Consider the following 221,212-nt stretch of genomic DNA (forward strand, 5'->3'; position numbering starts at 1 on the left):
GTCGCAAGACCGCCAACCATTAACAACCACGCCCTATTGTGAAAGGTGAACTATCGAACGACGCAAACGGATTTGGACAAGAAATGGACATTAACCTTGCTAAACCCAAGGTGACCATATATGTCCCAGCACTTGTTCTTCATTCTGGTCAGAGCCACAAATAGTGGGCGTCTTTGCTTGCTTAACTAGGCCTGGTTATTTATACAAACGCGCATGCGTGTATAGCCGGAGCGCTTGGAGTGAAAATGATGCTTTATACTTTACATAACAGTCGCTTGTGCTAGTCTGGATTGAGTCTTATCAATGTACATATGCGCATGCGGACTATTTAAATGTTATATTTTTTTGACTATTTATCTTTATTAATAAGGGTTTAGGATGGAATTTGATAAATTATTAACTGGAAAAATTTTAGACCCAATTCACGGGATTATTAGACTAACTAAATTGGAGCTACAATTCGTTGACCATGCTTTATTTCAGAGGCTTAGAAATATCAAGCAAAATACCTTCTTGTATAAGGTATTCCCATCAGCAATGCATAGTAGATTTGAACATTCATTAGGTGTTATGCACTTATCGTATGAAATTTTAAAAAATTTAAAATTAAACTCATATAGATATCAGAGTAAATATAAAGATGGTCATATCTTTGATGGTATCGATAGCCTATCGTTAGCTAACATTCAAGAATTAAGACTTGCAGCACTTTTACATGATATTGGTCACGGCCCTATGTCTCATCAATTTGATTCATTTATGTGTCAGAAAGAAGATCTAGAAGTTCATCTCGGTGATGATTTTTGCGATGTTTTTGACATGATAAAAGATGGTTCAAATATTGAGCATGAGCATATTTCAATCATCTTCGTAAAAATTATTTATAATAGCCTTGATGAAAAGTATCGTGAGCAAATCAACATCGATAATGTGATGAAGATTATTGAAGGTGAGTATAAAGATAAGGAAATAATGGTTAATCTTAATGCGGGGGTGCTTGATATTCTTCCTCTGTTTACATCTGTCATTTCTTCATGCCCAATTGATGCTGATAGAATGGATTATTTATTAAGAGATAGTTATTTCTCAGGCGTAAAATGTGGAGTGTATGACTATAATCGATTATTCATGTCTATTGTTCCTGTTATCAATGGCAACAAGGTATATCTTGCATATAAAGAAAGTGGTATTGATTCTGTAGTCGAATTTATAAATTCAAGAGCAAGTCTATTTGGGCAGGTATATTACCACAAAACCAACAGAGCATTTTCTGCTATGCTTGGCAATGTCTGCGATATAGCAAAGAAAAACAAATCAGGTGAAGGGTTGAATTTATTCACATTCTATGAGCCTGATAGTGCTAACCCAGAAAGTAAATCTGAACAACTTGAAAGCTTCTATATAAAAAATTCAGATGATTACTTTCTACATGAGCAACTGCCAGAGTTTGTATTTGATAGTGAAAACCCTGGAATAGGCGAAGCTATATTAGCCGATATAATTAACAGAGTTCCATGGTCGAAAGAATACGAATCAAAAATATATCCTAAAAATTTAAAAATTGTTGATGCCGTAAATAAAGATTTCACTTCGACGTTAAAAGATGAGTTGTTCACTTTGATTTCAAGTCATCTTCCTTCATATATGTTTGCTATTGATATAATGACAGATAATGCATTCAAAGATATTGATAAAACAGAAATTAAGTTGTTGGGTAAAGACTTATCTGGAGGTTATGAGATAAATAAGTTTTCAGATAGTGGGGATAAATTGGACAAATATCAATCAATAAAGTATTTCATAAGAGTGTTTGTTTCTGATTCTTTTAAATCTAATGTTACACATGAGTTGATCGAAGAAATTGAAAAAAAGAAATCAGAACTGGTTACGAAGTTCTTCGGAGAATAAAAATATAACAAAACAATCAAGGTGATGCATTACACTCGGCATTTTTGGTTTGAAGTTCGGTGTGTTTGGCTAGTTCAGTGTTGGCACACCTTATTGTAGGCGTTAGGCACCCGTGGGGATCAATGTGGAAATAATTAAAGATTGTCTAGAGTTTTTATATTTTCTAAGTGGCCCTGCCATTGCGGTTATTGCATACCTAGCGCTTTCTCAAATTAAAGTTGCGAAGGAGCAAATGGAGGAACAAAAGAGATCATTAAGGGTTTCTTCTAAAAGAGATGCTTTAAAACTAACCTCCGAACAGGTAACTGTCTATGCAGATAAGATAATTCCACTACAGTCTGCTCTTAAAATAAAGCTTAAGGGAGAAGAAATAAACTTCCTCGACAAGTTCGAAATTGAGTTTGAGGGTGATTCCATCAAGGTCATTCCCCCTAAAGAAGATTTCGATTTACAAGAGCTTATAAAAGCGGGATCAGAGTTCGTTAGTGTCGCAAATGCCATGGAAAGCTTTAGCACGTATTTTGCGTCTGGCGTAGCTGACGAAAAAATAGCTTATTTGTCTTTAGGCTCTACATTCTGTGATTCAATGCAAATGATGGCTCCAATACTAATCCCTCTAAGTAATGATGGTCGCAGGTTTTCTGCCACCCTGCGTCTTTACTACATATGGGGCTCCAGGCTTGAGGCTGAAACACTAGAAAAACAAAAGCGAGATATAGAGAAGAAGCTTAGTTCCAAGAAACAAACATCAGTTAAAGTCGTTGGTACAAATGCCTAACAAATCAAAGCACGCGGATTTGGCAAAGCTGTCACCTTTTTTGGTCCAAAAAAGTCGCCATCTTCACAAGAGAAACTAGAAAGAAACGAGGACACCCGGCATGCTTAACATCTGGCAATCCTATAGGAAGAAAGGGCTATTCGCCCTTTCTTATGTAGCGCCGCTGCAGATTAATCACTTGGATGAGTCACTTAGAATAAGTCACTCAGAAGAAGTCACTCAGAAGAAGTCACTCAGAAGAAGTCACTCAGAAGAAGCCCAAGGGGTTCACATCGTAACTGACCAAGAGGTTCTTGGTATTTTGATAATGGTTGAGCATCATCTTGTGGGTTTCACGGCCGATGCCGGATTTTTTGTAGCCGCCAAAGGCCGCGTGGGCCGGATAGGCGTGGTAACAGTTAATCCAAACGCGGCCAGCCTGAATGCCACGTCCCATGCGTTGGGCCCTGTTCATATCCCGCGTCCACACGCCTGCGCCTAAGCCATATTCGGTATCGTTAGCGATCGCCAGCGCTTCGGCTTCATCTTTGAAGGTGGTGACCGAAATCACAGGACCGAAGATCTCCTCCTGGAAGATACGCATCTTATTGTGGCCCTTCATGATCGTTGGGCTGATGTAATAGCCTTGGCTCTGGGCACCCTCGAGTTGGCAAAGGGTGCCGCCCAACAGGACTTCCGCGCCTTCATTCTTACCTATGGCCAGGTGACTTAAGATCTTGTCGAACTGTTCTTGGGACGCTTGGGCACCGACTTGAGTCTCAGTATCCAAGGGATCGCCTTGCTTGATGCTTTGGGCACGGGCGAGCACTTTTTCGATGAAGCGATCGTAAATCGACTCTTGGATTAACACCCTGGATGGACAGGTACAGACCTCGCCTTGGTTGAAGAAGGCCAGCAACATACCCTCGACGGCCTTATCTAAATACTCGTCCTCGTGGTCCATCACATCGGAAAAATACACGTTAGGTGACTTGCCACCCAGCTCAACCGTCGACGGGATCAAGGATTCGGCGGCGCATTTTAAAATGTGATAGCCAATTTCGGTCGAGCCGGTAAAGGCCAATTTGGCTATGCGTTTGCTGGTGGCGAGCGCTTGTCCCGCCTCGGCGCCAAAGCCGTTGACTATGTTGAGAATACCCGCTGGTAATAGGTCTTCGATAAGTTCGACTAATACCAGAATCGACACGGGTGTTTGTTCGGCGGGTTTGAGCACCACACAGTTACCTGCGGCCAGAGCCGGCGCGATTTTCCATGCCGCCATCAACAGAGGGAAATTCCAAGGGATGATTTGGCCGACCACGCCCAAAGGCTCGGGGAAGTGATAGCTCACTGTATTGTCATCGATATCGGCGGCGCTGCCTTCCTGTGCCCGGATGCAAGCTGCAAAGTAGCGGAAGTGGTCGACGAATAAAGGCAAGTCGGCATTCAGGGTTTCACGCACGGCTTTACCGTTTTCCCAGGTTTCGGCCACGGCCAGGAATTCGAGGTTTTGCTCGACCCTATCTGCGATGCGCAGCAACAGGTTCGAGCGCTCGGTGACAGAGGTTTTACCCCAAGCATCCTTAGCCGCATGGGCGGCATCCAATGCCAATTCAATATCCTGAGCGTCGGAGCGCGGAATTTGACAGAAGTTTTGGCCATTCACGGGTGAGCGATTGTCGAAGTATTTACCATTGACCGGGGCGACCCATTTACCACCGATGAAGTTGGCGTATTTTTCTTTAAAGTTAACCAGTGCGCCTGGGGTTCCGGGTTGAGCATAAATCATAGAATCATTCCTTCTTGTGGATGGCATGCGGTAGCGACAGGGATTTTTACGTCCTGCGCCTAGGCAAGTGAGTCTTGTTGAGGCATCTCCTGTGGATGCCTTCTTGTATTTTATGGGTGCGGCTATTGAGCCAATCCTATTGATTGGCTTAGTGTTCTCTTATGCAACAGCAGAGGCTGCATACTTGGGATGCCTCGCAAGGAGAGTGCCAAACTGGCAAGAGTTGTACACTTGTTGTGCTAACAGTATGATGAAAAGCTGATTTTGCAGATTCGAATCAGCATGGGCGCTCAAGGATAGCAGCTTGCCCTGAGGTCTCTTTGTCATCGAATGGCACATGGCAAGTGTGCCGAATTGGAACAGCGCCCGGGGGCACGGCTATGACAGTTAAACCGCATTTACCATCGACACAGGCTTGGTTGGCCGATTCGTGGCAGCGCAGCATCGGCGCCGGCCTGTCAGAGTATCAGTCGTCCCGGGAATTAAGGCTGGACGCCAGCGAGTTAAAGCAGAAGCATGAGCAATATCAGATGCTCATAGCCTTAGTTCAGTCCCATGCCTTGCCCTTGTTCAATCAGTTGATGGCCCATTCCAATAGCCGGCTGCTGCTCTCGGATGCCGACGGCTATGTGCTTAGGCACTGGGGCGTGAGCCATTATTCCACTAAGCTGGCCGATGTTGCCTTGGATATCGGGGTCAATTGGCTCGAACAATACAAGGGCACGAATGCGATAGGTACTGCACTGACGGCAAAACAAGCGGTTTCCGTGGTGGGCGAGCAACATTTTATTCGCCAGAACCGTTTCATGAGTTGTACCGCTTGCCCGATATTTTCCCCCCAAGGTGAGATGCTCGGGGTGATAGACATCACCAGCGAGCAGCAAAGGCATACGCAGCAGACCTTAATGTTGGTGTCGAGCCTGGCGCAGCAGGTTGAGACAGCGCTCCTGTGTCATTTGCCCGATAGCCACTATCGAATCGATCTGGCGGCGCAGCCAAATTTGCTGAATTCGGGTTGGCAGGGCATAGTGATTGCCGACCGAGATGGCCGCATAGTGGGTTGTAATCCCATGGCGAAACAATTGCTTAACCACGCCAAGGTGGGCGATGCCGTCGACCAGTATTTAGGGGGCAATTGGAGTCGTACCTGTGGCTTCAATCGGCACTTGGCGCTGCATTTACAGACTCAGGCCTTGAATATTCCGGGTGCAAAGCGGCGTGTTGCTATGACGGATAAAGCGCCCAACCCATTGGGCGTTCGATTCCGTGATCCTCTGCTCGAGCGTGCCTGGCTGTATGCCAATAAGGTGATTACCAAGCAAATTCCACTGCTGGTGCTCGGTGAAACCGGGGTGGGCAAAGAGCAATTTGTCAAAAAACTGCACGCCCGGAGTGCGCGCCGTGCCGGGCCCTTGGTGGCGGTGAACTGTGCGGCATTGCCTGCCGAATTGGTGGAGTCTGAACTCTTTGGTTATCAGGCCGGCGCCTTCACAGGGGCGAACCGTACCGGGTTTATAGGCAAAATTCGCCAGGCCCACGGCGGCTTCTTGTTTCTGGACGAAATAGGTGAAATGCCGCTCGCGGCCCAGAGTCGTTTGCTCAGGGTGTTGCAGGAGCGCGAAGTCGTTCCCGTTGGCAGCAATCAAAGCTTCAAAGTCGATATCCAAATTATTGCCGCGACCCACATGGATTTGGAACAACAGGTGGCCCAGGGACTGTTTCGGCAGGATTTATTCTATCGGCTTAATGGTCTGCAAGTGTGCTTGCCTGCATTGCGTGAGCGGCAGGATATCGAGCGCATCATACATAAATTGCACCGCAAGCATCGCATTGCTGCGCAGGCCATCTGCCCCGAACTCTTGGGGCAACTGATGCAGCACCATTGGCCGGGAAACTTGCGTGAGCTAGATAATCTCATGCAGGTGGCCTGTTTGATGGCCGAGGGGGATGACACCCTAAGTTGGCAGCATCTCCCCGATTACCTCGCCGCAAAATTAGCTGGCCCGGCATTAGAAGCCGAGCCGTTACAGGGAGAGCCTGAGGCGGGCCTGGGGCAAAGCCCCGGATCCCCCTTGCTAGGGGAAAGCGGCGCGTCGCGGCAAAGGAGTGCAGCAGTGAATTCGGACTCCTTGAATGAGGCGATTTACAGCAATGTACTGCAGGCGTACCAGGCCTGTGATGGCAATGTGAGTCAATGCGCCAAACGCTTGGGGATCAGCCGTAATGCCTTGTATCGTAAATTAAAATTGATGGGGCTCAAGGAGTGATCTGTTCTGGTTCTTGGCAGCATCGACAGCATCGAAGCGTCGACAGCGCGTTAACCTCAAATATCTGTCTCTACACTGGCATATGCCCATGCCTCTTGGGCCATTGCCGCCAGCTATTCGGGCATCGACTCGTCTCCGCCGTGGAGGGCAAAGATCTAACGCCTGGAGGCTGATTGGGTTAGCCTTTTCGATGCGTTGGTGCTCGAAAGCAAGCCGAAGCTGGAAAAGGCCGGGTCAGAATAAAGATTTTTAGTGAGAGTGAGACGATCGCCAAATGCCATGTGGGCTTTGGTGAGTTGCCAATGTCGTTGTGGGCGACATGCTCCTCTGCCGTGTTGACGGTCAAGGACGAGATCCCGAGTGTGACGCTGGCTACCGCGCTTGCCCTTCGCCGATCCATACTCTGGGTTTATTACTCCGAGTTTATTACTCTGGGCTTATTACCCTGGGCTTATATGACTCACTTGCCTATCGGCTTGGCTGCTGTATCATCTGCAAGTAACAATTAACTAACATAATGTTTTTGAAGGCTTACTATGCAGGCAAAGGTGAACCGGCTGTTTCCCCTCCTGGCGCTGTTCGGTGCCATGACGGCCTATTGGCTGCCGGCTTGGTTTAGCGGGCTCAAGTTCCTGATAGTGCCGCTGCTGGTCATCATCATGTTGTCCATGGGGCTCACGCTCAGCCTGGCGGACTTTTCCCGGGCATTGACCCGGAAGAAGGCGGTGTTGACCGGGCTGGTGCTGCAATTCAGCATAATGCCACTGAGTGCCCTGGGCATCAGTCTGTTGCTGGGGCTGGATCGCGAGCTGACGATCGGCATGGTGCTGGTGGGCAGTGTGGCGGGGGGCACGGCATCCAATGTCGTCTGCTACCTGGCGAAGGGGGATGTGGCCCTGTCTATCAGCATGACGGCGCTGTCGACCCTCGCCGGGGTGCTGCTGACGCCGCTGCTCATCCATCTCTTGCTCGATGAGATGATCGCCATTCCCTTCACCGGCATGCTGATGAGCCTGGTGAAGATAGTGCTGCTGCCCGTCGGGGTTGGAGTGTTCATTCACCATAGCTTCAGGCCGCTGGTCGGCAGAGTCGCTCCGGCATTGCCTCTGGTGTCCGTGCTGGCGATAGTCATGGCCATCATGATTATCGTCGCCCTGAATGCCAGCCAGTTCGACAGCGTCGGCCCCATCATACTGCTGGCGGTATTTTTACATAATGGCATGGGGTTGGCGCTCGGCTACGCTTGCTGCCGCTTGTTGGGGTTCGAGCATAGCGTCTGCAAGACCATCTCCATCGAGGTGGGGCTGCAAAACTCCGGCCTGGCGACGGCGCTGTGCATCAAGTTTTTCAGCCCCATGGCGGCCATCCCCAGTGCTATATTTTCTATCTGGCATAATCTGTCGGGCGCCATGTTGGCCGGCTTCTGGGCTAACAAGGCGCAGAGGCAGGCAGTACCGAGTTCCGGAAACTAACCAAGGGAAGGGATCCACTATGCAGCATTTGTTTACGCCGAAATGGCCAAGGCTAAGCGCCGGGCCGGTTGTTTCCATGGCGGTAGCCGCCGTCTTGCTGAGCGCTTGCGGCCGGCAAGACGACTCGCCGGCAGGGCAGTCCTATGAGGCTCGCCCGGCCGCGACCGTCTATGCCGCCTATAGCCTGCTGGCGCCGGCCGACGATGGCGCGACGCTCATCTATGCCAGGGTGATCCAGGCCGGTGTCCATACAGAGGATGGCCTCTGTCCCGTCCTCGAGGGCGACGACGGCAGCAGGATACAGACCAAAGTACGCGGAATGCACCCGGACACGGGCAATTTCCCCGTGACCCTGTGCGAGGCCAAAATCGCCGCCGGGATCGGCTATCACTCGGTCAGCGGCGACATAAGTCTCGCCGCCGTGACCCTGGGGGCCAGGCATGTGCTGGTATATGGCGATTCCGGTTGCAAGAGCGAGGTATGTGCGGCGGGAACTGCGGCCGAGCCTTTCGCGACTTTGGCACAACAGGGGCTTAAGTTACAGGCACCAGGGGGGCAGGGCAGCCTGATCCTGCATATGGGGGATTACAACTATCGCGGTACCGGCGGCAGTATCGCCAACGACATATACGCCTATGATGCCGGCGACGACGACTATGGCGGGCCATCCTGTGGCCTGGATGAAACCTATTACAGCCAGAATGCCGCTGGCAGTCCCAAACCGGACAACTGGCAGACCTGGTATGAGGACTTCTTCCTGCCGGCAAAAGGGCTTTTGGCCAGCGCGCCCTGGGTCTTCGCCCGCGGCAACCATGAGTTATGCAGCAGGGCAGGCCCAGGTTGGTTCTATTTTCTCGGCCCAGGCTCGGCGCTGCCAGGTGGCATAGCGCAGCAATCTTGCCCGGCGCAGGGCCAGTTCGACTCGCCGCCGCCAAAGGCTGCTGGCCATATCAAGCTGCTGGCACCCTACCGCCTGAGCCTGGATAAGCTGCAGCTATGGGTGCTGGATTCGGCCAACGCCTGTGACGACAGGAGCGCCAATGCCCTGACGGCGCAATACCAGGCCCAGTTCGAACAGTTGCAACAGGCTGCGGCCGCGTTGCCGGACGAGCCCATCTGGCTGATGACCCACAGGCCGCTATGGGGCGTTTCTGGACCGAGCCAAACCCTGAACAAGATGTTGCAGACGGCGCTGGCGCAGACGCCGGCGGGCAAACTGCCGCCGCAGCTGGCCCTGTCCCTGTCAGGTCACATGCATAGCTACCAGTCGCTGACCTTTGCCGCGACCGCCCAGCGCCCGCCGCAACTCGTGGTTGGCAACAGCGGCGTCAGCTTAGGCTCGACCCAGGCGAACCAGGATTTTGTCGTCCAAATCGATGGGCAGGAGGCACAGGGCAATGCCCAGGGCAAGTTTGGCTTTCTGTCCATAGAGACGGGGCCGGACAAGGCTTGGCAGGCACGGATGCTGGATACTCAGGGCAAGGCCTTCATCCGTTGTGATTCGGCTAATACCGCCGAGGGCGGTCGCATATGCGAGTGAGGTTTCGGCCCAGGCGGGCCTATTCCAGCTATTGTTGGTTAAATACCGGCCAGGGGGCCGGTTTTACCCATGTTTGCTATATTTAGAGTGCTAGGCAGATAAGTTGCTTTTTTTTAAACAAAAGGAGGAAGTGATGAACAATGCCATAGTATTAGTCGCCCGGGTGTTGCTGGCGCATATTTTTCTGTTGGCCGGCATAGGTAAACTCGGTGCAGGTTATGCCGGCACTCAGGGCTATATGGAGTCCATGGGGCTGCCGGGTGCCTTGTTGCCACTGGTGATCTTGCTGGAGATAGTCGGCGGCCTGGCACTGATCGCCGGATTTTTCACCCGCTGGGTGGCGCTGGCCCTGGCCGGATTCAGCATTGTTGCGGCACTTATCTTCCACAGCAACTTCGGTGATCAGATGCAGATGATCATGTTCATGAAGAATTTTGCCATGGCGGGAGGCCTGCTGATGCTTTATGTGCATGGCGCAGGTGAATTCAGTGTCGACGCCAAGGCCAAGCGTGCCTAGTGCTTAGTGCTTAGTGATTAGTGCTTAGTGCTTAGTGTGCCAGTCACTGCAGGCGATGCAGTGCTGTATGACCGTTGCTCATAGTCACAGCTTTGCCGCCAGTGCCAAGGGTGCCGCCAGTGCCACGGGTCACAGGTTATCCAGGATGCCGAGTTTGGCATCCGGTGCCAGCTGGACCCTGTCGCCGCCGAGTCGCTTGGCGAGGTACATGGCGCGATCGGCGGCCGCCAGCAGGCTGTGCTCATCCTGGGCGTGTTTGGGGTAGGTGGCGACGCCTATGCTGGCCTGAATGACGGAACTGTCATCTGCCGCCGTTGGCAGCGAAGAGGCCGGCGGCGTTCGCAGATGGCTCAAGATCTTGTTGGCGATCATCAGCGCCTTGTCTTCGTCTTCTATCTCGTCCAGGATCACCACAAACTCATCCCCGCCGAAGCGGGACACTGTGTCCGAGTCGCGCACACAGCCGGATAAGCAGTGGGCGGTTCTGAGCAATAGCCTGTCGCCCGCTTGATGACCGGCTGTGTCATTGACGTATTTGAGTTTATCCAGATCGACAAACAATAAGGCCAACTGGGTCTGCTCGCGTCTGGCCCTGGCCAAGGCCTGCCTGAGGCGATCACTGCAGAGGGCCCGGTTGGGAAGTTGGGTTAGCTGATCATAGAAAGCCAGGTTTTGCAGTAAACTCAGTTGCTCCTTATGTTTGGTAATATCACGGGCGACGGCGATCCTTACCTTATCCGTGGCATTCCATTGTGCGCACCACTGAATATCGACAATTTGGCCATCCTTGCGCAGGTAACGGTTTTCAAAATCCACCTTAGCGCCATCGGCCATAATTTCCCGGGCGGCTTTCAGGGTGCGTTCCCGATCGTCGGGATGGACAAACTCCAACATGGAGCGTCCGAGCAGCTCCTGGATTTCATAGCCTAAAATCCGCTTGAAGCCCGAGCTTAAGTAGAGAAATTTGCCGTTTTCATCCACTACGCATATGGCTTCCAGCAGTTGATCTAGATAGTCGCTTAACGAGGAAAACATCCAGCCTCCGACAGGGCTAATGGAGTGAGTGATGCAATGAGTATTCTATGTTGGTGCGCTCACCGCTATTCATATTTATAGTACATAGGTTTGTTTCCATTTATTTGCCTATGAGAGTAACGAACGCGCGGCGGAATGTCCCGGCTTATGTCATCCGGGTCGTTATCCAGGGACGGCGCGACTGTAGGGGTCTGGATGATGAGGTGTTCAAAAGCCGAAGCTCAGACCATAATTAAGCCTAAGTCCGTTTTATGTCATAGGTCATGCCTGCGTAGCCCCAGTGTCCTTTCAAGGCGTTACCACCTGGGGCATGGCGACCGCGACGCTTGCGATTGTGGAGGATATTTGATGAAAAACTTTCTGGTGATAGCCGACAAACCCGGGGAGCCACAGAGTGCTTTTCTGAAGGCGAAGGAACTCGCGCGTACGTCCGGTGCCAAGATCCATCTCGCCGCATTTTGTTATGAGCCAGGGGTCGACATCAGCGATCCCGACATCAATGGCCCGCTGCTCAAACAAAGGATCATGCTGGAGCTGCAAAACTGGTGGCAAGGCTTCATAGATACCCATGCAGGCGAGCAGAGCGTCAGCCTGGAGGTCATTTGGCAGAAGAACCTGTATGAATGGATACTCGCCAGCTGTCAGAGCCACCAATATAATCTCATCATCAAGACGGGACACCGCAGCGAAGGGATGTTCTACACGCCAACGGATTGGCTGTTATTCCGCGATGCCCCTATCCCCGTCTATATAGTGGCGAAGGAGCAATTTAATGCCAAGAAGCGGGTGCTGGTCGCGCTGGATGTATTGGCCAAGTCTGCCGATAAACAAGCGCTGAATACTCAATTGCTCGAGTGTGCCTTTCGTCTGGCGGTTCAGACCGACGCCGAGTTGCATTGTGCCTATGCCATCAAAGTCCCCACTCTGCTGAAAGACTTGGATCTGGTCGATCCCCATGCCTATGCCCACAAGATCATGGGGGCGGCGCAAGCGAATATGGCCCGGCTGGTCGAAGATTATGATCTTTCACCGGATTGCATCCACATAGAGGAAGGGGAACCTTGGGGGGCGATTGCCAGACTGGCGAAAAAGCTTCATAGCCAATGCTTGGTGGTCGGTTCCATGGGGCATAAGGGGCTGATGGGCAAACTCATAGGAAATATGGCGGAAAAGATCATTCATGTGACCAATACGGATCTCCTGGTGATAAGCCCAGAGGTCAAGGTCAAGATAGCCATCTAATCCCATCGCCTTGCCGCAGGAGCCGAGCCCTGCTTGGGTGCAATTCACCAGTCGTGCAGCGGCATTTTCTTGGGAGAGTACAAATACGAAAAGGGCGAAGCATGATGTCTTCGCCCTTTTGGCTACAAGCTATATCGGTCGACTCGCGTCAAGGTCGGCGGCCGGCTTATTCGCCCAGCTCGACGCCGGCGCGGTTGATCAGGAACTGGCTCAACAGGGGAACCGGACGTCCGGTAGAACCCTTGTTGGCGCCGCTATTCCAGGCTGTGCCCGCCACATCCAGATGCGCCCAGTTGTACTTCTTGGCGAAGCGCGACAGGAAACAGGCGGCGGTGATCGAGCCGGCCGGACGACCACCCAGGTTGCTCATGTCGGCAAACGGGCTGTCGAGCATGTCCTGGTATTCGTCCCACAGCGGCATGCGCCAGGCGCGGTCGCCACTCTGCTCGCCGGCGTTGAGCATCTCATGCGCCAGCGGGTTGTGTGACGAGAATAGGCCGGAGGCGTGTTTGCCCAGGGCGATGACGCAGGCGCCTGTCAGGGTGGCAGTGTCTATCACCAACTCGGGATCGAAGCGTTCGACATAGGTCAGCACGTCGCACAAAACCAGGCGCCCTTCGGCATCCGTGTTGAGCACTTCGACTGTCTGGCCCGACATGGTCGTCAGTATGTCGCCAGGACGATAGGCGTTGCCCGACGGCATGTTTTCACAACCCGCCAGTACCCCAACGACGTTGATCGGCAGCTTCATCTCGCACAGGGCCTTCATGGCACCTATGACACCGGCGGCACCACCCATGTCGTATTTCATCTCGTCCATGCCTTCACCAGGCTTGAGTGAAATACCACCCGAGTCGAAGGTCAGGCCCTTGCCTACCAAGACGATAGGCTTCTCTGTGCTGTCGACGGCACCCTTGTATTCCATCACTGTCATGATGGATTCATTGTTGCTGCCACGGCCGACGGCCAGATAGGAATTCATGCCCAACTTGGCCATCTGTTCTTCGCCGACTGTGGTCACAGTCAGTTGAGGGTGAACTTCGGCCATTTGCCGGGCTTGAGACGCCAAATAAGCCGGATTACAGATATTCGGTGGCATGTTGGCCACGTCGCGGCACAGGTGCATGCCGGCAGAGACGGCCATGCCATGCTCTATGGCGCGTTCGCCAACCGTCAGTTCACGACGGGTCGGCACGTTGAACACCAGCTTGCGCAGCGGTCTACGGGTCTCACCCTTGCGGGTCTTGAGGGCATCGAAGCTATAGAGGCTGTTGCTCGTGGTCTCGATTGCCTGGCGTACCTTCCAATAGGTATCCCGTCCCTTAACATGCAGCTCGGTGAGGAAGCATACGGCTTCCATCGAACCCGTTTCATTTAAGGTGTTGATGGTTTTGGCAATAATCTGTTTGTATTGGCGCTCGTCCAATTCCCTTTCTTTACCGCAACCCACCAGCAGGACGCGTTCGCTCAGCACATTGGGAACATGGTGCAGCAATAACATCTGTCCTGGCTTACCTTCCAGATCGCCACGACGTAGCAGGTTACTGATGTAGCCTTCGCTGATTTTATCCAGTTGTTCGGCAATACCGGACAGGCGACGCGGTTCGTAGACACCGACGACGATACAAGCCGAGCGTTGTTTTTCGGGGCTGCCGCTCTTTACGCTAAACTCCATGAGCACTCCTAGATTCTTAAAGACAAATTTTTATATTTATTGGATAATGTCTGCTTGTGCCCTCGCGGGCGTAAGTTCTTACTCCAAAAGGTGTATTAGCCTTGGCAGTTATGTCTGCCAGCAACCCCTGAAGTTGGTCAGAAAACTATCAAAAGTAGACAGTCTACATGAATGTTACTCTGTTACCAGCAAAAAGATAAGTTTAGACACCGGATCCTGCCTGTGATTGTATTTAGATACTTGATTCGCGAAGTTTTAAAAGCGCAAATCGCCGTACTTTTGGTACTGCTAACTATTTTTATTAGCCAGCATTTCGTGCGCGTGCTGGCCGATGCCTCCGACGGCGAGTTTCCCGCTTCCTTCGTCATGACCCTGTTGGGTCTTAATCTGCCTCATCTCGCCGTATTGGTATTACCCTTGAGCCTGTTCCTGGGGATCCTGCTGGCCCATGGGCGCATGTATGCCGAGAACGAGATGGTGGTGTTTCACGGCGTGGGCGTCAGCGAATGGTATGTCACCCGGGTGACCCTCTTGTTGGCGCTGGCCAACATGATCTTTACCGGCTACCTGTCCCTGTATGTCGCCCCCTGGGCCGAGGAACGCCAGAATCAGGTGTTGGAGCAAGCCCAGTCGGAAGCCGGACTGGCGGCCCTGGTTCAGGGACGGTTTCAGGCCAGTCCCAATGGCAGGGCCGTGCTGTTTGTCGAACGCATAGGCAAGGACAACCAGCTGGAGAAAGTCTTCGTGGCCCAGCTGCCGGATCCCGAGGATGAATCCGGGGTCACCAATGTGGTGGTGGCCAAGAGTGGCCGGGTGGTGGAAGACAAGAGCCGGGCCCAACAATTGGAGTTGGATGACGGGGTGCGTTATCAAGGCAGCCCGAGGGCCATGGACTATCAGCTGATAGAGTTCGGTGGCTATAAGATGCAGATCAAGGAGCAGGAGGTCGATGAACGCAGACGCAAACTGTCGGCACTGCCACTCAAGAATTTGCTGGATATCGAAGGTCCCGAGGCCGTGGCCGAGTTTCATTGGCGCCTGGCGATCCCGCTGGCAATCCCACTGATGACACTGATCGCCGTGCCGCTGGCCAGGGTCAATGTGCGCCAGGGCAAGTTCGCCAAGATGTTCCCGGCGGTGCTCCTGTATCTGGGCTATTTTGGTTTGATGGTCGCCGGCCGCAAGGCGCTCGAGGATGAAGTCATTCCTGCCTATCTGGGGATGTGGTGGATACATGCCTCGGCCCTGGTGATGGGATTCCTGTTATTGGGTAAAGACAGGCCCCTGGGCAGTCGCTTGAGCTTGCGTTTCAAACGCAGGAGGCTGGCGGCATGAAGATACTGGACCTCTATATAGCGCGGGTGCTGCTCAGCACTTCGACCCTGTGTCTGCTGATCCTGACCGGACTGTCGGGCATCATCAAGTGGGTGGATCAGCTGCGCTTGGTGGGCAGGGGCGCCTACAGCATGACGGATGCCGGCATCTATGTGCTGTTTCTGGTGCCCCGCGACATAGAAATGTTCTTCCCCATGGCGGTGCTGCTGGGGGCGCTCATCGGCATGGGCATGCTGGCATCCAATTCCGAGCTGGTGGTGATGCAGGCATCCGGCATGTCGCGCTTGCAGATCACGCTGTCGGCAATGAAAACCGCTGTGCCTCTGATGCTGCTGGTCATGGCGCTGGGGGAGTGGGTCGCCCCGGTCGCCGAGCAAAAAGCCAGCGAGCTGAAGGCGACCCAGATCTCAGGTGGCAGCCTGCTCAAGTCCCACCGGGGGATCTGGGCCAAAGACGGGGATCTGTTCGTCAACATAGGCGAGATTAACGATATCGATCGGCTGGCAGACGTCACCCTGTATGAGTTCAGTGCGGATCTCAAGCTCGTTGGGGTAGTGCATGCCGAGCGGGCCGAGTTTATCGACCAACATTGGCGCATGCTCAAGGTCAGGCGTACCAGCATCACGGATGAACGGGTCAAGTTGAGCTATCTGGAACAACTTGCTTGGCAGTCGACCCTGACGCCGGACAAGCTCAGCGTGGTGTCGGTAAAGCCGGATGCCTTGTCGATTCGTGGCCTGGTGGGCTATCTGGATTATCTCAAGACCAACAGCCAGGATCCCAGCCGTTATGAGTTGGCCCTGTGGCGTAAGCTGGTGCAGCCCATTACAGTGGCCGTGATGCTCCTGGTGGCCCTGTCCTTCATCTTCGGGCCATTGCGGACCGTGACCATGGGGGCCAGGGTGTTGCTCGGCGTCGTGGCCGGCTTCAGCTTCTATATCTGTAACGAGATTTTCGGCCCCATGACCCTGGTATACGAGTTGCCGGCCGTGCTGGGCGCCGTGGCCCCCAGCCTGCTATTTAGCGGCGTCGCCTTGTATTACATTCGGAAATAACCATAGCGTCGGCCCAAGAGCCAAGAGCCAAGAGCCAAGAGCCAAGAGCGAATGGCAAAGAGCACAATAAAAAAGACGCCGCGAGGCGTCTTTTTATTGTGGCAGGGCAAATATCTGCGGCTTGGGCTTGGGTCAGGCGCCGTGCCAGTTGCGCATCTGATTGGCCTCGACCGATAACACTACCACCTCGGAGCGGGTCATCCTATCCTGCAGCGCCAGCTTGTCGCCGTCGAGCAATATCCACAGATTACCTATGCCCAGCAGCGACCAGACGAGACGGGCATAGGCAGTGACCAGGCTGAGATTCTGGCCGTTGGGGTGTTGTACCTTCAAGCGCCAGGCACGCATGCCGAGGGTTTGACCGCCGCGGCTCCAGAACAGGGCGTAGAAGGTGCCGACACAGAGCACCAGCCATAACTGGTATAGGCCGTGATACAAGGGCGTGCCATTGAGCAGATCCGAGACATGCTCGAAGCCATTCATGGCGATGAGTTCCGTGCTAGTCAGCAGCCAGAAGCCGCCGAAGCCCAGGGCGCCAAAAAACATGTATACCGCCACCGCCAGCAACAGGTCATAGATAGTGGCGCCCAGGCGGCGGAAAAAGCCGGCGCGGGGAAAGTTTGCGTGTTCTGTGTTGAGCATAAGCCAGTCCTGTGTAAAGAGATCTTCTAATAACGAGTCTTAAAATAGCCTGTCCCTGGATAAGGGCCTGGGGCCATGCCGCCCGGGCCGCTTGCTGCCGGGCGAGTGTTCGCTAGTCTGCGTCTTCCTCGTCTCTGACGAAATGTATGTTGCTGAAACCGAAACGGGCAAACTCGACTTTCCTGAACTCTTTCTCCGCCTTGGCGCCTTTGCGCGAGGTCATGGCTATCTGCTGCTCCATCGCCAGAAAGCCTTTGAGATCTATGCCCTCGGCTTCGGCCACGGCTTCGTAGAGGTCGTGATGTTTGTCGTAGCTGAAGGCTATGGTCTTGGTCTGGCCTTTAAAGGTGTAGGTCACTTGGCGTGCCATGGAAAACTCCTGAAACTAGGTTAATTCACTTCTGAATATGAAATAGACTGCGCCCAGAATGCAGAGGCCTGCCCACAAATAATCCAACTTGAGGGGTTCTTTGAGATACCAGAGCGCAAAGGGGACGAACAGACTTAGGGTAATCACTTCCTGCAAGATTTTCAGCTGGCCGACATTCATCACAGTGTAACCTATGCGGTTGGCCGGCACCTGCAGTAAATATTCGAACAAAGCTATGCCCCAGCTGAGCAGGGCGGCTAACACCCAAGGTTTGCCGCTCATGGTCTTCAGGTGCCCATACCAGGCGAAGGTCATGAAGATATTGCTCAGGCATAGGAGACTGATGGTGACTAGGCTGGGATGCATATCAGGCGTCGTCATCCAGAACCATGACCATGTAACAGGCATCCTGGGTGTAGCTGTCCAGGCTCTTGGTCAAAGGTTTGGCCCTGAAGCCCATCTTCTGCCAGTAGCCGGCCGCGCCTTGCACAGCCACCAGAGACAGGGAGGTCAGCCCGAGTTCCCGTGCCCTTTGCTGCAGTCTGGCCAGCGCCTGGCGACCGGCGCCCAGCCCCTGGGCCCCGACCGAGATCGCCATATCATGCAGGTACAAGGTGTCAGCCTGTGGCAGCTCGCCGATGCAGTGATAGAGCGGCGGCGGGTTGTCGCCAGTCCAGGGATGCGCCAGGCAATAGCCGACCAAGGTTTGCCCCGCCTGGATCACGAAGCAAGACTCGGGTGCGGCTCGCCACTTGCTTTGGAGCACGGCCAAAGATTCCGGCGCCAGCTGCGAATAACATTCGTCCTGGATCTTAACTATGGCTTCCCAGTCACTTGGGGCAATGGTGCGCAATAACATGCTTGAGGTCACTCAGGGCTAAAAGAGCCGAACAGGCGGCCATTGTAACCAAAAGCTGCCGGTCAGGATATCCTTGTCTCAGAGATATCTCTGTCGCAGATGGCGCTCCAGGTACTTGCCATCCAGGGCCTCACCACAGGCGCCCAGCATCAGCTCATCCGTGGTCAGCAAGCAGCCCTTGGACCAGATCTTATCCTCGAGCCAGGCAAACAGGGCCTCGAGTCTCCCCTGAGCCAACAACTCGTCCATGGGCCCCAGGGTCTGTTCCATCGCAAACCTGAACTGGGCGGCATACATGGCGCCCAGGGTGTAGCTGGGGAAATAGCCCAGTTCGCCCAAGGTCCAGTGGATGTCCTGCATGCAGCCGTCGCGATAGTTGCCGTCGGTATTGATCCCCAGCAGGCGCTGCATCTGTTGCGACCAGAAGTCAGGCAGATCGGCGACACTCAGGCTGCCGTCGATCAGGGCTTTCTCGGCCTCGAAGCGCAGCAGTATATGACATGGGTAGGTGACTTCATCGGCGTCGACCCTGATGAGACCGGGTTTGACCCTGGTGTAGAGCCTGGCGAGTTCGTCTTGGGTCATAGGGTAGTGCAAGTGCCGCTGGATCTTGGGCTGCAGCATGGCGAGGAAGGCCGGGCTGATGCCCAGCTGCATTTCACAGAATAGACTCTGGCTCTCATGGATCCCCATGGAGCGCGCCAGCCCTGCGGGTTGCCCGCGCCAGGCCTGGGGCAGGCCTTGCTCGTAACGGGCGTGGCCGGTTTCATGGATTATGCCCATCAGGGCGCTGGTGAAATCGGCCTCATCGAATCTTGTGGTCAGGCGAATATCTCCCGGCACGCCGCCACAGAAGGGGTGGCTGCTGATATCCTGACGGCCCTGGTTGAAGTCGAATCCCAGCAACTGCATCAGTTCACGGGCCAGATTCTGCTGGGCCTGGACTCCGAACTTGCCATTCAGGCTGACGCCGGGCTCTCTGGCCTGTTTGTCCGTCACCTCCTGGATGAGGCTGGGCAGCCAGAGCTGCAGTTGGCCGAAGTTGGCATCGAGTTTGGCCGTGGTCATGCCGGGTTCGAACTTATCCAGCAGGGCATCATAGGGCGGGATCCCCAAGGCGTCGGCGCGGATCTGGGCCTCTTCGCGGGTGAGGGCGATGACCGCCTCCAGATTGGGTTTAAAGCCATGCCAGTCGTTGTGCTTTCTCTGTTCACGCCAGGCATTCTCGCACTTATAGCCCTGCAGGGTCTTGGCCTGCACCAGATCGCCAGGGACCAGGGTGGCCTGTTGGTAGTGATAGCGCATCTCCCTGAGATTGGCCCGTTGCTCGCCGCTCAACGGCTCTCTGCTCGCCTGCGCCAAGCCCTCTGCCAGCATGGGGGCGGTCTTGAGTTCATGGAGATGCAGTGCCAGCTCGGCCATGGCCTCACCGCGGGCGGCAGCGCCACCCGTTGGCATCATGGTTGCCTGATCCCAGTCGCCCAGGGCGTTGAAATGTTCGAAATGGGAAGTTTTCTGGAAATGCCGTGCCAATTTGTCGTAACTTGGGTGGCTGTTAGCTGGGCTGTCAGGCTTATCATTCATGTCGGCGGCGTGCTTGTCTGTGGCTGTCATACTGTCTTGTTCAGTCCTTGGCTTGTCTCTTTGCGCTTGTGTCTCTGTGCGCTTGTGTCTCTGGGGAACCTGTCCATGCTAGCATGAGTCGGTCAACATGGACCATGGACCTGTATTGTTATCTTAGATTGAGGAACTGCCATTGAAATCCAACATGAAGTTGACGCACTCGCCCCTGGTATTCTGCCTCGGACTCCTGTTATCGCCTTTGACGGCCATGGCGGGGCCGGACGCTTTTCAGCCTGGGCCTGTGTTCAAGACCTATGGACGTATCGCCAAGGTGGATGCCGGTTGGGGGATCCCGCAGGGGATGAAGTTCAAGGTGGTCTTCGACATGAGCAAGGCGGCCCAGGCGGGTGAGCTTAACCCTGGCCTCGACAGCATGGCGCGTTTCATCAACATGCATGTGGCCGCCGGCGTGAAACCCGAGAACATAGAGCTGGCGATGGTGGTGCATGGTGCGGCGGTGGTCGATCTTAGCAATCAGGCTTTCTATGCCCGCCAGCACGATGGCAGCGACAAGGTCAATGCCAATGCCGCCTTGATAAAGGCATTGAGTGCTCAAGGTGTTCACTTCTATGTCTGTGGTCAGAGCGCCGCTTACTATGGTCTGGGACGCGAGGCGTTATTGCCCGGTGTCGACATGGCCCTGTCTGCCATGACGGTCCATGCCGTGCTCGCAGGCTCGGGTTATAGTTTGAATCCGTTTTAAGCTATTGTTTTAAGTGTGCCGGGACTTGCTATATGTAGTTTAAATGTTAAATTATAAAGAGCCGTGATGTGAATGGAAGCCGTATATGCTCAGGGAGAGACGATGATGGCCTTTTTGATGGTTCAGGCCAATGTGCCCTACACAGTGTCCTTGGTATTGGTATTGACCCTGGGAGTGGTCGAGCTAATGACACTCCTGACCGGGGTGAGCATGCTCAATGCCATAGATAGATGGGTGCCCGCGGATGTCGACTATGACAATCCCGAGCCCAGTCTGAGCCTGTCCGCCTTGTCGGGCTGGCTGAGTGTTAACCGCTTGCCGTTGCTTATCTGGTTCGTGTTGGCAATGAGCAGTTTTGCCCTGGCAGGCTTCGGGGTCAACCTCATCAGTCTGCTTTACTCAGGGCAGATGTTGCCTCAACCCTATTCATTGCCCTTGGCCGTATGTTTGGCCTCCTTATCCTGCCATTACTGCGGCTGTTTCCTCGCCCGCAGGCTGAGTCAGGATTTCCCAGAGACCTTTTCCGTCGATGACCTCAGTGGCTGTATCGCCACTATTACCTTAGGCTGCGCGACCAAGGGCGCCCCGTCGGAAGCCCTGGTTTGGGATCAATATCAGCGGCCACACTATGTCCTGGTCGAGCCAGAGTCATCGGGGCGAACCTTGGATGTTGGTGCCCGGGTGATGCTGCTCAACTATGATGGCCAGGCATGGTCTGCGACTCAGTTTGACAGAGACCCGGTTTGACAGATTCTTGGTTTGACAACGACCAGGTTCGACAGAGACTCGGTTAGACAGAGGCCCGATTTTACAAAGAAAGCCAGCCTTCGGCATCGGAGACGCAGGGCCCTGTTGCGGCCCATCCTGGGCATCCAGTCCGGGTGCAGCTTAGACCAGCAGGCATAGGGCATCGAGCCTGTTGGCCGGCCTCAGGCGGTAGGCCTTATGGTGTTTTACCAATGAGCTCTTCTTATTGCCTTGGCTCAGCAAGAGTCCGTTGGCGAGGGCGGTTTCGGCCAACAGCTTCTCATCGGCGCGCACATAGAGGGTGATGGGTTTAATCAGCTCACCGTCTTGGATATGGCGTTCAAACTCGCCGGCAGAAATGATCAGGCTGGATTGACCTTCGCTGTCGAGTTTGAGTTTGGTGTCCACCTCGGCATCGGTGAAAATGAGCCACCCCAGAGCCTGCAGCTCAGTCAGCATGGCCTTGAGGCCTGCCCCAAGTCCCGTTTCCTTGCCTAAAACCTGCCGGTATTGGCCGGCGATGCGCCCGAGTAAAGAGGGGAGATTGGCACCGGCCCCCAGGCTGCGGCCCTGGCGTATCCAGGTTGCGAGATCTTCGGCTACCAGCTTGGAGAAACGTTTTTCCTTCAGCGAGTCTGCCATCCAGCTGCACAGGAAGTGACTCTCCTGTGCCGGGGTGCGCTGGGCCCTGTTATGACCCGAGGTTTCGAGTGCGGCGAGACCGGCGACAGCCAGTTCGAGCACTGCCTGGTTATAGCTTTGAGTTGGGGTTTGAGAATTCATCTTGGCTCCGCCGCAGGGTTGATGCCGATAATGTCGGCGCGGCGCCGCTAGTTTAGCAAAATGTGCTGGATAACTGTCTAATCATTTTGAGCTTTTGCTGTGGCAATGGTTGCAGCCAATGTTGCAACCAAGGTAGCGGCAAGTGTAATGACAGGAACCCGGCCGTGCTGCTGAACCTGGGGCCTGGCTTGGCATTGATTTCATCGATAGGGAATGGCGTCGGCCGGTTTGAAGACGTCAGCGGGGAGCATAAAACGGGGCCGCAGCCCCGTGTGCCGAGTGTCGTTATTTGATCTTCTTCAGTCTGGTCTGGGTGGTCTTGCCTAGCTTGACCCTGCGGCCCTGCATATTCTTCTCGGCTATCACCTGGGCACCTGCGTTGTCGCCGCGCTCTTGCTTCTTGGCGAAGCTGCGGCGTTTCTGCAATTGCTTGAGCAGTAAATCCCGGTTACCCACTTCATACCCGGGCACAGTCACCCGGCGAATTTTCTGACCTATTAACTTCTCGATATCGGCCAGGGTGCGTTCTTCCTCACGGCTGACAAAAGAGATCGCCACCCCTGTCTTGCCGGCACGGCCGGTACGGCCTATGCGGTGGACATAGTCTTCGGCGAGGAAAGGCAAGTCGTAGTTGACCACATACTCCAGCCCCTGGATATCCAGGCCGCGGGCGGCCACTTCGGTGGCAACCAGTACCCGCATCTTGCCTTCGACAAATTCGCGCAAGGCCCGACGGCGACTGCCCTGGGCCTTCTCGCCATGGACCACTGCGGAAGGTATGCCGTCGAGATTCAGTTCTTTCACCAGCTCATCGGCCGCATCACGGGTGGCGGTAAACACCAGCACCTGGCGCCAGTTCTTGGTGCCGATAAGCTCGGACAGGAGTTCGCGCTTGCGGCGCTGCTCCACCGGATAGACAACCTGGCTGACGGTTGCCGCGGCGGTGTTTTGCTTGTCGACGCTGATCACCTTGGGCTTGACCAGCATCTCGTTGGCGAGTTGCTTCACCGAGCTGGAGAAGGTGGCCGAGAACAGCAGGTTCTGGCGGTTTTTATTTACCGCCTGGAGGATCTTCTGGATGTCGGCACTGAAGCCCATGTCCAACATGCGGTCGGCCTCGTCCAGCACCAGGAAGTCGACACTGGACAGGCTGAGGTTACAGGCGGTGAGATGCTCCAACAGGCGTCCCGGGGTGGCGACTATCACATCGGCACCGCGTTTGAGTTTTTGCGCCTGGGTATCGAGCTTGACGCCGCCATAGATGGTCAGCACGCTGAAGTCCAAATACTGGCTGTAGGCACTGATGTTGTCGGCCACCTGGGAAGCGAGCTCGCGGGTCGGGGTGAGGATCAGCGCACGGGCATTGGAGTTCTGTACTTCGCGTGGATTCTCGACCATCTTCTGCAGTATTGGCAGGGCGAAGGCGGCAGTCTTGCCCGTACCCGTCTGGGCACTGGCCAGCACGTCCTGGCCGCGGCGAATGGCCGGTATGGCTTGTTGCTGAATGGGCGTCATGTCCTGATAACCGCAATCTGAGATAGCGCGCAAAATCTCGGGTGAAAAACTAAAAGATTCAAATCTCATCTTGGGTTCCTGTGCTTGACTCATGCTAACAACTCAGCGTCTGTGGTTAAGGCTGGCTCAACCTATGTATTTGGCCTGCTACTGCCCAGCGCTTAGTCTCTAGTTTACCCTAAGCTACCCGGCGCAACATAAAAATGGCGGCCGCGGAGTATAGCAAATTTTCTGCCTAAAACCTGCTCTTTTATCCCTAAGCCGAAAAAGTGTGCGCCCCTGTGTTTGCGGCCGCTAACGGGGCAAATGCCCCAGTGAGGGCGATTAGGATTTTAAGGTATGGCTTACGGTAAATGTGTCAACATTGTTTCATTTGTTAATTACTTGTTATATTGATTTTCCTGTGTTAATTTCTGACCGCCTGAGTACCTGACACAGCATCACAGAATGTGACATAAGAAGCAGTAATAAGCTGCTATGGTCTGAGGTGTGGTTTTTATTTTAAATAACAATAATATGGAGCAAGCAGAATGAAATTAACCAAGGTCGCAAGTGCACTCTTAGCCCTGTCTGTCGGCGTCATCGCCACTGCCGAGGCGGCGGATGACAGGTACGTTATTCAAGTGGACAATGGTCATAAGGGAGTGGTCAAGGCGCTGGCAAAGAAATTAGGGGCTCAGCTGCATGTGGACGGTGACGGTTTCATCGCCGCAACCTTCAGCGGTAAAGATCTGGCTCAGGTGAAAGGCCTGTTGAATAACCCGCACGTCAAGGCAGTAGAAGCCGATGAGCGTCGTATGCCCATGTCACTGTTCAGCGATGATGCCGGTGATCCAATGACACAGCAGGTTACTCCTTACGCAGTGTACCAATCTCAAGCCAACCAGGTTAACTTCAATGCCAGTGCCGGCATGAAGGTCTGCGTCATAGACTCTGGCCTGGATAGCTCAAACCCGGATTTCGACTGGAATAACATCACTGGCGACAACGATTCCGGTACGGGTAACTGGTTCGAACACGGCGGCCCACACGGCACCCACGTCGCAGGTACCATAGGTGCTGCGGATAACAACGTCGGCGTGATCGGCATGGCGCCCGGTGTTGCCATGCACATAGTCAAGGTATTCAACGAAGCAGGTTGGGGCTACTCCTCAGATCTGGCGCTCGCCGCCAGCAAGTGTAGTGCCGCAGGTGCCAACATCATCAGCATGAGCCTGGGTGGTGGCGGTGCCAACAACACAGAAAAGAATGCCTTCGATGCCTTCACCGCCGCCGGTGGCCTGGTGGTTGCTGCTGCCGGTAACGATGGCAACAACGTACGTTCATACCCTGCTGGTTATCCTTCAGTGATGATGATTGGCGCCAACGATGCCGACAATCACATCGCCGATTTCTCTCAATTCCCCAGCTGTAAGAGCGGCCGCGGCAAGAGAGCGACCGATGACGAGACTATCTGTGTCGAAGTCACCGCCGGTGGTGTAGACACTCTGTCGACTTACCCTGCGGGTCTGGCAACCGTGCCAAGCCTGTCTGCCGATGGCGTCACTTATGCGTCTTCAGCCATGGAAAATGTGGGTTCTGCATCCGGCAGCACTTACTTCATGGGCACCGCCGAAGCGGTAGATGCGGGTGCCAACGGTAAGGTTTGTGTCATCGACCGTGGTGTGATTTCCTTCCATGACAAGGTGCTGAACTGTGAAAACTCGGGCGGTGTCGGTGCCATCATCATCAACAATGCCGCCGGCATGTTGTATGCCACTCTGGGTGACACCAATGTCACCAGCATCCCTGCCGTGGGCGCGGCGCTGGAAGACAGAACTGCGCTGCTGGCTGCGTCTGCTGCCGTGGTTGACATAGTCGGCGCCGATTATGGCTACATGAGCGGTACTTCCATGGCGACGCCTGCCGTCTCTGGTATGGCGGCATTGGTTTGGTCTAACCATTCAGAATGTACCGGCACCGACATACGCAACGCCTTCAAGGCCACGGCCATGGATGCGGGAGCTGCGGGTAAAGACGATTACTTCGGTTACGGCATAGTCAATGCCGCCGCGGCGAACGCTTACCTGACGACTTACGGTTGCTCAGGTAACTAACAGTCATCGACGCGAAATGCGGTAGATTTTTTTAAGCCATCTAGATGGCAAAGTTGAGGCCGGCAGCAATGCCGGCTTTTTTATGCCTGCCGAACTGGCACGTCGCATTCTTGTAAATGAAATCAAGCTTATGTGGGAGCTTGGTCTGCCCGGATTGCCACATGAGTACTCGCCAATTTTCGTGCCTGCGCTTCCCTGTCGCCGCCTGTTAATGCCGAATTTGCCCTCAGGAGAGGCCCCGGCCGACATTAGATGGTCGACTTTCACTGGCTTTCTATGTCAGGATGCTGGCTCGGGTTACATGTTTTAAACATGTTTTACCTTCTGGCTACAAGCAGCAAAGCTAAAAATTATAAGAAAGATTATAGGAAGCACCTCATGTCACAACATAAACCTGCGACCCTGTTAGACGCACTGATCCCCATCCTGGCGCTGATTAGCATGTTGATCGCCTCAGTGTATCTCTTTTCATCCGACAGCTCTTCGGGAGCCAACCAGATAGCCCTTATCCTGGCGGCCTGTATCGCGATCGTCATAGGGGTCAAGAATGGTTACTCCTGGGCCGAGATGGAGCAGGGCATAGTCCGCAGTATCGGGGTCGCGACCGGGGCCCTGTTGATCCTCTTCAGCGTCGGCTCTCTGATAGGGACCTGGATCCTCGCCGGCACTGTGCCCACCATGATCTATTACGGCATGCAGATCCTCAATCCGGATTATTTTTATGCCGCCTGTTGCTTGCTGTGCGCCGTGGTCGCCCTGAGTATCGGCAGCTCCTGGACAGTTGCCGGCACCCTGGGTATCGCCCTCATAGGCATTTCCCAGGCCATGGGACTGAATATCGAGATGACTGCCGGCGCCATCATAAGTGGGGCCTATTTCGGCGATAAGATGTCGCCCATGTCAGATACCACCAACTTGGCCCCTGCCGTTGCCGGAACAGATATCTTCAGTCATATCAAGCATATGACCTGGACAACCATCCCCAGCATACTGCTGGCGCTGCTGGGTTTCCTCTTCCTTGGCCTGCGTGGTTCGGCCCGTGAGGTGCAGACAGATCTCGACGTCACCCTGAGCCTGCTCGAGCAAAATTACCATCCGGGACCGGAGTTGCTGCTGCCCTTGTTGGTGGTATTGTTCCTGGCCTATAAGAAGATGCCGGCATTCCCGACCGTGATTCTGGGAACCCTGGCGGGGGCCGTTTGCGCCGTGCTATTCCAGTTCGACGGCATACTGAGCTTCGTCAACGACGACAGCCTGCTGCCGGCGGTCGCCTTGATCAAAGGCATTTGGATCGCCATGTTCGATGGCTACACGGCCAATACCGGCGACAAGGTGCTCGATAGCCTGCTGAGCCGGGGTGGCATGGGCAGCATGGTCAATACCGTCTGGTTGATCCTCTGCGCCATGGCCTTCGGCGGTGTAATGGAAGTGACAGGGCTGCTTGGGCGCATATTGAAGAGTATTCTCAAGCTGGTGACCGGCAGTGGCAGTCTTATCATCACCACCCTGGGCTGCTGCATAGGCGCCAACATCATCACAGCGGATCAGTTTATCGCCATAGTCTTGCCCGGGCGCATGTTGAAGCTCGAATATACCAAGCGTGGCCTGGCACCCGTCAATCTGAGCCGGGCGCTGGAAGATTCGGCCACCCTCACCAGTCCGCTGGTGCCCTGGAACACCTGTGGTGCCTACATGAGCAGCACCCTTGGGGTCGCAACCCTGGCGTATCTGCCCTTCGCCTTCTTCAACCTTATCTGCCCCCTGATCAGTGCCGCCTATGCTTATTTCAACATCAAGATAAAGATGTTGCCCGTGGGAGAGGCTGACGCCGAGCTTGTCATGGATAACGCCACCGAGGTCGATGGCCAAAGCAAGCGCGAGGCGCTGGCTTAAACCTTGGCTTGATATGCTATCCGACAAGAGGGCCAGCTAAGCTGGCCCTCTTTTTGTGTGCGTGTGTTTGCGTTTGTGGGTCAAGCCCTTAGCCCAGTCTGTCCTTCAGCCAGCCGTAGTGATAATAGCCCCATTGCCCCAGGCGTCTGGCGCCGGCGAAGGGGAACTGTGGCAGCGGCTGACGATACAGAGGCAAGTCCGGCACCGCCTGGCCCGCAATTGTCTGTGCCAGGCGATAGGCGGCCTGGGCGCTGAAAGACACCCCGGCACCGCAATAACCCAGGCTGTAAGCCACCCCCTGAGTGCCATATACATGGGGCATGTCATCCAATGCGGCGGCTATCCAGCCGGTCCAGTTATATTCCACCGCCTTGTGGGCCAACGCCGGGAAGCAGAGATCCAGCGCCTGTTTCAGCCTGGCACCATACTTGGGATTGGCGGCATCCTTGCCCCAGACGGCGCCGCGGCCGCCGAACAGCAGCCTGTTGTCCGGCAGCAGGCGGTAGTAGTACTTGAGAATGCGGGTGTCCATGGTCACCTGGTGGGTCTTGAAGCCTGAGGCCGCGAGCTCCTCTGCGGTTAAGGGCGCAGTGACTATCACATTGCTCAGTATCGGCAGGTATTTGTTGTCCAGCCGCGGGTTGAAGCGTTTTGGGGTATAGGCGTTGCCGGCACAGACGACCCGCTTGGCCAGCAACTCGCCCGAGTCGGTTATCAGTCTGTGATTGCCCGGCTCTTCCAGCCATTCCAGCACACAGGAGCGCTCCGACAGGCCTATGCCCTTGGCCAGCAGCAGTTCCTTGTAGCCCAGCAAGAGTTTCAGCGGATTGACTCCGAAACCATCCTTGAGGCGCAGGGCGCCATAGGCCTGGTGGTGATCCATGTAATTGGCGCGAAAATCCGCGCCCGAGATAAACTCGGCATCGTCGCCGAAATGACTGGCGATGAAACCTGCTGCGGCCTCAAGTTGACCCAGGGCCTTGGCATTGTGGGCCACCTTGAGGTAGCCCTTCTCCTGCGGCTCACAGTCTATCTTGTTGCGGCCGATGAGGTCGTCCACCCTGGCGACCGCCTGGGTAAATTCCTGATAGATGCCCTTGGCGGTGGCGAGATCCCAGCGCTTGGCCATCTGGGCATAGCCCAGCCTGCCCGAGCCCTTGAGCACGAAGCCGGCGTTGCGGCCACTGGCGCCGAAGCCGACCTGATTGGCCTCCAGCACCCGACAGTCGAGGCTGAATTCTGTCGCCAGATAGTAGGCGGTCAACAGCCCGGTGAAACCGCCCCCTATGATGGCGACATCACAGCTGTGGTTGCCGCTGAGTGCGGCCTGGGCGGGGGGCAAATCGACGCCGGATGCCCAGTAGGATTGAGGCCAATCTTGCTGAGCCGGGTAAGCATTCACTAGGGGATCGTACATAGGGGTCCTTGCTTGGCGTTGTAGGTTGGAAAAGGTCGGGGAGCGTCTGGATAAGCCATGCAGGCTATTGCCTAGCGGCCGAATTCGAGCAACATTTCCACCGCGGTGCAGTGGCAATCGTCACCACAGCGAACACAGACATAATCCGGGTTATCCAGGGCCTGATTCCAGCGGCTGGGGTGTTCTTTGATCAAGCGCCCGCCGGCCTTGGTGAAGTAGCGCACCGCGGCGTTATTGGGGCTTTCCTTCCACAGTTGCGTCACGCCGGCCTCGGCCCCCTGAGACATTGCCGCCGCGATCGAGGCCGCCAGCAGGCGCCCCCCCAGGCCCTGACCGCGGGCCGCGGGTGCCAGGGTGTTGGACTTGAAATAACACACCCGCTCGGGCGCTATGCCCCATGATTCGGGGCTGCACCAGGGGTCCAATTGCCATTGTCCCGGCGCATAGGTGAGACGAAAACCGATCAGCGCCTCATCATAGTCCCCGGTCGTGGCGACGAAGCTGGCGTTGACCCCATGCTTGATACCCTGATGGTATATCTTGTCGAGTTCGGCCAGTGTCATATAGCCGGCGCCGTGTACCAGTTCGCCCAGGGCTATGACCCGGTCGAAATCACCCGGGGAGAGGGGACGTATCATAAATTCGCCTGTTAATCTTATGTGTGAAAAAAGTTGCATCAATCCAGGTCAAGATAACATACACAGACAAACTAAAACCAGCGACGCCACGGGCTATTCTCCCTAAACAGTCGCTTTGGGATACAAAAAATCAGGGCCTCGAATGAGGCCCTGAAGGGGGTGCCTGTGGCTCTGGCTTTCAACCGGCCTTAGATGGCCTGGGTCGCCCTTTCCAGCCAGGCCAGCTCGGCGCCCGTCATCAGCGGCGCCAGGGTCGCCAACACTCTGGCGTGGTAGTGGTTAAACCAGTCGATTTCTGTCTGGGTCAGCAATGCCTTGTCTATCAGGCGCGCATCCATGGGGATCAGCGTCAGGGCGTCGAATTCATACATCTCCCGCTCGGCACCCGCGAGTGCCGCGCAGTGCTGAATGGCCACCAGGTTTTCCAGGCGGATGCCGAAGCCATCGGCGCGGTAGTAGCCAGGCTCGTTCGACACCACCATGCCTGGCAGCAGGGCGACGCCGTTGGTGTTCTTGCCTATGCGCTGCGGCCCCTCGTGGACATTGAGGAAGTGACCCACGCCATGGCCCGTGCCGTGATCATAGTCGAAGCCATGTTGCCACAGATATTGGCGGGCGAAGGCATCCAGCTGTTGGCCCGTGGTGCCCTTGGGAAAGCGTGCGCTATCCAGGGCTATGTGCCCCTTGAGCACCAGGGTGACCATCTTACGTTGCTCGGCGGTGACTTGGCCTATGGCCAAGGTGCGGGTCACGTCTGTGGTGCCGTCCAGATACTGGGCACCCGAGTCCACCAGATAGATGCTGTTCATCGTCATCCGCGCCGGGGTGCCATTGTTATGGTTGTAATGGCACATGGCGGCGTTGGCACCGACGGCCGAGATGGTATCGAAGCTGGGCTCGCGGTAGAGGGGATCTTGCAGGCGGAAGCTTTCCAGTTTGTCGGCCAGGGTGGCCTCGTCATGCATCTTCCCTGCGTCGACTTCGGCATCGAGCCAAGCGAGAAAACGGCTGACGGCCACCCCGTCACGCACGTGGCAGGCACGCATGCCGGCCAGCTCGGCGGCATTCTTCTGTGCCTTGGGCAGGGCGACGGGATCCAGACCCGCAACCAACTTGGCCCCGGCGGCGCGGGCCGTCAGTTGGGACCAGGCGTTGGCGGCGTTGGGATCGGCCAGCAGTTTCACGCCATCCAAGGCACTCAGTGCCGCCTCGAGCTCACTCTCGGCCTTGAAGTCCACCCCTGGACCCACATGGTCGAGTGTCCCCCTCGGCAGTTTATTCAAGTCGGTGAAGAGTGTCATGTCGCCGTTGGCACTGAGCAGGGCGGAACCCAAGATCACCGGCAGGCGCGGCACATCGCTGCCACGCAGATTCAGCAACCAGCAGAATGAATCCAATGCGGCTATCAGCGCCACTTCGGCGCCGGCTTTCGCTATGGCGGCGCCTATCTCGGTGCGCTTTTGCAGGCTGCTCTTGCCGGCGCCATCGGTGTCGAAGAGGATCGCCGGGGCCGTTGTGAGTTGCGGCCTGTCTTGCCAGTGGATATCTATCGGATTCTCAGCCAGGGACACCAGGCTCATGTCGGCCTTGGTCAGCTCGGCATCGGCTTGCTCGAACCAGGCCAGGGTATGCAGCCTGGCATCCACGCCTATCTTGCTGCCGGCGCCGAGGGTCTCGGTCAACCAGGGGATCTGCGGCACTTCGTGCAGGCTGAGGTAATCGAACTGGCTGGCATCGACCTGCTGGCGAACCTGTACCGTGTAGCGGCCATCGATGAAGATAGCCGCGCTGTCTTTCAATACTATGGCCATGCCGGCCGAGCCGCTGAAGCCTGTGGCCCAATGCAGGCGTTCGTTGCGCTCCGGCACATATTCGCCCAGGTATTCATCGGCGCGGGGAATGATGAAGGCGTCGAGATCGGCTTTGGCCATCTCGCTGCGAATGGCGGCCAGACGCGAGGCGATGGTTTGTGACATAGCTTGTGGCATAACTTGTGACATAGGGGAGAGGCTCCTGAGGTCGCTGGCTTTGGCCTGGGGCACGCCAGTAATTATGTTGGTCTCGCCGCCTGGCTCGATCGCTGCCCCAAAAGCAGCGCAGGGGATGCCTGACGGTAAAATGTGCCCCGATTATCGCAAGGCGCGGGCAAGTTAAGCAAGGCAAGGACGGATGAAAAAAATCGACGTTGGTCGCTTTTGCGTGCCGTCCCCGTCGACGCTCCTCTTTTATAGTCTATTCTCGCTGTTTTGTATACTGTATCCCAATTATCGTGCTAGAGTCATACACAGTGATTTTTAGCCGTTAAGACCCAGCGCCGGCGGCCGGCAGGGGATGGACATTCGAAGGAGGCAAGTATGACTTTAGGTGTAGGTGGTGCCGATGCGGCCCAGGAATTAGCCAGACTGGCGGATATGACGGCGGGCGTCGAAGCCATTTCCAGGGATGAGTTTGCCCGGCGGCTAACACGGGCCCAGGCCCTGATGCAGGCGCAGGGCATAGCCGCGATTTACCTCAATGCCGGCACCAGTCTCTACTATTTCACCGGCACCCCTTGGTATGCCAGTGAGCGCATGGTGGGCGCCATCCTGCCCGCCCGGGGGGCGCTGGAGTACATAGCGCCGGCCTTCGAATTGGCTACCCTGGAAGGCTTCATGGAAATCAGCGGCCGGGTCAATACCTGGCACGAAGACGAGAGCCCCTATGTCCTGTTCGCCTCTGTGCTGCAACGCCTGGGCATAGGCTCGGCCATGAGCAACGTCAGGATAGGCATAGACGAAGCCACGGCCTTCTTCATCTTCGACGGCCTGCGTCAAGCCTGTCCGGGAGTCAGTTTTGTCGATGCCAAGCCCGTGATCTCAGGATGCCGTATGTTCAAGTCTGCGGCCGAGCTGGCGCTGTTGCAGAGGGCGAAGGATATGACGTTGGCGGTGCATAAGGCGGCGGCGCGCATCCTGAGAGTCGGGATCACCACCGCCGAGGTGGAAGCTTTCATCCACCAGGCCCATAAGGCGGTCGGGGCCCCTAAAGGGTCCTCTTTCTGCATAGTGCTGTTCGGCGAAGACAGCGCCTATCCCCATGGCGTCAAGTCGCCCAAGGCGCTGGAACTCAACGACATGGTATTGATAGATACGGGTTGCCGCCTGCAGGGTTACAACTCGGATATTACCCGCACCTATGTGTTCGGTGAGCCGAATGAGCGTCAGCGGCAGCTATGGCAACTGGAGCAGGCGGCGCAATTGGCAGGCTTCGAAGCGGCCCGGATTGGCGCCAGCTGTGCCAGTGTCGATGCCGCGGCGCGCAGCGTGCTTGAGAACGCCGGTTTCGGTCCGGGTTACCGGGTGCCTGGCTTGCCCCACAGGACGGGGCATGGCGTGGGACTGGACATACATGAATGGCCCTATCTGGTGTTGAACGATGACACGCCACTGGCGCCCGGCATGTGTTTCAGCAATGAGCCCATGCTATGTGTGCCGGGGGAATTCGGGGTGCGCCATGAAGATCATTTCTATCTGACTGAGGATGGCCCGGTATGGTTTACCCGGCCGGCTCATTCGATCGACGATCCCTTCGGTTATCAGGCCTGATAGACGCCTGCCGGCGCCGACCCGTTCCAGCCTGGGTCGGCGCCGCTTTAGCTGGCGCTTGCCGCTTAACGGCTTGTTTATCCAGGTGCTTATTGGCCGTCATCAGTCATTCGATTAAATGTTATGGCGTCCCGTAAAGTCTGCATTTTTTATCTTTACTATCAAAAACTTCGAACAAATGATAATAAAATGTTGCAAAGCCTTTGCGCTTGAGCCTATGCTTACATCCGACAATGACAACGTTGTCATTGTCGGGAAAAAATAAGAAAAAGGGAAAGGCAAACCAATCTAAAGGTTGGGACGCAAAGCCTCCGGTCTAAGGGCAATGCCTAGGATAGCGGGGACACCGCAGGATCTTTGTCATGTTTGTTGGTTGTCTGGCATCAGTTGTTTTCCTGTTCGCTTTGTTTGCCTTATTGAATTCAAGCTCGCAATAAGGACACCGAAATGTTTAAAACAACTCTGTCTGTTTCCGCACTCCTGGTCGCAGGTGTATGTGCCGGTCAGGCGCATGCCGCCTTGCCTGGCAAGCCGACCCTGGCCTGGGGCGAAACCAAGTTCGCCATCATAGAAGTCGACCAGGCCGCCACGGCCTACAACCAATTGGTGACAGTCAAGGATGCCGCCGATGTGTCGGTCAGCTGGAGCCTGTGGAGCGGCGACTCGGGTGACATGGCCAAGGTATTGCTCGACGGCGTCGAGGTCTGGCAGGGACCGGCGAGCGCCTCGGGCACGGCGAACTTCAAGGTCAACAAGGGCGGCCGCTACCAGATGCGGGTCGCCCTCTGCAATGCCGAGGGCTGCAGTGCCAGCGATGCCAAAGAAATCCTGGTCGCCGATACCGATGGCAGCCACCTGGCGCCACTGAACAGCCCATTACAGGAAAATAACCGCCCCTACGCCAACAAGTCCGGCAAAGTGGTCGGCAGTTACTTCGTCGAGTGGGGGGTCTATGGCCGCAAGTTTCCGGTCGACAAGATCCCGGCACAAAACCTGACTCACATTCTCTACGGCTTCACCCCCATCTGCGGCGGCGATGGCATCAACGACAGCCTCAAGGAAATCGAAGGCAGCTTCCAGGCACTGCAGCGCGCCTGTGCCGGCCGGGAAGATTTCAAGGTGGCTATCCACGATCCCTGGGCCGCGCTGCAGATGCCCCAGTCAGGGGTGAGTGACTATTCGGATCCCTACAAGGGCAACTTCGGTCAGCTGATGGCGTTGAAACAGGCCCATCCCGAGCTGAAGATCTTGCCCTCGGTCGGTGGCTGGACCCTGTCCGATCCCTTCTACTTCCTCGGCGACAAGACCAAGCGTGACACCTTCGTCGCCTCGGTGAAGGAGTTTCTCAAGACCTGGAAATTCTTCGACGGGGTCGATATCGACTGGGAGTTCCCCGGCGGTCAGGGCGCCAATCCGGCGCTCGGCAATGAAAGCGACGGCGCCACCTATGTGCTGCTGATGCAGGAACTGCGGGCCATGCTCGATGAACTCGGCAGCGAGACGGGCCGCAGCTATGAGCTGACCTCGGCCATCAGCGCCGGCGATGACAAGATAGCCAAGGTGGATTACCGGGCGGCGCAGCAATACATGGATTACCTCTTCCTGATGAGCTACGACTTCAACGGCGCCTGGAGCAATACCGAGCTGGGGCACCAAACCAACTTGTATGAGGCGAGCTGGGACTCCAATACCCGTTACACCGCGGACAAGGGGGTACAGCTGCTGCTGGCCCAGGGCGTGACGCCGGGCAAAATCGTCGTCGGCACCGCCATGTACGGCCGTGGCTGGAGCGGGGTACAGGATTACCAGGCGGGCAATCCCTTCACAGGTACCGCCACAGGCCCGGTCAAAGGCACCTGGGAGAATGGCGTCGTCGATTATCGCCAGATAGCCCTGGAATACATGTCATCTGGCTGGGAATATGCCTATGACGCGGCCGCCGAGGCCCCCTATGTGTTCAAGGCCTCGACCGGGGATCTCATCAGTTTCGATGATGCCAGATCGGCCAAGGCCAAGGGTCAGTATGTGCTGAGCAACCAACTGGGCGGCCTGTTCGCCTGGGAAATAGACGCGGATAATGGCGACATTCTCAACGCCATGCATGAAGGTCTGGGCCATGGTGAAGGCACCACGCCGCCGGCGAACAAGGCGCCGATAGCCAATGCCGGCAGCGATGTGAATGTCACGGGGCCCGCCGGCGTGACTCTGGATGCCTCTGGGTCCAGGGATCCCGAAGGCGAGGCGCTGAGCTACCTTTGGGCCCAAGTGTCGGGCCCGGCGCTGAGCCTGCAAAATGCCGACATGATGCAGGCCAGCCTCAACCTGGATGCGACCACGAGCGACGTCGGCTATGAGTTCAGCGTGACTGTGACAGATCCCCAAGGCCTGTCGGCGACCGACACTCTGCGGCTGACCAACAAGGCAGCTACGGCCAACAGGGCGCCGAGCGTGACCCTGGCCGGCAGCTACAGCGCGCATCCAGGCGACAGCGTCAGCCTGATAGCCAGTGGCAGCGATCCCGACGGCGATGCCCTGATCTACAGCTGGGCAGTGCCGGCAGGGGTGAGTGCCACAGGGCAGGGCAGTGCGACCCTGGTGGTAACGGCCCCGGCCGTGACCGAGGCGACGAACTACTCCCTGAGGGTGACGGTTTCCGACGGCGCCCTGGATGCCGACGCCACGACCGTGCTGACAGTGATGCCACCGAGCGGCGGCTGCAACGCCACGGATCCCGATGCGGCTAACTATCCAGCCTGGTCCGGGTCGCAGATCTACAACGCCAATGAGCTGGTGAGTCATAACCAGCTGGTGTGGAAGGCCAAATACTGGACTCAGGGTAACGAACCTTCGGTCACTGCGGATCAGTGGGCGCTGCAGAGCCAGGTGGAGCTGGGCTGGAATGCCGCTGTGGCCTACCTGGGTGGCGACAAGACCAGCCATAACGGCCGGATGTGGCAAGCCAGTTACTGGACCAAGGGCGATGAGCCGGGTGTCGCGTCTGTATGGGTCGATGTCGGGCCTGCCCAGAGCTGCCCCTGAGCCTAGGGCTCCTTTTGTTCCATGAGTCCGGCAGCCGGTTCTCCATACCAGGAGAGCCGGCTGACATACAAGGAGAGTAAGATGAAATTATCGACAATAGCCGGCCTGACGGCGGGCCTGGCTTTGAGCTGCCAGTCTTTGGGCGGGCAAGCCCATGGCGCCGAAGCCGTGCATTTCAGCGCGGCCGAGATAGCGGCCATAGAAGCCGGATTAACCGACTTTCCGCTGATGCGGGCGGTCAAGGCCTCGATAGCCACCCGCGACAATGCCGAGGTCGAGGCCGTGGTGCCCGGGCGGGCGGACAACCCTGCCAATGTTAAACGCATCGAAGCCATAGTCAGCAACGCCGACTTCGAGTATCTGTTTCCCGCCAGGGCGCCCGAGTACAGCTACCCTGGCCTGTTGCAGGCGGCGGCCAAGTTCCCGGCCCTGTGCAGCGACTACGACGATGGCCGCGACGCCGAGGCCATCTGCCGCAAGTCATTGGCCACCATGTTTGCCCACTTCGCCCAGGAAACCGGCGCCCACGACAAGTGGCGCAGCGAACCCGAATGGCGCCAGGGGCTGCATTGGGTGCGGGAGGTGGGCTGGACCGAGGCCTCCCGCGGCGGCTATAACATGGAGTGCAACCCAGGCAGCTGGCAGGCCGAGGCCTGGCCCTGCGGCACCTTCGCCAACGGCGAATACAAGAGCTACTTCGGCCGCGGTGCCAAGCAGCTGTCTTATAACTATAATTACGGGCCTTTCTCCGAGGCCATGTTCGGCACTGTACGCACCCTGCTCGACAGCCCCGAGCTGGTGGCCGACACCTGGCTGAACCTCGCCAGCGCCGTGTTCTTCTTCACCTATCCCCAGCCGCCCAAGCCGTCCATGCTGCATGTGATAGATGGCACCTGGCAGCCCAATGCCCAGGATATTCAGAGCGGTCTGCTGCCGGGATTCGGGGTGACGACCCAGATAATCAACGGCGGCATAGAATGCAACCAAGGGACGGAGAAGCCGCAGTCGCTCAATCGCATGAGCTATTATCTGGCCCATGCCCAGAACCTGGGGGTGCCGGTGGCGGCCGATGAAGTGCTTGGCTGCAAGGACATGAAGGCCTTCGCCGCCGGTGGTGCCGGTGCGATGAACATCTTCTGGGAGCAGGATTGGGCCTATATTCCCGGCAATCCCAACGGCGGCAAGAGTTACGCCTGTAAGCTGGTGGGTTACCAGACGCGTTACAGCGCTTTGAAGGCGGGCGACTATGGCCGCTGCGTGCAGCACTTCTTCCCCGAAGTGGTGATCGAGGATGACAGCGGCGGCGGTGCGAATCTGCCGCCCGTGGCCCTGATCCAGGGGCCGAGCACCGCCGATGCGGGGACGAGCCTGGTACTGTCGGCGCAGCAGTCGAGCGATCCCGAAGGCACTCCGTTGACTTACCTCTGGCAGCTGCCGGCGGGCGTCAGTGGCGACAGTCTGAGCCTGAGTCGCATCAGCCTCACTCTGCCTGCGTCCGAGCAAGATCTCACCCTGAGCATAGGCCTGAGGGTGACAGACGCCGCCGGTGCCAGTCACAGCACCATGCATTCACTGGCGCTCAGGGGCAGTGGTGGTGGGGACGGCGGCACTTATCCTGCCTATGTCGCCGGCACTCGGTACCTGGCCGGTGACAGGGTCAGCGCGATCGGTGGCAATTATGAGTGCAAGCCCTATCCCTACTCGGGCTGGTGCAGCGCGGCCGCCTGGGCCTATGGACCGGGCACGGGTTCGGCCTGGCAGGACGCCTGGTTAAGGCTCTGAGGCCAAAAACAACCCAAAAAAATGAGGCAGCCATGGCTGCCTCATTGTTTATGTCTCAAGTCCGGATAGCGGCGGAGATTAGGGATTGATGTCCAGCAGTTCGACGTCGAACACCAGCACCGAGCCGCCCTCTATCTTCCCCGTGCTGCGGTTGCCATAGGCCAGTTCGCTGGGGATGAAGAAGCGCATCTTGTCGCCCACCACCATCAGCTGCAGTCCTTCGGTCCAGCCCTTGATCACCCGGTTGAGCGGGAAGGCGATAGGTTCGCCGCGCTCGACCGAGCTGTCAAACACAGTGCCGTCGATCAGTGTGCCGTGATAATGCACTTTGACTGTGTCGCTGGCCTTGGGATGTTCGCTGCCGCCGCCCTGTTGCAGTAACAGGTACTGCAAGCCGGAAGGGGTCTGGATGACACCGGATTTGGTCTTATTCATCGCCAGAAACTCACTGCCCAGGCGGATATTTTCCTGGGCGACCTTTTGGCTGTTCATCGAGGTGAAGAAATAAAAAATCACTCCGGCGATGACCAATACTGCGAGTAACATTTTCATAAAGCAGGCATCCGTGTTAGGTTTTTCGTTATCTTATCAGCTCTTTGTGGCGGCTGGCTATCGGCCTGTGACTCTTGGCTTCCCCCTTGGGTTGGGGCCGTGGCTGGGAGGCCGCTGCCCTGAAAATAATAAAGCTAGTCGAGGAAGATGATGTTAAATCGCGCCGCTAAACCTCTGGTCAAATTGGTCGACAGATACCTGCCCGATCCCTACGTCTTGGTGCTCCTGCTCACCCTGATAGTGTTTCTCGCCGCCATGTTGACCCAGGACAAGACACCGCTGGCGGTCATCGACTACTGGGGCCAGGGCTTCTGGGGCCTGCTGAGTTTCTCTATGCAGATGCTGCTGGTGCTGGTCTGTGGCTTCATGCTCGCCAGCACCCCCCTGGTCAAACGCGCCCTGGACTCGACGGCGGCGCTGGCGCGCTCACCGGCCCAGGCGATACTCATGGTGACCCTGGTTTCCCTGGCCGCCAGCTGGCTCAATTGGGGCTTCGGTCTGGTGGTTGGCGCCCTGTTCGCCAAGGCGCTGGCCCGCAGCGTCAGGGTCGACTATCGGCTGCTGGTGGCCAGTGCCTATTCCGGCTTCCTCATCTGGCATGGTGGTTTGGCGGGTTCCATCCCCCTGACCATAGCCACGGAGGGGCACTTCGCCCAGGCACAGATAGGCATAATAGACACGAGCCAGACGATCTTTTCCGGCTTCAACCTGCTGTTGGTATTGGTGCTGGTGCTGGTGGTGCCCTTGATTAACTGGGCCATGTTGCCCAAGGCCGAAGACAGTGTGTATGTGGATCCCCGGCTGTTGGCTGAAACCGACACCCGCGTCATGGAAAGGCAACGGCCGGCGGATTACCTGGAACATAGCCGCTTGCTGGCCATGCCTGTGGGCCTGGCCGGACTCGGCTATCTGGGGTATTACTTTCTGGTGCAGGGCGGTGGCCTCAACCTCAATATAGTCAACGCCTTATTCCTATTCCTCGCCATAGTATTGCACCAGACGCCGCGCAGCTTGCTGACCAGCCTCGAACAGGCGATCAAGGGCGGCGCCGGGATAGTGATCCAGTTTCCCTTCTATGCCGGCATCATGGCCGTGATGGTGCAATCCGGCTTGGCCCAGAGCATGTCTGCCGCCTTCGTGTCCCTGGCCAGTGCCGACAGCCTGCCATTCTGGAGTTTCATCAGTGCCGGTCTGGTCAATCTCTTCGTGCCTTCGGGTGGCGGTCAGTGGGCGGTACAGGCGCCTGTGATGTTGCCGGCGGCCCAGGCATTGGGTGCCGATGTGCCCAGGGTCGCCATGGCGGTCGCCTGGGGGGATGCCTGGACCAATCTTATTCAGCCCTTCTGGGCCTTGCCCGTGTTGGCCATCGCCGGACTCAGGGCCCGCGACATCATGGGCTATTGCCTGATGCAGCTGCTGATCACCGGCGGGATCATCGCCGCCGCCCTTAGCTGGTTTTAGCCTGTCAGCGCCGGCTCAGGCATCAGGTGTTCGGCTCGGAGACGGAGGCCTCTATCCGGGACTCGGGCGAGACTTTGGCCTTTTTTCTGGCTCTGGAAAGCGGGTAGGCATGGCCACAGATGAGATTATGGTAGACCCAGCCCACGGCCAGGATCAGCAGTGCGCCACAGGCGACAGGGTCGAGCACGAAGCCCCAACCCGGCGCCGTGAGCATCACCAACAAGGGATTGGCACCGGCAGGGGGATGCAGGGTCCCGGTGAGCATCATGAGTGTTAGTGCCAGGCCGACCCCCAAGCCCAGGGTCAGTGGCGATACCCCTAAGCAGCTCAGGACGCTGAGCCCGACCAGGGTCGTCAATACATGGCCGAAGAAGATATTTTTGGGTTGGGCCAGGGGACTGTCCGGCAGCCCGAATAAGATCACCATGCTGGCGCCGAAGGGGGCCATCAGCCATAGGCTGCTGTCTTGTATCCTGTCCAAGGCGGCGAGTATTGTGATGCATAACATGGCACCGCCGCCTGCTAACAGGGCGGCCTTGAGTGCTTGTCGCGATAGCGTTGGCATTGTCTTATCCTCTGGTGATGGGGCCAATCCTGGCCATGATGTTGTTGTGTCTATTTCACTTTAACAAGGTAGACAGACTTGTCTACCTTGGCGAAGTTTAGCAACAGTAGACCGAGTTGTCTACCCATGTTAAGCTGGCCCCAAGCTTGGCGGCTTTCCCCTGTGTCATGTTCGGGATAGCCGGGAGGATGGCGATAGGGAATGCCGGGGCCGCAATCAGGCCATGGCTTGGATTTGCAGCCGATATTTGTGATTGAGTGGGGTAATAGAGATGTCGCTAGCGGTGGTGGGAATAGGCCAGGAGCAAGGCCAGGATAAGCGGCAGCAGCTGGTTGCGGCCGCCTTTCGGCTGTTTTATGTCCACAGCATTCATGGCATAGGTATCAACCAAATATTGCAGGAGTCCGGGATCGCCAAGAAGACCCTGTATCATCATTTTTCCGGCAAGGATGAGTTGATCGAGGCCGTGGTGTCCTACCGCCACCAGGTCTTTTACCTCTGGCTCAGCGAGCGGATGCAGGCGGCCACAGCCGGCTTGGCGGCCATAGAGGCCATGTTTACCGCCCTGGATGACTGGTTTAATGACAGGGTGCCTTGCCTGCATGATTTTCGTGGTTGCTTCTTCATCAACAGTTGCGCCGAATTCACCGATGCCGGGCATCCTGTGCATAAGCTCTGCGTGGCCCATAAGGACAGCATCATAGGGCTCATAGGCGAGCAGGTAACCAGTCTGGGGTTGGCGCGCGAGGCCGGCCTGGAACTGACCGAAGCCTTGGGACTGCTCAAGGAAGGGGCTATCGTCAGTGCCCAGTTGCGGGATAAAACGGCGGCACTGCGGGCCCGCTCGCTGGCAAAGGCCCTGGTGCAGGGCTATTTGGCCCGGCAGGCCGGAGGGGAATAACCCAGATTCGGGCTGGCGCAGGCATTGGCCCTGGCCCTAGCTTTGACTCAGACACTGGCACAGACACAGACACAGACACTGGCATTAGAGCAGGCGCTTAGGCTGGGTTCACTGTACCCGTCAGGTAAAGCAGGGCATATAGCAGCAAGAGATTGGCGGCGACACTGAGCCAGAACATCAGTCTGAAGCTTAGCTTGAGGGACTTATGGCGCAATAGCTGACTGGCGAGCAAGGCCCCGGGCCAGCCGCCACAGAGCGCCAGCAGGTGCAGGCTGCTCTCCTGGGTGCGCCAGGCATCGCGTTTGGCGGCGGACTTGTCCCAGGCATACACCAGGAAAGTCACCAGGCTGAGCAGCGCATAGCTCCAGAGGAAATAGGATGGCAGCCTGCCTGCCAGTGTCAGCACCAGCAACAGGCCGAGGAAGCCCAGCGCTAGCAACAGGCTGGCAAAGCGTTTGTTATTCTTCATCTAAATGCCCTCTATACATGCAGCGCCTGCGAGTGTCTGTATCCGGGATAGTCTTGAACTGCTCGTGCATCCCGGGTTATGGGCCGAGTATGGCATCATGCCCTTGGGTCATCCAAGCGCTGCCAGTCAGAAATATTCGATATCCAACTGGTAGAGGTCGGCATCGTCCGACTCGGACTCGTATTTTGCTTCCAAGCTGTAATCCGCGTTACTAACATAGATCTGATCAAAATTGTCTTCGGCATTAGGATACAGGGCCAACATCTGTGCCTTGGTACGGGGGAGCTTGAGCAGGTCGATGATCTCGGCCACATTCTGATTTTTATGTGACTTAGTGAATATATTCTGAGCCAGTCTGGCGCGGCGCAACTCCCCTTGCTCATACTGAACCTGTAAATATTCCCCCAGCAGCCACCAGGCACCAGAATCGGAAAGGTTAAGCTTGTGATATATTCCAATGCTGCTGAGCAACTCGTCCAGCTTAGGTTTATGGGGCAAACTTGCCGGGTTGAGCAGGGAAAAGGTCTGCAGCAGCCGCTTGGTTTCAGCCAACTGAGGCTGAGCTACTTCACTTGTAGCTTTGGGTTTTGCCAGTGTGAAGCCAGTGAGTAATTTGATCGATTCATTCCCGCTCTTGGGGTTAAATGACTCAAATACCAGTTTGAGTTCCTGCCCCTTGTCTTGCAGTCGATATTCCTGCTCGGTACTTTTCTGTAGCCCTCTCAAGTGTGCTTCGGCCTCCTTCAGGCTGGCTTTTTGTGGAACAATACCATTGATTTTCCAGGAAACAGAGTCGAAACCATCACGGTAAGCTATCAGGTTATCGCCGTAACCGCTCATGAATAGGCGGCCAGATTTTATACTGCTGATACGCTCGTTCTGGATAATGAACCACAAGCCGCGGCCATAGCCCAACGCCTGTTCCCCGGATGTCAGCATCACTTCTATGCTGGCAGGGCCTAAGCGTCGTGTTAACTCAGTGGCTTGGGTGTCCAGGGGAATATCGAAGGCGCCGGAACTCAGGGAGATATTGGCCGGCGGCAGAGAGATAGCATCGGCGGTTTGTTGCTGTGAGACTGTTTCTGGAGACTGAAAACTGTAACTCACTACCTCTTGGATACGATATCCCTGGGCATTGTATGGGGTGGTTTGCTCAGATGGTTTTGAGTTGCCTTTGCAGTAACGTATGAAGTCAGCCTCGAAATGACTGAGCTGCTGTGGCTCTTTCAACCCCTGGTAATGTGGATGTAAGACGTGCTGGACATTGGTCAATATGATGGCATCAGCTTTTTGCCGTTGGGCATTCTGTCTCAAGGCTATCAGCGCTTGGGCGACCGCAGCGCTCTGCTCCGGAGGCATGTTTGCATCATAGTTGGTCGCTACACTGGTTGTTTGGACATGGCTTAAGATTTGTGGGGCACATAGGGGGACATTATTTAATATTGGGGGGAGCTCGGCGGCATGCAGAGAATCGGCGTGCTCCGTAACTGCGAAGAGAGGCGTGCTGGAAAATATCCCAACCAGCAGGAAAGATTTATAACGAATTGACATAACAGCTTCTTCCTTGGTGTTATTTTTTCTGTGAGCGAATTGCCACACTGGCTGCGCCGGAACCAGGCAGGCATGAGCTGGCACAGGCAACGGTGATCCAATCAAAACACAATGAAAACACAATAACAATCAATATATAAGCATAAGTTTAACCGCCGAATGCGCGGCTCTATCTAAGTACCCGCAAGCGCCCAACCTGGCCTGGTCCATAGGGAGCAATCAGGACTGGAAACTGATTGTCGCTTGCCATTAAGATGAGCCAGGGTAAACAACAAACTCAGTGACAGGGAAAATGCCAAGCAAGGGCTGCCGTTGCTTGTCTCGTCTTTGTCGGGCTAAGGAAGGGAGATAATGAAGGATATGAACCTGCTCTTGATCATCGCCGGCGGGCTCAGCGCCCTTGCCGCACTGCTGCACCTTGGTTGTATTTACTTCGGTGCTCCCTGGTATCGCTTCTTCGGTGCCGGTGAGCGGATGGCGGCACTGGCCAGTCAAGGCAGTAGCTGGCCTACGCTCATCACCCTGGGCATAGCTTCCATGCTGGGCATCTGGTCACTCTATGCCTTTTCCGCCGCCGGTGTCATAGGCCGCTTACCCTTGCTGCGTACCTGCCTCATCCTCATCGGTTGTATCTATCTCATCCGCGGCATAGGGGGGTTTTACTTTGTGACTATGCCCATGGGCAGGAGTAGCGGCTTTTGGATATGGAGTTCGGGCATCTGTCTCACCCTGGGCTTATGTCACTTGCTCGGATTGAAGCAGCAGTGGGCGCTGCTCTCTTAAGGCCGGCTCTCTCTCGAAAGCCAGCGGCTGCGCTACTGACCCTGCTTGGGTTTCTCCGAGATCCACAACTTGATATGACCTTTGACCACCACCACCCCTTGGGTGTCGTAGGCGGTCACTGCCACCTGCATGTCGCCAGGGACCCACTGTTCTTGAGTTACTTCGGCGACGCACAATATGTCGCTGCCGGCCTTGGCGGTGTAATCCAGGCTCATGCCCTTGGGGATCCAGCGCAAATGCTTGGGGATCGAGGCTTCCGCCATCACCCCCATGGCCATCTCCAGGCCGTTACAGATGGCGATCACATGCACCGTCTTGATGTGGTTATGCACCCCATGGCGTTTCTTGATGAGGCAGTGGCAAAGGTTGGGCCTGAGTTCGGTGATCCTCGGCCTTATGGTGCCGAAGTAGGGCGCCATCCGCGCCACTGTCATGGAGAAGATTTTCTTGCCCAAGGGATAGCCCGCGAGTCTGTTGTACAGGGCGAGCACCTTGTTGGAGGTCTGTTGGCTATTCATGGGCTAGGTCCTTCTTCTACTTCGGGTGTGTCTGCTGCCTCTTCTGGTCGGATGAGCTTAGCATTGAGTCGCACCCGAATGCCAGCTCGCCTCACCCTGGGAAAACTTCCTTTCACAGATCCCGGATGTTGGACGTATAATCGGGCGGATGATTTTCTCGTTGTTTTTAACTGACTGATTGCATGATTGTTTCTAACGGCAGCAGTTGATGACAATCCGCTAGCCATTCTAGACAAGGAAAACCAGTGAAATACTTGCTGACGTATTTAAAGGGCATGGCCATGGGCGCCGCCGATGTGGTACCCGGGGTATCGGGGGGCACCATAGCCTTCATCACAGGGATCCTCGACACTCTGCTCGACAGTGTCAGCCGGATCAAGCCCTCGCTCTGGGGGGTGATCAAGTCTCAGGGGCTGAAGGCCGCTTTCCTGCAGATTAACGGGCCCTTTTTGCTGAGCCTGCTCGCCGGCATACTCACCAGCCTGTTCAGCTTCGCCAAGCTGATTTCCTGGCTGCTGCTGACTCATCCCATTCCCGTCTGGTCCTTCTTCTTTGGGCTTATCATCATTTCCGTCATCCATATGCTCAGGCAGGTAAGGTATTTCTCTTTGCTGCGTTTCGGCTTATTCGGCCTCGGGGTATTGGCGGCCTGGATGATCACTGTGCTCAACCCGGTTGCGCTCGAGCCCTCCTACATCAATATTTTCTTCGGCGGCTCCATCGCCATCTGCGCCATGGTGTTACCCGGGATTTCCGGCAGCTTCATTCTGCTGCTGCTGGGCCTGTATCCTGTGGTGTTGGCGGCGGTCAAGAATGTCGAGCTGGCCATCATAGGAGTGTTTGCCATTGGCGCCCTGGTGGGACTCCTGAGCTTCAGCCGTGTACTGCTGGCCTTGCTGCGCAGCTATCATGATGCCACCATCTTCTTCCTGACCGGGCTGATGCTCGGCACCCTGGGCAAGATCTGGCCATGGAAACTGACCCTCAGCTGGCGCACCAACTCCCATGGTGAGCAAGTGCCGCTGCTGGAGCAAAATCTGTCACCGCTGAACTTCGAGCAGGTCACAGGGCAGCCGCCACAGCTGATGCTTGCCATAGGCTGCATGCTGGCCGGCATCTTGCTGGTATGGGGTCTGGAGCAATTGGGCTCTAAAGATAAGCCCAAACCCTAGGCCGCAGCGACCGGCTCTGGCGCATCCAGAGTCGGTCGGCAGCGAAAGCTTCAGCCCCGGCAACGGCTTTCCTCTAGCCGGCGCTACCGGGCGCGACATAGTCTGAGCCCGGTGCCCTGGCCAAGGCTGGCCACCGCCTTTGTAATATCCCCTGTCCTCAGCACGCTGGTCTTCAATGCTTTTCTCTTCAATGCAGTTGCTTTCGATGCCGCTGTCTTCGATGCTCTTGTCCCAGATGCAGAGCCTGGATAGGCGGGCCCGCGTTTGGATTGAATAAGTGGAGTGCAGAAACTGGTTACAGGCAAATAAACTTATACAAAAACTTGATATTTGTACAAGAGTAAGCCTTAATGAGAGTCAAGGTTATACAAGGGGGCTCATCATGTACAAGTTTAATCCGCAGAAGATCCAGTTGGGGATCAGTGCCTGTCTCCTGGGGCAGAAGGTGCGTTTCGATGCCGGGCATAAGAATTCCGTCTATTGCCAGCAGGAATTGGCGGCCCATTTCGATTTCGTGCCTCTATGCCCGGAAATGGCCATAGGCCTGGGGGCACCGCGCAAGAGCATTCGCCTGGTGCGTGATGATGCACAGATCCTGGTGCAGAGCGCCGATGGCAGTCTGGATGTCACCGACAAGCTGAAGGCCTTCAGTGAGGCCAAGGTCGGGGAGCTGGACTTCCTCGGCGGCTATCTCCTGTGTGCCAAGTCTCCTAGCTGCGGCATGGAACGGGTGACAGAGTATAAGCCCGGGAGCCGCCAGGGTTCCAAGTCCGGGGTCGGGGTGTTTGCCAGGGCACTGATGGCCCGCTATCCCCTGTTGCCTGTGGAAGAGGAAGGGCGGCTGCATGACATGGTGCTGCGGGAAAACTTTTTCACCCGCGTCTATGCCTACCACGACTGGCATTGCCTGCAGCATGACGGCCTGACCAGGCATAAGCTGCTCCAATTCCATGCCCGCTACAAGTACCTGCTGATGGCCCATAGCCCTGCCTGGTATCAGCGCCTCGGGCCCATGCTGGCAAACTTAGGTGCCGGTCCGGGTACCGACATGAGTGCCGCAGATAACACTGGTCAGGACCAGGCATTGGCGCGCGTCGCCGGGCGCTACTTCGAAGGCCTGATGACGGCGCTGAAGCTCAATGCGAGCCGCAGGAATCACACCAGCACGCTGCAACATATCCAGGGCTACTTCAAGCAGCGGCTGAGCAAGGCGCAGAAGTCGGAGTTGACCGCCTGCATAATGAAATACCATGGGGGACTGTTGCCACTCCTGGTGCCCATCACGCTGATCAATCATTACCTGCGCGAGCACCCCACGCCCTATATTCAGCAGCAGGTGTATTTAAATCCCCACCCGGAAAGCCTGAAGTTACGTTATGCCTATTGAGATGAAAGAGACCCGGATGCAGCCAACGATAGATGCAAAAAACCAGACAACACAAGCAACAGCAGATGGCGACAGCGCCGGCTTATACCCTATAGGCGAGGTTTCGCGCCTGACCGGCGTCAATGCCGTGACCCTGCGGGCCTGGCAACGCCGCTTCGGCCTGGTGATCCCCAAGCGCACCCCCAAGGGCCATAGGCTCTACAGCGCAGCCGACATAGCGCAGATCCGGGAGATCTGCCGTTGGCTGGAAAGGGGGGTCGCCATCAGCAAGGTGAAGCCGCTGCTGGCCCCTGGCCCGGCGCAGACAAGCGCGCTGCCGCAAGGGCAGGCCGCAGCCCAGGCCCAGATAGCACAGACGGAATGGCCGGCACTGATGCAGCAGTTGACCCAGGCCTTGCTCGATTTCAATGCCGCCCGCCTGCATGGCCTGCTGGACGCCAATATCGGCCTCTATCCCTTTGGTCTACTGCGGCAGCAACTGTTGCAACCCTGGCTCGATGAGGTGGGGCTCAGGCTCTCCGGGCGCCTCGATGCCAAGCTGCTGTTGAGCTGGCTGTACGATCAGCTCAGTGTCCGTTTCGCCGCGCGCCGCTTAGGTGCCAACAAACAGGCCAGGAAACATTTGCTCCTGCTGCGCCTCTTGCCGTCGGCGGCCCCGGCCGCTGCCATTGGGGATGTCGTGTCCGAGGGGGCTTGGGAGTCCATGCTGGTGGGGGCCGAACTGAGCGAGCTCGGCGTTGGAGTGACGGACTTGGGCGCCCATGACCTCGCCGCCTTGCCGCTGGTGCTCGACAGGTTGAGCCCGGATGCGCTGCTGCTCTTGCCAGGACCAGGCTACAGTGCCGGTGAGCGGGCCAATATCGCCGCACAGTTGGCGGCGTTGCCGCTCGAGTGCCACCTCTATGGCCGTTTTGCTCTGACCCTGAGCGGCTTGGCGCCCTGGAGGCTGACGGAGCTGAGTGCCCTGCTGGCGTCATCCGAGACGGGGGGCGCAGATGAATAGGTCATCGCCACAGGCCCTCGTCTGGTTCAGGCAAGATCTGCGCCTGACGGATAATCAAGCGCTCAGTGCCGCCTGTGACTGGGCCAGAGAAGGTGAGACAGGAGCCGCGGAGGGCAGCACAAAGGTTCGCGCCTTGTATATCGCCACACCCATGCAGTGGCGGGCCCATGATGTGGCGCCCATTCAGCTGGATTTCATCGAGCGGCATCTCAACTTGCTGGCCCAGGGGCTGGCGCGCCTGGGAATAGCGTTGGAACTGGTGCATCTGGACAGCTTCGGGCAGGTGGATGATTTTCTGGCCGCTTATGTGCGAGAGCATGGGATAGGGCGCATCTTTGCCGGTGCCGAACCCGAGTTCAACGAGCGCATGCGTGATCGGCGACTGATGGCCGCCGGCTTGCCCCTGCAGCTGAGTGATGAGCATTGCCTCCTGCCACCCGGCACTGTACTTAACCTCGGCGGCGAGATGTACAAGGTGTTTACCCCCTTTGCCAAGTGCTGGCGCCAGTTGGCGAGCCGAGGTGCGATAGCGCCTCTGCCCATCCCTTCCCCCATGGGGCCGGCATTGGCCGCCCCAGAGCCTTTGCACTTGAGGTGTGACAAGCTATCCAGTCACTTGTGGCCGGCGGGGGAGGACGAGGCGGGTCTTTTGCTGCATGCCTTCGTCGAGCAGCGGCTGCAGGACTATGGTGCCGAGCGCGACTTTCCGGCGCTCGACGGCACCAGTCGCCTGTCGCCCTATCTCGCCATCGGGGTCTTGAGTCCGCGCCAATGTGTCGCTGCCTTGCAGGGGCGTTTCCCGGCGGCGCTGGTCGAAGATACGCCCGCCAAGGTGTGGCTCAACGAACTCATCTGGCGGGAGTTTTACCGCCACCTGCTGGTGGCCTTTCCGCGCCTGTCCAGGGGGGGCAACTTTAATCCGCGGGCAGACAAGTTGCCATGGCGCAATGACAGGGCAGATTTTGCCGCCTGGTGCGAGGGCCGCACCGGCTATCCTTTGGTGGATGCCGCCATGCGGCAACTCAGACAAACCGGTTGGATGCATAATAGATTGCGGATGTTGGTGGCCAGTTTCCTCACCAAACATCTGCTGATCGACTGGCGTTGGGGCGAGCAGTATTTCCGTCGCCACCTGATAGATGGCGATCTGGCGGCCAACAACGGTGGCTGGCAATGGTCGGCGGGCATCGGCTGCGATGCCCAGCCCTATTTCCGTATCTTCAATCCCATGACCCAGAGTGAAAAGTTTGACCCGGATGCCAGCTTCATCCGCAAATATCTTCCCGAGCTGGCGCCCTGGAGCCTGAAGCAGCTGCACCACCCAGAACAGCATGGCAGTGACGAGATGCTCGCTCCGCTTTCAGACAGGACGGCAACTTGCTACCCGCGGCCAATAATAGCCCATGCGGTGGCCAGGGCGCGGGCGCTGGACGTGTTGGGGATGTTGAAAAAGTAGTTGAAAAAGCAGTTGAAAAACCAGTTGAAAAAGCAGTGGATTAACACCAAGGCATAGAAGGGCGACGGCAAGCATAGGCCGCCGAGGGGCGGCGGTCTATGCTCATGAGCCATGTGCTGTCTTGCGGGCAATATCTCGGGGATTCAGCCCGTGAGTTTGCTGCTGTCCGTGGATTTTTTATCGTAATACTCGAACGGGAAGAGGTTGCGTATCATCTGGGTGGTGTTGTCGCTGACATTGGCCGACACATGCAGGCGCACGTCACCCGCTTTCTCGGCCCTGATGGTGCAGCTGAGTTTTTCCGCCTTGGCGATGTTGCGGCAGTCGCGTTCGAATTTTTCCGGGATCTTACCCTTGTGGGACGTCATCCTGCCCTTCTTGAAGTGCATCTCGAACAAGGTTAACGCCTGCTTGCTGCTGAAGATCAACTTGTATACCAGGAAGACGGCTAAGGCGATAAAGCCAATTTTAATTAGGATAGGGGTCATGTCAGCTCCTGCCAAATGGACTGATTTAACCATACTCCGGCGCAGCGGATTTGAACAGTATCCGGAGGAGAAATTTCTCCTGCATGCAGGCAGCGCTTTTTCTGTGACTCGCTGTTTCATCTGCTTTTTTTCCGATCCTTAGCTGTCTTGGCGACAGGAAACCGCCCCGGCCCGAGTCGGCGGCAGGACTCGGTATATTTGCCATCTCATGTCAAAAATAACGAACGTCAAGGGTGTTTATGCCGATTTTTGTCGCAGGAAATACATACTTGTAAAAAATATTGAATTCAGGCTTGGGGTACGACTATTCTGGAGTCATCGACTCGGGTGAGCCAAGCCGTCACCGGCTCATGTCATCCCCTAGCATTTATCAGTAAGAGGTCATCATGAGCACACAGAAAAGCCGCCGCGATTGGGAGAGCCTGGCGGACACCTTGAGCATTCAGGGGCAGGCCTTCATCGATGGGCATTACCAAGAGGCTGCCTCCGGGGCGAGTTTCGACTGTATCAGCCCCATAGATGGCCGCGTCCTGGCCAAGGTGGCCAGCTGCGATCTGGAAGATGCCAACCTCGCCGTCGCCAGTGGCCGGGCGGCCTTCGATGCCGGCAGCTGGTCACGACTGGCACCGGTCAAGCGCAAGCAGGTGATGATCCGCCTCGCCGACTTGCTCGAGGCCAATGCCGACGAACTGGCGCTGCTGGAAACCCTCGACATGGGCAAGCCCATACGTTACGCCAGGGCGGTGGATGTGGCGGGGGCCGCCAGGGCACTGCGTTGGTCCGGTGAAGCCATAGACAAGATTTATGACGAGATTGCCCCCACGGCCCACAACGAGATCGGCATGATCACCCGCGAGCCAGTGGGGGTCGTGGCGGCGATAGTACCCTGGAATTTTCCCCTGCTGATGGCTTGCTGGAAACTGGGGCCGGCGCTCGCCAGCGGCAACAGTGTGGTGCTTAAACCTTCGGAAAAATCCCCCTTGAGCGCCATTCGCCTGGCGCAACTGGCTATCGAAGCCGGGATCCCCGCCGGGGTGCTCAATGTGTTGCCCGGCTTCGGCCATAGCGTCGGCAAGGCGCTGGCGCTGCATATGGACGTGGATACCCTGGTGTTTACCGGCTCGACCAGGACCGCCAAGCAGCTGATGATCTATGCCGGTGAATCCAACATGAAGCGGGTGTGGCTGGAGGCGGGCGGCAAGAGCCCTAATATCGTCTTCAACGATGCCCCGGATCTGAAGGCCGCCGCGGTAGCCGCGGCCTCGGCCATCGCCTTCAACCAGGGGGAAGTCTGCACCGCAGGCTCGCGCCTCTTGGTGGAATCCGGGGTCAAGGACGAGCTTGTTCGCCTCATCGCCGCCGAGCTGCAGGCTTGGCAGCCAGGGCACCCGCTCGATCCCGCCACCACCTGTGGCGCCTTGGTGGATAAGCAGCAGCTGGAGACTGTGCTGGGTTACATTCAGGCGGGTCGGGACGAGGGGGCCAGCCTGGTGCAGGGCGGCGCCCGGGTGCTGGCGGAAACCGGCGGCCTCTATGTGCAGCCGACCATTTTCGCCGGGGTGCATAACAGGATGAAAATCGCCTGTGAAGAGATCTTCGGCCCGGTATTGTCTGTCATCACGTTCGACGGCATGGAGCAGGCGATAGCGATAGCCAACGATAGCATCTATGGCCTGGCGGCCGGGGTCTGGACCTCGGACATCAACAAGGCCCACAAGACGGCCAAGGCCCTGCGTGCCGGCATGGTGTGGATCAACCACTATGACGGTGGCGACATGACGGCGCCCTTCGGTGGCTATAAACAGTCCGGCAACGGCAGGGATAAGTCCTTACATGCCTTTGATAAGTACACAGAGATTAAGGCGACCTGGATAGCCTTGAGCTAGCTTTTGAATCTGCTCTGACGGTTTAACGCCTGCCTCGACTATTCCTTGTATCCCTCGGCTTGGGTGTTAAGGGATGGTCGTCACCGGCTGTAGCGGTTCACCGCGGGAAAGGATAGCGGCATGCCCAATAGCCGGCTCGAATGGCCGGGAATCCATGCCAATAGCCGAGGAAATATATTGTTACCTTTGGCAATACATTGTCACCATATGCCTTCTCAGCCGCATCATGATGTTCCCCTGTCGACACTATACTTTATAGGCTATCTCTGTCCGCTGCGCAGCGTTTCATCCATTGGACAAAATTCGACATTCTGAAAACAATCGCTGGTTAATCAAATGGTTGGTGATTGTGAAACCTACTCTTGTGTTATGGCCTTAATGCGCAGGGACAAGATGGCAAGTGTTGGTTGTGAAATGAAATCGGCTATCGCATTGATGATATTGGAGGTTGAGATGAAATCTTACCTTGTTATTTCTACATTGCTACTGAGTGGTTGGGCGATTGATACACAAGCTGAAAACTATGTTTTCGTGGCTGCAGATCATAAACCAGAAACAAAAATTTGTGTTTTGGCTGGCAGTAATCAACAGCCCAAACTTCGGCTTCAGATGAATGCTTACAGTAATCTTCTAAGATTTACGACTAACAACATCATTTGTAATGACATGAGTCTGACCCAATTTGCCTATCGTTATGGCGCCATGGATTCGTACGCCTATTTGAATCGATTTACCAGAAGTTACAATAAGGTCAAGGAAAGGGTCACTATCCGTGATATTGCCGCAGTGCCCGGCAGCAAAGCAGATAGTGATGACACTGTTTTTGTTTATGTATCAGCAAAATAGTAGGATGACGGCCTGAAGCCGGCATGGGCTTCAGGCTTTTTTCAATCGCAACTTCGGGCGCAGGAGCCGCTCAATTAACGGGTTTGTCCATGCCTATTCCCGGCGGCTCCCCGGACGGCGAACCACTCTCAGTTTGCCGCTGCTTCCGCCGCCACAAAAGAAACGGGTATCGCCGTCAGACTCCAGCCCAGACACGCCGGTCCCACTGGGCATCGCCAGCCGTTCCAGCACTTCTCCGGTCTGAGCATCCACTCGCCTCAACTCGCTCTCTTCATCTTCCCAGGTGCCGTGCCAGAGTTCGTGGTCAACCCAGGTGACTCCGGTCACGAAGCGATTGGATTCTATGGTATTGAGGATCTTCCCTGTTTCCGGGTCGACTCTATGTATCTTCCGATTCTGATACTGTCCCACCCAGAGCGTTCCTTCGGCCCAGGCGAGCCCCGAGTTGCCGCCGTCGGGTGCCGGGATGGTGGCGAGTACCCGGCCTGTGTCCGGATCGAGTTTCTGGATGCTATCCTCGGCGATCTGAAACAGATGTTGGCCATCAAAAGCCGTCCCCGCATGGGCCGGGACCTGGATAGAGCGCAGCGTCTGCCCAGTTGCAGGATTCAGGGCGTTGAGCCTGTCTCCCGATGCAAACCAGACTTGCCGGCCGTCATAGCTGACTCCATGCACGCCATCGACACCGGGAAAAGGTCCGTATTCACAGATGATTTCGGCCGTTCTTGGTTTCATGTTTTGTTCCTCATGGTTTGATTCTACGCCCCCATTCTAGTCGCTCGGCAATGGACCCGGGAGTAACAAAGTTGTCGTGAATCCCGGCACCGAGGGGAGCAGCCAACGACGCGCCCGCCCGCGCCCGAAAGCGTGCACCTTGCCCGCCGCCGCGAGCGAGTCGAGCGTGCGTTGCACCGTGCGCTGACTGGTGCCCAACACCAGGGCGAGTGCCGAGCTCGACCAGGCTTCACCGTCGGCGAGCAAGGCGAGTATCTGCGCATGTTTATCTTCAATGGGCCGCGCCAATACCAGTATCTCGTCGGTATTGTGTGGCAGCAGGATAAAGCCCCGTTTGGTCGCGCTCACCCCGGCAAGGGGCCCGAGCGCGGTGCGCAGCCGCCCGAGTTCAACCCGTAAGCGTGCTCTATGGGACTCATCGGCAAGCGTCAATCTGAAGGCGCGCGCGATCAGCGCGTCCCTGGGAACGTCCTCGGGCCAAGCTTCTGCCAGCGCCCGGGCGAGGGCGAATAACACCGGGCGTGTTGCCAGGCAGACCTGGTTGCACCTATCCCGCAGCAGATGACGGCAGGCGTCCACTATCAAGGCCTTGGATGCCAGCAACGCCTCTACGTCCTCGAGCAGCAGGAGCCGTTCCTCGCCATGGGCAATCAGGCGCGCGGCCGGGGTGTCCAGGAGGAGACCTGCGCTTTTTACTTCCGCCGTCAGTAGCGGGTTATGTGCTTGGTGTGCGGCGTCTTCGGCTCGCTCGAGTGCCATTCGTGCCGCCTTAGTCTGCAGGCGGCGTATCGCGAGCCCTGCAACAACCAGCTCGTGGGCGGCTGTAAAGGTGGGAGGGAAGGGCCCTGGGTCCAGCTTGGCGAGTGTCTGTTCGGTCTCGTCGAGGCGCCCCATGAGGAGTTGGCGCCGACTCTCGAGATGCAGTGCATAGGCGGCATTGATGTGGTCGCCGCTTCTCTGCAGGGTTGCTCGCGCGGCGTCGAGCGTCTTGGCGGGCCAGCCGAGATCGCGTGAGATCAGGGCTATCTCGGCTTCGGCGACCACACACCTGGCGCGGGCCACAGACTGCTTCGGCCCGAAGGTGCGCGCCGCACTGCGCAACAGCTCCCTGGCTCGCACGACATCGCCGAGCTGTGCCATGGCAATGCCGCGCAGCGCCAGCGCCGGCGCGTCGTCACGCAGGGCGACCCGCTTCAAGGCACCTAGGGGATCACCTGCGGCCAAGGCCTGTGCTGCGGCTGTGATCAGTGAGTCCATGGATATCCTGTCATGCGCGTTACTCCCATCCTTCGGTGCCCTTGCTAATCTAGCTCACGAGCGTTAATGAGTACAAGTGTGAGCCCATGGTTCGAGTGAGACTCAGGGCGCGGCGCGGTCAGCAGGGTGTCATCTGCCGCCGCATTAGGTTATGTTAACTAAATGAAATGCAACAAGGAGATACCATGAACTATCCATTGGTTAGCACGGCCTGGCTCGAGGCCCATCTGCAAGACGAGAAGCTGGTGTTGCTCGATGCCAGCATGGATACAGTCATAGGCAAGGAGCCGCTGATCTACGACCGGCTGGTGTGCATCCCAGGGGCGCGCAGGTTCGAGCTGGAGCGCCAATTCTGCGATTTGCAGTCGAGCCAAATTCACGCCCTGCCAACCGAGGCGCAATTCAGTCTGGGCATACAGGCGCTGGGCATAGCGCCGGACAGCCTGGTGGTGATCTATGACAACCAGGGGATCTACGCTTCGCCCCGCGCCTGGTGGACCTTCAGGGTGATGGGCTTTGACAACGTCTTTGTGCTCGATGGCGGCCTGCCCCAATGGCTGGCCGAGGGCCGCAAAACCGTGAATGAGTATCAGGCCGTCGACGAGACTGCCAAGGGCAATGCCGTTGGTCATTACCGGCCGCAGTTGGTGTGTGATTCGGCCGAGGTGCTCAGGCGGCTGGACGATGCCGGCACGGCGATTTTCGATGCCCGCGGCGCGGCGCGTTTCCAGGGCAAGGCGCCCGAGCCCAGGGCCGGGGTGCGCTCCGGGCATATTCCTCATTCCCACAATCTGCCCTTCACCGAGGTGCTGGACGGTTACAGACTCAGGCCGGTTGCCGAGTTGCGCCGGCGTTTCGCCGAGCTGAGCGGCGATGATGCAGATACAGGCAAGAGGTGCATCTGCAGTTGTGGCTCGGGGATCACCGCCTGCATCCTGATCCTGGCGTTGGAGGCTGCCGGTTATGATCATGCCGTACTCTATGATGGCTCCTGGGCCGACTGGGGCAGCAATCACGCCCTGCCGCTCGAGACGGATTTGGGAAAGTGAGGCAGCATGGCGCCTGGCAGCTTAGGCATAACCAGGCGAGCCTGGAGCGCTAAGCTAAGTCAGAAGTGAACACCAGTTCCCCTTGGTCACTTACTCACTCAAAGTAGCAAATTTTCTGGTGACAAGCGAAGTCACAGTTTGCGGATCACCCCTTCGAAGTTGTCGAAGGGCGTTGAAGAAAATGCCGTAAGGCTCGCATGGATGCGAGGCTAGCTTTCGAGGTACAGGATGTACCATCGGAAGCGCTAGTCATTTTCGAATAAGCACGAGGCTGGTACCTAATGCAGGTAACTTCGTGGGGCGTCATGGAGGATGCAAGGAGGATAAGGACGAGCAGTCCTCCTTGCCCGGGTGTGGGCGGGCAGCCCACGACTTTCTCGGCCGCAAGGCCGTTCTTTAAGCAAGGACATGCTAGTTTAAGAGCTTAGTCAGCCACTAAGCGCATGGCTGGTGACAACATAAGACGTTTACTCCTTCCCCCGGAAATCCTGTGCCAGAGTGCCTATTTCGGTATTCCTCCTGGACTTTAACGTCAGGCCTGAAACAGGCATCTGAAAATGCTAACAATGCGCAAGCGTGTTTAGCTGGATATCTTGGACCCCAAAGGCTAAGAGCCTAAACTATGCAGCCTGCTTTACAGAACAGTGGTTTGTGCTAGATTGGAGTGAGTAGATAAATAATGTACATATACGTATGCGCACTATTAAGCTGTTATGTTGAAAGGAAGCATAAATGAACGAAAAAGACCCTTGGAAGAATAATACGGTAACAAATAAAAATACACTTTGGTTAGTTGTCGCGAGTGTACTTCTTATTTTGTATGTTTCTTCGGGTGATAAAATCCCTGCCCAACACTCTGAAAATATTCAGGCTGAGGCAGAAAAAATTGTGGCTATAAATCCCAGTCAAAATGCTATTGAGCTATGTAGGGAGCAGGTTAGCGATATGACATATTATACAAAAGAGCGTCTTACTTATGTCGGTAGCGATGCCGGAAATGTAGTAATTACATATCTCAATGATTTTGACAAAGTATACAAGTTCAAATGTGTAGGTAATAAAGTAAAACTCTACGCAGAAGGTTCTAGGACATGGATTCCTATGTGATTGCAATATACAAGTTTTTTGGTATGTATTTAGTGTTTACGGCATTTTTGTATTGAGTTCTCTGTTTAAGGTGCTTTATAGGATATAGCTCAGCCCTAGGTTGGGTTGAGTAAGGTAGTGTACATATACGCTGCGCACTACTAAAGTGATCATTTTTTAAACTAAGGATAAAACAATGAGCAATACAAAGTTCTTAATAATCTACCTCATCGTAATGGTGCTAACTTATTTCTGGCGATTTGCATTTGTTGGAGCCGCATTTGGGGATGGTGCAGATATTGAGGGTATGGGGAATGCCATGAATACCATCATGTTCTTGTCATATGCTGTTATGGCTTATGTGGCATATAGCCGGGGAAAAACTATTGGTAAGGGTTATTTAGTCGCCTTTCCTATCGTTGGTGCAGTGTTCGACCTAATTTTGATTTTTATTCCTTTTGTCCCAACAATAATGAACATCATTACTATTGTTTTAGGTATGCCAGATAGCAAGCCTGCTGAAGTTCCCCACCAAGAAGAACATAACACTTAATAAGGCCAGCCAGAGGGACGTTAACACTACTATGAATATTTCCGAGTTAGAGAGAAAGATAAGCCTCTGTTTGAAGCGTTAATGTCACAGCGAGCCATGGATGCCCGACTCACAGTACAATCTGCTTGCGTCGAACCGGTTCCCCTGCATTGAGGTTGATGCTTCCGCCTGATTCATCGGCTGGCGTCGGGCCTATGCTGTTCGCATCGTTCGCGGGAAAACCGACAGTTTTTCGCCTGCCCAGGTGCGATACCCTGCGCTGGAGTATAATTAGGATCAATGATTTAGGGCTTTAGTCGTTGCTCTGTTTGCTCTGTTGCTAAGGGGGCTGGTTTATGAGTCTGCTAATTTTTCTCTTCGGGGTCCTGATCGCCCTGGCCGGAGCTTGGTTGTTGCTCAGGCCAGAGTCTCTGTTCGGACTGCTCATTCGACATGGGCGCTCGTTCGGACTCTATCTTTTTGCCATCTTGATCCGGCTGTTGCTTGGGGCCGTGCTCATACAGGGGGCGCCGGACAGTCGCTTTCCGCTGCTGTTGCTGATCTTGGGGGCAATAAGCCTGGTCGCCGCCTCGGCCCTGGCTTTCATGGGGCAGACCCGATTCCACAAGCTGCTCGAATGGGCCGTTAAGCTCGCCCCTGACTACCGCGTCGTGGCCGGCATGCTGGTGCTCTTGTTCGGTGTTTTCCTCATGTATGCCGTGTACTGATGTCCGTATCTATGGTCCCTGTACCCATGATCCCTGCAGGCATGAGCCATGCCAGGTTGCCAAGGCGCACTTGGCTCCAGGGCTAAAACAGCTCTCGGAACTTGTGATACAGCATGCCGAGCGCCAGCATGGGGGATCTCAGCGCCGGGCCGCCGGGGAAGGTCATGTGTTGGACCCTGGCGAAGATGTCGAAGCGCTCCGCCTGGGCGGTCAGGGCCTCGGCGATGAGCCTGGCCGCCATATGGGTGGCGTTCAGCCCATGGCCAGAGTAGGCCTGGGCATAGAGGATATTGGGCGCATCCGGCAGACGACCTATCTGCGGCAGGCGGTTGGCGCCTATGCCCATCATGCCGCCCCATTGATAATCTATGCGCACGCCTTTGAGGCGGGGGAATACCCGCTCCAGTCTGGGTCTCAGGGCGGCCCCTATGTCTTTGGGATCTTTGCCCGAGTAAGTGCATAGACCACCGAACAGCAGGCGCCTGTCCTGGGACAGGTGGAAATAGTCCAGGTCGATGCGCATGTCGGCGAACGCCATGTCGTGTGGAATGATGGCGTCACACTGGGCCTGACTCAGGGGAGCGGTCGCCAGCAAATAGCTGCCGGCGGGCAAGATCTTGCCTCCTATGTGAGGCTCGAGCCTATGGCCCATGTAGGCATTGCCGGCCAATACCAGGTAGCGGCAGTTGACTTCCCCCTTGGCGGTGATGACTCTGGGTCTGTCCCCCTTGATGATTTTCTCCGCCGCGCTGTATTCGAACAGCTTTACCCCCAGCGCCTTGGCAACTCCGGCCTCACCCAGCACCAGGTTCAGTGGATGCAGATGACCACTGCCCATATCCAGCAGGGCGCCTTGGTAGGTATCCGAGCCTATCACCCCGTGGACTCGGCTGCGGTCCAGCAGCTCGGTTTTATACAGGTAACCGGCATCCTGCAGTGCCGCCTGCTCCCGGGCCAGCGCCTGCATGTGTCTGGGTTTGAGTGCCAGATCGCAATAGCCCAGGCGCAGATTACAGTCTATGTCATTGTCGGCGATGCGCCGCTTGACCAGTTCCACCGCCTCCAAGCCCATCTGCTGAATGGCGCGTACGCCATCGCGGCCGATTTCATTGCTGAATTGCGCCAGGTCATGGCCTATGCCCCGGATAAGCTCGCCGCCGTTGCGCCCGGATGCGCCCCAGCCGATGCGTTTGGCCTCGAGCAAGGCCACGCCGAAGCCCTTCTGGGCCAGCTCTATGGCGGTATTGATCCCGCTGAAGCCACCCCCGATCACACAGACATCGACCTCCAGGCTTTCGCTCAGCTGCGGCTGTTCGCACCTGGGATTGGCGCTGGCGACATAATAGGATTCCGGGTAGGCGTGGCTATGCCCCCGGTTCGTGCGTGGCATCATGGTTCCCAAGAATTGTTTTTCCCATAAAGCTCAGTATACTCGTCAGCTTTTGCACACTTTAACTGACAGGTGTTCGTTTTATTTAACACAGTTTTTGTGTAGAATACAATTCGGTCCGAGTGACTCGGCCATGCCGGGGTATGCCGGCGTCGGGTGCCCGCGAGGGCATGGAGTCAAGTATTTTTGTCCGGGCCCAGGCTTGGAACCTCTTGGGGGATGTTGGATTTGGATATTGGAGCCAGCCTCAAAACTGTCCGAAAAATGAAAGGCTTATCTCAGCGTGAACTCGCCAAACGCGCCGGGGTAACCAACAGCACTATCTCTATGATAGAGAAGAACAGTGTCAGTCCCTCGGTCAGCTCGCTGAAAAAAGTCCTGGCTGGGATCCCCATGTCGCTGGTGGATTTCTTCTCCATCGAAACCGCTGCCATAGGCGAACCCAAGGTCGTCTACCGTGCGGATGAGTTGCTCGACATAGGCACAGGGGCACTGGAGCTTAAGCTCATAGGCCGTGACTACCCCAACAGGGCTATGTCCGTGTTGAGCGAAACCTATCCGCCGGGCGCGGATACCGGCGAAGAAATGCTTAAACATCAAGGTGAAGAAGCGGCCATGGTGATAGCAGGCCGGTTGGAACTCACAGTAGGTGACGAAGTGTACCTGCTGCAGGCGGGTGACAGCTATTACTTCAACAGCGAATCTCCCCACAGATTCCGTAACCCCTTCGATGAACCCTGTCGCCTAGTCAGCGCCACCACGCCGGCCAATTTCTAGGCGCTGCAAGCTTTTCCCCTCTTCTCAGTCCCCGTATTGGGCGGCGCTCCCAGGGCCTTAGGCCCGGTAAATAGGCCTGGTAAAGAATATCGGCTCAAGCGGCGGCGCCCGGTGGTTTTTCGGCTCCGGGCCGGGCGCAGCAGACTCGCCCAGGTCGACATCCGCCGACCGAACGGCGCCGCCGGACCGCGCATTATCATCTAAACTCATAGTGCTAAAGTGTAAGAATAATCGCCAGTTAGCCGCGTGGTTAACATTTGGATAACTTCTTGCTTGGGCGAATTTTCCCGTGTACTGTGTGAAAAAGTGAACATTAAACGAGCAAGTGTTCATTATGATATTCATGGCTATGCTGAAGGTGATATATGTCGGGCGCTGAGCTTCCTATCATAGGTGTTGTGGCTTGCAACCAGACGTTGGGTCTGCATCCTTTTAATATTGTTGGTGAGAAATATCTGTTGGCGATAGTCGAGGGCGCCGGAGGCTGGCCCCTGCTCGTGCCTTCCCTCGGCGAGGGGGCGCCGATTTCCGCCATACTTGCTCGCCTGGATGGCCTCCTCTTCACCGGCTCGCCATCGAACGTCGAGCCGCGGCATTACGCAGGTCCGGCGAGCGAGCCCGGCACCCTGCACGATGCCAAACGCGATGCCAGCACTTTGCCGCTGATCCGCGCCGCCATAGATGCCGGCATTCCCGTGTTCGGCATCTGTCGAGGTTTCCAGGAAATGAATGTGGTGTTCGGTGGCAGCCTGCAGCAGAAGCTGCATGAGGCCGGGACCTATATCGAACACAGGGAGGACAAGAGGGCGCCACTGGAAGTGCAATACGCCCCGGCCCATGGCATCAGGGTGGAACCCGGGGGACTGATCCACCAGGCCTGGGGCCGCGGCTCAGCAGAAGTGAATTCTGTCCATACCCAAGGCGTAGCGCGTTTGGGTGCAGGGTTGCGGCCGGAAGCGTATGCGCCGGATGGTCTGGTGGAGGCTTTCTCCGTCGCCAATGCAAGAGAATTCGCCCTTGGCGTGCAATGGCATCCCGAATGGAAGGTGAGTGAAAATCCTTTTTATCTGTCTATTTTCAACGCCTTTGGTGATGCATGCAGACGCAGGGCAGCAGCGCGAGTGAAATCATATGGATAAGCTAATCGCTTTTTTGAAAGAGAAGAAAATCACGGAAGTAGAGTGTGTCATCAGTGACATGACAGGCATAGCCCGCGGCAAGATAGCGCCGGTAGACAAGTTCCTGGCCGAGAAGGGCATGCGTCTGCCCGAGAGTGTGCTGTTGCAAACCGTGACCGGCGACTTTGTCGACGACGAGGCCTATTATAAGCTGCTCGACGATGCCGATATCGACTTCGACTGTGTCCCGGATCAGAATGCCGTGTTCCTGCTGCCCTGGACGGTCGAGGCCACGGCGCAGGTGATCCACGATACCTATGACAAGATGGGCAACCCCATCGAACTGTCACCGCGCAACGTGCTCAAGAAAGTGCTCAAGCTCTACGATGAGCAAGGCTGGCAACCCGTGGTGGCGCCGGAAATGGAGTTCTACCTGACCAGCCGCAGCGACGATCATGACCTGCCGCTCAAGCCCCCGGTCGGCCGCTCAGGTCGCCCCGAGGCCGGGCGTCAGTCTTTTTCCATCGACGCCGCCAACGAATACGATCCCCTGTTCGAAGACATGTATGACTGGTGTGAGGCCCAGGGACTGGAGATAGATACCCTGATCCATGAGGATGGTCCGGCGCAGATGGAGATCAACTTCAGCCACGGCAATCCACTGGAGCTGGCCGATCAGGTGTTTGTGTTTAAACGCACCCTCAGGGAGGCGGCGCTGAAACACAATGTCTGTGCAACCTTCATGGCGAAACCTGTGACCAATGAGCCAGGCAGCGCCATGCACCTGCACCAGAGCGTGCTGAATAAGGAGACGGGCACGAATATCTTCACCAACGATGATGGCACCAAGAGCTCCTTGTTTCTCAGCTACATAGGCGGACTGCAACAATTCATTCCCGAGCTGTTGCCTCTGATGGCCCCCAGTGTCAATTCCTTCCGGCGTTTCCTGCCTGGCACCTCGGCCCCGGTGAACCTGGAGTGGGGCGATGAGAACCGCACCTGTGGTCTGCGCATCCCCGAGTCATCGCCGCAGAATCGCCGCATCGAGAACCGCATTCCCGGCGCCGATTCCAACTGTTACCTGGCCATCGCCGCCAGCTTGCTCTGTGGCTACATAGGCATGGTCGACAAGCTCAAGCCTTCGACCCCGGTGCAGGGCAAGGCCAATGAGAGCCGCAGCAACAACACCCACAACCTGCCGCTGACCCTGGAAGAGGCGCTGGCGGCGATGGAAGCCAGTGCTGCCTGCAAACAGTATCTGGGCGAGGCATTTACCACAGGCTTCGTGGCGGTCAAGCAGGCCGAGTTGGAAAACTTCAGGCGGGTGGTCAGTTCCTGGGAGCGGGAATTTTTACTCCTGACGGTATAGGCGCTGAGGGTGAACCTGGGATAGCAATGCACGCCTTTGGGGCATGCATGCCCCCAGGCGACACCTGTGGCGGTCAATTTTTTCACGGCGACAGTCGCCGCATGGGCGGGAGACGCGGCGCAGCGCGGCATCTGGCCCTTATGGCCGAGGTCGCTAAAGTTGGCATGGAAACTGACTGAGATTTAACCGCGGCACTGCCGCACCCGGGTGTCGCTTGTCTTCTAGACTGAGGTAATGATGGCAGCGACGGCAGTGCCTGTGGGTTGCGTGAGCCGGCATAGGGCAGTCACAAGAATAACCTGCGCCGCCGGCGCTCCAAGACGGCGGGTTCCCGCGCTTGTCTCTAGCCGATGGAAGGAGAAAACATGAAACTATTCAACCGAGTGACCATCCTGGCGCTGGTGACCGCGAGCCTACTGTCTGCGGGCCTGGCCCGGGCCGAAGATGAGAAAATAGTGCGTGTCTACAACTGGTCAGACTATATCGCCGAAGATACCTTGGATAACTTCAGGCAGGCCACGGGGATCAGGGCCATCTATGATGTGTTCGACAGCAACGAAGTGCTGGAGGCCAAGTTGCTCTCGGGCCGCAGCGGTTACGATATAGTGGTGCCTTCCAACCACTTCCTGGCCAAGCAGATCAAGGCCGGTGCCTTCATGAAGCTGGATAAGTCCAAGCTGACCAACTACAAGAATCTCAATGCCGAATTGATGCAGCAGCTGCAGAAGGCTGATCCGGGCAACGAGTATGCCGTGCCTTATCTCTGGGGCACCAATGGCATAGGTTACAACCTGGACAAGGTCAAGGCGGTGCTGGGTGACGACGCCCCGGTCGATTCCATGGCGCTGATGTTTGACCCCAAGTATGCCGCCAAGCTGGCCAAGTGCGGCATGGCCATGCTGGACTCGGCCGACGACATGGTGCCCCAGGCCCTGTTGTATCTTGGGCTGGATCCCAACAGCACCAGGCCTGGGGATTACGAGAAGGCGGGGGAGGTGTTGGAGAAGATCCGCCCCTATGTGACCTACTTCCATTCCTCGCGCTACATCTCGGATCTCGCCAACGGTGACATATGCGTGGCCTTCGGCTTCTCCGGCGACGTGTTCCAGGCGGCGGCCCGGGCCAAAGAGGCGGGCAATGGCCAGAGGATAGGTTATGCCATTCCCAGGGAGGGCGCCAACCTCTGGTTCGACATGCTGGCCATCCCGGCCGATGCGGCCAATGCCGACAATGCCCTGGCCTTCATAGATTACCTGCTGCGCCCCGAGGTGATCGCCTCCATCACCAATTATGTGTCCTATGCCAATCCCAACGACCCGGCCCAGGCGCTGGTCGATGCGGCCATACGCAACGACCCGTCCATCTATCCCTCCAAGGAAGTGCAGAGCAAGCTCTACATAGGCGAGATCCGGCCATTGAAAATCCAGCGGGTGATGACCCGCGTCTGGACCAAGGTCAAGTCAGGCAGGTAAGGCGCAGGGGCATGGCCGGCGCCTGGTCTCATTCAAGTCGCTGGACTAGCCTGTCTGGAATCCCAAGTCGCAGACCCCAATGACATTGGGGGGAGAAGTGTTATGCAAACCAACCCGGGCATCACCCATGATTCGCCCCCCAAGACCCAAGCTCAAGTACTGCTCAAGATAGAGAGGGTCAGTAAATTATTCGATGATGTGCGCGCCGTGGACGAGGTGTCCTTGACCATCCACAAGGGCGAAATCTTCGCCTTGCTGGGCGGCTCCGGGTGCGGCAAGTCGACCCTGCTGCGGCTGCTGGCGGGCTTCGAGAAGCCGAGCGCCGGGCGCATCTTTCTCGATGGCGAGGACATTACCGATCTGCCGCCCTACGAGCGGCCGATCAACATGATGTTCCAGTCTTACGCCTTGTTTCCCCATATGACGGTGGAACAGAACATCGCCTTCGGCCTCAAGCAGGATAGGCTGCCCAAGGCCGAGATAAGCCGGCGGGTGCAGGAGATGCTCAAGCTGGTGCAGATGGAACCCTTTGCCAAGCGCAAGCCGAGCCAGCTTTCCGGTGGCCAGTGCCAGAGGGTGGCGCTGGCCCGCTCATTGGCCAAGCGCCCCAAGCTGCTGTTGTTGGATGAACCCATGGGGGCGCTGGACAAGAAGCTGCGCACCCAGATGCAGCTGGAAGTGGTGGATATCCTCGAGGCCGTCGGCGTCACCTGCGTGATGGTGACCCATGATCAGGAAGAAGCCATGACCATGGCGGGGCGGATCTCCATCATGCATGACGGCTGGATAGCCCAGACGGGCTCGCCCATGGATATCTATGAGAGCCCCAACAGCCGTATGATTGCCGAATTCATTGGCACGGTTAACCTGTTCGAGGGCGAGATAGTCACGGACGAAGTGGACCATGTGATCATCAAGCCCAGCAGCCTGTCCCAGCCCTTCTACATAGGCCATGGGGTGACCACCAGCGTCGACGACTCCCATGTCTGGCTGGCGGTACGGCCGGAGAAGACGCTGATGAGCCGTGACAGGCCGGAGGGCGAATACAACTGGGCCAAGGGCCAGGTGCATGACATAGCCTATCTGGGGGGCATTTCTGTGTTTTATATCAAGCTGGAAAACCAGCAGATAGTCCAGTGCAAGATGGTCAACCGCGAACGCCGCGCCGAATACCCGACATGGCAAGATGAGGTCTACATCAGTTGGGAGGCCACCAGTGGCGTGGTATTGAGATCATGAAGCCGCCCCTCAGGCTGCAACTGCCCAAGCTGCAACTGCCCAGGGGGCGACTCTGGACCCTAGGGCTGCCCTATGTCTGGCTGCTGCTGTTTTTTGCGCTGCCCTTCGCCATAGTGTTGAAGATCAGCTTCTCCACTGCCGTCATCGCCATTCCGCCCTATGAGCCGACCTTTCACTATGCCGACGAGGCGTTGCAGATCTTTCTCAACCTGGGCAACTATCTGTTGTTGCTGGACGATTCCCTGTACTACATGGCCTACCTGAGTTCGCTGAAGATGGCGCTGGTGTCCACCCTCTGCTGTATGCTGCTGGGCTATCCCATGGCCTATGCCATAGCGCGGGCGCCGGCGCGGCAACAGACAGTGCTCTTGCTCCTGGTGATGCTGCCCTCCTGGACCTCCTTCCTCATACGTGTCTATGCCTGGATGGGGCTGCTGAGCAACACCGGGCTCATCAACAACTTGCTGCTGTGGCTGGGGCTGATAGGCGAGCCGCTGCAGATACTCAATACCAACCTGGCCGTCTACATAGGCATAGTATATGCGTATCTGCCCTTCATGGTGTTGCCCCTGTATGCCAACTTGGTCAAGCTGGACATGAGCCTGCTGGAGGCCGCCGCCGATCTGGGTTCCAGCAGCTTCAACACCTTCTGGAAGATAACCCTGCCGCTCTCCAGGGGCGGGCTCATCGCCGGCTCCATGCTGGTATTCATTCCTGCGGTAGGCGAGTTCGTGATCCCCGAACTCTTGGGGGGCCCGGACACCCTGATGATAGGCAAGGTGCTGTGGCAGGAGTTCTTCAACAATCGCGACTGGCCGGTGGCCGCCGCGCTGGCGATCGTCATGCTGATGTTGCTGCTGATCCCCATCACCCTGTTTCATCGCTATCAGTCCCGCAGCATGGAGAAAGAGCGATGAAAAGAAAGCTGGGGTTTTCTTCGGTAATCTTCGGTGATGTTGGCGCAGGTGAGCATCCCTGTCATACAGAGGTTCACCAATATCGGCCCCGCAGCATGGAGAAAGAGCGATGAAAAGAAAGCTGGGGTTTTCTTCGACAGTCCTCTGGCTGGGGTTGGTGTTTCTCTATGCACCCATGTTGATCCTCATCCTCTATTCGTTCAATGAATCCAAGCTGGTGACCGTCTGGGGCGGCTTTTCGCCCAAGTGGTATGCCGAGTTGCTTGGGGATCAGCAGATACTGGATGCCGTCTGGACCAGTTTACGCATCGCCTTTTACAGCTCGACCATGGCGCTGATCCTCGGCACCATGGCGGCCTTCGTCATGGTCCGCTTCAAGCGCTCCTGGGGCAAGATGAGCCTGTCGAACATGATCACCGCGCCTCTGGTGATGCCCGAGGTGATCACCGGCCTTTCGCTGTTGCTGCTGTTCGTGCACATGGCGGACCTGCTCGGCTGGCCAAGGGAGCGTGGCATGCTCACCGTCTGGATTGCCCATTCTACCTTCTGCGCCTCTTATGTCGCCGTGGTGGTGGCGTCGCGGTTAAGGGAATTGGACTTGTCGATAGAAGAGGCGGCATTGGATCTCGGCGCCACCCCGCTCAAGGCCTTCTTCCTGATCACTGTGCCCATGATTGCCCCCGCCCTGTTGGCGGGCTGGCTCTTGTCTTTCAGCCTGTCGCTCGATGATCTGGTGATCGCCAGTTTCGCCTCTGGCCCTGGGGCGACGACCCTGCCCATGGTGGTGTTTTCCTCGGTCAGGCTCGGGGTCTCGCCCAAGATCAACGCCCTGGCGACCCTGATCATCCTCTTCGTTTCGCTGATCGCCTTCATTTCCTGGTATATGGCGCGCCGCTCCGAGCGCCGCGACAGGCACGCCGGCCGTTAGCCGCTCTTGGGCTGCGCGGATGTCCTGACTGCCGTCAGCATCCCAGGTTGGCGGGGGTCAGGGTAGAGTATTCTTGTGTAAAAAATATAAAACGAAGTGTAAATTATCACGCCTTTCTGGCTAGTGTTCCCACTGGCTTAGGTGTAGGATGAAGTCATTGTGCCATATGCAGAAAATTCGCTTGAGGGAGCCTGATGCCAGCCATACCCCATACAGAATCTTATTATGCGGCCAGTGCCAATGATAAGCGTGAACGCCCGCGGCTGCAGGAAAACCTGGAGACGGATGTCTGCATCATAGGTGCGGGTTATACCGGCCTGTCGGCGGCGCTGCACCTGCTGGAAACCGGCTTCAGGGTGGTGGTGCTGGAGGCTGCGCGTGTGGGCTGGGGCGCCTCGGGCCGCAACGGCGGCCAGATAGTCAACAGCTATAGTCGCGACATAGACACGATAGAGAAGCTGGTCGGCACAGATCTGGGCAAGCTATTCGGCGAGATGGCCTTCGAAGGCGGGCGTATCATACGCGAGCGGGTCGCCAAATACCGCATAGACTGTGATCTCAAGGATGGCGGGGTGTTTGCGGCGCTCAACCAGAAACAGCTGAACCACCTGCGGCAGCAAAAACAGCTGTGGGAGCGCCATGGCCACAGAGACAAACTCGAGCTCTTGGATGCCGACGGCATACGTGCCCTGGTCGACAGCGAACGCTATATCGGCGGCATGCTGGACAAGAGCGGCGGCCACATGCATCCGCTGAACCTGGCGCTGGGGGAGGCCAGTGCGGTGGAGTCTCTCGGTGGCAAGATATTCGAAGACTCGGCGGCGGTCCGCATCGAGGAAGGGGCCACTCCCTTGGTGCATACAGCACAGGGCAGCGTCAAGGCCAGGTTCGTGGTGGTGGCGGGCAACGCCTATCTGGGCAAGTTGCTGCCCGAGCTGCAGGCCAAATCCATGCCCTGCGGCACCCAAGTGATCGCCACAGAGCCCCTGGGAGAGGACCTGGCTCACCGCCTGTTGCCCCAGGACTACTGCGTCGAAGACTGTAATTATCTGTTGGATTACTTCCGGCTGTCGGGCGACAAGCGCTTGATTTACGGCGGTGGCGTGGTCTATGGTGCGCGGGATCCCGCCGACATAGCGTCCATCATAGTGCCCAATATGCTCAAGACCTTCCCTCAGCTCAAGGGAGTGAAGATAGACTATGCCTGGAGCGGCAACTTCCTGCTGACCCTGTCGCGCCTGCCCCAGGTGGGGCGCATAGGACAAAACCTCTATTATTCCCAGGGCTGCAGCGGCCACGGGGTGACTTATACTCATCTGGCGGGGAAACTCATAGCCGAGATGCTCAACGGCCAGGCGACCCGGTTCGACGCCTTCGCCAGCCTGCCTCACTATCCCTTCCCAGGAGGCCACGCGCTGCGGGTGCCCTTCAGTGCATTGGGCGCCTGGTACTACAGCCTGAGGGATAAGTTCGGCATCTGAGACGGCAGCGGGCATGGGGCCATGCAGGGCCCGGAATAAGACAGATAACCTGGGTGAAGCCCGGCAGCCACCGGCGCCCGCTTCAGCCGACATGGGCCGCACCCGAGGTGACGGCGAGAGAAACAAGGAGTCGCTTGTGAAGTTAACAGATCCTGACTTGCTGCGTGAGCAAGCCTATATAGATGGCAACTGGTGTGATGCCATCTCCTATGACACTGTCGTGATTTGCAATCCCGCCAACGGCAGGCCCATAGGCAAGGTGCCTGTGATGGGCGCCGCCGAGACAGAGATGGCGATAGCGGCCGCCGAAGCCGCCTTGCCCGAATGGCGTGCCCTGAGCGCCAAGGCGCGGGGGCTGAAACTGCGTCGCTGGTTCGAATTGATCCTCGAGCACAGTGACGACCTGGCATTGCTGATGACCACAGAGCAGGGGAAACCGCTGGCCGAGGCCAAGGGCGAGGTGACCTATGCAGCTTCCTTCATCGAATGGTTCGCCGAAGAGGCCAAGCGTGTCTATGGCGATGTGATCCCCGGCCATCAGGACGATAAGCGCCTGCTGGTGATCAAGCAGCCAGTGGGGGTCACGGCGGCCATCACCCCGTGGAACTTCCCGGCGGCGATGATCACCCGCAAGGCGGGTCCGGCCCTGGCGGCGGGCTGCACCATGCTGGTCAAGCCCGCGCCGCAGACGCCGTTCACCGCGCTGGCGCTGGCGGAGCTGGCCGACAGGGCAGGTATTCCGCCCGGGGTATTCAACGTGATCACAGGCGATGCCGTCGCCATAGGCAACGAGATGTGCAGCAACCCCCTGGTGCGCAAGTTGTCCTTCACCGGCTCGACCGCCGTCGGCATCAAGCTGATGGCCCAGTGTGCCCCGAGCATGAAAAAACTGTCGCTGGAGCTGGGCGGCAATGCGCCCTTCATCGTGTTCGACGATGCCGATCTGGATGCCGCGGTCGAGGGGGCGATGATCTCCAAGTATCGCAACGCCGGCCAGACCTGTGTTTGCGCCAACCGCATCTATGTGCAGGATGGGGTCTACGAGGCCTTCGCCCAGAAACTGGCGGCGGCGGTCGCCAAGCTCAAGGTGGGTGAGGGCATAGCGCCGGGGATCACCACGGGTCCCTTGATCAACAGCGATGCCCTGGCCAAGGTGCAACGTCACCTGGACGATGCGCTGCAAAAAGGCGCCAAGCTGCTCGCCGGCGGCAAGCCCCATGCCCTGGGCGGCAACTTCTTCGAGCCGACCATACTGACGGAGGTCGACGCCTCCATGCTGGTGGCGCGGGAAGAAACCTTCGGTCCGCTGGCGCCGCTGTTTCGCTTCAACCAAGTCGATGAGGTGATACATCAGGCCAACGACACAGAGTTCGGTCTGGCGGCCTATTTCTACGGCCGGGATATTTCGTTGATCTGGAAGGTGGCCGAGGCGCTGGAATACGGCATGGTCGGGGTCAATACCGGGCTCATCTCCACCGAGGTGGCGCCCTTCGGTGGCATCAAGTCTTCCGGGCTGGGCCGCGAGGGTTCCAGATACGGCATAGAAGAGTATCTGGAAATGAAATACATCTGTCTGTCGGTATAACAGCACCAGGAGCATCCCATGGCAACAACCAATGATTCCTTGATGGCCCGTCGTCAGGCGGCCGTGGCCTGTGGTGTCGGGCAAATTCACCCCATCTTCACCGCCAGGGCCGAGAATGCCACTGTCTGGGACGTGGAGGGACGTGAATACATAGACTTTGCCGGCGGTATCGCCGTGCTCAACACCGGTCACCTGCATCCCAAGGTGAAGGCGGCGGTGGCCGCCCAGCTGGACAACTTCTCCCACACCTGTTTCATGGTGCTGGGCTATGAGAGCTATGTGCAGGTATGCGAGAAGCTCAATCAGCTGGTGCCTGGGGAGTTCGCCAAGAAGTCGGCGCTGTTCAACAGTGGCTCGGAAGCGGTAGAGAACGCGGTCAAGGTGGCGCGCGCCTACACCAAGCGAGCCGGGGTGATCGCCTTCACCTCAGGCTACCATGGGCGCACCATGGCGGCATTGGCGCTGACCGGCAAGGTGGCCCCCTACAGCAAGGGCATGGGGCTGATGCAGGCCAACGTGTTTCGTGCCCAATACCCCTGTGCGCTCCACGGGGTGAGCGATGATGATGCCATGGCCTCCATAGAGCGGATTTTCAAGAATGATGCCGAGCCGAGTGATATCGCCGCCATCATACTCGAGCCTGTGCAGGGCGAGGGCGGCTTCTATGTGGCCTCGCCCGGGTTCATGCAGCGCCTGCGGGCCCTGTGTGACAGGGAAGGCATAATGCTGATCGCCGACGAAGTGCAGACGGGCGCCGGTCGCACCGGCACCTTCTTCGCCATGGAACAGATGGGGGTCGCCGCCGATATCACCTGTTTCGCCAAATCCATCGCCGGCGGTTTCCCGCTGTCGGGGATCACCGGCCGCGCCAGGGTGATGGACGCCATAGGCCCGGGAGGCCTGGGCGGTACCTATGGCGGCAGCCCGCTGGCCTGCGCCGCCGCCCTGGCGGTGATCGAGGTGTTCGAAGAGGAGCAGCTGCTGGCACGGGCCAAGACGCTGGGACTCAGGCTGAAAACGGCACTGACCAAGCTGCAGGACAGCTTTCCCCAGCTGGCCGAGGTGCGGGGCCTGGGCGCCATGGTGGCGGTCGAGTTGCTTGCCGACGGCAAGCCGGCGCCCCAGTATTGCGCCGAGATCTTGGCCGAGGCCCGCGCGCGCGGCCTGATCCTCCTGTCCTGCGGCACCTATGGCAATGTGCTACGCATCCTGGTGCCCCTGACAGCGCCTGATGAGCAGGTAGACAGAGGCTTGGCGATCCTCGGCGACTGCCTGGGGGCCGTGCTCAAGCCCTAGCCGGGTATCTGATCACAACATAAGCATCCCGTCCCGGGGCACTCAGGGCGGGATTTTTTATGGCTGTCGTTCGGCTGGAGAACTCACCCTTGGGCTGGGTCACTTGAATTCGATGAACATATTGGCGGTCAAACGACCGGTTTGTGGGTTGGCATCTATGTCCGTGCCTGGCTCTACCAAGGTGGAATGCAGCAGGTTGCCAGGGTAAATCAGCAGGCGATTGGGGCGGTATTCCACCTGGTGATACAACTCGTAATGTTCGTTGCTCTGCACAAAATACCCGGGCGGTTCGGTGGCATTTTGACCGACAAACTGCTGCGCCGATTGAAAGTAGGCCGGCATTCGCGAACCGTCGATGCGCTCAAAGCCTGTGGGGATATGGCGGAAAAATGCGGTATTGCCATGGGGGCCGTCGTTGAGATAGTGCAGTAAGGCGAAATAGTGAGGCTGTGGGGTATCGAAGTGCGGCAGACGCTGCAGCGGCTTGAGTGCTTCGGGAGAGGTGCTGATCAGGGAAAAATGCAGTGCCTGCAGCCGGATGCTTTGCCTGGACGGGATCTCATACACCTCATAGAGCAAGCTATACAGCCGATTGAGCACATCCTCCACATAGGGCCGCGGCAGCGGAGCACGAACGCCAGGATAGAAGGAGTCGGGATCGGCGGCAAATGTAGCCCTGGTGCGGGCGAAGTTCAGCAGCGGCGTCAGATCCGCGGCAAAATTATCTATGATGATCAGTGGGGTCTTCTCATGGCCAAGATAGAGAATTTGGGGTGTCAGCCGCACCCTTGGCTCGTTGTCGGCTTGTTGTGCTGTGGCGGCACCTTGGCCGCGCTCGGATGCTGTCATGGTCTCTTACCTAGCCCAGGTTGGATTTACAGTAGTGCCGGATGAAATCGGCATGGGGCGGCAGGGCATCGACTTTGCGCTTCACTGTCGATCTTATGTTGCTGAGAAAGGCGTCTAATTCGGCTGCTTCCATCACATCGACTATCGGGTGATATTGTTTGGGCATTATGCCCTGGCCCAGCATCACCTGGATCCAGGAGCTTTCGCCGAACAGCTCATTGCCATGCTTGTATACCTTGCCGCCGTCAGCGAACATCTCGATGCGATGCCGCAGCGATTCTGGTATCGTCATCTGCTTGCAGTAACGCCAGAAGCGGCTGTCTTCGCGGTCGGTGACCTTGTAATGCAATATGATAAAGTCGCGGATGTTTTCTATCTCTGTCTTGGTTTGTTGATTAAATTCATCGACATCTGCCGGCACTATGCCATTGGCGGGAAAGAGTTGCATCAGGCGAATAATGCTGCGCTGAATGAGGTGTATGCTGGTGGACTCCAGCGGCTCGAGGAAGCCGCTCGACAGGCCGATGGCGACGCAGTTTTTGTGCCAGTGCAGTCGGCGGGTGCCTGTCTTGAACTTGATGACCCGCGGCGGATTCAGTGGCTCAGCGTCGAGGTTGTCCAGCAACAATTGGGTGGCGGCCTCATCGGACAGATACTTGCTGCAAAACACCAGGCCATTGCCGGTGCGGTTTTGCAACGGAATGCGCCACTGCCAGCCGGACTCACGGGCGATGGAACGGGTGTAGGCCAGAGGCGTGGCCGTTGACTTTGTCTGTACTGCGATGGCGCTGTCACAGGGCAGCCAATGGCTCCAGTCTTCGAAGCCGGTATTGAGTGTCTGCTCTATCAATAATGCCTTGAAGCCGGTGCAATCTATGAAGAGATCGCCCGCGATGCGCTCGCCATTTTCCAGCACCAGGGCCTCTATGTGGCCGTTGAGTTCACTGTCCGGGGCATGATGCTGCAGCACCTGGCTGATCTTGCCTTCGACACGCCTGATGCCCTGTTGCTCCGCCAATTGACGTAAATACTTGGCATAGAGGCTGGCATCCATGTGGTAGGCATGGTTGTAATCCTGGTTGGGCAGCACGGCAAAGCGGCCTTGACGGGCGGCGAGATGCTCGCTGCAATAGTCGCCTATGTCGCCCACCATGCCCAGTTGCCTGCCCTTGAGCCAGAAGTGTTGAAAACCGCAGGCCCAGCAATCCTTGCCCAGGAAGCCGAAGGAATGCAGATAGTCTTTGCCTGTGTCGCGCCAGTTCTCGAAGGCGATACCCAGCTTGAAGGTGGCGTTGGTGGCGGCCATCACCTCCTGTTCTTTCAGTCCAAGTAAGCGGTGAAATATGTGCAGCGTCGGAATGGTGGCTTCGCCCACGCCCACTGTGCCTATGGCGTCAGATTCGACCAGAACCAGGTCCAGATGTTTGCCCATCAGCTTACTCAGTGCAGCTGCCGTCATCCAGCCTGCGGTGCCGCCACCGGCAATCACGACTCTTTTCTTTGTTGTTGTCATCATCTCGGTCCTTAACATGGATTAACGCTTGAGCTTATTGGTCAGATCTGCCCTGAGCTTGCGGGCATTGGACTCATCCAACGGGGTGGTGAGCATCCCCTGCGCCGCCTCGGGTATGTGGGCCAGCGCCTCAGGATCATGGTCAAAAATATAGTGGTCGAACATGGCCTTCCATGCCTGCCGCTGTGCTTTGGGCAAGGAGCGCAGACTGAGAATCGCGTGCAACAGCGCATTGTTGGGGCGGCCGAGGTAGTCCGGGGTATCGCGCCACCAATGGGTGATGAGCACATTGAAATCAGCGCTGGCACGCACATGGTGCCACCACATGCTGGGGATGAATAACACGTCACCCGCCTCCAGCTCGGCGGTCAGTGCCGCCTCCATCGCCATGGCAAACCTGGGAAAGCGCTCAAGATCCGGCTTGTCCGGGTCCACCAGGCTGATGTCCTGACCACCTGGGGCAAATGCCATGGGACCTATATAGAGGTTGCCGACTTGCTCGGGTGGAAACAGGGTGAAGGTACGTTTGCCGACGGCGTTACAGGCCAGATTATGGGGCAGATCTAAGTGGGCGGCGATGCGTGATGGGTTGCCCAGCCAGATGTTGATTAACGGCGCTATGGGGGCGAGATCCAGGCTGTTGTCTATGCCGAGTCCCGGCAGACATCTCTGTATCTCAGTGGAGCCCATATAGATGCCGGCGGGCTTGTCGGCCTCAGCCTCGGCCTGCAGCCGTTCCAAGAGGTGCCTCAGATCCAGCTTGCCGGCCTGGTAGTTGAAGCCATCCAGGGTCTCATTGTAAAACACCCGGCCGTCATGCTCAGGCGCCACATGGTAGGCGGTGACCGGCATGCCCTGATAGAACTGTGCCAGGTAAGTCATCGCCTGCTTGGAGGACCTCAGCCCGGCTTGTACCAGGGGCCAATGGCTGCAGAGGCCGCCGAACACCAGCGGTGTCTCGGCCGTGGCGATGAGGGCCTTCATCTCATCGAGTGAACACTGCTCCAGGCGTTTGACCCGGGCAGTTTGACAGACAGGGGCGGCAGCTTTCATGGTCGTCTCTTTATTGGCGGGCGTTTTTCAGATCCAGCAGGTTGCGCACCCTGGACTGGGATGCCAGCGTCATATAGATGGCCTGCAGATAGCCCTTGCGATGCAGTTGGGCCAGTGCCTCGGGCGGTAATTCGGCCAGGGTGTCTTCGTTGATCGTGTAGAAACCTATCATCTGATGCTGCTGACCATTGTCCAGGGTGATGTCCAGGCTGAAAGACTCCAGCAGTTCGTGCTCGAGCAGGGCGTCGATAAAGGTTTGGCCGTCGATGAGGCCGTGGTGGATGGTTTCCAGCATGTCGCCTATGTCATCCAGGTATTGGGTGTTGCCGCCATAAGGGTGGAACAGCGGCTCGCCTTGGGTGCTGCTGATGCGCGGGCTGTTCATGTCGATATGAATGACGCGCTGTTTCAGCTCCAGGCCGTCTTCATGCACCGTCTGCAGGCCAATCAGGAAAGGCTGGCGCCTCAGGGTCAATGGAATATAAGAACTCTGCCAGCCGTCGGCGTTCAGAAACAAATTCTCCTTGTGTTGAAAACCATGGAGGGCGACGGCAAAGAACTGACCCGTGGTCTGATCCTTATGGAAAAAAATCGGGTAGTGGGCCTGTAGGCTGCGAAATTCCGCCGGAAAGGTCACGCTGAACCACTGATTGTCGCCGTACTCGGCCGAACGGGCTGTGATGATCTTCAGATCTTTATGGTCAATGTTGTTGAGCAATACATGTTTGTTCATGGGCTGGCTGTTCCTTGTACAGTCTCACTCGGCGCGAGTTATTGTCATTATCTTGCAGGCTATATTTTGGCGAAACCCGCCAGTCTCACCCTGTCCAATAAGTCACGGTTGGCGGGCAAATTTCGGCTCAGGGCTCGGGTGCGTTGCTGATTTTCGCTGAAGAGCTTTTGCGCCAACTGCTGTTGCGATGGTTTCACATGGGTGGGCATGGCAGTGTGAAAGCCCATGCCGTAGAGCACGTACTGAAAACTTGCCGCGGGAAACAGGGGCTCCCTGTGGCCTATATCCTGTGGACCCGGAGCCTGGTGCCGCCAGAGCGCCAAATATTCATCGAGACGGGCCGGGACAGAGTTTGCTTCTCTGTGATCACGCCAATAGTCGTCCACCTCGCGGCGACTGACTAGGTAGTGCAGCTTCAAGAAGTCGATGATTTGCAGCCAGTGGCGCTCGTAGCGCTCGTTGACCCTGGCGGCTATGGTGTCCATCACGGCACGGTTGGCGGGCAGCTGCGCCGCCAGGGTGTTGGCGCTCCATTCGACCAATGCCAGGGCCGAGGCCTCCAGTGGCTCGATAAAGCCAGCGGCCATGCCGATGGCGATGCAGTTGTTTTGCCAGCATCTGGCCCTGTAGCCTGGCTTGATGCTGAGCCGGCGTATTTCCGCGGCGCCATGACCTTTGACATTGGGGTTGATACCGCCCAGGTAAGTAAGCAGGCTCTGCTCCGCGTCGCTGTCGCTGCAGTGGCTCGAGGAATACACATAGCCTACCCCCCTGCGGCTGGACAGGCCTATATCCCAAATCCAGCCGCAGGACTGGGCGGTCGACAAGGTGCAGGAGGCGATGGGACTCAGATCATCGGCATAGGGGACCTGAACCGCCAGGGCGCGGTCGTTGAACAGCACAGAGTGTTGACAGAGAAACGGCACCTGCAGATGCTCGCCCAGCAGCAGGGATTTGACCCCGCTGCAATCGATGAAGAGATCGCCGCGAATGAGGCCGTTCTCCTTGGTGAGCAGGCTGTCTATGTCGCCATTGGGCAGCCCCTGGATATGGGTGACATGATCGCGGACATGGGTCACGCCGAGCTTCTCTGTGCAGTGCAACATCAACATGCGGCTGAATTTCCCCGCATCCAGGTGATAGCCGTAATTGTTTTGGAAGTGGTATTCGGGGGTGGCTATGGTCTTGGGTGCCAGCCCCAACTGTGTGAGGCAATCCTGGCTCGAGACGGCATCGGCGAAGCTGACACTGTCCCTGTGGGGCAACCAAAAGGGGCACAGATCCAGCGTCTGGTGACCATGGGGTAAACTGAAGGGGTGCAGATACTGCTTCTGCGGCTGACCTGGCAGCACCCCATCCTGTTGCCAGTCAATGAAGCGCGATCCCTGTTTGAAGCTGGCGTCGCATTGGCGGATAAATTCGGTTTCGCTTATGCCTATCTTGGACAAGGTATTGCGCATCGAAGGCCAGGTGCCTTCGCCGACCCCTATGGTGGCGACATCGGGTGATTCTATCAGGGTGATATCCAGCCTGGGGGAGGCAGCAACTTGCCCCCTGTCGACATTGTGTTCGGCAGCCAAGATAGCCGCGGTAAGCCAGCCGGCGCTGCCGCCGCCGACTATGACTATCTTGTGGATGGGTGTGTGTGCTGCTTGCTGCATTGTGAGTGCCTGTTATTTTTATCTTTGTTTATTAAGGCTTTCTATCGTTACCGCCGCCGGCCCAGGCCGACAGTCTGGTTAGAATTGAATACTTGTCCCGTGATTTCAAGTCTTTGTTGGGTTCGCCGGGGTTAAAAAAAGCGGCTACTCCCTGTAGCCTCAGTGTCATCCTGATAAAAGCGGGGTATCTGGGGATACCCCGCACGACCTTAAGGAAAGATCTGTTGCGCTTTATTAGCCTTAGAAGCTGTAACGTGCTCCTATGCTGTAACGCGCCCCCGTCTGGGTGTAGTTGAGCACTTGCTCGCTGGCGCGGCCATGTACCCTGGTGCTCTCATTGGTGATGTTCAGGCCCTCGAAGAAGATGGTTAAACCCTCGATCGCCTCCACATCGTAGCCTATGTTGAAATCGACCTGGGAATAGGCCTCGGTATATTGAGGGTTGGCCCCCGTACCTTGACCCGTCGAGTTCAGGAACTCATCGCGCCAGTTGTAGGCCAGTCGCGCCGAGAAACCATAGTTTTCGTAGATGGCAACCAGGTTGGCCGTGTCGCTGATGTTGGTCAGGACATTCTGGGTGGCATCCCCCGGGCGGCCCAGGTTGCTGTTGTCGTATCCATCTCCGGCATCGACCAGGGTGTAGTTGGCCTGGAGTCCGAAGCCAGATTCACCGAAGAAGTGCTGCACGGCAAATTCCCAGCCGTCGATCACCGAGCTGTTGTCATCGTTGGTCGGTCTGGTGAGGATGAAATTCAGCTCAGGATCGCCAGGGTTACCGGTAATTTCTATGTTGCCGTTGGCCGGATTGATGGTGACGTTCGGATCTGTTGCGCCGTAATTGTCATAGATCCACTGACGCTGCTCGATAGCCGTGATGGCACCGGCGGCAATCGCCTCATCGACATACTTGCCGTGGGACGGGTCCGCAATGTTGTAGATGTTGGAGTTTTCCGGGTTGCTGCTGATGAAGTTGGTCACATCTTTCCTGAAATAACCGATAGAGACATAGCTGGCATTGCCATAATACCATTCCGCCGACAGGTCATAGTTGGTCGATTCCAGTGGCAGCAGCCCTGGGTTGCCGGCCGAGCCGCTGCCGCCGCCGCGGTAGGCCAGGGTGCTAACCACAGTGCCGCCCTGAATAGAGGTGTAATCCGGGCGTCCTATGGTTTCACTGTAGGCGGCACGCAGATACACATCGTCGACCAGTTCTATGTTGAAATTCGCATTCGGCAGGAAATAGTCGTAATCACCGGTCTGGGTCTGGAAGGCGCGCTCCCCGGTGGCATTCAGGGCTATCTCGGATTCCGCTATCCAGGTCGCCGAGTCGTAGGTTGAAACCGCCGAGGTGGATTCGACATCTGTCTGCTCATAGCGTAAGCCGAGATGCACATCGAATGGCATGTTGCTGATTTCACCGGCATAGTTATATTGCACATAGGCCGACTTGGATTCCTCCTGAGTGAACCTGTCGGTATCGCTGGCGTAATTGGTCGATGGGCAGAAGCCGTTGCCACAGTCGCCAACCACGCTGGAGGCGTACAGTTCCGCGGCACGGGCACGGACCTTTTCAAAGTCCCATAAGAACATGGTGTTGAGCGGATCTGTCGAGGCCGAGCCCTGGTAGTCAGAGAAGTCACCCTTGGAACCGTCGAACTTGTCGATGACACCGCTGCTGGGGAACCAGGCGGCATCCAGATCGCCCGCGGCGCCTATGCCACCCCAGTCATTGCGCTGCACCAACACGGATTGGGAGTGATTATTCACATCCGTCATGGCGAGACCAAAATCTATGCTGTTGCCGTTGTCGAAGTCATAGTTGCCGGAAATTTGCAGTTGCTCTATTTCGGAGCGGTTGATGGCATTGGCAAAGGTTGAGCCTGTGACGCGCATGTCTTCGGGACGTACCGCATTGCCGCCGCCAATGGCCAGCACAGGCACCTCGCCGGTGAAGTCGGTTGCCGCGCTGGTGCGGATGAAGGCGGCGGTACTCAGGTTGTTGTTGCTGCCGTAGCGATTATTTGGGGTACGCTCGGCATAGGAGTCGTGATAATCCAGCTTCAGTGTCAGATTATCGCTGGCATTCCAGGCGAGATTGAAGCCAAGTGAGCCGCTCTCATCCCGGGTGCCGTAGTCGCCGGCCGCCATCGACATATCGGCGACGCCATCATAGGTTTCCGAGTACACCAGCGGCGAGGACACCGGGCCGTCGCTCCAGGTGCTTTCCTGGGTCGGCACGAAGTTGAACCAGGCCGAGACATCGTGCGACTGGGTATCTATGTCATTACGCATGTAAGTGTAATCCAGGGTGGCGCGCAGCGAGTCTATCGGCTCGTATTGCAGCACTAGCTGGCCATTGGTACGTTTACGCTGCTGCTCTTCGAAACGGTATACCGTGGTCTGTGGCACGCTGTAGATGTCACCTTCGCCCGGACGATTGATCTGGTTGGCATCCTTGGGAACGCCGCCCCATTCGGCGTTGCTGCCGCCCCAGTCTTGATCTACCACTCCCGGGAAGCTGCGCCAACCTGTGCCGACCTGGGCCTGCTGATTGCCGCTTTCCCTGTCCTGATAGCTGGCAGAGATGGAGATGCCGAATTTATCGTCGGCGAAGGTATTGGAATAGAGGCCGGAAATCTCGGGGGTGACCGAGCCTTCGTCGGTAGAGCTGTCATCGACCGCCTTGACACCGAAGCTGGCCTTGAGGCCGGGCGAACTCAAGGGCCTGTGGGTCAGTACATTGATGGTGGCGCCTATACCGCCGGTCGGATTTTCTGCCTTGGCGGTTTTTTCCACTTCGACGGCACTGATGGCTTCCGAGGCTATGTTGGCAAAGTCGAACGAGCGTGATCCCGTGGTGACCGGCATCTGTCTGCCGTTCAACAACACCAGGTTCTGATCCGCACCGAAACCCCGTACCGAGACCCTGCTGCCTTCGCCGTTTTGACGGTCGATAGACACGCCCGTGATGCGCTGCAGGGATTCGGCCAGGTTGCTGTCGGGGAATTTACCTATGTCTTCGGCATTGATCGCATCGACTATGCCGTCTGAGCTGCGTTTCAGATCCATGGACTTGATCAAGCTGCCGCGTATCCCCGAGACCTGAATGACTTCTATGTTATTTTCGGCTCTTGGGTCGCCGTCGGCGGCATGGGCCGGCATGAGGGCACTCAGGCCCAGTGCCAGCGACAGGCTGGTGGCCAGTCGGGTTTTTTCAAAGGTTTTACGTTCCATCACATTTCCCCGTTAAGTAGGTATACAGACTACAACTCTCTGATTTCTTGGTTTGTCTGAACAAAATCTGTACAGCTCACTCATATTTTTGTTCGAGTTAGGTTATGTAAGCGCTTACATAAAGCTAAGTGAAATCCTTATTCGAGTCAACGTAAAGTTGTGATTATGTTGCATTATGATTTAAGTTACTGTTTTTGCTGGGCATTGTTTGGCGTGCCCAGCTCAGGCCGAGGCCGTTCCCCTGGGAAACTCGGCGGCAATCGGCAGGCACAGGTTCGATGCGGGCGACTGCGCGGCTGAGTGAAACTGGGTGAAGCAGGGGGCTAAGGGAGGCGGCGCGCCGAGTCCCGTATGAACAGGCTGGGGGTGAAGCGGTTGGTGACCTCGACATCTGCCTTGTTGTAGACATGCTTGAGCACCCACAGGGCCGCCATCTTGCCCATCTCATGGATAGGGTTGCTTATGGTATTGAGTTTGGGGGAGATGTATTGCGGGAAGGGGATGTTGTCATACCCCATGAACGACAGATCCTCAGGCACCCTCAGCCCCTGCTCCAGGCAGGTGGCAATGGCGCCCGAGGCCATTTGATCGTTGGCGCATACCACAGCGGTGAAAGGGCGCTGTAGGCTGAGCAGGTGGCGCATGCCATCGCTGCCGCTGGACTCCTTGAAGGTGCCTTCATAGAAGAGCTCGCTCTCGTAGGCGACCGCAAATTCGACCAGCGCCTTCTTGTGGCCACTCAGCCTTTGCCTGGCATCGAGCTTAAACAGGGGGCCCGAGATATAGGCTATGTGCCTGTGGCCGAGCGACAGCAGATGCCGGGTCGCCAGATAACCGCCGAGCTCATTGTCCAGGTAGACGCAACGCTCACGGATCTCGGCTATATATCTGTTGATGAAGACTATCGGCGTATGCTGTCGGCAGAGTGCGATCAGGTAATCGTCGGATACGGCTTCGACATCGAGGATCAGGGCGTCGCAACCGCGATCGAGCAGGAACTCCACCGCCTCCTTCTCCTGGGCTTCATTGCTGTGGCCGGCGGCGATGATCACATGCTTGCCGGCCGCACGCAGCGAGGCTTCGATCTCCGTCATCATGGGGCCGTAGAAGGGGCCATCGAGTTGTGACACCAGCACACCTACGCTGTTGGAGCAGTTCGATGCCAAAGATTGGGCTATGGCATTGGGGCGATAGTCCAGTTGGGCCATCGCATCCAGTACCTTTTTCCGGGTTTTTTCACTGACGTTGGTGTTCTTGTTCATCACCCGCGACACAGTCGCGAGTGAGACACCTGCCAGGACTGAAACGTCATAAATGGTCGCCATATCGTCTCTAACTCTGGCCGTTCAAGAGTACAATGGCTCGAAGATTAGCACGTTTCTATTGAGCGACTCTATTTAATTCCATATTGATTTCATCGACTTTGCCATTGTTCAGCCTATACCAACGCATGACGATGGCGACCAGGATTGAACCTATGGCAGGGTACAAGGTGAAAGAGATCAAGATGCCATGCAAGGTGGCCTGCGACTGGACCTGCTCGGCCTGATACCCATAGCCCGCCAGCAACCAGCCGGCGGCGGCGCCGCCGATGGCGACCCCAAGCTTGATGAAGAAGATCACCGAGGAGTAGAGCATGCCTGTGATACGCACCCCCGTCTTGTATTGACCATAATCGACCGCATCCGCCATCTTGGCCCAAAGCAAAGGCGTCGCCATGTTGAAGGTGAAGCCCCAGAGAATGTACAGGGCAAAGGCCAACACCACCTGATCTTTGGGGATAAAGTAGTGCAGCACGCACAGTGCCGCCGCCAGGAGCTGCAAGCCAATGTAAGCCTTGACCTTGCAGACGCGTTTGGCCAGTGGCTCGGCCAGAATGCAGCCGAAGACGTTGCCCAGCATGCCCAGGGTGATAAACAGGGTGATCATCTCAGGCAGGCCAAGAAAGTATTTCACATAGTAGATCGCCAGACTGGTACGCAGCACCATGCCGGACATCAGGCACACGGCCGCCACCGACAGTACCCGCCACTGATCGTTTTGTAACAGGAACTTGAAGTCCTGCCTGAAGCTGGAGTCTTGATCTGCCGGTGGATGCAGGCGTTCCCTGGTGCCCCAGAAACAGGTCAGGAACATGGCGACCCCCAGAATGCTCATGGCCAGTATGGTCAGCTGATAGCCCTTGGCCTGGTCGCCTTCACCGAGAAACTCCACCAGTGGCAGGGTCAGGCCCGAGACCAGCAGCCCTCCGAGCATGGCGAACACGAAGCGATAGGATTGCACCGACACCCGCTCCCTGGGATCGGCGGTGAGCACGCCACCCAAGGCACAGTAGGGGATGTTGATGGCGGTATAGACCATCATGAGTGCGGTATAAGTCACGAAGGCATATACCATTTTCCCCTGCTCAGACAGATCCGGGGTGGTGAAGGCCAGTACGCTGATCGCGCCGAAGGGCAGGGCGAACCACAGCAGATAGGGGCGGAATTTCCCCCAGCGGGTGCGGGTCCTGTCTGCCAATGCCCCCATCAGGGGATCTGTGACGGCATCGATCAGCCGCACCGCCAGGAACATGGTGCCGACGAATGCCGGTGAGATGCCGAAGATATCTGTATAGAAAAACGTCAGGAACAGCATCACGGTTTGAAAAACAATGTTGCTGGCGGTATCACCCAGGCCATAGGCTATTTTTTCTCTTATGCTAATCATTTTTTTGCCTTATTTATTATTGTGATGGCTCGAGGCTCTTCGGCTGCAGATGAGGTCTCTGTAGGCCAGGCCACTGGCTTTTATGGTACGTGTCTGGCTTGGATAGTCGACATAGACTATGCCGAAGCGCTTGAGGTAACCTTCGGCCCACTCGAAATTATCCATCAGACTCCAGGCGAAGTAACCCTTAACATTCACTCCTTGTTCAACGGCCGTGTGTACCGCATTCAGGTGGCTCTGGTAATAGGCCAGCCTGTCCGGATCGTCGACCCTGCCATCGACACATTTATCGGCCATGGCTGCGCCATTTTCCGTGATGTAGATTGGCGGCAGCTCATAGGTGTCATTCAGCTTTATCAGCAATTCACTGAAGGCCTGCGGATAGATCTCCCAGCCGATATCCGTCTTGGGAGCCGCGGATTGCGGCACTTGCTCGAAGCCCTGCTGCGGACAGTGGCGGTACACGGCCCGGGTGTAGAAGTTGACGCCGAGAAAATCCAGCGGCCGGGCTATGATGTCCATGTCACCGTCGAGGATCACGGGTCTATCCTGTGAGTCCAGGGTTTCCAGCAGCACCGGATAGGCGCCGTCCAGGATAGGCTTGATGTACCACTGATTGAAATAGTCATCGGCCACCTTCGCCGCCGTTATATCTGCGTCATCGGCACTCTGGGGGTAACAGGGGGTGAAATTAAGCACTATGCCGTTGAGGCTGTGCGGGCTGTTGTTTTGCAACACCTGCATCGCCAGTCCGTGAGCCAGCAGCAGATGGTGGGCGGCCTGGCGACCATAGGCTTTCTTCGCCAGCCCGGGCGCATGTATCCCAGTCTCGTAGCCAAGGTACGAGCTGCAGAAGGGCTCGTTGAGGGTGGCATAGGAATAGACCCTGTCGCCGAATAGGCGGCTGATTTTATCAGCGTAATCCCGGAACAGGTAAGGGGTCTCGCGGTTTAACCAGCCGCCCTTATCTTCGATATGCTGCGGCAAGTCCCAGTGATACAGGGTCACGAAGGCCTTGATATTGCGGCGTTTCAACTCATCGAGCAAGTCGATATAGAATTGGGCGCCCTGGATATTGATGCTGCCGTCCCGGTGCAACACCCGTCCCCAAGAGACGGACAGCCGGTAGGCATCGACCCCCAGGGCCGCGATCAGTTCGACATCCTGCTGCCACCTGTCGATATGCTCGCAGGCGCTGTCGCCGTTGGAGCCGTCACGTATCTTGCCCGGAGTGGCACAGAAGGTATCCCAGATACAGGGGAGGCGGGAAGCCGCACTGCCTTCAATCTGGAAGGAAGCGGTGGCCACACCGTAGATGAAGTGTTCGCTCATGAGTCTGGAGTCTTGAGGTAGGGATATTTTCATTAGTTCAGTCACTTAATTTCGGTTCGTTGATTCTTGCAGAGATCTCTGAGTCAGGAAGCGAGCAAGCGTCGCTCGATATTACTTCCTGTGCTCTAAAATCGTTGACTTTGGTTATTGATATGTTAAAAATGAAAGCGCTTACATCGAGGTTAGTGACTAAAGAGGTAAAGGTCAATAACCACAGGCGATAATTTATCCGTTGCCGATATCGCGGCCGACGGGGATCAGAATGGAGTGGAAAGATGGCAGGAATATCGATTGACGCGGATGAGGCGCAGGCCGCCGGGGTGCATCAGCATGGCAACTTCAGGTTTGCCTTGCTGGTGTTGACCTCGTTGTTCTTCATGTGGGGATTTATCACTTGTCTCAACGATATCCTGATCCCCTACCTGAAGAATATGTTCGAACTGAACTACGCCCAGGCCATGCTGGTGCAGTTCTGTTTCTTCGGTGCCTACTTCATAGTGTCGCTGCCGGCGGGCGCCCTGGTTGGCAAGATTGGTTACCAGAAGGGCATAGTCGCCGGGCTGGCGCTGGCCTGCTGTGGCTGCTTGCTGTTTTATCCTTCGGCGAGTTACGCCTCCTACTGGATGTTTCTGGCGGCCTTCTTCGTGCTGGCATCCGGGATCACCATATTGCAGGTGGCGGCCAATCCCTATGTCAGCGTATTGGGTCCGGCTCATACGGCATCGTCGCGCCTGACCCTGACCCAGGCCTTCAATTCTTTCGGCACCACGGTCGCGCCCTTCTTCGGCAGCTGGTTGATCTTGTCGACGTCACCGCAGCTGAGCCAATCGGCATCAGATGCGACCTTGGATGCAGCTGCCCAGGCAGGCACAGTGCAGCTGCCCTATCTCATCCTGGCGGCGACGCTGGCCGTGCTGGCGCTGGTCTTCATCTCGCTGAAATTACCGCAGCTGGGCAAGAAAACCCTGGCCAACACCTCGACATGCGACAAGAACGGCGCCAGCGCCTGGCGTTATCCCCATCTGGTATTGGGCGCCATAGGCATCTTCGTTTATGTGGGTGCCGAGGTCGGCATCGGCAGTTTCCTGATCAATTTCCTCGTCCAACCCGAGATAGGCGGTTTCAGCCATGCCGAGGCGGCGCACTATATCGCCTACTACTTCGGCGGCGCCATGGTGGGGCGCTTCGTCGGTGCCGCCGTGATGCAGAAGATCAAGGCGGGCAAGGTGCTGGCCTTCAACGCCCTCTGCGCCTGTGCTCTGGTGACCCTGGCGCTGGCGAGTACAGGCACCCTGGCCATGTGGGCGCTGCTGCTGGTGGGCCTGTGCAACTCCATCATGTTCCCGACCATCTTCAGCCTGGCATTGCAGGATCTCGAGCAACACACCAGCCAGGGCTCGGGCATCCTCTGCCTGGCGATAGTCGGCGGGGCGATACTGCCACTGTTGCAGGGACTGCTGGCGGACAACTTGGGGATCCAGCTGGCGTTTCTGGTGCCACTGCTCTGTTACGGCTTCATCGCTTTCTACGGCGCCATTGGCTGTGATGCCAAGCGGCCAAGCTTCTGAACCTGCTTCGAGCGGAATGCGGCGTCAGCGGGCGCCGCAGTCTGAGTTTTTTATTTTGCATAAGGCGAACATCATGAGTGTCATCGCAACGAGAAAAAACCTCTCTTCTGGCCTGAGTCTGCTGGCCATAGCTCTGGCGACTGTCCTGAGTGGTTGTCAGGAACAGGCGCCAATCAGCAGTGCCGACCTGGGTGAACAGACAGCAGCAGCGACTGCGCCAACTGCCGAGCACGGCAACAGTCTGGACGGCAAGACCACTGATATAGGTATCTGGCCCAAGCTGGATATTCCCCACAGCAACGAGGCCGAGGTCGAGCGGCGCATCGGCGAGCTGCTGGCGAAAATGACTCTGGAGCAAAAAATTGCCCAGATGATCCAGCCGGAAATTCGCGACATCAGCGTCGAAGACATGCGCAGATATGGTTTCGGTTCCTACCTCAACGGTGGCGGAAGCTACCCCAACGATGACAAGCATGCCACCCCGGCCGATTGGATTGCCCTGGCCGAGGCCATGTATCAGGCCTCGATGGACGATTCGCTCGATGGCATCAGCATCCCCACCATGTGGGGCACGGATGCGGTGCATGGTCACAACAATGTCATAGGCGCCACCCTGTTCCCGCACAACATAGGTCTGGGGGCGGCCCGGGATCCCGAGCTCATTCGCCAGATCGCCGCCATCACGGCCAAGGAAGTCATGGTCACCGGCATCGACTGGGTATTTGCCCCGACAGTCGCCGTGGTGCGTGACGATCGCTGGGGCCGGACCTACGAAGGCTATTCAGAAGATCCCGTTATCGTGAAAGCTTATTCACACGCCATAGTCGAAGGTTTGCAGGGCAGCGGCGACACCGACTTCCTGTCGGATCAGCATGTGCTCGCCACTGTGAAGCATTTCCTCGGCGACGGCGGCACCGAGGGCGGCGATGACCAGGGGGACAATCTGGCATCCGAGCAGGCGTTGTTCGACATTCACGCCCAGGGCTATGTCGGCGGCCTGACTGCCGGCGCCCAGACTGTGATGGCGTCTTTCAACAGCTGGCATGGCATCAAAAACCACGGCAACCCCTATCTGCTGACCGAGGTGCTGAAAAACCGCATGGGTTTCGACGGCCTGGTGGTCGGCGACTGGAACGGCCACGGCCAGGTGGCAGGTTGCAGCAACGAGTCCTGTCCCCAGGCTGCCAACGCCGGCCTGGACGTGTTTATGGTGCCGACCCAGGCCTGGAAACCCTTGTATGACAATACCCTGGCTCAAGCCAAAGCCGGTGAGATAGGTATGGCGCGCATCGACGATGCCGTCAGCCGTATCCTGAGAGTGAAAATCCGCGCCGGTTTATTCGAAAAGCCAAGCCCGGCTAAACGACTCCTGTCGGGCAAGACAGAGCTGATAGGTCAGGCGAGCCATCGTGATGTCGCCCGCCAGGCGGTACGCGAGTCGCTGGTGCTGCTGAAAAACAATGACCACCTGCTGCCGCTGTCGCCCAGGGCCAAGGTGTTGGTGGCGGGCGATGCGGCCGACAACATAGGCAAGCAGAGCGGTGGCTGGTCCATTACCTGGCAAGGCACAGACAACAGCAACCAGGACTTTCCCGGTGCGACCTCCATCTATGCAGGCATTGCCCAGACCCTGAAAGCCGCCGGCGGCATGGCCATGCTGAGTCCACAAGGCAGCTTCGATGCGGCCGACAAGCCGGACGTGGCGATAGTGGTGTTCGGTGAGGAGCCCTATGCCGAAGGCAATGGCGATATCGATAACCTCGAATATCAGCGCGGCAACAAACGCGACTTGGCGCTGTTACAGAAATTGAAGGCCCAGGGCATTCCCGTGGTGGCGGTATTTATCAGCGGCCGGCCGCTGTGGGTCAACCCCGAACTCAACGCCTCGGACGCCTTCGTCGCCGCCTGGCTGCCCGGTACCGAAGGGGACGGCATAGCCCAGGTGCTGTTCGCCAAGGCCAATGGTGAGATCAATCACGACTTCGGTGGCAGGCTGTCCTTCTCCTGGCCGGCAACGCCACAACAGACCCGGGTGAATGTCAAAGATGCCGATTACCGGCCCTTGCTGCCCTATGGCTATGGCCTGAGTTATGGGCAACCGGATACACGGGTCGAAGCCGACGCTGCCTACGCCCTGGCGCTGACCGGCAACACCCTGTCGGAAGACAACTTCAGCCGCCAGACCGAGTTGGCGCCGCGGCCTTTGTTCGAGCGGGCGGTCAAGTCTCCCTGGACGATGCTGATCGGCAACATCGAAGGTGAACGGATATCGACCCAGGCCATAGGCAGCAGCGTGCAACACAACGCAGTGCTGAGCATCAAGACCCAGGACAGGCGGGTGCAGGAGGATGCCCGCAGCGTCAGCTTCAACGGCAAGGGGCTGGGCTTTGTCAGCTTGCAGGGCAATTTCCCAGAGGATCTGCGGGCCTACACGGATGCCGGCGCGGCACTGACCTTCGGCATCAAGACCGCCGCCAGGCTGGATGGCGCCGTCAATGTCGGCATGAGCTGTGAGGGTGACTGCCGTGCGGCTGTGGATATTGCCGCCGCCCTCAACGCCGCCCCCCTGGGCAGCTGGCAGGAGATCAGTATCGATCTGGGCTGCTACCAACGACAGGGGGTCAACTTCGGCAAGATCCTCTCACCCTTCGTACTGTCGACCGCCACGGTGGCCGACATCAGTTTCAGCGATGTGCTGCTGGTGCCCCATGGCGCGGCCGACGCGACGATTGCCTGCCGGTAACAGCGCACAGCTGACAGCCGGGCCGCCAGGAGTGGCCCGAATAACAACAACCTCGCAAGGAGAGCAATATGAGCAAGACAATTGGAATGCAGGGACTCGGCTGTATCGTCGCCTCGCTGTTGATGTGTGGCTGCAATCATGACACACAGGCTTCCCCCGCAGAGAAGCAGGTGGTGGCCGAGGTCCCCTCTGCGGCAGCGGCCGGCGGCTGGCATCTGGTCTGGCAAGATGAATTCGACACCCTGGATATGAGCAAGTGGAGTTTCGAAGTGAACTGCTACGGTGGCGGCAACAGCGAGCAGCAATGCTATACCGACCGCGTCGACAATGCCTTCGTCGAGCAGGGGATGCTGAACATAGTGGCCAAGCGGGAAGACTTTCAGGGACCGGCCAAGCAAGAAAGCGATCCCGGCTATGATCCTGCCGATACCTCGGCCTCGATGCCTTACACCTCGGCGAGATTGCGATCTATGAATAAGGGGGATTGGAAATATGGCCGCTTCGAGATCCGGGCTAAATTGCCCAGGGGGCAGGGAAGCTGGCCGGCGATCTGGATGTTGCCCACGGACTATGTTTACGGTGGCTGGGCCGCATCCGGTGAAATTGACATAATGGAAGCCGTTAACCTGGGCACGACCAGCGACAGGGCCGGTGCCGAGGCTGGCGAGCGGGAGAGCCGGATCCACGCCACCCTGCATTACGGCCGGGCCTGGCCACAGAACGTCTATTCCGGCCTGGCATATCGCCTGCCCAACGATGTCTCGCCGGCGGATGACTTCCATGTCTATGCCCTGGAATGGGAGAAAGACGAGATCCGCTGGTATGTGGATGGGGTTCACTATGCCACCCAACGCTCGTCTGGCTGGTACAGTCAGTACCTGGATACCGAAGGCAAGCTGGTCAATGGCATGGACGATGCACCCTACAATCAGAAGTTCCACATGCTGCTTAATCTGGCCGTAGGTGGTAGCTGGCCCGGTAACGCGAATGATAAGGGGATAGATGAGTCTGTCTTTCCTCAGACCCTGAGCATCGATTATGTCAGGGCCTACGAATGCAGTGTTGCGCCATCGACCGGCCAGGGCTGCGCCACCATTGGTGATGACGCCATCTTGCAGGAAGGCAATCAGCCGCCGGTTATTGCCCCGGGGGATGACAGCATAGGTGCCGGACCAATATTTGAACTTTTCGACGACGCCCTGGCCGCAGGCCTGCAACTCAACAGCTACAACCCGGATGGTGAGATAGCCGTCGCACAAGTTGCCGAATCCGGCCGGGGGGATGTCCTGAGCGTCAGCAAGACAGGGACCACGGGGAATATCTACTTCGGATATGCGCCCAGGGTCGATTTGAGTCACTTTGCCGCCGCAGGCGAGCTGGTATTTGACCTCAATCTTTTGAGTGCGGCCCAGGGCACCGAGCTGCTGGTGAAGCTGGACAGTGGTTGGCCGAACGTCAGCGATTACTCAGTCACCTTGCCGGCCGTGGGCCAATGGACCGAGATCCGCATTCCCATCGCCACCATACTGGCGGGCGGCAATAGATTTTCTCCCGGTGCCGGTGCGAATATCGCCAGTATACTCAACCCCTTTGTGGTTGAGCCTCTGGGGCCTATGCAATTGAAACTGGACAATATTCGCATCGAATATCATGCCGACAGCGCGACCGAGCTGGTGATCTACGATGACCAGGACAAGGCACCCTTTGCGCTGGCTGCCTATGCGGCCAGCGGCAATGTGGTTCTGGGTGAAGTCGATGTCGGCGGCGAGCATGGCAATGTCCGTAGCCTCAATTTCAACACCAACGAGGCCGTGGCCTATTTCCAGAGTGCAGAGGTCAACGACATAGGCAGTTTTGAGCGGTTGAATTTCGATCTCTATGTTGAGGCGGATCCCAGGGCGAGCCGGGATTTCGTTATCAAGATGGACTGCGTCTTTCCCTGTGGCAGTGGGGATTATCCTATCACTAGCCCGGAGATCGGCAGCTGGAGCCACTACTCCATTCCCCTGAGCGAGCTGGTCAGCCATCCAGGTTCCACCCTGGACTTGTCCAGGGTGGATACCCCGTTGGTGGTGTTTCCTGCCTGGGGCAATCAGCAGGGGGTTGTGCTGCTGGTTGATAATGTCAGGCTGACCAAAAGCTAAAGCCGTCCCCCCGGCCGAGCGAACCTAGGTCGGATATACCGCAAGCCAATGCTATTTTTGCCTTGCCTCGAGCACCCGGCCAGCGGCCGGGATAATATTTTTCAGTAAAGGGGTGAACCAGTGGAACAGAGATCCAAATTCAGGATAGGTATCGATTTAGGGGGAACGAAGATTGAGTTGGTGGCGCTGGATGCCGGTGGCGCCGAGCTGTTCAGGAAACGTATCCCCACCCCGCGTGAGTATGTCGCGACCCTGGATGCGATCGCCTCCCTGGTCGGCGAGGCCGAAGCTGGGCTCGACGAAAAAGCCAGCGTCGGCGTCGGCATTCCCGGGGTGATTTCGCCCTTCACCGGCCTGGTGAAAAACGCCAACTGCACCTGGATCAATGGCCATCCGCTGGACAGGGATCTCGGTGAGCGGCTGCAGCGCCCCGTCAAGGTGGCCAACGATGCCAATTGTTTTGCGGTGTCCGAGGCGGTCGATGGTGCGGCGGCGGGCAAGTCAGTGGTGTTCGGGGTGATCATAGGCACAGGTTGTGGTGCCGGCATCGCCATCAACGGCCGGGTGCATGGCGGCGGCAATGGCATAGGCGGCGAGTGGGGCCACAATCCCTTGCCCTGGATGACCGCCGATGAATTCAACTCGACCCGGTGCTTCTGTGGCAATCAGGACTGTATCGAGACCTTCGTGTCGGGTACTGGCTTCGTGCGGGATTTTCGGGCGGCGGGCGGCGTGGCCGCCAGCGGCATAGAGATTGCCGAGATGATGCAGGCCGGAGACGAGCTGGCGACCCAGGCCTTCAACCGCTTCATCGATCGCCTGGCCCGCTCCCTGGCCCATGTGATCAACATGCTGGATCCCGATGTGATAGTGCTGGGTGGCGGTGTGTCCAATATCAAGGCCATTTATCGCCAGTTGCCTGCCGTGCTGTCCACATATGTAGTGGGACGGGAATGCCATACCCAGGTGGTAGCCAACCTCTACGGCAGTTCCTCCGGAGTACGAGGTGCCGCCTGGTTATGGGGCTGAATGCCGTCTCATCTCTTGAATCTCCATGGCGTTATTGCCGCTCCTGCTGTTCGGACTGGGGCTCTGGGGCGTTGAGGGGCGAGGCCTTGATCTTGAACTGCACCGCGGGAAAGTAGTTGCCTATTTCCCGTCTCTGCCACCAGGCGCCAGTGTCGCTGCGCTCGCGCCGGTTGCTGAAGCGGTAATTGTACAGCCGGGCGCGTACCAGGCGCGGCGGCTGTGCAGTCAAAATCCCCTCCCTTGTCTGCACTTGGTTTTGAAAAGGAGCCGCCTCGAACAGCGCCAGCACCTGGGGATTGTTGAACAGCAGGTTTACCATCAGGTTATGGAACCAGGGGGGCGGGGGCTGTCCGTCCAGTGCCGCAAACCACAGCTGCCAGTCGAGCCTGGGCTGATGGGGAATGTTCCAGAGCGGCGCCCGGGCAGGATCGCCGGGTTTATAGGGCAGGCTATAGGGCAGCCAGTGCTCGCCATCCATTGAGCCTTCTATCTGTATCTCGGGTCTGCGGGTAGTCATCACGGCGAACACCCCGTAGGGATTGGCCAGGTACCAGGGATCGACGCGGCCCAGTAAGGCAGCGAGTGAGGCCGGCGCCGAGGCCAGCCCCAGACCGAGAAAAATTTGCCCCAGACCCAGGACGCCCAACACTATCCCCAACAAGTACTTGGGCAGCTTCCAGACCAGCTGGCGTGGGGAACCTGGCTCGGGAGGCTCAGGAGCCGCTGGTTTTCCCCTGGCCCAATCTAGGGCGCTGCGCAACCAGCAGGGCAGGTCGTTGTCGTCCAGCAGCAGCAAGCATAGCGTCAGGGTCAGCAGATTGAAGAAGTTGTAATTGCCCGTCAGCAGTATGCTCAGTTGCAATACCACTATTCCCCAGGCCGCCAGCTTGCGGGGCCGCCGCCCGAGGAAGATCAGCCAAGGCAATAGCAGCTCCATGGTCAGCACCATCAGGGTAAAGAGCTGCAGGCTCCAGGCGGGTAATTGCTGGGCATACCAGGCCAGCGGCGTCGGCAAGGGCTGGGTCTGAAAATGATACTCGAGTGCCGTCAGTCCGGCCCAAGTGGGATCGCCGCTGAGAACCTTGACCGCGCCGGACATGAAGACGAAACGAAACAGCAGCAGGCGCAGCAGCCAGACCCCCAGGACCTTGCCCTGGACTCTGCCTAGCCCATTTCCCCCCACCAGGAATAGCGCCAGCAAGCCGGTTTCCAGCAACAGCAGATCCCATTGATATTGCATGAAGTCCTGACCGCCATGCACCAGCGACAGATACAAGAGATACAGGATCAGCAGGCATAGCCCGGGAAAGATCCCGGACAAGAGCTCGGATAAGACAGTGGCCAAGGGCCTGGCTTGGCTCTCGGATAAGCTCTTGAAAGAGTTATTGAATGAGCCTTTGAATAAGTGTTTGGATATGCTTTTGAATGGCTTGTTGAACAGGGCCCGGGGCAGGAAGCCGAACAGCAACAGCAGGCTCAGCCCCATGCCGGCCAGGGTCAGCGCCTGGATGCCGGTATCCGATGCGTCCCACCAGAACAGCGTTGGCAGTTGCCAGTAACCCGTGTCTCCGAACACCTCTTTGGCGGCCAAAATCAAGTCTGCCACCGGCTGCAGGCCATCATGGCCTATGAGGCCGAGCGCCTGCACATGAAAGGAGGCGAAGGCGAAGAAATAGATCAGCGACAGCAGCCGCAGGAATAACCAGCTTATCTGCGTATATTCGGGCGGATACAGCCGCTCACCCAGCAGCAGCTTCTGTGCGCCGAAGGCCAGCTCCCTGTGGCCCGCGACCCAATCATAGACCCACTCACTGAGCGGCGCGCAGCCGGGGATATGTCGATAAGCCCAGGCATAGTGGCCCTTGCCCGGAATGCGGCGCAGCACCTCGCAGGCGGCCTCGGCCCCCTGGCAGCGTCGGCCATCCTCATCGAAAAACTGGATATGGCCGCGAAAGACGGACTCGTTCAGCTCGGCCAATGACTCGGCCAGCTGCGGATTGCTTAGCTCTTGCAGCTCACTTCCTTGACGCTTGAGCCGCTGATAGGGGGCATAGCCTACCCGCTCGCCGGTTTGCCGCGACCAATAGTCGATCCAGGTCCGACAGAAGCGGCAATCACCGTCATAAACCAACAGGGTCGAGCCAGCCACGGGAGACATAACAGCCATAGGAGACAGAGAAGTCATAAGGAGTCTTAGAGCTGAATATAGCCCAGTCCAGGGGGAGGCGCAGCCGCTTGGGGGTATTCTATTGGTTGTTGACAGCCCAAGTGGGAAAGTGTGATGCTGTACGCTGTTTCGATAAATGAAAAAATATAGCATCATCAAATACCTGGAAGTTAATGGTGGTTCACGGAAGCTATGCCGGGGGAGTGAGATCTATCCCCGGGAATAGGCAAAGGGCAGACCTAAGGATGGATAGAGTGGCCAAGGATAACCTGAGTCAAAGATTGTTGTTTATCGAATTACTCGCCTGGTGGGAAGGCGCTGTGAGCAACAAGCAGCTCATGACGCAGTTTGGCGTGAGTCGCCAGCAAGCCTACCAAGATCTGAAAACCTATGCCGAGCGTCATCCGCACAATCTCGTGCGCAGCAACGCAGGCTTTGCGCCCACGGCCAGCTTCATTCCCTATTTTATCTCCACCGACGTCAATCATTACCTGCACTGGTTCGCCGGCGGCCAGCTCTATATCGACAATCCAGCAACACCCGCTGGGGTCAGCGAGCTGCGACTGCCCCCCAGAACTGTCTCGGCCGAAGTGATCCGCGCCCTGGTGCAGGGCATAAGGCGGCAGAAACGCGTCGAGGTCGACTATGTTTCCCTGTCCAATCCGGAAAATGACGGCCGTATCTTTCATCCCCACACCTTCGTCAATACCGGGCTGCGCTGGCACGTGCGGGGCTATTGCGAGAAGTCCCAGGGTTATAGAGACTTAGTGCTCAGTCGCTTTCGCGGCGCCGCCGACGTATTGGACGACTCACCTCATGGCATGGCGGGCGACAACGCCTGGCAAACCCGAATTACCCTCATACTCCAGCCCGATCCGCGTCTCAGCGCCGCCAAACAGGCTGTGCTGGCCAATGACTACCGGATGGAAGGCGGCCAGCTAGTCCTCAACACCCGCGCCGCCCTGGCCAACTATTTGCTGCATGAGTTACAGGTCAACACCAAGATGCTCGACGGCACCCCGGAGGCCCAACAACTGGTGTTGGTCAACCGTGACGACATCAAACAATGGTTATTCAGCGGTTAACGGACTTTCAATGCAGATCTCGCCGTTAAAGGTAAAGTGAGTTTACCTGAGGATTTTTACAGCATTGCCAGTGGTTTGCAGTAGCGTAGAGTGAAGGGCTATAGCGAAGAGGGACGAGCACAGCATATGAAGACAAGGAGGAAGTAAGCTATGGATGACCTGAGACCATCCGACTTAAAGAGCATTCTGCATTCCAAGCGGGCGAACATGTATTACCTGGAACATTGTCGGGTGTTGGTCAAAGGCGGCCGCGTCGAATATGTTACAGATGAAGGTAAGCAGTCACTCTATTGGAATATCCCCATAGCCAATACCACTTGTCTGTTGCTCGGCACTGGCACATCTGTGACCCAGGCCGCCATGCGTGAGCTGGCCAAGGCAGGTGATGGTGACGTTTGTATCTCAGTGCGAAAAGAACGCGCTAAAGAAAACTCGCCGCGTACTGGACGCTTTTGCCAACCGTATCGGCGACAACACCTGGCAAACTTTGATCACCGAAGATGGGCTATTAACGGTTAAGAAAATGCTACGCAAAACGGCCAGTAAAAGCACTGTGTTGGTTTGTCATTGGATCCTGATCCGGGCACGAATGGGGTTTGTAAAATGTTGAGAAAGTCTAGTAACAACCAATCGGAAGTTAAGGTCATATCTTTCCTGGATTGCCCTGCTAAGACTTATGTCCGGCCAGATGGAAAGATCCAACCTGGCAGAACAGTGTTGAATCACTGCCAGATTGTTGGCGAAGTGGCGCGGGAAATTATTCGACGCTTTCCTACTGCCATTGCGCAAGAGCTGTTTCCTGTGGGTGCACCTCTTGCCGCCGGTGGGCACGATATAGGTAAGGCCAGCCCTACCTTCGCAGAGAAAATACACCAAGCTTGTGATCCGGACCTGGTTAATACGGACAGGCTTCCCAATATTAATCCTCGCTTGGAAGCTAAATGGGGCGGTCATGCCGGTGTTAGTCAGTTGACCGCCAAGGCGCTGAATGCACCTGATTTCATTCCTGAAATTCTCGGGCAACATCATGGTTTTGCGCCGCAAGTAGCAGGTATGCGCGCGGAAGATGAGAACTTTGGTGGCCCAGGTTGGCAGCATGAGCGTGAACAGCTTGTTGTTGCCCTGAAGCGTTGCTTGAATGAGGATTGGCCAACCGTTGATTCTTTGCCACAAGCCCGTTTGTTGTCAGGGCTCACCTCTGTGGCCGACTGGATTGGTTCCGGCGAGTTTTTTGAAGATCCGCAGGCACCCTGGGAAGAGAATATCGGCAGGGCGCTGGACGCCGCCGGTTTTGTTCCGTCAACGTATAGAACGGGTCTCAACTTTGAACAGTTGTTTGGTTTTACGCCCAGAGAAGCTCAGTCCATACTGATCGAGCAGGTAGCTTCGCCCGGCGTCTACGTGCTGGAAGCGCCGATGGGGCTGGGTAAGACCGAGGCGGCTCTGTATGTCGCATACAAGATGTTGTCCACGGGCCAGGCCAGTGGCATTTATTTTGCGTTGCCTACCCAACTTACCTCCAACAAGATTTTCGAGCGCTTCAACCAGTTTCTGCAAGGTGACAAAGAAAAAGGCTTGTCTGGAATTCTGGCGGCTGACTGCCGACATCGTTCTCTGCTGCTGCACGGCAATGCCTGGTTGTTGGATACCGATATGGGCGAAGAAGGCCGACCGGGTGGGGCCTGGTTCAATCAGGCAAAACGCGGACTGCTGGCGCCCTTTGCCGTGGGTACCATCGACCAGGCGCTGATGGCGGCGATGAACGTCAAACATGGTTTTGTACGCGCTTTCGGTCTGGCCGGTAAGGTGGTCATACTCGATGAAGTGCATACCTACGATGCTTATACCGGCACTCTGCTGGATGCGTTGGTGGCGTTGCTACGTTCCCTGCGCTGCACGGTAATCATTCTCAGTGCCACGTTGAATCGGGAGCGTCGCCAGCAACTGCTCGGCGTTACGCTATCCGCCAGGGATTATCCACTGATCACTGCCTGCCCAGCTCAGGCAAATGTGCATGAAATCCCTGTACCAGCAGGACCATCCCGTGAGTTTGCCATCCAACTGCACTGCGATGAAAAATTAGCTGTGGAGCAGGCCCTGTTGCGTGCCGAACAGGGGCAGCAGGTATTGTGGATCGAAAACACCGTATTGGAAGCCCAGCAACGCTATCTGGATCTGGCCGCCCGTGCCAGTGAACTGGGTGTGGCCTGCGGGCTATTACACTCACGTTTTACCGCCGACGACCGCCAGTGCATTGAAGATCGGTGGGTGGATCTGTTCGGCAAGCCCGGTTGGTCAAAGAGGGGCGAGCAGGGAAGGATCCTGGTGGGCACCCAGGTGCTGGAACAATCGCTGGATATTGATGCCGACTTCATGGTTACGCGCTTTGCACCCAGCGATATGTTATTGCAGCGTATCGGCCGCCTCTGGCGCCATCACGAAACACCGCGCTGCCAAACAGCCAAACCAGAAGCCTGGCTATTGGCACCGGAACTTGAAGCTGCCATCGACAGCCCTGAAAAATACTTCGGCAGCAGCGCCTTCGTGTACAGCCCCTATGTGCTCTGCCGCAGCCTGGAGGTCTGGCAACCCATTCAGGCGGTCTGCGTGCCGCACGATATTCGTGAGCTGATTGAACGTACATACGTCACACGACAGGATCAGGGCCAGATGAGCCGTTGGCTGTCCGAGCTGGATAACGGCACCCGCTGGCGTACAGGACGCAATGCGCTAAGACAACTGGCCAGAGTAACGCTGGCTGAAGCCGGTAACACCCTGCCGGAAAGCAAAGCGCAGACCCGCTACAGCGAAGCGGATAATTTCGAGGTGCTGCTGTTGCGGAGTATGCGCCTTGTTCCGGAAGAGCAATCGACCTTGCTGACCTTACTTAGCGGTGAACAGTTGAGCCTGCCCTGGAAACGTTACCAACTGAGCAAGCCTCAGTGGCGACAATTGAGTGCCACTCTGATGCGCCAGGTGGTGGCGCTAAGGATCCAGGACGCGCCGAAGGCGCTGCCTTTGGACAAGCTCAAACGCTTTGGTCTGCAGCATTGCTTCTATCTGGGTAACCCCGATTGGCCGACGGATGAAAGTCTGCTACGTGTGGCGCTGGTGGACGAAACTGGTAGCTTGAAAGGCGTTGAATATGCAGACATTCATGACAAACACAATCTGGAATACCGGAATGACCTGGGTTACCGGGTCATAAAAAACTAGGAAAATAACTTATGGAAAATCGTTTTAATCTGATAGACGAACCCTGGATACCGGTGGCGGATCATGGCCGGGTTAGCTTGCGGCAGCTATTCAGTCAGCCGGAATATCGCAGCCTGGGCGGCAACCCGGTGCAGAAAATTGCACTGCTCAAGTTGCTGCTGGCGATTGCCCAGTCTGCCGTCACACCAGAAAACGAGGAGGAGTGGAAGGCTTTGGGAGCGCAAGGGCTGGCCGAGCGTTGCTTGGCGTACCTGGATCAATGGCATGACTGCTTTTACCTGTACGGTTCGAAGCCGTTTTTGCAGATGCCCACGATCAAGACGGCAAAAGTTCAGGCCTTTGGTGCTGTGTTGCCGGAAGTGTCTACCGGCAATACGACAGTGCTTAGCCAGAGTCAGATACAACGGTCTCTGGATGATGCAGACAAGGCTTTGTTGTTGCTGACTCTGATGGGTTTTGCGTTGTCTGGTAAGAAAGCAGACAACAGCGTCGTGCTATCGCCGGGTTATGCGGGCAAACGCAACGATAAGGGAAAAGCCTCTACCGGTAGGCCTGGTCCAGCGGTAGCGCATATGGGGCTTCTGCACAATTTCTTGTTGGGCAGTGAACTACAGGAAACACTTTGGCTCAACCTGTTGAGCCAAAGGCAGATTGAGCAAATGAATCTGTACCCCGAAGGATTAGGTGTCTCGCCCTGGGAACTGATGCCGGAAGGTGAGCACTGTGAGCAAGCGCAACGGTTAAAGCAGACGTTGATGGGGCGACTCATTCCGCTATGTCGTTTCTGTCTGCTTGCCGATGATGGCCTGCATTACTCGGAAGGAATAGCGCATCCTGGCTATAAGGACGGTGTTGTTGATCCCAGCATGGCGATCAATAACACAGGTAAGGAGCCGAAAGGGTTATGGGTCGACCCAGAAAAACGCCCCTGGCGAGAATTGACGGCATTACTGGGCTTCTTTGAACAAGGAGAATCACAGGGGTTTCAAAGCTGGCAATTGCGCAGTGGTTTGGATCGGGCGAGAGATGTGACCGATGCCTTTGCTGTCTGGTCTGGTGGTTTGCGGGTCAGCAGCAATGCAGGCGAACAATATGTGTCCGGTAGCGATGACTTTGTCGAGTCACAGGTCTGGCTGCACAGCGGTATTCTGGGGGCGCTTTGGTTTAGCCAACTGAAAGCGGAAATGGGTGCGCTTGATACTTTGGCCAAGAACCTGTATGGCAGGGTCATGGGGTATTTCAAGGAGCAGAAAGTCGATGGCGTCAAGCTAGCGGCCCAATCCACACAACTGTTCTGGCAACTCTGTGAACGCGACTTCCAGTCTCTGGTAGACAACTGCGATCAAACCGAAGATGCCGCCAAGCAACGCCAAAATCTGCGCCGTCACTTTGCTGGTTATGCTCAACAGTCCTATGACCAATTTTGCCAACGAGGAACGGCGCGGCAACTGGATGCCTGGGCCAAGTGCCGTCCCAATAACAGTCATTATTTGAAGCAGGAGGCCTGAAGCCGATGAATACTGAAACTCAAGCTGTGCAAGCAGCTGACAAGACAAGCTGGGAGCAGCGCTTTGTGGAGGCTGTGGTAGAGCGTTGTAACAAAAACAAAGGGCTGGCTGCCCGATTGCGCCGGGCCGACAACCCCGCAACCGAGTACCAAAGCTGGGAGGTATTGGGGTCTTTGGGTGTTGATCTGGAGAAAGACTATCAGCGCCTGCCTTTCGTCACTGTGGCAGCTGCCATTGCAAAATCCAAGGCGGAGCGTAATGGCAGCCTCTCGCTTGGGCGTGCCATTGCGGCCTGTTATGAGGACGGAAATCAGAGTGATCAGGCTAAGGCCCGTTTACGCCGCTTGCTGGCCTGTGACGAACTGGCGGAGGCCTGCAGGATCCTGCGGCCCATTTTTACCCTGATTGACAGCAAGGTTGGGCAGCCGCTGGACTTCATCCGGCTACTTAAACAATTGCGTGACTTTTATTTCAATGGGCAGCGAGTTAAAAGCCAGTGGGCGCAGGAGTTCTATGGCCAGTCGGTTCAAGTTGAAAAAGAGGAGGGGGCCGCATGAGCATGATCGCCAGTGTGCTGCACCTCGACCGCCCGGCGATGAACGCCTTGCGCATTACCGATGCTTATTCGCTGCATCGTGTGATCTACAGCCTGTATGAAGATATCCGCGATCCGGAGTCGAAACAGGCCAGTGAGTCCAGCGGCATTTTATACGCAGATCAAGGCGGCGATTACAAAGGAAGGAAAATCCTGATGCTGGCCAACCGGCAGCCGATGGTTATGGTGGATGGTCAACATGGTTTGGTGCAGAGTAAAGCCATTCCAGAGGATTTTCTGGAACACAGCCAGTATCACTTTAAGGTGATAGTTAACCCAACACGGCGTGATAGTGTCAGCCGAAAGCTAGCCCCAGTACGCGGTCGCGAGGCCGTTGCCCAATGGTTTATCGAACGAGCGACGGCCAGGTGGGGCTTTAGCATTGCCAGCCAGCATCTGCAGGTGGACAAAATCGAGATCCAGCAGTTCAAAGATAAACAGCAACGACAGGTGACCATTGCCCAGGCCCATGTTCAAGGTTTGCTGCAGGTCACAGACCAAGCGCAATTCAAACACAGCTTTACCCAGGGCATTGGCCGCGCTCGCGCCTATGGCTGCGGTCTGCTGCAGATTGTGCCCGTTATCGATAACCCTTTTGCTTAACACAGGAAAACTATCATGACTAATACTTACACCAATACCCGTATTGAATATCACATTCTGCAATCTTTCCCGGTCACCTGCCTGAACCGGGACGATGTCGGGGCGCCGAAAACAGCCATAGTGGGCGGCGTTACCCGGGCACGTGTCAGCTCGCAGTGCTGGAAACGGCAGGTGAGGCTTGCACTACACGAGATCGGTATGGTAGGTGGAACCAGGACAAAGCTTATTGCTGGCCTCATTGCGGACGCTTGTATGCGGCTTGACGCAACGCAGGATCAGGCTGTTGCATGCGGCAACAAGATTGAGCAGATTTTTATCAAGAAGAAAGAAGCCAAACCCAAAAAAGGCAAAGCTGACATAGAAGAAAACGATCAACCTTCGTCTGAGGGAGAAAAAACAGATACATTGCTATTTCTCAGCCCCAATGAAGTACAAATCATTGCACACGCGTTTCGTGAAGCTGGTTTTGATCCGGATGCAGTTATCAAGCAAAAGGATGCCAAAAAGCAGGCAGCCGAGCTTGCACAGCTGATCGGGCAAATCAATGAACACATCGATGCATTAGACATTGCTTTGTTTGGGAGGATGGTCGCTCAAGCCGCCAGTATGAATGTGGAAGCGGCAGCGTCTTTTGCACACGCCATCTCCACACATAAAGTCAGTAATGAGGTCGAGTTTTTCACCGCACTGGACGACCTACAGGAAGAGCCCGGTTCTGCCCACATGGGCAGCCTGGAGTTCAACTCCGCTACTTATTACCGCTATATCAGCCTGGATCTGGGACAACTGGCGCAGACCATGGGCGAGGAAGATTTGAAAAAGGCTATCGCTGCCTTCACCCAAGCACTCTTTGTCGCCGTGCCCAGCGCCCGCCAGACTACCCAGTCCGGCGCCAGTCCCTGGGAATTCGCCCGCGTAATGGTACGCAAGGGACAGCGCCTGCAAGTGCCGTTCGAAACCCCGGTTAAAGCCCGTGAAGGCGGTTACCTGCAACCGAGCATTGATGCACTCAGGAGCTATTTGGACAAAAAAGAAAAGTTGGCTGGCTCCTTGTTCGGCAAGCAGGAGGCTTACGACTGGGGCGAAAACGAGGATTTCAGTATCGACCACCTTGTGGCTGCATTACAAACACATATACGGTGAGGCATGTCATGAGCAAACCTTATCTACTGCTCTGGCTGGAAGCTCCACTCCAGTCCTGGGGGCATGACTCCAAATTCGGGCGGCGCGACAGCCTGGATTTCCCGACCAAGTCCGGTGTGCTCGGCTTGCTCTGCTGTGCCAGAGGTGTGGCAGGCGAACAAACCGAGTGGCTGGCGCGCTGGGCCGACCAGGATATGCAGGTGGCGGCCTATGTTCGCGCCGACCGGCAGGGTAAAGCGCAGCCACGGCAGCCATTGCTGCGGGATTTCCACATGGTCGGCAGTGGCTACGATGGTCAGGATCCCTGGGCCAATTTACTGATCCCGAAAACCAGCGACGGCAAAAAAGCGGTAGGCGGTGGCACCAAAATGACTTATCGCTATTACCTGCAGGATATGGCGTTTGCCGTAGCTCTGCAGGGGCCGGAGAAGGAACTGCACGCTGTTGCAGAAGCTTTGCACAATCCGGTTTGGGATCTGTATCTGGGGCGCAAGAACTGTGTGCCTACCGAGTTCATTTGCCAGGGCGTCCATGCGGATATCCATCTCGCAATGGAAAAAGCCGGACAATTAGCGCAGGAAAAGCAGCGCCAGTTGTCGTTCCGTGTACTGCAGGGCGAGCATGACGGGGAGGTGTTGACCCTGAATGACGTGCCGCTGCAATTCGGCGAGCACAAGCAATACCGCGACCGCCGTGTGAGCGTACTGAGAATGGAGTGATCTATGGCCACAGGGCAACGGTTATTTGTCAAGGTAACCCGGGAGTCCTTACCGCAGGTTAAGGACAAGTACCCATTCCTGTATCTGGAGCGGGGAAGGCTGGAAATTGACGACAGCAGCATTAAATGGATTGATTCTGAAGCCAATGTCGTGCCGTTGCCGGTGGCCACTCTGAATGCCCTGTTATTGGGGCCGGGTACTACCGTTACCCATGAAGCCATCAAAACGGCAACAGCCGCCAATTGTGCAGTTTGCTGGGTGGGTGAGGATAGCTTGCTGTTTTATGCAGCAGGTTTTCTTCCGACGGCAGACACTCGTAATCTGAAGCAGCAAATAGAATTGGCTGCTGATCCGGAGAAATCGGTGGAAGTAGCGCGGCGTATGTATGCCCGGCGCTTTCCTGATGCTGACTTGCAGGGGAAATCGCTCAAGGAAATGATGGGTATGGAAGGCTATAGGGTCAGGGCGCTCTATCAGGCTAAGGCGGAGGAGTATCAGGTTGGCTGGAAAGGGCGGAAGTTTGTTCCCGGAAAATTCGATCTCGGCGATATCACCAACCAGGTACTGACCGCCAGCAATGCTGCCTTGTATGGCATCCTTAGCTCGGCGGTTCACAGTATGGGCTATTCCCCGCACATCGGCTTTATCCACTCCGGCAGCCCTTTACCGTTTATCTATGACTTGGCCGATCTTTATAAAGAAGAGTTGTGTATTGATCTGGCCTTCTCCCTGACGCGCGATATGGCCGGGCGTTACAACAAACACAAAGTGTCTGCTGCGTTTCGTGAGCGAGTCATCGACATGGATCTGCTGGCCAAGTTGGCCGAGGATATACCCGATATGTTGGGGGGAAAGCATGCTCGTCGTCGTGGCAAATAATCTTCCCCCGGCAGTCCGAGGGCGAATGAAGTTGTGGTTTGTGGAACCCCGGACGAATGTTTTTGTTTCCGGGGTTAAGGACTCGGTTGCCAAGACCGTAATCGACTACCTCTATCAGCATTGCCCGCCCGAGTCGGGTGTGATGATTTTCCGCTCTACGTCAAGGCCTCCGGGTTATGAAATTCGAACCATAGGCCCGACCAAAAAGAAGCTCTTGGAGCTGTCCGGCCTTCAACTGGTGATTGAAACCCTAAAAAACTGAAAATCCCAAGATATGGGGTTGTAATTAAGGCTCTTTAACAATATGTTGGTGTCTTCCCCACGAGCGTGGGGGTGTTTCCGACCTGGCCTCTCAGGCCGGGGATGCGGTGGAGTCTTCCCCACGAGCGTGGGGGTGTTTCCACAGGCGAGCACGAACTTAAGCACTCAACAGCGTCTTCCCCACGAGCGTGGGGGTGTTTCTCATGTCAGCATCAGTTATCAGTCACGAGGATTGTCTTCCCCACGAGCGTGGGGGTGTTTCCTCAGCAGTTGCAGAGCGGATTCGAATCGATGAGTCTTCCCCACGAGCGTGGGGGTGTTTCTATGAGCATGTGCAGCGGCGGCGCTTGCTTTCAGTCTTCCCCACGAGCGTGGGGGTGTTTCTCAACCGTGTATTTACTGGCATCCCTAAATCGGATCTTCCCCACGAGCGTGGGGGTGTTTCCAGCCAGGCGTTGAATTTCTCCGAGATCTCAAGGTCTTCCCCACGAGCGTGGGGGTGTTTCTATGCAGGGGTCTGGTCGCTGGCTGGCGAGCCGGTCTTCCCCACGAGCGTGGGGGTGTTTCCTTATTATCAAAGTCCCAACCCTCCACCAGCTCGTCTTCCCCACGAGCGTGGGGGTGTTTCGCCATGAAACTCGAAGACCTCTACAAGAAAACCGTCTTCCCCACGAGCGTGGGGGTGTTTCCTTGGCCAAGTTGCTCAACTATTTGGCGCATTCGTCTTCCCCACGAGCGTGGGGGTGTTTCCAGCCGCGGCAAATGTGCCGCTGGGCAAACTCCATCTTCCCCACGAGCGTGGGGGTGTTTCCCACACCCTAACCACTGAATCTGGTGTCACAACGTCTTCCCCACGAGCGTGGGGGTGTTTCCGAGCGCACTATCCAGGGGACGGCGGCGCATTGGTCTTCCCCACGAGCGTGGGGGTGTTTCTCCGAAAGTGTCGATTTGTTTGAATGCTGTTTTGTCTTCCCCACGAGCGTGGGGGTGTTTCCATGATGCTCGATGACATTATAGAATTCGAACAGTCTTCCCCACGAGCGTGGGGGTGTTTCCATCGGATTGCTATTCATGACGCCGGTAAGGCTGTCTTCCCCACGAGCGTGGGGGTGTTTCCACCGTCGCCATTGGCCGGGAGAAGCTGCTCACGTCTTCCCCACGAGCGTGGGGGTGTTTCTGGCATCAGGCAGATAATTGAGCAGCGTATTGCGTCTTCCCCACGAGCGTGGGGGTGTTTCCTGTGAGTTGAATTCGCTGTAACCCTTCTTAAGGTCTTCCCCACGAGCGTGGGGGTGTTTCTACATTAACAGGCTTAGTGCCGACAATTTACAAGTCTTCCCCACGAGCGTGGGGGTGTTTCCGAGCAGGTAGCAGGTGAATACGCAATCGAGCTGTCTTCCCCACGAGCGTGGGGGTGTTTCCGTCTTGCCGCTACCAAACCCGCCAACGTAAGCGTCTTCCCCACGAGCGTGGGGGTGTTTCCGACACAAAGTTGATTCGGGCGGCGCTTGTTTTAGTCTTCCCCACGAGCGTGGGGGTGTTTCTCATCAAAAAGATGCTCTCGATGTTGTAATTGCGTCTTCCCCACGAGCGTGGGGGTGTTTCCTGATCCAGCAGCACCATCACAAAGGTGCCGCCGTCTTCCCCATGAGCGTGGGGGTGTTTCTGAGGCTCGGCATCTGGCACAGATGATAATCCCGTCTTCCCCACGAGCGTGGGGGTGTTTCTACTGACACTGACGGGTTTTATAATGTTGAGCCGTCTTCCCCACGAGCGTGGGGGTGTTTCCAGATCAGTCTCAGGTATCTGCCAGAGTTAAAGGTCTTCCCCACGAGCGTGGGGGTGTTTCTAAAGCGTCCAGGTTCGGCGGATTAAGTGCCAGGTCTTCCCCACGAGCGTGGGGGTGTTTCTGAGGATATGACATTCAGCGTGTCATTCGGGTCGTCTTCCCCACGAGCGTGGGGGTGTTTCTGGTAAAGGGGCTGATGGGGATAGAGAGAAACCGTCTTCCCCACGAGCGTGGGGGTGTTTCCGCCAGGGTGTCATATGACGCAGAGTGGCGAGCGTCTTCCCCACGAGCGTGGGGGTGTTTCAACCGTCAAACGTGTCACCCCTGCGGGTTGTTATGTAGCGTTCCCCGTGCCCACGGGGATGAACCGAATGTAATCACGAAGACTGGATCGAAAACGGTGCGTTCTCTGCCGCACAGGCAGCTTAGAAAGTTTCATAATCGTTCCAGAAGAGTGACTCAGTGTTCTCTACCGCACTGGCAGCTCAAGAAAGTGAAATCTCCAGTAGATTGCCTGGGCCAGGCTCACCGCCAAACTGACAGCTTGGAAAGTGTTCTAATGTAAGCAGGGGGCATAGTTGCGACAGCATGAACGGGGGAGGGGGTTGAATTTCACGTACAAAAAAGCCTGCTTGCGCAGGCTTCTTCGTTGAATCTGATGGTGGCCCCTCCCAGACTCGAACTGGGGACCTGACGATTATGAGTCGTATGCTCTAACCAACTGAGCTAAGGGGCCGACTTAAGACAGTCGTCACTGTCGAAAGCGGGGTGAAGTATACGAAGTTTATTTGGGCTTGTCACCCGTGTTTTGCAGAGAATTCACTTCAAACGTTCCGATTGCTTATCTGTTGAGCAAATTAGCTGTTTTGTGGGCAGTTTTCGTTGTTTGTCCCTGTTTGCACTGACAAAAAAGCCCTGCGCGTTGGCAGGGCTTTGGGTTTTACGTCGGCCGAAACCTATTCGTCGAGGAACGACTTGAGGATTTCTGAGCGTGAAGGATGACGCAGCTTGCGCAGGGCCTTGGCTTCGATCTGACGGATACGCTCACGGGTGACGTCGAATTGCTTGCCGACTTCTTCCAGTGTGTGGTCCGTGTTCATGTCGATACCGAAACGCATCCTCAGTACCTTGGCTTCACGGGCGGTGAGGCCTGCCAGTACTTCGTGGGTGGCGTTTTTCAGGCTCTCGCTGGTGGCGCTGTCCAGCGGCAACTCGAGGGTGGTATCCTCGATGAAATCACCCAAGTGCGAATCTTCATCGTCACCGATCGGGGTTTCCATGGAGATAGGCTCTTTGGCTATCTTCAGCACCTTGCGTATCTTGTCTTCCGGCATCATCATGCGCTCGGCCAGTTCTTCGGGCGACGGCTCGCGGCCCATTTCCTGCAGCATCTGGCGTGAGATACGGTTCAGCTTGTTGATCGTCTCTATCATATGCACAGGAATACGTATGGTACGTGCCTGATCGGCGATAGAGCGGGTAATCGCCTGACGGATCCACCAAGTCGCATAGGTGGAGAACTTGTAACCGCGACGGTATTCGAATTTGTCGACCGCTTTCATCAGGCCTATGTTGCCTTCCTGGATGAGATCCAGGAATTGCAGGCCGCGGTTGGTGTATTTCTTGGCGATGGAAATGACCAGACGCAGGTTGGCCTCGACCATTTCTTTCTTGGCGCGGCGTGCCTTGGCCTCACCGATCGACATGCGACGGTTGATGTCCTTGATGCCGGCGATCACCAGGCCCGTCTCGTCTTCGATGGCGGCCAGTTTGCTGCGACAGCGAATGACGTCGTCTTCGACCATTCTCAGGCCTTCGGCGTAGGGCTTGGTGCCGGCTTTCTCGGCGTTGAACCAGTCGAGGCTGGTTTCGTTACCCGTGAAGGCCTTGACGAAGTTTTTCTTCGGCATCTTGGCTTGTTCGACGCATAGCTTGAGGATCAGGCGTTCCTGTACCCGTACGCGGTCCATCATGGTGCGCATGCTCTTGACCAGGCGGTCGAATTGCTTGGGTACCAAACGGAATTCTTTGAAGATTTCACCTATAACGAACAGGGCGCCGACGGCTTCCGGGTGTTCGCGGCCCTTGGCCTCGATCACTTTCAGCGCATGCTCATAGGCGGTTCTGAGTTGGGCAAATTTTTCCCTGGCTTCTTCAGGATCCGGTCCCTTGGCGCCTTCCTCTTCCTCTTCCTCATCATCCTCGTCATCATCGTCTTCGTCGTCGAGATCTTCGTCGGACAATTCTGAGCCTATGTGGGTCGCAGTGGGAGCCACATCTTCTTCATCGGGATTGACAAATCCAGAGATGATGTCGGTCAGGCGCAGTTCTTCGGCTTCGAACTGGTCGAATTGCTCGAGGATCATGGCGATCGCCTGCGGGTATTCGGCCACCGAACTCTGAACCGTGTTGATGCCTTCTTCGATGCGCTTGGCGATAACAATTTCGCCTTCACGGGTCAGCAGCTCGACCGTGCCCATTTCGCGCATATACATACGCACGGGATCTGTGGTGCGGCCCAGCTCGCTTTCTACCGTCGCCAGGGCGGCGGCGGCTTCTTCGGCCGCATCTTCGTCTGTGTTGTCTTCCGACATCATCATGTCATCGGCATCCGGGGCTTCTTCGAACACCCTGATACCCATGTCATTTATCATCTGGATAATATCTTCGATCTGGTCGGAATCGACCATATCTGCAGGTAAGTGGTCGTTCACTTCTGCATAGGTTAAATAACCTTGCTCTTTACCTTTGGCGAGCAACAGTTTGAGTTGCGACTGCGGAGTATGATCCATAGATATCATCCAAGTTGGGTAACTGTTACAACGATGGGCAATCAGGCTTCGCCGGATGCCGCGCAAATCGTCAATTATAGCCGTGCGCACATGTGTGTGCTAGTCCAAGTGCTTATTGCCGAGACATTTTCGTCTCAGGCAAGGCCCTTCATGATCGAGATTAGCTTCAGCAGCTGTCTCTTCTCTTCTTTAGTATGGGTCTGTTTCAGACTCAATTCCTGATAGCGTTGCTCAATGTACTGATTGTTCAGCCAGATCAGGGTTTGCTTAAACTTTTCGAGCAAGTTTTCATCCGCCACTTGATGGTCCCATTGGGCTAATTTCTTCAGTGTTCCCAAATGTTTATGGTCTCTGAATTGTTCAAGTAGTTGTGCGCTGTTTAAGGCTTGCTCTCGAGTCATATCCAATAACAGTGTCAGCACTTCAATGCCTGGCATCTGTATATGGCTTAAGGCAGGCTGCGGCGGTAAGGCCACTCCCAATTGCGGATGTTGTACCAGCAAGGCGATGGCGAGTCGCAATGGGGTACCCCGTCCCTTGAGGCCTGCGGCGTTCAATGGGTTTGCCGGTTTGACCCGAAAGCCCATTTTTTTCTTAAGATCGTCCGCGCCGTTCATTCCCAGCTTATGTGCCAGGTTTTCCAGCAACAGGTTCTGTAACACGCTGTCCTGTATTTTCTCTATCAAGGCAATGGCTTGCTTGGCGAGCGTGCCCTTGTCTGTGCCATATTTGCTGGCCAGGGTGTCGAACAAAAATGTCGGCAGGGCCTGGGCCTGATCCGTCATGGCTTCGAAGGCCGCCTTTCCCGTCTGGCGCACCATGGAATCGGGATCCTCGCCCTCGGGCAAGAACATGAAACTGACCTGGTCGCCCGGCTTCAACAGCGGCAGGGCGGTTTCCAGGGCGCGCCAGGCGGCTTCCTTACCCGCCCTGTCACCGTCATAACAACAGACGACTTCCTTGGCATTGCGCAGCAGCAATTGGAATTGCTCCGCCGTGGTCGAGGTCCCCAGGGAGGCGACGGCATAGTCGACGCCAAACTGGGCGAGGGCCACCACATCCATATAGCCTTCGACTATCAGTATCTTCTGCGGATCTTTATGCCGCTGCCTGACTTCATACAGGCCGTAGAGCTCATTGCCCTTATGAAATATGGGCGTTTCCGGCGAGTTCAAGTATTTGGGGGTGCCATCCCCAAGTACCCGGCCACCGAAGCCTACGACCCGTCCGCGTCTGTCGCGGATGGGAAACATGAGCCTGTCACGAAACCTGTCGTAGCGTTTGCCGCTGTCGTTGCTGATCAGCATGCCGGCGGTGAGCAGCTTATCCTGGGCTTCCTGATTCTGGCGATAACGCCCCAGCAGGCCATCCCAGCCATCGGGCGCGAAGCCTATGCCGAAATGGGCTATGACTTCGGCGGATAAGCCACGAAACTCGAGGTAATCTATGACCTTCTGCTTATCCGTATGCTGCCTAAGCTGGCTCTGGTAGTAGAGATTGGCTTCGTCCATCAGCTGGTAGAGGTCGCGGCTCAGGCCATTATCATGGCGCTTGCCCGTGCCTTGCTCCCGCGGGACATCCAGCCCCAGCTGACCGGCTAAATCTTCAATCGCATCGACAAACTCGAGTCTGTCGTATTCCATCACGAAGTCGATGGCGTTGCCGTGGGCGCCACAACCGAAGCAATGGTAAAATTGTTTGTCTTGGCTAACAGTAAATGAAGGTGATTTTTCGTTATGAAAAGGACAACAGGCAGAGTAATTCTTACCCGCCTTTTTCAGGGGCACCTTGCGATCGATAAGTTCGACTATGTCGGTGCGAGCGATGAGCTCATTGATAAAATCACGAGGTATTGCCATTAATGCTTAAAATCTCGCTGTGCGCGAATTTAAACAAACAAGCCGCGCATACGCACGGCTTGTTCATACACTGAACGCCTAATTATTGCAGTTTAGCACGTATCATGGCGCCTATGGCTGCCATGTCTGCACGTCCTTGCACCTTAGGTTTCAATGCTCCCATTACTTTGCCCATGTCCGCCATGGTAGAAGCGCCTACTTCGGCAATAGTGGCATCCAAAATGTCTGCCACTTCTGCTTCGGTCAGAGGGGTAGGCAGGAAAGCTTCAATGACTTGAATCTCTGCTGCTTCGGCCTCGGCCAAGTCGTTGCGACCCGCTGCTTCAAATTGAGCAATGGAATCGCGACGCTGTTTCACCATTTTGGTTAAGACAGCTAGTACCTGCTCATCGGACAGAGATTCGCGGGTATCCACTTCAATCTGTTTAATGGCGGCTAATGCCATACGAATAGTTCCCAATCTCGCCTTCTCTTTGGCGATCATGGCTTGTTTCATATGGTCTTTTAGCTGATCAATTAGGCTCATAACGGATTAGTATAAACGTACGCGACGTGCGTTTTCGCGAGAAAGCTTCTTCGCAAGACGTTTAACTGCAGCAGCTTTAGCGCGCTTACGGGCAGTAGTTGGCTTCTCGTAGAATTCACGAGCACGCACGTCGGCTAAGATACCAGCTTTTTCACAAGAGCGCTTGAAACGACGCAGAGCTACGTCGAATGGTTCGTTTTCACGTACTTTAATAATTGGCATACGCCATCACCCCTTAGGTGTAGGTTGTCTGGTTCAATTGCTCGAACCAAGTGTATTTAAAATGGTGCGAAATTCTATACCGAGAGCCTACCTCTTGTAAACCCCTAAAGCAGAACCGGCCCTGGGCTTAGTTTAGCTTGTGGTCGCAACAACTGGAGTAATAGCGCATCAAAGGGTAGAATCAGCGCCCATTAATGATATGACTATGAGGCAGCATGCGGGTTCTAGGTATTGAAACATCTTGTGATGAGACGGGCATCGCCGTGTATGACGACCAGCAGGGGCTCTTGTCCCATGCCTTGTACAGTCAGGTAAAGCTGCACGCCGACTATGGTGGCGTGGTGCCTGAGCTGGCTTCCCGCGATCATGTGCGTAAGATTATTCCCTTGATCCGGCAGGCGCTGGCCGAGGCCGGCTCCACTCCGGATGACATAGACGGCATAGCCTATACCAAGGGCCCCGGCCTCATAGGTGCCCTGTTGGTGGGGGCGTGTGTCGGCCGCTCGCTGGCCTTCGCCTGGGGCAAGCCGGCGATAGGGGTGCATCATATGGAAGGCCATCTGCTGGCCCCCATGCTGGAAGAGGATGCGCCCGAGTTCCCCTTCGTCGCCCTGCTGGTGTCCGGTGGCCATTCCATGCTGGTGAATGTCGAAGGCATAGGCAAGTACCAGGTGCTGGGGGAGTCGATCGACGACGCCGCCGGTGAGGCCTTCGACAAGACGGCCAAGCTGATGGGGCTGGATTACCCGGGTGGGCCGCGTCTGGCTAAGCTCGCCGCCAAGGGCGAGAGTGTCGGTTACAAGTTCCCGCGTCCCATGACCGACAGGCCAGGGCTGGATTTCAGCTTCTCCGGCCTGAAGACCTTCGCCGCCAACACCATAGCCGCCGAGCCGGATGACGAGCAGACCCGTGCCAACATCGCCCGCGCCTTCGAAGAGGCCGTGGTCGATACCCTGGCGATCAAGTGTCGCCGGGCGCTGAAGTTAACCGGCTATAAACGCCTGGTGATCGCCGGTGGCGTGAGTGCCAACACCCGGTTGCGCGAGAGCCTGGCTGAGATGATGGCCGGCATAGGTGGCCGTGTCTATTACCCCAGAGGGGAGTTCTGTACCGATAACGGCGCCATGATCGCCTACGCCGGCCTGCAAAGATTGCGGGCAGGGCAGCAGGAGGATTTGGCGGTGAAGGGGCAGCCGAGATGGCCACTGGATACCCTGGCCGCGCTGGATTAACCCGGGTCGATGCGCCCGCTTGAGACAATAAAAAACCGTGCCATGGCACGGTTTTTTACTCAATGCGGCATTACATCAATATTTCAATGGCTTATTTCGAGGTGGAGTGTTTCTTGCGCGACATCTTGCTCTCTTCTCCCCTGAGCAGCCGCTGAATATTGTCTTTGTGGCGAATGATGATCAGGGTCGAGAGCATGGCGACCGGAATGGTGAATCTGTCGTCGAGCCACCAGGTATACAGGGGCGCCAGCAGGGCGGTCAGGATCGCCGCCAGCGAGGAGTAGCGGCTGATGAGCACCAGCACTACCCAGGATGCCAGCAGGCATAGCGCCAGATCGTCACCTATGGGCGCCATGGCACCGAAGGCGGTGGCGACGCCCTTGCCGCCTTTGAAGCCGAAGAAGATAGGGTATATGTGTCCCAGGCAGGCGGCGATGGCGATCAATCCCAGGGCGACGGCATCGACGCCCAGACGGTAGGCGATATAGGTGGGCACGGCCCCTTTGAGCATGTCGAACAACAACACCATGACCGCCGAGCTGGCACCGCCAATTCTGAGCACATTGGTCGCCCCAGGATTACCCGAACCTTGAGTTCGGGGATCGGGCAAGCCACGCAGCCGGCAGACCAGAACCGCGCTGGAAACAGAGCCGGCCAGATAGGCGGCTACCAGCATCAGTAAGGTCAGTAAAATCATGCTCAAATTGGTTTCCTTACGCGTCTTAAGGTATTATCGCGCCACATCAAAAATATGGCTCCAGCATAAGCCATCGCGTCAATGTGATGGCGTTGATTGGAATGAGAACTTTGGCAGCTTCTGTTCCGTTAGCCGTTATCCTACTTCGGATTGCCGCGAGTAGAAAGGGCTATGACCGAATATCTCAGATTGGCGGCGATTATACTGGCGTTAACAGTTTTAGCTTATCAGACCCGAGTGTCTGGATGATTTGGAGGCGCTATGGATAAGGTTTTGATACGTCGACTCAGGGTCGACACCATAATAGGCATTTATGAGTGGGAGAAGCAGTTGCACCAGAGTCTGCTGCTGGATCTCGACATGGCCTGGGACAACAAGTTGGCGGCGATCCATGATGATTATCAACACGCGCTCTGCTACGAGACAGTGTCCAATCGTTTGACCGCCTTGATCACAGAAAAACCCATAGAGCTGATAGAAACAGTGGCCGAGATGGTTGCCGACTGCGTCATGACGGAGTTTAATGTGCCCTGGGTCAGGGTGCGGGTGATGAAGCCCGGCGCCGTGCCCCATGCCGATGCCGTTGGCGTCGAGATAGAGCGTGGACAATAGCAGACGCCCGGCTTAAGTTGTTAGGAATGAGACATGGCACGTATTTACATTAGTCTGGGCAGCAACATAGAAGCGCAGCGTTACATTGCCGAGGGACTGTTGGCATTGCAGGCCCACTTCGGTCGGCTGAGGCTCTCATCCGTGTATGAAAGTGAAGCCGTGGGGTTCAATGGCACCAACTTCCTCAACATGGTGGCGGTGGCCGACACTCAATTGGATGTGGCCGCCGTGGTTGCGCTGTTTAAACAAATCGAGCAGAATCACGGCCGCATCGTCGGCGCCAAGAAATTCAGCCCCCGCACCTTAGATCTCGACCTGTTGCTTTACGATGATCTGGTCTGCCAATCCCCGGTGGAGCTGCCCAGGGCCGAAATCGTCAAGAATGCATTCGTATTGCAGCCGTTGGCCGAGGTGGCGCCTGAGTTGGTCCACCCCCTGGCCCGACTCAGCTACCGCCAGTTATGGCAAGAATACGATAAAGACGCGCAAAAATTATGGCCCGTGCCATTCGCCTGGCCAGCCGCGCTCTATGTATAACTTTTCCAGATAGGATAACCATGGATAGTATTCAAGTCATCATATTGGCCCTGATCCAGGGGCTGACCGAGTTTTTGCCCATTTCCAGCTCGGCGCATCTGATCTTGCCGGCACAACTTTTGGGCTGGGAGGATCAGGGCTTATCCTTCGATGTCGCGGTCAATACCGGGTCCCTGCTGGCCGTGGTGCTCTACTTCAGGCATGAGCTGCTCACCATGGCCAGGGCTTGGATGGTCAGCCTGGTCAAACGTCGGTTGTGTGACGAGAGTAAGTTAGCCTGGTGGATCATTCTGGCGACCCTGCCGGCGGTCTTCTTCGGCTTCGTCGCCAAAGACTTCATCGCCACCCACCTGCGCAGCGCCGGGGTAATAGCCGTCACTACCGTGGTGTTCGGCCTCTTGCTTTGGTGGGCGGATAAGATGTCCCGGCATGAGTTGAGTGAGTACCAGTCCGGCTGGAAGAAGGCGCTCATGATAGGCTTCGCCCAGGCAATGGCCCTGATCCCCGGCACCTCCCGCTCCGGCGCCACCATGACGGCGGCGCTCATGTTGGGGCTGACCCGGGAAGCGGCGGCACGCTTTTCCTTCCTCATGTCCGTGCCTGTCAGCCTGGGGGCCGCCATGTTGGTGGGCAAAGATCTGGTCGAGAGTGGCCAGGCGATAGATTATCAGGCCATGTCACTGGGAGTTCTGGTGTCTTTTGTGGCCGCCTACGCCTGTATCCACTACTTTTTGAAGATCATCAGCCGTATGGGGATGATGCCTTTCGTACTCTATCGCCTGGCGTTGGGTGCCCTGCTCTGTGGGTTCGTCTTCCTCTGAGGCGGACTGTTAACCCAATGAAAATCGGGTCCGGTACCCGATTTTTTTTATCTTAAGGAATGCCAATGAAGCTAAATTTCCAATGTCCCGTGTGCGCTCAGCCGCTGCTGCAACACCAGGCATCCCAAGGGTTTTATTGCCAGAATAAACACCACTTCGATCGCAGTGAGCAGGGCTACTGGGTATTTGTCAAACCCTCGAAACAGAAGCCCACGGGCGACTCGCGCCAGCAGATCCGCGCCAGGCGTTTCCTGTTGGAGACAGGCATCTTCGCTCCCATGGTCGCGCGCCTGGCCAGCATCATGAACTCGGCCTGCGTCGGCCGGAGCGAGGTGAGCCACCTGGATCTGGATTGCGGTGAAGGCTTCTATCTGCGGGCACTGGATGTCGAACTGAGCCGCTCGGGCGGCACCTTGCCCTCGGTGCAGCTGGGAATTGCCGACGCCGAAAATGCGATCTTTGCCGCCGCCAAGGCCAAGACCCCGGGGATGCTGATCCTGGGCACAGGCAAGAAGTTGCCCTTGGCCGACAACAGCCTGGATCTCATCACCCTGATAGAAAAGCCGCTGAAGGGGAAGGAGTGTCTGCGTACCCTGAAAGCCGATGGCGCGCTGCTGATGGTGACGCCCGGACCACGGCATCTATGGCAGCTCAAGCAGCGTATTTACCCGGATCTATCCGAGAAGCCCTTCGGCGCCAACCTGCCCAATGGCCTGACGCTAACTGACTGCGACAGGGTGAGTTTCAACCTGGATCTCAGCGGCGAGCAGGTCTTGACCCTGTTGGACACGACCCCTTATGCCTGGCGGGCCGGCGATAGGTTGCGCCATGAGATCCAACAGGCGGACTGGCATGGTTTGGAGATAGACTTCATGTTGCTGACGGCACGCAAGGCCGAATGACGTGAGCTGAATTGCTGTGCTTGGGATAAGGAACGCGGGGAAAAATAAAGGCTCCGATAAGCATGCCATCGCTCGACATGTCACTCGGAGCCTGTTCGTTTAACCTATCTTGGATAGGTTATCTCGACAACTATTACTTCTTGTAAGAAGAAGCCATGTTGTCCAGACGGTCGTTGGCGCGCTTAGCTTCTGCCTGTGCGTCCATAGAGGCTGCTTTTGCATCTCTAACGTCTGCAGACATTTTGCTTTGCTCTGATTTCAGAGAGCCGACTTCAGCTGACAATTGATCAACTTTGTTACCCAGGTTAGCAACGCTTTCTTCCAGCGCAGTAGTGTTTGCACAGCCACCTAGCAGGGCAGTCATTGCTAGACCAGCAATCATCAGTACTTTTTTGTTCATTTTGGAAATCCCTTAAAATAGGTTGGATTTGGATGCCTCAGTTACTCGTACTCAGGGCAACTGAAACCGGCAGATTATGCCATAGCCAATGTAATTTACTACGAATATTAATGCTTGCGCTTATTTACCTTAACGAATATTCATCCAATTGCAAGTTATGGCGTCGCGTTAAGGCTAATGTTAGCAATTTTATGGTATTTTTTTCACAATTCAGCCACCTCAATCATCCTTGGCGGCGGTTAATTCGACAGTTTCCGCCTTGAGTGAGGCGACGGCTTTGACCCTGTGGAGGTGGAGTTGCCACTTGATATCTGCGCCCTTGAAACCCGCCGCTATGATGGGGCCGACGGCCACTTCGAGGGCGGCCGCGAAACAGGCCTCGAGGTAGTCGCCCTGGGGATAGGCCTGCTGTTCCAGGCCCGTCCTGCCGCGGATATCTGCCTTGCAGGCGAGGATGAGCTGCGTCAGGCGCGCCGGCTTGCGCCACAGATCTGCCTTGTCGAATATCTTCACCAGGGTTTCGGGCTTGAGCAGGAAGGCCTGATGCAGATTCTGATGTTGGTCGCTGACCAGGAGGGCCAGCTCCCGGTATTCATTGGGGATACGCAACCTGTCGCATAGGGCGGTGATCAGCGGCAGGCCCTTCTGCCCATGGCCATGATGCTTGGGCAGGTGCGCCACCGGGCTCAGTGCCTTGCCCAGGTCATGCACCAGGGCGGCGAAACGTACCGCCTTGTCCCGGGTGAGCAATGCCGCCTGCTGTACTACCATCAGGCTGTGGATGCCGGTATCTATTTCCGGATGCCACTGCGGCGGTTGCGGCACCCCGAACAGGGCATCCAGTTCCGGCAGTATGATCTTCAGTGCATCACATTGCCTCAGCACCTCGAAGAACACCTGTGGGTCGTCGCCGCCCAGGCTCTTGTCTATTTCCAGCCATACCCTTTCCGCCGTCAGGGCTTGAAGCTCACCGCTGTGGCTGATGTCGCGCATCAGCGCCAGGGTCTCATCGGCGATCTTGAAGCCCAGGTGATGGAAGCGGGCGGCGAAGCGGGCTACCCGCAGCACCCGCAGCGGATCTTCGACGAAGGCCGGGGACACATGGCGTAAGGTTTTTTGCGCTATATCGTCCACGCCACCATAGGGATCATGGAGTTTACCCTCGGCGTCCCGGGCGATGGCGTTGATGGTCAGGTCACGGCGCTGCAGATCTTGCTCCAGGGTGACCCCCTTGCCGGCATCACAGCTAAAACCGCCGTAGCCGCTGCCGGTCTTGCGCTCGGTGCGTGCCAGGGCATACTCTTCCTGGGTCTTGGAATGCAGGAATACGGGAAAGTCTTTGCCTACCTGTTTGTAACCCAGGGCGAGCATTTCCTCCGGGGTGGCGCCGACCACCAGGTAATCTTTATCTTTGACCGACAGGCCGAGTAAACTATCGCGCACGGCACCGCCGACTAGGTATATTTTCACACTGAACCAAGCTCTTGAGTCATCATGGCTCAAGCTTATCATGTATTGAGCAGAGCGAAACCCGGACTCTGGTGATGATGCGGCCTAAAATCCCTGTTTTCAGTGGACTCATGGGCGCATTTTTTGACAAGTCCCGCGCTTAGCTTTACCTTGAGTCGATGTTTCCAATTAAGGATTAATGGCGGTATGTACAAGGCCTTCTACGGACTGAACGATAATCCATTTTCTATCGCACCCAATCCCCACTATTTATTTCTCAGCGACAGGCATAGGGAAGCGCTGGCGCACCTGACCTATGGCCTGGGGGAAACCGGTGGCTTTGTGTTGTTGACGGGGGAAGTGGGGACGGGCAAGACCACAGTGTCCCGCTGTCTGCTCGGGCAATTACCCGCCAATACCGACACCGCCTTCATCCTGAATCCGTCCATGACAGAGCTCGAGTTGCTCGCCACCCTGTGTGACGAATTGCACATAGCCTATGGCGAGTCTCCGACCCTGAAACAGCTGACCGACAGGCTCAGCAGCTACCTGCTCGCCAACCATGAGCATGGCCGCAATACTGTGCTCATCATAGACGAGGCCCAGCATCTCAGGCCCGAAGTGCTGGAACAGCTGAGGTTGCTGACCAATCTGGAGACAGATACCAAGAAGTTGCTGCAGGTGATACTGATAGGCCAACCCGAGTTGCAGCAATTGCTGCGGCGCCAGGAGCTGAGGCAGTTGGCTCAGCGCATTACCGCCCGTTATCACCTCTTGCCCCTGTCGGAAGAAGAGATCGGCCTCTATGTGCAACATAGGCTGCAGGTGGCGGGGCGGTTCGAGCCGCTATTCCACCGCAAGGCGATCAAGGCGCTGCATAAATACAGCGGCGGCATTCCGAGATTGACCAACTTACTCTGTGAGCGCGCCCTGATGGCGGGCTATGGCCAGTCCAGGCTGCCGATAGACAGCAAGATGGTGACGGCCGCCGCCACAGAGGTGCTTGGGCTGGAACCGCCCAGGCGCAGCTACCTATGGCCGGCAGTGCTGCTGGCGAGTCTGGCCTTGGCATTCGGACTGTCTTATGTCTGGTTCAACGCCGGCGCAATGGCCTGGTTTGGCGCCGATGCGCAGGCCGCGGCTCGGCCCACAGGGCAAACCTTGGATGCCGGCATCACAGCCGCCGGACAGGATAGCGCCGGGGCGGCCGATGCCTCGCCGGCAACGGCCGCAGCCACACTCGCAGCCACAGCCGCCGCCGGAACCAGTGCCATACAGGCCAAACCCGACATGGGCCAGAGGCTGCTCAGGGATGCCATCAACCACAGCCGCGACATAGATACCGCCTTCGCCGCGCTGTTCGGCCTCTGGGACAAGGTGCCCTATCAGGGGCTCAGCGCCTGTCAGGCGGCGGTGCAGCAGGGATTGTCCTGTTACCAGCAGCAGGGCAACTGGTTGTCCCTGATGAGACTCAATTACCCGGCGGTGGTGTATCTGCTGGACGAGAGTCAGCAGGACTTCTACGGTGTGGTGGTCGAGCGTGAGGGCGAGCAAATATTGCTGCAGCTGGGCGAGCAGCGGCTCTGGGTCGACAGAGACTGGTTCAATCGTCACTTCAGCGGTACCTTCGAAATATTTTGGCAAGCCCCAGACTATGCCCCCAGGGAAATCAGCCAGAGTTCGAGCCCGGCCCTGTGGCAATGGCTGGAAAATGCCCTGGCTCAGATAGACAAACGCAGCGCCAGGGTGCTGCGGACATTCGACAGCGAGCTTGAACGTCAATTGAAGGGCTTTCAGCGCCAGCATGGGCTCAAGGCCGATGGCATCGCCGGCAGTCAGACGCTGGAGCAGATGAACCTCTATCTCAGCCCTGCTGGACCTAGACTGACAAGAGACGGAGGGCAAGCCTGATGTCGATATTGCTCGATGCCGTGATGCGCAGTAAACAACAGGTGCCCGGCAGCCTGCCGGATGTCGTGCTGACCCCGAGGGCCGAGTATCGCGAGGCCGCCCCCAGGGGCGTCGGCGCCGGACGCTTGGGGTTGCTGGCATTGGCGATTGCCGTGGGGATTGGCGCCGCCTGGGGGCTAAGCCAGTTGCGCGGGCCTGCCGCCGGGGCGCAGTTCAACCACAGTGCCGACCCGGCGGTGACATCCCAGACTGGCGCTCGGCCCAGCCCCCACTTAAGCCAGGAGCTAAGCCCAGAACTAAGCACTGAGCTAAACAACAAGGAGCTAAGCACCGCACTTAGCACCCAAGAGCTCAGCGCCCAGCCGGCTGCCGCCCCTGAGAGCAAGAACTCGGGCGTGCGGCTGGCGGGTAGGGTGGCGTTGCCATTGGCCCAGCCTCTGATACGGTCGGCCGCCACTGCGCCTGTCTCAGGCACTTCTTCCGGCGCCCTTTCCGACACTTCTTCCGGCAACCCTATGTCCGCTGCCATTGCCCCGGGCGCCGCCTACGCACAGCAGCTGCCCTTGCCTGTCTCGGCTGCAAATGCTTATGACGCGGTCGATGAGCCTGGCGATGAACCTATCATGCTGGGGGCCAATGCCAATCGTCGCGGTTTATCCGAGCTGGAGGCCCTCAGACGCCAGGTCAGTGCCGCCGCCGTCGATGTCGGCCTGGAAACGGTGCAGAGCCGGGAAGAGGATAATCTGGTGGCCGCGTTTCAGACGGCGCTGAAAGATGTCGAGTATGAACATGCGGCCAGCAAGCCCGTGTCGGCCCCAGAGCTCGATCCCATAGTGGCCCCCAAAGCGGATGCTATTCCCAGTTATGGGCAGTTGCCCGCCGGGGTACAGCTGCGGGTGCCCGAGTTCAGTATCAATGCCCATGTGTATTCCAGTGAACCGGCGCAGCGCTGGCTCAATGTCGATGGCGCCGAGTTACAGGAAGGTGACAGCATCAAGGGAAGCCTCAGGATAGTAGAGATACGTCCAAGGGATGTGATCCTCGAACTCGAGGGCCATGAGTTTAAGGTGCCGGCGATCTGATGGAGCCCTATGGCCGGGGCAGAAGTCCCGACCGGCCGAAACAAAGAAGGCGCCCTCGGGCGCCTTCTTTATTTGACTCTTGTTTAAGCTAAAGTGGTTAAGCTAAAGTGGTTAAGCTTCGAAGAGTTGGTAAGCCAGTAACAGGGTCAGGCCGTAACCCACGCTGTAACATAGCAGCAATGCCGGCACGTATTTGAGGTAGCTGACGAAGGTCAGCTCCTTGACCTTGCTCATGGCTATGATGCCCGAGGCCGAGCCTATCACCAGCAGCGAGCCACCGACACCGACGGCATAGGTCAGCCCCAGCCACTCAGGGGTGTTGAGCACAGGCTCAGCCTTGAGCAGGGCGGCGGTGAGAGGCACGTTATCCAGGATGGCCGAGCCTATGCCTGTGACAAAGTTGGAGATATTGGGATCGAACATGGCGTAGGCCTGGGTCAGTAAGTCCAGGGTGCCTATTTCCTTGAGCATGCCGACCAGCAACAAGATCCCGAGGAAGAATAACAGGGTGTCGTATTCGACCTGACGTATGTATTCGAGGATCTTGATCTCTTCCTTGTCACTTCTGCTGGTATGGCCGACGAGGAACATCACCGACAGCCCTGTGAGGAAGGTCAGCACAGGCGGAATGCCGAACAGCACGTTGAGCACCATGGTCATTATGATGGTCGAGAAGAAAATGGCCGCGATAATCACGTCCACGGTTTGATAGTCGCGCTTTATCGGACTGGTCGAGACTTCGCCCTCGGCCCTGAGCGAGAACAGTACCGCCAATAGCATGACGCTGATGGCGGCCGGAATGAAGAGCATCATCAGCTCGGACATGTGCACATGACCGCCGAGGAAGATCATCAGGGTGGTGACATCGCCTGTGATCAGCGAGACCCCTCCCGAGTTCACCGCGAAGATGATCAGCACCGCCATGCGCCGGCGCATCTGCTTGTCGAGTTTGAAGGTAGTCAAGAGTCCCAGGGAGACCAAGGTGGCGGTGACGTTGTCACAGATGGCGGACAGCAGCAGGGAGAAGAGTGCCACCTGGATCATCAGCAGTCTTACCGACACGCGTTGGGGGAAGAGCTTCTGCACCAGAATTTGGATCATGCCCTTGGCGTTGAGATAGGCGACGAAGGTCATGGTCGACATCAGAAACAGCCAGAGGGTGGCAATTTCCAGCAGGTTGTCATCCAGTCTATGTTCGACGATTTTCTCATGGCCTGGATCGCCGGCCGCCATGAACAGGGCTACCCAGGAGATACAACCAAGGAAAAGTGTGGTTTTGGCTTTATTGATATGTGTGACTTCTTCAAAAATAATACTGAGCAAGGCGAGCACTGCCAGTAATATCAGAAAGGTGTAGAGCATAAATACAATTCCAACTGCTGTGTTGATAATCGCTGACCGATAAAGCCAGACCCTTTTTCTGCCGCTGATTAAGCTAAATTTCGCTTCATCCCGAAAACGCGTGCGGATCAGAACATAATGAAGTTGAGAACGCAACTCTTAGCTGCCACTCACTTTTTGATGACTTGGCAACGCTTGTGATGGCGGAATATTGAATATCCGGCATCAATCTCTGTGTTTTTGTTTATTTACGGTTATTAATGCTATCGAGTGGTGATGCCCGGTGGGGGGGCAGGTGAATGAGGGGAGAAATATCGACTATTTTGGGGATATTTTTGGGAAATGCTATTTTGCCGCCCCGGATGCCTTACTTTGACAGGGGGTATTCGTAAAGACTGAAAGACAGGCGAGGCGAAAATAATAAGGGCGGGAAGTTAACTTCCCGCCCTTATTCTCATATTAGTCTGGCCATAGCGCTCAGCTCCTATCGTTCAGATCCTATCGTTCGGAACCTGGGCCAGGGCGCCATGACGGGCCAGGCTGAAGAGCCGTTACAACCTCATGCTCGCGAACACGCGCTCGGCGGCTTCCAGTGTCAGCTGCAACTCACGCTCACCATGGGCCATGGACAGGAAGCCGGCTTCATAGGCACTCGGCGCCAGGTAGACACCTTGGTCCAGCATGCCATGGTAGAAGGCGCGGAACTGTTCCATGTTGCACTTGGTCACTTGCTCGAAGCGGGTGATCTCCTGCTCTTCGGTGAAGAAGAAGCCGAACATGCCGCCGACATAGTTGATTGCCAAGGGAATGCCATGCTTGTCTGCCGCGGCCTTGAAACCGAGGGCGATACGCTCCGTCTTGGCCGCCAATGCTTCGTACAGGCCTTCCTCACACAGTGCCTCCATCTGCGTCAGACCGGCACTCATGGCGATAGGGTTACCGGACAAGGTCCCCGCCTGGTACACGGGGCCGGTTGGCGCTATGTATTGCATCACTTCCTTGCGACCACCGAAGGCGCCCACCGGCATGCCGCCGCCTATGACCTTGCCCAGGGTGGTCAGATCCGGCGTCACGCCGTAATGGCCCTGGGCGCCGCTCATGGCGACCCGAAACCCCGTCATCACTTCGTCTATGATCAGCAAGGCGCCGAACTCGTCGCACAGGGCGCGCAACCCTTGGAGGAACCCGGGGACAGGCGGAATGCAGTTCATGTTGCCGGCAACGGGTTCTATTATGATGCAGGCGATATCGCTCGGGTACTGCTCGAACAGGCTTCTCACCGAATCCAGATCGTTATACACGGCGGTCAACGTATGCTTGGCAAAATCTTCCGGGATCCCGGGTGAGCTTGGCTGTCCCAGGGTCAATGCCCCAGAGCCGGCTTTCACCAGCAGGCAGTCGGCGTGGCCGTGGTAGCAGCCCTCGAACTTCAAGATCTTGTCCCTGTTGGTGAAACCTCGGGCCAGGCGGATGGCGCTCATGGTCGCTTCTGTGCCCGAACTGACCATCCGCACCTGCTCGATGGACGGCACCATGGCGATGACTTTCTCGGCCATCTGCACTTCCAGCGCCGTCGGCGCGCCGAAAGACAGGCCATTCTCGGCGGCGGCCAGCACGGCCTGGCGGATCTTGGGATGATTATGCCCCAAGATCATAGGGCCCCAGGAACCGACATAGTCGATATAGGCCTTGCCGTCGGCATCATAGATGTAGGCGCCATCGGCACGTTCGATAAACAGAGGCGTGCCACCGACACCGTTGAAGGCGCGCACCGGCGAGTTGACGCCGCCGGGAATGGTTTTCTTTGCCTGTTCAAATAAGCTTTCGGAACGGGTCATCTTAAGTCCTTAGAGTCTTGGCCGGATCAACGATCGGCTTTGCGTGAATACCAATTTACCGGACACTCGTATTTTTCCAGCTGGGTATCCACCCCGAGTGTCAATGCAAACAGCGCCATGCGGATCAACAGGCCATTGTCCGCCTGGCGGAAGATGGCCAGGTTCGGGTGGCTGTTGAGATCATTGTCCAGCTCGTTTGCCTGGGCGCGGGAGTCGCGCGGCAGCGGATGCATGATCACTGTGTTGGATTTGCAATGCTGGGTGTAGATGCTTTGGTTCAACCTGAACTTGCCACGGTACTTGTTGGCCTCATCCTGGGACGGGAAACGTTCCTCCTGGATGCGGGTCAGGTAGAGTATGTCGGCCTGGTGCAGATTGCCTTCGAGTTGGTCGGTGATTGTGACCCTGTGGCCGGCGTTGGCTATGTCGTCGAGCACATAGTCGGGCATGGCCAGCTCGCCGGGGGAGATCAGGGTGAAGCTGATGTTCTTATGCATGCATAGCAGGCGCGACAGCGAGTGCACCGTGCGGCCATGCTTGAGGTCGCCCACCATGGCGATATGCATGCCATCGACGCCGCGACCGGCGAAGCCGAGTTCTTTCTGTATGGTGAATAAGTCCAGCAGCGCCTGGGTCGGGTGCTCGTTGGCACCATCGCCGCCGTTGATCACCGGCACCCGGCTGCCTTCGGCAAATTCCTTGACCGAGTAGGCCTCCGGATGGCGCATGGCGATCACATCCGAATAGGTGGATAACACCCTGGCGGTATCATAGAGAGATTCGCCCTTGGACAGCGAGGACGAGGCCATGCCCGTGGTTTCCCTGACATGACCGCCGAGCAGGTTGAAGGCACAACCGAAGCTGACGCGGGTACGGGTGCTGGGTTCGAAGAACAGGTTGCCCAGAATGGCGCCTTCGAGCACCTTGGTGCGTTTCTCCCGCAGCGCATAAGGGGTCATGCGGTTGGCAACATTGAAAATAGTGTGAATTGCGTCCAGATCTAACTGGTTTACTGAGAGGATATGAGATCCTTCGAACTGAGTCATCAGCCTGGGTTCCAATTGCTGTGGTCCGTCTTGGGCATTTTGCCTGCCAAAACAGCCCTGATGTTATGTAGGGTGGCTGAGGCGCGATTGTAGCAGAAGCCAAGGGACAGGGAAATAACCGCCGGGGATATTTGCCTGGAGATAGCGACCATGCAAGGTTGACATTTAGACGCGATATAGACATCTGGATGGCCATCTGTTAGCTTGGTTGCCTGGGTATGAATTTCATACAAGGCGAGACAACTCTTTTGTTAAGGATGGCAGCATGAAACTTGAGTCTCTGGCGTTACATTATGGGTATCGGTCCGAAACGACCACCAAAGCGGCGGCGGTGCCGATTTATCAAACCACCTCTTATACCTTCGACGATACCCAACATGGTGCCGATCTATTCGATCTCAAAGTCGCCGGCAACATCTACACCCGCATCATGAACCCCACCACAGAGGTATTGGAGCAACGCCTGGCGGCCATGGAAGGTGGCATAGGCGCGCTGGCCGTCGCCTCGGGCATGGCGGCGATAACCTATGCGATTCAGGCGCTGACCCAGGTGGGCGACAATATCGTCAGCAGCAGCCAACTCTATGGCGGCACCTACAACCTGTTCGCCCATACCTTGCCGCGTCAGGGCGTGACAGTGCGCATGGCGGCATTCGACGATTTCGACGGTCTCGAGGCCTTGATCGACGCCAATACCAAGGCGGTATTCTGCGAGTCCATAGGTAACCCGGCGGGCAACATAGTCGATCTGCAGCGTCTGGCCGAGATAGCCCATCGCCACGGGGTGCCGCTGATCGTCGACAATACTGTCGCGACCCCTGTGTTATGCCGGCCGTTCGAGCATGGTGCCGACATAGTGGTACATTCATTGACCAAGTATATCGGCGGTCATGGCACCACCATAGGCGGGGCCATCATAGATTCGGGCAAGTTTGACTGGCGCGCCGATAAGCAGAGGTTCGCGCTGCTCAACGAAGCAGATCCTTCCTACCATGGGGTGGTATACACAGAGGCCTTCGGCCCGGCGGCATTCATAGGTCGCTGTCGTGTGGTGCCGCTGCGCAACACGGGCGCGGCCCTGTCGCCCCAAAGTGCCTTCCTGCTGTTGCAGGGACTGGAAACCCTGAGCCTGCGCATGGAGCGTCATTGCAGCAATGCCCTGGCCCTGGCCGAGTATCTGGTGCAACACCCCAAGGTCAGCTGGGTCAACTACGGGGCCTTGGCACGCAGTCCCCATAGGGATAACTGCCATAAGATCACCGGCGGCAAGGCCTCCGGCATCATAAGTTTCGGCATCGAGGCGGCAACGGCCGAAGAAGGCAAGCAGGCGGGAGGGCGTTTCATCGATGCCCTGCAGATGATCCTGCGCCTGGTGAATATCGGCGATGCCAAGTCATTGGCATGCCATCCGGCCAGCACCACCCACAGGCAGTTGGATGCCAGGGAGCTGGCCAGGGCCGGGGTGTCCGAGGATCTGGTGCGGATCTCGGTAGGGATAGAGCACATAGATGACATCATAGCCGATGTCGCCCAGGCCCTGGACAGGGCGACCTCGGCCTAGGAAACGGAGCACGGCTGTCCGTCATACTTGCTCGGAGCGTATCTCCTGCTGCAGCATGGACCAGCTGATCACGCCGACGACCTGCTGCGGCGCATCCTGGTAGATATAGACCTCACCACTGCGTTTGGGTGAGAGCTGCAGGTAAACCTCATTCAAGGTGGCGGTATCGGGCAGCCCGGCCATGGGATGGCGCGAGAGGGTGGTGCTGTCTTCGAGGGAGTGCATCTCCAGGCTGAGCATTTCTATCATCCCGTCGGCATTGCGCACCAGCACGGGTCGGCCCTCGGCGCGTTTGAGCACCTCCAGCAGCAGCTCGTCGTTGTTATTGACTATCACGAAGCGCTTATCCATCAGGGCCCGCACGCCTTTCTTCTGCAAGCCCAGGTTCACCGGCGCGACCTTGTAGCCCAGGCCCATGATATCCAGCTGGCGGAAGAAGATGGAACTGGTATTGAATCCCTGATAGGCGATGAGGAATGCCGGGATGGTGACGAACATGGCCGGCAATATGATGGATGCATTGTTGGTTAACTCAAGCAAGGCCACCAGCGCCGCCAGGGGGGCACTCAGACAGACCCCCATCATGGCCGTCATGCCTATGACGGTATAGAGGCCGACATAGGGGGCACTGGAGGGAAACAGGCTGGCACTGACCAGGGCCAGGATGGCGCCGAGCAGGGCACCTATGCCATAGAGGGGGCCGATCAAGCCGCCGGGGATCCCCAGGCCTATGGCCGCTATGGTGGCAACCATCTTGGCGACCAGCAGGGCGCATAAGAGCGCCAGGCTGGGGTGCTCGCCTATGGCCTGGCCGATGGCGAGATCGCCCGTGCCCAAGGCCTGGGGCAACCAGAGGCCTATCAGGGTGGTGATGCCGCCGGCGAGCAGCAGGCGATAGATCAACGGCCAGTCCTGCCCCCTGGCCGTGACTCTGATGAGCGAGAAGTTGAACAGGGCGGCGGCGCAGCCGAGCACCACGCCGCCGAGGGCCAGTATGGGGTAATGATCCAGGGGAATATGGATCATCTGGATGCTGTCGTATTCATGGACATTGCCGAACACCAGCTGGCTGGAAACCGCACCGCAGATGGCCGACAGCATGATGGGGAAGAAGTAATGGATCTTGTATTCCCGCACCACCACTTCCAGCACGAAGATCACCGCCGCCAGCGGGGCGTTGAAGGTGGCGGCGATGCCGGCGGCGATGCCGCTGGCACACATGATGCGCACACTGTTGTCCGGCAGCTTGAATTTCTCGGCCAGCACGCTGGCGCTGACGGCGCCCAGGTGGATCGCCGGTCCCTCCCGGCCGACGGAAAAATTGGTGCCAAGGGCAAACAGCGCCTGGAAGAACTGCCCTGGGGCGGATTGCAGCGGGATCTTGCCATAGTGCAATTTCACCCTATGCAATACATAGGCTATTCCCATGCGGCGGTAGCGTTTCGAGCCGATTCTGGCGACCAGCCAGATTAAAACTGCGCCGAAAAGTGGCAACAGGGCTCGCCAGTCACCCACTATGGCCGTAAAATCCATCTCCCGGGTCTGGGTATAGTGGTTGGCCCACAGCAGTAACAGGCGGAATAAAATGATCACGCCTGAGGCGAATAGGGCAAATAGCAATGCCAGCAGACAGAGCTGGGCACTGGTTCTGGCCTGGGAGAGTTGATCCCTGAGCTCGTTGCGCAGGTACCTGCGCGTGGCTATGGCGGTGCGCGTTATCGTGGTTTTATTGATCGCTATTTGCACTGAGTTCGCCTGATTTTCATGGATTTTGACTCTCGGAGAGTCGATTGTATTTTATATAAGGGTTTGTTAGCTAATGCTAAATTATCATCGTTGGCGCGATCGCCTGCAAGTGCTGGAGCGCAAGTTTCGTCCCTCCAGCCTGTATTTGTCTCTGTTGGTGCTGGTGGCCTTCACCTTGGGTGGTTTGAGCTGTTATCAATTGCTGACCAGTGAACAACCTTTGCTCCAACATAACAGTGATAAGGTGCAAAAACTATTGGCCCAGGTGCAGGAGCAGGCGCAACAGCTGGCGAGCCGCAACCTGGAGCTGGCGGTCGAGCGTGAAGCCAACAACCATATGCAGCAGATGTTTGCCGAGCAGTTGCAGCAACAGCAGGAGCTGCAGCATGAACTGGGCTTCTATCGCAGCATAATGGCGCCGGAGAATAATGCCGAAGGGGTGGCCATTCATGGGCTGGAGTTGACCCCCGGCCTGCTGGCGGGGCAATACCGGCTCAAGTTGATCCTGACCCAGCTGCAAAAACGGCGCCAGAAGATCAAGGGCAAGGGGGAGCTGACGCTCATGGGAATACAGGAGGGCGAGCCGCTGGAGCTGAGCCTGAGTCAACTCATGGACGGCAAGCTCAACTTCGATTTCCGCTATTTCCAGGTACTGGAAGCCGAATTCAGCCTGCCGGAAGGCTTTAATCTGCAGCGCATCCTGGCCAAGGTCATAGTGCCCTCGAGCCGTTGGACCAAGGGATCCCAGACGGAGCAGAGCTTCGATGCGGCCGAATTGCTGCAGGGTGAAAAAGAACCCAGGGTAATACTTGAACAAAACAGTCAGGTAAAGGATAATTTGCCACAGCAAACTGAAGTAAGAGGTAGTAATGACTGAACAAGCTGACGCAGCAATGCCGATCCAATTTACCGATGCGGCAGCGGCCAAGGTAAAGGGGCTGTTGGAAGAAGAGCAGAACCCTGATTTAAAGCTGCGGGTGTATGTGACCGGTGGCGGTTGCTCTGGATTTCAGTATGGTTTTACGTTCGATGAGAAGGTCAACGAAGGCGACTTTACCATAGAGAAACAAGGCGTGTTGCTGGTGGTCGATCCCATGAGCCTACAGTACCTGGTCGGTGGCGAAGTGGACTACACCTCTGGGCTGGAAGGCTCACGCTTCTTCGTTAAAAACCCCAACGCCACTACCACTTGTGGCTGCGGCGCCAGCTTCTCTGTGTAAGCGAGCGCTTTTCTGTCCGGGCGCAGGCTCGTGATTGCCGGCTGAACCCCAGGTTTAAGCCGGAAAATGAATCCCTAGCCGTTGCAGGTTAGGGATTTTTTTATGCCTTCAGTTCCCGACGGCTTAGGCGCCGGGTCCCGGCCTTGGGCCTAGACCCGCTATCCTGGAGCCGGCAGTAATGAGCCGGACTCAAGCATAATTCCAAGGAATTTCATGTTTCAAATACTGGGATTGTGGCCGATTGCAGAGTAGAATACCGCGCAACCCTACCTATAAAAATTGGCTGCCGGAGTGAGCAATGCTGAAGAAAGAGATGAACATCGCAGATTATGATCCCGAACTGTTTAAGGCGATTCAGAACGAGACCCTGCGTCAGGAAGAGCATATTGAGCTGATTGCTTCTGAGAACTACACCAGCCCACGGGTCATGGAAGCACAAGGTTCACAGCTGACCAACAAGTATGCCGAAGGCTACCCGGGCAAGCGTTATTACGGTGGTTGCGAATACGTGGATGTCGTCGAGACTCTGGCCATAGAACGTGCCAAAGAGCTGTTCGGTGCCACTTACGCCAACGTCCAGCCCCATTCCGGCTCACAGGCCAACAGTGCCGTCTACATGGCCCTGCTCAATCCAGGCGACACAGTGCTGGGCATGAATCTGGCCCACGGTGGTCACCTGACCCACGGCTCTCCGGTTAACTTCTCGGGCAAGCTGTACAACATCATTCCTTACGGCATAGACGAGTCCGGCAAGATCGACTATGACGAGATGGAGCGTCTGGCCGTCGAGCATAAGCCTAAGATGATGATAGGTGGCTTCTCCGCTTACTCGGGCATAGTCGACTGGGCTAGAATGCGCGAAATCGCCGATAAAATAGGTGCTTACCTCTTTGTCGACATGGCGCACGTGGCTGGTCTCATCGCCGCAGGCGTGTATCCCAACCCTGTGCCCCACGCCCACGTAGTCACTTCTACCACCCACAAGACTTTGGCCGGTCCCCGTGGCGGAGTGATCTTGTCGGCAGCCGACGACGAAGATCTGTACAAGAAGCTGAACTCTGCGGTATTCCCAGGTGGCCAGGGTGGTCCTCTGATGCATGTTATCGCAGGCAAGGCCGTGGCCTTCAAGGAAGCGCTGGAGCCGGAATTCAAAGTCTACCAACAGCAAGTGGTGGACAATGCCCAGGCCATGGTTGAAGTCTTCCTGGCCCGCGGCTATAAGATAGTCTCAGGCGGCACCAGCAACCACTTGATGCTGGTTGATCTTATCGGCCGTGACTTGACGGGTAAAGAGGCTGATGCCGCTTTGGGCAGCGCCAACATCACAGTCAACAAGAACTCAGTGCCTAACGACCCGCGTTCACCTTTCGTGACCTCGGGTGTGCGTATCGGTACCCCGGCCATCACACGTCGCGGCTTCAAAGAAGCCGAAGCCAAAGAGCTGACGGGCTGGATCTGTGACGTACTCGACGATGCCCACAACAGTGAGGTCATAGCGCGGGTTAAGGCTCAGGTCCTGGCTCTGTGTGCCAGGTTTCCCGTTTACGGCTAAGCCTAAGTCCTGTCAGTCAAAGTTAGCGCGAGCAGAGGCTTAACCTGAGACTGCAAATAGGATAAAATCCAATGGCCGCACTAGCGGCCATTTTTATTTCCGGGATCTGATGTTCAGGCTAAAATGTCGACGTCGGCTCGAGGTTTGACAGCCCGGCTATTCAGCTAGATCGGACCTACGCCTTAATTCAGTTCGGCAGGAGGCTCAATGCATTGCCCATTTTGTAGCGCAACAGATACCAAGGTCATAGACTCACGCCTGGTGGCCGAGGGGCATCAGGTGCGCCGTCGCCGTGAATGTACCGAATGTCATGAGAGATTTACCACCTTCGAAGGTGCCGAGTTGGTCATGCCGCGGGTGATCAAGCGCGATGGCACACGCCAGCCGTTCGACGAGGAAAAGCTCCAGGGCGGCATGTTGCGTGCGGTCGAGAAGCGTCCCGTGTCCATGGATCAGATAGAACAGGCGCTGAGCAAGATAAAGTCGACCCTGAGGGCCACGGGTGAGCGTGAAGTGACCTCTGAGATGATAGGCAACCTGATGATGGAGCAGCTGATGCACCTGGACAAGGTCGCCTATATCCGCTTCGCCTCGGTTTACCGCGCCTTCGAAGACGTGTCCGAATTTGGCGAGGCCATCGCCAAGCTGCAGAAGTAAGCGGCTTGTCTACCCAAGGGATGCCACTATGAGCTGGTCCGCACTGGATAATCAAATGATGAGCCGCGCCATCAGGCTGGCGGCCAAGGGGCGTTACACCACGCGCCCCAATCCCAATGTCGGCTGCGTGCTGGTGAAAGACGGCCGGATCCTGGGTGAAGGTTTTCATCACAGGGCCGGAGAGCCCCACGCCGAGGTGCATGCCCTGCGCATGGCGGGTGAGGCCGCGCGCGGGGCCACCGCCTACGTGACCCTGGAACCTTGCAGCCATTACGGCCGCACCCCGCCATGCGCCCTGGCGTTGATCCAGGCCGGAGTGGCGCGTGTGGTCATAGCCACGGAAGATCCCAATCCCCAGGTTGCGGGGCGGGGCAGTCAGCTGCTGCGTGATGCCGGCATAGTCGTCGACCTCGGGTTGTTGGGCGCTGAGGCCTATGGCCTCAACCTGGGATTCATGAAGCGGATGCAAACGGGTTTGCCCTGGGTGACGGTCAAGTTGGCCGCCAGCCTCGATGGCAAGACGGCGCTGTCCAACGGTGTCTCCAAGTGGATCACCGGTCCAGAGGCGCGCCGTGATGTGCAGCGGCTGCGCGCCAGCCATTGCGCCCTGCTCACCGGGGTGGAAACCGTGCTGGCGGATGATCCCGGACTCAATGTGCGCCATGGCGAGTTGGGGAGTCTGGGCTTGAGTCTCAGCGAAACCGAGCTGTTGCAGCCCCTGAGGGTGATCCTCGACAGCCGTGCCAGGCTGACGGCCGACAAGGCGCTGTTCAGCATCGACAGCCCCATACTGCTGGTATCCTGCCGCGCCTATTCTGCCGCCCGGCTGGCACAATTCCCCTCCCACGTCAGTTGCCTGCAGCTGCCAGGGGAGGATGGCCGGGTCGACCTTGCGGCCCTGTTGGCCCATCTCGGTCGGAGCTGCAACTCTGTGCTGGTGGAAGCCGGCGCGACCCTGGCAGGCGCCGTTATCGAGCGGCGCCTGGCCGACGAGCTTATCCTGTACCAGGCGCCCAAGCTGTTGGGCGGACATGGACACAACCTCTTGAACTTGAATGATTATCAGGCCATGAGCGAGTTGCCGCACTTCGAGTTGATAGACGAGCGTAAGCTGGGCGCGGATCGCCGCATGACCCTGAGATTCGGTTAGCCCAACGCTAACGCGCCGGTCGCACCGCGGCGGGCGTCAGTATTTAGCCCCTGAACTGGGTAAGTGAGTAGAATATGTTTACCGGGATAATAGAAGCCGTAGGCACACTGCGCAAAATTGAACGCCAGGGCGATGACATTCGCCTGACGGTGGCCAGCGGCAAGCTGGATCTCACCGACGTGCGTTTGGGTGACAGCATAGCCACCAATGGCGTCTGCCTGACTGTGGTGCAACTGTTGGCTGACGCCTATGCGGCCGATGTCTCGGCCGAGACAGTCAGCCTGACAGGCTTCGCCCATTATGCCGTCGGTACCGAGGTGAACCTGGAGAAGGCCGTGACCCCGACCACCAGATTGGGCGGTCATATGGTCAGTGGCCATGTGGATGGTATCGCCTCGGTGGAGCAAAGGGTAATGCGGGGCCAGGCTATCGAGTTCTGGCTGGCGGCGCCGGCCGAGCTGGCCCGCTACATAGCCCACAAGGGCTCGATCACTGTCGATGGTGTCAGCCTGACGGTCAACGAAGTCGACGGCAGTCGCTTCCGCCTGACCATAGTGCCGCATACCGCCGGCGAGACCACCTTGGTCAAGCTCAAGGCGGGTGACAGGGTGAATCTGGAAGTGGATCTCATCGCCCGTTATCTCGAGCGGCTGATGCAGGCGTCACCGGAACCACAAAAGGATGGCGTGACCATGGAGATGCTGGCGCGCAGCGGTTTCATCCGCTGAGGTTGGCGTGCCAGCCATAGCCTAGCCGGTGACAGCCGGTCATTCAATTTTATTACTCAAGCATAAAGGTCCTAACATGGCGCTACACAGCATAGAAGAGATCATCGAAGACATACGTCTGGGGAAAATGGTCATCCTGATGGACGACGAAGACAGGGAAAATGAAGGCGATCTCATCATGGCTGCCGAGTTGGTGACCCCGGCGGCGATCAACTTCATGGCGACCCATGGCCGTGGTCTCATCTGCCAGACCATGACCAAGGAACGTTGCCGGCAGCTGAACCTGCCCTTGATGGTCAGCAACAACAACGCCCAGTTCTCGACCAATTTCACCGTGTCCATCGAAGCGGCGACCGGGGTGACCACGGGGATCTCGGCCCACGACAGGGCGGTGACGGTTCAGGCGGCGGTAGCCAAAGACGCCAAGGCGGCGGACCTGGTGCAACCCGGGCATATCTTTCCGCTGATGGCCCAGGATGGCGGCGTCCTGGTGCGTGCGGGGCACACCGAGGCGGGTTGCGATCTGGCGCGTCTGGCAGGACTGGAGCCTTCCGGGGTGATAGTCGAAATACTCAATGAAGACGGCACCATGGCACGGCGCCCGGATCTGGAAATCTTCAGCGAGAAACATGGCGTCAAGATAGGCACAATAGCCGATTTGATCGAATACCGTAATACCAAGGAAACCACTGTGGTGCGCGAGGCCAGCTGCAAGCTGCCGACCCGTTTCGGTGAGTTCAACATGGTGACCTTTAGAGACACCATAGACAACCAGCTGCACTATGCCTTGGTCAAGGGCGAGGTCAAGCCGAATATCCTGGTGCGGGTACATTTGCAGAATACCTTCAATGACTTACTGCATTCTGAGCGGGATCAGCAGCGCAGTTGGCCGCTGGAGCACGCCATGGCGCGCATCGCAGCCGAAGGCGGTGTCCTGGTGCTGCTGGGCAACCGCGAGCATAGCGCCGAGATGCTGTCCAAGGTGAAGGCGTTCGAGGCCGAAGACAAGGGCCAGGCGCAGGCATCGGCCAAATGGCAGGGCACCTCGCGACGGGTCGGCGTAGGTTCACAGATACTGGCGAGCCTTGGGGTGACCAAGATGCGCCTGCTGAGTTCACCCAAACGCTATCATTCACTGTCCGGTTTCGGCCTGGAAGTGACAGATTATATTGCCGATTGAGTCGCAGCTTGAGGCGCCCATGACAGCGGCTTTCGCGCCGGCGCCAGGCCGGGCAGGCCCCAGGTTGCAGTAAAGTAAAATTAACCATTTCTGATAATTTGCATAGCGCCCGGGGCAAATGCCTGTGGTATCATAGCGCCACTTTTCGCCCCGAGCGGGTGCTTTAGCTAATTTAGGTAAGATAATGAACGTAGTTCAAGGTAATATCGAAGCGAAAAATGCCAAAATAGCGATAGTCGTATCGCGTTTCAACAGCTTTTTAGTCGAGAGTTTGCTTGAAGGCGCAATCGATACGCTGAAACGTTTTGGCCAGGTGAACGACGACAACATCACGGTCGTGCGTGTTCCGGGTGCGTTTGAGCTGCCATTGGCCGCCCGTCGGGTTGCCGCCAGCGGTAAATTCGATGGCATTATCGCGCTCGGTGCGGTGATCCGTGGCGGTACGCCACATTTCGATTTTGTTGCCGGTGAATGTAACAAGGGTCTGGCCCAGGTGTCGCTCGAGTTTGACGTTCCCGTCGCATTCGGTGTGTTGACCACAGATACCATAGAGCAAGCCATAGAACGTTCCGGCACCAAGGCAGGCAACAAGGGTGGCGAAGCGGCCCTGGGTCTGTTGGAAATGGTTAACGTACTGCAAGAACTTGAAAAACAGCTGTAATAGTAGGAAAAACAATGAAGCCTTCTGAGCGCCGCAAGGCCCGCCGTTTAGCGGTTCAAGCCATATATTCATGGCAACTAAGCGGGAATAACATTGCCGATGTCGAGCATGAGTTTTTAACCGAGCAAGATACCGGCGGTGTTGATGTGGCTTACTTTCGTGAGCTGTTTTCAGGTGTTGCCACCAAGAGCGCCCAGTTGGACGAGTTGATCGTACCTTTCCTGGAGCGTCCTCTGGATGAGGTTTCGCCGGTTGAGAAAGCCATAGTGCGCCTGGCGACCTATGAGTTGACCTTCCGCAAGGATGTGCCTTACAAGGTCGCCATCAACGAGGCTATCGAGCTGGCAAAAGCCTTCGGTGCCGAAGATGGCCACAAGTTTGTCAATGGCATACTCGACAAGCTGGTTGCACGTAAGTAATAAGACAAACGGTATCTCAGGATACCGTTTTTCATTGCTAACTTAGGGGGACGGCCGCGGCCGCACCAAATTTTACAGTGAAAGAATTCCAACTAATCGAAAGTTTCTTCAAGGGACGTGGACCGGTTCGCCGTGACGTCACTCTGGGGATTGGCGACGATTGCGCCCTGGTTCAACCCGCCGAAAACAAATCTCTCGCCATCTCCTGCGACACCTTAGTCGAAAATGTGCATTTTCTTGCCGACATGCCGCCCAAGGCCCTGGGCTACAAGGCGCTGGCGGTGAATCTGTCAGACTTGGCTGCCATGGGCGCAGAACCTGCCTGGATGACGCTGGCGCTGACCTTGCCCGAGGCGGATGAGGCCTGGTTGACCGACTTCAGTGCCGGCCTGTTCGAGATAGCAGATTATTACGGCATCGCCCTGGTGGGAGGCGATACTACCCGTGGCCCCAAGACCATCAACATCACAGTCCATGGCCAGGTGCCCCAGGGCAAAGCCCTGAGCCGCAGCGGTGCCAAGGTGGGTGATTGGGTCTATGTTACCGGTACTCTGGGGGATTCGGCCCTGGGGTTGGATATCCTGCGTGGCCGGCAGCAGGCGAGTGCAGAGAATAGCGCCTACCTCATAGATCGCCATTATCGGCCAACCCCAAGGGTATTGGCGGGCCAGGCGTTGCGGGCCTTGGCTTCCAGCGCCATAGATCTTTCCGATGGTTTGATGTCGGACATAGGCCATGTGCTCAAGGCCTCCGGCGTTGGTGCCACCATAGAGGTTGGCCTATTACCCCTGTCGGCGGCGATGCGTGATACTGTGCCTTTGGAACTTGGGCTGAGTTATGCCCTCAAGGGCGGCGAAGACTATGAGCTGCTGTTTACCGTGTCCGAAGCACAGAAGGGGGCGCTGGAGACCTCACTCGGCCATGCCGGGGTCAAGTTCGTCAAGGTCGGCCAGATCTGCGCCGGTGACAAGCTCAAACTGCGCCACGAGGGTGAAGCCTTTACGCCTCTGTTGGATGGATTCGAGCATTTCTGATGAAATTGATTAGCACAGATCCGGCGCTGGCGCGCCTGTCACTTAAAAATCCATTGCATTTCCTGGCGTTGGGCTTCGGCAGTGGCCTGGCGGCCAAGGCCCCAGGCACCTTCGGTACCCTGGCGGCGGTGCCGCTCTATTTGCTGATGCAACCTCTGGGGCTGGGCAGCTACCTTGCCTTGACCTTGGTCCTGGCCTTGGCCGGAATAGTGATTTGTGACAAGGCGGCCAAGGACATGGGGGTGCACGATCACGGCGCCATCGTCTGGGACGAAGTGGTCGGCCTGCTGATCACCCTGGTGGCCGCCCCTGCGGGCTGGGGCTGGCTGCTGGTCGGCTTCTGCCTGTTTCGCCTGTTCGATATCCTCAAGCCCTGGCCGATCCGCTGGCTGGATGCCAAGGTGCATGGTGGTTTCGGTATAATGATCGACGACGTGCTGGCGGGGATCTTCGCCTTCATCTGCCTGCAGCTGTTGGCCTGCTACCTTTAGTTAAGCCAAAGACTGGTTGAGTTTTGGGAGCACTATGAACAATATTTTTGCTGCTATGCCCGAGGATCTGACGCAGGAAGTGTTCGAGACCTTGGCCGAGGCTGAGTCGCTGCGCATCGAGCGCATCGTCTCCAAGGGGCATGCCTCGGCAGCGGATGCCTGGTACGATCAAAGCGAGCACGAGTGGGTGTTGTTGCTCGAAGGGGCTGGACGCATTCAGTACGAAGATGGCACAGAGGTCAGCCTGGAGAAGGGTGATTATCTGCTGCTCCCGGCCCATGTGAAGCATAGGGTGTCCTGGACAGAACCCGGGGTGGAAACCCTGTGGCTGGCGATCTTCTTCTCAGGCCCTCTCGCTACTCCAAGTTGACGCAGCAGCCTAACCTGCGCCTGTGGCTAACGCCCGCACTTCCCCGCGTTAGCCATGCCGGGTTAAAGACCGTGCATTGTTGGCGACCAAGCTGCATCTGCCAAGCGGTTAATCCCAGACATTGACATCGGCTGCATCCTGGAAATCGGCTCTTTGCGGATTGACGACACAGAACCTATGCCCCGTTGGGGCTTCCATGACCACCCAGCGCTCAAATCTCGTCAACACCTTTGCCCCCAACTCGGACAAGCGTGCCACCTCGGCCGGGATATTGTCGGTTTCGATATCCAGGTGAACTCGGCTCTCATGAGTCACTTTCTGGATCAGCAGGTTAGGCTGCACATCAGGGACATCCAAATGCGAATACCTGTCTGACCATGCCTCGCTTGAGCGGACACAAGGGTAGCCCAATGCGCTTTCCCAAAACCTATTCGCCTCTTCAATATCATCCACTTTGCTGTCGATGACGAAAGCGGCAAGCCTACTTCTATGCATCTTTCCTCCTTGGCGACCGACGCCTCTCACTCTCACTCTCATTCGGCAGGTAAAAATACCGAGCCGCCAAGGTCATTTAGCGGTTATTTCTACCGAGGCGACATTGCGCTCGAACGGACCATGAAAGACGGCTTCAATATTATTGCCGTCGGGGTCCAGTACGAATGCCCCATAGTAACCCGGGTGATAGGCCCGCTCCCCCGGTGCGCCATTATCCTGCCCACCTGCGGCCAGCGCCGACTGATAGACCTTATGCACTGTTTCTCTGTCTTGGGTCTGAAAGGCGAGGTGTACCCGGGTAATGTAATCCTGCGCCTCGTCTACAAACAGTTCATCCGCGTGGAAGAAACCCTGACCTTCATGGAGCGCGTCCGGGTGGCCCAGGGCGGTGAATACCGCATGATAGAAACGCTTGCTGGCCGCGAGATCTGCCACCCGCAGATGAATGTGATCTATGAGTCTGCCTCGATGAAATTTCATAGCCCGTCCTTGTAGTCTGAAATTTATACCCTGCACAGGCGCAGTCATCACCTCATTTGAGATGGGTAGAGGCATGCGCCTTGTCCCGCTGAGCCTGGCGTCATCTCGCCATGAGCCGATTGTAAACTACCGGCTGACTCATCAGCTAAGCTACTGGTATTGCAGCGTTGGCTCAAGCCTTTTATTCACAAGCAGGGCCGAGATTTGAGAGGCCAAACGTCAACGGGACTCGGATGCCAGCCGGGACTCAGATACCAGCCGGGAGCGCCTGGGTGCTTAAGATAGTGAGGGCTAAAATCCTAGACACAGGAGCCATGTCCTATTTTTCATGCTCCCATCTTCATGCCCCATTCTTCCTTCCCCAATCTGCATGCTCAAATGGTTAACATGGAAATAGTGAACACAGCAAAATGCAATTATTGCAGTAACTCCCTGGCGTTTGCCAGGGTATTGCTGGTGATGGTATCGCCGCCGAGCAGGCGGGCCAGCTCCTGGATGCGTTGCTCCTTATCCAGTGGCGTCATCGACGTCTCAGTGCTGCCACCCTTGTTGAATTTATTGACGAACATGTGTTGATGACCGTTGCCCGCCACCTGCGGCAGATGGGTGACGCACAGCACCTGGGTCGACTCTCCCAGGCTGCGCAGCATGCGGCCGACCACGGCGGCGGTCGGGCCCGAGATACCGACATCCACCTCATCGAAGATCAGGGTCGGAGTCGAGACCTTCTTGGCGGTGATCACCTGAATGCCCAGGCCGATGCGGGACAGCTCGCCGCCCGAGGCCACCTTGGAGATGGGCTGCAGGGGCTGACCCGGGTTGGTGGTCACCATGAACTCTATTTGGTCACAGCCGTTGACCGACATCATCTCAGGGTTGAAAGTCACTGAGATGCAGAACTTGCCCTTGGGCATGTTGAGCTGGTGAATAGATTGAGTGACCAGTTTGTCCAGCTCCTTGGCGTAGCGACCACGGCTTTGGCTCAGTTTCTGGGCATGGGCGAGGTAGGCCTGGCGGTTGGCCTCGACCTGTTGTGCCATCTCTGCCAACTTATGTTCGTCGTCATCCAGGCTGCCGAGCTCGGCCTTGAGTTGTTCATGGTGAGCGGCCAGCAGAGGGGCGCCAACCTGGTGCTTACGGGCCAGTTGCATGGCCTTGGACAGGCGCTCCTCCAGATAGGCGAAGTGCTCAGGGTCCAGTTCCAGTCCACTGAGATAGTGCTGCAGTTCGCTTGTGCTCTCCTGTACCTGGATCAGGGCCTCGTTGAGCATGGCATTGACGTTGGCAAGGGCCGGGTCATAGCTTTCCAGCTGTTGTGCCAAAGTCACGGCCCTGTTGAGCAGCTGTTCTATATTCAGCTCCTCGCCTTCGCTGAGGAGTTCGACTCCGGCCTGACAGCTGGCAATCAATTCAGTGCCGTTGGCCAGGCGTTTATGCTCCTGTTCTATCTCTTCGAATTCACCCGGCTTGAGGTCGAACTCGTCCAGTTCTTCGACCTGATATTGCAGCAACTGCTTGCGGGCGATGCGCTCCTGCTGCGACAGCGTCAGCTGTCTGAGCTCGGCTTCCAACTGCTTGCACCTGTGATAGCCGGCGGCAACGGCATCGCTCAGCAGCCTGTGGTTGGCATAGCTGTCCAGCAAGGTGAGTTGGTGTTCACTCTTGAGCATGGCGTGGTGGGCATGCTGACCGTGAATGCCTATCAGCAGCTGCCCCAGGCTCTTGAGTTGTGCCAGCGGGACAGGATTGCCATTGATGTAGGCGCGGGAGCGACCGTCGCTGCCTATGGTCCGGCGCAGAATGCATTCCTGCTCGAGGTCGAGATCGTTATCTTCCAGCCAGCGTTTCGCCAGTGGAATATCATCGAGGGAGAAGCGGGCGCTGACTTCAGTCTTGCTGGCGCCTGGGCGCACGGTATTGGCATCGGCCCTGTTGCCAAGGCATAGGCCGAGGGCGTCGATGGCGATGGATTTACCCGCGCCGGTTTCCCCTGTGATGCTGGTCATACCCGGACGAAAATCCAGTTCCAGGAAGCGTACTATGGCGAAATTGTTGATGCTGAGTTGGCAAAGCATAATGAATTCCTGTCGAATAACTTACCAAAACACTGTATTGATACACAGTATATACTGATTTTATATACAGTAAAGTTGCGTTTAATAATTAAGCACAACTTATTTTTGATCCCACTGATTAATTTAGGTTTTTAGTAAGTAATCCAGCAGTGGCAGGCTGATGAAGGTCAGCAGTGTGCCCAAGAGTATGGTGTTGGCGCTGGTGCCGACCAGCACCTGGTAGCGCTGTGCCAGCAGGTAAACGCTGGCGGCCGTCGGCAGGGCGGCGAGCAGGACGCCCATAGACAGATACGCGTCAGTGACGCCCAAGAGCTGCAGCAACACCAGCGCCAATGCCGGCTGGAGGATCAGCTTGAATAGATTGAGCAGGCCCAGCTCGGCCAGATTGCGTCCGCCGAAGGCGGGTGGCGCCTCTGGGCCCTCCTGCGCCTCCCGGCCCATGGCTTTGGTCAGCACCATGCCTATGGCAAACAGGGCGCAGGGGCTGGAGGTATTGCCTATCTGCTGCAACATGAGCGCCAGCCCGGCGGGCAGGGGCAGCGCCAATGCCGACAGGGCGACGCCGAACAGGCTGCCTATGACTATGGGATTGCGCGCCAGGGCATTGAGCATGGTCATCAGAGGGTGAGCCAGTTTGGCCTTGGGGTTGGCGAGTTCCACGCTGACCAGGGCGACGGCGAACATGAGTACCGACAGCAGGCTGGCAATCGCCGCCGCGACCAGGGCACTCTGTTGCCCGGGAAAGAGGATGACCAGCAGCGGAATACCGATGAAGGCGGTATTGCCGAAACTGGTGTTGAGCGCCCGCATGGCGGCAATCGCCTTGTCGCCCGGGGTGGCCCAGAGTGAGAGCCAGAAGACACTGAAATAGGTGACTAACATGGCCAGGCCATAGCCGAGGATGAAACCCCATTGCAGTATCTCGATGATGGGCGTCTGCGCCAGGGCGATGAGCATGATAGCCGGGAAGGCGACATAGTAGACATACTGGTTGAGCACCTGATCCGTATCGGCCGGCAGCAGCCTGAGCTTCTGTATCAGGGCGCCGAGCAACATGATGCCGACAACGGCGAGCAGTGGGGTCAAGATGGCGGGCATCCGCGACTTCCTTGGCTATTGGGGGATATTGGGCCGAGACAGGAAAATTACCATGCGCGGCGCCCACTGGCTATTACGCTATGGTCTTAGACGGCTTAGGTTTTAGACAGCTATGATCTTAGACACCTTGGGTCTTAGACAGCTTTGCTCTTAGACAGTTTTTTGTGGGAGGAGGCGTATTCCTGGGTTGGCTCGAGGCGCTGCTGTCCCCAAGCCCTGATGTGCCAGCGGCCGCCGGGCCAGCCTTTAGGCGGACCCGTAGCCGATGGCGCGGCCGAATGCCGGACTCAGACGCTGATGCCTATGTTGGAGACGCCGGCCTCGATTATGTCTTGGCGCAGGCCCTTGACCAGGTCGGCGGTGATCTTCGGATTTTCTTCGATGATTTCCAGCAGGGTGTTCTGCAGCGCCTTCTCTTCTTCCATCACGGGATGGGCGAAGATGAAGTCGTCCATGGCATCGTCTTCCAGCTCGACATCGCTGATGGCTTCTATGTAGTTGGCCACAGTGCTGGAAGACAATTTGCTGATGTTGACTATGTCTTCTTCTATCTTGCCCTGGATAGCCCCCAGCAGGGTAGATAAGGCGACCACGGCATCCATGGCGGGGTAGACGCCATAGGCCTCGAAATCGCTTGGCTCAGGGGTATTGTCTTCGAGCCGCTGCAGCTGGACATCGATATTGAACTTGAGCTTGGGATCGTACTGGGCCTGCCACAGGAGTTCGAGCACTGTGCTGAGCACGGCTGGCTCGCCAAACTTGCACACCTCGGAGAAAAGCTGATAGTTAGGCAACATGCGCTGGCATAGGGCGACGGCGAATAATTGCTTCTGCGCCAGGCTCAAGGCCTTTAAGCGTTTAAAGAAGCCCGGTTTTTTTATCATCTGATAGTTCCACTGATAGCTGTGATAACACTTGTTTTGCTGCAGATTCTACCTTAGTTAACTCATCAAGTAACTCAAGTATTTCCGGTTCCATGTCTTCGATGGCGGTTTCGCGCTTGAGCGCAGATTCTATTTCCTGGCATAGCTTCTGGGTGGCGGGAACCCCACAATAGCAGCTGGCGCCATGCAGCTTGTGGACTGTGCCGAGCATTTGCTCCTGGTCCTTGGCCTCCAGCGCCTGGTGAATTTGCGCCACGGTTTGCGGCAGCGAGTCGAGCAGCATCTTCAACATCTCCAGCGCCAGATCCGGCTTCTGGTTGGCCTGGGTCAGACACAGGTCCCAATTGAGGGTATGGAGATCGAAGTGGGTAAACTTGGGGCGGCTCAGCCAACGGTTGATGACCCCCTTGAGCGCTGCCTCGTCTATCGGCTTGGGCAGATAACCATCCATGCCGCTGCCGAGGATCAGCTCACGCTCTTCGGCGATCGCATGGGCGGTGACGGCTATTATGGGGGTGTTGCGGTTGATGGACTCCTGGCGAATGCTGCGGGTGGCGGTAATGCCGTCTATGCCCGGCATCTGGATATCCATGAAAATAAGATCGAAATTCCGCTTTTGGGCCTGAGTTATGGCTTCTTCGCCGCTGCCGACGGCGATGACATTGGTGACCAACTCCTTCAGCAGGGTATCTATGAGCTTGAGATTGGCCAGGTTGTCATCGACGGCCAATACCGTCAGCGAGTGGCGTTCGGTTGCTGGCTGATTGACTGCCTGTGCCGGGCTGGCGTCTATCTCCAGCGGCCGGTAGATGAGGTTGCGCGCCAGCACATGGTCGCTGACGGGCATCGGCAGGACGGTATCCGCATTGGATCTCAGCTTGCTCTGAACTATCTGCTGCTCGAAACTGTCGTTGAGCAGGATAAGGCTATCCGTGTGTCGCCTGGCAAGTTTCAGCGTGAATACCAGTTCATCCGGGTCGGTGAAGCCATGGCAGCTGATGAGTATGACATCGAAGTGACTCGCCTCGTCCGCCAATGCCCCGGCCAGGTCCTGGCGCAGGTGCAGGCCTGTGACCTTCATATGCCAATGGGTGAGGCGGCGCAACAGCAGATTGTGGGACAGGCTCCTGGGCTCGAACAGCAGCGCCTTCTTGCCGGCGAGTTTTTCCACCGGCAGTGAGTCGCCTATCTGGAAATGACTATGTTCCAGTGGCAGGGTGAACCAGAAGGTCGAGCCCTTCTCCGGGGTGGAGCTGAAGCCTATCTGGCCGCCCATCTGATTGATCAGGCGCTTGGTGATGATGAGCCCCAGGCCGGTGCCGCCGAAGCGCCGGGAGATGGAGGAGTCGGCCTGGCCGAAGGCCTGAAACAGCAAGTCCTGCTGGGTCTCGGCTATGCCTATGCCTGTATCTGTGACTTCACATCTCAGGAGCACTCTGTCATCGGCGTTGCCGACCCGCTGCACCTTGAGCAGGACACTGCCCTGATCGGTAAACTTGATGGCGTTGCCCACCAGGTTGGTGATGATCTGGCTGACCCTGATGGCATCGCCACTGAGACTCTCGGGCACGTCCGGATCTATGTCGACCACGAGTTCAAGGCTTTTTTCCTGGGCACTGCCGCCGATCAGACGCAGGGTGTCTGCGAGTGTGTCCCTGAAGGCGAACGGCATATTTTCCAGCACCATCTTGCCGGCTTCCAGCTTGGAGAAGTCGAGAATGTCATTGATTATGCTAAGTAAGTTGGTAGCGCTGCGCTCGATTGTCCTTATGTAGTCCAGCTGGCTCGAATGCAACGGCGTCTTGATCAACTGGCGGGCGAAGCCTATCACTCCATTGAGCGGCGTGCGCAGCTCGTGCGACATGTTGGCCAGGAATTCGGACTTGATCCTGCTCGCCTCCAGCGCCCGCTTCTTGGCCAGATCCAGCTCGACGTTCTGGATTTCTATCTGCTCCAGGGTCTCGCGCAGATCCGAGGTCGCCTGATCGATATTCTGCTGCATCTCGTCATGGTATTCGGACAAGGAGCCCGCCATGGCGTTGATGCCCCGCTTGAGCAAGTCCAACTCGCCTATCAGGTTGCCTGTGAGCCGGGTGTCGAGCTTGCCCTCACGTATCTTGGCGACCACGCGGACCATCTCGGTGATCGGCTGGGTGACGTTTTTCACCAGCCTGAAGGTGAACAGGAGGTTCAGCTGCACCCCTATGAGCACTATGATGAAGGCGGCCACCGCCGCCCTATGCTGCTCCAGCAGGGCTTTCTCTTTGTTGATCAGTATCGAGATATAGCCGATGCGGTTGCTGTTGTCCAAGGGGCCGGCATTGACCTGCGGCTCGCCGCCGGGATTGAGGGCGAAGATGGGGGTCCTGAGGACCAGGCTGTCACCCACATGTTCTATCTCCGTGCCCCTGAGACTGGCCAGCGTGTCCTTGTAGCGCATCACCTCGAAGTCTTTATGATAATGGGAGGTCACGAAGAGTTGATTGTCTGCGTCGAAAATGGCGATGGACTTGACCAGGGTGGACTTGTTGAGCTGGGCGGCGGCGAGCAATCTCTTGCTGGCCTCACGATTGTTGCTGGCCAGGCCGTATTCGCTGGCGATCGCCAGTGGCTCTATGATGTTGCTGCCCTGTTCGACCAGTGTATCTTCGAGCTCATAAAAACGGTTTATGGTAAAGTAACTCCCAAGTAGAATACCGACCAGGATAGTAGGCGCTAACGCTAGTACCAAGACCCAAGATCTCAGGCTGTACTTAGTCATGTTGTTGGCACTGTTCATGGTCTGTGTGGGGATTCCCGGAAATTAACTCAGCTATTAATCTTCTAAGACTGCCAGAAACCCTGTCGTCTTTGCCAGTTTTTTATTGTATCAGGGGCCGAAATGGCACAATTTTTTAAAGCAAAACCAAATAGATCCAAGCAACTGTCGCCTAAGTTAACCCTGGATGTCGAGCAATTGGACCACTTGGGGGCGGGTATCGCCCAGCATCAGGGCAAGGTGGTGTTTGTCCCAGGCGCCCTGCCGGGCGAGCGGGCCAGGGTGCAGCTGACCGAGCAGAAGAAAAACTACGCCAGGGCCAGGCTGCTGGCAATAGAAACCCCGACGCCGGCCAGGACGGTGCCGCCATGCCCACATTATCAGGCCTGCGGCGGCTGCGATCTGCAGCATATGGCCTTGGCGGCCCAGCGTGAGCATAAGCAAGCCGCCCTGACATCCGTGATGGCCAAGTTTGCCGGTGCCAGCTCGGATCTGCTGGCAACGCCCCTGGAGGGTGAGGGCTGGCATTATCGCCGCCGTGCCAGGCTCGCCACCTGGTATGACAAGCCAAGCAAGACCTTGACCTTGGGATTTCGCGCCGCCAGCAGCAGCCAAGTGGTGGCCATCAGCCAATGCCTGGTGTTGGCCGAGCCCTTGTCTGCGCTGATCGCGCCATTCTCCCTCCTGCTCAATCGCCTCGCGGGGCGCTCGACCCTGGGGCATCTGGAGTTAATCCAGGCGGATAACGGCCTGTTTGCGGTGCTGCGGATAACCAAGGCATTGAAGGATCAAGATAAGCAACAGCTTAGCGAGTTTGCGGGCCAACAGGGGATCCACCTGTTGCTGCAAGATAATGACGGTCAATTCGAGTATCTCAGTGCGGGCCGACCCATGCCGCACTATGCTTTGCTCGATGGCGGGGTTTGCCTGAGTTTTACGCCGGGAAACTTCGTCCAGGTCAACGAAGAGATCAATCGCCGCATGGTCGAACAGGCGCTCGATTGGCTGGCCCCGGAGCCGGGTGAGCGCATCCTGGATCTCTTCTGTGGCGTAGGTAATTTCAGTGCGCCGCTGGCGGCCAAGGGCGCCGAGGTGGTCGGGGTCGAAGGCGTGCCCGAGATGGTGACTCAGGCGCGCAGCAATGCCGCCGCCAATGAGTTGGCCAATCTGACCTTCTTCCATGGGGATCTGAGCGCAGATCTGTCCGGGGAAGCCTGGATGGGCAAGATAGATAAGCTGCTGCTCGATCCCGCCAGGGCGGGCGCCTTCGAGAGCCTGCAGTGGCTGAAGAAGATGAAGCCCCGCAGCGTGGTCTATGTCTCCTGTAATCCCGCCAGCCTCGCCAGGGATACGGGTGTGTTGTTGGCCCAGGGCTACAAGTTGCAGAAGCTGGGGCTTATCGACATGTTCCCTCAGACCCATCACATAGAGGCGATGGCGCTGTTCGAGCTGACCAGGTAACCCATGGGCTCCTGGTCCCTGGCCCGGGTTGGTCTGAGCCTGGAAAACGGCAAAAATAGCAGCAATCGAGCCCTATGGATTTGACAAAGAGGCAGCAATGCCGAAGATAGGGGAGGTAGAGTCGAGCTCTCACCTCTGTTGCTCCAGATAAGGAAATGTTGTCTATGGTATCTGTTCGCGAAGCGCACTTTAACGATCCGGATTTTCACCTGGAGGCATGGGTTGCCCGTCATGTCAGCCAGGCCGACGAAGCGCAGATACTCCTGACCCTGCTCAGACAGGTCGAGGCCCTGCCGGCCAAGAGCCCGGCGGCGCACCGGGCCTTGTTGGAACAGGCCAGGGAGATGATCGAAATTCTGGCGCCGCTGAACATGGACATAGAGACGCTGCAGGCGGCGGTGTTGTTTCTGGTGTTCGAGGCCGGCTTGCTGAGCAAGGAAGCCCTGGCCGACAGATATGGCACTGGGTTGGCGACCCTGGTCGGCAACGTGGTGACCATGAATGCCATCGGCGCCCTCAAGCTCAACCCCCAATCACGCAGCGGCGAACCCCAGATAGACAATATCCGCCGCATGCTGCTGGCCATGGTCGAAGACGTGCGCGCCGTGGTGATCAAATTGGCCGAGCGGGTGTGTCTGTTGCGGGCGGTGAAGAATGCCGACGAAGAGACCCGGGTGCTGCTGGCCAGAGAAATTGCCGACATCTATGCGCCACTGGCCAACCGCCTGGGCATAGGCCAGCTCAAGTGGGAGCTGGAAGATCTGTCATTCCGTTACCTGCATCCAGCCACCTACAAGGACATAGCCAAGCAACTCGACGGCAAGCGCCTGGACAGGGAAATCTTCATCGACAAGTTCGTCAGCCAGTTGCAACAGCGACTGGATGAAGATCAGATCCGCGCCAAGGTCTATGGCAGGCCGAAACACATCTACAGCATCTGGCGCAAGATGAAAGGCAAGCATCTGAAGTTTGATGAGTTGTTCGATGTGCGCGCCGTGCGCATCGTCACCGAAAGGCTGCAGGACTGTTATGGGGCGCTGGGGGTGGTGCATACCCTGTGGCACCATATTCCCCGCGAGTTCGACGACTATGTCGCCAATCCCAAGCCCAACGGCTATCAATCCATACATACAGTGGTGGTCGGTCCCGAGGGCAAGACGGTCGAGATCCAGATCCGCACCCAGGCGATGCACGAAGATGCCGAACTCGGGGTCGCAGCCCACTGGAAATACAAGGAAGGCACCAAGGGCAAGCCCAGCGGTTACGAAGAAAAGATCAACTGGCTGCGCAAGATACTGCAATGGCAGGAGGATGTGGCCGAGAGTGGCAATCTGGTGGAAGAAGTCCGCAGCCAGGTATTCGAAGACAGGGTCTATGTGTTTACCCCCAGCGGCGAGGTGATAGATTTGCCCCAGGGCTCGACCGTGTTGGACTTCGCCTATTATATCCACTCCCAGGTGGGGCATAAGTGTATCGGTGCCAAGGTGGACGGCCGCATAGTGCCCTTCACCTACCAGGTGGAGACGGGTGAGCGTATCGAGATCATCACATCCAAACACCCCAATCCCAAGCGGGACTGGCTCAATCCCAACCTGGGCTATATCAAGTCCGCCAGATCTCGTTCGAAGATCCAGCACTGGTTCAAGCAGCAGGACAGGGACAAGAATATCATCGCCGGCAAGGAGATGCTTGAAACCGAACTGCTGCGGGTGAGCCTCAAGCTAAAGGACGCGGCGGTGGCGGTGGAGCGCTTCAACATGAGCGGCATGGATGACATGCTGGCGGCCATAGGCGGCGGCGATCTGCGCCTCAACCAGGTGGTTAACTATATTCAGAGCAGCCTGCGCCAGGAGCGGGTCTCGGACGAGGAAGCGGTCGAAGATCTGGTCAAGAAGGGCCACCATAAGCCGGAGCCGGGGGGCAAGGGCCAGGTCGAAGTCAATGGCGTCGGCAATCTGCTCAGCCATATGGCCCGTTGCTGCCAGCCGGTGCCGGGCGATGAGATTTACGGTTTTATCACCAAGGGCCGCGGCATCTCGGTGCATAAGGCCGATTGCGAACAGGTCAAGGAATTGATGCGCGCGCACCCGGAGCGCGGGGTCGAGGTGGTCTGGGGTGAGAACTATTCGGGCGGCTATCGCTTGCGGCTCAGGGTATTGGCCCATGATCGCAGTGGTTTGCTGCGGGATCTGACCTCGGTGCTGGCGGCAGAAAAGTCCAACGTCATGGCCATGAGTTCATCTTCGGATGTCAAGACCCAGACGGCCGCCATAGAACTCGAGCTCGAATTGTATAATCTCGAGGGACTGTCCAGGGTGATCTCCAAGCTGACCCAGGTCGATGGTATCATAGAGGCGCGGCGGCTCTGATGGCTAACCTCTCCCTCTCGACATAGGCCATGTCATGCGCAATGTTATGAACAATGTCATTAGCCATGTAATGTCATCAGCCATGTCATGAGGTAAACCTGTGTGAGGCGGCCGCGGCCGCCTCAGTTGTTAACCTGGCCCAATCTGAGTGGAAATACGCTATGCCCCTGAAATCTACCCCATCACAGTCCACTGCTGCCGACATAGAGCGTCTGCTGGCCATCATGGCCAAGCTCAGGGATCCCGACTCGGGTTGCCCCTGGGACAAGGCGCAGAGCTTCGCCACCATAGTGCCTTTCACCCTGGAGGAAGCCTATGAGGTGGCCGACACCATAGAAAGATTGGCGCTGGAGGAATTGCCGGGCGAGCTGGGTGACTTGCTGTTTCAGGTGATCTTCTATTGCCAGCTGGGCAAGGAGCAGGGGCTGTTCGATTTCTCCGTGGTGGTCGACAAAATTTGCACCAAGCTCACGGAGCGCCATCCCCATGTGTTCGGCGAGCACGGCGGAAGCGGGGAATTGAGCGCCGCCGGGGTCAAAGACAGCTGGGAGGCCATCAAGGCCAGGGAGCGCCAGGCCAATGAGCAACACTCTGTGCTGGACAACATTCCCCTGAGCCTGCCGGCGCTGGCGCGCTCGGTGAAGATCCAGCAGCGGGTCGCCCGGGTCGGTTTCGATTGGGCCGAGCTGGAGCCCGTGGTGGCGAAGATCCACGAGGAGATAGACGAAGTGCTGCATGAAGTGCGCCAGAGCCGGGTCGATGCGGCCAAGGTGCGCGATGAGATGGGCGATCTCCTGTTTGCCGTGACTAACCTGGCACGCCATCTCGGGGTCGAGCCAGAGCAGGCGCTGCGCCAGGCCAATGCCAAGTTTGAGCGCCGTTTTCGCGGCGTCGAAACTTTGGCCACGGCCGATGGCAAGGCCCTGACGGACCATGATCTGGCGGCGCTGGACGCTTTCTGGGATCAGGTAAAACACCAGGAGAAGCGCTAAAGGCGAATTGGTGTTTGTCGAATCGCGGGGCCTTTGATATACTATTGCCCCGTCCTAGTGCTTTCTTACAAGCACGTATTTTCAAACTCATTTTCTCAGGTTCAGCATGACTACAAGGTATATCTTCGTTACTGGTGGCGTGGTTTCATCACTAGGTAAAGGCATTGCAGCGGCATCGCTTGCGGCAATTTTAGAGGCGCGTGGCCTCAATGTAACCATCATGAAACTGGACCCCTATATCAACGTCGATCCGGGTACCATGAGTCCAACTCAACACGGGGAAGTATTTGTTACTGAGGACGGCGCAGAAACAGATCTGGACCTGGGGCACTACGAGCGTTTCATCCGTACCAAGATGAATCGTCGCAACAACTTCACCACCGGGCGTATTTACGAAGAAGTACTGCGCAAGGAACGCCGTGGCGATTACCTGGGTGCCACCATTCAGGTGATCCCGCACATTACCAACGCCATTAAAGAGAAAGTGCTGGACGGCGGCGAAGGTCATGATGTGGCCATAGTCGAGATCGGCGGCACAGTCGGTGACATAGAGTCTTTGCCTTTCCTGGAGTCCATACGTCAACTGGGCGTCGAGCTGGGCCGGGATCGCACCCTGTTCATGCACCTGACCCTGGTGCCTTTCCTGGGCGCGGCCGGCGAAGTCAAGACCAAGCCGACCCAGCACTCGGTCAAGGAACTGCGTTCCATCGGCATAGCGCCGGACGTATTGGTCTGCCGTGGCGATCGCGCCATCCCCGCCAACGAGAAGGCCAAGATTTCCCTCTTCTGTAACGTCGAAGAGCGTGCCGTTATCTCACTGAAAGACGTCGACAGCATCTACAAGATCCCGGCCTTGCTGCGCTCTCAGGGACTGGACGAGCTGGTGATCAAACGCTTCCACCTTGAGTGTAAGGATGCTGACCTGTCCGAGTGGGAAAACGTCATCTATCAGGAAGCCAACCCCAACGGTGAAGTGACTATAGGCATGGTGGGTAAGTACATAGAGCTGCCGGATGCCTATAAGTCGGTCAACGAAGCCCTCAAGCATGCGGGTCTGAAAAACCGCGTGTCTGTGACCATCAAGTACATAGACTCCCAAACCGTCGAGGCCAAGGGGGACGAAGTGCTGCAGGGGCTGGACGGCATCCTGGTGCCGGGCGGTTTCGGTGAGCGCGGTGTCGAAGGCAAGATCCTGGCGGCTAAGTTTGCCCGTGAAAACAAGCTGCCTTACTTCGGTATCTGCTTAGGCATGCAAGTGGCGTTGATCGAATTCGCCCGTAATGTTGCCGGCATGACAGATGCCCATTCGACCGAGTTCAATAAAGACACGCCTTTCCCTGTTGTGGGGCTGATCACCGAGTGGATCGACGAAGAAGGCAATGTCGAGCAACGTCACGAGTCTTCAGACTTGGGCGGCACCATGCGTCTGGGCGCCCAGCTATGCCATCTGATCGAAGGCACCAAGGCGGCACAGGCCTACAAGGGCACCACTTGTGTCGAGCGCCATAGACACAGATACGAAGTGAACAACAAGTACATAGAACGTCTCGAGCAAGCCGGGATGATCTTCAGCGGCCTGTCCTCCGACCGTAAGCTGGTGGAGATGATCGAGCTGCGTGATCACCCCTGGTTCGTCGCGGGTCAATTCCATCCGGAATTCACTTCGACGCCACGCGATGGTCATCCCTTGTTCGAAGGCTTCATTGCCGCGGCGAGCGCTTACCAGAAGCGCGATTTAAGCTAAGGTGTGAGCGATAGCCGGTTTCCCATGGGGAGCCGGCTTTTTATTTAACGCGTCCGCCAAGAATCAGATACCCATGCAATAGCCCGAATGACTGCATTCCATGGATATTGGTTTTTACTTTATTCTTAATTTCTTATCTTTTAATTTAACCTTAAGTCGAGGACGATATGGCTAAGATTATTAACGTGATTGGTCGTGAGATCATGGACTCCCGTGGTAACCCTACAGTGGAAGCCGAAGTGCATCTGGAAGGGGGCTTCGTCGGCATGGCGGCGGCACCTTCGGGCGCTTCCACCGGCAGCCGCGAGGCGCTGGAACTGCGTGATGGCGACAAGAGCCGTTATCTGGGTAAGGGCGTGTTGAAGGCAGTGGCCAACATCAAGGGCCCTATCCGTGACGCGCTGCTGGGCAAAGACGCCACGGCCCAGGCCGAGCTGGATAGCATAATGATCGAGCTGGACGGCACGGAAAACAAGGACAAGCTGGGCGCTAACGCCATATTGGCCGTGTCGCTGGCAGCCGCCAAGGCGGCAGCGGCCTTCAAGGGCATTCCCCTGTATGCCCACATAGCCGAACTCAACGGCACCCCAGGCCAGTATTCCATGCCTGTGCCTATGATGAACATACTCAACGGCGGTGAGCACGCGGATAACAACGTCGATATCCAGGAGTTCATGGTCCAGCCTGTCGGCGCCAAGAGCTTCCGTGAAGCCCTGCGCATGGGCGCCGAGATCTTCCACACTCTGAAGAAGGTGTTGCAGGAAAAGGGTCTTAGCACTTCCGTCGGCGATGAAGGCGGTTTCGCGCCTAACCTGGCATCGAACGCAGATGCCCTGGCGGTGATCAAGCTTGCGGTGGAAAAGGCAGGCTATAAGCTGGGCACAGACGTGACCCTGGCGCTGGATTGTGCCGCCTCCGAGTTCTATAAGGATGGCAAGTATGATCTGGCCGGTGAAGGCAAGGTCTTCGATTCCAACGGTTTCTCTGACTTCCTGAAATCTTTGGCCGAGCAGTATCCTATCGTCTCCATCGAAGACGGTCTGGATGAGTCGGATTGGGAGGGTTGGGCCTATCAGACCCAGATCATGGGCGACAAGATCCAGCTGGTGGGTGACGACTTGTTCGTGACCAACACCAAGATCCTCACCCGCGGCATAGAAAACAAGATCGCCAACTCCATCCTGATCAAGTTCAACCAAATAGGTTCCTTGACCGAGACCCTGGCAGCCATTCGCATGGCCAAGGAAGCGGGTTACACTGTGGTGATCTCGCACCGCAGCGGTGAAACCGAAGATGCCACCATAGCCGATCTGGCCGTGGGTACCGCCGCAGGTCAGATCAAGACGGGTTCACTGTGCCGTTCCGACCGCGTCGCCAAGTACAACCAGTTGTTGCGTATCGAAGAACAGCTGGGTGACCGGGCCGCATATCGTGGTCTCAAAGAGATCAAAGGCCAATAATCGCCCCTGCCAGGGTGCAGTAATTTAACCTTTGACGCGAAAAGGCCACCACCGGGTGGCCTTTTTTGTTGTACTATCTGCACTATCTTATTTTGACTCGGATACGGGCTTTCACTTCCACCATGAAACGCTTTCTTCTTGTATTAATAGTGTTATTGAGTCTGCTGCAATACCGTCTCTGGTTGGGCGGCAACAGCCTGCCCGGGTATTTGGGGCTGCAAAAACAGATCCATGGTCAGCAGCTGGGTAACGCCAAGTTAGCGGCGCGAAATCAGGTTCTCAGGGAAGAAATTACCGACCTTCGCAGCGGCACCGAAGCCCTGGAAGAGAGGGCGCGCAACGAATTGGGCATGGTCAAGCAGGGTGAAACCTTTTACCGGGTCGTCGGCAGTGATCAGCGCTCTCCCGCGCGAAAAGGCCAAGATTAAGCCTGATGACAGAGACACTTGCAATGTTGCCAACCCAAGACAAGATTATCGCCATAGTGCCGGCGGCCGGCATCGGCAGCCGCATGGGCAGCGAACTCCCCAAACAGTATCTGCTGCTCGATGACCAGTGTATTCTGGCCCATACCCTGGACCGCCTGCTCGGACATCCGCAGATAAGCCAGGTGATAGTGGCACTGCATCCGGCGGACGAGCATTTCGCCGCCCTGGCGCAGGCGAGCCATCCGAAAATCCTGACTGTGACTGGCGGGGGCGAGCGTGCCGACTCAGTGCTGGCCGCGCTCAACAGGGCAGATGAGCATGCCTGGGCGCTGGTGCATGACGCCGCCAGACCCTGCCTGGCGGCCGACGACATAGACCGCCTGTTGGCCGCCAGGAGCGAGTTCCCCCAGGGGGCCATTCTGGCTATGCCGGTGCGTGATACCATGAAGCGCGCCGATCCCAAAGGCCGCATCCAGACCACGGTCAGTCGGGAACGCCTCTGGCATGCCTTGACACCACAGATGTTCCCGGTGGCCAGCTTGCGGAGCCACTTGGCGGCGGCGTTGAGCGCCGGCGCCCTCATCACGGACGAGGCCTCGGCGATGGAGTGGGCCGGTGAGGCGCCCGGCCTGGTGGTTGGCCGGGCGGACAATATTAAGGTGACCCATCCGGACGATCTGCGTCTGGCGCGGTTATTTCTGACTCGGGCGAACAGCGCCTTAGGTTAAGACAATCAATCCTGGAAGTGACAGATGAAAATGCGTATAGGTCATGGGTTCGACGTACATAAATTTGGCGGTGATGCGCCGTTGATCCTCGGCGGGGTTGAAGTGCCCTATGAGACAGGCTTGATAGCCCATTCGGATGGCGATGTGGTGCTGCACGCCATAGCGGATGCGCTGCTCGGTGCCATGGCCCTCGGCGACATAGGCCGGCATTTTCCCGACACGGACGCCGCCTTTAAGGGCGCCGACAGCCGGGTGCTGCTGCGCCATTGCTACCGCCTGGCACAGGATAAAGGTTTCGAATTGGGCAACCTGGATGTTACCGTCATAGCCCAGGCGCCCAAGATGGCGCCCCATATCCAGGCCATCAGGCAAGTATTGGCGCAAGATCTGGACAGCGACATAGAGACGATTAACGTCAAGGCCACCACCACAGAAAAACTTGGCTTCACAGGCCGAAAAGAAGGTATTGCCGTCGAAGCCGTGGTGCTGATGACGGCCAAGACAGCTAACCAAGCGACAAACTAAGAGATATCAGCCTCCCATGAGTGAATTACATTACCTGTACGGTAAACCTGCCGCCAAGGCAGATCTAAGGACCCACAACGGCGACTTTATCGTCAAGGAAATCCTGCCCTTCAGCCCGACGGGCGAAGGCGAGCATCATATGCTGCACGTACGCAAGGAAGGGCTCAATACAGTGCAGGTGGCGGAGATGCTGGCCAAGTTTGCCAAGGTGCATCCTAAGGAAGTGACCTTTGCCGGTCAGAAAGACAAGAACGCCATCACCGAGCAATGGTTTGGGGTACGCATCCCGGGCAAAGACACGCCGGACTGGGCGAGCCTGAACAGTGATAAGCTGACGATCCTCACGAGCAGCCGCCATAGCAAGAAGCTGCGCACCGGGGCCCTGCTGGGCAACAGGTTCATCCTGACCCTGCGTAACGTCACGGATATCGCAGATGTGGTGACACGCCTGGTTTCCGTGGCCAAGACAGGGGTGCCGAATTATTTCGGTGAACAGCGGTTCGGTCACGATGGCAAGAATTTGGTGCTCGGGCGGCAGATGCTGGCGGGGCGCAAGGTCAAAGACAGAAATAAGCGCAGCATGTACCTGTCGGCGGTGCGCTCACACCTATTCAACCAGGTGGTGTCTTATCGTCTGAGCCAACATGGCATAACGCCCATGGCGGGGGATTGCGTGATGCTCAGCGGCAGCAAGAGCTTCTTCGTCGCCGAGCAGTGGGATGAGGTGGTTGTTAAACGTTTGGCCGAGAAAGATATCCAGCTGTCGGCACCCTTATGGGGCCGGGGGCAGATCTTGCCCAAGGGCGAGGCGGCGGCGATGGAAACCCTGGCTGTGAGTGAACTGAGCGAGGATTGCTACGGCCTGGAGCACGCAGGGCTGGAGCAGGAACGCCGTCCCTTGCTGCTGGAGCCCCAGGGGTTAAAATACCAGGTACAGGACGATGTGATGACCTTGGAGTTTGTGTTGCCGGCTGGCAGTTTTGCGACCTCCCTGCTCAGGGAGTTGTTCGATTACCAGGATGTCAAAGAGCGCCAGTGGCAGGAAAGTGTCGCGGCAGATAAGCGCACACAGGAGTCGTGATGAGAATATTGGTCAGTAACGATGATGGGGTGCATGCCCCGGGGATCAAGGCGCTGGCAGAGGCCCTGGGCGAGTTTGCCGAAGTGCTGACCGTGGCTCCCGACAGAAACTGTTCCGGCGCGAGCAACTCATTAACCTTGACTAACCCATTAAGAATTAATAGGTTAGAGGGTGGCTTCGTATCGGTGAACGGCACGCCTACGGATTGCGTTCATCTGGCCATCCGGGAATTGTTCGACCAGGAACCCGATATTGTCGTCTCAGGCATCAACGCCGGCGCCAATCTGGGGGACGATACCCTGTATTCGGGGACCGTCGCCGCCGCCATGGAAGGGCGCTTCCTGGGGCTGCCCGCCATCGCCATTTCCCTGGTGGGGCGCAAGCTGCTGCATTACGACACTGCGGCTGTGTTTGCCGCCCGGATAGTGAAGGGCCTGCTGAGCCATCCCCTGGCGAAGGATCAGATCCTCAACGTCAATGTGCCGGATCTGCCCCTGGCGGAGATCCAGGGGATCCGGGTCACGCGTCTGGGTGCCCGCCATAAGGCCGAAGGCATGGTACGGATGGAAGATCCCGCCGGCAGGGAAATCTTCTGGCTGGGGCCTCCGGGAATAGAACAGGATGCCAGCCAAGGCACGGATTTCGACGCAGTGGCCAATGGCTATGTGTCCATCACTCCATTAACTGTGGACTTGACCGCTTACAGTCAGCTGTCGGGTCTGGAAAATTGGGTCAAGAATATATGAATCGGCTCGCCAGTGCATCGGCGCAGAATTTAGCAAAAAAACTCCATGATGCTGGGATCCGGGAGCAGGCCGTGTTGCAGGCCGTCGCCAACACCCCAAGAGAACTTTTTCTCGACAATGCCCTGGCCCATAAGGCCTATGAGAATACCGCCTTACCCATAGGCCAGGGACAGACCATTTCGCAGCCTTACATAGTGGCGCGCATGACTGAGCTGTTGCTGCAGCATCACCCCAGGAAGGTGTTGGAGATAGGCACAGGCTCAGGCTACCAGGCGGCCATCCTGGCGCAACTGGTGCCCGAGTTATGCACCATAGAGAGGATCAAGAGCCTGCAGATCCAGGCGCGGCAGAGGCTCAAGCGGCTGGACTTGCATAACGTCTCTTTCAAATACGGTGATGGCTGGCAGGGGTGGCCGAACCGCGGTCCTTTCGATGCCATCATGGTCACGGCGGCGCCTGAGAGTATTCCACAGCCGCTGTTGGAACAGCTGGCCGATGGCGGTGTCTTGGTGATCCCAGTCGGGGATGAGATCCAGGAGTTGCTGCGCATCACCAGACGGGGTGACAGATTCGAACATCAGGTGATCGAAGGCGTCAGGTTTGTGCCCCTGGTCAGCGGTGGCCTGGCTTAAACTCGCGGTCTATGCTTCAGGGCCGGCCATGGCACGGGTGAATGTGATTGAAATAGATAAGGGAAAAGTAGATTTGAACTTAGGGCAATTGACAATTCTGGCCTTGCTCATCACATTCATCCTCAGTGGCTGTAGTTTTCAGGCCAGACGACCGGCACCCGTCGAAAATATTTACCTTAACGGGACCCCTGCCTATGACAGGGGCTCGATAAAAACCGGCGTCTATACGGTCAAGAAGGGCGATACCTTGTACTCCATCTCCTGGGGGGCAGGTAAAGATTTTGTTACAATTGCCAAACTGAATAAGCTGGCAAAACCTTACACCATTTACCCGGGACAGAAGCTCAAATTGCAACCGGGAAAACGCAGCTGGAGCAAGAAGAAGCCGTACGCCATGCGGCATGCAGCCAAGACGGACAGCCAAAAAACCGCTAAAACCGTCTCGAACAAGGCGCCAAAACCCGCCGCTAATACTCAAACAACTCAAACCAGTAGTACAAAAAAAGTACTTGATAACAAGGTCAAGCCTGCGTACTCTGTTACAGGTACTCAACAGGTTATTAACAAGTCTATCCACCCGGCAAGCTCGACACTTCCGGCCAGGGTAAGCCGATGGCGGTGGCCTGTAAGGGGAAATATTCTGAGTACTTTCTCTGCCAACGAGCAAGGGAATAAAGGTATTAAGATTGCTGGAAACAGGGGCACAGTCATCAATGCCGCTGCCGATGGACGCGTAGTGTATGCGGGTAGCGCACTGAGAGGTTATGGTAATCTTGTGATCATCAAGCACAGCGACGATTACCTCAGCGCATATGCTCATGCGGATAAGATCTTAGTCAAAGAGAAGCAACAGGTTGTCGCAGGACAAAGGGTTGCAACCATGGGAAGTACAGGGACCGACAGGGTAATGTTGCACTTTGAAATCCGTTACCACGGTAAGTCTGTTAACCCATTGAAGTATTTGCCAAAACACTGATTGTTTGGCTGCCGAATTGGCATGGAGGATAAAAAGAGGTGAAGTTAATTTAAATAGTGAGTTTATGTTTGGGAGATAAAGTTATGAGCCAAAATAACAGCATTGCCGCTGAGCTTATCGATTTTTCCACAAAACAGCCCGATTCAGCAGCCGACAATAAGGATGGCAGCAATACTCTGGTTCAAGATCTTGAGCTGGAACAACAGGTACAAGATGATCTGCAAAAGAATCTCGATGCCACGCAACTCTACCTGGGTGAGATAGGTTTTTCGCCCTTGCTAAGCGCGGAAGAGGAAGTCTACTTTTCACGCAAGTCACTCAAAGGTTGTGCCAAGTCCCGCAACCGCATGATAGAAAGCAATCTCAGATTAGTGGTAAAAATTGCCCGCCGTTATAACAACCGCGGCTTGGCGCTGCTCGATCTTATCGAGGAAGGCAACCTGGGATTGATCCGTGCGGTAGAGAAATTTGATCCCGAACGCGGCTTTCGTTTCTCGACCTACGCCACCTGGTGGATAAGACAAACCATAGAAAGAGCCATAATGAATCAGACGCGTACCATACGCTTGCCTATCCATGTGGTGAAAGAACTCAATGTCTATCTGCGTACCGCCAGGGAATTGGCCCACAAGCTGGATCATGAGCCTACGGCCGAGGAAATAGCGACCAAGTTGGACATTCCCAGCAGCGACGTCAGCCGCATGCTGAAACTCAATGAAAAAATCACCTCGGTGGATACCCCATTGGGGGGCGATAACGACAAAGCCCTGTTGGATGTGCTGGCCGATGACGATAATGTGGGCCCGGACTACAAGGTGCAGAACGAAGATATTTCCAATTCCGTGGTGAAATGGCTCAACGAGCTCAATACCAAGCAAAGGGAAGTGCTGGCACGGCGTTTCGGGCTGCTGGGTTATGAGCCATCGACGCTGGAAGATGTCGGTGCCGAAATCGGTTTGACCCGCGAGAGAGTGCGGCAGATCCAGGTGGAAGCGCTCAAACGTCTGCGGGATCTGCTGGCATCCGAAGGCCTCTCTGTCGAAGCCCTGTTCAGAAGCGACTCCTGAGAGCCTGGCATTGCCGACCGGCTGCTGGCCCCAAACAAAAGCTCAGACAAAAAGCTCAGACAAAAAGCCCAGCTAAACAAACGCCCATCCTGGATGGGCGTTTTTGTCGCTGCTGCATGCACTCTGCTCTTGCCAGCCTAGGCGAGGCGTTTCAGCTCATAGAGCAGCTCCAGCGCTTGCCTCGGGCTCAGCTCGTCCGGATTGATGGCCTGGAGCCGCAGCAGCGCCTGGGACTCCTGCTGCAATGGCTGCAGCGACAGGGTCTGCTGTAAGGGGAGGCCGTCCAGATGGTGCTGATCCCGGCTCTCCAGCTGATGCAGCTTGAACTTGGCGGCCTTGATCACCTGTGCCGGCACCCCGGCCAAAGCGGCGACCTGCAAGCCATAACTCTTGCTGGCGGCGCCTTCCTGCACCGCATGCATGAAGGCTATGGTGTCTTCATGCTCTACCGCGTCCAGATGGACGTTGTGGACCCCGGCGAGCAATTCCGGCAGCTGAGTCAGCTCGAAATAATGGGTGGCGAACAGCGTCATGGCGGCGACCTTCTGCGCCAGGTATTCGGCCGCCGACCAGGCCAGCGACAGGCCGTCATAGGTCGAGGTACCGCGGCCAATTTCATCCATCAGCACCAGGCTGTTGGCGCTGGCGTTATGGAGTATGTTGGCGGTTTCCGTCATCTCCACCATGAAGGTCGAGCGGCCGGAGGCCAAGTCGTCCGATGCCCCTATGCGGGTAAAGATCCTGTCTACCTGGCCTATCACGGCTTTTTGTGCCGGCACGAAACAGCCTATGTGCGCCATCAGGGTGATGAGCGCCACCTGGCGCATATAGGTGGATTTACCGCCCATGTTGGGGCCTGTGACTATCAGCATGCGCCTATCCGAATTGAGTTCGACCGGATTGGCGATGAAAGGCGTCTGACTGACCCGCTCGACCACAGGGTGGCGTCCGGACTCAATCTGGATCCCGACCTGATCTCTCAGCTCGGGTCTTTGGTAATCCAGGGTCTCGGCCCGATCGGCAAAGTTACTCAGCACATCCAGTTCGGCCGCGGCGCGGGCGAAGAGCTGCAACTCATGGAGCCTGGGCAACAGCAGCTCGAACAACTGCTCCCACAGCTGCTTCTCCAGTGCCAATGCCTTGCCCTGGCTCGACAGCACCTTCTCCTCGTATTCCTTCAGCTCAGGGGTGATGTAGCGCTCGGTATTCTTGAGCGTCTGTCGCCGCTGGTAACTCAGAGGCACCTGGGAGGATTGCAGGCGGCTGACTTCTATGTAATAGCCATGGACTCTGTTGTAGCCCACCTTGAGGGTGGCGATTCCGGTTCTGGCCTTCTCACGCTGCTCCAACTGCACCAGGTAGTCGCTGGCGCCTTCACTCAGGCCACGCCATTCATCCAGCTCGGCATGGTAACCCGGGCGGATCACCCCGCCGTCACGGATGAGCATGGGCGGGTTATCCACTATGGCGCGCGCCAGCAGGGCATGCTCCTCGGGAAATTCGCCCAATTGGCTGGCGAGTCTGTGGATATGACTGGAGTGGCAAGAGCCCAGCAGTTGCTGGATCGCCGGCAGTAAAGCCAGTGCCTGGCGCAGGCGGGCGAAGTCCCGCGGCCTGGCGGAGCGCAGTGCCAGCCTGGCCATGATGCGCTCGACATCCCCCAGCGCCTTGAGTTGTTGATGCAGCTCGGCGTATTCCCCCGAGTCGAGTAATTCCTGCACTATCTCCTGACGGGCGGTTATGGCTTGGTGATCCCGCAATGGTTGATGGATCCAGCGCTGCAACATGCGGCTGCCCATGGGGGTGGCGGTATTGTCCAGCACTGAGGCCAGGGTATTGTCGCGGCCACCGCCGAGGTTGCTGGTCAGTTCCAGATTGCGCCGGGTCGCGGCATCCAGCACTATGGTATCGCTCTGGTTGAATCTGACTATCGAGTTGATGTGCGGCAGGGCCGTGCGCTGGGTGTCCTTGACGTATTGCATCAGGCTGCCGGCGGCCTGCAAGGATGTGCGGGCATCGGCGATACCGAAGCCATGCAGATCTTTGGTGCCAAATTGCTCCAGCAGCAGGCGCACACTGGTGTCGTAATCGAATTCCCATTCGGGACGACGGCGCTTGCCCTTGAAGCGCTCGATAAGGCCCATCTGGCTAAAATCTTCACTGTAGAGGATCTCGACCGGGTGGGTGCGTTGCAGCTCGGCCTCCAATGCCTCACAGGTATCCAACTCGGCGATGATGAAGCGACCGGAAGACACGTCCAGGGTGGCATAACCGAATCCCTGCTTGCCCTGATACACGGCCGCCAACAGATTGTCCTGCCGCTCCTGCAGCAGGGCTTCATCTGTCAGCGTGCCCGGGGTGACTATCCGTACTACCTTACGTTCCACGGGGCCCTTGGAGGTGGCGGGATCCCCTATCTGCTCACAGATGGCGACGGACTGGCCAATCTGCACCAGTTTCGCCAGGTAACCTTCGACCGCATGGTAGGGGATCCCTGCCATGGGAATGGGATCGCCGCCGCTCTTGCCCCTCGCCGTCAAGGAGATCCCCAGCATTTCGGAGGCGCGTTTGGCGTCGTCGTAAAAGAGTTCGTAGAAGTCGCCCATGCGATAGAAGAGCAGCATGTCTGGATGCTCGGCCTTCATCGACAAATACTGGCGCATCATGGGGGTATGTTTTTCTAGCTGATCGCTGGCTATGAGATTCATTAACGGCTTTTATCCCTTGTCCTTTTACCGCAGGTTTTGGCTGACCCATGGCGGCTTTCAATTCTGCGGCCAATATTAACAATATTTTTGAATGAGTAGCGGTTTTATCTGTGGGCCAGGGCGTAAAAGATGCGTTATTTTGGTCTTTTCCCGAGCCGGCAGCGCACAAATATCTGGGTGGCAAGGAGTTAAAATAAATTTTACCCAGCACTTGATACTGTATGATTGTACAGTATACTAGTGAGCATATTGAGACAGGCAGTGTTAACTTTTTTGTCTCGCACCATACTTTTTTACACGCATGAACGCGTGGTCGGAGAGGGAACAGGAATGAAGGTAGATCCAAATAAAGAGAAAGCACTTGCCGCCGTGTTGGGCCAGATCGAGAAACAGTTCGGTAAAGGTTCCATCATGAAACTGGGTGAGGATCGCTCCATGGACGTGGAAACCATCTCTACCGGTTCTCTGTCATTGGATGTTGCCCTCGGCGCCGGCGGTTTGCCTATGGGGCGTATCGTCGAGATCTATGGCCCAGAGTCATCGGGTAAAACCACTCTGACACTGGAAGTGATCGCCGCCGCTCAGCGCGAAGGCAAGACCTGCGCCTTCATAGATGCCGAGCATGCACTGGATCCTATCTATGCCCAGAAGCTGGGTGTAGACATAGATAACCTCCTGTGTTCTCAACCAGATACGGGTGAACAGGCGCTGGAGATCTGTGATGCCCTGACCCGCAGCGGTGCCGTGGACGTGATCATCGTCGACTCGGTCGCCGCCCTGACGCCTAAAGCCGAGATCGAAGGTGAAATAGGTGATTCACACATGGGCTTGGCGGCCCGTATGATGAGTCAGGCGATGCGTAAGCTGGCGGGCAACCTGAAGCAGTCCAACACTTTGCTGATCTTCATCAACCAGATACGTATGAAGATAGGGGTGATGTTCGGTAACCCTGAAACCACCACGGGCGGTAATGCGCTCAAGTTCTATGCTTCCGTTCGTCTGGATATCCGCCGTACCGGCGCCATCAAGGAAGGCGACGAAGTGGTAGGCAACGAGACCCGCGTCAAGGTGGTGAAGAACAAGATTGCCGCGCCCTTCAAGCAGGCAGAATTCCAAATCCTCTATGGCCAGGGCATCAACCGCACAGGTGAGTTGGTCGACCTGGGTGTGGCCCACAAGCTGGTGGAAAAAGCCGGTGCCTGGTACAGCTACAAGGGCGACAAGATAGGTCAGGGCCGTGCCAACGCCGGCAAATATCTGATTGAAAACCCTGCGATTGCCGCCGAGATCGACGGCGCCTTGCGTGCCTTGCTGCTGAGCAAGGGCGGTGCGCCTGTGGCTAAGCCGGCGGCCGGCGATGAGAACGTAGATCTGGAAACAGGCGAAGTATTCTGAGTCAGTCGGCCCGACAAGTTGCGGTAGCGCTGCTGGCGCGCCGCGATTATTCCAGGCATGAAATCAAGGCCAAGTTGCTGCTCAAAGGCTTCGAGACCGTCGAGATAGAGCCAGTGCTCGACGGCTGCGAAGCCAGCGGTTTTCTCGATGACAACCGCTATGCCGATCTGTTGCTGCGCAGCCATATCACCAAGGGCCATGGCCTGGGACGCATCAAACAGGCGATGGCACAGAAGGGCCTTTGTGCCGGGACTATTGCCGCCGCTGTGGACAGATCCACTTGTGACTGGTTCGAACTCGCCAGGAGCAAGGCCGTCAAGAAATACACAGATCCCCGCACCCAGGACATGAAAGAGAAAGCCAGACGCATCCGCTTCCTCATGGGGCAAGGCTTCAGCTACGATCAGATAGCCTATGCCTTGGATTACGATCCCTACGATGAATCGTCATTCTGAGCCTCACATCTGCTGCAACCCTTAACCTCGGCTTTCAAAATCCCACTCCCGGCCCGCTATCTGCCAAACAGCACTGGTCGTACTCCTTCAGTCTGCTTATAATGCTGGGAAAAATAGGCATTCTGGCTGCATCGCCAACCCGGATGTTGTTTAATTCAGACTTACCCAATTCAGGATGATTTCATGTATCAAACCACCGCAGAGCTTAGAAGCGCTTTCCTGGAGTTTTTCAGCAAGAATGGTCACCAGATAGTGGACAGCAGTTCCCTGGTGCCAGGCAATGATCCTACCTTGCTCTTCAATAACGCCGGAATGAACCAGTTTAAAGATGTCTTCCTGGGGATGGATAAGCGCAGCTATACCCGAGCCACGAGCTCACAACGCTGCGTGCGCGCCGGTGGTAAGCATAACGATTTGGATAACGTGGGCTACACGGCCAGGCATCACACCTTTTTCGAGATGCTGGGTAACTTCAGCTTCGGCGATTACTTCAAGGAAGAGGCGATTCGTTACGCCTGGACCTTCCTGACCGAGACCCTGCAACTGCCCAAAGAGCGTCTGTGCGTGACTGTGTACGAGACGGACGATGAAGCCTTCGACATCTGGGCTCAGAAGATAGGCGTGCCCAAAGAAAACATCATCCGCATAGGCGACAACAAGGGTGCGGCCTATGCGTCGGATAACTTCTGGCAGATGGGTGACACAGGCCCATGTGGTCCCTGCACCGAAATTTTCTATGATCATGGCGAGCATATCTGGGGCGGCCGTCCCGGCACCCCAGAGGAAGATGGCGATCGTTTCATCGAGATCTGGAACATAGTCTTCATGCAATATAACCGTCACTCAGACGGGACCATGGAACCCTTGCCTAAGCCTTCGGTCGATACCGGCATGGGCATAGAGCGTATCGCCGCCATCATGCAGGGGGTGCACTCCAACTATGAGATAGATATTTTCAAGGCGCTGATCGCCAAGGCGGCCGAGATCATAGGCGTCACCGACTTAGAGAATAAATCGCTGCGGGTGATCGCAGATCATATCCGCTCCTGCGCCTTCTTGGTGGCCGATGGGGTGATGCCATCGAACGAAGGCCGTGGCTATGTGCTGCGTCGCATCATTCGCCGCGCGGTGCGCCATGGCAACAAGCTGGGCGCCACCGAAACCTTCTTCTACAAGCTGGTGCCTACCCTGATTGCCGTCATGGGCGATGCGGCCAAGGGCCTGGCCGAGACGCAAGCCATAGTCGAGAAGGCCCTCAAGGCCGAAGAAGAGCAGTTTGCCCGCACTCTGGAGCGCGGCCTGGGGATACTGGATAACGCCCTGAACGAACTCGAGGGTGACACTTTGGACGGCGAAACCGTCTTCAAGCTGTATGACACCTATGGCTTCCCCGTGGATTTGACCGCCGACGTCTGTCGTGAGCGCAACATCACAGTGGATGAGTTAGGTTTCGATGTCGCCATGGCCGAGCAGCGCAGCCGGGCCCAGGCGGCAGGCAACTTCGGCACAGATTATAATGCCGGCCTCAAGATAGATGCACAGACAGAGTTCTGCGGTTATACCCAGTTAGCCGCCGAGGGCAAGGTGACCGGACTCTATGTCGACGGCGTGGCCGTCGACGCCATCGCCGCGGGTGACAACGCCGTGGTGGTGCTGGATTCGACGCCTTTCTATGCCGAGTCGGGTGGTCAGGTGGGTGATAAGGGCCAGTTGCTGGCCAGCGGTATCGTCTTCGATGTGACAGATACCCAGAAATACGGTCAGGCAACGGGTCATCAGGGTGTCCTGACCTCGGGCAGCCTGTCACTCGGACAAGTGCTGGAGGCGAGGGTGGAGCAGACACTGCGTCAACGCACCCAGCTCAATCACTCTGTGACTCACTTACTGCACGCGGCGCTGCGGCAGATATTGGGCACCCATGTGACCCAGAAAGGCTCCTTGGTCGACCCTGAACGCCTGAGATTCGACTTCTCGCACTTCGAAGCGGTCAAGCCAGAGGAGCTGCAGCGGGTCGAAGATCTGGTCAATGCCCAGATACGTCTCAATCATGAGCTGAAAACGGCTGTGATGGACATAGATCAAGCCAAAGAGAAGGGCGCCATGGCGCTGTTCGGTGAGAAATATGACGCCCAGGTGCGGGTCGTCACCATGGGTGACTTCTCGGTCGAGCTCTGCGGTGGTACCCATGTGGGCCGCAGTGGTGACATAGGTCTGTTCAAGATCACCTCGGAAAGCGGTATCGCCGCCGGTGTGCGCCGCATCGAGGCGGTGACAGGTGCCGCCGCCATGGCGTTTGTCGCCGCTCAGCAGGCCGAGCTTGCCGAAGCCGCATCTCTGCTCAAGGGCGATGCCGGCTCTGTCGTGGTTAAGCTCAAGGCGCAGCTGGACAAGATGAAGTCGCTGGAGAAAGAGCTGTCACAGCTCAAGGACAAGCTCGCCGCCGCTGCCAGTGCCGATCTGGCCACAGATGCCGTCGCCATCAATGGCGTAAAAGTGCTGATCAAGAAACTCGAAGGGGTCGATCCTGGTTCGCTGCGCGGACTGCAGGATGAACTCAAGCAGAAGCTCAAGTCCGCCGTCATAGTGCTGGGCACGGCCAAAGACGGCAAGGTCAACCTGATCGCCGGCGTCAGTAACGATCTGACCGCCAAGATCAAGGCCGGCGAGTTGGTGGCCATGGTCGCCAGTCAGGTGGGCGGAAAGGGCGGTGGTCGCCCCGACATGGCCCAGGCCGGTGGCACTCAACCAGAGCACTTGGACTCGGCATTGGCGCTAGCCTTGCCTTGGGTAACGGAGCGTCTGGCTTAAGGCTCGGTTCTGTTAAAGACAAAGTTAAGAGGTCAAAGTGCCCGAAAAACGAAAGCTTAGTAGTAGCAAGCTTTTTGTGAAGAAGTTCGGTGGCACCTCGGTAGGCTCGATTGAGCGTATCGAGGCGGTCGCCGAGCAGATAGCAAAATCCGCTCACGCAGGTGAGCGTCAGATCTTGGTACTCTCGGCGATGGCCGGTGAGACTAACAGGTTATTTTCCCTGGCGTCGAATATCGCCTCCAGCGCAGATGCACTCGGCGAGGGCTGCGAGTATGCGCTGCTGCGTGAGAGAGACATGCTGGTCTCGACCGGTGAACAGATCAGCATAGCCCTGATGGCGATGGCGCTGCAGCGGCGGGGCCTAAGGGCCAGATCTCTGCTCGGCAGTCAGGTACAGATACATACCGACAGTCAGTTCGGTGGCGCCAGTATTCAAAGGGTGGACACTCAGTTGCTCGAGGCCTTGTTGGCCGAGGGGGTTATTCCTGTGGTGGCCGGGTTTCAGGGCCGGGATAGCAATGGCGAAGTGACGACCTTGGGCCGTGGCGGCTCAGATACCACGGCGGTCGCATTGGCAGCGGCCATGGGGGCCAATGAGTGCCAGATCTACACAGATGTCGCCGGGGTGTTCACCACAGATCCTCACTTGACGCCGAGTGCCAGAAAACTCGACGGCATGAGTTTTGAGGTGATGTTCGACATGGCGAGGTTGGGGGCCAAGGTGTTGCATCCGGATTCGGTCGCCTATGCCAAACGTTACCTAGTGCCTTTGAGGGTGCTGTCGAGCTTCGAACCCGGTCCGGGTACCCTGGTGCAGCATGCCGAAGCCGCGGATGCCGTGGGCTCGGTACAGGGGATTGCCGTCTGCAGGGCGCGTGTCTGGCTCAGTATCGAATGCCCGCCGGCCAACGAGGCCTTACTCAGGGATTGTCTCGAGGGGCTGGGCGCCGAGGCCGAGCTATGGTGCCAAGATGCCCAGGACCAGTCCGGGCTCCAGCTGTTCCAGGTTTCGCTGGCGGCGGATTTTCTGGTCACGGCCCTGAAGCAGCTCGACCGCCAGAGTCAGTGTCTGGGCTTGGGTAAGGTGGAGTACCATAAGCAGCTGGTTAAAGTGTCGTTGGTGGGCAGCCGCTTACCCCCCGACACTGGACTGATCAGTCAGGTTAACAATATTTTGGGAAGCCAAGGGATCCATGTTAGGTTACTCTCAAGGTCTCAGCGAATAGTGTCCATCCTTATCGATGAAGCAGAGCTGCATAACGGGGTCAGGTTGTTGCATCAGACCCTTGGGCTCGACAGGGTGTAATTAAATAACCGTTTTAGTATTGAATACTATTAATTTGTACTAAGCTGACCTTATAATAAGCTCATATAACGGATGCGTGCCGTATGTAAGCTGAAATGGAAACTAAAGGAGCAATCGAATGCTGATTTTGACTCGTCGTGTTGGCGAAACACTGATGATTGGTGATGAAGTCACAGTCACAGTACTTGGGGTAAAAGGTAATCAGGTGCGTATCGGCGTGAATGCGCCGAAAGAAGTTTCTGTTCATCGTGAAGAGATCTACCAACGCATTCAATCTGAAAAATCGGGTACACCTTCTGAAGGCGGCAATTTCTGAGCGATTCAGAATGAGGCATGCCACACCGTAGAAGAGTCAGTTTTTTAACTGGCTTTTTTATTTTCTGCTGCCAAAGAACCTCTAAATCAACACATTGGCGTGATATACAGCCAATGTGCTTAAAAACAGTTCAAATGGGATTGGTTTGGGAAAAAGGGTTTGACTTATTTTCGTCAAACAGTAATATGTGCGCCAAGAAAACGGAGAGGTGGCCGAGTGGCCGAAGGCGCTCCCCTGCTAAGGGAGTATGGGCTTTAACTCCCATCGAGGGTTCGAATCCCTCCTTCTCCGCCATTTCTTACCGATAGAAAAAGTGCGCGTGTAGCTCAGCTGGATAGAGTACCTGGCTACGAACCAGGCGGTCGGAGGTTCGACTCCTTCCACGCGCACCATTTTTTATCAAAGCAGTACGATACAATTCGCGCGTGTAGCTCAGCTGGATAGAGTACCTGGCTACGAACCAGGCGGTCGGAGGTTCGACTCCTTCCACGCGCACCATTTCTGCATTAGTTAATCTTTAACTCAATCAGTTTTGCATCAGTTGTAACGAATATTTGAAATGCGCGTGTAGCTCAGCTGGATAGAGTACCTGGCTACGAACCAGGCGGTCGGAGGTTCGACTCCTTCCACGCGCACCAAATCCTCTGCTTACTTTATGTTTAAAAATGCGCGTGTAGCTCAGCTGGATAGAGTACCTGGCTACGAACCAGGCGGTCGGAGGTTCGACTCCTTCCACGCGCACCAATTCAATGCTGATGAGATGAATATTTTGTCAGTGTGTGCGGTAGAAAGGTATGTATGAAGTCGAAGGTTCGACTCACTCCATACCTGTCACGCACCAAGTTAAAACTGATGAGATGAATATTTTGTCAGTGTGTGCAGTCGAAGGGTAGGTTTGCGTCGAAGGTTCGACTCATTCCATACCTGCCACACAAAAAGTTAAACATGCGCGTGTAGCTCAGCTGGATAGAGTACCTGGCTACGAACCAGGCGGTCGGAGGTTCGACTCCTTCCACGCGCACCAATTCAGTCATCTGGCAGCTCTTATGAACCGAGTTTGGTTCCCATGAGATCCCGGATGCACAGTTTGCGGAGAGGTGGCCGAGTGGCCGAAGGCGCTCCCCTGCTAAGGGAGTATGGGCTTTAACTCCCATCGAGGGTTCGAATCCCTCCTTCTCCGCCATTATTCTGCTAATATCTATTAGCCCAAGTTTTGCGCGTGTAGCTCAGCTGGATAGAGTACCTGGCTACGAACCAGGCGGTCGGAGGTTCGACTCCTTCCACGCGCACCAAATATGCAATAGCAATAGTAAGATAAACGCCCTGCAGCAATGCGGGGCGTTTTTGTTTGGCTTTTCTATTGCCGTTGGCCTCTATCCCAGGCCCGGCGCCGACCGGCCCTTTGCTTCTTTTCTATCCTTTCTTCCATAGCTGCTCCTACTTCTACTTCTATAGATAGCAGATAGCAGATAGCAGATAGCAGATAGCAGATAGCAGATAGCCCAGCCATGTCCCTGGTCTTTATCATGGCCTCAGGCTTTGCCCCTGTCCTGGCCATAGCCCCTGTATTGACCATAGAGCCATAGAACCATAGCCGGCCCACGCCCCTCATACCTGACCCTGGAGATCCTTATGCTCCGGGTGCATAAATTGTCATGGTGTTCCATCTCGGCCATGCGTTTGACTTTTCGAGCGTTAAATAACTGCGCATGAAATATGCTCAACTTGGTTTTTTGTGGCAATAATCGCTTTGCTTGTCATGTATCAATAATTTTCAGCAGCCTTTGCTGGCTTATCTTCATTCGTCTCGGATAAAAATATTCTATTTGGTAAGACCAATTTACAATGTGTTGGCAATCTTGTTGCGAATTGGTTATATTTTTTAGCGTTTTTTTGCAGTTATTACGTCTTGAACTATTGGTTATGTGCTTTCTGGCTGAATTTAAACTCTGCTGCTGCGAATAACTATGCGCTTGGCGTGTTTGTAAGTCGCAACAGCCGAATGGCGGACAAGGGAATCTTACTCTGGGAGGAAGCTATGACATCGTTAACACAACAGCTCGTGGATGCCCTCGGCATCATGGTGCTGGGCATGGGATTGGTATTCCTGTTTCTGGGGATCCTCATTCTCGGGGTGGAGCTGGTCGCCAGATGCTTGAGTCGCGCTAACGAGGCGTCGACGCCGTCTATGTCGGAGCAGCCTATGCCGGCGCTGGACTCGAGACTCGTTGCCGCCATCAGTTCGGCGGTTCATCAATACCGTGCCTCGGCATGATTAAGCTTATTTGGGGATGATTATGAGTAAGTCGTTAGCCTTAACCGATGTGGTCCTCAGAGATGCACATCAGTCACTGCTTGCCACCCGGCTGCGTATCGAAGATATGTTGCCGATCGCCCCCTTGCTGGACAAGGTCGGCTTTTGGTCGCTGGAGTCCTGGGGTGGCGCGACCTTCGACGCCTGCATTCGTTATCTGGGGGAAGATCCCTGGGAGCGGATCCGCGAATTGAAGAAGCTGATGCCCAACACGCCACAGCAGATGCTGCTGCGTGGGCAAAATCTATTGGGCTATCGTCACTATGCCGACGACTTGGTGCACCGTTTCGTCGAGCGCGCCCATGAAAATGGCGTCGATGTGTTCCGTATCTTCGATGCCATGAACGATGTGCGTAATCTGGAGACGGCGGTCAAGGCGGTGAGCCGGGTCGGTGGCCACGCCCAGGGCACCATTTCCTATACCACGAGTCCGGTGCACACGCTCGATACCTGGGTCGACATGGGCAAGCGCCTGGAGGATATGGGGTGCCATTCCCTATGTATCAAAGACATGGCAGGGTTGCTTAAGCCTATGCAGGCCTTCGAGCTGGTCAGTCGTCTCAAGGCCCAGACGGGGCTGGTGTTATCCATGCAGTGCCATGCCACCACGGGCCTGAGCACCGCCACCTACCAGAAGGCGATAGAAGCGGGCATAGATGTGCTGGATACCGCCATCTCCTCCATGAGCCAGACCTATGGTCATAGCGCCACCGAGACCCTGGTGGCCATGGTCGAAGACACGAGTCGCGCCACTGGGTATGACATGCAGCTGCTCGAAGACATTGCCGCCTATTTCCGTGAGGTGCGCAAGAAGTATGCCCGCTTCGAAGGGGCACTCAAGGGCATAGACTCCAGGATCCTGCGGGCGCAGGTACCTGGCGGCATGCTGACCAATATGGAGAGCCAGCTCAGGGAGCAGGGCGCCGGCGACAAGATGGATGCCGTGCTCGAGGAGATCCCCAGAGTGCGTGAGGATTTGGGCTTTCTGCCACTGGTCACCCCCACCTCACAGATAGTCGGCACTCAGGCGGTGATCAATGTGCTGATGGGCGAACGCTACAAGTCGCTGACCAAGGAGACCGAAGGGGTGCTCAAGGGCGAATACGGCGCCACCCCGGCACCTGTCAATGCCGAGCTGCAGGCCAGGGTGCTGCAAGGCGCCGAGGCTATCAGTTGCCGTCCTGCGGATCTGCTGGCACCTGAACTGGATAAGCTGCGTGAAGAGCTGGCGCTCAAGGCCAGGGAACAAGGGATCCGCCTGGCCACAGAGCTGGATGACGATGTGCTCACCTATGCGCTCTTTCCCCAGATAGGCCTGCAGTTCCTCAAGCACCGCGACGATCCCTCGGCCTTCGAAGCCAGACCCGAGTCCGAGCCGCAGCTAGCGACGGCGCCGGCTGCCCCCTGCGGCCCCGAGACCTATAGGGTCAAGGTCGAAGGCCAGAGCTTCGTGGTCGAAGTCAGTCCCGGTGGCGAGATCAGCCAGATAGTCGCAGCCGAGACGGGCGCAGTGGTCAGCCTGCCGACGCCAAGTGCAGCCGCCATCCCCGGAAATTCCCCCGCGGCCGGCGAGATAAGGCTCGAGATGAGTGCGCCGCTGTCGGGCAACATCTTCAAGGTGAATGTCGCCGCCGGTGACGCGGTACGCGAAGGCGATGTGGTGATCATATTGGAGGCCATGAAGATGGAAACCGAGTTGCGGGCCCAGGCCGATGGCATCATCGCCAAGCTGTGGGTGAAAGAGGGCGATGTGGTCGCCGTGGGTTCTCAATTGTTGGCCTTGGCCTAGGAGTCTTTATGGATGGATTAATGGCGTTCTGGGCCGAGACAGGCATAGCGCATTTTACCCCTGGGCAAATGCTGATGATGGCCGTCGGTGGGCTATTGCTGTATCTGGCGATCGTCAGGGGCTTCGAGCCGCTGCTGCTGTTGCCTATCGGCTTCGGCGCCGTGCTGGCTAACATTCCCCATGCAGGTTTCACCGAAGAGGGCGGCATGCTGTATTACGCCTACCATGTGGGCATAGAAACCGGGGTGTTTCCGCTGTTGATCTTCATGGGGGTGGGGGCCTTGACGGATTTCGGTGCCCTGATCGCCAATCCCAAGACCTTGTTGCTCGGCGCCGCCGCCCAGTTCGGGATCTTTGCCACCCTGATAGGCGCCATAGCCCTGAACCTGGTGCCTGGGTTCGAGTTCAGCATGAAGGATGCCGCCGCGATCGCCATCATAGGCGGGGCGGATGGACCCACGGCCATCTTCCTGGCCTCCAAGCTGGCACCCGAACTCCTGGGAGCCATAGCCGTAGCGGCGTACTCCTACATGGCATTGGTGCCCATCATACAGCCGCCTATCATGCGCCTGCTGACGACCCAGGCGGAGCGGGAAATCAAGATGGAGCAGCTGCGTGAGGTGAGTAAGAAGGAGAAGGTTATCTTTCCGCTCATGGTGCTCGGACTGACCATACTCTTTCTGCCGGCGGCCACGCCGCTGGTGGGCATGTTCTGTCTGGGGAACCTGATGCGCGAATCCGGGGTGGTCGATAGACTCTCCAAGACGGCGCAGAACGAGCTGATCAACATAGTCACCATCTTCCTCGGCTTAGCCGTGGGCTCCAAGTTGTCGGCGGCGCAGTTCCTGCGACAGGAGACCCTGGGTATTTTGCTGCTGGGCGCCGTCGCCTTCGGCATAGGTACTGCCACCGGGGTGCTGATGGCCAAACTGATGTGCAAGCTGTCGGGCGGCAAGGTCAATCCCCTGATAGGTGCGGCCGGGGTCTCGGCCGTGCCTATGGCGGCCAGGGTGGTGAATAAGGTCGGTCTGGAAGCCAATCAGCATAACTATCTCTTGATGCATGCCATGGGGCCGAATGTGGCCGGCGTGCTGGGTTCTGCCGTGGCCGCTGGCATCTTGCTCGCCGTCCTGGGTTAGGGCGGGTTGGCTCCCAAGCTAAAACCCGCAGCCGGCAACCCTGCCGGCTGTTTCATGGCTGGAACTGACATGAGGGCCAGGGATGCGCGTGTGCGACTCAATAGTTGGCTTGATTCTGTCCCGAGGTTAGCCATAGCAGGACCGCAAACATCAGCCAGATGATGGCACTGATCCCCAGTATGTAGCCAAATCCCTTGCTGCCTTGTTTCAGCGACACGCCGTTGATGCGCAGGAAGAGGGTCCATAACAGGCACAGGAGGAGCGGCAGCAGGAAGAGTTTGGCCATAGATTTGATTCTAATCGTTTGAATAGCAATGAGTATAATACCAATCGCATTAAATATCCGGTCATTCGGTGGGATTGAAAGCACTTTAGGCAAGGCATTGTCTTGAAGACAATGCTTGAGGACAATGCTCGAAGATATAGTGGCGCTCTGTGGAGAGACTGACCCAGGCAGGCCGATTTTTCGCCATTAAAAAGGCCGCTTGCGCGGCCTTGTTATCCTGACTCGATTGTCCTTAGCCGGCGGCGCGCTCCGGGCTGGCCGCCATGTCTGTGTCGTCGGCTTCTGCTGTCGATGTGGCGGCGAGATCGTTGGCATAGAACTGAGCGAGATCCAGCTGCTGCTCCGACTTGCCGATCACCACGGCTGTCATCATGTCACCCGTGACATTGGTGGCTGTGCGTATCATGTCTATCACCCTGTCGATGGCGGCGATGAAGGCGATGCCTTCCAGCGGCAGGCCTATCACCCCCAGAGTCACAGTCAGCATCACCATGGCACTGCCGGGCACGCCGGCGGTGCCGACGGAGGCGACGGTCGCAGTCACGGCAATCAGTACATAATCGGTGGCATCGAGTGGAATACCATAGATCTGGGCGATGAAGATGGCGGCGATGGCGGGGTAGATGCCGCCACAGCCATCCATGTTCATGGTGGCGCCCAGCGGCAGTACGAAGGCACTGTAACGCTTGGATACCCCCATGGACTCGACGCAGCGGGTGCTGGCAGGCAGGGTGCCGAAGCTTGAAGCCGTGCTGAAGGCGACCAGCTGTGCCGGCATGGCCTTACGGAAGAATTGCAGCGGGCTCAGGCCGGCGCCGAATTTCACCAGCCCCCCATAGACGAAGATGATGTGGATCAGCGCCGCCAGGTAGATGGCACCGATGAATTTCCCCAGCGGCAACAGGGTCGATAAGCCGTATTCACCCACCACCCAGGCCATCAGGCCGAAGACGCCTATAGGGGTCAACTGCAGCACCATGCGGGTCAACTGGAACATGACTTCGGCACCGGCTTCTATGGCTTGTTTCAGCGGTGTCGCCTTGTCGCCCACCTTGTTGATGGCGATGCCGACCAGGGCGGCGAACACTATGATCTGCAATACCTTGCCTTGGGCCAGCGAGGCGAAGGGGTTGACCGGGATCATATCCAGCAGCACCTGGGCGAAGCCGGGAATGTTGCGCTCACGCACTTCACCCGCGACCAGCTGCATGGAGCCGCCCATGTCTATCATGCTGCCGATGGCCAGGCCTATCAGGGAGGCTATGGTGCCTGTGAGCATAAACATGGCCAGGGTCTTGAAACTCAGGCGCTTGAGGCTCACCTGCGACCCCATGGAGGTGATGCTCACCACTATGGCACAGAAGACCAGCGGGGCAACCAGCATCTTGATGGCGGCGATGAAGAGATCCCCCAGAGGCTTGAGCTGGGTAGCAGACTCGCCAAAAATGACCCCGGCCAAGGCTCCGAGGAAAAAGCCTGCAAGGACTTTTTGCCAGAAAGGAATGCGTTTAAGAGTTTGAAAAATCATGAGTATTCCAAGTGTAAAGTGAGTTTCGAGTCTGTCTTGTGGACCATGGGGCATCCTCCATGACAGCTGGCGCAGTGCAAAGAGCCGATCGCGATTGGCCATTGTATCCATAGCGGCCGCAGGATACCAAAGCGTTTTTATTATAACTTATTGTGATAAATGAGCTTGTTGTCATAACTTTAGCATCGGGAGTAAGATAGCCGTCGGGGCAGCTGGGGGTCAGGCAATAAAAAGTCACAATTTATCATTCGCTAAGCCCTGATTGCCGGAGTAAGGTTGCCTGGGTATGGTTGCCTGAGTCAGGTTGGTCTGAACTCGAATTGCGCCGCCGGGGCAACTTTGGCCTCGTCCCCGGGTCAGGCATTCAAGATTGCCTCTGGCTATGCGGAGAGAAGGCTCCGCCTGGAGGCTTGAGCGCCGAACGCACTGAATACCGCCGAGTGAGCGACTCGGCTGACGAAGGAGATAAGTTTGAAGAAATGGATATTGGCGACCTCGGTTGCCCTGGCCCTGTTGGGCTGTGCCAACGAGGCCTCTACCCCGGCCCTGCCCCAGGGCGTGAGCTTCATCGAAGCCGTGGCCGTCAAGGATGGACAGGTGGGGATCCCCTATAAGAAATACCGTCTGGCCAATGGCTTGACCCTTATCCTGCATCGGGACGATTCGGATCCTTTGGTGCATGTGGATGTGACTTACCATGTGGGTTCGGCTCGGGAGGTGGCGGGCCGCAGCGGTTTCGCTCATCTGTTCGAACACATGATGTTCCAGGGCTCGGAACACGTTGCCGACGAGCAGCATTTCAAGTTGGTCACAGAGGCCGGCGGTAATTTGAACGGCACCACCAACAACGACAGAACCAATTATTTCGAGACAGTGCCGAGCAACCAGCTGGAGAAGATGCTCTGGCTCGAGTCAGATCGCATGGGCTTCCTCCTGCCGGCACTGACCGAGAAGAAATTTGAGGTGCAACGCGAGACGGTGAAGAATGAGCGCGCCCAGCGCATAGACAACCGCCCTTACGGCCGCATGGATGAGAAGTTCAATCAGGCCCTCTACCCACTCGGGCATCCCTATTCCTGGCCTGTGATCGGCTGGCCCGCAGATTTGGACAGGGCCACTGTCGATGATGTGAAGCAGTTCTTCCAGCGCTGGTATGGCCCCAACAACGCCACCCTCACCATAGGCGGGGACTTCGATGAAGCCCAGGCGCTGGCCTGGGTCGACAAGTATTTTGCGGCCATTCCCAGCGGCCCGGCTGTGAGCGCCGTGGCCAAGTCTTTGATGACCTTGGACAAGACTCGCTATCTGTCGATGGAAGACAAGGTTCACCTGCCGCTTATTCGCCTGGGTTTCCCCACGGTTTACGCCCGCCACGCCGATGAGCCTGCGCTGGATCTGCTGGCCAACATCATAGGCGGCGGCAAGACATCGCTCATATACAAAGATCTGGTGAAAGACGGCTATGCGGTGCAGGCAGGGGTGAGCCACCCCTGTCAGGAACTGGCCTGTCTATTCTCTGTCTATGCCCTGGCTAACCCGGCCAAGGGCGGGCAACTCGCCGAGATAGAAGCGCGCATTCGTGACGCCATCGCCGAATTTGAACTGCGGGGCGTGACGGACGCGGATCTGGAAAAAGCCAAGGTGCAATTCGAGGCGGATACTATCTTCGGTCTGCAGAGCGTCTCAGGCAAGGTCTCGACCCTGGCACTCAACCAAACCTTGGCCGGCAATCCCAACATGATAGCCGCAGATCTGGCGCGTTACGCCAGCGTCACCAAAGAGGATGTGATGCGGGTGTTCGAGCAATACATCAAAGACAAGCCCAGTGTGGTGATGAGCGTGGTGCCCGAAGGCATGGGACAGCTGGTGGCGCACCAGGACAATTTCCAGGCGCAGTTGCTGCCCGCGGTTGCCGATACGGCGACGCCAATCCGGGTCGAGAGCGTCATTCCCGAGGATGTTGATCGCAACAAGGTGCCGCTCCCGGGTGCGGCGCCGCTGCTGAAGGTGCCGACCCTGTGGCAGGATAAACTGGCCAATGGCATAGCGGTACTGGGAACCCGGAGTCAGGAGACCCCGACCGTGGAATTGGTGATCTACCTGGATGGTGGCCATAGGTTGGTGCCTGTGGCCAAGGCCGGCCTGGCGGGCTTGACGGCCGCTATGCTGAATGAGTCGAGCCGGAGCCACAGCGCTGAAGAGCTGGCCCAGGCACTGGAAATGCTCGGCAGTCATCTGAGCTTCGGTGCCTCGGATTACCAGAGCTATATCAAGGTCTCCAGCCTGAGTGAACACCTGGATCAGACCCTGGCGCTCTTGAACGAACACCTGTTCACCCCGGCCTTCGATGCCGCCGACTTCGAACGTCTCAAGCAACAGCAATTGCAGAGCCTGGAGCACCTGAAATCGGATGCCAATTATCTGGCCAATCAGGCGTTTTCCCGGTTGCTTTATGGTGAGCAGAGCCCGCTCGGGGTCAGCAGCTCAGGGACTCTGGCATCGGTTGCATCCCTGACATTGGAGGATGTCAAAGCCTTCTACGCCGAGCAATACACGGCGGGCAACAGCCAGATGGTGGTGGTGGCAGACTTACCCCAGGCCGAAGTCATGAGCAAGTTGGCGGGTTTTGCCGCCTGGCAGGGGAAGGCGAGTCCCTTGCCGCCCCTGGCTCCCTTGCCCGAGCCGCATGCCGGGACTGTTTATCTGGTGGATAAGCCGGGTGCCGCCCAATCCGTGATCAAGCTGGGCAAGCTGGCCTTACCCTATGATGCCACGGGGGAGTACTTCAGGGCATACCTGATGAACTACCCCCTGGGCGGGGCGTTTAACAGCCGTATTAATCTCAATCTGCGTGAGGACAAGGGCTACAGCTATGGCGCCCGCAGCGACTTCTCGGGGGGCAGCGAGCTGGGACAGTTCAGCGCCTCGTCGAGCGTGCGCAGCGATGTTACCGCGCCGGCATTGAGTGAGCTAATCAAGGAGCTCAAGCGTTACCATGATTCTGGGTTGACGGACAGTGAATTGGCCTTCATGCGCAGCTCTATCTCCCAGGGACAGGCGCTCGATTACGAGACCCCATACCAGAAAGCGGGTTTCATGCGTATGATCCAGCGCTATCGTCTGCCAGCGGATTTTACCGCGCGACAGGCGAAGATAATCGCCGGCATCAGCAAGGATGAGTTGAACCGACTCGCCAATAACCTATTGGATATCAACCAAATGGTGATTGTGGTTGTCGGTGACAGGGCGAGTATCGAGGCGGAATTATCGGCACTCGGCTACCAGGTGAAGTTATTGGCATTGTAAAAATGCTTTTTGCCCTCATATAGATAGTCGACAAATAACTGTGACGAAATGTGCAATCACAGTTATTTTGTCGGGCAATAGCCTAAATGGGCTTGCTCCCGCGAGGAGTTTGAGCTTATTTTGGAGCTGATAATTCGGATCCGGCTAATACCAAGGACAAGGGTCAGATGGCCTTGTCGCGTGAGCGAACCATAAACCAGAGAAACGTACATTGAAGTCATTCAGCCAACTAGTAGAGCATCTCTCGGACGCCCAAGGGCGCACCGCCCTCCTGGGTATTTCACGTGGCATAGAGCGTGAGGCCTTAAGGATAGATCCCCATGGCATGCTGGCCCAGGATCCGCATCCACGTGCCTTGGGTTCGGCATTGACCCATTCGCGGATTACCACAGATTACAGCGAGGCCTTGCTGGAGTTCATCACCCCGGTGCACGCAGATATAGATGAATTGCTCGAGGGCCTGACCGAAACCCACGCCTTCAGTGTCCGTAACCTGAATGGACAATGGTTGTGGCCCGTGAGCATGCCTTGTTACGTCGGCGATGAGAAAGACATCCCCATAGCCCAGTACGGCAGCTCGAACATCGGCAGAATGAAGACCTTATATCGCAAGGGCTTGACCCTCAGGTATGGCGCCCTGATGCAGATCATTTCCGGGGTGCATTTCAACTTCTCGGTTTCCCATGAGTTGTGGCAGCGGCTCTATGAGCTGAGCGACAAGAAGCGCCCGTTGGCGCAGTTCATCTCCGAGTCTTACTTCGGCCTGATCCGCAATTACCGACGTCTGGTGTGGGTCTTGCCTTACCTGTTTGGTGCCTCGCCGGCCCTATGCGGCTCCTTCATCAAGGAACAAAACAGCAGCTTTAATTTCAGCAGCATGGGCAAGGGCACCTTGTACTTGCCCTATGCCACCTCCCTGCGGATGAGCGACCTGGGCTACACCAACAAGGAACAGGAAAACCTGAACATAAGCTACAACTCCTTGGACGCATATCTGGCCGGGGTGAGTCAGGCAACCCATATGCCGTCTGTCAGCTTCGCCCAGATAGGGGTCAAGGTCGACGGCGAGTATCGGCAGCTCAATGCCAATGTGTTGCAGATAGAAAATGAATTTTATTCGCCTATCCGGGCCAAACGCGTCACCCGCGCCGGTGAGAAACCCTCCGAAGCCTTGGCGCGGGCCGGAGTCGAGTACATAGAAGTCAGGGCATTGGACGTCAACCCCTTCAGCCCTGTCGGCATAGAGGCGTCACAGGTGCGTTTCCTGGATCTCTTCCTGCTCTATTGCCTGCTCAGTGATTCGCCGCCCTCGAATGCCGAGGAGGAAAATGAGATGACGGCCAACCTCAAGGCGGTGGTGAGCGAAGGTCGCAAGCCTGGGCTGGAACTGCAAAGAGGCGGCCTGGCCATCGGCAGGGAGGCCTGGCTCAATGAATTGTTCGGCGAGCTCAAACCTTTGGCACTCTTGCTCGATGGCGACGACAATGATTACCAGGTCGCGCTGGAGACCTGGTTTGCGGCGATAGCAGATCCGGATCTCACTCTGTCCGGGCGTGTGCTGCAGGAGATAAAGGCGCGGAACTGTGATCATGGCAAGTGGGTGATGGACCTGGCCCATGAGTATCATCGGCTATTGAGCGATTACCCCCTGTCGGACGAGGTCATTGCCGGCTATCGCGCAGAAGCCCTGGCTTCCCTGGCGTCCCAGAGTGCGCTCGAGGCCGAGCACAGCGAAAGCTTCGATGATTTTCTGGCCGACTATTTCGGTAGCCATAGATGAGCTGGCGTTGCGCCGGCGGTATCTTGTTGGCCGCCGGCCTGACGGGTTGTGCCTCGGCGCCGGACCCGGACCAGGCCTGTGGCACTGTTTCGGCCTACCTGCAACCCGACAGCCGGACCGACTGGTACCGGGTGGTGGTGACCCATCTCGATGGCAAGGCGGTGATCTCCAGACCCAATTACGCCCTGTCGCCGGGAGTACATGAGTTTACCCTGGCGGAGCTGATCGATGATCCCGCCTTGAAGGTCGCCCTGGCGGCGCGGGTGCCTAAAAACTTGTCTGTGACCGTGGCTGCCGATGAGCGCTATCATCTAGGCGCCAAATTCAACCAAGACAGGCCTTACCAAGGCAATGACCCAGGTTATTGGCAACCCGGCATCTGGCAGCAAGAAGCCCACGAATGCCGCCTATCCGGGTCGCAGCGCTAGGTGCGGCTGATTGTCTATGCGGCTTTCAATGCGGATTTTCAGCCTATGCCGGCCTTAATTCAGACACCCGACTGAGATGCGGCAATTGCATCTGCGGCTATTCGATGTGACACTGGCATGCCGATATAAATGGAGTTTTGCTGCACTATGAAATGCCTCCCGGGCTTTGCGCTCTTGTTGTTAGCCTCTCAGTTGGCCGCTTGTGCCACTTCCCCGCCCAAAGAACCTGATAATTTATGCGCTATTTTTCAGGAGCATAGATCTTGGTATGACGCCGCCAAGGACAGTCGTGAGAAATGGGGCGTGCCTGTGCACGTGCCGCTCGCCATGATGTATCAGGAAAGCTCCTTCAAACACGATGCCGCTCCGCCCATGGAGTATTTTCTCGGTTTCATTCCCATAGGGCGTGCCAGCGATGCCTATGGTTATGCCCAGGCGAAGACCATGACCTGGGATGATTATGTGCGCGAGACGGGGAACTCCTGGTCGAGCCGCAGCGATTTCGATGATGCCATGGATTTCATGGGCTGGTTTATCTATAAGACACACAAGCTCAACAAGGTTTCCAAGTGGGATGCCGGCAAGCAATACTTGAATTATCACGAGGGCTGGGGCGGTTATAAACGTGGCAGCTATAGATCCAAGGCGTGGTTGGTGAAGGTTGCCGCCAAGGTCGACGCCAGATCCAAGCGCTATGCGGCTCAGTACAAGCGCTGCCAGGAAGATCTCGACTCGTCCTGGCTGTGGCGTCTATTCTTCGGTTAAGCGTCGCTAGCCCAAGTGTTTGGCCTTGGGGGCCTTATGCTCGCGCTTCTGGCGGTACATGGCGGCGTCGGCATCCTTGAGTGCCTGTTGCCAGTCGGGACCGAGCCTGGCCATGCCGACACTGAATTCCAACGGATAATCGACATCCTGCTTGAGCCTGTCCCGCAGCGCGGCAATATCTTGCTCGAGTTGTTGCTCCGAGCCTTCGCAGAGCGCCACAAACTCATCGCCACCGAATCGGGCCAGCAATGCCTGCTCCGGCCATTGGCTCTTCATCGCCCGTGTCAGGCTCCTGATGGCCTCGTCGCCCTGCTGGTGTCCCCTGAAATCATTGATACCCTTGAGGTTATCCATGTCCAACAGCAACAACCAGCTATCCTGCCGGCTCTTGAGCGGCCATTGTTCGAGCAAGTCTTCGAACCTTTGCCTGTTGTACAGGCCGGTAAGGGGATCGAAACTGGCCAATTTGCGGATCTGTTGTGACTTCTGATACAGGGAAATGGCGTTGCTGGCCTCGTGGGTGAGGATCCCCACCAGATTGCGATCATAGTCGCTGAAGGCGCCGGCCAGGCCGCTGTCTAAATTGAGCATGGCGTAGAGTTTGCCATCTATGTGTATCGGACTGGAGAGGGTCGATCTTATGGGAATTTGCGCCGCCGTCAGCAGGAGCCGCTGGTTCTCTGCCGACAGACTGCTGCCCGAGTTGACGTTTTCCATGTCGTTTATGACCACGACCCTGTCACAGCGACCCTGGGTCAGGCGATATTCGAAGGTTTGTTCCAGGGTGAAGCTGACTTGTCTCAGCTTCTGCAGATCCATGCCGACACAGGATTCGAAATTCAGCTTCTGGGTCTCGGGATCCACACTTATGATGCTGCCCATCTCGGCGCCATCGACTATGCTGACCGCCTTGTTCAGCAGGGCATTGAGAAAGGCGTGCTCGTCCTGGTATTGGCTGGAGAGATGGACCAGCTCGAAGGTCGAGTCATTGATATGGACCACTTGTTCCAGATGTTGCCATAGACGACTCAGACGCCCCTGATACAGGTAGTAGCTCAGGCTGTATCCGAACAGATAGATGGTACAAAGCAGTATGAGCGGCAGCACAGTGACGGCATCCAACCTGGGATAAAACATGAATACCAGCACGAATAACAGCATGGGCAGCGCCAGTAACAGCAGGTGGTATCTGTAACTCAGGTTATCTATTCTATGGGGTTTAAGCTTGTCTCTTCTTGACACCTGTGTATTCCTTGACTGAGGTAAAGCTACTCAAAGAGGCTAGGCGATGCAGCTACCCTGCTGACCGGGCTCGGACTGCGGTGCCATGGGGCTGGCACCGAAATATAAGCCTTTGTATATGATAGCCTATAATCCTTGGCTGCTATTCCTCATCCCCATCATGGATGACGGGGATGAGGGCTTGGTCTCACTTCGCCGCCGTGGGCTCAGGCAAACTCCGCCAGTATCCACGCCAGTGGCGCCTGATATTGCGCCGGCATCCATTGCTGCAAGGCCTGAATGCTGCCGCTCAGCTGCTCTGTGGCATGGATAGACAGGTTTAAATGCCCCAGCTTACGACCCGGGCGTACCTCCTTGTTATACCAGAACAGTTCGGCATTGGGCAGGCTCAGCCAGCGATCGTCTTTCTCTATGCCGATGAGGTTGAGCATCACACACTGGAAGTTAACCTGAGGCTGGGGGATAGGCAATGAGCATAGGGCACGCAGGTGCAGTTGGAACTGATCCATGTGGGTCGCAGCCTGGGTCCAGTGACCCGAGTTATGCACCCTGGGCGCCAGCTCATTGACTAACAAGCTGTCGGCGACCCGGAAACATTCCATCGCCATCACCCCGATATATTCCAGCTCGTTCATGATGGCGGTCAGCATGGTTTCGGCCTGGGCCTGCAGATGACTCAGGCGCGACAGCGGGGCGATAGACGCCATCAATATGCCGTCCTGGTGCAGGTTCAGTGCCAGCGGGTAGAAGACGCAGCGGCCCTCACGGGTACGAACGCCCACCAGAGACACTTCTTCTTCGAAGGCGATGGCCTGTTCGGCGATCGCCTGGTTGCGCCAATCTGCGGGGATCTCGCCGGCTTCGGCCTGCTTCAGCCAATGTTGGCCCTTGCCGTCGTAACCGCCGGTGCGGCGCTTCATCAGCACTCGCTCGCCATAGGTTTGATACAAACGGCTCACCTGAGTGTTATCGTCGACCAGTTCCCAGGGGGCGGTGGGGATCGCCAGCTCATCGAGCAGGCTCTTCTGGCTGTATCTGTCGGCCAAGCGGCTAAATACCGGCCCATTGACGAAATGTGGGTGGCTGCTGAGTTGCAGGCTGAGGGCAGATTCGGGCCATTGCTCGCGCTCGGCCGTGATGATGTCATTGGCCCCCAGCGGCAGTATGGCATCGCTCGGGGTCATGATATCCACGGGACGCACGTCGATCGCCAGAGGTTGGCCCGCATGGGTCAGCATGGCGCCGAGTTGGCCGTCACCCAATACCCAGACTCTTTGATTCTTATGCGGCATCAGACTTCCCTCGGATCCGGGTTGTCGAGCACGGCGCGGGTCTGTTCTTCGCGGAAGGCCTCCAGGCGACTCGCCAGGGCGGCGTCGTTGTTGGCGAGGATCTGACAGGCCAGCAGGCCGGCATTGAAGGCGCCGGCAGTGCCTATGGCCAAGGTGCCGACCGCAATGCCCTTGGGCATCTGCACTATGGATAACAGGCTATCCATGCCCGACAGGGCCTTGCTCTGCACTGGGACCCCCAGTACCGGCAGGCGGGTCTTGGAGGCTATCATGCCCGGCAGATGCGCCGCACCACCTGCACCGCCTATGATGACTTTAAAGCCCTTATCTGCAGCCGAGTCTGCAAATGCCATCAGCTTGTCCGGGGTTCTATGGGCCGAGACCACTTCCACATGATAAGGCACTTGCAGCTTATCCATGATCTCTGCAGCGGCTTCCATGGTGGGCCAATCACTCTTGGAACCCATAACAACGGCAACTAGGGCTTGCATGATAACTCCTTAACTTACTGATTTTATTTATGTAGGTAGCCTTGTGTCAGGCTTGGGTACAGGCACGGCTTCCGCGACCCTCGAGGGTGGGAAGCCTGTGGCGCAGAATAATAACATGAGCCGGGTATTTTTTGCCTCTTTTATAGCGGATAAAAGCGCCGGAATGCCTAGGTTTGGGCAGGCTGCTGAGCCAAGGAATGGCGCCTTTGGCGTTGGCTTTAGTCTGGCTCTGTGCCTGGGGCGGCCGAGGGTGTTCGGTAGCTTATCCGGTAGACTCTGCCCTTGGCATCGTCGGCGACCAGCAGGGAACCGTCCGGCAGTTGCAGCACATCGGCGGGACGGCCGAGCACAGTCTCCCCCTGCAGCCAACCGCTGGCAAAGTCGCTCAGCCCGACGACCCTGTTGCCATCAAGGGCGACGAAACTCACCTTATACCCCACCTTGGTGCTGCGATTCCAGGAACCGTGTTCGGCGATGAAGATCCCCTGATTATAGGGCGCCGGGAACTGTTGGCCACGATAGAAGGTCATGCCCAGTGCCGCCACGTGGGCACCGAGCTTTACCTCTGGGGCCTGGTAATCCTGTGGGCGTTTGCCCCGGCCGAATTTGGGATCGGGCAGATCCCCTTGATGAATATAGGGATAACCGAAGTGCGCTCCTTCGCGCCCGACCCGGTTGAGTTCATCCGAGGGAACATCGTCACCGAGCATGTCGCGGCCGTTGTCCGTGAACCAGAGTTCCCGGGTCTTGGGGTGCCAATCGAAGCCGACGCTGTTGCGCACCCCGGCGGCTATCAGCCGGGTTGCTTTGGTGGTGAGATTCAAGCCGATGATCTTGGCGTAGTCTTTTCCGGCATCACATATGTTGCATGGCGCCCCTATGGGGATATAGAGCTCGCCGTCCGGGGCGAATTTCAGGTACTTCCAGCCGTGGTGGGTCTCGGAGGGCAAGTCATCGAACACCAGCTGCGGTTGTGGCGGGGGGAGATCCGGCCGGGCCAGCTTGGCGCTGAGGTAGGCTTCTATCCGCGGATAACGCAGTATCTTATCTACGGCGGCGACATAGAGGGCGCCGTCATGAAAGGCGATGCCCGAGGGCATCTGCAGCTCGCTGGCCAGGACGAACACCTTGTCCGGGCGGCCATCGGCATCCAGGTCCTTGACGCCGTAGACCCGGCCCTCACGGCGACTGCCGACGAACAGGCTGCCGTCATCGCCCAGGGCCATCTGGCGGGCATTGGGGATCTTGTCTATATAGATTTCTATGCTGAAGCCAGGTGGCAGGCTGATCTTGTCCGTGATGTCGTCCGTCGTCGCCTGGGCCAATCCAGGGATGAGCAGCATGGCAAGGCACCAGCCCGGTCGCCTGGCACATTCGAACAACTTGGCGATCAATGCCGGTACAAGTGACGGTACAAGTGCCAGTGTCAGCGCCTGTGTTGGTTTCTGTGCTGACTTCTGTGTTAGCGCCTGGGTTTTGGGGGCCATCTCCGCCTGCCAATGTTCGAGGTTGGTGTGCCAAATTTAGCACACAAACCGTCTCCGGGGCGTTTACTCATGCATGGGCTCGAGGCGGGCTGCCAGGTCAGGGGCTTAGAGCTTGCAGAAAAGCAGAAAAGCAGAAAGAGAAACCCTTTCGGGATCGAGCTGCGTTGTTAATATCGACGCTTTCATGGGAAGCCGGCCGCAAACCATGGCTGTCGATAGACAAGGGAGGCCGCAGCGGGCAAACTCAGGGCGGGGAATCGTCTCTTATTTTGAGCCGGTACCTTGAGCCGTTTTACCTGGTAGGGATTTCTAATCGGAGGCTGGAGAAGCAGTGGCGTTAGTCAAACAAAGAGAATCAATACAGACGGATGAAGGCCTGATGTTGAGTTACGGCCGAGGCGATATCGAGGCATTCGAGCGCTTATACCTGAAACACAAGGGCGCCCTGTACCGCTACTTCGTACGCCAGATGGGCGATAAGCAGCTGGCCGAAGATCTGTACCAGGAAACCTGGAGCCGGGTGATAAAGGCGGCATCGACTTACCAGCACAGCGCCAAGTTTACGACCTGGCTATATCGCATCGCCCACAACTTGCTGATCGACCATGTCCGGGCCGTCAAACCCTTGAGCGAATTTACCGAAGAACAGCAGCAGGATATGGGACAGGAGCCGCAGGCATTGGCCGACAGTTATCGACCCGATGTCGAGTTGATGCAGGCATACAAGGCGAGCCTGCTCAAGACTTGTATCGGCCTCTTGCCCCAGGTGCAGAAGGAGGCATTTCTGCTCAACATGGAGATGGGGTTCACCGCCGCCGTCATCAGCGACATAGCCGGGGTGACGCTGGAGGCGACCAAGAGCCGGATCCGTTATGCGCATCGGAGCCTGAAGGACTGTGTTGCCGCCAAATGGCAGGGGGGAAGCCATGAAATCCAATGATATGAGTGAGCAAGAGCAGGCATTGGCGGCCGAAATTGCCGCCCTGTATCGCCTGACGGCACAGGAGCAAGCGTCACTGGAGTTGGATAGGGAGATATTGGCGTTGGCCCGCAGGCAGTTGCAACCGGGCGAAGCGCAAGGGGCTGGGGCCGGCCAGCCGCCGCGGTCTTCACCCTGGCGCGCCTATCGTTGGCCCTTGTCTACCGCGGCCTCGGTTCTGCTGGTGGCCGGGCTCTTGTTGCTCGATCCTCATGCCTGGCACCGGCAAGCCGTGCCCGAGTTGACGCCCATGCCGAGTCGGGTTCCGGCATCCGATGCCGCGGTAACCGGCGGCGCGCCGGCGGCCAAGCTGCGACAGGCGCCGGAGATGCAGAGACAGACTATGGTTGCGGATATGACTATGCCCGAGCCTATGCCCGAGCCTATGTCCGAGCCTATGTCCGAGCCTATGCCCGAGCCGACGCCCGAGATGGCCGCCTCCGAGCCGGACCTGGCCAACCTGACGCTGGCGCTGCAACGACTGCAGCAATACCTGGATGAGGAAGACTATGCCGGTGCCAGAACCTTCGCCCAGAGACTGAAGGCGCGCTTTCCCGAGGTGCAGTCGGCACAGAGTGGCGGGCATGAACTCTGGCTCAGATTGTTGGCCGAGATACAGCAGGCCGATGGCCGAGCCCGCTGAGTCGCGAGCCTATGCCCTCCCGGCCACAAAACACGCGTAAGGCAGCCCGGCTTTTTCCCCGGCTGGGCATTTAAGTCATGACAGCCGGCAGCACTCTGGAGGATAATCAGGCTTGCCCTCGGGCGAGTCTTGGCTGACTCGGCAGCGGCAGTCATTCGATAAAGAACCGGATGGCGAATAGCGGATGGGTATGAGGGAGAATACCGCCGGCGTTGCAAGACGTTATTTTTTGGCCGCTGCATGCGGAGGAGCCCTCACATAGACCCAGGAAGCGTAAGGTTAAGCAAGCTAGAGATGCGCGGCCTTGGCTTGAGGCTCATGGCTGTGGCCCTGTTGCTGCTGGGCCAGGGCGCATGGGCGGCCCCCGCCTCCGAGCCCTACTGCGAGCGCCCCTTGAGCGTAGGTTATGATCTATGGCCACCCTACGCCTGGCGTGATGCCGCGGGCTTGCCCCGGGGGCTGGACGTGGAAATGTTGCAAGGCCTGGCCGAGTATCTGGGCTGCGAGCTGCAGTTTATCTACCTGCCGGCAAAACGTTCACACCAGATGCTCAGAAGCGGCCGGCTGGACCTGATGATGGGCGCCAGTTTCACCCCAGAGCGGGAAACCTATGCCTATTTCTCCGACAGCTATCGCGGCGAAGAGCTGAAATTATTCGTCCTGCCTCAACACAGGCATGAGTTCCAGGTGACAAGCTGGAACGACATCCTGACCCGGGGACTGAGCTTGCTGGTGCCCGAGGCTGGTTGGTATGGGCCGGCATATCAGGAAAACGGGCCACGCCTGAGGCAAGCAGGGCTCCTGGAATACAGCAGCAATGCCACGGCCTCGGTGCAGATGCTCAGCCATGGCAGGGCGGATCTGGTGCTGGGGGATGCCATCGCCATGCCCTACATTGCCAGAAAAAACCACAATCTCAGCCTGTATCCGTTGGCGCTGCGGGTCGGCAAGAACGAGATCCACCTGATGCTGAGTAAGCTTGGGACCTCGCCGGCCCTATTGACGCACTTCAACCAGGCCATAGCGGCGCTGAAAAAGCGCGGCGAACTGGACGCTATCCTGGACAAGTGGCAACCAAGCAAGCCGGCGAACCTGTCCACTCACTGAAGCCTCTCAGCCTCACCCATGTCCGTTCCCAGGGCATACACATTTGCTAAAACTTCTTCCGACCTAAGTTACAGATCTTGCGGGCAAACTCTGGTAGTTTGTGGCAGGGAAGATCTTAACAATTAAAAACAACAGGATAGAGGACTCACATGAAACTTCGCCATTCCCTTGTCTGCTGCATGCTGGCCCTGGGTACCTTGAGCGCAGCGGCCATGGCGGCCGGGCAAGCCGAAGCGACCCTAGGCTATTACCGTGCTCCGGCCCTACACGATCAAACCTTGGTGTTTACCGCCGAAGGGGATCTCTGGACTCAGACCCTTGGCGAGCCTCAGGCGCACCGCTTGACCAGCCAGGCGGCGGAAGAGCTGGGGGCCGTGATTTCCGCCGATGGCAAGTTTGTGGCTTATGTCGCCAATTATGACGGCATAGGCGAAGTCTATGTGATCCCTGTCGCCGGTGGCCTGGCCAAACGGGTCAGTTTTGAAAATAGCCGGGTGCGGGTTCAAGGCTGGACCCCGGATGGCAAGGTGCTGTACGCCACAGACAATGCCTCGGGTCCGGCGAACTACTGGGTCCTGCGCACAGTCGACCCTCAAACCCTAACCACTGAAGATCTACCGCTCGCCGATGCCGTCGAAGGGGTTGTGGATGCCAGGGGCGAATACCTGTATTTCACCCGTTTCGGCCTGCAGACCACGGGCGACAATGCCAAGGTCTATCGTGGCGGCGCCAAAGGCGAATTATGGCGCTTCAAATTGGATGCCAAGGTCGAGGCCGAGCCTCTGACGGCCGCTCACCAGGGCTCGGTGCGCCGCCCCATGTTGTGGCAGGACAGGCTCTATTTCATCAGCGACAGCGATGGCAACGCCAATCTCTGGTCCATGGCGCTCGACGGCACAGATCCCAAACAAATCACTCATTACCAAGATTGGCAGGTGCGTGGCGCCCGCATGGATAGAGGACGTATCGTCTTCCAGCAGGGGGCCGACATCAAATTGTTCGATCTCGCCAGCGGCAAGGACACCAGCCTGGAGATCGCCCTGACATCGGATTTTGCCCAGCGCCGCGAGCATTGGGTGACAGATCCCATGGATTATGCCACCTCGGTCAGCCTGGCCCCCAAGGGGGATAAGGCGGTGATCACCGCCCGCAGCCAGGTGGCGGTCGCAGCCACCGATGGCTCACGCCTGGTGACTGTGAACCTGCCGGGTAACAGCCGTATCCGCAATGCCATCATGAGCACCGATGGGCGCTGGATCTATGGCATCAGCGACGCCAGCGGTGAGCAGGAGATCTGGCAATTTCCCGCCGATGGCAGCCAGGGGGCCAAGCGCCTCACCAAGGACGGCAGCACCCTGAGGATGAACCTCTACCTGTCGGCCGATGGACGCTTCATCGCCCACGACGATTATGATGGCAACGTCTGGTTGCTCGATCTCAACAAGCATAGCAACAAGAAGATCATCGCCAAGGGCGAGGGCCTGGGGCCCTACGCGGACATTCGCTGGTCGCCCGACAGTCGCTTCATCGCCCTGACCAAGTCAGAATTGGGCAAACAGCGGCCACAGCTGGTCCTGTATTCACTGGATCAAGAGAAGGCCGAACCCCTGACCAGCGACAAGTATGAGTCCTTCTCTCCCAGTTTCAGCACCGACGGCCATTGGCTGTATTTCCTGTCCAACCGCCAGTTTGTCGCCACCCCAAACTCGCCCTGGGGCGACAGAAACATGGGGCCGGTATTCGACAAGCGCACCCAGGTGTTCGCCTTGGCACTGGATAAACGGGCCAGTTTCCCCTTCGCCAAACCCACGGAACTCAGTGTCCAGGCGGACAGGGATGAGGCGACAGATAGCGAGGTCAGGCTCAAGGTCGATTGGGACGGCCTGAACCAGCGTCTGTGGCAAGTACCTGTGGCAGCCGGGAATTACACTCAATTGGCGGCACTCGATGACAGGCTCTATCTGCTGGATAACCCAGACAGTGGGGATAGTCAGAGCCTGAAGCTGATAAAATTCAATGCCCAGGCGCCCAAGCTCGACACCTTTGCCGACGGGGTGGTCGACTACAGTGTGTCGAACGACGGTAAGAAACTCCTGCTCCGCAGGCAAGCCAAGGGCAAGGAAGTCTTGATCGTCGATGCCGGTGACAAGTTGGCGGCCGATGTCAGCCAGGCCAAGGTGCCCATGTCCCAGTGGCAACTGGCTATCGAGCCGCAGCAGGAGTGGCAACAGATGTTCGAGGATGCCTGGCTGATGCACAGGGATTCCTTCTTCGACAAGCAGATGCGCGGCCTGGACTGGCAGGCAACCAAGGCCAAGTATCAACCCCTGTTGTCGCGCCTGACCGACAGGCATGAGCTCAACGACATCTTCATGCAGATGATGGGCGAACTCAATGCGCTGCATTCCCAGGTGCGTGGCGGCGACATGCAGCTTGCGGCCAATACCCCAGAGGCGTCCAGCCTCGGGGCCCGCCTGCTGCAGACCAGTGCCGGGGTTAAGATTGCCCATATCTATCAAACGGATCCCGAACTGCCCTCACAGGCGGCGCCGCTCAGGCGCATGGGCGTCGATGCCAGAGAAGGAGATATCATCAGCGCCATCAACGGCCAGAAGGTGGCCGATCTGGCCGAGGTGAGCCGGGTGCTGCGTAATCAGGCGGGCAAACAAGTGCTGCTGGCGCTTTCCCGCAATCGGCAGCAACACAAGACAGTGGTCACCCCGATAGCGACTCAGGCCGATGCCAAGCTGCGCTATCTGGACTGGGTGGAACACAATGCCGCCAAGGTGCGCGAGGCGAGTCGGGGCAAGATAGGTTACCTGCACTTGTATGCCATGGGCAGCGGGGATATCGCCAGCTTCGCCCGTGAGTTTTATACCCACTATGACAAGGACGGGCTGATCATAGATGTGCGCCGCAATCGCGGTGGCAACATCGACAGCTGGATCATAGAGAAGCTGCTGCGTCGGGCCTGGGCCTTCTGGCAACCTACCTATGGCTCGCCCAGCACCAATATGCAGCAAACTTTCCGCGGTCATTTAGCCGTGCTGACGGATCAGCTGACTTACTCGGACGGTGAGACTTTCTCCGCCGGGATCAAGGCGCTGGGGTTGGCGCCCCTGATAGGCAAGCAGACTGCCGGCGCCGGTGTCTGGCTATCCGGGCGTAATGCGGTGACGGATAGGGGCATGGCGCGGGTGGCCGAATATCCCCAATACGCCATAGATGGCCGTTGGGTGCTCGAAGGCCGTGGCGTGAGCCCGGATATCGAAGTGGACAATCTGCCGTTTGCGACCTTCACAGGCCGGGATGCCCAATTGGAAAAGGCGCTGAGCTACCTTGAGGCGGAGTTGAAGGCCAAGCCGGTGCCGCCGCTGCAGGGCCGGCCCATGAGCCCAGGTGCCGAGGCGCAAGACATTCACCTATAGAAGTTAAGCGTGAGTTTAGGGCGCTGCCGACTCCTTAGTTCCCGGATCGGCGGCGTTTTTTTTTGGTTTTTTTCCGGTTCAGTCCTGGGCCTCGGAGCCGGGCCTCAAGGCCCCGGCGCGCCAGTCTATCTCTATGGCTATCTCTGCCGACAAGCTATTGGCGATGAAGCAATTGGCATGGGCCTTCTGATGCATTTTTTCCAGTACTTCCTGGGTCACCTCGACGCCATCGGCGAAGACGATTTCCGGCTTGAGCTGTATCCGGCTGATGGCAGTTCTTCCGGCCTGGTTCTTGCCCAGCTCGGCGCTGGCCTGGTCGACATAGCTCGCCACCGGCAGGCGTTTCAGATGGGCTATGGTGAGGAAGGTGAGCATGTGGCAAGAAGACAGGGCCGCCAGCAGACTCTCTTCCGGATTGACTCTGTCGGCGCTGCCATTGTATTCGCTCGCCGATGATGCCAACAGCCGCTGGCCGCTGCCGAAGGCTATCTGGTGATCCCGGCAAAATTGACCTTCCTCTGTCCCGGCGCTGGCTTGCCAGTCCACTGTGACTTGAAACCCCATTGGAGACTCCTTATTCGACTCGATATCTGTGATCTGATAATCAACTATATCCCAGGAACCTGCTCCTGTCTGCGGGGGAGGATGATCCCGGCCGGGGGGCTCAGTAGCAGTTCAATGCCAGCAGGGCGCTGACCGAGCCCGTTACCCACATGGCGCCGGGCATGAGACGGGCGCAAAAAGACAGGTTCATTATGCACAGGAAGCCGCTGAGGCTGGCCAGGCCCATGAAGACCAGGCTGCCATAACCCCAGCCAAAGCGCTGGCCACACAGGATAAATACCGTTGCCAGCAACAGGCTGCCGGCGTAACTCAGCCCCCGCGACTGGGCCGCGCTCGGCGCCCTGGCGAACACCTCACGGAAATGGCCGAATTTGGCCAGGGCAAGCAAGGCCAACCCCAGGTAACTCAGTCCCATCAAGGCCGGTATCATGACTCCTGCTATAGCAGTTCCCGTCATAGGCTTGCCCTCGAAGGGACAGGGGTCTTGGCACGCCAAACCGCTTTGTCTGCCCGCAACTTGGTGGCGGCATAGAATAAGCCGCAGCCAAAGACCAGTCCCATGAGATCGACGCCCACCAGGGCCCACTGCCGGCTCAGGACATTATGCAGCAGATCGCTGGGTGAGGTCAGGGCATTGAGCACAGGCAATAGTCCCCACAGGCCGGCCGCCAAGAGCAGCCAGTTGCGCCAGCTGTTGACGCTGCGATCGACGAGCGCCGTCAGGGCGACACAGCCCCAGGCGATGAAGAAACCATGGACTTCCCACTGGGCCCGCTGCTCCAGGCCGGGCGGCAGCAAGCGATTGGCATAGAAGAAGGCTGCCGTCGCCAGCGGCAGGCCGGCAATCACACTCAGGTTCAGGCCCTCGACCAGACGCAGCCCCAGGCTGGCAGCCTGACCCTTGGCGAGTTGTTTCTGTTCTTGCTGGCGCAGTTTGCGCGCCCACATCAGGGTGCCCGTGGCCACCATGGCATAGCCCAGGAGGCCACAGCAGAAGAATAACAGTCTCAGCATGGGATCGGCGAACCGCGCCGTGTGCAATGCCATGAAGGTATCGTAAGTGCTCATGGCGGCTGAAAACTGTTCAGGACTTGCCTGCAGTAAGTCGCCGCTGACGCCATCGAACACCATGACCCTGGGCTCATCCGTGATGCTCCTGCCCGTGTTGAGATAGACCTTGATGCGGCTGTGTTCATCCCCGGGGTCGCTGATGACTATCTTGTCCAGTGCCTGTGCTTGCCAGTGCGCTGCGACTTGGGGCAACAGCTTGTCTATGTCGAACAGCGGCGCCGCCCGGCCACTGGCCGCCAACTGCACCCTGACAGGATTGAGTTCCCGGAGGAAGCTGTCTCTGTCGCCCTGGTATTGGCTCTGAATCGCCCATGGCATATAGATAAACATCAGGGTGATCAAGCCGCTGTAGGTGATCATCAGGTGATAGGGCAGGGCCAGGACAGAACTCAGGTTATGGACGTCGAGCCAGCTGCGATTGCCCTTGCCGCGGCGGAAGCTGAAGAAGTCCTTGAAGATGCGCTTATGTATCACTATGCCGGAGACTAGGGCGATCAACATGAATAAGGTACAGAAGCCGACCAGGTAGCGGGCATAGAGGGGCGGCAGATAGTGCAGGTCGAAATGCAGCCGATACAGGAAGTCGCCACCCCGGCTGTCGCGGATTTGGCTGATCACCCGCTGACCGTCGGCGCTGACCGCCAGTTCCAACTTGTCGCCCCGTCTCTGGCCGGGCAAAGGCGGCTTCTGCCAGCCGTAACTCAGGTAAGGGTGGCGCTGGGTGGGGAATTCTATGGACCAGCTCCTGGCTCCGGGCGCCTGTCGGCTCAGATAGTCCTGGGCCTGGCGCACCTGGGGGGCAAGCGCCTCGGCTCGATAGTCACGGTAGACGCCGGCATGGAGTTCGGGTTTAAACCAGAGGCTGGTTTCGTGGCGGAAATAGCTCAGGCTGCCGGCAAAGAAAATCAGCAGCAATACCCAGCACACCAGCAGGCCGGCCCAGGTATGCAGCCAGGTCATGGAGCGGAAGAAAGAGTCTTTCATAGATTATCCAAGCAATTGGAGTAAGGCGTAACACAGCAGTGGCAGGCCGGCGAGCAGCCCCCATACCCGCCAGACGCTGGTGGCGCCGAAGGCATAGATGACCGCCACGGCATACAGGACAAATGACGACATCATGGCGGTCAGGGTGCTGTCGGCCTTCGACAGGGGCAAGAGCCGGGCCAGGGCGACGCAGAAGACGGCACTGCAGGCATAACCGCCAAAAATCGCGGCCGCAATCCTGGCGACAAGGGGCATGGCCCCGGCGGCGAGGGCCTGAGTGTCGCGGCAGCCTTGCCGGCGCTTGTTGTCTGGTGAGTGAGTCATGCTGAGGTCTCTGTGTTCTGGCTTGGCATTTCAAAGCTGCCGAAGTGGCGCTATTCTAATACAATAATTGTAAATGATAAAGATTAGCATTTAGTTTTGGCGGCGAGAGTGTGATTGGGTGTGGGCCTCAATGAGCCCTTGCCCTTTTTCTGCTAGGGGGGCGGATTTATGTGATGGCGGCGCAGAATTTTACCTCAATGTTTTACAAGTGGCGGCAGAGGTGGTATCTCTTAATCCGATGGTTGTTTTGCCTGCCCGGCATCGAATGGACTCGAACTGTACAGATGAAATAGCGATAGGTCCCGAGGCGGCCTGCCGACTGAGACAGCATTTTGGGAATACCCTTGTGTTTTAGCCGCAATGCCCCAAGCTCTATATATGTACTCAATAGAAAAAGGAAAACCTATGAAAATAAATCTTTCTGGTCATCATGTTGATGTCACCGACACCGTTAAAGCCCATGTCAATGAGAAGTTTTCCAAAATCGCCAGCCACTTTCCATCCCTGCTCGCGCTCGATGTCATCATAGCCAAGGAACACGGTGAATTTGAAGTCGAGCTCAGAACCAATTACGAGGGTAGCCGAATTTCGGCCACGGGCAATGATGCCATCATGTATCCCGCCATTGCCTGCGCCGCGAAAAAACTCGATGCCGCCTTGAAGCATCGCAAGGGTCAACTCAAAGCCGATCTGCATGAGAAACCCGTTTGTACCACCCCCTCCATAGCGCATGAAATCATCCAGGAAATGAATTTAACCTAGGAGCAGAATCTAACCCGGGCTGGCGCGTCGAATGGCGCGAGTGAGCCGCTGAATGAAAAAGGGCCTGCGGGCCCTTTTTCGTTAGCTAATGCAAGCAGCCTGAGCCAGGCTTGAGTCACCTTGCCCAAGTCAACCTGCTTGAGTCGGTTATCAACTAGGCCTAAATCAGCCCCTGTGCCAGTGCCAGCAGCACGGCCTGGGTACGGTCGCGACAGTCGAGCTTGGCGAGTATGTTGGAGACATGGTTCTTGACCGTGCCTTCGGCCAGAAACACCTGTGCGGCGATTTCCTTGTTGGCCAAGCCGCCGGCGATTAGCCTCAGTATGTCGGTTTCACGCTCAGACAGGGGGTTATGGGCCTTGCCGTCTTGCAGTCTATGTTCCTGCAGTTGCTGCAGCACCTCGGGTTCGATCAGGCAACCACCGGCCGCCACTTGGGTGATGGCGTGGCATAATTTGTCCAGCGACACGTCTTTAAGCAGAAAACCATTGGCACCGGCATCTATGCTGCCAAGGAATAACTCGTTGTCATCGAAGGTGGTGAGCATGAGCACAGGCACCGGATTGCCATCGGCGCGCAGTCGCTGCAGCATGCCTATGCCATCGAGTCGCGGCATGCGAATGTCGCTCAGCAACACATCGACCGGCGTTTGTGCCAGCAGACTCAGGGCTTGCTGGCCGTTTTCGGCCTGCCAACACACCCGGATATGCTCGGAAATTTCAAGCAGGCTGGCGATGCCCTGGCGGACCAGCTGTTGATCTTCCACCAGGCCGACGCTGATGCTTTGCCCTGGCCGCTGCGGCTCAGGATGCCGGGATCCCGTCTCATCCTGGGGAGAATTCATCAGGCTCGGGTTATCCATGTTGGGGCTCCTTGACTCGTATCTGTAATGAGCAGCCGCGGATATTTTCCGTCTGCCTGGTATTGGCGAGCAGTTCGACCTCGCCGGAAAATCTGGCCAGTCGCTCACGCATGCCAGTGATGCCGGTGCCCGCCTCTTGGCTTGGGTTCAGGCCACGGCCATTGTCTGTCAGCAGCAGCTGCAGTGTGTCTTGCCGGCGTTGCAGCGTCAGCTGCAATTGGGTCGCATGACCATGCCTGACGGCATTGCTGATGCCTTCCTGCAACACCAGCAGCAGCTCCTGGGCCAATTCGGTCGACTGCAGGGGGACCAGCTCGTCGCAGTGCAAGCTGACGCCCGGCAGGCGGCTCATGAGTGCGTTCAAGGGGGGCTGCAGCGCCAAATGACTCTGCAGTCGCTGGGCACGCACCACGGCGCGTATGTCCTGCAGCAATTGTTTGGCGAGTTCTTTGCTCTGCTGCACCTGGGCCTGCAGCTCAGACGGCGCCTTATGGCTGAGCACTTCCAGTTGCAGCGTCAGGGCCGTCAGCTGGTGGCCGAGGATGTCGTGCAAGTCCCGGGCGATGCGCAGCCTCTCCTGTTGCTGGCTTGTCTGGCTCAGCAGGGATCTTGTCGCTAGCAGCTGTTGGTTGAGGCGCTCTTGCTGGACCCGCGCCTCGCGCTCGTTGCAGCGAGCCAGGCTGCTGCTGAGGGCAAATAGCTGAAATCCAATGAAAATCAGTATGGTTAACCAGGCATCCTGGCTATGCCAGTAGCCATATATGATGGCGAAATAGCCGACATTGACCAGTAACAGTAAGCCCAGGGCCCGGCGCCGGGAGTAGAACTCGGGCAACAGAGTGGCCCATACCACCAGGAGTATCGGGCTGAGGCTAGTGTCCATGAACATGAGCCCGAGGGCCGAGGCGGCGAGCAGCATCAGCGCCTGTTTGCTGAGTGAGTTGCTCATCCTCGGCAGGATGTCACTGGCGATGAGCAGAAACAGCAGCAGGAACAGGCCGCACAGGCCGGCGCTGGCCAGCCGGGCGGCGCCCTGGCTATTGAGTACCGTGACCCAAGTGACCAGGGCCCAGGTGAAGGCGCCGGCAAACATCAGCAGGCTTTCTTCTTTGGTTAAGCGATTCTTCAGCACGCGGCTTAATCCTTTAAGGCAAAATCTGCCGACCATTCTAGGGCAAGAGCCGAATAAGTCACTATGCCAAAAGTCATTTTTCTCGGGGTGCGGCTCGTATTCAAGCCGGTACGTAATGCCCTTACCCCAAGCCCTTACGTAATGCCCTTACCCCAAGCCCTTACGCAAAGCTGGTACCTAAAACCCGTAGGTATAGTCATGGCCGACTCGGATGCGGGTCATGACTCTTGGCTGCAGTTTTGGCTGCTGCTTTGGCGGCCGCCTGGGCCTCGGCGATGCCTAGTACTTAGTTGGGGGTGGCAATCTGGGATCCCATGGCTGCTGCATCCGGGCATGAGCTTGGAAGCCGAATTAACTCGTTGACTCAAGCCTGGTTTTTCATTAGCCTGAAACGATGAAAATATCAATCGCCCCGTGCCCAGGCACAGTAAACATTAGCACTACCACCACCACGACTGCTTCGGCGGAGCGTGTGTAGCGGGCGATTCATTAAAACCTGATACCCAAGACCCCGCCAGCGATGGCGGGGTCTTTTTCGTTCTCCGTCTGCCCTGGCAACCAAAGGAGAACTAGCATGGAAAATATCCCCGTCCCCAAGTCGGCACTGCTGATTGTCGATATGCAACATGGGCTGTTTCATGGCCTGGAGCGGCCCTTTGCCGGCCAGCGAGTGCTCGGCAACATCAATAGGCTCATCGCCAGGGCCCGCAGCCGTGGCGTGCCCATACTGGCGGCGCGCCACACAGGGCCACAAGGCTCGGCTCTGGCCGCCGGCAGCCGCAACTGGCATCTCCTGAGCGAACTGGAGCTGGACGCGACCAAGGATATCCTGTTCGATAAGCGCCAACCCAGTTGCTTTCAGGGGACGGGGTTGGCCGACAGGCTGAAGACCCTGGGGGTGACTGAGTTGGTGATCGCCGGGATGAAGACTCAGTATTGTGTCGATACGAGTTGCCGGATCGCGGCTGAGCTGGGGTTCAGCCCCACTCTGGTCGCCGATGCCCATACCTGTATGGATACGCCACTCCTGGCTGCCGAGGCGATCATAGCGCACCATAACAGCACCCTGGCCGGGCCTTTCGTGCGCTTGCTCAACACGGTCGAGGTGACCTTCTAGGCTTCCCGCTCCGGAGGCATAAAAAAACGCAGCTCAGGCTGCGTTTTTGTGTGCTTCGGGCTCGGCCTATTCTTCGTCGAGTTCGGCGTTGTGGTAGACGTTTTGCACGTCGTCACAATCTTCCAGCGCGGCGATGAACTTCTCGAATACCGCCACGTCTTCGCCTTCCACCTTGGTCTGGGTCTGTGGCACGAAGGTGATCTCTTCCACTTCGAAGTTGATCTCCGGCATGGCTTCGGTCAATGCCGTTTTCACCTTATAGAATTCTGTGTGAGGGGCGAATACGCTGATCATGCCGTCTTCGACTTCGACATCGCTGACGTCGACATCGGCCATCATCAGCAATTCCAGTATGGCTTCATCGTCTTCACCCTTGAACACGAATACCGCCTGGTGATCGAACATGTGGCCGACAGTGCCAGGGCTGCCGAGCTTGGCATCATTCTTGACGAAGGCCTGGCGTACTTCGGTGAAGGTACGCTTGACGTTGTCTGTCAGGCAGTCGACTATCACCATGCAGTTGCCCGGGCCGAAGCCTTCGTAACGTGCGGTATCATAGTCTTCACCGCCACCGCCTTTGGCTTTTTCTATGGCGCGTTCGATCACGTGGGCAGGCACCTGATCTTTCTTGGCTCTCTCTATCAGTCGGCGCAGCGACAGGTTGCCGTCCGGCTCGACGCCGCCACTCTTGGCGCAGACATAGATCTCTTTTCCATAGCGCGAATAGATCCGGGTCTTCTGACCTGCGGTTTTCGCCATGGATTCTTTTTTGTTTTGATACGCTCTGCCCATCTTGATCTGTCTCATTCAGCTCATGAAAAAATGGCCTCGATTCTAGCAGCTTTATCCCGACAAGTGCAGTTGTCATGCAAGCTTTTTAAATTTCCATATTTAACAAACCAGTGTAATAACAGCATCTAACATCCGGCTCGGGTATCCAGGCCGGATCTGCTCTACGGCGAAAAAGCCGATAGGCCTCTCATTTTGCCTCACAAATTCGGCATTTGAGACTAAGGTCTAATCCCAAGTCGGGCCCAGAGTGTTGAAGATAGCTCGATGGACAGAGTCGGAACAGGCAGGGGATAACGGCACCGAAATCCGCGCTGCCTAAGCCGCTGCGACTCACAGGTTCGAACTTCTCCTGCCGTCAACACCAGCTACAGGATGTACCTCATGACAGAAAAACAACAAAAGTGGCTCGAGTTCAGCATCAGTTTTTTGGTGCTGGCCCTGTGCGGCGGCGCCATGTTGGCATTGCAGAGCCTGTTGGCGCCCTGGAGCCTGGTGCTCATCATGGCCCTCAGTGCCTCCGGAGTCATCTGCCTGCTGATGCCGGCCTGGCGCCGCGGCTGGCAGGCGCCGCCGGCTTCGGTTGAGGCAGAAGCCCAAGAAGCGGCCGCGACGACGGCGCAGCAGATCAGCGTGCTAACCAGCAAGATAGCCATAGGCGCCGCCGAGGTGTCACATTTCATCGATGGATTGAATGCGTCAATCGATACCAATGGGGAATACACGAGTCAGATTGCGGTTGCCGCCGAGGAATTGAGTCAGACCACGGGGCAACTCAGTGACAATGCGGCTCATATACTGCATCAGGCACAGGCGGCTGAGAGTATCAGCATCGCCGGGCGCCAGCAGGCCCAAACCGGGGTGGGGGCGATCCAGTCCTTGAGCCGGGACATAGACAATGCCGCGCAGAGGGTGCATTCCCTCAAGACCCAGGCCGAAGGGATCCAGAAGATCACCGAGGTGATCAATTCTGTGGCCGAACAAACCAACCTGTTGGCCTTGAATGCGGCGATTGAAGCCGCCAGAGCCGGCGAGCAGGGACGGGGATTTGCCGTGGTGGCGGATGAGGTACGCAGCCTGGCATCGAAAACCGCCGGGGCAACCCGGGACATTGCCGGCATGTTATCCAGTATGCATACGGAAACGGATCGCACCTCGGCCCTGATGGAGCAGGTCGTTGGCCAGACAGCCGATGCCGTCTCCGCCATGGAACTGCTGGACGCGCGCTTCACCGAGATAGCCTCCTCCGTGGTGCAGTCGGCCAATGCCCTGGCGGAGATGGAAGAGGCGCTCAAGGAATACACCAGCACCACCAACGACATCTCGGGTGCCATCAGCCAGATCCGCGACTCTCTGGCATTGACGGGGGAGGAGAGTCAGTCTGTGTCCAAGCAGGCCTTTAATCTGTCCTTGACCACGGAAGGCATATTTACGGCCTTGACTCTTTGGGATACCCAGACCTTAGATCAAAGGGTGCTGCAGCTGGCGCAAGCGGCGGCCGAGCAATGTGGCCTGGTGCTGGAGCAGGGGTTGGCGCAAGGTGTCTTCAGTGAGCAACAATTGTTTCAACCTCAATACCAGCAAATAGCCAACACTCAGCCGCCCAAGTTCAGCACAGGCTTCGATGCCTACACAGATCAGCACTTCCCCTCCTTGCAGGAACCTCTGCTGGCCCGGGAGGCGGCGATAAGTTACGCCGGCGCCGTCGACAAACGCGGGTATTTCCCCACTCACAACCAGCGCTATGCCAAGCCACTGACGGGCAAACCCGAAATCGACATCATACACAATCGTACCAAACGCCTGTTTAACGACCCTACCGGTATTCGCTGCGGTCAGCATAGGGATAAGGTGTTGCTGCAGACCTACAAACGTGACACGGGCGAGGTGATGCACGACCTTTCCGTGCCCATTTATGTCAGGGGCAGGCATTGGGGCGGTTTCCGGGTGGGCTTCAAAGCCGCCTGAGTCGGCGCCATGGCGAGCATGCCGGCGGCGCATTGCAGGCCCTGGTGGCTGCAATCCGGCACCTGTGCCTTTGAAGTTCAGGGAAAAAGTGCCGCTAAAAATAGATTGGCATATATTGTCTTAGATGCTTAAATGGCCGTCTATGGCATAGGATTTTTCGCCTGCGGCCTCAGGGCTGAGATAGAGAGTGGGCTTGGAAACGAGCCGGGCGTGTGTGCCGGCCAAGGTCAGTACCGGCCTTAAGCGCAAATTTCTCCGGGTGTTATCCGCAATAAGGGCAGGGACTGACTCTTATTTTGGTAAGCGAGCGCAGTAGCTTCTGCACATTAAGAGTTCATCAGATGCAAGATAAACAGACTGTTACAGTGTTATATTACGATTTTCCCGCAGGGCTCGTCATGCATAATGTCGTGCTCAAGGACTTGCCCGTCAGCGAGCAGGGCAGGGTATTGATCCCGGCGGCATTTCGCGAGGGCAAATCCATAGTGGCGATCATGGAAGGCGAGTGCAAGATGCTGAATTCTCTGGGAGAGCGGGTGTTCGCCAAGTCGGATATCGCCTGATTTCCTGCTCTTATGGGGCATGTTTACTGCCCCATTCCGACAGCCTCTGCTCCGACTTTACTGCTCCATTCCGAGTGCCTCTACTCCGACAGCTCTGGCTGCGGCCAGCCTGATCCCGGCCGCTTCCCAGCTAAGCGCAGCTAAACACATCTAAACACAGCTAAACACAGCTAAGCACATACGTCCCGATACAGCTGCTCCGCCAGTTGTTGCAGTGTATCCGGTGCCGGGTGGGTGTGTGCATAGGTCCTCAGGCCGTAAATTCCCATCACCAGGTAACGTGCCAGATGCTCGGCGTCCTTGTCTTTAGCCAACTCCTCATTGTGCTGGGCACGGCGCAATTGCGCCGCCAGTCCCTGACGCCAGCTGTCCAGGTGGCTGGAGAGTATCTGTTGCACTTCCTCATCCTGCTCCGCCACTTCGTTCAGCGCCTTGGTCAGCAGGCAGGCCTGGGCGGCATCGCAGCTGATGCATTCCTTCACTATGCCGTCCAGGTACGACTTCAAGTTGCTCAGTACCGGGTGGCCGTTGCTAAAGACAGCGGCAAACTGAGCCTCCCTGTCGAGGCGATACTGCTCTATGGCGGCCAGCAGCAGGCCGCGCTTATTCTCAAATGCGCAATAGATGGAGCCCGGGTGCAGCCCGGTAGCCTGGGTCAGATCCTGCATGCTGGTCTTGGTATAGCCCTTGTGCATGAAGGCCGTCATGGCGGCCCTGAGCACCTGTTCTCGATCGAATTCCGCGTTTCGCATCTTAGCCTTCTGGAGCCGGGAAAATGGTTTGGCTCAATTCTACTCCATTTGAATGACGATTCAAAAACAACTTGAATGAGCATTCAAATAAGAATAATCTTGAACGCACATTCAAGAATGGAGCCTGCTATGATTGACAACTTATTTCAACCCTATGCCCTGAACGACAGCCTGAGTCTGAACAACCGCATCCTGATGGCGCCTCTGACGCGCTGCATGGCCGACGATGAGCTGGTGCCAACCCAGGCCATGGCCGAGTATTATGCCCGCCGCGCCGAGGCGGGTCTCATCATCAGTGAGGCCACCATCATACGTCCCGACGCTCAGGGATATCCAAACACGCCCGGCTTGTTTACCCAGGCGCAGATCGCCGGCTGGCGGCTGGTGACGGATGCGGTGCACCAAAATGGCGGTAAGATTTTTGCCCAGCTGTGGCACACGGGCCGGGTGGCACATCCGCATTTCTTCGGTGGCGGGGATGTGTTGGCCCCCTCTGCCGTGGGTGTCGAAGGCAGCGTGCCCAGGATGCGTGAACTGACTTATGTCACCCCCAAGGCGGTGACCCATGAGGATATGGCTCAGCTGGTGCAGGACTATGCCCAGGCGGCGGCCAACGCCATAGATGCCGGCTTCGATGGTGTCGAAATCCATGGTGCCAATGGCTACCTTGTCGATGAGTTCCTGCATTACGATAGCAATCGTCGTGAAGACGAATATGGCGGCAGCCCGGAGAAGATGGCGCGTTTCCCCCTCGAAGTCGTGGATGCCGTCATAGCCCGTATCGGTGGCGACAGAACCGGCCTGAGGATCTCGCCGGCAGCCTACTTCAACATGGCGACGGACGGCCGGGATCGCGCGGTATTCGATTATCTCTTGCCCCAGTTGGAGCAACGTCAGTTGGCTTTCCTGCACATAGGCATCTTCGATGACAGCATGGAATTTGCCTACCTGGATGGCCGGGTATCGGATTATGTGCGTGCCAACTATGGCAACACCTTGGTCGGTGTCGGCAGCTATACGGCGCAAAGCGCCAATGATGCCATAGGTGCCGACAGGTTCGATCTGATCGCCATAGGCCGTCCCTTCATCGCCAATCCCGACTATGTGGCCAAGGTGCGCAGCGGCGCCGATCTGGTGGAGTATGCCGACAGTATGCTGACCAGCCTGGTCTAACGCCAGGCGGATAGACATCAGGGATTGGGTTTGCAGCGGCATTCCCACATCAAGCGGCTTAACCTTGGGTTAAGCCGCTTGTCGGCTTCGACCTAGACCTAGACCTCAGGGGTAGGAGTGGTGAGCCGCCATAAAGAGCGAGGGCTAACCTGAGTTAGCCCTCGCTCTTCTGCTTGCCGGTGGCGGGGTCGCCCCCCGGGCCAAGACAGTCGTCTCAGACGAGTTTCAGTTCGACGCCTATGTTGCCACGGGTGGCGTTCGAGTAAGGACATACCTGATGTGCCTTCTCGACTAAGGCGCGTGCCGCTTCGGGCGCCATTCCCGGCAAATTGATGTGCAGCTCGACATCGATACCGAAACCCACTCCCTTGGTATTGGCGCCTATGCCAACCAGGCCTGTGACACTCAGGTCCGGGCTGAGGCGGATTTTTTCCTGGCCGGCGACAAATTTCATCGCGCCGATGAAACAGGCCGAGTAGCCGGCGGCAAACAGCTGCTCAGGATTGGTGCCTTCACCACCTGCGCCACCCAGTTCTTTCGGGGTGCTGAGTTTCACCGCCAGTTTGTTGTCCGATGAGGTCGAAGTGCCGTCGCGGCCACCGGTAGAAGTCGCAGTTGCTCTGTATAAAATGTCCATGCCTATCACCTATGGGTTGGAAGAGACGAAGATGCAATGCAACATATTCGTCCCAAGTTAATTGCTATCAATTGTTTATCGCAATAACTATATGGTTAAAAGAAAAGGGTCGCTGAACCCTTGCAATAAGACTATCGCGATATTTAATTGCGTGCAATGTTTATTTGATGCTTTTCTGCAACTTGTTGCGTAATAGATCGAGTTTAACTTTAAGATCAATAACATCAGGAATGGCCAAACCACATTGTTCGGCGATGCAGAGATTGATCTGCTTGGCGGCCTGCCGGAGACCTTGGCCTCTGTCCGTCAGTTGGATGTTGAGCTGACGTTCATCCTTGGCACTGCGTACCCTGAGAACCAAGCCATCGGCCTCGAGTCGTTTGATCACCGGGGTCAGGGCCCCGGACTGTTGTCCCAGCCTGGTCGCTATCTCCTTGAGGCTGATGGCATCTGCCTCCCACAGGACCAGCATGACCAGGTATTGGGTGTAGGTCAGGCCGACGGCATCGAGCAGCGGCTTATAGAGCTGAGTCATGGCGAGCGAGCTAGAGTAGAGGGCGAAACAGAGTTGATTGTCGAGCAAGAGTTGCCCGTTCTTTTGCATGGACTTATTTTTCATAGACTTATTCTTAATAGACTTCTTCGGCATCATTTTTCACATGGACTGCTTGCGCATGGCTTTCGCCATTGGGTTGCTGTCGATGACCCGAGGCGCGCTGGGCTTGGTTGCCGGGTTTGGTTGCCTGGCGTGAACCCCCGTGACCCCAGAGTGGCGAGCGACTCGGCTCACTATAACAGTTATGTCCGCCGTTGCTTCAGGGGAATAGCTCATTCATCCCGGACTTGCCTCCTGGCGCGCCGGCATACTGTCTCACAGCTGCTGCATTCCAGCCGGCGGCGGTCATTTTTTACGGCTCTTTTGGCGCAAGGCATCGAGTCTGGCCTGCGCCTGCCTGAGGGCCGCGCCATAGTCGGGCACATAGTCGGGCACATAGCTTTGCCCTTGTTCGGCCGGCTTGCCGGTGAGAATGGCGATCGCATCCATCACATGGGTCACTGTCCAGATGTGGAACTCGCCGCGGGTGACAGCTTCGACCAGGTCTTTGCGCAGCATCAGGTTGTTGCTGTTGGCCTTGGGGATGATCACCCCCTGGCTGGCTTGCCGTCCCTTGATGACGCAGACGTCGAAGAAGCCTTCTATCTTCTCGTTGATGCCGCCTATGGGTTGGGATTCGCCAAATTGATTCATGGAACCTGTGATGGCCACATCCTGGCGCAGGGGCAATTCGGCGTAGGCCGAGATGATGGCGCAACACTCGGCCATGGAGGCACTGTCACCATCGACGCCGCCGTAGGATTGTTCGAATGTCAGATGGGTCGTCAGGGGGATGGGAGCGGTTTTCCCCAGTATGGAGGCCAGGTAGGCGGATAAGATCATCACCCCCTTGGAGTGTATGTGTCCACCCAGTTTGGCCCTGCGCTCTATGTCCAGCACTTCCCCCTTGCCGAAGGCCGTGGTGGCGGTGATCCTGTTGGGAACACCGAATTGGTGATCTGCGGTGGCGATCACCGACAGGGCATTGATCTGACCTACCACCGCATCCTGGGTATCGAGCAGTGTGGTGCCATTGATGAAGTTTTCCATGACATTGTCCTGCAGGCGGCTGACTCTGAGCCTGTGCTGTCGCAACGCCTGCTCCACATGCTCGGCCTGGATGCGTTCGGCCCCCTTGCTGCGGGCACAATAGTTGGTTTCCCGCAGCAGGTTAGCGATATTGGACGAGTGCAGCGACAGCTTGGTCTGATCTTCGGCTTGGCGTGAACTGTATTCTATGATCCTGGCGATGGCGGCGCGGTCGCAGTGCAGCATGGCGTTGTCGTGCACTATGCTGGAGATAAACCTGGCATATTGGGCCTCGGATGCATCCGTGCGTGGCATCACATCTTCGAAATCTGCCGTGACCTTGAACAGCTCGCTGAAGTCGGGATCATAATGCTGCAACAGTTGGTAGGTCTGATAATCGCCGAAGAGGATGATCTTCACGTCCAGGGGGATGGGCTCGGGATCCAGGGAGATGGTGCCGGACAGGGATATCTCGCGTTCCAGCGAACTCAAGTCCAGCTGGCGGGATCTCAGTGCCCGTTTCAGTCCATCCCAGACGTAGGGGCGTTCCAATACCTTGACCGCATCCATCAGCAGCACGCCCCCATTGGCCCTATGCAGGCTGCCGGGGCGGATCAGTGAGAAATCGGTAAACACTGTGCCCCTGAAGGTGGTGGTCTCTATGTAGCCGAACAGGCTATGATAATTGGGGCTCTCCTCCACCACTATCGGTAACTGTTGCTGCTCCTGGCTGACCAGCACATTCACCTGGTAGCGCCTGGGCATCTTCTTGTCCAGGGCCGCATAGGCCAACGCCAGTTGCTCCTCGCTCTCTTCGAGGAAGATATCCAGGTTCTCCAGTATGTCGGTCTGCATGCCGGTGAGGAAGGTACGCACCTCATGCTGATGTTTGTATTTGTCTTTTAACGGTTTGATGAAATGCGTCAGGACCTCCCTGGCGACATGCTCGTCGTGGGCTTGCTGCTTATCCGAGAACTCTTCTTCCCATTCGGTCAGTTGGCGTATGATGCCGCGCAGCTTGACCTCAAGTTCGGCTATGTTGGTTTCGCAGCGGTTGCGCTCGGCCTCGGATAGCTTGGCGAAGCTTTCCTCGGTATGTTCTTCCTCGCCATTCAGGGCGATCATCTGATACTCGCCCTGGCTGGTCAGGCTCAGGCTGATGCCTTTTTCCTTGGCCTCCTTGGTCAATTTCACCAGGGCGGCTTCCTGTTTTTGTGCCAGCTGGGTCTTGAGCTTATCGGCGCGGGTATAGTACATCTCGTTGTCGAAGGCCAGCGGCAGGGCCTTGACCAGCCGCAACATCAACTTCTCTACGTCCTTCTTGAAGCCATTGGCGCTGCCGGCGGCGAGCTTGAGTACCCTGGGGCTGCGGGTGGCATCGAAATTCACCACATAGCACCAGTCATGCAGCGCCTTTTCCGTCAGTTTGAGACGGTTGAGATAACGCAGCATCATGGTGCGCTTGCCCAGGCCATTCTGGCCCACGGCATAGATGTTATAACCTTTGTCCTTTATCCCCATGGCGAATTCGACCGCCTGCTGCGCCCTTTCCTGACCTATGATATCCGTCAGAGGTTGCAGATCTTGGGTCGATTGGTAGCCGCTGCCCAAGCCGCCGAGTCGTGAAGCCCGATACACTTGCTCCCCACTCAGGACCTCGATATTGCCTACATCCCCTTGCTTTCGCTGTTCAGGCATAGGTGTTCCTTGTTATCTACCGCAATAATTCTATTCTAGACAATAAGATAGCCATGAGGTTAACGCAATCTTATTTATCCTGCGATCTCCTGACGCCATGGCCGTCAAGTTCATGTCGGCGCTGGTTTTTTCGGGGCCAGAGGGTCTCCGCGGAGCGAGGCGGCTTGCATTGGTCCAGCGACGGCTATACTTGAGTCAGGATTGTAAGCCGAGCGAGGCCGGCAAACATGCGCCAACATATAAAAAAGCTATTTTGGATTGCGTTATTCATAGGAATAGGATTTCTCCTGTATTCCTCGTATGTTGGCGCGGCGCAGAATAAGGTTTACCTCTTGACCATAGATGGCGCCATCAGCCCGGCCCATGCAGATTACTTCAGTCGTGGGCTGGATAAAGCCATAGAAGATGGCAGCCAGGCCGTGATCCTCAAGCTCAATACCCCAGGCGGCCTGGATAAGTCGATGCGCGAGATGATCCAGAAGATCCTCGACTCTCCCATTCCCATCATCATCTATGTTTCCCCCAAGGGAGCCCGCGCCGCCAGCGCCGGCACTTATCTCATCTATGCCAGCCATGTGGCCGCCATGGCGCCGGCAACCAACCTGGGTTCGGCGACCCCAGTCAGTATCGGCATAGCGCCACCGACACCGGCCGATGAGAAAGACAAGGACAAAGACAAGGCGGCCCAGGCCGAGACGCCACCGACAGATGTGATGCAGAAGAAACAAGTCAACGATGCCAAGGCCTATATACGCAGCCTGGCCCAGCTGCGTGGCCGCAACGAACAATGGGCGGTGGCGGCCGTGTCTGAGGCGGACAATATCTCGGCGCAGGAGGCGTTGGACAAGGGGGTGATAGAGCTGATTTCCTACGATACGGCCCAGCTGCTGGCGCAATTGGACGGACGTGAGGTCAATCTGGGGCAGAGGACGGTCCGTCTGGATCTCAAGCAGCCCGAGGTCATAGCCTATGACACGGATTGGCGTACCCGAATACTGGTCATAATTACCGATCCCAGCATAGCCTACTTGCTGCTGCTGGCGGGGATCTATGGTCTGGTGTTCGAATTCCTCAATCCAGGGACCCTGTTGCCCGGGACCCTCGGCAGTATCTGCCTGTTGCTGGCCATGTATGCCTTCAACATGTTGCCCATCAGCTTCGCCGGCTTGGCGCTCCTGCTGCTCGGGTTGGCCTTGATGGTCGCCGAGGCATTCGCCCCAAGTTTCGGGGTGCTGGGAATAGGGGGGATCTGTGCCTTCGCCCTGGGCTCCTTCATGCTGATGGATTCGAGCCTGCCCGGCTATCAGATAGCACCGGCATTGATCATCTCCATGACGGTTTTCAGCGCCGTGGTTGCCCTGTTCATGATCTCCATGATCATACGCGGGCGCAGCAGGCCCGTGGTCTCAGGGGATCAGGAACTGCTGCAACATGAGGCCGAAGTGATAGCGGATTTCAAGGGCAGCGGCCGGGTGATGATCCGCGGGGAAGTATGGTTGGCCTTCAGCGAAGAGCCGCTGCAGCGCGGGCAGAAGGTCAAGGTGATCGGCATAGATGGCTTAACACTTATGGTGACAAGGGAGAATGACTCATGATGGCGCAAATCACAATACTGCTGATCTTTGGCGGGGTCCTGTTCTTGCTGAGCATGTTCCGTATCTTGCGGGAATATGAACGCGGGGTGATCTTCATGCTCGGGCGCTTCTATCGAGTCAAGGGCCCTGGGCTCATCATAGTGGTGCCCTTCATTCAACAAATGGTGCGGGTGGGGTTGCGTACCGTGGTCATGGATGTGCCGCCCCAGGATGTGATCTCCAGGGACAATGTCTCGGTCAAGGTCAATGCGGTGATCTACTTCAGGGTGATGGATCCCCAGAAGGCCATCATCAATGTGGAGAATTTCCTCGATGCCACCAGTCAGTTGGCGCAGACGACCTTACGTTCCGTCCTGGGGCAGCATGAGCTGGACGAGATGCTGATCGCCAGGGATAGGCTCAATGCCGATGTGCAGGACATTCTCGATCGCCAGACAGATGGTTGGGGCATCAAGGTCGCCAATGTGGAAATTAAACACATAGATCTGGATGAAAGCATGATCCGCGCCATCGCCAAGCAGGCCGAAGCCGAGCGTGAGCGGCGCGCCAAGGTGATCCATGCCGAAGGTGAATTACAGGCCTCGGAGAAGCTGCTCCAGGCGGCTCAGGTGCTGGCCCAGCAGCCGGAGGCGATACAACTCAGGTACCTCAGTACCCTCAGCGATATTGGCCGGGACAAGAACTCGACCATAGTCTTTCCCATGCCGATCGACATCTTCAACCAGCTTAAGCGTTGATGCTCATGTCTGCTGACGCAGGTCAGCTTTGGGGTCAGCATCTGCATAGCCAGGCCTGCCCCATGGCAGGCCTTTTCTTCATCTTGAGATTAAAAAGTCTGCCGCTTCTGCTAAAATTCGCCGCACTCAGTTAACCGCCTGCTTTTCATTGTGAGTCCGTATGTCTTTTTCCGCCTTAGAGCTCAATCCAAACTTATGTCACACCCTGGCCGGGCTGGGCTATGATTCGCCGACGCCCATTCAGTGTGAGGCCATTCCCGCTATCTTAGCCGGACGGGACCTGTTGGCGGGGGCCCAAACAGGCACGGGCAAGACAGCCGCCTTTGCGCTGCCGATAGTGCAGCTGCTGGCCCAGGCCCAAGCGACTGAGGCCCAAGCGGCTGAGCCCCAAGCGACTGAGCCCCAGGCTGCTGTCAGAGCCATTCGTGCGCTGATCTTGGTGCCCACCCGCGAGCTGGCGGTGCAGGTACACCAAAGTTTTGTTAAATATGCCCAAGGCAGCGGGCTCGAGTGTGGCATCGCCTATGGCGGCGTCAGCATAGAGGCCCAGGCCTCGCGCTTCAAGACAGGGATCGACATCCTGGTGGCTACCCCGGGAAGACTGCTGGACCATTTGCGCCAGGGTGCGTTGACGCTGTCACAGCTGCAGTTGCTGATATTCGATGAAGCGGATCGCATGCTGGACATGGGCTTCATGGACGAAATCCAGGCCCTGCTCAGGCAAGTGCCGGATAACAGACAGACTATGTTGTTCTCGGCGACCCTGGATGAGGCGATCTTCGGTTTGAGTAAAACCTTGCTGCGTGAACCGCTGCGCATCCAGATAGCCCGGCCCAACATGGCGGCCGCGGCCATAGAGCAGCGGGTATACGCAGTCGATGCCGAGCGCAAGTGTGAATTGGTATGTCACTTGATCGCCAGTCAGCAGTGGCAGCAGGTATTGATCTTCAGCCGTACCAGACAAGGGGCGGACAAGCTGGCGCAGCAGATGCTGCAGGCGGGTATTGCCGCCCAGGCCTTTCACGGCGACTTGTCCCAGGGCGGGCGCGAAAAGGTGTTGCAGGAATTCAAGCAAGGCAAGATCCAGGCCCTGGTGGCCACAGATGTCGCCGCCAGGGGGCTGGACATAGTCGAGCTCAAGTATGTGATCAACTTCGAGCTGCCCTATGTCGCCGAAGACTATGTTCACCGCATAGGCCGCACCGGCAGGGCAGGCAATGCCGGACTGGCGATAACCTTGTTCAGCAGTGATGATGCCTTGCTGCTGGAAGAGGTCGAGGCCGTGCTGGATAAGCGCCTGCCGCAACAATGGTATCCCGGCTTCGAACCGGATCTGGACAAGATGGAAGCCACGCCCCGCAGAAACAGCAAGGCCGCCCAGAAGCAGAGGGCGAAGAAGCGGGCCTTGGGCAAGAGTCAAAGAAGATAGGGCGGATAGGCGGGTGGCTTGTTAGATGACACTTGCAGCAACTCATCGCCACTTTGTCGCCATCGGCAAATAAAACAAGGGCTTAGCGTTTCCGCTAAGCCCTTGTTTTATTTGGTGGGGCGATGTTATCTGAATTTGTGCTATATATTATTGATTTTTAATTAAAAATAGCGGTTCAGTTTATGCTGATGTACCTAGTGGTTTACCTAAAGTTAACTCTGTTTGAGTTTTTCGCCCCATTCGGGAGCAGTTTACTCTACCCCTGTGACGTGGATGTCCTGATTATCGATGCATTGCAGTAAGGGCGTCAGTTATTCGACGCTGGCATTGAACCAGACGGGGCGTAGGGGATAAGGCAGCTGTGTTGTCGAAATTCCTGGGCAAAGGTGCGTTTTTCGCTGACTGTTTCTGCCTGGGCATCAAACCCAGCCTGTTGGACCAGCTGGGTTTGATGCCCTAGCGACCCTGCTGCACCAGCAGCCTTCCATCCTGACTGATGATGTTGTTGATGCGCTCGCTGGAGCTATATGCCCAAGATAAAGTGTGCGCCCCAGGCTGCTCTGAATTACCCTGTACCAGATCCAACAGCAAAAGTGATTTAAAAAACAGCACAGGCCAAAGGCTTTAATCAGTCTCACTGGATACCATCCAACTTCTCTGGCACAATTCCTGGGTTAAGCAAGTCTTTGACAGACGATTAAAAAATCGTTAATGGCGACTCGCAGCTAGCCTGACAAAACTAACTCATAGATGAGGCGCAGGGATGGTAGATACAATTCCAAGCTACGAAGAGATGATGCCAGCAGTGCTCAAGGTGCTGGCAGATGGGCAGCTAAAATCGGTACGACAAATCACAGAAGAGTCTGCCGTTGCTTACGGATTCAGTGATGAACAAATTGCTCTCACACTGCCTAGTGGTAAACAAACTTACGTCTATAACCGTGTTGGATGGGCGAAAGAGTACCTGGTCAAGGCGGGTCTGCTTGAGCAGCCTAGTCGTGGTATGTGCCGCATAACTTCCAGAGGTCAGGCTGCATTAGCATCAGGGCAAAAGGTCAACAACCTATATTTGAGCCAGTTCGAGGAGTTTGTTCGCTACAAACTAATGTCTAGTCAGTCCACATCTCAGGCATCGTCAAAAGTTAAAGCTAAAGCTGCTGATGCTATCGATGAATCGAGTCTCACACCATCTGAGCAAATTTCAAAAGCCTTTGTAGCCCTTAACTCGGCCCTTGCCGATGAGCTGATTGAGCAAATCTATAGTCTCTCGCCTCAGTTCTTCGAGCAGTTGGTGGTCGATTTGATGCTCGCTATGGGCTATGGCGGTAGCCAGAAGGATGCCGGGCAGGCGACTCAATACACAAACGATGGTGGTATCGATGGCATCATCAAGGAAGATAAGCTCGGGCTCGACTCCATCTACCTGCAAGCCAAACGCTACCGCGATAACACAGTGGGTAGGCCAGATATTCAAGCCTTCGCCGGGGCGCTGGACATGCACCGCGCTCGCAAAGGGGTGTTTATAACCACCTCAAGTTTCAGTAAAGACGCCCGCGAATTCGTTTCAATGATTGAAAAGCGCATAGTGCTCATCGATGGCCGTGAACTGGCTGCACTCATGATAGAGCACAATGTCGGTGTTTCGACTCGCGAGCTTTATGCCATCAAGGCAATAGATTCAGATTATTTTTTGGAAGAGTGATGATTGAACCTGGGCAATCTGTGAATATCCTCAGCTGCATTAGATGATTAAGTCGAGATAAGATCTGCCTTGCGTGAACGCGTTGAATGAATGTAGGGAAAGCTAAGATGGACAAGTACAAACTCAGCGAACGTGATATCTGCACCAAGTTTATCACCCCTGCAATAGAGAACGCTGGATGGAAGCGTAATCAGTTTTTCGAAGAAGTTAACCTGACGGCGGGACGTGTCATGGTCAGGGGGAAACTTGCTGCGCGGATACAGAATCCAGAAGCTAAGGGCGGTCCTAAACGCGCTGATTATGTGTTGTATGCAAAACCAAATATACCTATAGCTGTTATCGAGGCGAAACAAGCAAAATTCTCAGTGGGTCACGGCATGCAACAGGCGCTTAGCTATGCTGAGATGCTCGATGTTCCTTTTGCCATAAGCAGTAATGGCAATAGTTTTCTTCTCCATGACAGAACAGGTGTAACTCATTCGGTGGAAACTGAATTAAGCCTTGATGACTTCCCCTGCCCAGACCAGTTGTGGCCTGTCTACGAGCGTTGGAAGGGCATAACTTCGACAACTAATACGCTCCTCGAGCAACCCTACCATAGTGATGGCAGCGGAAAGGGGCCCCGCTATTACCAACGAGTTGCCATCAACAGAACCATAGAGGCCATCGCGAAGGGACAAAACCGGATACTCCTAGTGATGGCTACCGGCACCGGGAAAACCTATACCGCTTTCCAAATCATTTGGCGGCTTTGGAAATCCAAGGCCAAAAAACGCATCTTGTTCCTTGCCGATCGCAATATCTTGGTTGATCAAACCATGCAGCAAGACTTCGCCCCCTTTGGCAAGTACATGCACAAAGTCACTGACAGAGCTGCGAAAAAGAATTACGAAATCTACTTGGCACTGTATCAAGCCGTCACAGGTAAGGAAGAATGGAAACAAACCTATCTTCAGTTTCCTTCAGACTTCTTCGATTTGGTCGTAATCGATGAATGTCACCGCGGCAGTGCTAAGGAAGACTCTGCGTGGCATGAAGTTTTAAAATATTTTGATAGTGCTACCCACATCGGCCTGACAGCTACTCCCAAAGAGAAGAAAGCAGTTGATGGCGAAATCATCAACCCGGAATTCAACTACAAATATTTCGGTGAACCCATATACACCTACTCACTTAAACAAGGGATTGAAGACGGCTTTCTCGCCCCTTACAAAGTTATCCGCATTGCATCCAACGTTGATGCATTAGGTTATACACCCGAAAAAGGCAAAATAGATAAATATGGTCATGAAGTAGAACAACGTCATTACAATACTAAGGATTTTGACAGGAACCTTATCCTTGAGAGGCGTACACGCTTCGTTGCCAAAAAAATATGGGAATACCTGTCAAACACAGACCCCATGGCAAAGACCATCGTATTTTGTGATGAACAAGACCACGCTGAACGTATGCGTCAGGAACTGGTAAAGCTTATCCCTGCTGCTGCAAGCAATCGCCGATACGTGATGAGAATTACGGGTGATGATAAAGAAGGCAAGGCGCAACTATCATACTTCATCGACAATGACGAGCCTTATCCCGTTATTGCCACTACATCTAAGCTGCTCACCACAGGTGTGGATGCCAAGACTTGCAAGCTCATTGTTCTTGATCAAAACATCAACTCAATGACTGAGTTTAAACAGATAATTGGTCGCGGTACTCGCCTAAGGGAAGATTACAACAAGCTCTATTTCACCATCATGGATTTTAAAGGGGCGACACGTCTCTTCTCCGACCCCGACTTTGATGGTGAGCCTGTAGTCATATATGAGCCCGAAGTGGATGAACCAGTAGTACCCACTGAAGAGGATGACAATCTTGATCAAGATCCGGAACCCAATAACGATGATCGCCCAAAAGACCGGACAGAAGTCCGCGAGCCTCGGAAAAAATTCTATTTGGATGATGTAGCAGTGGGTTTGGCTGCGGAACGTTCGCAATACTTGGATATTGATGGAAAACTCATCACAGAGGACTACCAGAGGCATCTAAAGGAACAGATAGAGCAGTCTCTCAAAGAGAGTTTTGGTACACTATCAGGCTTTCTAAGGCGTTGGAATGAGAGCGAGCGAAAGCAGGCCATCATCGACGAACTGGCCGAACATGGCATCGACCTGGCCGTATTGCAACAGGCGATACCCAATGGCAAAGAAATGGATGCATTCGATTTAATCGCGCACCTTGCTTTTGACCAAAAACCCCTGACTCGCAAGGAGCGAGCAAACCAAGTAAAAAAACGGGATGCGTTTGGTAAATACGGCGAGCAGGCTAAAGCGGTGCTGGAAGCCTTGATTGAAAAGTTTGCAGAAAACGGCGTGCTAGACATTGAAAACCCAACAATTTTAGAGCTACCCCCTTTCGATAGGCTCGGCAGCAAAACCCAGATTAGACGCGGAATTTTTGGCGGTATTGAACAATACCAGCAAGCCATTAAAGAGTTAGAGATTGAATTATACCGAGATGATTTGACTGCCTGATCGTCTCAATAATGTGGACCGACAATTACATGAATTTAACTAGCACAATCAAAAGCATCCAAGACATCATGCGTAAAGATGATGGCGTTGATGGCGATGCTCAGCGCCTTGGCCAACTCACCTGGATGCTATTTTTAAAGGTCTTTGACCAGCGCGAAGAAGAGTGGGACGACGATAACAGTAACTACGTATCGCCCTTGCCAAAGGGGCTACGTTGGCGTGACTGGGCTGCTTACGTTCCTGGTGCCGATGGCAAAAAAGCGCCACAAATTGCTGCCAGTGAAATCATCAGCTTTGTTAACAATAATTTATTTCCTGAACTCAAAGAAATAGATGCAAATGCCAGCCCGCTTCATAAAGTGATCCGTAGCGTCTTTGAAGATGCCAATAATTACATGAAGTCCGGCACCCAGTTACTGGCAGTAATTGAAAAGCTCGAAGAAGCCATTAATTATCATGACTTTAAAACCCGCGCCAATATCGGCGATGTGTACGAGCAACTGCTCAACGACCTCCGCGGCGCCGGTAATGCCGGTGAGTTTTATACCCCGCGCGCCATCACTGCTTTTATGGCTGACCGCGTAAACCCGCGCTTGGATAAACGCGAAACCGTGATGGACCCTGCTTGCGGAACTGGTGGCTTCTTAACCGCCGCCATCGATCACTTGCGCAACCAGCTCACCGACAAATCCAGCGCCGAAGATAAACACGCCATTGAATCACTTATTCACGGTATCGAGAAAAAGCAACTGCCGCATTTGCTGTGTACCACCAACATGCTACTGCACGGCATCGATGTACCCAGCCAGATCGAACATAAAAACACTTTGGGCAAGGGTTGGAATGAGTGGAGTAATAACGACAAGGTAGACTGCATCATCACCAATCCGCCCTTTGGTGGCTACGAAGATAATACGGTGGGTGGCGACTACCCAGCTGATTTAAGAACTCGTGAAACCGCCGATATGTTTATGGCGTTGATCATCAAAAAACTGTTAAAAGAAAACGGCCGCGCGGCTGTGGTGTTGCCCGACGGCTTTTTATTCGGCGATGGCATTAAAGGCACTTTAAAAAAACTATTGCTGCAAGAGTGCAAGCTGCACACTATTATCCGCCTGCCCAAAGGCGTGTTTGCCCCCTATACCACCATTAAAACCAATCTGCTGTTTTTTACTAAAGGTGCGCGGGTAGACGATGGCAGCGAACACTTTCATACCGACACTATCTGGTTTTACGAGCACCCCTACCCAGCGGCCTACAAAAGCTACAGCAAAACCAAGCCCATTCGCCTAGAAGAATTTAAACCCGAGCAAGATTGGTGGGGCGATGAAAGTGATGATTTCGCCAGCCGCGAAGAAAATGAATTTGCCTGGAATGTCGATTTCAAATCCAAGCGCGAACAGGCCGAAGCCGCGGCAGCGCCTCATTGGAAGAATGCTGAAAGTTTACGTAATCAAGCGTCAGATACTCGCAGGCAGGCAAAGTATCTCAGTGACTCTTTAACTGGTCGAAGAAAGGATGACGGCATTTCAGTGTTGCTTAATGAGCAGTTGACTGACTTACACACAGATTTAACTGGTGCAAGTGATAGCCAGCGCCTCTACACGGCTGCGCTCATCAGCGCCTTACAATCGGCTATTCAAGAAGCGACACCAGAAAGGGTTATTACCAACCTAACCAATGCTATCGAGGCCCTTAAAAATAAGGCTGATTCTCTAGACTTAAAAGCTCGCGATGCCCAAGCCGCAGGTGATCGCCTCTACTGGCCGATTTATAATCTGGATTTAAAAAACCCCAACGCGCCCGAAGAAGAAAGCCACGACCCGGATGAATTGCTGATTAAATACAAAAAACTGCTCGGCGAAATTGAAGAAACCGAAAACCAGTTAAAAAGCGAACTGGCCGCTGCGCTCTCTCATCACTTTAGCGGTGAGGATGCCTAATGGACGCACAACAGTTTTTGTCTGAATTTGGCCATATTGCCAATGCTTCGGGAGGCGTGGCTCGGTTAAGAGAGTTGATCCTACACTTGGCCGTATCTGGTGATTTGATCTCATTTGAGAATCCAAAAGATGCTTCACCATTGCTCAACTCCATCAATCGGCAGAAAAGCGAACATGTTGAAAAAAGGAAAGTAATTGCTGAACAATCACCTCCGTCAAGAGCAACTATTAGAGTCCCCGCGCATTGGGCTGTATGTCGATTAGGTGATCTTGCACTGACAATAACTGGTGGAGGAACACCCTCAAAAAACAATCCAAATTATTGGGGTGGCGATATTCCTTGGGCAAGTGTTAAAGATTTAAAAGACTTTAAATATCTGTATGACACTCAAGATCACATTACTGAAGATGGGCTTAAAAATAGCTCATCCAATCTAATTCCAGCAGGGCGAATTATCGTTTGTACTCGCATGGGGTTGGGGAAAGTTTTAATTAATCGAGTTCCGGTTGCGATTAACCAAGACTTGAAAGCGTTGGAATTACCTGTCGAAGTAAATACAGACTTCTTTTTAATTCTTTACAAGACTCGCGAAGTCAGTGGGACGGGCACGACGGTTTCCGGCATCAAACAAGATAAGCTTTTGGCTCTTCCCGCTGCGCTTCCCCCACTCGAAGAACAATCCCGCATAGTCGCCAAAGTCGATGAGTTGATGGCCCTATGCGATCTGATGGAAGCGCAGCAACAAAAGCGCCGCATCCTGCAAAACCAGCTGCGCCAAGCAACCCTGCAAGCCGTCGCCGCCAGCCAAAGCCCGCACGAACTGCAAGAAAGCTGGCAACGCCTGCAAGCCAACTTCGGCCAACTGTTTTCCTCGCCGGAGGATGTGGTTGCTTTCAAAGGGTTAATTCTTGACTTGGCCGTTTCTGGAAATTTATCGAACATCGAACAACGGCATGACTCAACAGGCGAGCAGCTGCTGGAAGCAATAGCGCAGCGAAGAATTTCTTGGTCACAGCAAGCGGAAGAACAGGAGAAAAAAGAGGCGCAGACCATGTTAAAAAAATTGCGCAACCAACAGTTAACTCTTCCAGAGATAAATATACCAACTCATTGGACTTGGGCATCTCTCCTCCAAGTCGCTCAGGTAATTATTGATTGCGATCATAAAACTCCCAAATATGCGGACAAGGGCATTCACTTAATACGCACTACGGATATTCGTGAAGGAAATATGCGGCTAGGTGCTACAAAAAAGGTCTCTCAAGAGAGCTACTTGCTGCGTTCAAAACGGCTAACTGTAGTGGTCAACCTTTTTTGGCCACGGTTTTATACGCAAGCCAGAACCTTCTCTCTGACTCACTTGGTGTCAGACCGCCATTATATTGATGCGGCCTGACCTGGCTGTAATATCCAACGATATATT

General features: G+C 56.6%; 179 protein-coding genes, 9 tRNA genes, 3 pseudogenes, 1 CRISPR repeat array and 1 riboswitch. Of the genes and pseudogenes, 123 read left to right on the plus strand and 68 right to left on the minus strand.

Going from position 1 to position 221,212, the window contains the following annotated elements; all coding sequences use genetic code 11:
• The first annotated feature begins 378 nt into the window (after positions 1–378).
• Both HC757_RS10810 and HC757_RS10815 read left to right on the plus strand, forming a co-directional pair.
• Positions 379–1,908, plus strand: coding sequence for an HD domain-containing protein (locus HC757_RS10810; protein WP_169564392.1), 1,530 nt, complete (start codon positions 379–381; stop codon positions 1,906–1,908).
• Between the two features lie 124 nt (positions 1,909–2,032).
• Positions 2,033–2,686, plus strand: coding sequence for a hypothetical protein (locus HC757_RS10815; RefSeq protein ID WP_169564393.1), 654 nt, complete (start codon positions 2,033–2,035; stop codon positions 2,684–2,686).
• Between the two features lie 247 nt (positions 2,687–2,933).
• Here the strand turns inward: HC757_RS10815 and exaC are convergent, their stop codons facing one another.
• Complete coding sequence (gene exaC / locus HC757_RS10820; protein WP_169564394.1) at positions 2,934–4,454, minus strand: acetaldehyde dehydrogenase ExaC; 1,521 nt, start codon at positions 4,452–4,454, stop codon at positions 2,934–2,936.
• A 380-nt stretch (positions 4,455–4,834) separates the two neighbouring features.
• On the opposite strand from exaC, the gene HC757_RS10825 reads away from it, so the two are divergent.
• From HC757_RS10825 to HC757_RS10840, 4 genes are all read left to right on the plus strand, one after another.
• On the plus strand, positions 4,835–6,721 hold the full coding sequence (locus tag HC757_RS10825; protein WP_169564395.1) for a sigma-54-dependent Fis family transcriptional regulator: 1,887 nt from the start codon (positions 4,835–4,837) through the stop codon (positions 6,719–6,721).
• Positions 6,722–7,257: 536 nt separating this feature from the next.
• Positions 7,258–8,193: a bile acid:sodium symporter family protein gene (locus tag HC757_RS10830; protein WP_169564396.1), complete on the plus strand. Its 936-nt coding sequence runs from the start codon at positions 7,258–7,260 to the stop codon at positions 8,191–8,193.
• Positions 8,194–8,212: 19 nt separating this feature from the next.
• A complete protein-coding gene (locus HC757_RS10835; RefSeq protein WP_244623450.1) occupies positions 8,213–9,733 on the plus strand; it encodes a metallophosphoesterase in 1,521 nt (506 codons plus the stop codon).
• Between the two features lie 133 nt (positions 9,734–9,866).
• On the plus strand, positions 9,867–10,250 hold the full coding sequence (locus HC757_RS10840; RefSeq protein ID WP_169564397.1) for a DoxX family protein: 384 nt from the start codon (positions 9,867–9,869) through the stop codon (positions 10,248–10,250).
• 129 nt (positions 10,251–10,379) lie between these two features.
• On the opposite strand, the gene HC757_RS10845 is transcribed toward HC757_RS10840, so the two are convergent.
• Positions 10,380–11,285, minus strand: a complete 906-nt coding sequence (locus HC757_RS10845; protein ID WP_169564398.1) for a sensor domain-containing protein — start codon at positions 11,283–11,285, stop codon at positions 10,380–10,382.
• A gap of 348 nt (positions 11,286–11,633) precedes the next feature.
• Here HC757_RS10845 and HC757_RS10850 point away from each other — a divergent pair, with 348 nt between their 5' ends.
• Entirely contained in the window at positions 11,634–12,527 is an 894-nt protein-coding gene (locus tag HC757_RS10850) for a universal stress protein (protein ID WP_169564399.1), read from the plus strand.
• A gap of 166 nt (positions 12,528–12,693) precedes the next feature.
• On the opposite strand, the gene pepA is transcribed toward HC757_RS10850, so the two are convergent.
• Positions 12,694–14,202, minus strand: coding sequence for a leucyl aminopeptidase (gene pepA, locus HC757_RS10855; protein WP_169564400.1), 1,509 nt, complete (start codon positions 14,200–14,202; stop codon positions 12,694–12,696).
• A 222-nt stretch (positions 14,203–14,424) separates the two neighbouring features.
• On the opposite strand from pepA, the gene lptF reads away from it, so the two are divergent.
• The gene (gene lptF / locus HC757_RS10860; protein WP_169564401.1) at positions 14,425–15,537 is read left to right on the plus strand and encodes an LPS export ABC transporter permease LptF; all 1,113 of its coding nucleotides are present in this window, start codon (positions 14,425–14,427) and stop codon (positions 15,535–15,537) included.
• Positions 15,534–16,592 carry an LPS export ABC transporter permease LptG gene (lptG, locus tag HC757_RS10865; protein ID WP_169564402.1) on the plus strand — a complete coding sequence of 353 codons (1,059 nt, stop codon included), beginning with the start codon at positions 15,534–15,536 and terminating at the stop codon, positions 16,590–16,592. The genes lptF and lptG overlap by 4 nt, the downstream gene beginning before the upstream one ends.
• A gap of 132 nt (positions 16,593–16,724) precedes the next feature.
• Here lptG and HC757_RS10870 read toward each other — a convergent pair whose 3' ends face one another.
• From HC757_RS10870 to HC757_RS10890, 5 genes are all read right to left on the minus strand, one after another.
• Entirely contained in the window at positions 16,725–17,234 is a 510-nt protein-coding gene (locus HC757_RS10870; RefSeq protein WP_169564403.1) for an RDD family protein, read from the minus strand.
• A gap of 112 nt (positions 17,235–17,346) precedes the next feature.
• Positions 17,347–17,604 (minus strand): DUF2960 domain-containing protein, encoded by a 258-nt coding sequence (locus tag HC757_RS10875; RefSeq protein ID WP_169564404.1) that lies wholly within the window; start codon positions 17,602–17,604, stop codon positions 17,347–17,349.
• A 15-nt stretch (positions 17,605–17,619) separates the two neighbouring features.
• Positions 17,620–17,970: a DMT family protein gene (locus tag HC757_RS10880; RefSeq protein WP_169564552.1), complete on the minus strand. Its 351-nt coding sequence runs from the start codon at positions 17,968–17,970 to the stop codon at positions 17,620–17,622.
• A gap of 1 nt (position 17,971) precedes the next feature.
• Positions 17,972–18,463 (minus strand): GNAT family N-acetyltransferase, encoded by a 492-nt coding sequence (locus HC757_RS10885; RefSeq protein ID WP_169564405.1) that lies wholly within the window; start codon positions 18,461–18,463, stop codon positions 17,972–17,974.
• 78 nt (positions 18,464–18,541) lie between these two features.
• A complete protein-coding gene (locus HC757_RS10890; RefSeq protein WP_169564553.1) occupies positions 18,542–20,047 on the minus strand; it encodes a carboxypeptidase M32 in 1,506 nt (501 codons plus the stop codon).
• 172 nt (positions 20,048–20,219) lie between these two features.
• Between HC757_RS10890 and HC757_RS10895 the strand changes: the two genes are divergently transcribed.
• Complete coding sequence (locus tag HC757_RS10895) at positions 20,220–20,789, plus strand: DsrE family protein (protein ID WP_425313961.1); 570 nt, start codon at positions 20,220–20,222, stop codon at positions 20,787–20,789.
• Positions 20,790–20,891: 102 nt separating this feature from the next.
• Positions 20,892–21,536: an OB-fold-containig protein gene (locus HC757_RS10900; protein ID WP_169564407.1), complete on the plus strand. Its 645-nt coding sequence runs from the start codon at positions 20,892–20,894 to the stop codon at positions 21,534–21,536.
• A 141-nt stretch (positions 21,537–21,677) separates the two neighbouring features.
• Here the strand turns inward: HC757_RS10900 and HC757_RS10905 are convergent, their stop codons facing one another.
• Positions 21,678–22,319, minus strand: coding sequence for a DUF2913 family protein (locus tag HC757_RS10905; RefSeq protein ID WP_169564408.1), 642 nt, complete (start codon positions 22,317–22,319; stop codon positions 21,678–21,680).
• 285 nt (positions 22,320–22,604) lie between these two features.
• Positions 22,605–23,903 (minus strand): DEAD/DEAH box helicase, encoded by a 1,299-nt coding sequence (locus HC757_RS10910; RefSeq protein WP_169564409.1) that lies wholly within the window; start codon positions 23,901–23,903, stop codon positions 22,605–22,607.
• Between the two features lie 461 nt (positions 23,904–24,364).
• On the opposite strand from HC757_RS10910, the gene HC757_RS10915 reads away from it, so the two are divergent.
• Both HC757_RS10915 and nhaC read left to right on the plus strand, forming a co-directional pair.
• Positions 24,365–25,930, plus strand: coding sequence for a S8 family serine peptidase (locus HC757_RS10915; RefSeq protein WP_169564410.1), 1,566 nt, complete (start codon positions 24,365–24,367; stop codon positions 25,928–25,930).
• A gap of 378 nt (positions 25,931–26,308) precedes the next feature.
• On the plus strand, positions 26,309–27,823 hold the full coding sequence (nhaC, locus tag HC757_RS10920) for a Na+/H+ antiporter NhaC (protein WP_169564411.1): 1,515 nt from the start codon (positions 26,309–26,311) through the stop codon (positions 27,821–27,823).
• 88 nt (positions 27,824–27,911) lie between these two features.
• On the opposite strand, the gene HC757_RS10925 is transcribed toward nhaC, so the two are convergent.
• From HC757_RS10925 to HC757_RS10935, 3 genes are all read right to left on the minus strand, one after another.
• The gene (locus HC757_RS10925) at positions 27,912–29,240 is read right to left on the minus strand and encodes an NAD(P)/FAD-dependent oxidoreductase (RefSeq protein ID WP_169564412.1); all 1,329 of its coding nucleotides are present in this window, start codon (positions 29,238–29,240) and stop codon (positions 27,912–27,914) included.
• A 71-nt stretch (positions 29,241–29,311) separates the two neighbouring features.
• Positions 29,312–29,878 (minus strand): GNAT family N-acetyltransferase, encoded by a 567-nt coding sequence (locus HC757_RS10930; RefSeq protein ID WP_169564413.1) that lies wholly within the window; start codon positions 29,876–29,878, stop codon positions 29,312–29,314.
• Positions 29,879–30,066: 188 nt separating this feature from the next.
• Positions 30,067–31,854, minus strand: coding sequence for an aminopeptidase P family protein (locus HC757_RS10935; protein ID WP_169564554.1), 1,788 nt, complete (start codon positions 31,852–31,854; stop codon positions 30,067–30,069).
• Positions 31,855–32,232: 378 nt separating this feature from the next.
• On the opposite strand from HC757_RS10935, the gene HC757_RS10940 reads away from it, so the two are divergent.
• From HC757_RS10940 to HC757_RS10950, 3 genes are all read left to right on the plus strand, one after another.
• Positions 32,233–33,462 (plus strand): M24 family metallopeptidase, encoded by a 1,230-nt coding sequence (locus HC757_RS10940; protein ID WP_169564414.1) that lies wholly within the window; start codon positions 32,233–32,235, stop codon positions 33,460–33,462.
• A gap of 267 nt (positions 33,463–33,729) precedes the next feature.
• Positions 33,730–33,813, plus strand: a riboswitch (cyclic di-GMP riboswitch).
• A 96-nt stretch (positions 33,814–33,909) separates the two neighbouring features.
• On the plus strand, positions 33,910–36,501 hold the full coding sequence (locus tag HC757_RS10945) for a glycosyl hydrolase family 18 protein (RefSeq protein WP_169564415.1): 2,592 nt from the start codon (positions 33,910–33,912) through the stop codon (positions 36,499–36,501).
• 81 nt (positions 36,502–36,582) lie between these two features.
• Positions 36,583–38,283 (plus strand): glycoside hydrolase family 19 protein, encoded by a 1,701-nt coding sequence (locus HC757_RS10950; protein WP_169564416.1) that lies wholly within the window; start codon positions 36,583–36,585, stop codon positions 38,281–38,283.
• A gap of 78 nt (positions 38,284–38,361) precedes the next feature.
• Here HC757_RS10950 and bamJ read toward each other — a convergent pair whose 3' ends face one another.
• Positions 38,362–38,835, minus strand: a complete 474-nt coding sequence (gene bamJ / locus HC757_RS10955) for a BamJ family beta-barrel-assembly machinery protein (RefSeq protein WP_169564417.1) — start codon at positions 38,833–38,835, stop codon at positions 38,362–38,364.
• Positions 38,836–38,985: 150 nt separating this feature from the next.
• On the opposite strand from bamJ, the gene HC757_RS10960 reads away from it, so the two are divergent.
• On the plus strand, positions 38,986–40,296 hold the full coding sequence (locus tag HC757_RS10960) for a short-chain fatty acid transporter (protein ID WP_169564555.1): 1,311 nt from the start codon (positions 38,986–38,988) through the stop codon (positions 40,294–40,296).
• A 22-nt stretch (positions 40,297–40,318) separates the two neighbouring features.
• Here the strand turns inward: HC757_RS10960 and HC757_RS10965 are convergent, their stop codons facing one another.
• On the minus strand, positions 40,319–40,861 hold the full coding sequence (locus HC757_RS10965) for an HPP family protein (protein WP_169564418.1): 543 nt from the start codon (positions 40,859–40,861) through the stop codon (positions 40,319–40,321).
• 271 nt (positions 40,862–41,132) lie between these two features.
• On the opposite strand from HC757_RS10965, the gene HC757_RS10970 reads away from it, so the two are divergent.
• Positions 41,133–41,762, plus strand: coding sequence for a TetR/AcrR family transcriptional regulator (locus HC757_RS10970; protein ID WP_169564419.1), 630 nt, complete (start codon positions 41,133–41,135; stop codon positions 41,760–41,762).
• 97 nt (positions 41,763–41,859) lie between these two features.
• Here HC757_RS10970 and HC757_RS10975 read toward each other — a convergent pair whose 3' ends face one another.
• Both HC757_RS10975 and HC757_RS10980 read right to left on the minus strand, forming a co-directional pair.
• Complete coding sequence (locus tag HC757_RS10975) at positions 41,860–42,231, minus strand: DUF1294 domain-containing protein (protein WP_169564420.1); 372 nt, start codon at positions 42,229–42,231, stop codon at positions 41,860–41,862.
• Positions 42,232–42,357: 126 nt separating this feature from the next.
• Positions 42,358–43,590: a hypothetical protein gene (locus HC757_RS10980; RefSeq protein ID WP_169564421.1), complete on the minus strand. Its 1,233-nt coding sequence runs from the start codon at positions 43,588–43,590 to the stop codon at positions 42,358–42,360.
• Positions 43,591–44,142: 552 nt separating this feature from the next.
• On the opposite strand from HC757_RS10980, the gene HC757_RS10985 reads away from it, so the two are divergent.
• Complete coding sequence (locus HC757_RS10985; protein ID WP_169564556.1) at positions 44,143–44,565, plus strand: hypothetical protein; 423 nt, start codon at positions 44,143–44,145, stop codon at positions 44,563–44,565.
• A 32-nt stretch (positions 44,566–44,597) separates the two neighbouring features.
• Here the strand turns inward: HC757_RS10985 and HC757_RS10990 are convergent, their stop codons facing one another.
• Positions 44,598–45,083, minus strand: a complete 486-nt coding sequence (locus HC757_RS10990; protein ID WP_169564422.1) for a hotdog fold domain-containing protein — start codon at positions 45,081–45,083, stop codon at positions 44,598–44,600.
• 245 nt (positions 45,084–45,328) lie between these two features.
• On the opposite strand from HC757_RS10990, the gene HC757_RS10995 reads away from it, so the two are divergent.
• The 4 genes from HC757_RS10995 (at position 45,329) to phrB (ending at position 50,101) form a co-directional block, all read left to right on the plus strand.
• The gene (locus HC757_RS10995) at positions 45,329–46,255 is read left to right on the plus strand and encodes a polyprenyl-phosphate transporter (RefSeq protein WP_169564423.1); all 927 of its coding nucleotides are present in this window, start codon (positions 45,329–45,331) and stop codon (positions 46,253–46,255) included.
• A gap of 382 nt (positions 46,256–46,637) precedes the next feature.
• The gene (locus HC757_RS11000; protein ID WP_169564424.1) at positions 46,638–47,642 is read left to right on the plus strand and encodes a YbgA family protein; all 1,005 of its coding nucleotides are present in this window, start codon (positions 46,638–46,640) and stop codon (positions 47,640–47,642) included.
• A 16-nt stretch (positions 47,643–47,658) separates the two neighbouring features.
• The gene (locus HC757_RS11005; RefSeq protein ID WP_169564425.1) at positions 47,659–48,645 is read left to right on the plus strand and encodes a MerR family transcriptional regulator; all 987 of its coding nucleotides are present in this window, start codon (positions 47,659–47,661) and stop codon (positions 48,643–48,645) included.
• Complete coding sequence (gene phrB / locus HC757_RS11010; protein ID WP_169564426.1) at positions 48,638–50,101, plus strand: deoxyribodipyrimidine photo-lyase; 1,464 nt, start codon at positions 48,638–48,640, stop codon at positions 50,099–50,101. The genes HC757_RS11005 and phrB overlap by 8 nt, the downstream gene beginning before the upstream one ends.
• A gap of 143 nt (positions 50,102–50,244) precedes the next feature.
• On the opposite strand, the gene HC757_RS11015 is transcribed toward phrB, so the two are convergent.
• Positions 50,245–50,589 carry a DUF3634 family protein gene (locus tag HC757_RS11015; RefSeq protein WP_169564427.1) on the minus strand — a complete coding sequence of 115 codons (345 nt, stop codon included), beginning with the start codon at positions 50,587–50,589 and terminating at the stop codon, positions 50,245–50,247.
• Between the two features lie 386 nt (positions 50,590–50,975).
• Between HC757_RS11015 and HC757_RS11020 the strand changes: the two genes are divergently transcribed.
• Positions 50,976–52,475, plus strand: a complete 1,500-nt coding sequence (locus HC757_RS11020) for an aldehyde dehydrogenase (RefSeq protein WP_169564428.1) — start codon at positions 50,976–50,978, stop codon at positions 52,473–52,475.
• 393 nt (positions 52,476–52,868) lie between these two features.
• Entirely contained in the window at positions 52,869–53,321 is a 453-nt protein-coding gene (locus tag HC757_RS11025) for a DUF3718 domain-containing protein (RefSeq protein WP_169564429.1), read from the plus strand.
• A gap of 93 nt (positions 53,322–53,414) precedes the next feature.
• Here the strand turns inward: HC757_RS11025 and HC757_RS11030 are convergent, their stop codons facing one another.
• Positions 53,415–54,056, minus strand: coding sequence for a Vgb family protein (locus HC757_RS11030; RefSeq protein WP_169564430.1), 642 nt, complete (start codon positions 54,054–54,056; stop codon positions 53,415–53,417).
• Positions 54,057–54,092: 36 nt separating this feature from the next.
• Positions 54,093–55,313 (minus strand): helix-turn-helix domain-containing protein, encoded by a 1,221-nt coding sequence (locus HC757_RS11035; RefSeq protein ID WP_169564431.1) that lies wholly within the window; start codon positions 55,311–55,313, stop codon positions 54,093–54,095.
• Between the two features lie 185 nt (positions 55,314–55,498).
• On the opposite strand from HC757_RS11035, the gene HC757_RS11040 reads away from it, so the two are divergent.
• The 4 genes from HC757_RS11040 to HC757_RS11055 all read left to right on the plus strand — a co-directional run bounded on the left by HC757_RS11040 (position 55,499) and on the right by HC757_RS11055 (position 58,708).
• Positions 55,499–56,362 carry a sulfurtransferase gene (locus HC757_RS11040; RefSeq protein ID WP_169564432.1) on the plus strand — a complete coding sequence of 288 codons (864 nt, stop codon included), beginning with the start codon at positions 55,499–55,501 and terminating at the stop codon, positions 56,360–56,362.
• A gap of 732 nt (positions 56,363–57,094) precedes the next feature.
• Positions 57,095–57,469 carry a hypothetical protein gene (locus HC757_RS11045; RefSeq protein WP_169564433.1) on the plus strand — a complete coding sequence of 125 codons (375 nt, stop codon included), beginning with the start codon at positions 57,095–57,097 and terminating at the stop codon, positions 57,467–57,469.
• A 175-nt stretch (positions 57,470–57,644) separates the two neighbouring features.
• Positions 57,645–58,001 carry a hypothetical protein gene (locus HC757_RS11050; RefSeq protein WP_169564434.1) on the plus strand — a complete coding sequence of 119 codons (357 nt, stop codon included), beginning with the start codon at positions 57,645–57,647 and terminating at the stop codon, positions 57,999–58,001.
• A gap of 335 nt (positions 58,002–58,336) precedes the next feature.
• Positions 58,337–58,708: a hypothetical protein gene (locus HC757_RS11055; RefSeq protein WP_169564435.1), complete on the plus strand. Its 372-nt coding sequence runs from the start codon at positions 58,337–58,339 to the stop codon at positions 58,706–58,708.
• Positions 58,709–58,790: 82 nt separating this feature from the next.
• Here the strand turns inward: HC757_RS11055 and HC757_RS11060 are convergent, their stop codons facing one another.
• The gene (locus tag HC757_RS11060; RefSeq protein WP_169564436.1) at positions 58,791–60,098 is read right to left on the minus strand and encodes an NAD(P)/FAD-dependent oxidoreductase; all 1,308 of its coding nucleotides are present in this window, start codon (positions 60,096–60,098) and stop codon (positions 58,791–58,793) included.
• 228 nt (positions 60,099–60,326) lie between these two features.
• Between HC757_RS11060 and HC757_RS11065 the strand changes: the two genes are divergently transcribed.
• The 10 genes from HC757_RS11065 to gabT all read left to right on the plus strand — a co-directional run bounded on the left by HC757_RS11065 (position 60,327) and on the right by gabT (position 72,280).
• Complete coding sequence (locus HC757_RS11065) at positions 60,327–60,875, plus strand: cupin domain-containing protein (RefSeq protein ID WP_169564437.1); 549 nt, start codon at positions 60,327–60,329, stop codon at positions 60,873–60,875.
• A gap of 365 nt (positions 60,876–61,240) precedes the next feature.
• Positions 61,241–62,014, plus strand: coding sequence for a gamma-glutamyl-gamma-aminobutyrate hydrolase family protein (locus HC757_RS11070; RefSeq protein WP_169564438.1), 774 nt, complete (start codon positions 61,241–61,243; stop codon positions 62,012–62,014).
• On the plus strand, positions 62,007–63,362 hold the full coding sequence (locus HC757_RS11075) for a glutamine synthetase family protein (RefSeq protein WP_169564439.1): 1,356 nt from the start codon (positions 62,007–62,009) through the stop codon (positions 63,360–63,362). Before HC757_RS11070 ends, HC757_RS11075 begins: the two co-directional genes overlap by 8 nt.
• A 365-nt stretch (positions 63,363–63,727) precedes the next feature.
• Positions 63,728–64,834 carry a polyamine ABC transporter substrate-binding protein gene (locus HC757_RS11080; RefSeq protein WP_169564440.1) on the plus strand — a complete coding sequence of 369 codons (1,107 nt, stop codon included), beginning with the start codon at positions 63,728–63,730 and terminating at the stop codon, positions 64,832–64,834.
• Positions 64,835–64,936: 102 nt separating this feature from the next.
• The gene (gene potA, locus HC757_RS11085; RefSeq protein ID WP_169564441.1) at positions 64,937–66,073 is read left to right on the plus strand and encodes a polyamine ABC transporter ATP-binding protein; all 1,137 of its coding nucleotides are present in this window, start codon (positions 64,937–64,939) and stop codon (positions 66,071–66,073) included.
• Positions 66,070–66,990 carry an ABC transporter permease subunit gene (locus HC757_RS11090; RefSeq protein ID WP_169564442.1) on the plus strand — a complete coding sequence of 307 codons (921 nt, stop codon included), beginning with the start codon at positions 66,070–66,072 and terminating at the stop codon, positions 66,988–66,990. Before potA ends, HC757_RS11090 begins: the two co-directional genes overlap by 4 nt.
• 109 nt (positions 66,991–67,099) lie before the next feature.
• Positions 67,100–67,918 (plus strand): ABC transporter permease subunit, encoded by an 819-nt coding sequence (locus HC757_RS11095; RefSeq protein WP_169564443.1) that lies wholly within the window; start codon positions 67,100–67,102, stop codon positions 67,916–67,918.
• 194 nt (positions 67,919–68,112) lie between these two features.
• Positions 68,113–69,399 carry an NAD(P)/FAD-dependent oxidoreductase gene (locus HC757_RS11100; RefSeq protein WP_169564444.1) on the plus strand — a complete coding sequence of 429 codons (1,287 nt, stop codon included), beginning with the start codon at positions 68,113–68,115 and terminating at the stop codon, positions 69,397–69,399.
• Between the two features lie 136 nt (positions 69,400–69,535).
• Positions 69,536–70,984, plus strand: a complete 1,449-nt coding sequence (gene gabD, locus HC757_RS11105) for an NADP-dependent succinate-semialdehyde dehydrogenase (RefSeq protein ID WP_169564445.1) — start codon at positions 69,536–69,538, stop codon at positions 70,982–70,984.
• A gap of 18 nt (positions 70,985–71,002) precedes the next feature.
• A complete protein-coding gene (gene gabT / locus HC757_RS11110) occupies positions 71,003–72,280 on the plus strand; it encodes a 4-aminobutyrate--2-oxoglutarate transaminase (protein ID WP_169564446.1) in 1,278 nt (425 codons plus the stop codon).
• Positions 72,281–72,379: 99 nt separating this feature from the next.
• On the opposite strand, the gene HC757_RS11115 is transcribed toward gabT, so the two are convergent.
• From HC757_RS11115 to HC757_RS11155, 9 genes are all read right to left on the minus strand, one after another.
• On the minus strand, positions 72,380–73,129 hold the full coding sequence (locus HC757_RS11115) for a DUF6445 family protein (RefSeq protein ID WP_169564447.1): 750 nt from the start codon (positions 73,127–73,129) through the stop codon (positions 72,380–72,382).
• A gap of 10 nt (positions 73,130–73,139) precedes the next feature.
• A complete protein-coding gene (locus tag HC757_RS11120; protein ID WP_169564557.1) occupies positions 73,140–74,642 on the minus strand; it encodes a tryptophan halogenase family protein in 1,503 nt (500 codons plus the stop codon).
• Positions 74,643–74,663: 21 nt separating this feature from the next.
• Complete coding sequence (locus HC757_RS11125; protein ID WP_169564448.1) at positions 74,664–75,695, minus strand: cupin-like domain-containing protein; 1,032 nt, start codon at positions 75,693–75,695, stop codon at positions 74,664–74,666.
• A 10-nt stretch (positions 75,696–75,705) separates the two neighbouring features.
• Positions 75,706–76,428 carry a SapC family protein gene (locus HC757_RS11130; RefSeq protein WP_169564449.1) on the minus strand — a complete coding sequence of 241 codons (723 nt, stop codon included), beginning with the start codon at positions 76,426–76,428 and terminating at the stop codon, positions 75,706–75,708.
• 59 nt (positions 76,429–76,487) lie between these two features.
• Positions 76,488–78,089 (minus strand): tryptophan halogenase family protein, encoded by a 1,602-nt coding sequence (locus HC757_RS11135; protein ID WP_169564450.1) that lies wholly within the window; start codon positions 78,087–78,089, stop codon positions 76,488–76,490.
• Between the two features lie 240 nt (positions 78,090–78,329).
• Entirely contained in the window at positions 78,330–81,323 is a 2,994-nt protein-coding gene (locus tag HC757_RS11140) for a TonB-dependent receptor (RefSeq protein WP_169564451.1), read from the minus strand.
• Between the two features lie 323 nt (positions 81,324–81,646).
• A complete protein-coding gene (locus HC757_RS11145) occupies positions 81,647–82,648 on the minus strand; it encodes a LacI family DNA-binding transcriptional regulator (RefSeq protein ID WP_169564452.1) in 1,002 nt (333 codons plus the stop codon).
• Positions 82,649–82,703: 55 nt separating this feature from the next.
• Positions 82,704–84,032 carry a glycoside-pentoside-hexuronide (GPH):cation symporter gene (locus HC757_RS11150; RefSeq protein WP_169564453.1) on the minus strand — a complete coding sequence of 443 codons (1,329 nt, stop codon included), beginning with the start codon at positions 84,030–84,032 and terminating at the stop codon, positions 82,704–82,706.
• Positions 84,033–84,041: 9 nt separating this feature from the next.
• Positions 84,042–85,397, minus strand: a complete 1,356-nt coding sequence (locus HC757_RS11155) for a GH1 family beta-glucosidase (RefSeq protein WP_169564454.1) — start codon at positions 85,395–85,397, stop codon at positions 84,042–84,044.
• Between the two features lie 242 nt (positions 85,398–85,639).
• Here HC757_RS11155 and HC757_RS11160 point away from each other — a divergent pair, with 242 nt between their 5' ends.
• From HC757_RS11160 to mak, 4 genes are all read left to right on the plus strand, one after another.
• Positions 85,640–86,932, plus strand: coding sequence for a sugar MFS transporter (locus HC757_RS11160; protein ID WP_169564455.1), 1,293 nt, complete (start codon positions 85,640–85,642; stop codon positions 86,930–86,932).
• A 73-nt stretch (positions 86,933–87,005) separates the two neighbouring features.
• Positions 87,006–89,675 carry a glycoside hydrolase family 3 protein gene (locus HC757_RS11165; protein ID WP_169564456.1) on the plus strand — a complete coding sequence of 890 codons (2,670 nt, stop codon included), beginning with the start codon at positions 87,006–87,008 and terminating at the stop codon, positions 89,673–89,675.
• A 68-nt stretch (positions 89,676–89,743) separates the two neighbouring features.
• Positions 89,744–91,819: a glycoside hydrolase family 16 protein gene (locus HC757_RS11170; protein WP_169564457.1), complete on the plus strand. Its 2,076-nt coding sequence runs from the start codon at positions 89,744–89,746 to the stop codon at positions 91,817–91,819.
• 120 nt (positions 91,820–91,939) lie between these two features.
• A complete protein-coding gene (gene mak / locus HC757_RS11175) occupies positions 91,940–92,848 on the plus strand; it encodes a fructokinase (protein WP_169564458.1) in 909 nt (302 codons plus the stop codon).
• 31 nt (positions 92,849–92,879) lie between these two features.
• Here the strand turns inward: mak and HC757_RS11180 are convergent, their stop codons facing one another.
• The gene (locus HC757_RS11180; protein ID WP_169564459.1) at positions 92,880–95,006 is read right to left on the minus strand and encodes a lipase maturation factor family protein; all 2,127 of its coding nucleotides are present in this window, start codon (positions 95,004–95,006) and stop codon (positions 92,880–92,882) included.
• 263 nt (positions 95,007–95,269) lie between these two features.
• Between HC757_RS11180 and HC757_RS11185 the strand changes: the two genes are divergently transcribed.
• The 11 genes and pseudogenes from HC757_RS11185 (at position 95,270) to cas2e (ending at position 105,025) form a co-directional block, all read left to right on the plus strand.
• Entirely contained in the window at positions 95,270–96,100 is an 831-nt protein-coding gene (locus HC757_RS11185; RefSeq protein ID WP_211164379.1) for a BrxR family helix-turn-helix transcriptional regulator, read from the plus strand.
• Positions 96,101–96,250: 150 nt separating this feature from the next.
• Positions 96,251–96,484, plus strand: a pseudogene (locus HC757_RS11190) (type I-F CRISPR-associated endonuclease Cas1f); the annotation flags it as partial.
• Positions 96,483–96,689: pseudogene (locus HC757_RS19045) on the plus strand (hypothetical protein); the annotation flags it as partial. The pseudogenes HC757_RS11190 and HC757_RS19045, both read left to right, overlap by 2 nt.
• 14 nt (positions 96,690–96,703) lie before the next feature.
• Complete coding sequence (cas3, locus tag HC757_RS11195; RefSeq protein WP_169564461.1) at positions 96,704–99,316, plus strand: CRISPR-associated helicase Cas3'; 2,613 nt, start codon at positions 96,704–96,706, stop codon at positions 99,314–99,316.
• Positions 99,317–99,327: 11 nt separating this feature from the next.
• The gene (gene casA / locus HC757_RS11200; protein ID WP_169564462.1) at positions 99,328–100,824 is read left to right on the plus strand and encodes a type I-E CRISPR-associated protein Cse1/CasA; all 1,497 of its coding nucleotides are present in this window, start codon (positions 99,328–99,330) and stop codon (positions 100,822–100,824) included.
• 5 nt (positions 100,825–100,829) lie between these two features.
• Positions 100,830–101,381, plus strand: coding sequence for a type I-E CRISPR-associated protein Cse2/CasB (gene casB, locus HC757_RS11205; RefSeq protein ID WP_169564463.1), 552 nt, complete (start codon positions 100,830–100,832; stop codon positions 101,379–101,381).
• Complete coding sequence (gene cas6e / locus HC757_RS11210; RefSeq protein WP_169564464.1) at positions 101,378–102,022, plus strand: type I-E CRISPR-associated protein Cas6/Cse3/CasE; 645 nt, start codon at positions 101,378–101,380, stop codon at positions 102,020–102,022. Before casB ends, cas6e begins: the two co-directional genes overlap by 4 nt.
• A 15-nt stretch (positions 102,023–102,037) precedes the next feature.
• Positions 102,038–103,165, plus strand: coding sequence for a type I-E CRISPR-associated protein Cas7/Cse4/CasC (gene cas7e / locus HC757_RS11215; RefSeq protein ID WP_169564465.1), 1,128 nt, complete (start codon positions 102,038–102,040; stop codon positions 103,163–103,165).
• Between the two features lie 8 nt (positions 103,166–103,173).
• Complete coding sequence (gene cas5e / locus HC757_RS11220) at positions 103,174–103,884, plus strand: type I-E CRISPR-associated protein Cas5/CasD (protein ID WP_169564466.1); 711 nt, start codon at positions 103,174–103,176, stop codon at positions 103,882–103,884.
• Positions 103,885–103,887: 3 nt separating this feature from the next.
• The gene (cas1e, locus tag HC757_RS11225; RefSeq protein WP_169564467.1) at positions 103,888–104,763 is read left to right on the plus strand and encodes a type I-E CRISPR-associated endonuclease Cas1e; all 876 of its coding nucleotides are present in this window, start codon (positions 103,888–103,890) and stop codon (positions 104,761–104,763) included.
• Positions 104,764–104,788: 25 nt separating this feature from the next.
• On the plus strand, positions 104,789–105,025 hold the full coding sequence (gene cas2e / locus HC757_RS19185; RefSeq protein WP_425313962.1) for a type I-E CRISPR-associated endoribonuclease Cas2e: 237 nt from the start codon (positions 104,789–104,791) through the stop codon (positions 105,023–105,025).
• Positions 105,026–105,075: 50 nt separating this feature from the next.
• A CRISPR array of direct repeats spans positions 105,076–107,117; the repeat unit is 28 nt; unit sequence GTCTTCCCCACGAGCGTGGGGGTGTTTC.
• 355 nt (positions 107,118–107,472) lie between these two features.
• Here cas2e and HC757_RS11235 read toward each other — a convergent pair.
• The 5 genes from HC757_RS11235 to rpsU all read right to left on the minus strand — a co-directional run bounded on the left by HC757_RS11235 (position 107,473) and on the right by rpsU (position 112,212).
• Positions 107,473–107,549 (minus strand) — tRNA-Ile (locus HC757_RS11235).
• 220 nt (positions 107,550–107,769) lie between these two features.
• On the minus strand, positions 107,770–109,605 hold the full coding sequence (rpoD, locus tag HC757_RS11240; protein ID WP_211164380.1) for an RNA polymerase sigma factor RpoD: 1,836 nt from the start codon (positions 109,603–109,605) through the stop codon (positions 107,770–107,772).
• A gap of 134 nt (positions 109,606–109,739) precedes the next feature.
• Positions 109,740–111,464 carry a DNA primase gene (gene dnaG, locus HC757_RS11245; RefSeq protein WP_169564470.1) on the minus strand — a complete coding sequence of 575 codons (1,725 nt, stop codon included), beginning with the start codon at positions 111,462–111,464 and terminating at the stop codon, positions 109,740–109,742.
• A gap of 82 nt (positions 111,465–111,546) precedes the next feature.
• Positions 111,547–111,990: a GatB/YqeY domain-containing protein gene (locus tag HC757_RS11250; RefSeq protein WP_169564471.1), complete on the minus strand. Its 444-nt coding sequence runs from the start codon at positions 111,988–111,990 to the stop codon at positions 111,547–111,549.
• 6 nt (positions 111,991–111,996) lie between these two features.
• A complete protein-coding gene (rpsU, locus tag HC757_RS11255) occupies positions 111,997–112,212 on the minus strand; it encodes a 30S ribosomal protein S21 (protein WP_006080725.1) in 216 nt (71 codons plus the stop codon).
• Positions 112,213–112,427: 215 nt separating this feature from the next.
• On the opposite strand from rpsU, the gene tsaD reads away from it, so the two are divergent.
• Positions 112,428–113,444, plus strand: coding sequence for a tRNA (adenosine(37)-N6)-threonylcarbamoyltransferase complex transferase subunit TsaD (gene tsaD, locus HC757_RS11260; protein WP_169564472.1), 1,017 nt, complete (start codon positions 112,428–112,430; stop codon positions 113,442–113,444).
• 91 nt (positions 113,445–113,535) lie between these two features.
• Here the strand turns inward: tsaD and plsY are convergent, their stop codons facing one another.
• On the minus strand, positions 113,536–114,141 hold the full coding sequence (gene plsY, locus HC757_RS11265) for a glycerol-3-phosphate 1-O-acyltransferase PlsY (protein ID WP_425313963.1): 606 nt from the start codon (positions 114,139–114,141) through the stop codon (positions 113,536–113,538).
• A gap of 261 nt (positions 114,142–114,402) precedes the next feature.
• Here plsY and folB point away from each other — a divergent pair, with 261 nt between their 5' ends.
• The 4 genes from folB (at position 114,403) to HC757_RS11285 (ending at position 117,013) form a co-directional block, all read left to right on the plus strand.
• Entirely contained in the window at positions 114,403–114,753 is a 351-nt protein-coding gene (folB, locus tag HC757_RS11270; protein ID WP_169564474.1) for a dihydroneopterin aldolase, read from the plus strand.
• A gap of 33 nt (positions 114,754–114,786) precedes the next feature.
• Positions 114,787–115,290, plus strand: coding sequence for a 2-amino-4-hydroxy-6-hydroxymethyldihydropteridine diphosphokinase (gene folK, locus HC757_RS11275; RefSeq protein WP_169564475.1), 504 nt, complete (start codon positions 114,787–114,789; stop codon positions 115,288–115,290).
• Between the two features lie 20 nt (positions 115,291–115,310).
• Positions 115,311–116,111 (plus strand): undecaprenyl-diphosphate phosphatase, encoded by an 801-nt coding sequence (locus HC757_RS11280; protein WP_169564476.1) that lies wholly within the window; start codon positions 115,311–115,313, stop codon positions 116,109–116,111.
• A gap of 65 nt (positions 116,112–116,176) precedes the next feature.
• Positions 116,177–117,013 carry a putative RNA methyltransferase gene (locus HC757_RS11285; RefSeq protein WP_169564477.1) on the plus strand — a complete coding sequence of 279 codons (837 nt, stop codon included), beginning with the start codon at positions 116,177–116,179 and terminating at the stop codon, positions 117,011–117,013.
• Positions 117,014–117,146: 133 nt separating this feature from the next.
• Here HC757_RS11285 and HC757_RS11290 read toward each other — a convergent pair whose 3' ends face one another.
• On the minus strand, positions 117,147–117,413 hold the full coding sequence (locus tag HC757_RS11290; protein ID WP_169564478.1) for an Lpp/OprI family alanine-zipper lipoprotein: 267 nt from the start codon (positions 117,411–117,413) through the stop codon (positions 117,147–117,149).
• 219 nt (positions 117,414–117,632) lie between these two features.
• Positions 117,633–118,883 carry a multifunctional CCA addition/repair protein gene (locus tag HC757_RS11295; protein WP_169564479.1) on the minus strand — a complete coding sequence of 417 codons (1,251 nt, stop codon included), beginning with the start codon at positions 118,881–118,883 and terminating at the stop codon, positions 117,633–117,635.
• Positions 118,884–119,069: 186 nt separating this feature from the next.
• Between HC757_RS11295 and HC757_RS11300 the strand changes: the two genes are divergently transcribed.
• Together HC757_RS11300 and HC757_RS11305 are read left to right on the plus strand one after the other, a co-directional pair.
• Positions 119,070–120,773 (plus strand): ExeA family protein, encoded by a 1,704-nt coding sequence (locus HC757_RS11300; RefSeq protein ID WP_169564480.1) that lies wholly within the window; start codon positions 119,070–119,072, stop codon positions 120,771–120,773.
• Positions 120,773–121,855: a general secretion pathway protein GspB gene (locus HC757_RS11305; RefSeq protein ID WP_169564481.1), complete on the plus strand. Its 1,083-nt coding sequence runs from the start codon at positions 120,773–120,775 to the stop codon at positions 121,853–121,855. Before HC757_RS11300 ends, HC757_RS11305 begins: the two co-directional genes overlap by 1 nt.
• A gap of 111 nt (positions 121,856–121,966) precedes the next feature.
• On the opposite strand, the gene nhaD is transcribed toward HC757_RS11305, so the two are convergent.
• From nhaD to HC757_RS11320, 3 genes are all read right to left on the minus strand, one after another.
• Entirely contained in the window at positions 121,967–123,217 is a 1,251-nt protein-coding gene (gene nhaD / locus HC757_RS11310) for a sodium:proton antiporter NhaD (protein WP_169564482.1), read from the minus strand.
• Positions 123,218–123,747: 530 nt separating this feature from the next.
• Positions 123,748–125,034: a glutamate-1-semialdehyde 2,1-aminomutase gene (hemL, locus tag HC757_RS11315; protein ID WP_169564483.1), complete on the minus strand. Its 1,287-nt coding sequence runs from the start codon at positions 125,032–125,034 to the stop codon at positions 123,748–123,750.
• A 26-nt stretch (positions 125,035–125,060) separates the two neighbouring features.
• The gene (locus tag HC757_RS11320) at positions 125,061–126,080 is read right to left on the minus strand and encodes an aspartate carbamoyltransferase (RefSeq protein ID WP_169564484.1); all 1,020 of its coding nucleotides are present in this window, start codon (positions 126,078–126,080) and stop codon (positions 125,061–125,063) included.
• Positions 126,081–126,345: 265 nt separating this feature from the next.
• On the opposite strand from HC757_RS11320, the gene HC757_RS11325 reads away from it, so the two are divergent.
• The gene (locus tag HC757_RS11325; protein WP_169564485.1) at positions 126,346–127,641 is read left to right on the plus strand and encodes an O-acetylhomoserine aminocarboxypropyltransferase/cysteine synthase family protein; all 1,296 of its coding nucleotides are present in this window, start codon (positions 126,346–126,348) and stop codon (positions 127,639–127,641) included.
• A 21-nt stretch (positions 127,642–127,662) separates the two neighbouring features.
• Here HC757_RS11325 and HC757_RS11330 read toward each other — a convergent pair whose 3' ends face one another.
• A complete protein-coding gene (locus tag HC757_RS11330) occupies positions 127,663–129,387 on the minus strand; it encodes a chloride channel protein (RefSeq protein ID WP_169564486.1) in 1,725 nt (574 codons plus the stop codon).
• A 73-nt stretch (positions 129,388–129,460) separates the two neighbouring features.
• Here HC757_RS11330 and HC757_RS11335 point away from each other — a divergent pair, with 73 nt between their 5' ends.
• The 12 genes from HC757_RS11335 to HC757_RS11390 all read left to right on the plus strand — a co-directional run bounded on the left by HC757_RS11335 (position 129,461) and on the right by HC757_RS11390 (position 138,849).
• Positions 129,461–130,264: a DUF6776 family protein gene (locus HC757_RS11335; RefSeq protein ID WP_169564487.1), complete on the plus strand. Its 804-nt coding sequence runs from the start codon at positions 129,461–129,463 to the stop codon at positions 130,262–130,264.
• Positions 130,257–130,607, plus strand: a complete 351-nt coding sequence (erpA, locus tag HC757_RS11340) for an iron-sulfur cluster insertion protein ErpA (protein WP_169564488.1) — start codon at positions 130,257–130,259, stop codon at positions 130,605–130,607. Before HC757_RS11335 ends, erpA begins: the two co-directional genes overlap by 8 nt.
• Before the next feature lie 298 nt (positions 130,608–130,905).
• Positions 130,906–132,159 (plus strand): serine hydroxymethyltransferase, encoded by a 1,254-nt coding sequence (glyA, locus tag HC757_RS11345; protein ID WP_169564489.1) that lies wholly within the window; start codon positions 130,906–130,908, stop codon positions 132,157–132,159.
• Positions 132,160–132,366: 207 nt separating this feature from the next.
• Positions 132,367–132,816 carry a transcriptional regulator NrdR gene (gene nrdR / locus HC757_RS11350; RefSeq protein WP_169564490.1) on the plus strand — a complete coding sequence of 150 codons (450 nt, stop codon included), beginning with the start codon at positions 132,367–132,369 and terminating at the stop codon, positions 132,814–132,816.
• 28 nt (positions 132,817–132,844) lie between these two features.
• Complete coding sequence (ribD, locus tag HC757_RS11355; protein WP_169564491.1) at positions 132,845–133,966, plus strand: bifunctional diaminohydroxyphosphoribosylaminopyrimidine deaminase/5-amino-6-(5-phosphoribosylamino)uracil reductase RibD; 1,122 nt, start codon at positions 132,845–132,847, stop codon at positions 133,964–133,966.
• A 74-nt stretch (positions 133,967–134,040) separates the two neighbouring features.
• Positions 134,041–134,694: a riboflavin synthase gene (locus tag HC757_RS11360; RefSeq protein ID WP_169564492.1), complete on the plus strand. Its 654-nt coding sequence runs from the start codon at positions 134,041–134,043 to the stop codon at positions 134,692–134,694.
• Between the two features lie 76 nt (positions 134,695–134,770).
• Entirely contained in the window at positions 134,771–135,874 is a 1,104-nt protein-coding gene (gene ribBA, locus HC757_RS11365; protein WP_169564493.1) for a bifunctional 3,4-dihydroxy-2-butanone-4-phosphate synthase/GTP cyclohydrolase II, read from the plus strand.
• Positions 135,875–136,058: 184 nt separating this feature from the next.
• Positions 136,059–136,535 (plus strand): 6,7-dimethyl-8-ribityllumazine synthase, encoded by a 477-nt coding sequence (ribH, locus tag HC757_RS11370; protein ID WP_169564494.1) that lies wholly within the window; start codon positions 136,059–136,061, stop codon positions 136,533–136,535.
• Positions 136,536–136,549: 14 nt separating this feature from the next.
• Positions 136,550–136,954 carry a transcription antitermination factor NusB gene (nusB, locus tag HC757_RS11375; protein ID WP_169564495.1) on the plus strand — a complete coding sequence of 135 codons (405 nt, stop codon included), beginning with the start codon at positions 136,550–136,552 and terminating at the stop codon, positions 136,952–136,954.
• Positions 136,955–137,031: 77 nt separating this feature from the next.
• Positions 137,032–137,988, plus strand: a complete 957-nt coding sequence (thiL, locus tag HC757_RS11380; protein ID WP_169564496.1) for a thiamine-phosphate kinase — start codon at positions 137,032–137,034, stop codon at positions 137,986–137,988.
• Positions 137,988–138,479, plus strand: coding sequence for a phosphatidylglycerophosphatase A family protein (locus HC757_RS11385; RefSeq protein ID WP_169564497.1), 492 nt, complete (start codon positions 137,988–137,990; stop codon positions 138,477–138,479). The genes thiL and HC757_RS11385 overlap by 1 nt, the downstream gene beginning before the upstream one ends.
• Before the next feature lie 34 nt (positions 138,480–138,513).
• A complete protein-coding gene (locus HC757_RS11390; protein ID WP_169564498.1) occupies positions 138,514–138,849 on the plus strand; it encodes a cupin domain-containing protein in 336 nt (111 codons plus the stop codon).
• A 108-nt stretch (positions 138,850–138,957) separates the two neighbouring features.
• On the opposite strand, the gene HC757_RS11395 is transcribed toward HC757_RS11390, so the two are convergent.
• The 6 genes from HC757_RS11395 to barA form a co-directional block, all read right to left on the minus strand.
• The gene (locus HC757_RS11395) at positions 138,958–139,344 is read right to left on the minus strand and encodes a VOC family protein (protein ID WP_169564499.1); all 387 of its coding nucleotides are present in this window, start codon (positions 139,342–139,344) and stop codon (positions 138,958–138,960) included.
• Positions 139,345–139,416: 72 nt separating this feature from the next.
• The gene (locus HC757_RS11400; RefSeq protein WP_169564500.1) at positions 139,417–139,824 is read right to left on the minus strand and encodes a VOC family protein; all 408 of its coding nucleotides are present in this window, start codon (positions 139,822–139,824) and stop codon (positions 139,417–139,419) included.
• A gap of 416 nt (positions 139,825–140,240) precedes the next feature.
• Positions 140,241–141,899, minus strand: a complete 1,659-nt coding sequence (recN, locus tag HC757_RS11405; protein WP_169564501.1) for a DNA repair protein RecN — start codon at positions 141,897–141,899, stop codon at positions 140,241–140,243.
• Between the two features lie 123 nt (positions 141,900–142,022).
• Positions 142,023–142,997, minus strand: coding sequence for an AEC family transporter (locus HC757_RS11410; RefSeq protein WP_169564502.1), 975 nt, complete (start codon positions 142,995–142,997; stop codon positions 142,023–142,025).
• 287 nt (positions 142,998–143,284) lie between these two features.
• The gene (locus tag HC757_RS11415) at positions 143,285–143,881 is read right to left on the minus strand and encodes a YjaG family protein (RefSeq protein ID WP_169564503.1); all 597 of its coding nucleotides are present in this window, start codon (positions 143,879–143,881) and stop codon (positions 143,285–143,287) included.
• A complete protein-coding gene (gene barA, locus HC757_RS11420) occupies positions 143,856–146,660 on the minus strand; it encodes a two-component sensor histidine kinase BarA (protein WP_169564504.1) in 2,805 nt (934 codons plus the stop codon). The genes HC757_RS11415 and barA overlap by 26 nt, the downstream gene beginning before the upstream one ends.
• 102 nt (positions 146,661–146,762) lie before the next feature.
• Between barA and rlmD the strand changes: the two genes are divergently transcribed.
• The 13 genes from rlmD to rpoS all read left to right on the plus strand — a co-directional run bounded on the left by rlmD (position 146,763) and on the right by rpoS (position 160,848).
• Positions 146,763–148,100, plus strand: coding sequence for a 23S rRNA (uracil(1939)-C(5))-methyltransferase RlmD (gene rlmD / locus HC757_RS11425; protein ID WP_169564505.1), 1,338 nt, complete (start codon positions 146,763–146,765; stop codon positions 148,098–148,100).
• Between the two features lie 164 nt (positions 148,101–148,264).
• Entirely contained in the window at positions 148,265–150,469 is a 2,205-nt protein-coding gene (relA, locus tag HC757_RS11430) for a GTP diphosphokinase (RefSeq protein WP_169564506.1), read from the plus strand.
• Between the two features lie 161 nt (positions 150,470–150,630).
• Complete coding sequence (gene mazG / locus HC757_RS11435) at positions 150,631–151,461, plus strand: nucleoside triphosphate pyrophosphohydrolase (protein ID WP_169564507.1); 831 nt, start codon at positions 150,631–150,633, stop codon at positions 151,459–151,461.
• A 106-nt stretch (positions 151,462–151,567) separates the two neighbouring features.
• Entirely contained in the window at positions 151,568–153,205 is a 1,638-nt protein-coding gene (locus HC757_RS11440) for a CTP synthase (protein WP_169564508.1), read from the plus strand.
• Positions 153,206–153,372: 167 nt separating this feature from the next.
• Positions 153,373–154,665 (plus strand): phosphopyruvate hydratase, encoded by a 1,293-nt coding sequence (gene eno / locus HC757_RS11445; RefSeq protein ID WP_169564509.1) that lies wholly within the window; start codon positions 153,373–153,375, stop codon positions 154,663–154,665.
• A gap of 122 nt (positions 154,666–154,787) precedes the next feature.
• Positions 154,788–155,093, plus strand: coding sequence for a cell division protein FtsB (gene ftsB / locus HC757_RS11450; protein WP_169564510.1), 306 nt, complete (start codon positions 154,788–154,790; stop codon positions 155,091–155,093).
• A gap of 5 nt (positions 155,094–155,098) precedes the next feature.
• A complete protein-coding gene (gene ispD, locus HC757_RS11455; RefSeq protein ID WP_244623462.1) occupies positions 155,099–155,821 on the plus strand; it encodes a 2-C-methyl-D-erythritol 4-phosphate cytidylyltransferase in 723 nt (240 codons plus the stop codon).
• Between the two features lie 24 nt (positions 155,822–155,845).
• The gene (gene ispF, locus HC757_RS11460; protein WP_169564511.1) at positions 155,846–156,346 is read left to right on the plus strand and encodes a 2-C-methyl-D-erythritol 2,4-cyclodiphosphate synthase; all 501 of its coding nucleotides are present in this window, start codon (positions 155,846–155,848) and stop codon (positions 156,344–156,346) included.
• A 16-nt stretch (positions 156,347–156,362) separates the two neighbouring features.
• Positions 156,363–157,427 (plus strand): tRNA pseudouridine(13) synthase TruD, encoded by a 1,065-nt coding sequence (gene truD / locus HC757_RS11465; RefSeq protein WP_169564512.1) that lies wholly within the window; start codon positions 156,363–156,365, stop codon positions 157,425–157,427.
• A complete protein-coding gene (gene surE, locus HC757_RS11470; RefSeq protein WP_169564513.1) occupies positions 157,424–158,173 on the plus strand; it encodes a 5'/3'-nucleotidase SurE in 750 nt (249 codons plus the stop codon). Before truD ends, surE begins: the two co-directional genes overlap by 4 nt.
• Positions 158,170–158,805, plus strand: a complete 636-nt coding sequence (locus tag HC757_RS11475; RefSeq protein ID WP_169564514.1) for a protein-L-isoaspartate(D-aspartate) O-methyltransferase — start codon at positions 158,170–158,172, stop codon at positions 158,803–158,805. The genes surE and HC757_RS11475 overlap by 4 nt, the downstream gene beginning before the upstream one ends.
• 28 nt (positions 158,806–158,833) lie before the next feature.
• Entirely contained in the window at positions 158,834–159,781 is a 948-nt protein-coding gene (locus HC757_RS11480) for a peptidoglycan DD-metalloendopeptidase family protein (protein ID WP_169564515.1), read from the plus strand.
• A gap of 83 nt (positions 159,782–159,864) precedes the next feature.
• Positions 159,865–160,848: an RNA polymerase sigma factor RpoS gene (gene rpoS, locus HC757_RS11485; protein ID WP_169564516.1), complete on the plus strand. Its 984-nt coding sequence runs from the start codon at positions 159,865–159,867 to the stop codon at positions 160,846–160,848.
• 137 nt (positions 160,849–160,985) lie between these two features.
• Here the strand turns inward: rpoS and mutS are convergent, their stop codons facing one another.
• Positions 160,986–163,556, minus strand: a complete 2,571-nt coding sequence (mutS, locus tag HC757_RS11490; RefSeq protein ID WP_169564517.1) for a DNA mismatch repair protein MutS — start codon at positions 163,554–163,556, stop codon at positions 160,986–160,988.
• Positions 163,557–163,886: 330 nt separating this feature from the next.
• Here mutS and recA point away from each other — a divergent pair, with 330 nt between their 5' ends.
• The 16 genes from recA (at position 163,887) to HC757_RS11570 (ending at position 175,078) form a co-directional block, all read left to right on the plus strand.
• Positions 163,887–164,951 (plus strand): recombinase RecA, encoded by a 1,065-nt coding sequence (recA, locus tag HC757_RS11495; protein WP_169564518.1) that lies wholly within the window; start codon positions 163,887–163,889, stop codon positions 164,949–164,951.
• On the plus strand, positions 164,948–165,406 hold the full coding sequence (locus HC757_RS11500; RefSeq protein WP_425313964.1) for a regulatory protein RecX: 459 nt from the start codon (positions 164,948–164,950) through the stop codon (positions 165,404–165,406). The genes recA and HC757_RS11500 overlap by 4 nt, the downstream gene beginning before the upstream one ends.
• 183 nt (positions 165,407–165,589) lie before the next feature.
• Positions 165,590–168,214, plus strand: coding sequence for an alanine--tRNA ligase (alaS, locus tag HC757_RS11505; RefSeq protein WP_169564520.1), 2,625 nt, complete (start codon positions 165,590–165,592; stop codon positions 168,212–168,214).
• A gap of 37 nt (positions 168,215–168,251) precedes the next feature.
• Positions 168,252–169,520 carry an aspartate kinase gene (locus HC757_RS11510; protein ID WP_169564521.1) on the plus strand — a complete coding sequence of 423 codons (1,269 nt, stop codon included), beginning with the start codon at positions 168,252–168,254 and terminating at the stop codon, positions 169,518–169,520.
• Between the two features lie 118 nt (positions 169,521–169,638).
• On the plus strand, positions 169,639–169,836 hold the full coding sequence (gene csrA, locus HC757_RS11515) for a carbon storage regulator CsrA (RefSeq protein WP_006082602.1): 198 nt from the start codon (positions 169,639–169,641) through the stop codon (positions 169,834–169,836).
• A 202-nt stretch (positions 169,837–170,038) separates the two neighbouring features.
• A tRNA-Ser gene (locus tag HC757_RS11520) sits at positions 170,039–170,130 on the plus strand.
• 21 nt (positions 170,131–170,151) lie between these two features.
• A tRNA-Arg gene (locus tag HC757_RS11525) sits at positions 170,152–170,228 on the plus strand.
• A 29-nt stretch (positions 170,229–170,257) separates the two neighbouring features.
• Positions 170,258–170,334: transfer RNA gene (locus tag HC757_RS11530), tRNA-Arg, on the plus strand.
• Positions 170,335–170,397: 63 nt separating this feature from the next.
• Positions 170,398–170,474, plus strand: a tRNA-Arg gene (locus HC757_RS11535).
• A 29-nt stretch (positions 170,475–170,503) separates the two neighbouring features.
• Positions 170,504–170,580, plus strand: a tRNA-Arg gene (locus tag HC757_RS11540).
• Between the two features lie 203 nt (positions 170,581–170,783).
• A tRNA-Arg gene (locus HC757_RS11545) sits at positions 170,784–170,860 on the plus strand.
• A 67-nt stretch (positions 170,861–170,927) separates the two neighbouring features.
• Positions 170,928–171,019, plus strand: a tRNA-Ser gene (locus HC757_RS11550).
• Between the two features lie 32 nt (positions 171,020–171,051).
• Positions 171,052–171,128 (plus strand) — tRNA-Arg (locus HC757_RS11555).
• Positions 171,129–171,874: 746 nt separating this feature from the next.
• Positions 171,875–172,111 carry an OadG family protein gene (locus HC757_RS11560; protein WP_169564522.1) on the plus strand — a complete coding sequence of 79 codons (237 nt, stop codon included), beginning with the start codon at positions 171,875–171,877 and terminating at the stop codon, positions 172,109–172,111.
• Positions 172,112–172,133: 22 nt separating this feature from the next.
• Entirely contained in the window at positions 172,134–173,939 is a 1,806-nt protein-coding gene (gene oadA / locus HC757_RS11565) for a sodium-extruding oxaloacetate decarboxylase subunit alpha (RefSeq protein ID WP_169564523.1), read from the plus strand.
• Between the two features lie 8 nt (positions 173,940–173,947).
• Entirely contained in the window at positions 173,948–175,078 is a 1,131-nt protein-coding gene (locus HC757_RS11570) for a sodium ion-translocating decarboxylase subunit beta (RefSeq protein WP_169564524.1), read from the plus strand.
• Positions 175,079–175,175: 97 nt separating this feature from the next.
• Here HC757_RS11570 and HC757_RS11575 read toward each other — a convergent pair whose 3' ends face one another.
• Together HC757_RS11575 and HC757_RS11580 are read right to left on the minus strand one after the other, a co-directional pair.
• Positions 175,176–175,364, minus strand: coding sequence for a hypothetical protein (locus tag HC757_RS11575; protein ID WP_169564525.1), 189 nt, complete (start codon positions 175,362–175,364; stop codon positions 175,176–175,178).
• 232 nt (positions 175,365–175,596) lie between these two features.
• A complete protein-coding gene (locus HC757_RS11580) occupies positions 175,597–176,892 on the minus strand; it encodes a dicarboxylate/amino acid:cation symporter (protein WP_244623464.1) in 1,296 nt (431 codons plus the stop codon).
• Positions 176,893–177,363: 471 nt separating this feature from the next.
• Between HC757_RS11580 and HC757_RS11585 the strand changes: the two genes are divergently transcribed.
• The 4 genes from HC757_RS11585 to HC757_RS11600 all read left to right on the plus strand — a co-directional run bounded on the left by HC757_RS11585 (position 177,364) and on the right by HC757_RS11600 (position 183,171).
• The gene (locus tag HC757_RS11585; protein WP_169564526.1) at positions 177,364–180,198 is read left to right on the plus strand and encodes a M16 family metallopeptidase; all 2,835 of its coding nucleotides are present in this window, start codon (positions 177,364–177,366) and stop codon (positions 180,196–180,198) included.
• Positions 180,199–180,409: 211 nt separating this feature from the next.
• Entirely contained in the window at positions 180,410–181,978 is a 1,569-nt protein-coding gene (gene gshA / locus HC757_RS11590; RefSeq protein ID WP_169564527.1) for a glutamate--cysteine ligase, read from the plus strand.
• Positions 181,975–182,406, plus strand: a complete 432-nt coding sequence (locus tag HC757_RS11595) for a hypothetical protein (protein ID WP_169564528.1) — start codon at positions 181,975–181,977, stop codon at positions 182,404–182,406. Before gshA ends, HC757_RS11595 begins: the two co-directional genes overlap by 4 nt.
• A 147-nt stretch (positions 182,407–182,553) precedes the next feature.
• Positions 182,554–183,171, plus strand: a complete 618-nt coding sequence (locus tag HC757_RS11600) for a transglycosylase SLT domain-containing protein (protein WP_169564529.1) — start codon at positions 182,554–182,556, stop codon at positions 183,169–183,171.
• Between the two features lie 6 nt (positions 183,172–183,177).
• Here the strand turns inward: HC757_RS11600 and HC757_RS11605 are convergent, their stop codons facing one another.
• From HC757_RS11605 to HC757_RS11620, 4 genes are all read right to left on the minus strand, one after another.
• Entirely contained in the window at positions 183,178–184,413 is a 1,236-nt protein-coding gene (locus HC757_RS11605) for a sensor domain-containing diguanylate cyclase (RefSeq protein WP_342343066.1), read from the minus strand.
• A gap of 206 nt (positions 184,414–184,619) precedes the next feature.
• On the minus strand, positions 184,620–185,705 hold the full coding sequence (purK, locus tag HC757_RS11610; RefSeq protein WP_169564530.1) for a 5-(carboxyamino)imidazole ribonucleotide synthase: 1,086 nt from the start codon (positions 185,703–185,705) through the stop codon (positions 184,620–184,622).
• Positions 185,705–186,196 carry a 5-(carboxyamino)imidazole ribonucleotide mutase gene (purE, locus tag HC757_RS11615; protein WP_169564531.1) on the minus strand — a complete coding sequence of 164 codons (492 nt, stop codon included), beginning with the start codon at positions 186,194–186,196 and terminating at the stop codon, positions 185,705–185,707. The genes purK and purE overlap by 1 nt, the downstream gene beginning before the upstream one ends.
• Positions 186,197–186,414: 218 nt before the next feature.
• The gene (locus tag HC757_RS11620) at positions 186,415–187,683 is read right to left on the minus strand and encodes a PQQ-dependent sugar dehydrogenase (RefSeq protein ID WP_244623465.1); all 1,269 of its coding nucleotides are present in this window, start codon (positions 187,681–187,683) and stop codon (positions 186,415–186,417) included.
• A 379-nt stretch (positions 187,684–188,062) separates the two neighbouring features.
• On the opposite strand from HC757_RS11620, the gene HC757_RS11625 reads away from it, so the two are divergent.
• From HC757_RS11625 to HC757_RS11640, 4 genes are all read left to right on the plus strand, one after another.
• The gene (locus tag HC757_RS11625) at positions 188,063–188,623 is read left to right on the plus strand and encodes a sigma-70 family RNA polymerase sigma factor (protein ID WP_169564561.1); all 561 of its coding nucleotides are present in this window, start codon (positions 188,063–188,065) and stop codon (positions 188,621–188,623) included.
• On the plus strand, positions 188,610–189,305 hold the full coding sequence (locus HC757_RS11630) for a hypothetical protein (RefSeq protein WP_169564532.1): 696 nt from the start codon (positions 188,610–188,612) through the stop codon (positions 189,303–189,305). The genes HC757_RS11625 and HC757_RS11630 overlap by 14 nt, the downstream gene beginning before the upstream one ends.
• 318 nt (positions 189,306–189,623) lie before the next feature.
• Entirely contained in the window at positions 189,624–190,412 is a 789-nt protein-coding gene (locus tag HC757_RS11635; protein WP_169564533.1) for a substrate-binding periplasmic protein, read from the plus strand.
• Positions 190,413–190,561: 149 nt separating this feature from the next.
• Positions 190,562–193,840, plus strand: a complete 3,279-nt coding sequence (locus HC757_RS11640; protein ID WP_169564534.1) for a S41 family peptidase — start codon at positions 190,562–190,564, stop codon at positions 193,838–193,840.
• Positions 193,841–193,918: 78 nt separating this feature from the next.
• On the opposite strand, the gene HC757_RS11645 is transcribed toward HC757_RS11640, so the two are convergent.
• From HC757_RS11645 to HC757_RS11660, 4 genes are all read right to left on the minus strand, one after another.
• Complete coding sequence (locus HC757_RS11645; protein ID WP_169564535.1) at positions 193,919–194,404, minus strand: OsmC family protein; 486 nt, start codon at positions 194,402–194,404, stop codon at positions 193,919–193,921.
• 100 nt (positions 194,405–194,504) lie between these two features.
• The gene (locus HC757_RS11650) at positions 194,505–194,861 is read right to left on the minus strand and encodes a DUF3325 domain-containing protein (RefSeq protein ID WP_244623467.1); all 357 of its coding nucleotides are present in this window, start codon (positions 194,859–194,861) and stop codon (positions 194,505–194,507) included.
• Positions 194,858–196,459: a PepSY-associated TM helix domain-containing protein gene (locus HC757_RS11655; protein ID WP_169564536.1), complete on the minus strand. Its 1,602-nt coding sequence runs from the start codon at positions 196,457–196,459 to the stop codon at positions 194,858–194,860. The genes HC757_RS11650 and HC757_RS11655 overlap by 4 nt, the downstream gene beginning before the upstream one ends.
• Before the next feature lie 3 nt (positions 196,460–196,462).
• Positions 196,463–196,783 carry a hypothetical protein gene (locus tag HC757_RS11660; protein WP_211164383.1) on the minus strand — a complete coding sequence of 107 codons (321 nt, stop codon included), beginning with the start codon at positions 196,781–196,783 and terminating at the stop codon, positions 196,463–196,465.
• Between the two features lie 405 nt (positions 196,784–197,188).
• On the opposite strand from HC757_RS11660, the gene hpf reads away from it, so the two are divergent.
• Positions 197,189–197,545: a ribosome hibernation-promoting factor, HPF/YfiA family gene (gene hpf / locus HC757_RS11665; RefSeq protein ID WP_169564537.1), complete on the plus strand. Its 357-nt coding sequence runs from the start codon at positions 197,189–197,191 to the stop codon at positions 197,543–197,545.
• Positions 197,546–197,705: 160 nt separating this feature from the next.
• On the opposite strand, the gene HC757_RS11670 is transcribed toward hpf, so the two are convergent.
• Together HC757_RS11670 and HC757_RS11675 are read right to left on the minus strand one after the other, a co-directional pair.
• The gene (locus HC757_RS11670) at positions 197,706–198,389 is read right to left on the minus strand and encodes a response regulator (protein WP_169564563.1); all 684 of its coding nucleotides are present in this window, start codon (positions 198,387–198,389) and stop codon (positions 197,706–197,708) included.
• Between the two features lie 10 nt (positions 198,390–198,399).
• Entirely contained in the window at positions 198,400–199,539 is a 1,140-nt protein-coding gene (locus HC757_RS11675) for a histidine kinase (protein ID WP_169564538.1), read from the minus strand.
• A 574-nt stretch (positions 199,540–200,113) separates the two neighbouring features.
• Here HC757_RS11675 and HC757_RS11680 point away from each other — a divergent pair.
• Positions 200,114–200,656, plus strand: coding sequence for a cysteine hydrolase family protein (locus HC757_RS11680; RefSeq protein WP_211164385.1), 543 nt, complete (start codon positions 200,114–200,116; stop codon positions 200,654–200,656).
• Between the two features lie 66 nt (positions 200,657–200,722).
• Here the strand turns inward: HC757_RS11680 and HC757_RS11685 are convergent, their stop codons facing one another.
• Complete coding sequence (locus HC757_RS11685) at positions 200,723–201,448, minus strand: YebC/PmpR family DNA-binding transcriptional regulator (RefSeq protein ID WP_169564565.1); 726 nt, start codon at positions 201,446–201,448, stop codon at positions 200,723–200,725.
• A gap of 381 nt (positions 201,449–201,829) precedes the next feature.
• Here HC757_RS11685 and HC757_RS11690 point away from each other — a divergent pair, with 381 nt between their 5' ends.
• Positions 201,830–203,413, plus strand: a complete 1,584-nt coding sequence (locus tag HC757_RS11690; RefSeq protein ID WP_169564539.1) for a methyl-accepting chemotaxis protein — start codon at positions 201,830–201,832, stop codon at positions 203,411–203,413.
• A 341-nt stretch (positions 203,414–203,754) separates the two neighbouring features.
• Positions 203,755–203,976, plus strand: a complete 222-nt coding sequence (locus HC757_RS11695; RefSeq protein ID WP_169564540.1) for a TIGR02922 family protein — start codon at positions 203,755–203,757, stop codon at positions 203,974–203,976.
• A 170-nt stretch (positions 203,977–204,146) separates the two neighbouring features.
• Here the strand turns inward: HC757_RS11695 and HC757_RS11700 are convergent, their stop codons facing one another.
• Positions 204,147–204,728 carry a TetR/AcrR family transcriptional regulator gene (locus HC757_RS11700; RefSeq protein WP_169564541.1) on the minus strand — a complete coding sequence of 194 codons (582 nt, stop codon included), beginning with the start codon at positions 204,726–204,728 and terminating at the stop codon, positions 204,147–204,149.
• A gap of 129 nt (positions 204,729–204,857) precedes the next feature.
• Here HC757_RS11700 and HC757_RS11705 point away from each other — a divergent pair, with 129 nt between their 5' ends.
• Positions 204,858–205,901 (plus strand): alkene reductase, encoded by a 1,044-nt coding sequence (locus tag HC757_RS11705; RefSeq protein ID WP_169564542.1) that lies wholly within the window; start codon positions 204,858–204,860, stop codon positions 205,899–205,901.
• A 214-nt stretch (positions 205,902–206,115) separates the two neighbouring features.
• Here the strand turns inward: HC757_RS11705 and HC757_RS11710 are convergent, their stop codons facing one another.
• From HC757_RS11710 to HC757_RS11720, 3 genes are all read right to left on the minus strand, one after another.
• Positions 206,116–206,538, minus strand: a complete 423-nt coding sequence (locus HC757_RS11710; protein ID WP_169564543.1) for an organic hydroperoxide resistance protein — start codon at positions 206,536–206,538, stop codon at positions 206,116–206,118.
• 160 nt (positions 206,539–206,698) lie between these two features.
• The gene (locus HC757_RS11715) at positions 206,699–207,157 is read right to left on the minus strand and encodes a MarR family winged helix-turn-helix transcriptional regulator (protein WP_244623469.1); all 459 of its coding nucleotides are present in this window, start codon (positions 207,155–207,157) and stop codon (positions 206,699–206,701) included.
• A gap of 282 nt (positions 207,158–207,439) precedes the next feature.
• The gene (locus HC757_RS11720; protein WP_169564544.1) at positions 207,440–209,860 is read right to left on the minus strand and encodes a Lon protease family protein; all 2,421 of its coding nucleotides are present in this window, start codon (positions 209,858–209,860) and stop codon (positions 207,440–207,442) included.
• A gap of 332 nt (positions 209,861–210,192) precedes the next feature.
• On the opposite strand from HC757_RS11720, the gene HC757_RS11725 reads away from it, so the two are divergent.
• The 7 genes and pseudogenes from HC757_RS11725 to HC757_RS19050 all read left to right on the plus strand — a co-directional run.
• A complete protein-coding gene (locus HC757_RS11725; RefSeq protein ID WP_244623471.1) occupies positions 210,193–211,455 on the plus strand; it encodes an NfeD family protein in 1,263 nt (420 codons plus the stop codon).
• Positions 211,452–212,192, plus strand: coding sequence for a slipin family protein (locus HC757_RS11730; RefSeq protein ID WP_211164387.1), 741 nt, complete (start codon positions 211,452–211,454; stop codon positions 212,190–212,192). The genes HC757_RS11725 and HC757_RS11730 overlap by 4 nt, the downstream gene beginning before the upstream one ends.
• Positions 212,193–212,352: 160 nt before the next feature.
• Positions 212,353–213,621, plus strand: a complete 1,269-nt coding sequence (locus HC757_RS11735; RefSeq protein ID WP_169564546.1) for a DEAD/DEAH box helicase — start codon at positions 212,353–212,355, stop codon at positions 213,619–213,621.
• 763 nt (positions 213,622–214,384) lie between these two features.
• Complete coding sequence (locus HC757_RS11740) at positions 214,385–215,323, plus strand: restriction endonuclease (RefSeq protein WP_169564547.1); 939 nt, start codon at positions 214,385–214,387, stop codon at positions 215,321–215,323.
• A gap of 107 nt (positions 215,324–215,430) precedes the next feature.
• Positions 215,431–217,845, plus strand: coding sequence for an EcoAI/FtnUII family type I restriction enzme subunit R (gene hsdR, locus HC757_RS11745; RefSeq protein ID WP_169564548.1), 2,415 nt, complete (start codon positions 215,431–215,433; stop codon positions 217,843–217,845).
• Positions 217,846–217,874: 29 nt separating this feature from the next.
• A complete protein-coding gene (locus tag HC757_RS11750) occupies positions 217,875–219,788 on the plus strand; it encodes a class I SAM-dependent DNA methyltransferase (protein WP_169564549.1) in 1,914 nt (637 codons plus the stop codon).
• Positions 219,788–220,522: pseudogene (locus HC757_RS19050) on the plus strand (restriction endonuclease subunit S); the annotation flags it as partial. The gene HC757_RS11750 and the pseudogene HC757_RS19050, both read left to right, overlap by 1 nt.
• Between the last annotated feature and the right edge of the window lie 690 nt (positions 220,523–221,212).

Origin of the sequence: Shewanella salipaludis (assembly GCF_012911865.1) — a bacterium.
GTDB lineage: Bacteria > Pseudomonadota > Gammaproteobacteria > Enterobacterales > Shewanellaceae > Shewanella > Shewanella salipaludis.

Bases quoted from the DNA above. Each gene is read 5' to 3' on its own strand.
- HC757_RS11165 (WP_169564456.1), top strand. From the start codon at position 87,006: ATGAGTGTCATCGCAACGAGAAAAAACCTCTCTTCTGGCCTGAGTCTG.
- rpoS (WP_169564516.1), top strand. From the start codon at position 159,865: ATGAGCCAAAATAACAGCATTGCCGCTGAGCTTATCGATTTTTCCACA.
- HC757_RS10950 (WP_169564416.1), top strand. From the start codon at position 36,583: ATGAAATTATCGACAATAGCCGGCCTGACGGCGGGCCTGGCTTTGAGC.
- HC757_RS11395 (WP_169564499.1), bottom strand. From the start codon at position 139,344: ATGCATAGAAGTAGGCTTGCCGCTTTCGTCATCGACAGCAAAGTGGAT.
- HC757_RS10885 (WP_169564405.1), bottom strand. From the start codon at position 18,463: ATGTTATTGCGCACCATTGCCCCAAGTGACTGGGAAGCCATAGTTAAG.
- HC757_RS11035 (WP_169564431.1), bottom strand. From the start codon at position 55,313: ATGGACTCACTGATCACAGCCGCAGCACAGGCCTTGGCCGCAGGTGAT.
- HC757_RS11360 (WP_169564492.1), top strand. From the start codon at position 134,041: ATGTTTACCGGGATAATAGAAGCCGTAGGCACACTGCGCAAAATTGAA.
- HC757_RS11155 (WP_169564454.1), bottom strand. From the start codon at position 85,397: ATGAAAATATCCCTACCTCAAGACTCCAGACTCATGAGCGAACACTTC.
- hsdR (WP_169564548.1), top strand. From the start codon at position 215,431: ATGGACAAGTACAAACTCAGCGAACGTGATATCTGCACCAAGTTTATC.
- HC757_RS11400 (WP_169564500.1), bottom strand. From the start codon at position 139,824: ATGAAATTTCATCGAGGCAGACTCATAGATCACATTCATCTGCGGGTG.
- HC757_RS11115 (WP_169564447.1), bottom strand. From the start codon at position 73,129: ATGACAGCATCCGAGCGCGGCCAAGGTGCCGCCACAGCACAACAAGCC.
- HC757_RS11710 (WP_169564543.1), bottom strand. From the start codon at position 206,538: ATGGACATTTTATACAGAGCAACTGCGACTTCTACCGGTGGCCGCGAC.
- HC757_RS11320 (WP_169564484.1), bottom strand. From the start codon at position 126,080: ATGACTCAGTTCGAAGGATCTCATATCCTCTCAGTAAACCAGTTAGAT.
- HC757_RS10980 (WP_169564421.1), bottom strand. From the start codon at position 43,590: ATGCCTCCGGAGCAGAGCGCTGCGGTCGCCCAAGCGCTGATAGCCTTG.
- casA (WP_169564462.1), top strand. From the start codon at position 99,328: ATGGAAAATCGTTTTAATCTGATAGACGAACCCTGGATACCGGTGGCG.
- eno (WP_169564509.1), top strand. From the start codon at position 153,373: ATGGCTAAGATTATTAACGTGATTGGTCGTGAGATCATGGACTCCCGT.
- glyA (WP_169564489.1), top strand. From the start codon at position 130,906: ATGCTGAAGAAAGAGATGAACATCGCAGATTATGATCCCGAACTGTTT.
- cas1e (WP_169564467.1), top strand. From the start codon at position 103,888: ATGGCCACAGGGCAACGGTTATTTGTCAAGGTAACCCGGGAGTCCTTA.
- HC757_RS10830 (WP_169564396.1), top strand. From the start codon at position 7,258: ATGCAGGCAAAGGTGAACCGGCTGTTTCCCCTCCTGGCGCTGTTCGGT.
- cas5e (WP_169564466.1), top strand. From the start codon at position 103,174: ATGAGCAAACCTTATCTACTGCTCTGGCTGGAAGCTCCACTCCAGTCC.
- HC757_RS10975 (WP_169564420.1), bottom strand. From the start codon at position 42,231: ATGAAGAATAACAAACGCTTTGCCAGCCTGTTGCTAGCGCTGGGCTTC.
- HC757_RS11700 (WP_169564541.1), bottom strand. From the start codon at position 204,728: ATGCGAAACGCGGAATTCGATCGAGAACAGGTGCTCAGGGCCGCCATG.
- HC757_RS11415 (WP_169564503.1), bottom strand. From the start codon at position 143,881: ATGATAAAAAAACCGGGCTTCTTTAAACGCTTAAAGGCCTTGAGCCTG.
- HC757_RS11300 (WP_169564480.1), top strand. From the start codon at position 119,070: ATGTACAAGGCCTTCTACGGACTGAACGATAATCCATTTTCTATCGCA.
- HC757_RS11095 (WP_169564443.1), top strand. From the start codon at position 67,100: ATGAAAAGAAAGCTGGGGTTTTCTTCGACAGTCCTCTGGCTGGGGTTG.
- HC757_RS11670 (WP_169564563.1), bottom strand. From the start codon at position 198,389: ATGAATTCTCCCCAGGATGAGACGGGATCCCGGCATCCTGAGCCGCAG.
- HC757_RS11000 (WP_169564424.1), top strand. From the start codon at position 46,638: ATGTACAAGTTTAATCCGCAGAAGATCCAGTTGGGGATCAGTGCCTGT.
- ispF (WP_169564511.1), top strand. From the start codon at position 155,846: ATGAAAATGCGTATAGGTCATGGGTTCGACGTACATAAATTTGGCGGT.
- HC757_RS11285 (WP_169564477.1), top strand. From the start codon at position 116,177: ATGAAGCTAAATTTCCAATGTCCCGTGTGCGCTCAGCCGCTGCTGCAA.
- HC757_RS11325 (WP_169564485.1), top strand. From the start codon at position 126,346: ATGAAACTTGAGTCTCTGGCGTTACATTATGGGTATCGGTCCGAAACG.
- HC757_RS11695 (WP_169564540.1), top strand. From the start codon at position 203,755: ATGCAAGATAAACAGACTGTTACAGTGTTATATTACGATTTTCCCGCA.
- HC757_RS10940 (WP_169564414.1), top strand. From the start codon at position 32,233: ATGACTTTAGGTGTAGGTGGTGCCGATGCGGCCCAGGAATTAGCCAGA.
- HC757_RS11100 (WP_169564444.1), top strand. From the start codon at position 68,113: ATGCCAGCCATACCCCATACAGAATCTTATTATGCGGCCAGTGCCAAT.
- HC757_RS11690 (WP_169564539.1), top strand. From the start codon at position 201,830: ATGACAGAAAAACAACAAAAGTGGCTCGAGTTCAGCATCAGTTTTTTG.
- HC757_RS11620 (WP_244623465.1), bottom strand. From the start codon at position 187,683: ATGGCCCCCAAAACCCAGGCGCTAACACAGAAGTCAGCACAGAAACCA.
- HC757_RS10990 (WP_169564422.1), bottom strand. From the start codon at position 45,083: ATGAATAGCCAACAGACCTCCAACAAGGTGCTCGCCCTGTACAACAGA.
- HC757_RS10840 (WP_169564397.1), top strand. From the start codon at position 9,867: ATGAACAATGCCATAGTATTAGTCGCCCGGGTGTTGCTGGCGCATATT.
- mazG (WP_169564507.1), top strand. From the start codon at position 150,631: ATGCCCCTGAAATCTACCCCATCACAGTCCACTGCTGCCGACATAGAG.
- tsaD (WP_169564472.1), top strand. From the start codon at position 112,428: ATGCGGGTTCTAGGTATTGAAACATCTTGTGATGAGACGGGCATCGCC.
- HC757_RS11385 (WP_169564497.1), top strand. From the start codon at position 137,988: ATGAAATTGATTAGCACAGATCCGGCGCTGGCGCGCCTGTCACTTAAA.
- HC757_RS11705 (WP_169564542.1), top strand. From the start codon at position 204,858: ATGATTGACAACTTATTTCAACCCTATGCCCTGAACGACAGCCTGAGT.
- HC757_RS11080 (WP_169564440.1), top strand. From the start codon at position 63,728: ATGAAACTATTCAACCGAGTGACCATCCTGGCGCTGGTGACCGCGAGC.
- HC757_RS11160 (WP_169564455.1), top strand. From the start codon at position 85,640: ATGGCAGGAATATCGATTGACGCGGATGAGGCGCAGGCCGCCGGGGTG.
- HC757_RS11740 (WP_169564547.1), top strand. From the start codon at position 214,385: ATGGTAGATACAATTCCAAGCTACGAAGAGATGATGCCAGCAGTGCTC.
- recN (WP_169564501.1), bottom strand. From the start codon at position 141,899: ATGCTTTGCCAACTCAGCATCAACAATTTCGCCATAGTACGCTTCCTG.
- HC757_RS10945 (WP_169564415.1), top strand. From the start codon at position 33,910: ATGTTTAAAACAACTCTGTCTGTTTCCGCACTCCTGGTCGCAGGTGTA.
- exaC (WP_169564394.1), bottom strand. From the start codon at position 4,454: ATGATTTATGCTCAACCCGGAACCCCAGGCGCACTGGTTAACTTTAAA.
- csrA (WP_006082602.1), top strand. From the start codon at position 169,639: ATGCTGATTTTGACTCGTCGTGTTGGCGAAACACTGATGATTGGTGAT.
- HC757_RS11685 (WP_169564565.1), bottom strand. From the start codon at position 201,448: ATGGGCAGAGCGTATCAAAACAAAAAAGAATCCATGGCGAAAACCGCA.
- HC757_RS11630 (WP_169564532.1), top strand. From the start codon at position 188,610: ATGAAATCCAATGATATGAGTGAGCAAGAGCAGGCATTGGCGGCCGAA.
- HC757_RS10880 (WP_169564552.1), bottom strand. From the start codon at position 17,970: ATGCATCCCAGCCTAGTCACCATCAGTCTCCTATGCCTGAGCAATATC.
- potA (WP_169564441.1), top strand. From the start codon at position 64,937: ATGCAAACCAACCCGGGCATCACCCATGATTCGCCCCCCAAGACCCAA.
- truD (WP_169564512.1), top strand. From the start codon at position 156,363: ATGAGTGAATTACATTACCTGTACGGTAAACCTGCCGCCAAGGCAGAT.
- HC757_RS10935 (WP_169564554.1), bottom strand. From the start codon at position 31,854: ATGTCACAAACCATCGCCTCGCGTCTGGCCGCCATTCGCAGCGAGATG.
- nhaD (WP_169564482.1), bottom strand. From the start codon at position 123,217: ATGCTCTACACCTTTCTGATATTACTGGCAGTGCTCGCCTTGCTCAGT.
- plsY (WP_425313963.1), bottom strand. From the start codon at position 114,141: ATGATTTTACTGACCTTACTGATGCTGGTAGCCGCCTATCTGGCCGGC.
- HC757_RS11720 (WP_169564544.1), bottom strand. From the start codon at position 209,860: ATGCCTGAACAGCGAAAGCAAGGGGATGTAGGCAATATCGAGGTCCTG.
- HC757_RS10960 (WP_169564555.1), top strand. From the start codon at position 38,986: ATGTTAAATCGCGCCGCTAAACCTCTGGTCAAATTGGTCGACAGATAC.
- HC757_RS10930 (WP_169564413.1), bottom strand. From the start codon at position 29,878: ATGATACGTCCCCTCTCCCCGGGTGATTTCGACCGGGTCATAGCCCTG.
- HC757_RS11570 (WP_169564524.1), top strand. From the start codon at position 173,948: ATGGATGGATTAATGGCGTTCTGGGCCGAGACAGGCATAGCGCATTTT.
- HC757_RS11030 (WP_169564430.1), bottom strand. From the start codon at position 54,056: ATGAAACCAAGAACGGCCGAAATCATCTGTGAATACGGACCTTTTCCC.
- casB (WP_169564463.1), top strand. From the start codon at position 100,830: ATGAATACTGAAACTCAAGCTGTGCAAGCAGCTGACAAGACAAGCTGG.
- HC757_RS10810 (WP_169564392.1), top strand. From the start codon at position 379: ATGGAATTTGATAAATTATTAACTGGAAAAATTTTAGACCCAATTCAC.
- HC757_RS11730 (WP_211164387.1), top strand. From the start codon at position 211,452: ATGATGGCGCAAATCACAATACTGCTGATCTTTGGCGGGGTCCTGTTC.
- cas6e (WP_169564464.1), top strand. From the start codon at position 101,378: ATGAGCATGATCGCCAGTGTGCTGCACCTCGACCGCCCGGCGATGAAC.
- HC757_RS11040 (WP_169564432.1), top strand. From the start codon at position 55,499: ATGAACTATCCATTGGTTAGCACGGCCTGGCTCGAGGCCCATCTGCAA.
- HC757_RS10835 (WP_244623450.1), top strand. From the start codon at position 8,213: ATGCAGCATTTGTTTACGCCGAAATGGCCAAGGCTAAGCGCCGGGCCG.
- HC757_RS11145 (WP_169564452.1), bottom strand. From the start codon at position 82,648: ATGGCGACCATTTATGACGTTTCAGTCCTGGCAGGTGTCTCACTCGCG.
- HC757_RS11025 (WP_169564429.1), top strand. From the start codon at position 52,869: ATGGCAAGTGTTGGTTGTGAAATGAAATCGGCTATCGCATTGATGATA.
- nrdR (WP_169564490.1), top strand. From the start codon at position 132,367: ATGCATTGCCCATTTTGTAGCGCAACAGATACCAAGGTCATAGACTCA.
- HC757_RS11440 (WP_169564508.1), top strand. From the start codon at position 151,568: ATGACTACAAGGTATATCTTCGTTACTGGTGGCGTGGTTTCATCACTA.
- folB (WP_169564474.1), top strand. From the start codon at position 114,403: ATGGATAAGGTTTTGATACGTCGACTCAGGGTCGACACCATAATAGGC.
- HC757_RS10850 (WP_169564399.1), top strand. From the start codon at position 11,634: ATGAAAAACTTTCTGGTGATAGCCGACAAACCCGGGGAGCCACAGAGT.
- HC757_RS11335 (WP_169564487.1), top strand. From the start codon at position 129,461: ATGCTAAATTATCATCGTTGGCGCGATCGCCTGCAAGTGCTGGAGCGC.
- dnaG (WP_169564470.1), bottom strand. From the start codon at position 111,464: ATGGCAATACCTCGTGATTTTATCAATGAGCTCATCGCTCGCACCGAC.
- erpA (WP_169564488.1), top strand. From the start codon at position 130,257: ATGACTGAACAAGCTGACGCAGCAATGCCGATCCAATTTACCGATGCG.
- HC757_RS11135 (WP_169564450.1), bottom strand. From the start codon at position 78,089: ATGCAGCAAGCAGCACACACACCCATCCACAAGATAGTCATAGTCGGC.
- HC757_RS11150 (WP_169564453.1), bottom strand. From the start codon at position 84,032: ATGATTAGCATAAGAGAAAAAATAGCCTATGGCCTGGGTGATACCGCC.
- barA (WP_169564504.1), bottom strand. From the start codon at position 146,660: ATGAACAGTGCCAACAACATGACTAAGTACAGCCTGAGATCTTGGGTC.
- mutS (WP_169564517.1), bottom strand. From the start codon at position 163,556: ATGAATCTCATAGCCAGCGATCAGCTAGAAAAACATACCCCCATGATG.
- hemL (WP_169564483.1), bottom strand. From the start codon at position 125,034: ATGACCCGTTCCGAAAGCTTATTTGAACAGGCAAAGAAAACCATTCCC.
- rpsU (WP_006080725.1), bottom strand. From the start codon at position 112,212: ATGCCAATTATTAAAGTACGTGAAAACGAACCATTCGACGTAGCTCTG.
- HC757_RS11060 (WP_169564436.1), bottom strand. From the start codon at position 60,098: ATGCCACGCACGAACCGGGGGCATAGCCACGCCTACCCGGAATCCTAT.
- HC757_RS11290 (WP_169564478.1), bottom strand. From the start codon at position 117,413: ATGAACAAAAAAGTACTGATGATTGCTGGTCTAGCAATGACTGCCCTG.
- HC757_RS11090 (WP_169564442.1), top strand. From the start codon at position 66,070: ATGAAGCCGCCCCTCAGGCTGCAACTGCCCAAGCTGCAACTGCCCAGG.
- HC757_RS11050 (WP_169564434.1), top strand. From the start codon at position 57,645: ATGAGCAATACAAAGTTCTTAATAATCTACCTCATCGTAATGGTGCTA.
- nhaC (WP_169564411.1), top strand. From the start codon at position 26,309: ATGTCACAACATAAACCTGCGACCCTGTTAGACGCACTGATCCCCATC.
- HC757_RS10845 (WP_169564398.1), bottom strand. From the start codon at position 11,285: ATGTTTTCCTCGTTAAGCGACTATCTAGATCAACTGCTGGAAGCCATA.
- HC757_RS11015 (WP_169564427.1), bottom strand. From the start codon at position 50,589: ATGACCCCTATCCTAATTAAAATTGGCTTTATCGCCTTAGCCGTCTTC.
- recA (WP_169564518.1), top strand. From the start codon at position 163,887: ATGAAGGTAGATCCAAATAAAGAGAAAGCACTTGCCGCCGTGTTGGGC.
- HC757_RS10905 (WP_169564408.1), bottom strand. From the start codon at position 22,319: ATGAATTCTCAAACCCCAACTCAAAGCTATAACCAGGCAGTGCTCGAA.
- purK (WP_169564530.1), bottom strand. From the start codon at position 185,705: ATGCCGCATAAGAATCAAAGAGTCTGGGTATTGGGTGACGGCCAACTC.
- HC757_RS11055 (WP_169564435.1), top strand. From the start codon at position 58,337: ATGAGTCTGCTAATTTTTCTCTTCGGGGTCCTGATCGCCCTGGCCGGA.
- hpf (WP_169564537.1), top strand. From the start codon at position 197,189: ATGAAAATAAATCTTTCTGGTCATCATGTTGATGTCACCGACACCGTT.
- HC757_RS10900 (WP_169564407.1), top strand. From the start codon at position 20,892: ATGATGGCCTTTTTGATGGTTCAGGCCAATGTGCCCTACACAGTGTCC.
- HC757_RS10870 (WP_169564403.1), bottom strand. From the start codon at position 17,234: ATGCTCAACACAGAACACGCAAACTTTCCCCGCGCCGGCTTTTTCCGC.
- cas2e (WP_425313962.1), top strand. From the start codon at position 104,789: ATGAAGTTGTGGTTTGTGGAACCCCGGACGAATGTTTTTGTTTCCGGG.
- ribH (WP_169564494.1), top strand. From the start codon at position 136,059: ATGAACGTAGTTCAAGGTAATATCGAAGCGAAAAATGCCAAAATAGCG.
- HC757_RS11655 (WP_169564536.1), bottom strand. From the start codon at position 196,459: ATGAAAGACTCTTTCTTCCGCTCCATGACCTGGCTGCATACCTGGGCC.
- HC757_RS11005 (WP_169564425.1), top strand. From the start codon at position 47,659: ATGCAGCCAACGATAGATGCAAAAAACCAGACAACACAAGCAACAGCA.
- HC757_RS11125 (WP_169564448.1), bottom strand. From the start codon at position 75,695: ATGAAAGCTGCCGCCCCTGTCTGTCAAACTGCCCGGGTCAAACGCCTG.
- HC757_RS11280 (WP_169564476.1), top strand. From the start codon at position 115,311: ATGGATAGTATTCAAGTCATCATATTGGCCCTGATCCAGGGGCTGACC.
- HC757_RS11625 (WP_169564561.1), top strand. From the start codon at position 188,063: ATGTTGAGTTACGGCCGAGGCGATATCGAGGCATTCGAGCGCTTATAC.
- ispD (WP_244623462.1), top strand. From the start codon at position 155,099: ATGACAGAGACACTTGCAATGTTGCCAACCCAAGACAAGATTATCGCC.
- HC757_RS11750 (WP_169564549.1), top strand. From the start codon at position 217,875: ATGAATTTAACTAGCACAATCAAAAGCATCCAAGACATCATGCGTAAA.
- pepA (WP_169564400.1), bottom strand. From the start codon at position 14,202: ATGGAGTTTAGCGTAAAGAGCGGCAGCCCCGAAAAACAACGCTCGGCT.
- cas7e (WP_169564465.1), top strand. From the start codon at position 102,038: ATGACTAATACTTACACCAATACCCGTATTGAATATCACATTCTGCAA.
- cas3 (WP_169564461.1), top strand. From the start codon at position 96,704: ATGTTGAGAAAGTCTAGTAACAACCAATCGGAAGTTAAGGTCATATCT.
- HC757_RS10825 (WP_169564395.1), top strand. From the start codon at position 4,835: ATGACAGTTAAACCGCATTTACCATCGACACAGGCTTGGTTGGCCGAT.
- HC757_RS10970 (WP_169564419.1), top strand. From the start codon at position 41,133: ATGTCGCTAGCGGTGGTGGGAATAGGCCAGGAGCAAGGCCAGGATAAG.
- HC757_RS11140 (WP_169564451.1), bottom strand. From the start codon at position 81,323: ATGGAACGTAAAACCTTTGAAAAAACCCGACTGGCCACCAGCCTGTCG.
- lptG (WP_169564402.1), top strand. From the start codon at position 15,534: ATGAAGATACTGGACCTCTATATAGCGCGGGTGCTGCTCAGCACTTCG.
- HC757_RS11475 (WP_169564514.1), top strand. From the start codon at position 158,170: ATGAATCGGCTCGCCAGTGCATCGGCGCAGAATTTAGCAAAAAAACTC.
- HC757_RS11120 (WP_169564557.1), bottom strand. From the start codon at position 74,642: ATGACAACAACAAAGAAAAGAGTCGTGATTGCCGGTGGCGGCACCGCA.
- ribD (WP_169564491.1), top strand. From the start codon at position 132,845: ATGAGCTGGTCCGCACTGGATAATCAAATGATGAGCCGCGCCATCAGG.
- HC757_RS11575 (WP_169564525.1), bottom strand. From the start codon at position 175,364: ATGGCCAAACTCTTCCTGCTGCCGCTCCTCCTGTGCCTGTTATGGACC.
- HC757_RS11640 (WP_169564534.1), top strand. From the start codon at position 190,562: ATGAAACTTCGCCATTCCCTTGTCTGCTGCATGCTGGCCCTGGGTACC.
- HC757_RS10985 (WP_169564556.1), top strand. From the start codon at position 44,143: ATGAACCTGCTCTTGATCATCGCCGGCGGGCTCAGCGCCCTTGCCGCA.
- HC757_RS11020 (WP_169564428.1), top strand. From the start codon at position 50,976: ATGAGCACACAGAAAAGCCGCCGCGATTGGGAGAGCCTGGCGGACACC.
- HC757_RS10910 (WP_169564409.1), bottom strand. From the start codon at position 23,903: ATGAGATTTGAATCTTTTAGTTTTTCACCCGAGATTTTGCGCGCTATC.
- HC757_RS10875 (WP_169564404.1), bottom strand. From the start codon at position 17,604: ATGGCACGCCAAGTGACCTACACCTTTAAAGGCCAGACCAAGACCATA.
- HC757_RS11130 (WP_169564449.1), bottom strand. From the start codon at position 76,428: ATGAACAAACATGTATTGCTCAACAACATTGACCATAAAGATCTGAAG.
- HC757_RS11595 (WP_169564528.1), top strand. From the start codon at position 181,975: ATGAGCTGGCGTTGCGCCGGCGGTATCTTGTTGGCCGCCGGCCTGACG.
- HC757_RS11045 (WP_169564433.1), top strand. From the start codon at position 57,095: ATGAACGAAAAAGACCCTTGGAAGAATAATACGGTAACAAATAAAAAT.
- HC757_RS11170 (WP_169564457.1), top strand. From the start codon at position 89,744: ATGAGCAAGACAATTGGAATGCAGGGACTCGGCTGTATCGTCGCCTCG.
- HC757_RS10965 (WP_169564418.1), bottom strand. From the start codon at position 40,861: ATGCCAACGCTATCGCGACAAGCACTCAAGGCCGCCCTGTTAGCAGGC.
- HC757_RS11735 (WP_169564546.1), top strand. From the start codon at position 212,353: ATGTCTTTTTCCGCCTTAGAGCTCAATCCAAACTTATGTCACACCCTG.
- HC757_RS11390 (WP_169564498.1), top strand. From the start codon at position 138,514: ATGAACAATATTTTTGCTGCTATGCCCGAGGATCTGACGCAGGAAGTG.
- HC757_RS10925 (WP_169564412.1), bottom strand. From the start codon at position 29,240: ATGTACGATCCCCTAGTGAATGCTTACCCGGCTCAGCAAGATTGGCCT.
- bamJ (WP_169564417.1), bottom strand. From the start codon at position 38,835: ATGAAAATGTTACTCGCAGTATTGGTCATCGCCGGAGTGATTTTTTAT.
- HC757_RS11660 (WP_211164383.1), bottom strand. From the start codon at position 196,783: ATGACTCACTCACCAGACAACAAGCGCCGGCAAGGCTGCCGCGACACT.
- HC757_RS11305 (WP_169564481.1), top strand. From the start codon at position 120,773: ATGTCGATATTGCTCGATGCCGTGATGCGCAGTAAACAACAGGTGCCC.
- gabT (WP_169564446.1), top strand. From the start codon at position 71,003: ATGGCAACAACCAATGATTCCTTGATGGCCCGTCGTCAGGCGGCCGTG.
- purE (WP_169564531.1), bottom strand. From the start codon at position 186,196: ATGCAAGCCCTAGTTGCCGTTGTTATGGGTTCCAAGAGTGATTGGCCC.
- HC757_RS11180 (WP_169564459.1), bottom strand. From the start codon at position 95,006: ATGTCTCCCGTGGCTGGCTCGACCCTGTTGGTTTATGACGGTGATTGC.
- nusB (WP_169564495.1), top strand. From the start codon at position 136,550: ATGAAGCCTTCTGAGCGCCGCAAGGCCCGCCGTTTAGCGGTTCAAGCC.
- HC757_RS10915 (WP_169564410.1), top strand. From the start codon at position 24,365: ATGAAATTAACCAAGGTCGCAAGTGCACTCTTAGCCCTGTCTGTCGGC.
- relA (WP_169564506.1), top strand. From the start codon at position 148,265: ATGGTATCTGTTCGCGAAGCGCACTTTAACGATCCGGATTTTCACCTG.
- ftsB (WP_169564510.1), top strand. From the start codon at position 154,788: ATGAAACGCTTTCTTCTTGTATTAATAGTGTTATTGAGTCTGCTGCAA.
- HC757_RS11410 (WP_169564502.1), bottom strand. From the start codon at position 142,997: ATGCCCGCCATCTTGACCCCACTGCTCGCCGTTGTCGGCATCATGTTG.
- HC757_RS11645 (WP_169564535.1), bottom strand. From the start codon at position 194,404: ATGGGGTTTCAAGTCACAGTGGACTGGCAAGCCAGCGCCGGGACAGAG.
- HC757_RS11075 (WP_169564439.1), top strand. From the start codon at position 62,007: ATGGATAAGCTAATCGCTTTTTTGAAAGAGAAGAAAATCACGGAAGTA.
- HC757_RS11560 (WP_169564522.1), top strand. From the start codon at position 171,875: ATGACATCGTTAACACAACAGCTCGTGGATGCCCTCGGCATCATGGTG.
- HC757_RS11480 (WP_169564515.1), top strand. From the start codon at position 158,834: ATGGCACGGGTGAATGTGATTGAAATAGATAAGGGAAAAGTAGATTTG.
- HC757_RS11680 (WP_211164385.1), top strand. From the start codon at position 200,114: ATGGAAAATATCCCCGTCCCCAAGTCGGCACTGCTGATTGTCGATATG.
- HC757_RS11580 (WP_244623464.1), bottom strand. From the start codon at position 176,892: ATGATTTTTCAAACTCTTAAACGCATTCCTTTCTGGCAAAAAGTCCTT.
- rpoD (WP_211164380.1), bottom strand. From the start codon at position 109,605: ATGGATCATACTCCGCAGTCGCAACTCAAACTGTTGCTCGCCAAAGGT.
- ribBA (WP_169564493.1), top strand. From the start codon at position 134,771: ATGGCGCTACACAGCATAGAAGAGATCATCGAAGACATACGTCTGGGG.
- HC757_RS11635 (WP_169564533.1), top strand. From the start codon at position 189,624: ATGGCTGTGGCCCTGTTGCTGCTGGGCCAGGGCGCATGGGCGGCCCCC.
- HC757_RS11070 (WP_169564438.1), top strand. From the start codon at position 61,241: ATGTCGGGCGCTGAGCTTCCTATCATAGGTGTTGTGGCTTGCAACCAG.
- HC757_RS11250 (WP_169564471.1), bottom strand. From the start codon at position 111,990: ATGAGCCTAATTGATCAGCTAAAAGACCATATGAAACAAGCCATGATC.
- HC757_RS11600 (WP_169564529.1), top strand. From the start codon at position 182,554: ATGAAATGCCTCCCGGGCTTTGCGCTCTTGTTGTTAGCCTCTCAGTTG.
- alaS (WP_169564520.1), top strand. From the start codon at position 165,590: ATGTATCAAACCACCGCAGAGCTTAGAAGCGCTTTCCTGGAGTTTTTC.
- oadA (WP_169564523.1), top strand. From the start codon at position 172,134: ATGAGTAAGTCGTTAGCCTTAACCGATGTGGTCCTCAGAGATGCACAT.
- rlmD (WP_169564505.1), top strand. From the start codon at position 146,763: ATGGCACAATTTTTTAAAGCAAAACCAAATAGATCCAAGCAACTGTCG.
- HC757_RS11715 (WP_244623469.1), bottom strand. From the start codon at position 207,157: ATGAAAAATAAGTCCATGCAAAAGAACGGGCAACTCTTGCTCGACAAT.
- folK (WP_169564475.1), top strand. From the start codon at position 114,787: ATGGCACGTATTTACATTAGTCTGGGCAGCAACATAGAAGCGCAGCGT.
- phrB (WP_169564426.1), top strand. From the start codon at position 48,638: ATGAATAGGTCATCGCCACAGGCCCTCGTCTGGTTCAGGCAAGATCTG.
- HC757_RS10890 (WP_169564553.1), bottom strand. From the start codon at position 20,047: ATGAATGATAAGCCTGACAGCCCAGCTAACAGCCACCCAAGTTACGAC.
- HC757_RS11650 (WP_244623467.1), bottom strand. From the start codon at position 194,861: ATGACGGGAACTGCTATAGCAGGAGTCATGATACCGGCCTTGATGGGA.